This is a genomic window from Rhodococcus sp. B7740, assembly GCF_000954115.1.
Classification (GTDB): Bacteria; Actinomycetota; Actinomycetes; order Mycobacteriales; family Mycobacteriaceae; genus Rhodococcoides.
In genome coordinates, this window is the sequence record NZ_CP010797.1 from 2760907 (window position 1) to 2991592 (window position 230686).

204 protein-coding genes, 1 tRNA gene, 4 pseudogenes and 1 riboswitch (2 of these 210 running past the window's edge) are annotated in these 230686 nt (G+C 65.6%); of the genes and pseudogenes, 100 read left to right on the forward strand and 109 right to left on the reverse strand.

What is annotated here, in order from left to right:
• The 13 genes and pseudogenes from NY08_RS12710 to NY08_RS12770 form a co-directional block, all read right to left on the reverse strand.
• On the reverse strand, nucleotides 1–230 hold the 5' portion of the coding sequence (locus tag NY08_RS12710; protein WP_045196684.1) for a siderophore-interacting protein. The gene continues 664 nt to the left of window position 1, outside the view; 230 of the gene's 894 nt are visible here — the first part of the coding sequence; it begins with the start codon at nucleotides 228–230; the stop codon falls past the left edge of the window.
• An 83-nt stretch (nucleotides 231–313) separates the two neighbouring features.
• Entirely contained in the window at nucleotides 314–1120 is an 807-nt protein-coding gene (locus NY08_RS12715; protein WP_082073789.1) for an ABC transporter ATP-binding protein, read from the reverse strand.
• Complete coding sequence (locus NY08_RS12720) at nucleotides 1117–2181, reverse strand: FecCD family ABC transporter permease (protein ID WP_032396309.1); 1065 nt, start codon at nucleotides 2179–2181, stop codon at nucleotides 1117–1119. The genes NY08_RS12715 and NY08_RS12720 overlap by 4 nt, the downstream gene beginning before the upstream one ends.
• Entirely contained in the window at nucleotides 2181–3245 is a 1065-nt protein-coding gene (locus NY08_RS12725) for an iron chelate uptake ABC transporter family permease subunit (RefSeq protein ID WP_094630650.1), read from the reverse strand. The genes NY08_RS12720 and NY08_RS12725 overlap by 1 nt, the downstream gene beginning before the upstream one ends.
• Nucleotides 3246–3250: 5 nt before the next feature.
• Nucleotides 3251–4522, reverse strand: a complete 1272-nt coding sequence (locus NY08_RS12730) for a lysine N(6)-hydroxylase/L-ornithine N(5)-oxygenase family protein (protein ID WP_045196691.1) — start codon at nucleotides 4520–4522, stop codon at nucleotides 3251–3253.
• Nucleotides 4519–4935: an aspartate 1-decarboxylase gene (gene panD / locus NY08_RS12735; RefSeq protein WP_045196692.1), complete on the reverse strand. Its 417-nt coding sequence runs from the start codon at nucleotides 4933–4935 to the stop codon at nucleotides 4519–4521. Before panD ends, NY08_RS12730 begins: the two co-directional genes overlap by 4 nt.
• Entirely contained in the window at nucleotides 4935–6281 is a 1347-nt protein-coding gene (locus NY08_RS12740; RefSeq protein ID WP_052683788.1) for a salicylate synthase, read from the reverse strand. Before NY08_RS12740 ends, panD begins: the two co-directional genes overlap by 1 nt.
• Before the next feature lie 105 nt (nucleotides 6282–6386).
• The gene (locus NY08_RS12745) at nucleotides 6387–8279 is read right to left on the reverse strand and encodes a siderophore-interacting protein (protein WP_045196694.1); all 1893 of its coding nucleotides are present in this window, start codon (nucleotides 8277–8279) and stop codon (nucleotides 6387–6389) included.
• A gap of 65 nt (nucleotides 8280–8344) precedes the next feature.
• Nucleotides 8345–9418, reverse strand: a complete 1074-nt coding sequence (locus NY08_RS12750; RefSeq protein WP_032395940.1) for an ABC transporter substrate-binding protein — start codon at nucleotides 9416–9418, stop codon at nucleotides 8345–8347.
• An 80-nt stretch (nucleotides 9419–9498) separates the two neighbouring features.
• Nucleotides 9499–17142 carry a non-ribosomal peptide synthetase gene (locus NY08_RS12755; protein WP_045196696.1) on the reverse strand — a complete coding sequence of 2548 codons (7644 nt, stop codon included), beginning with the start codon at nucleotides 17140–17142 and terminating at the stop codon, nucleotides 9499–9501.
• Complete coding sequence (locus NY08_RS12760; protein WP_045196698.1) at nucleotides 17143–20505, reverse strand: non-ribosomal peptide synthetase; 3363 nt, start codon at nucleotides 20503–20505, stop codon at nucleotides 17143–17145.
• Nucleotides 20502–22195 (reverse strand): annotated as a pseudogene (locus NY08_RS12765) ((2,3-dihydroxybenzoyl)adenylate synthase). Before NY08_RS12765 ends, NY08_RS12760 begins: the two are co-directional and overlap by 4 nt.
• A gap of 6 nt (nucleotides 22196–22201) precedes the next feature.
• Entirely contained in the window at nucleotides 22202–25687 is a 3486-nt protein-coding gene (locus NY08_RS12770; protein ID WP_045196700.1) for a non-ribosomal peptide synthetase, read from the reverse strand.
• A gap of 198 nt (nucleotides 25688–25885) precedes the next feature.
• On the opposite strand from NY08_RS12770, the gene NY08_RS12775 reads away from it, so the two are divergent.
• Complete coding sequence (locus NY08_RS12775) at nucleotides 25886–27007, forward strand: ABC transporter substrate-binding protein (RefSeq protein WP_045196702.1); 1122 nt, start codon at nucleotides 25886–25888, stop codon at nucleotides 27005–27007.
• Here the strand turns inward: NY08_RS12775 and NY08_RS12780 are convergent.
• Both NY08_RS12780 and NY08_RS12785 read right to left on the reverse strand, forming a co-directional pair.
• On the reverse strand, nucleotides 26994–27419 hold the full coding sequence (locus NY08_RS12780) for an HIT family protein (protein ID WP_045196704.1): 426 nt from the start codon (nucleotides 27417–27419) through the stop codon (nucleotides 26994–26996). The genes NY08_RS12775 and NY08_RS12780 overlap by 14 nt on opposite strands.
• A gap of 11 nt (nucleotides 27420–27430) precedes the next feature.
• Nucleotides 27431–28477 carry a hypothetical protein gene (locus NY08_RS12785; RefSeq protein ID WP_045196706.1) on the reverse strand — a complete coding sequence of 349 codons (1047 nt, stop codon included), beginning with the start codon at nucleotides 28475–28477 and terminating at the stop codon, nucleotides 27431–27433.
• 96 nt (nucleotides 28478–28573) lie between these two features.
• On the opposite strand from NY08_RS12785, the gene NY08_RS12790 reads away from it, so the two are divergent.
• Entirely contained in the window at nucleotides 28574–29365 is a 792-nt protein-coding gene (locus NY08_RS12790; protein WP_032395946.1) for an HAD-IIA family hydrolase, read from the forward strand.
• On the opposite strand, the gene purB is transcribed toward NY08_RS12790, so the two are convergent.
• Nucleotides 29366–30784: an adenylosuccinate lyase gene (gene purB, locus NY08_RS12795; RefSeq protein ID WP_045200318.1), complete on the reverse strand. Its 1419-nt coding sequence runs from the start codon at nucleotides 30782–30784 to the stop codon at nucleotides 29366–29368.
• A 158-nt stretch (nucleotides 30785–30942) separates the two neighbouring features.
• On the opposite strand from purB, the gene NY08_RS12800 reads away from it, so the two are divergent.
• A complete protein-coding gene (locus NY08_RS12800) occupies nucleotides 30943–31593 on the forward strand; it encodes a DsbA family oxidoreductase (RefSeq protein ID WP_045196708.1) in 651 nt (216 codons plus the stop codon).
• Nucleotides 31590–31730, forward strand: a complete 141-nt coding sequence (locus NY08_RS26080; RefSeq protein WP_155290808.1) for a hypothetical protein — start codon at nucleotides 31590–31592, stop codon at nucleotides 31728–31730. Before NY08_RS12800 ends, NY08_RS26080 begins: the two co-directional genes overlap by 4 nt.
• A gap of 3 nt (nucleotides 31731–31733) precedes the next feature.
• Here NY08_RS26080 and NY08_RS12805 read toward each other — a convergent pair whose 3' ends face one another.
• Nucleotides 31734–32372, reverse strand: a complete 639-nt coding sequence (locus NY08_RS12805; RefSeq protein ID WP_045196709.1) for a TetR/AcrR family transcriptional regulator — start codon at nucleotides 32370–32372, stop codon at nucleotides 31734–31736.
• Between the two features lie 67 nt (nucleotides 32373–32439).
• Here NY08_RS12805 and NY08_RS12810 point away from each other — a divergent pair, with 67 nt between their 5' ends.
• On the forward strand, nucleotides 32440–33453 hold the full coding sequence (locus NY08_RS12810) for a GntG family PLP-dependent aldolase (RefSeq protein WP_235386892.1): 1014 nt from the start codon (nucleotides 32440–32442) through the stop codon (nucleotides 33451–33453).
• A gap of 65 nt (nucleotides 33454–33518) precedes the next feature.
• On the opposite strand, the gene NY08_RS12815 is transcribed toward NY08_RS12810, so the two are convergent.
• From NY08_RS12815 to NY08_RS12830, 4 genes are all read right to left on the reverse strand, one after another.
• On the reverse strand, nucleotides 33519–34667 hold the full coding sequence (locus tag NY08_RS12815) for a pyridoxal phosphate-dependent aminotransferase (RefSeq protein ID WP_045196713.1): 1149 nt from the start codon (nucleotides 34665–34667) through the stop codon (nucleotides 33519–33521).
• 178 nt (nucleotides 34668–34845) lie between these two features.
• On the reverse strand, nucleotides 34846–36096 hold the full coding sequence (gene purD / locus NY08_RS12820; RefSeq protein ID WP_045196715.1) for a phosphoribosylamine--glycine ligase: 1251 nt from the start codon (nucleotides 36094–36096) through the stop codon (nucleotides 34846–34848).
• A 78-nt stretch (nucleotides 36097–36174) separates the two neighbouring features.
• A complete protein-coding gene (locus tag NY08_RS12825; RefSeq protein ID WP_045196717.1) occupies nucleotides 36175–38232 on the reverse strand; it encodes a glycosyltransferase family 39 protein in 2058 nt (685 codons plus the stop codon).
• Nucleotides 38229–39482 carry a bifunctional glycosyltransferase family 2/GtrA family protein gene (locus NY08_RS12830; RefSeq protein ID WP_045196719.1) on the reverse strand — a complete coding sequence of 418 codons (1254 nt, stop codon included), beginning with the start codon at nucleotides 39480–39482 and terminating at the stop codon, nucleotides 38229–38231. Before NY08_RS12830 ends, NY08_RS12825 begins: the two co-directional genes overlap by 4 nt.
• Before the next feature lie 114 nt (nucleotides 39483–39596).
• Here NY08_RS12830 and NY08_RS12835 point away from each other — a divergent pair, with 114 nt between their 5' ends.
• Entirely contained in the window at nucleotides 39597–40022 is a 426-nt protein-coding gene (locus NY08_RS12835; RefSeq protein ID WP_032395954.1) for an HIT family protein, read from the forward strand.
• A 10-nt stretch (nucleotides 40023–40032) separates the two neighbouring features.
• Here NY08_RS12835 and NY08_RS12840 read toward each other — a convergent pair whose 3' ends face one another.
• Nucleotides 40033–40557 (reverse strand): winged helix-turn-helix transcriptional regulator, encoded by a 525-nt coding sequence (locus tag NY08_RS12840; protein ID WP_045196721.1) that lies wholly within the window; start codon nucleotides 40555–40557, stop codon nucleotides 40033–40035.
• A gap of 74 nt (nucleotides 40558–40631) precedes the next feature.
• Here NY08_RS12840 and NY08_RS12845 point away from each other — a divergent pair, with 74 nt between their 5' ends.
• Nucleotides 40632–42116 (forward strand): MFS transporter, encoded by a 1485-nt coding sequence (locus NY08_RS12845; RefSeq protein WP_045196723.1) that lies wholly within the window; start codon nucleotides 40632–40634, stop codon nucleotides 42114–42116.
• Here the strand turns inward: NY08_RS12845 and NY08_RS12850 are convergent.
• Together NY08_RS12850 and NY08_RS12855 are read right to left on the reverse strand one after the other, a co-directional pair.
• On the reverse strand, nucleotides 42099–42755 hold the full coding sequence (locus NY08_RS12850) for a response regulator (protein ID WP_045196725.1): 657 nt from the start codon (nucleotides 42753–42755) through the stop codon (nucleotides 42099–42101). The genes NY08_RS12845 and NY08_RS12850 overlap by 18 nt on opposite strands.
• The gene (locus NY08_RS12855) at nucleotides 42752–44416 is read right to left on the reverse strand and encodes a sensor histidine kinase (RefSeq protein WP_045196726.1); all 1665 of its coding nucleotides are present in this window, start codon (nucleotides 44414–44416) and stop codon (nucleotides 42752–42754) included. Before NY08_RS12855 ends, NY08_RS12850 begins: the two co-directional genes overlap by 4 nt.
• Before the next feature lie 168 nt (nucleotides 44417–44584).
• On the opposite strand from NY08_RS12855, the gene NY08_RS12860 reads away from it, so the two are divergent.
• From NY08_RS12860 to NY08_RS12870, 3 genes are read left to right on the forward strand one after another with little or no spacing between them, the layout of a single operon-like run.
• Complete coding sequence (locus NY08_RS12860) at nucleotides 44585–45967, forward strand: CitMHS family transporter (protein WP_032395959.1); 1383 nt, start codon at nucleotides 44585–44587, stop codon at nucleotides 45965–45967.
• A gap of 33 nt (nucleotides 45968–46000) precedes the next feature.
• Nucleotides 46001–46411 carry a universal stress protein gene (locus tag NY08_RS12865; RefSeq protein ID WP_032395960.1) on the forward strand — a complete coding sequence of 137 codons (411 nt, stop codon included), beginning with the start codon at nucleotides 46001–46003 and terminating at the stop codon, nucleotides 46409–46411.
• 14 nt (nucleotides 46412–46425) lie between these two features.
• Complete coding sequence (locus NY08_RS12870; RefSeq protein ID WP_045196727.1) at nucleotides 46426–47529, forward strand: AbrB family transcriptional regulator; 1104 nt, start codon at nucleotides 46426–46428, stop codon at nucleotides 47527–47529.
• Here NY08_RS12870 and NY08_RS12875 read toward each other — a convergent pair.
• Both NY08_RS12875 and NY08_RS12880 read right to left on the reverse strand, forming a co-directional pair.
• On the reverse strand, nucleotides 47509–48891 hold the full coding sequence (locus NY08_RS12875) for a sensor histidine kinase (RefSeq protein ID WP_052683965.1): 1383 nt from the start codon (nucleotides 48889–48891) through the stop codon (nucleotides 47509–47511). The two genes, NY08_RS12870 and NY08_RS12875, sit on opposite strands and share 21 nt — an antisense overlap.
• A gap of 26 nt (nucleotides 48892–48917) precedes the next feature.
• Nucleotides 48918–49625: a response regulator transcription factor gene (locus NY08_RS12880; RefSeq protein ID WP_032396315.1), complete on the reverse strand. Its 708-nt coding sequence runs from the start codon at nucleotides 49623–49625 to the stop codon at nucleotides 48918–48920.
• Between the two features lie 138 nt (nucleotides 49626–49763).
• Between NY08_RS12880 and NY08_RS12885 the strand changes: the two genes are divergently transcribed.
• The 8 genes from NY08_RS12885 to NY08_RS12920 all read left to right on the forward strand — a co-directional run bounded on the left by NY08_RS12885 (nucleotide 49764) and on the right by NY08_RS12920 (nucleotide 58004).
• Nucleotides 49764–50714: a permease gene (locus NY08_RS12885; RefSeq protein ID WP_235386893.1), complete on the forward strand. Its 951-nt coding sequence runs from the start codon at nucleotides 49764–49766 to the stop codon at nucleotides 50712–50714.
• Nucleotides 50711–51448 (forward strand): TIGR03943 family putative permease subunit, encoded by a 738-nt coding sequence (locus tag NY08_RS12890; RefSeq protein WP_045196732.1) that lies wholly within the window; start codon nucleotides 50711–50713, stop codon nucleotides 51446–51448. Before NY08_RS12885 ends, NY08_RS12890 begins: the two co-directional genes overlap by 4 nt.
• A 36-nt stretch (nucleotides 51449–51484) precedes the next feature.
• Nucleotides 51485–51547: riboswitch (guanidine-III (ykkC-III) riboswitch) on the forward strand.
• A 12-nt stretch (nucleotides 51548–51559) separates the two neighbouring features.
• Nucleotides 51560–51874, forward strand: a complete 315-nt coding sequence (locus tag NY08_RS12895) for a DMT family transporter (protein ID WP_032395964.1) — start codon at nucleotides 51560–51562, stop codon at nucleotides 51872–51874.
• Between the two features lie 32 nt (nucleotides 51875–51906).
• Nucleotides 51907–52710, forward strand: a complete 804-nt coding sequence (locus tag NY08_RS12900; protein WP_037194493.1) for a hypothetical protein — start codon at nucleotides 51907–51909, stop codon at nucleotides 52708–52710.
• Nucleotides 52711–52906: 196 nt separating this feature from the next.
• The gene (gene chvE, locus NY08_RS12905) at nucleotides 52907–54043 is read left to right on the forward strand and encodes a multiple monosaccharide ABC transporter substrate-binding protein (RefSeq protein ID WP_032395966.1); all 1137 of its coding nucleotides are present in this window, start codon (nucleotides 52907–52909) and stop codon (nucleotides 54041–54043) included.
• An 8-nt stretch (nucleotides 54044–54051) separates the two neighbouring features.
• Entirely contained in the window at nucleotides 54052–55590 is a 1539-nt protein-coding gene (mmsA, locus tag NY08_RS12910) for a multiple monosaccharide ABC transporter ATP-binding protein (protein ID WP_045200322.1), read from the forward strand.
• Nucleotides 55587–56918, forward strand: a complete 1332-nt coding sequence (gene mmsB / locus NY08_RS12915; RefSeq protein WP_045196740.1) for a multiple monosaccharide ABC transporter permease — start codon at nucleotides 55587–55589, stop codon at nucleotides 56916–56918. Before mmsA ends, mmsB begins: the two co-directional genes overlap by 4 nt.
• A 75-nt stretch (nucleotides 56919–56993) precedes the next feature.
• Entirely contained in the window at nucleotides 56994–58004 is a 1011-nt protein-coding gene (locus NY08_RS12920) for a LacI family DNA-binding transcriptional regulator (RefSeq protein WP_045196742.1), read from the forward strand.
• 49 nt (nucleotides 58005–58053) lie between these two features.
• On the opposite strand, the gene NY08_RS12925 is transcribed toward NY08_RS12920, so the two are convergent.
• A complete protein-coding gene (locus NY08_RS12925) occupies nucleotides 58054–59625 on the reverse strand; it encodes a PucR family transcriptional regulator (protein ID WP_045196744.1) in 1572 nt (523 codons plus the stop codon).
• A gap of 99 nt (nucleotides 59626–59724) precedes the next feature.
• On the opposite strand from NY08_RS12925, the gene pruA reads away from it, so the two are divergent.
• The 3 genes from pruA to NY08_RS12940 all read left to right on the forward strand — a co-directional run bounded on the left by pruA (nucleotide 59725) and on the right by NY08_RS12940 (nucleotide 62737).
• A complete protein-coding gene (gene pruA, locus NY08_RS12930) occupies nucleotides 59725–61374 on the forward strand; it encodes an L-glutamate gamma-semialdehyde dehydrogenase (RefSeq protein ID WP_045196746.1) in 1650 nt (549 codons plus the stop codon).
• On the forward strand, nucleotides 61371–62315 hold the full coding sequence (locus tag NY08_RS12935; protein ID WP_045196747.1) for a proline dehydrogenase family protein: 945 nt from the start codon (nucleotides 61371–61373) through the stop codon (nucleotides 62313–62315). Before pruA ends, NY08_RS12935 begins: the two co-directional genes overlap by 4 nt.
• A 233-nt stretch (nucleotides 62316–62548) precedes the next feature.
• Nucleotides 62549–62737, forward strand: a complete 189-nt coding sequence (locus NY08_RS12940; protein ID WP_045196749.1) for a hypothetical protein — start codon at nucleotides 62549–62551, stop codon at nucleotides 62735–62737.
• Nucleotides 62738–62903: 166 nt separating this feature from the next.
• Here NY08_RS12940 and NY08_RS12945 read toward each other — a convergent pair whose 3' ends face one another.
• Complete coding sequence (locus NY08_RS12945; RefSeq protein ID WP_230596842.1) at nucleotides 62904–63242, reverse strand: STAS domain-containing protein; 339 nt, start codon at nucleotides 63240–63242, stop codon at nucleotides 62904–62906.
• Between the two features lie 279 nt (nucleotides 63243–63521).
• Nucleotides 63522–64001 carry a MarR family winged helix-turn-helix transcriptional regulator gene (locus NY08_RS12950; protein WP_045196752.1) on the reverse strand — a complete coding sequence of 160 codons (480 nt, stop codon included), beginning with the start codon at nucleotides 63999–64001 and terminating at the stop codon, nucleotides 63522–63524.
• A gap of 148 nt (nucleotides 64002–64149) precedes the next feature.
• On the opposite strand from NY08_RS12950, the gene NY08_RS12955 reads away from it, so the two are divergent.
• Nucleotides 64150–66213, forward strand: a complete 2064-nt coding sequence (locus NY08_RS12955) for an MMPL family transporter (RefSeq protein WP_442970840.1) — start codon at nucleotides 64150–64152, stop codon at nucleotides 66211–66213.
• Nucleotides 66213–66842 (forward strand): lipocalin family protein, encoded by a 630-nt coding sequence (locus tag NY08_RS12960; protein ID WP_045196754.1) that lies wholly within the window; start codon nucleotides 66213–66215, stop codon nucleotides 66840–66842. Before NY08_RS12955 ends, NY08_RS12960 begins: the two co-directional genes overlap by 1 nt.
• Before the next feature lie 70 nt (nucleotides 66843–66912).
• On the opposite strand, the gene NY08_RS12965 is transcribed toward NY08_RS12960, so the two are convergent.
• The gene (locus tag NY08_RS12965; RefSeq protein WP_045200327.1) at nucleotides 66913–67491 is read right to left on the reverse strand and encodes an FKBP-type peptidyl-prolyl cis-trans isomerase; all 579 of its coding nucleotides are present in this window, start codon (nucleotides 67489–67491) and stop codon (nucleotides 66913–66915) included.
• 59 nt (nucleotides 67492–67550) lie between these two features.
• Nucleotides 67551–68405: an SDR family oxidoreductase gene (locus NY08_RS12970; protein ID WP_045196757.1), complete on the reverse strand. Its 855-nt coding sequence runs from the start codon at nucleotides 68403–68405 to the stop codon at nucleotides 67551–67553.
• Nucleotides 68406–68518: 113 nt separating this feature from the next.
• Here NY08_RS12970 and NY08_RS12975 point away from each other — a divergent pair, with 113 nt between their 5' ends.
• A complete protein-coding gene (locus tag NY08_RS12975) occupies nucleotides 68519–68893 on the forward strand; it encodes a winged helix-turn-helix transcriptional regulator (RefSeq protein ID WP_032395975.1) in 375 nt (124 codons plus the stop codon).
• A gap of 10 nt (nucleotides 68894–68903) precedes the next feature.
• Here NY08_RS12975 and NY08_RS12980 read toward each other — a convergent pair whose 3' ends face one another.
• On the reverse strand, nucleotides 68904–69254 hold the full coding sequence (locus NY08_RS12980; RefSeq protein WP_045196759.1) for a VOC family protein: 351 nt from the start codon (nucleotides 69252–69254) through the stop codon (nucleotides 68904–68906).
• 207 nt (nucleotides 69255–69461) lie between these two features.
• On the opposite strand from NY08_RS12980, the gene NY08_RS12985 reads away from it, so the two are divergent.
• A complete protein-coding gene (locus tag NY08_RS12985; protein WP_032395976.1) occupies nucleotides 69462–69941 on the forward strand; it encodes a DUF6764 family protein in 480 nt (159 codons plus the stop codon).
• A gap of 320 nt (nucleotides 69942–70261) precedes the next feature.
• On the opposite strand, the gene NY08_RS12990 is transcribed toward NY08_RS12985, so the two are convergent.
• The 3 genes from NY08_RS12990 to NY08_RS13000 all read right to left on the reverse strand — a co-directional run bounded on the left by NY08_RS12990 (nucleotide 70262) and on the right by NY08_RS13000 (nucleotide 73244).
• Nucleotides 70262–71281, reverse strand: a complete 1020-nt coding sequence (locus NY08_RS12990) for a hemolysin family protein (protein ID WP_032395977.1) — start codon at nucleotides 71279–71281, stop codon at nucleotides 70262–70264.
• Entirely contained in the window at nucleotides 71278–72681 is a 1404-nt protein-coding gene (locus NY08_RS12995) for a hemolysin family protein (RefSeq protein ID WP_045196762.1), read from the reverse strand. The genes NY08_RS12990 and NY08_RS12995 overlap by 4 nt, the downstream gene beginning before the upstream one ends.
• 131 nt (nucleotides 72682–72812) lie before the next feature.
• Nucleotides 72813–73244 carry a universal stress protein gene (locus tag NY08_RS13000; protein WP_235386894.1) on the reverse strand — a complete coding sequence of 144 codons (432 nt, stop codon included), beginning with the start codon at nucleotides 73242–73244 and terminating at the stop codon, nucleotides 72813–72815.
• Nucleotides 73245–73333: 89 nt separating this feature from the next.
• Between NY08_RS13000 and NY08_RS13005 the strand changes: the two genes are divergently transcribed.
• The 3 genes from NY08_RS13005 to NY08_RS13015 are packed head-to-tail and all read left to right on the forward strand — an operon-like array spanning nucleotide 73334 to nucleotide 76372.
• Nucleotides 73334–74323 carry a Bug family tripartite tricarboxylate transporter substrate binding protein gene (locus tag NY08_RS13005; RefSeq protein ID WP_032395980.1) on the forward strand — a complete coding sequence of 330 codons (990 nt, stop codon included), beginning with the start codon at nucleotides 73334–73336 and terminating at the stop codon, nucleotides 74321–74323.
• Nucleotides 74320–74850 carry a tripartite tricarboxylate transporter TctB family protein gene (locus NY08_RS13010; protein WP_045196764.1) on the forward strand — a complete coding sequence of 177 codons (531 nt, stop codon included), beginning with the start codon at nucleotides 74320–74322 and terminating at the stop codon, nucleotides 74848–74850. Before NY08_RS13005 ends, NY08_RS13010 begins: the two co-directional genes overlap by 4 nt.
• Nucleotides 74851–74866: 16 nt before the next feature.
• Nucleotides 74867–76372 carry a tripartite tricarboxylate transporter permease gene (locus NY08_RS13015; protein WP_032395982.1) on the forward strand — a complete coding sequence of 502 codons (1506 nt, stop codon included), beginning with the start codon at nucleotides 74867–74869 and terminating at the stop codon, nucleotides 76370–76372.
• Between the two features lie 102 nt (nucleotides 76373–76474).
• Here the strand turns inward: NY08_RS13015 and NY08_RS13020 are convergent, their stop codons facing one another.
• Together NY08_RS13020 and NY08_RS13025 are read right to left on the reverse strand one after the other, a co-directional pair.
• On the reverse strand, nucleotides 76475–77548 hold the full coding sequence (locus NY08_RS13020; protein ID WP_045196766.1) for an alkene reductase: 1074 nt from the start codon (nucleotides 77546–77548) through the stop codon (nucleotides 76475–76477).
• A gap of 198 nt (nucleotides 77549–77746) precedes the next feature.
• Complete coding sequence (locus NY08_RS13025; RefSeq protein WP_032395984.1) at nucleotides 77747–79927, reverse strand: glutamine synthetase III family protein; 2181 nt, start codon at nucleotides 79925–79927, stop codon at nucleotides 77747–77749.
• A gap of 191 nt (nucleotides 79928–80118) precedes the next feature.
• Between NY08_RS13025 and NY08_RS13030 the strand changes: the two genes are divergently transcribed.
• Nucleotides 80119–80586 carry an SRPBCC domain-containing protein gene (locus NY08_RS13030; RefSeq protein WP_032395985.1) on the forward strand — a complete coding sequence of 156 codons (468 nt, stop codon included), beginning with the start codon at nucleotides 80119–80121 and terminating at the stop codon, nucleotides 80584–80586.
• A gap of 28 nt (nucleotides 80587–80614) precedes the next feature.
• Nucleotides 80615–81055, forward strand: coding sequence for an SRPBCC family protein (locus NY08_RS13035; RefSeq protein WP_045196768.1), 441 nt, complete (start codon nucleotides 80615–80617; stop codon nucleotides 81053–81055).
• 5 nt (nucleotides 81056–81060) lie between these two features.
• Here the strand turns inward: NY08_RS13035 and NY08_RS13040 are convergent, their stop codons facing one another.
• On the reverse strand, nucleotides 81061–81882 hold the full coding sequence (locus NY08_RS13040) for a class I SAM-dependent methyltransferase (protein ID WP_045196770.1): 822 nt from the start codon (nucleotides 81880–81882) through the stop codon (nucleotides 81061–81063).
• Nucleotides 81883–82106: 224 nt separating this feature from the next.
• On the opposite strand from NY08_RS13040, the gene NY08_RS13045 reads away from it, so the two are divergent.
• The gene (locus NY08_RS13045; protein WP_045196772.1) at nucleotides 82107–83459 is read left to right on the forward strand and encodes an MFS transporter; all 1353 of its coding nucleotides are present in this window, start codon (nucleotides 82107–82109) and stop codon (nucleotides 83457–83459) included.
• 75 nt (nucleotides 83460–83534) lie between these two features.
• Here NY08_RS13045 and NY08_RS13050 read toward each other — a convergent pair whose 3' ends face one another.
• From NY08_RS13050 to NY08_RS13065, 4 genes are all read right to left on the reverse strand, one after another.
• Nucleotides 83535–84977 carry a fatty acid desaturase family protein gene (locus tag NY08_RS13050; RefSeq protein WP_032395989.1) on the reverse strand — a complete coding sequence of 481 codons (1443 nt, stop codon included), beginning with the start codon at nucleotides 84975–84977 and terminating at the stop codon, nucleotides 83535–83537.
• Nucleotides 84978–85000: 23 nt separating this feature from the next.
• Nucleotides 85001–86098 (reverse strand): ferredoxin reductase, encoded by a 1098-nt coding sequence (locus NY08_RS13055; protein ID WP_176459128.1) that lies wholly within the window; start codon nucleotides 86096–86098, stop codon nucleotides 85001–85003.
• 99 nt (nucleotides 86099–86197) lie between these two features.
• The gene (locus tag NY08_RS13060) at nucleotides 86198–87694 is read right to left on the reverse strand and encodes an FAD-dependent oxidoreductase (protein ID WP_045196774.1); all 1497 of its coding nucleotides are present in this window, start codon (nucleotides 87692–87694) and stop codon (nucleotides 86198–86200) included.
• A gap of 44 nt (nucleotides 87695–87738) precedes the next feature.
• The gene (locus NY08_RS13065; protein WP_045200329.1) at nucleotides 87739–88644 is read right to left on the reverse strand and encodes an AurF N-oxygenase family protein; all 906 of its coding nucleotides are present in this window, start codon (nucleotides 88642–88644) and stop codon (nucleotides 87739–87741) included.
• Nucleotides 88645–88798: 154 nt separating this feature from the next.
• On the opposite strand from NY08_RS13065, the gene NY08_RS13070 reads away from it, so the two are divergent.
• The 8 genes from NY08_RS13070 (at nucleotide 88799) to NY08_RS13105 (ending at nucleotide 97003) form a co-directional block, all read left to right on the forward strand.
• Entirely contained in the window at nucleotides 88799–90304 is a 1506-nt protein-coding gene (locus NY08_RS13070; RefSeq protein ID WP_052683790.1) for an adenylate/guanylate cyclase domain-containing protein, read from the forward strand.
• A gap of 133 nt (nucleotides 90305–90437) precedes the next feature.
• On the forward strand, nucleotides 90438–91103 hold the full coding sequence (locus NY08_RS13075; protein ID WP_032395993.1) for an HAD-IA family hydrolase: 666 nt from the start codon (nucleotides 90438–90440) through the stop codon (nucleotides 91101–91103).
• A gap of 61 nt (nucleotides 91104–91164) precedes the next feature.
• Entirely contained in the window at nucleotides 91165–92376 is a 1212-nt protein-coding gene (locus NY08_RS13080) for a sedoheptulose 7-phosphate cyclase (protein ID WP_045196776.1), read from the forward strand.
• A gap of 17 nt (nucleotides 92377–92393) precedes the next feature.
• On the forward strand, nucleotides 92394–93173 hold the full coding sequence (locus tag NY08_RS13085) for an O-methyltransferase (protein ID WP_045200333.1): 780 nt from the start codon (nucleotides 92394–92396) through the stop codon (nucleotides 93171–93173).
• Nucleotides 93170–94456 carry an ATP-grasp enzyme gene (locus NY08_RS13090; protein ID WP_045196778.1) on the forward strand — a complete coding sequence of 429 codons (1287 nt, stop codon included), beginning with the start codon at nucleotides 93170–93172 and terminating at the stop codon, nucleotides 94454–94456. Before NY08_RS13085 ends, NY08_RS13090 begins: the two co-directional genes overlap by 4 nt.
• Nucleotides 94456–95478 (forward strand): D-alanine--D-alanine ligase family protein, encoded by a 1023-nt coding sequence (locus tag NY08_RS13095; RefSeq protein ID WP_045196780.1) that lies wholly within the window; start codon nucleotides 94456–94458, stop codon nucleotides 95476–95478. Before NY08_RS13090 ends, NY08_RS13095 begins: the two co-directional genes overlap by 1 nt.
• Nucleotides 95475–96227, forward strand: a complete 753-nt coding sequence (locus tag NY08_RS13100) for a TauD/TfdA dioxygenase family protein (RefSeq protein ID WP_082073790.1) — start codon at nucleotides 95475–95477, stop codon at nucleotides 96225–96227. The genes NY08_RS13095 and NY08_RS13100 overlap by 4 nt, the downstream gene beginning before the upstream one ends.
• Before the next feature lie 50 nt (nucleotides 96228–96277).
• Nucleotides 96278–97003, forward strand: coding sequence for a YoaK family protein (locus tag NY08_RS13105; protein WP_045196782.1), 726 nt, complete (start codon nucleotides 96278–96280; stop codon nucleotides 97001–97003).
• Nucleotides 97004–97018: 15 nt separating this feature from the next.
• Here the strand turns inward: NY08_RS13105 and NY08_RS25170 are convergent, their stop codons facing one another.
• Nucleotides 97019–97633 (reverse strand): TetR/AcrR family transcriptional regulator, encoded by a 615-nt coding sequence (locus tag NY08_RS25170; protein WP_052049656.1) that lies wholly within the window; start codon nucleotides 97631–97633, stop codon nucleotides 97019–97021.
• Nucleotides 97634–97693: 60 nt separating this feature from the next.
• Between NY08_RS25170 and NY08_RS13115 the strand changes: the two genes are divergently transcribed.
• Nucleotides 97694–98647, forward strand: coding sequence for a DAPG hydrolase family protein (locus NY08_RS13115; RefSeq protein ID WP_230596846.1), 954 nt, complete (start codon nucleotides 97694–97696; stop codon nucleotides 98645–98647).
• Here the strand turns inward: NY08_RS13115 and NY08_RS13120 are convergent.
• The 3 genes from NY08_RS13120 to NY08_RS13130 form a co-directional block, all read right to left on the reverse strand.
• Nucleotides 98644–99219, reverse strand: coding sequence for a hypothetical protein (locus NY08_RS13120; RefSeq protein WP_045196784.1), 576 nt, complete (start codon nucleotides 99217–99219; stop codon nucleotides 98644–98646). The two genes, NY08_RS13115 and NY08_RS13120, sit on opposite strands and share 4 nt — an antisense overlap.
• Before the next feature lie 28 nt (nucleotides 99220–99247).
• The gene (locus tag NY08_RS13125) at nucleotides 99248–100183 is read right to left on the reverse strand and encodes a pirin family protein (RefSeq protein ID WP_045196786.1); all 936 of its coding nucleotides are present in this window, start codon (nucleotides 100181–100183) and stop codon (nucleotides 99248–99250) included.
• An 81-nt stretch (nucleotides 100184–100264) separates the two neighbouring features.
• Entirely contained in the window at nucleotides 100265–100606 is a 342-nt protein-coding gene (locus tag NY08_RS13130; RefSeq protein WP_032396329.1) for a GNAT family N-acetyltransferase, read from the reverse strand.
• Between the two features lie 216 nt (nucleotides 100607–100822).
• Here NY08_RS13130 and NY08_RS13135 point away from each other — a divergent pair, with 216 nt between their 5' ends.
• Nucleotides 100823–102064 carry an ATP-grasp domain-containing protein gene (locus NY08_RS13135; protein ID WP_045196788.1) on the forward strand — a complete coding sequence of 414 codons (1242 nt, stop codon included), beginning with the start codon at nucleotides 100823–100825 and terminating at the stop codon, nucleotides 102062–102064.
• A gap of 41 nt (nucleotides 102065–102105) precedes the next feature.
• Nucleotides 102106–104112 (forward strand): hypothetical protein, encoded by a 2007-nt coding sequence (locus tag NY08_RS13140; RefSeq protein ID WP_045200341.1) that lies wholly within the window; start codon nucleotides 102106–102108, stop codon nucleotides 104110–104112.
• Nucleotides 104113–104169: 57 nt separating this feature from the next.
• Here NY08_RS13140 and NY08_RS13145 read toward each other — a convergent pair whose 3' ends face one another.
• From NY08_RS13145 to NY08_RS13200, 12 genes are all read right to left on the reverse strand, one after another.
• Complete coding sequence (locus NY08_RS13145) at nucleotides 104170–104385, reverse strand: DUF2945 domain-containing protein (protein WP_032395999.1); 216 nt, start codon at nucleotides 104383–104385, stop codon at nucleotides 104170–104172.
• Nucleotides 104386–104447: 62 nt separating this feature from the next.
• Nucleotides 104448–105461, reverse strand: coding sequence for an alpha/beta hydrolase (locus tag NY08_RS13150; RefSeq protein WP_235387247.1), 1014 nt, complete (start codon nucleotides 105459–105461; stop codon nucleotides 104448–104450).
• Nucleotides 105462–105554: 93 nt separating this feature from the next.
• Nucleotides 105555–106691, reverse strand: coding sequence for an RNA polymerase sigma factor (locus NY08_RS13155; protein WP_045196790.1), 1137 nt, complete (start codon nucleotides 106689–106691; stop codon nucleotides 105555–105557).
• An 8-nt stretch (nucleotides 106692–106699) separates the two neighbouring features.
• Entirely contained in the window at nucleotides 106700–107107 is a 408-nt protein-coding gene (locus NY08_RS13160) for a YciI family protein (RefSeq protein ID WP_045196792.1), read from the reverse strand.
• Nucleotides 107108–107202: 95 nt separating this feature from the next.
• Nucleotides 107203–108225: a class II fructose-bisphosphate aldolase gene (fbaA, locus tag NY08_RS13165; RefSeq protein WP_032396002.1), complete on the reverse strand. Its 1023-nt coding sequence runs from the start codon at nucleotides 108223–108225 to the stop codon at nucleotides 107203–107205.
• A gap of 8 nt (nucleotides 108226–108233) precedes the next feature.
• Nucleotides 108234–109268, reverse strand: a complete 1035-nt coding sequence (locus NY08_RS13170) for a LacI family DNA-binding transcriptional regulator (protein WP_045196794.1) — start codon at nucleotides 109266–109268, stop codon at nucleotides 108234–108236.
• A 45-nt stretch (nucleotides 109269–109313) separates the two neighbouring features.
• Nucleotides 109314–109964: a nucleoside/nucleotide kinase family protein gene (locus tag NY08_RS13175; RefSeq protein ID WP_045196796.1), complete on the reverse strand. Its 651-nt coding sequence runs from the start codon at nucleotides 109962–109964 to the stop codon at nucleotides 109314–109316.
• The gene (locus NY08_RS13180; RefSeq protein WP_045196798.1) at nucleotides 109954–110877 is read right to left on the reverse strand and encodes a PfkB family carbohydrate kinase; all 924 of its coding nucleotides are present in this window, start codon (nucleotides 110875–110877) and stop codon (nucleotides 109954–109956) included. The genes NY08_RS13175 and NY08_RS13180 overlap by 11 nt, the downstream gene beginning before the upstream one ends.
• Nucleotides 110858–111640: an ATP-binding cassette domain-containing protein gene (locus tag NY08_RS13185; protein ID WP_032396006.1), complete on the reverse strand. Its 783-nt coding sequence runs from the start codon at nucleotides 111638–111640 to the stop codon at nucleotides 110858–110860. The genes NY08_RS13180 and NY08_RS13185 overlap by 20 nt, the downstream gene beginning before the upstream one ends.
• A complete protein-coding gene (locus tag NY08_RS13190) occupies nucleotides 111637–112626 on the reverse strand; it encodes an ABC transporter permease (RefSeq protein WP_032396007.1) in 990 nt (329 codons plus the stop codon). Before NY08_RS13190 ends, NY08_RS13185 begins: the two co-directional genes overlap by 4 nt.
• Nucleotides 112627–112667: 41 nt before the next feature.
• Nucleotides 112668–113666 carry a substrate-binding domain-containing protein gene (locus tag NY08_RS13195; RefSeq protein ID WP_045196800.1) on the reverse strand — a complete coding sequence of 333 codons (999 nt, stop codon included), beginning with the start codon at nucleotides 113664–113666 and terminating at the stop codon, nucleotides 112668–112670.
• Nucleotides 113667–114213: 547 nt separating this feature from the next.
• Nucleotides 114214–115197, reverse strand: coding sequence for a YihY/virulence factor BrkB family protein (locus NY08_RS13200; RefSeq protein WP_045200347.1), 984 nt, complete (start codon nucleotides 115195–115197; stop codon nucleotides 114214–114216).
• Nucleotides 115198–115347: 150 nt separating this feature from the next.
• On the opposite strand from NY08_RS13200, the gene NY08_RS13205 reads away from it, so the two are divergent.
• Together NY08_RS13205 and NY08_RS13210 are read left to right on the forward strand one after the other, a co-directional pair.
• On the forward strand, nucleotides 115348–115518 hold the full coding sequence (locus NY08_RS13205) for a CsbD family protein (RefSeq protein ID WP_027495724.1): 171 nt from the start codon (nucleotides 115348–115350) through the stop codon (nucleotides 115516–115518).
• A gap of 219 nt (nucleotides 115519–115737) precedes the next feature.
• Nucleotides 115738–116457, forward strand: coding sequence for a GAF and ANTAR domain-containing protein (locus NY08_RS13210; protein ID WP_032396011.1), 720 nt, complete (start codon nucleotides 115738–115740; stop codon nucleotides 116455–116457).
• Between the two features lie 120 nt (nucleotides 116458–116577).
• On the opposite strand, the gene NY08_RS13215 is transcribed toward NY08_RS13210, so the two are convergent.
• From NY08_RS13215 to NY08_RS13240, 6 genes are all read right to left on the reverse strand, one after another.
• The gene (locus NY08_RS13215; RefSeq protein ID WP_045200349.1) at nucleotides 116578–117375 is read right to left on the reverse strand and encodes a DNA-formamidopyrimidine glycosylase family protein; all 798 of its coding nucleotides are present in this window, start codon (nucleotides 117373–117375) and stop codon (nucleotides 116578–116580) included.
• A 153-nt stretch (nucleotides 117376–117528) separates the two neighbouring features.
• Nucleotides 117529–118545 (reverse strand): zinc-binding dehydrogenase, encoded by a 1017-nt coding sequence (locus NY08_RS13220; RefSeq protein ID WP_045196805.1) that lies wholly within the window; start codon nucleotides 118543–118545, stop codon nucleotides 117529–117531.
• On the reverse strand, nucleotides 118521–120113 hold the full coding sequence (phnE, locus tag NY08_RS13225) for a phosphonate ABC transporter, permease protein PhnE (protein ID WP_045196806.1): 1593 nt from the start codon (nucleotides 120111–120113) through the stop codon (nucleotides 118521–118523). Before phnE ends, NY08_RS13220 begins: the two co-directional genes overlap by 25 nt.
• Entirely contained in the window at nucleotides 120110–120916 is an 807-nt protein-coding gene (phnC, locus tag NY08_RS13230; protein ID WP_200893107.1) for a phosphonate ABC transporter ATP-binding protein, read from the reverse strand. Before phnC ends, phnE begins: the two co-directional genes overlap by 4 nt.
• The gene (locus tag NY08_RS13235; protein ID WP_045196808.1) at nucleotides 120916–121884 is read right to left on the reverse strand and encodes a phosphate/phosphite/phosphonate ABC transporter substrate-binding protein; all 969 of its coding nucleotides are present in this window, start codon (nucleotides 121882–121884) and stop codon (nucleotides 120916–120918) included. Before NY08_RS13235 ends, phnC begins: the two co-directional genes overlap by 1 nt.
• 62 nt (nucleotides 121885–121946) lie before the next feature.
• The gene (locus NY08_RS13240) at nucleotides 121947–122645 is read right to left on the reverse strand and encodes a phosphonatase-like hydrolase (RefSeq protein WP_045196810.1); all 699 of its coding nucleotides are present in this window, start codon (nucleotides 122643–122645) and stop codon (nucleotides 121947–121949) included.
• Nucleotides 122646–122753: 108 nt separating this feature from the next.
• On the opposite strand from NY08_RS13240, the gene NY08_RS13245 reads away from it, so the two are divergent.
• The 3 genes from NY08_RS13245 to NY08_RS25175 all read left to right on the forward strand — a co-directional run bounded on the left by NY08_RS13245 (nucleotide 122754) and on the right by NY08_RS25175 (nucleotide 125299).
• Nucleotides 122754–123467, forward strand: coding sequence for a GntR family transcriptional regulator (locus NY08_RS13245; protein ID WP_032396017.1), 714 nt, complete (start codon nucleotides 122754–122756; stop codon nucleotides 123465–123467).
• 27 nt (nucleotides 123468–123494) lie between these two features.
• Nucleotides 123495–124616 (forward strand): TIGR03364 family FAD-dependent oxidoreductase, encoded by a 1122-nt coding sequence (locus NY08_RS13250; RefSeq protein WP_032396018.1) that lies wholly within the window; start codon nucleotides 123495–123497, stop codon nucleotides 124614–124616.
• Between the two features lie 80 nt (nucleotides 124617–124696).
• Nucleotides 124697–125299: a TetR/AcrR family transcriptional regulator gene (locus tag NY08_RS25175; protein WP_052049660.1), complete on the forward strand. Its 603-nt coding sequence runs from the start codon at nucleotides 124697–124699 to the stop codon at nucleotides 125297–125299.
• Between the two features lie 21 nt (nucleotides 125300–125320).
• Here the strand turns inward: NY08_RS25175 and NY08_RS13260 are convergent, their stop codons facing one another.
• The 3 genes and pseudogenes from NY08_RS13260 to NY08_RS13270 form a co-directional block, all read right to left on the reverse strand.
• The gene (locus NY08_RS13260) at nucleotides 125321–126544 is read right to left on the reverse strand and encodes a Dyp-type peroxidase (protein WP_045196812.1); all 1224 of its coding nucleotides are present in this window, start codon (nucleotides 126542–126544) and stop codon (nucleotides 125321–125323) included.
• Nucleotides 126537–127091, reverse strand: a complete 555-nt coding sequence (locus tag NY08_RS13265; RefSeq protein ID WP_045196814.1) for a copper chaperone PCu(A)C — start codon at nucleotides 127089–127091, stop codon at nucleotides 126537–126539. Before NY08_RS13265 ends, NY08_RS13260 begins: the two co-directional genes overlap by 8 nt.
• Nucleotides 127088–128560, reverse strand: a pseudogene (locus NY08_RS13270) (PepSY-associated TM helix domain-containing protein). Before NY08_RS13270 ends, NY08_RS13265 begins: the two are co-directional and overlap by 4 nt.
• 21 nt (nucleotides 128561–128581) lie before the next feature.
• Between NY08_RS13270 and NY08_RS26595 the strand changes: the two are divergent.
• The gene (locus tag NY08_RS26595) at nucleotides 128582–128710 is read left to right on the forward strand and encodes a hypothetical protein (RefSeq protein ID WP_256991274.1); all 129 of its coding nucleotides are present in this window, start codon (nucleotides 128582–128584) and stop codon (nucleotides 128708–128710) included.
• Between the two features lie 31 nt (nucleotides 128711–128741).
• Here the strand turns inward: NY08_RS26595 and NY08_RS13275 are convergent, their stop codons facing one another.
• Nucleotides 128742–129272, reverse strand: coding sequence for a hypothetical protein (locus NY08_RS13275; protein ID WP_045196816.1), 531 nt, complete (start codon nucleotides 129270–129272; stop codon nucleotides 128742–128744).
• Nucleotides 129273–129434: 162 nt separating this feature from the next.
• On the opposite strand from NY08_RS13275, the gene NY08_RS13280 reads away from it, so the two are divergent.
• The gene (locus NY08_RS13280; protein WP_045196818.1) at nucleotides 129435–129680 is read left to right on the forward strand and encodes a hypothetical protein; all 246 of its coding nucleotides are present in this window, start codon (nucleotides 129435–129437) and stop codon (nucleotides 129678–129680) included.
• A 71-nt stretch (nucleotides 129681–129751) separates the two neighbouring features.
• Nucleotides 129752–130468 carry a SagB family peptide dehydrogenase gene (locus NY08_RS13285; RefSeq protein WP_045196820.1) on the forward strand — a complete coding sequence of 239 codons (717 nt, stop codon included), beginning with the start codon at nucleotides 129752–129754 and terminating at the stop codon, nucleotides 130466–130468.
• Here NY08_RS13285 and NY08_RS13290 read toward each other — a convergent pair.
• The 6 genes from NY08_RS13290 to NY08_RS13310 all read right to left on the reverse strand — a co-directional run bounded on the left by NY08_RS13290 (nucleotide 130445) and on the right by NY08_RS13310 (nucleotide 136232).
• Nucleotides 130445–131671: an MFS transporter gene (locus NY08_RS13290; RefSeq protein ID WP_052683791.1), complete on the reverse strand. Its 1227-nt coding sequence runs from the start codon at nucleotides 131669–131671 to the stop codon at nucleotides 130445–130447. The genes NY08_RS13285 and NY08_RS13290 overlap by 24 nt on opposite strands.
• Entirely contained in the window at nucleotides 131668–133026 is a 1359-nt protein-coding gene (locus NY08_RS13295) for a YcaO-like family protein (protein ID WP_045196822.1), read from the reverse strand. The genes NY08_RS13290 and NY08_RS13295 overlap by 4 nt, the downstream gene beginning before the upstream one ends.
• On the reverse strand, nucleotides 133023–134354 hold the full coding sequence (locus NY08_RS13300) for a CocE/NonD family hydrolase (RefSeq protein WP_045196823.1): 1332 nt from the start codon (nucleotides 134352–134354) through the stop codon (nucleotides 133023–133025). Before NY08_RS13300 ends, NY08_RS13295 begins: the two co-directional genes overlap by 4 nt.
• Complete coding sequence (locus NY08_RS13305; RefSeq protein WP_045196825.1) at nucleotides 134351–135028, reverse strand: hypothetical protein; 678 nt, start codon at nucleotides 135026–135028, stop codon at nucleotides 134351–134353. The genes NY08_RS13300 and NY08_RS13305 overlap by 4 nt, the downstream gene beginning before the upstream one ends.
• 52 nt (nucleotides 135029–135080) lie before the next feature.
• Entirely contained in the window at nucleotides 135081–135194 is a 114-nt protein-coding gene (gene amiA / locus NY08_RS26600) for a streptamidine family RiPP (RefSeq protein ID WP_254924168.1), read from the reverse strand.
• A gap of 108 nt (nucleotides 135195–135302) precedes the next feature.
• The gene (locus NY08_RS13310) at nucleotides 135303–136232 is read right to left on the reverse strand and encodes an ABC transporter substrate-binding protein (protein ID WP_158462542.1); all 930 of its coding nucleotides are present in this window, start codon (nucleotides 136230–136232) and stop codon (nucleotides 135303–135305) included.
• A gap of 88 nt (nucleotides 136233–136320) precedes the next feature.
• Here NY08_RS13310 and NY08_RS13315 point away from each other — a divergent pair, with 88 nt between their 5' ends.
• The 3 genes from NY08_RS13315 to NY08_RS13325 are packed head-to-tail and all read left to right on the forward strand — an operon-like array spanning nucleotide 136321 to nucleotide 139015.
• Nucleotides 136321–137253 carry a FecCD family ABC transporter permease gene (locus NY08_RS13315; RefSeq protein ID WP_158462544.1) on the forward strand — a complete coding sequence of 311 codons (933 nt, stop codon included), beginning with the start codon at nucleotides 136321–136323 and terminating at the stop codon, nucleotides 137251–137253.
• Nucleotides 137250–138227 carry a FecCD family ABC transporter permease gene (locus tag NY08_RS13320; RefSeq protein WP_045196827.1) on the forward strand — a complete coding sequence of 326 codons (978 nt, stop codon included), beginning with the start codon at nucleotides 137250–137252 and terminating at the stop codon, nucleotides 138225–138227. Before NY08_RS13315 ends, NY08_RS13320 begins: the two co-directional genes overlap by 4 nt.
• Nucleotides 138224–139015: an ABC transporter ATP-binding protein gene (locus tag NY08_RS13325; protein ID WP_045200357.1), complete on the forward strand. Its 792-nt coding sequence runs from the start codon at nucleotides 138224–138226 to the stop codon at nucleotides 139013–139015. The genes NY08_RS13320 and NY08_RS13325 overlap by 4 nt, the downstream gene beginning before the upstream one ends.
• Before the next feature lie 8 nt (nucleotides 139016–139023).
• Here NY08_RS13325 and NY08_RS13330 read toward each other — a convergent pair whose 3' ends face one another.
• Nucleotides 139024–139599 (reverse strand): TetR/AcrR family transcriptional regulator, encoded by a 576-nt coding sequence (locus NY08_RS13330; protein WP_045196829.1) that lies wholly within the window; start codon nucleotides 139597–139599, stop codon nucleotides 139024–139026.
• 79 nt (nucleotides 139600–139678) lie between these two features.
• On the opposite strand from NY08_RS13330, the gene NY08_RS13335 reads away from it, so the two are divergent.
• Complete coding sequence (locus tag NY08_RS13335; protein WP_045196832.1) at nucleotides 139679–140293, forward strand: NAD(P)H-dependent oxidoreductase; 615 nt, start codon at nucleotides 139679–139681, stop codon at nucleotides 140291–140293.
• A gap of 28 nt (nucleotides 140294–140321) precedes the next feature.
• Here NY08_RS13335 and NY08_RS13340 read toward each other — a convergent pair whose 3' ends face one another.
• From NY08_RS13340 to NY08_RS13355, 4 genes are all read right to left on the reverse strand, one after another.
• On the reverse strand, nucleotides 140322–141188 hold the full coding sequence (locus tag NY08_RS13340) for an alpha/beta hydrolase (RefSeq protein ID WP_045196833.1): 867 nt from the start codon (nucleotides 141186–141188) through the stop codon (nucleotides 140322–140324).
• Nucleotides 141189–141306: 118 nt separating this feature from the next.
• A complete protein-coding gene (locus NY08_RS13345) occupies nucleotides 141307–141903 on the reverse strand; it encodes a TetR/AcrR family transcriptional regulator (RefSeq protein ID WP_144407362.1) in 597 nt (198 codons plus the stop codon).
• Nucleotides 141904–141965: 62 nt separating this feature from the next.
• On the reverse strand, nucleotides 141966–142421 hold the full coding sequence (locus NY08_RS13350) for a hypothetical protein (protein WP_052683794.1): 456 nt from the start codon (nucleotides 142419–142421) through the stop codon (nucleotides 141966–141968).
• A gap of 569 nt (nucleotides 142422–142990) precedes the next feature.
• Nucleotides 142991–143410: a nitroreductase/quinone reductase family protein gene (locus tag NY08_RS13355; protein ID WP_045196834.1), complete on the reverse strand. Its 420-nt coding sequence runs from the start codon at nucleotides 143408–143410 to the stop codon at nucleotides 142991–142993.
• Between the two features lie 165 nt (nucleotides 143411–143575).
• On the opposite strand from NY08_RS13355, the gene NY08_RS13360 reads away from it, so the two are divergent.
• From NY08_RS13360 to NY08_RS13375, 4 genes are all read left to right on the forward strand, one after another.
• Nucleotides 143576–144622 (forward strand): ABC transporter substrate-binding protein, encoded by a 1047-nt coding sequence (locus NY08_RS13360; protein WP_045196836.1) that lies wholly within the window; start codon nucleotides 143576–143578, stop codon nucleotides 144620–144622.
• Between the two features lie 92 nt (nucleotides 144623–144714).
• Nucleotides 144715–145680: a FecCD family ABC transporter permease gene (locus tag NY08_RS13365; protein ID WP_032396341.1), complete on the forward strand. Its 966-nt coding sequence runs from the start codon at nucleotides 144715–144717 to the stop codon at nucleotides 145678–145680.
• Complete coding sequence (locus tag NY08_RS13370; RefSeq protein WP_082073796.1) at nucleotides 145677–146498, forward strand: ABC transporter ATP-binding protein; 822 nt, start codon at nucleotides 145677–145679, stop codon at nucleotides 146496–146498. The genes NY08_RS13365 and NY08_RS13370 overlap by 4 nt, the downstream gene beginning before the upstream one ends.
• A gap of 59 nt (nucleotides 146499–146557) precedes the next feature.
• Nucleotides 146558–148063 carry a protein adenylyltransferase SelO gene (locus tag NY08_RS13375; RefSeq protein ID WP_045196838.1) on the forward strand — a complete coding sequence of 502 codons (1506 nt, stop codon included), beginning with the start codon at nucleotides 146558–146560 and terminating at the stop codon, nucleotides 148061–148063.
• A gap of 25 nt (nucleotides 148064–148088) precedes the next feature.
• Here NY08_RS13375 and NY08_RS13380 read toward each other — a convergent pair whose 3' ends face one another.
• The 5 genes from NY08_RS13380 to NY08_RS26085 form a co-directional block, all read right to left on the reverse strand.
• Complete coding sequence (locus tag NY08_RS13380; RefSeq protein WP_200893108.1) at nucleotides 148089–148577, reverse strand: VOC family protein; 489 nt, start codon at nucleotides 148575–148577, stop codon at nucleotides 148089–148091.
• A 15-nt stretch (nucleotides 148578–148592) separates the two neighbouring features.
• Entirely contained in the window at nucleotides 148593–149807 is a 1215-nt protein-coding gene (locus NY08_RS13385; protein ID WP_045196840.1) for an acyl-CoA dehydrogenase family protein, read from the reverse strand.
• Between the two features lie 135 nt (nucleotides 149808–149942).
• On the reverse strand, nucleotides 149943–150863 hold the full coding sequence (locus NY08_RS25180; RefSeq protein WP_052683795.1) for an oxygenase MpaB family protein: 921 nt from the start codon (nucleotides 150861–150863) through the stop codon (nucleotides 149943–149945).
• Nucleotides 150864–151094: 231 nt separating this feature from the next.
• Nucleotides 151095–151769, reverse strand: coding sequence for a class I SAM-dependent methyltransferase (locus NY08_RS25185; RefSeq protein WP_442970841.1), 675 nt, complete (start codon nucleotides 151767–151769; stop codon nucleotides 151095–151097).
• A 15-nt stretch (nucleotides 151770–151784) separates the two neighbouring features.
• A complete protein-coding gene (locus NY08_RS26085; protein WP_158462546.1) occupies nucleotides 151785–151955 on the reverse strand; it encodes a hypothetical protein in 171 nt (56 codons plus the stop codon).
• A gap of 63 nt (nucleotides 151956–152018) precedes the next feature.
• Between NY08_RS26085 and NY08_RS13400 the strand changes: the two genes are divergently transcribed.
• A complete protein-coding gene (locus NY08_RS13400) occupies nucleotides 152019–152831 on the forward strand; it encodes a class I SAM-dependent methyltransferase (RefSeq protein ID WP_158462548.1) in 813 nt (270 codons plus the stop codon).
• Nucleotides 152822–153814, forward strand: coding sequence for a phytanoyl-CoA dioxygenase family protein (locus NY08_RS13405; RefSeq protein WP_052683797.1), 993 nt, complete (start codon nucleotides 152822–152824; stop codon nucleotides 153812–153814). Before NY08_RS13400 ends, NY08_RS13405 begins: the two co-directional genes overlap by 10 nt.
• Nucleotides 153815–153953: 139 nt before the next feature.
• On the opposite strand, the gene NY08_RS13410 is transcribed toward NY08_RS13405, so the two are convergent.
• Entirely contained in the window at nucleotides 153954–154250 is a 297-nt protein-coding gene (locus NY08_RS13410; RefSeq protein ID WP_032376247.1) for a putative quinol monooxygenase, read from the reverse strand.
• Nucleotides 154251–154849: 599 nt separating this feature from the next.
• Between NY08_RS13410 and dnaK (NY08_RS13415) the strand changes: the two are divergent.
• From dnaK (NY08_RS13415) to NY08_RS13450, 9 genes and pseudogenes are all read left to right on the forward strand, one after another.
• Nucleotides 154850–156730: pseudogene (dnaK, locus tag NY08_RS13415) on the forward strand (molecular chaperone DnaK).
• A gap of 8 nt (nucleotides 156731–156738) precedes the next feature.
• Nucleotides 156739–157263, forward strand: coding sequence for a nucleotide exchange factor GrpE (locus NY08_RS13420; RefSeq protein ID WP_032396037.1), 525 nt, complete (start codon nucleotides 156739–156741; stop codon nucleotides 157261–157263).
• A 6-nt stretch (nucleotides 157264–157269) separates the two neighbouring features.
• Entirely contained in the window at nucleotides 157270–158199 is a 930-nt protein-coding gene (locus tag NY08_RS13425) for a DnaJ C-terminal domain-containing protein (protein ID WP_045196846.1), read from the forward strand.
• Nucleotides 158196–158525 carry a chaperone modulator CbpM gene (locus tag NY08_RS13430; RefSeq protein ID WP_032376243.1) on the forward strand — a complete coding sequence of 110 codons (330 nt, stop codon included), beginning with the start codon at nucleotides 158196–158198 and terminating at the stop codon, nucleotides 158523–158525. The genes NY08_RS13425 and NY08_RS13430 overlap by 4 nt, the downstream gene beginning before the upstream one ends.
• Entirely contained in the window at nucleotides 158507–161140 is a 2634-nt protein-coding gene (clpB, locus tag NY08_RS13435; RefSeq protein WP_045196848.1) for an ATP-dependent chaperone ClpB, read from the forward strand. Before NY08_RS13430 ends, clpB begins: the two co-directional genes overlap by 19 nt.
• Before the next feature lie 14 nt (nucleotides 161141–161154).
• A complete protein-coding gene (gene trxA, locus NY08_RS13440; protein WP_045196849.1) occupies nucleotides 161155–161607 on the forward strand; it encodes a thioredoxin in 453 nt (150 codons plus the stop codon).
• The gene (locus tag NY08_RS25545) at nucleotides 161604–161870 is read left to right on the forward strand and encodes a ubiquitin carboxyl-terminal hydrolase 14 (RefSeq protein ID WP_082073797.1); all 267 of its coding nucleotides are present in this window, start codon (nucleotides 161604–161606) and stop codon (nucleotides 161868–161870) included. Before trxA ends, NY08_RS25545 begins: the two co-directional genes overlap by 4 nt.
• Entirely contained in the window at nucleotides 161848–163548 is a 1701-nt protein-coding gene (locus NY08_RS13445; RefSeq protein WP_045196851.1) for an FAD-dependent oxidoreductase, read from the forward strand. Before NY08_RS25545 ends, NY08_RS13445 begins: the two co-directional genes overlap by 23 nt.
• Before the next feature lie 63 nt (nucleotides 163549–163611).
• Nucleotides 163612–164889 carry an esterase/lipase family protein gene (locus NY08_RS13450; RefSeq protein WP_144407363.1) on the forward strand — a complete coding sequence of 426 codons (1278 nt, stop codon included), beginning with the start codon at nucleotides 163612–163614 and terminating at the stop codon, nucleotides 164887–164889.
• Between the two features lie 14 nt (nucleotides 164890–164903).
• On the opposite strand, the gene cynS is transcribed toward NY08_RS13450, so the two are convergent.
• Nucleotides 164904–165353: a cyanase gene (cynS, locus tag NY08_RS13455; protein WP_045196854.1), complete on the reverse strand. Its 450-nt coding sequence runs from the start codon at nucleotides 165351–165353 to the stop codon at nucleotides 164904–164906.
• 169 nt (nucleotides 165354–165522) lie between these two features.
• On the opposite strand from cynS, the gene NY08_RS13460 reads away from it, so the two are divergent.
• Together NY08_RS13460 and NY08_RS13470 are read left to right on the forward strand one after the other, a co-directional pair.
• The gene (locus tag NY08_RS13460; RefSeq protein ID WP_045196856.1) at nucleotides 165523–166437 is read left to right on the forward strand and encodes an aldo/keto reductase; all 915 of its coding nucleotides are present in this window, start codon (nucleotides 165523–165525) and stop codon (nucleotides 166435–166437) included.
• A 273-nt stretch (nucleotides 166438–166710) separates the two neighbouring features.
• The gene (locus NY08_RS13470; protein WP_082073798.1) at nucleotides 166711–167691 is read left to right on the forward strand and encodes a DUF368 domain-containing protein; all 981 of its coding nucleotides are present in this window, start codon (nucleotides 166711–166713) and stop codon (nucleotides 167689–167691) included.
• A gap of 157 nt (nucleotides 167692–167848) precedes the next feature.
• On the opposite strand, the gene NY08_RS13475 is transcribed toward NY08_RS13470, so the two are convergent.
• Nucleotides 167849–167923: transfer RNA gene (locus tag NY08_RS13475), tRNA-Thr, on the reverse strand.
• Nucleotides 167924–168015: 92 nt separating this feature from the next.
• Here NY08_RS13475 and NY08_RS13480 point away from each other — a divergent pair.
• Complete coding sequence (locus NY08_RS13480) at nucleotides 168016–169479, forward strand: threonine/serine ThrE exporter family protein (RefSeq protein WP_032396059.1); 1464 nt, start codon at nucleotides 168016–168018, stop codon at nucleotides 169477–169479.
• Nucleotides 169480–169489: 10 nt separating this feature from the next.
• On the opposite strand, the gene NY08_RS13485 is transcribed toward NY08_RS13480, so the two are convergent.
• Nucleotides 169490–169750, reverse strand: coding sequence for an MbtH family protein (locus tag NY08_RS13485; RefSeq protein ID WP_008710007.1), 261 nt, complete (start codon nucleotides 169748–169750; stop codon nucleotides 169490–169492).
• 90 nt (nucleotides 169751–169840) lie between these two features.
• The gene (locus NY08_RS13490; protein ID WP_045196859.1) at nucleotides 169841–170650 is read right to left on the reverse strand and encodes an alpha/beta fold hydrolase; all 810 of its coding nucleotides are present in this window, start codon (nucleotides 170648–170650) and stop codon (nucleotides 169841–169843) included.
• Between the two features lie 92 nt (nucleotides 170651–170742).
• Here NY08_RS13490 and NY08_RS13495 point away from each other — a divergent pair, with 92 nt between their 5' ends.
• On the forward strand, nucleotides 170743–171270 hold the full coding sequence (locus tag NY08_RS13495) for a hypothetical protein (RefSeq protein ID WP_045196860.1): 528 nt from the start codon (nucleotides 170743–170745) through the stop codon (nucleotides 171268–171270).
• A gap of 30 nt (nucleotides 171271–171300) precedes the next feature.
• The gene (locus tag NY08_RS13500) at nucleotides 171301–171954 is read left to right on the forward strand and encodes a hypothetical protein (protein WP_045196862.1); all 654 of its coding nucleotides are present in this window, start codon (nucleotides 171301–171303) and stop codon (nucleotides 171952–171954) included.
• Between the two features lie 143 nt (nucleotides 171955–172097).
• On the opposite strand, the pseudogene NY08_RS13505 reads toward NY08_RS13500, so the two are convergent.
• From NY08_RS13505 to NY08_RS13520, 4 genes and pseudogenes are all read right to left on the reverse strand, one after another.
• Nucleotides 172098–172585 (reverse strand): annotated as a pseudogene (locus NY08_RS13505) (FBP domain-containing protein).
• 1 nt (nucleotide 172586) lies between these two features.
• Nucleotides 172587–173153, reverse strand: coding sequence for a TetR/AcrR family transcriptional regulator (locus NY08_RS13510; RefSeq protein ID WP_045196864.1), 567 nt, complete (start codon nucleotides 173151–173153; stop codon nucleotides 172587–172589).
• Between the two features lie 69 nt (nucleotides 173154–173222).
• The gene (locus NY08_RS13515; RefSeq protein WP_045196865.1) at nucleotides 173223–174971 is read right to left on the reverse strand and encodes an ABC transporter ATP-binding protein; all 1749 of its coding nucleotides are present in this window, start codon (nucleotides 174969–174971) and stop codon (nucleotides 173223–173225) included.
• Nucleotides 174968–176716, reverse strand: a complete 1749-nt coding sequence (locus tag NY08_RS13520) for an ABC transporter ATP-binding protein (protein WP_200893109.1) — start codon at nucleotides 176714–176716, stop codon at nucleotides 174968–174970. The genes NY08_RS13515 and NY08_RS13520 overlap by 4 nt, the downstream gene beginning before the upstream one ends.
• Nucleotides 176717–176821: 105 nt before the next feature.
• Here NY08_RS13520 and NY08_RS26260 point away from each other — a divergent pair, with 105 nt between their 5' ends.
• The 3 genes from NY08_RS26260 (at nucleotide 176822) to rsgA (ending at nucleotide 179660) form a co-directional block, all read left to right on the forward strand.
• A complete protein-coding gene (locus tag NY08_RS26260) occupies nucleotides 176822–176995 on the forward strand; it encodes a hypothetical protein (protein WP_008710019.1) in 174 nt (57 codons plus the stop codon).
• A 51-nt stretch (nucleotides 176996–177046) separates the two neighbouring features.
• Nucleotides 177047–178495 carry an alpha,alpha-trehalose-phosphate synthase (UDP-forming) gene (locus NY08_RS13525; RefSeq protein WP_032396066.1) on the forward strand — a complete coding sequence of 483 codons (1449 nt, stop codon included), beginning with the start codon at nucleotides 177047–177049 and terminating at the stop codon, nucleotides 178493–178495.
• Between the two features lie 148 nt (nucleotides 178496–178643).
• A complete protein-coding gene (gene rsgA, locus NY08_RS13530) occupies nucleotides 178644–179660 on the forward strand; it encodes a ribosome small subunit-dependent GTPase A (RefSeq protein WP_045196867.1) in 1017 nt (338 codons plus the stop codon).
• A gap of 1 nt (nucleotide 179661) precedes the next feature.
• Here the strand turns inward: rsgA and NY08_RS13535 are convergent, their stop codons facing one another.
• The gene (locus tag NY08_RS13535) at nucleotides 179662–179892 is read right to left on the reverse strand and encodes a hypothetical protein (RefSeq protein WP_045196869.1); all 231 of its coding nucleotides are present in this window, start codon (nucleotides 179890–179892) and stop codon (nucleotides 179662–179664) included.
• Between the two features lie 154 nt (nucleotides 179893–180046).
• Here NY08_RS13535 and NY08_RS13540 point away from each other — a divergent pair, with 154 nt between their 5' ends.
• Together NY08_RS13540 and NY08_RS13545 are read left to right on the forward strand one after the other, a co-directional pair.
• Nucleotides 180047–181462, forward strand: a complete 1416-nt coding sequence (locus NY08_RS13540) for an MFS transporter (protein WP_045200377.1) — start codon at nucleotides 180047–180049, stop codon at nucleotides 181460–181462.
• Complete coding sequence (locus tag NY08_RS13545; RefSeq protein WP_045196871.1) at nucleotides 181459–181860, forward strand: MarR family winged helix-turn-helix transcriptional regulator; 402 nt, start codon at nucleotides 181459–181461, stop codon at nucleotides 181858–181860. The genes NY08_RS13540 and NY08_RS13545 overlap by 4 nt, the downstream gene beginning before the upstream one ends.
• Before the next feature lie 3 nt (nucleotides 181861–181863).
• Here NY08_RS13545 and NY08_RS13550 read toward each other — a convergent pair whose 3' ends face one another.
• The 6 genes from NY08_RS13550 to NY08_RS13575 form a co-directional block, all read right to left on the reverse strand.
• Nucleotides 181864–182625 (reverse strand): FAD-binding oxidoreductase, encoded by a 762-nt coding sequence (locus NY08_RS13550; RefSeq protein ID WP_045200378.1) that lies wholly within the window; start codon nucleotides 182623–182625, stop codon nucleotides 181864–181866.
• Nucleotides 182626–183184: 559 nt separating this feature from the next.
• Complete coding sequence (locus NY08_RS13555; protein WP_045196872.1) at nucleotides 183185–183601, reverse strand: heat shock protein transcriptional repressor HspR; 417 nt, start codon at nucleotides 183599–183601, stop codon at nucleotides 183185–183187.
• Complete coding sequence (dnaJ, locus tag NY08_RS13560; RefSeq protein WP_045196873.1) at nucleotides 183601–184776, reverse strand: molecular chaperone DnaJ; 1176 nt, start codon at nucleotides 184774–184776, stop codon at nucleotides 183601–183603. The genes NY08_RS13555 and dnaJ overlap by 1 nt, the downstream gene beginning before the upstream one ends.
• Nucleotides 184777–184806: 30 nt before the next feature.
• A complete protein-coding gene (gene grpE, locus NY08_RS13565; RefSeq protein WP_045196875.1) occupies nucleotides 184807–185439 on the reverse strand; it encodes a nucleotide exchange factor GrpE in 633 nt (210 codons plus the stop codon).
• Entirely contained in the window at nucleotides 185436–187280 is a 1845-nt protein-coding gene (dnaK, locus tag NY08_RS13570; RefSeq protein ID WP_032376212.1) for a molecular chaperone DnaK, read from the reverse strand. Before dnaK (NY08_RS13570) ends, grpE begins: the two co-directional genes overlap by 4 nt.
• Before the next feature lie 305 nt (nucleotides 187281–187585).
• Nucleotides 187586–188086: a hypothetical protein gene (locus tag NY08_RS13575; RefSeq protein ID WP_045196877.1), complete on the reverse strand. Its 501-nt coding sequence runs from the start codon at nucleotides 188084–188086 to the stop codon at nucleotides 187586–187588.
• Between the two features lie 297 nt (nucleotides 188087–188383).
• On the opposite strand from NY08_RS13575, the gene treS reads away from it, so the two are divergent.
• Nucleotides 188384–190564, forward strand: a complete 2181-nt coding sequence (gene treS, locus NY08_RS13580) for a maltose alpha-D-glucosyltransferase (RefSeq protein ID WP_032396074.1) — start codon at nucleotides 188384–188386, stop codon at nucleotides 190562–190564.
• A 39-nt stretch (nucleotides 190565–190603) separates the two neighbouring features.
• Nucleotides 190604–191164 carry a hypothetical protein gene (locus tag NY08_RS25190; RefSeq protein ID WP_052683799.1) on the forward strand — a complete coding sequence of 187 codons (561 nt, stop codon included), beginning with the start codon at nucleotides 190604–190606 and terminating at the stop codon, nucleotides 191162–191164.
• On the opposite strand, the gene NY08_RS13590 is transcribed toward NY08_RS25190, so the two are convergent.
• The 3 genes from NY08_RS13590 to NY08_RS13600 form a co-directional block, all read right to left on the reverse strand.
• Nucleotides 191153–192613, reverse strand: coding sequence for a dynamin family protein (locus NY08_RS13590; protein WP_032396077.1), 1461 nt, complete (start codon nucleotides 192611–192613; stop codon nucleotides 191153–191155). The genes NY08_RS25190 and NY08_RS13590 overlap by 12 nt on opposite strands.
• Entirely contained in the window at nucleotides 192610–194418 is a 1809-nt protein-coding gene (locus tag NY08_RS13595) for a dynamin family protein (RefSeq protein WP_045196879.1), read from the reverse strand. Before NY08_RS13595 ends, NY08_RS13590 begins: the two co-directional genes overlap by 4 nt.
• 148 nt (nucleotides 194419–194566) lie before the next feature.
• On the reverse strand, nucleotides 194567–197134 hold the full coding sequence (locus NY08_RS13600) for an IniB N-terminal domain-containing protein (RefSeq protein ID WP_045196881.1): 2568 nt from the start codon (nucleotides 197132–197134) through the stop codon (nucleotides 194567–194569).
• Nucleotides 197135–197394: 260 nt separating this feature from the next.
• Here NY08_RS13600 and NY08_RS13605 point away from each other — a divergent pair, with 260 nt between their 5' ends.
• The 6 genes from NY08_RS13605 (at nucleotide 197395) to NY08_RS13630 (ending at nucleotide 207099) form a co-directional block, all read left to right on the forward strand.
• A complete protein-coding gene (locus NY08_RS13605; protein ID WP_045196883.1) occupies nucleotides 197395–199164 on the forward strand; it encodes an Hsp70 family protein in 1770 nt (589 codons plus the stop codon).
• A gap of 7 nt (nucleotides 199165–199171) precedes the next feature.
• Nucleotides 199172–201682, forward strand: coding sequence for a helix-turn-helix transcriptional regulator (locus NY08_RS13610; RefSeq protein WP_052683800.1), 2511 nt, complete (start codon nucleotides 199172–199174; stop codon nucleotides 201680–201682).
• Between the two features lie 43 nt (nucleotides 201683–201725).
• The gene (locus NY08_RS26090) at nucleotides 201726–202886 is read left to right on the forward strand and encodes a hypothetical protein (protein WP_052683801.1); all 1161 of its coding nucleotides are present in this window, start codon (nucleotides 201726–201728) and stop codon (nucleotides 202884–202886) included.
• A complete protein-coding gene (locus tag NY08_RS13620; RefSeq protein ID WP_045196885.1) occupies nucleotides 202883–204526 on the forward strand; it encodes an Hsp70 family protein in 1644 nt (547 codons plus the stop codon). The genes NY08_RS26090 and NY08_RS13620 overlap by 4 nt, the downstream gene beginning before the upstream one ends.
• Before the next feature lie 75 nt (nucleotides 204527–204601).
• On the forward strand, nucleotides 204602–205900 hold the full coding sequence (locus tag NY08_RS13625; protein ID WP_032396082.1) for a S1 family peptidase: 1299 nt from the start codon (nucleotides 204602–204604) through the stop codon (nucleotides 205898–205900).
• An 89-nt stretch (nucleotides 205901–205989) separates the two neighbouring features.
• Nucleotides 205990–207099: a S1 family peptidase gene (locus NY08_RS13630; protein ID WP_052683802.1), complete on the forward strand. Its 1110-nt coding sequence runs from the start codon at nucleotides 205990–205992 to the stop codon at nucleotides 207097–207099.
• A 273-nt stretch (nucleotides 207100–207372) separates the two neighbouring features.
• Here the strand turns inward: NY08_RS13630 and NY08_RS13635 are convergent, their stop codons facing one another.
• Nucleotides 207373–208029 carry a hypothetical protein gene (locus NY08_RS13635; RefSeq protein WP_045196887.1) on the reverse strand — a complete coding sequence of 219 codons (657 nt, stop codon included), beginning with the start codon at nucleotides 208027–208029 and terminating at the stop codon, nucleotides 207373–207375.
• 579 nt (nucleotides 208030–208608) lie between these two features.
• On the opposite strand from NY08_RS13635, the gene NY08_RS13640 reads away from it, so the two are divergent.
• From NY08_RS13640 to NY08_RS13650, 3 genes are all read left to right on the forward strand, one after another.
• Entirely contained in the window at nucleotides 208609–211851 is a 3243-nt protein-coding gene (locus tag NY08_RS13640) for a (Fe-S)-binding protein (protein WP_045196889.1), read from the forward strand.
• A gap of 171 nt (nucleotides 211852–212022) precedes the next feature.
• A complete protein-coding gene (locus tag NY08_RS13645) occupies nucleotides 212023–213024 on the forward strand; it encodes a type IV toxin-antitoxin system AbiEi family antitoxin domain-containing protein (RefSeq protein WP_235386895.1) in 1002 nt (333 codons plus the stop codon).
• Between the two features lie 89 nt (nucleotides 213025–213113).
• Nucleotides 213114–213383 carry a hypothetical protein gene (locus NY08_RS13650; protein WP_032396085.1) on the forward strand — a complete coding sequence of 90 codons (270 nt, stop codon included), beginning with the start codon at nucleotides 213114–213116 and terminating at the stop codon, nucleotides 213381–213383.
• On the opposite strand, the gene NY08_RS13655 is transcribed toward NY08_RS13650, so the two are convergent.
• A complete protein-coding gene (locus NY08_RS13655) occupies nucleotides 213376–215289 on the reverse strand; it encodes a dipeptidyl-peptidase 5 (RefSeq protein WP_045200391.1) in 1914 nt (637 codons plus the stop codon). The genes NY08_RS13650 and NY08_RS13655 overlap by 8 nt on opposite strands.
• A 101-nt stretch (nucleotides 215290–215390) precedes the next feature.
• Between NY08_RS13655 and NY08_RS13660 the strand changes: the two genes are divergently transcribed.
• Nucleotides 215391–215618 carry a DUF3263 domain-containing protein gene (locus NY08_RS13660; RefSeq protein WP_032396086.1) on the forward strand — a complete coding sequence of 76 codons (228 nt, stop codon included), beginning with the start codon at nucleotides 215391–215393 and terminating at the stop codon, nucleotides 215616–215618.
• Nucleotides 215619–215625: 7 nt separating this feature from the next.
• Here the strand turns inward: NY08_RS13660 and NY08_RS13665 are convergent, their stop codons facing one another.
• The gene (locus tag NY08_RS13665) at nucleotides 215626–216330 is read right to left on the reverse strand and encodes an SOS response-associated peptidase (protein ID WP_032396367.1); all 705 of its coding nucleotides are present in this window, start codon (nucleotides 216328–216330) and stop codon (nucleotides 215626–215628) included.
• A 101-nt stretch (nucleotides 216331–216431) separates the two neighbouring features.
• Here NY08_RS13665 and NY08_RS13670 point away from each other — a divergent pair, with 101 nt between their 5' ends.
• Nucleotides 216432–217682 carry a pyridoxal phosphate-dependent aminotransferase gene (locus NY08_RS13670; protein WP_032396087.1) on the forward strand — a complete coding sequence of 417 codons (1251 nt, stop codon included), beginning with the start codon at nucleotides 216432–216434 and terminating at the stop codon, nucleotides 217680–217682.
• A gap of 214 nt (nucleotides 217683–217896) precedes the next feature.
• Nucleotides 217897–219249: a YibE/F family protein gene (locus NY08_RS13675; RefSeq protein WP_045196891.1), complete on the forward strand. Its 1353-nt coding sequence runs from the start codon at nucleotides 217897–217899 to the stop codon at nucleotides 219247–219249.
• Nucleotides 219250–219323: 74 nt separating this feature from the next.
• Here the strand turns inward: NY08_RS13675 and ald are convergent, their stop codons facing one another.
• The gene (ald, locus tag NY08_RS13680; RefSeq protein ID WP_032396089.1) at nucleotides 219324–220406 is read right to left on the reverse strand and encodes an alanine dehydrogenase; all 1083 of its coding nucleotides are present in this window, start codon (nucleotides 220404–220406) and stop codon (nucleotides 219324–219326) included.
• 116 nt (nucleotides 220407–220522) lie between these two features.
• Here ald and NY08_RS13685 point away from each other — a divergent pair, with 116 nt between their 5' ends.
• Complete coding sequence (locus NY08_RS13685; RefSeq protein ID WP_045196894.1) at nucleotides 220523–221047, forward strand: Lrp/AsnC family transcriptional regulator; 525 nt, start codon at nucleotides 220523–220525, stop codon at nucleotides 221045–221047.
• Nucleotides 221048–221053: 6 nt separating this feature from the next.
• Here the strand turns inward: NY08_RS13685 and NY08_RS13690 are convergent, their stop codons facing one another.
• Entirely contained in the window at nucleotides 221054–222982 is a 1929-nt protein-coding gene (locus tag NY08_RS13690) for an Hsp70 family protein (RefSeq protein WP_045196896.1), read from the reverse strand.
• Between the two features lie 174 nt (nucleotides 222983–223156).
• A complete protein-coding gene (locus NY08_RS13695) occupies nucleotides 223157–224548 on the reverse strand; it encodes a rod shape-determining protein (protein ID WP_158462550.1) in 1392 nt (463 codons plus the stop codon).
• A gap of 268 nt (nucleotides 224549–224816) precedes the next feature.
• Here NY08_RS13695 and NY08_RS13700 point away from each other — a divergent pair, with 268 nt between their 5' ends.
• The 6 genes in view from NY08_RS13700 to NY08_RS13725 are tightly spaced (at most 43 nt apart) and all read left to right on the forward strand, a layout consistent with a single transcriptional unit that may run on beyond the window.
• Nucleotides 224817–225074, forward strand: coding sequence for an acyl carrier protein (locus tag NY08_RS13700; RefSeq protein ID WP_032396368.1), 258 nt, complete (start codon nucleotides 224817–224819; stop codon nucleotides 225072–225074).
• Between the two features lie 4 nt (nucleotides 225075–225078).
• Nucleotides 225079–226233 carry an acyl-CoA dehydrogenase family protein gene (locus tag NY08_RS13705; RefSeq protein WP_032396093.1) on the forward strand — a complete coding sequence of 385 codons (1155 nt, stop codon included), beginning with the start codon at nucleotides 225079–225081 and terminating at the stop codon, nucleotides 226231–226233.
• Nucleotides 226233–227180: an amino acid--[acyl-carrier-protein] ligase gene (locus NY08_RS13710; RefSeq protein ID WP_032396094.1), complete on the forward strand. Its 948-nt coding sequence runs from the start codon at nucleotides 226233–226235 to the stop codon at nucleotides 227178–227180. Before NY08_RS13705 ends, NY08_RS13710 begins: the two co-directional genes overlap by 1 nt.
• Before the next feature lie 43 nt (nucleotides 227181–227223).
• A complete protein-coding gene (locus NY08_RS13715; RefSeq protein ID WP_235386896.1) occupies nucleotides 227224–228996 on the forward strand; it encodes a hypothetical protein in 1773 nt (590 codons plus the stop codon).
• On the forward strand, nucleotides 228993–230675 hold the full coding sequence (locus NY08_RS13720) for a lipopolysaccharide biosynthesis protein (protein ID WP_200893110.1): 1683 nt from the start codon (nucleotides 228993–228995) through the stop codon (nucleotides 230673–230675). The genes NY08_RS13715 and NY08_RS13720 overlap by 4 nt, the downstream gene beginning before the upstream one ends.
• Nucleotides 230672–230686 carry the start of a hypothetical protein gene (locus NY08_RS13725; protein WP_045196899.1) on the forward strand. Its footprint extends 1266 nt past the window's final position, so 15 of the gene's 1281 nt are visible here — the first part of the coding sequence; its start codon is at nucleotides 230672–230674; its stop codon lies off the right edge, out of view. The genes NY08_RS13720 and NY08_RS13725 overlap by 4 nt, the downstream gene beginning before the upstream one ends.

Here is a 230686-nt window from a genome sequence, read left to right on the forward strand (position 1 = left end):
GGTGCATCGTCGAGACCGTGGAACCACCACAACCCGTCGACCTCGGTCATCGGCGGCGGGATCACTTCGTCTGCCCTGGGAAAATAGACTCCGACGCATTCGTCGGGCACCCCGAGCGTGCGGTAGCCGGCGACGTGCTCGCCGCCGAACGTCACACGCACCATGTGCACCGTGAGTCGTTCCACCGCAACGACATCGGCGTAGTAGAAGCCACGCGGTTGTTCACTCATCTTCGTCCTCGATACATATCTCGACGTCACTCCTGCGAGAAACCCTCAGGGCCGACTCGGGGCCGTTCTCCCTCAACTTTAAACTAAGCCTTGCCTAGCCTGCGACCGACCCCCTTGGGGATCACCAGCGGAGTGTGCGATTCCGGATCGTCGATGATGCGGCACGGCAGCCCGAAGACCGCCTCGACCAGCTCGGCGGTGACGACGTCGGCGGGCGCGCCCTCGGTGACCACTGCGCCGTCCTTCATCGCGATGATGTGGTCGGCGTACCGGCAGGCGTGGTTGAGGTCGTGCAGCACGGCGACGAGAGTGCGGCCGTTCTCGCGGTTCAGAGTGGCCAACAGGTCGAGCAGTTCGATCTGGTGGGCGATGTCGAGAAAGGTGGTCGGTTCGTCCAACAGCAGCAGCGGTGTCTGCTGCGCCAGAACCATTGCCACCCAGACGCGTTGCTGCTGTCCGCCGGACAGTTCGTCCACCGGACGAGCCGACAGCGATGTCACTGCCGTTGCGTTCATGGCCTCGATCACCGCAGCCTCGTCCACCGCCGACCACTGCCGGATCAACTTCTGATGCGGATAACGGCCCCGCGCAACGAGATCGGCCACCGAGATCCCGTCGGGCGCGATGGAGGTCTGCGGAAGCAGGCCGAGGCGTCGGGCAACTTCTTTCGCGGGATACGACGAGATCGCCTTCCCGTCCAGCAGAACGGTTCCGTGCGTCGGCTTCAGCAGCCGCGAGAGCGCCCGCAGCAGAGTCGACTTACCACAGGCATTCGGTCCCACGACGACGGTGAACTTGCCGTCGGGAATCTCGACGGTCAGGTTCTCGCTGATGACGCTGCTGTCGTATCCGACCGTGATCTCGTCGGTGTGCAATCGAGGCTTCGTCACTGCTTCCTGCCTTCCCGCGCCAACAACCACACGAAGTATGCGCCGCCGACCGATACGGTCACCACACCCACCGGCAGCTGGGTGGGAGCGAACACGCGCTGCGCGACAACGTCGCTCACGACCAGCAGCAGCGCTCCCATGCACGCGGCAGGCATCAGCGCCACCGACGAGGTGCCGGTGAGGCGGCGAGCCAACTGCGGCGCAGCGAGCGCGATGAAGGAGATGGGTCCCGCGGCCGCGGTGACCATCGCGATCAACGCGACACCCAGAAACACCAGCATCAGACGGGTCGGCTCGGCGCGCACGCCGAGCGCCCTCGCCGCGTCGTCCCCCATCTCCAACATCGGCAGCCGACGCGAGAGCACCGCCGAGCACGACGCGATGACGACCGACACTGCCAGTACCGGCCCTACCTGCGACCACCCCAGCCCGTTCAGGGTGCCCGCACCCCACACGGCGGCCGCGATGGCGTCGTCCAGATCGGCCCTGATCACCAGCCAGGTGTTGACGGAGGCCAGCACGGCGCTGACCGCGATCCCGACGATGATCAACCGAAAGCCCTGCACCCCGCGCCGGTACGCGAGCAGGTAGACCACGGCGGCCGTTGCGAGTCCGCCGACGAGCGCGCCTGCTCCGGTCCGGTAGTAGCCACCACCGAGAGTGAGGATGACGACGAGCGCGCCGGTGTAGGAACCGGTACCGAACCCGATGATGTCCGGGCTGCCCAACGGATTTCGCGTCAAGGATTGAAAGACCGCGCCCGATACACCGAGGGCGGCACCGAACAGGAAGGCCAGTGCCACTCGGGGAAACCGCCACTCCATCACCACGATCTCGGTCAGGCGTGGCGCATCGCCGAACACTGCGGCGAGCACCTCGTTCGGCGGAATGTAGAGGTCGCCGGTCCCGACGGCGACTATGGAGACCACCGCCGTCACGGCAAGCAGGGCCGCGCAGACGCCCACCGTTCGGATGCCGATGCGGCCGTCCACTCGATCCCGCACTCGCACGACCCACAACTTTCGGCCGAAATCGATGTTGCCGCCGCGTTGCTCACCGATCACAGTCCGCTCGCCTTCTTCCGGCGAACGAGCACGATCAGCACCGGTGCGCCGACGAACGCGGTGACGATACCGACCTGCAGCTCCCCCGGCCTGATCACGATGCGGCCGACCACGTCCGAGAGCAGCAGCAATCCCGGTGCCGCGAACACCGTGTAGATCAGAATCCAACGCTGGTCCGGTCCGACGATCCAACGCACCATGTGCGGGATCATCAGTCCGACGAATCCGATGGGCCCGGCCGCCGCGGTCGCGGCTCCGGCGAGCAGAGTCACAGCGACGACGCCGACGATTCGCGTCCGAACCACGTTCGCTCCCAGTGACCGGGCCAGATCGTCGCCGAGCGATATCGCATTGAGGGGACGAGCGATCAGGGCCGCCAGAAAGACTCCGAGCGCGATGAACGGGGCAACCTCGGACGCGATGTCCAGGCCTCGACCGGCCAACGACCCCGCGCCCCAGAACCTCATCCTGTCGAAGGCATCCGGATCGAGCAGCAGCATGCCCGAGGTGACGCCGCCCAGTACCGCACCGAGCGCAATTCCGGAGAGCGTCAAGCGAATCGGAGTGGCTCCGGCACGCCCCAGTGACCCCAGCGCGTACACCACGATCGTTGCGAACACCGCCCCGGCGAACGCGAACCAGATGTACGAGCCGATTCCGGTGAAACCGAACACGCCGACGGCGATCGCGACGAAGAACGCCGCCCCGGCGTTGACACCGAGAATTCCCGGGTCGGCCAGCGGATTTCGCGTCATCGCCTGAATCAGCGCACCGGCGACCCCGAGGGCGAGTCCGACGAGCAAACCCAGAACCGTACGCGGAAGCCGCAGTTCGCGAACGATCACGGATTCGGTGGATCCGTCGGCGTGCAGCAGCCCGTGCCACACCCGACCGATCGGGATGTACTCGGTGCCCACCGAAATGCTCACCAAGCACAGCGCTGCCAGAACACCCAGGACGACGAACAACCCTGCGGCCCGACGCGCATCGGTGCGAGCGAGACCACCGACTTCGGCCGGAACATCTCGCTGTTCCGGCTCGTCGCCCACGCTCGCACTCACCCGATTCACACCACCGATCGCACCCTCGCGCTCACTGCGGACTTCACGATCTCACCGCTGCGAACAGCGATGTTCGACAGCAACGACGAGGTCAGACCGTGCGTGTGCTCGGTGCCGCCCTGCAGGTAGATCGAACCCGCACTCGGTTCGCGCGTCACGAGTCGATAATCCCGCGTCACGCGAGGACCGCGGGAGTCGTATTCGACGGCGTCGAACAGCGGACCGAGGATCTCGGGTAGATCGAGGGACGTGAAGCCGGTGGCATAGACGACAGCGTCGCACAGTATGTCCTCGGCCAGACCCGTCGGGCCGTGCTCGACGGCGACCCGGACGCCGGACGGCTCCTCGACGGCGTCGACCACTCGAGATGCTCCGTGCACGAACAGCCTGCGCTGCCCGCTGACCCGCTCGGCGTACTCGCGCGAGTACAGCTCCTCGATCAGGGGCAGGTCGACGGCGGAGTAGTTGGTACCGCGGTGATACTGCAGCAGCTGCTCGCGCAGCGTGTGGGACGACGAATAGAAGTCGTCGACGGCCGTCGGATCGAAGATGCGATTGGCATAGGGGCTGTCGTCGGCGGGGCTGTACCCGTACTTGCGGAGCACGGCGTGCACGGAGGAATCGCCGTACGACGAGTGCAGGTAGTCCACCACCTCGGCCGCGCTCTGCCCGGCACCGACGACGACGAACGTGCGATGCGTCCGCGACGGCAGGCGGTCCAGGTGCCCGAGGAGATCGTGGTTGTGGAACTGCCGCGCCGACGCCGTCACCCCGTCCGGCAGGGTGGCCGTCAAACCGCCGGCGAGCACGATGTTGCGACCCCGCACGGTCCCGGTTCGTCGTCCCTCGGTTCGGACGCCGTAACCGTCACCGGTGTCGACGACGTCCACTGCCCGGGTGCCGTAGTGCACCGTCGCGTCGACCTTTCCGGCGGCCCACGTCAGGTAGTCGTGGAATTCGAGTCTGCTGGGGAAGAACGTCTGCAGGTTGATGAAGTGATTGAGTCGACCGTGCTCCGACAGGTACGCCAGAAAGGTGTACTCGCTGCCTGCATTGCGCTGGGTCGCCAGGTCCTTGAGAAACGAGATCTGCATCGTCGTCCCCGGCAACAACATGCCGGGGTGCCAGGCGAACTCGTCCTTGGACTCGACGAAGCAGGCCGTCAACCGTTCTGTGGGAGCGCAGGTTCGGTTGTGCTCCTCGATCGCGATGGCCAGTCCCAGATTGGAGGGCCCGAATCCGACGCCGACGATGTCGTAGTTCTCGTGCGACGTCATCGAACGCTCGCCCCCGACATCTGATCGACGGCACCCGGAACCGGCTCGGACGGGTCGACTCCGAGAGCGACGATCTCGTTGGCAGAATCGACGTGCACCACCGACGGGGTGTGCGAGGACAGCTCGGAGTTTTCCACCTGTCGGAACGACATGATGATCACCAGATCACCTGGGGACACCAGATGCGCTGCTGCGCCGTTGATTCCGATGACACCGGAACCGGGGTGCCCTTCGATCACATACGTCACCAGGCGCGCTCCGTTGGTGATGTCGACGACGTGAACCTGTTCGCCCTCGATCAGGTCGGCGGCGTGCATCAAAGTGGAGTCGATGGTGATCGAACCGACGTAGTGCAGGTCGGCGTGAGTGACAGTGGCGCGGTGGATCTTTCCACCCAACATGGTGCGATGCATCAGGCGTCTTCCTCCTTCTTACGGACGAGATACGGGGCGACGCTGCCGAGTTTCTCGCAGGTTTCGTCGAATTCACGATCGGGAGTCGACTGGCCGACGATGCCGGCACCGGCACGCAGCCATGCCGATCCGCGCTGTTCGTACACAGCTCGAAGCACCAGCGCCGCTTCGAGTTCCCCCGTGGACGACGCCTTCACGACGGCCCCCGAGTACAGGCCGCGAGGCGGGTCGTCGAGCCGCCCTATCGCCTCGATGGCCTCACGTTTGGGAATGCCCGATGCCGTGACGGCCGGGAACAGGGCCCCGAAAGCGTCCCAGCAGGACAGGTCGTCACGCAGACGTGCCCGCACGGTCGACGCGAGGTGCTGGACGCTTCCGCGCTCTCGCACACTCATGAAGTCCGACACGGCGGTCGACCCGGGTCGTGCGATCGATTCCAGCTCCTCGAACGAGGTACGAACGGACACAGCGTGTTCGGTGATTTCCTTGGGATCCTGCTCGAGATCGGTTTTCGCTGCGGAGTCGGCCTCGGAGCCGAGACCGAAGGCCCGCGTGCCTGCCAACGGTTCGGTGGTGACCACACCACGTGCGTCGACGGACGCAACCAGCTCCGGGCTGAAACCCGAGGCACGTAGGTCACCGAGGTGCAGAAGGAACGAGCGAGCCGGAGTGTTCGCTGCTCGCCCCGCCCGGTAGGTACCCGGCATGTCCAGATCGAACGGAATACGCACCGTGCGAGAGAGAATGACCTTGGCGTACTCACCTCGGTGAATCTCTGCAACAGCTTGCGCCACCCGACCGCGATAGTCGTCGAGGTCGCCGCCGACATCGAGCGGGTGGACCGTCGGTGGCTCGTCGACGGAGGCGGCGGTGAGTACGGCGAACACCGCGGCGCGGTCCTCCTCGGTCCCGGTGACCTCGATATCGTCGCAGTCATGTCCGAATCGGACCTCGACTCGCGGCACGACCATATGGGCGAGCACCTCGTCGGACTCGGACTCGGCGACGGCGTCGTGCAGGTGGGCTGCGAACCCGAATCCGACGTAGCCGTACGCATTCCAGGATTCGCGAGTGAGACCGTCGCAGGCCTCACGCAACGCCGCCGCCGGGTTGCCGGACCACCGACGCACCGTCGGAGCCCCGCTCCCCCACGTTGTCGTGACGACATCCGGTTGCAGGACGATGCGAGCGACCACGCCACCCGCGAACACCCAGCGTCCTCTGTCCTCGTACACGACGTACTCGTCGAACAAGCCGGACTCGGCCAACGTGACCACCGTCTGCAACCCGCGCTGCAGGATGGTCGTATCGGCCGTGCCCGACGCCGTTTCTTCGACAACGGTCATGTGTATGTGCACTCCTGACGGTGAATCGGTCCGAGACCGCGCATCGCGCGCAACCGACATGCCGAGAGCATCGCCGCGCGCCTTCAGTAGGCAACGCTAACCTAACTAGACCTCGCGCACAACGGCTTCGGACGCACGCCGCAGGTCGAGTACGGCGATACCCCAACCGACCAGTCGAGACGCGGTCACCGTCAGTCCCGCCGCGGCTGCCACCGACTCGAACTCGGCTCTGGTTCGCACTCCGCTGCCGTGCATGCACAGCATCAGCAGATCGAACTCGGCCTGGTCCTCGTTGATCGACTGCTCGTCCGACAGCCGTTCCACCACAATCAGTTTGCCGCTCTCGGAGACGCCCGATGCGGCACTCGCCAGCAGCAACGCCAGATCGTCGTCGCGGTAGTGCCCGGTGACCTCGAGCAACAGATACGCGTCGAATCCACCGGCCGGGGTCGTACGCGGTTCGGACACGACGCTCTGAGCGCACTCGGTCACGCGCGCCGGAAGTTCCGGCCTCGTCTGCAGATCACGTCGGACGAGGTCGAGCTCGCTGGGCAATCCGAGAACGGTTGCCGACATCGCGTCGTGGGCCGTCAGGATCGAGCCGAGCACCACACCGGAGGCCGCACCGGTCACCGCCAACGTCGACACGTCGTCGAACGAATAGTCCTGCACGAGGGCCGGACCGAGGAACGCAGCCTCGTCGGCGATGTGGTTGTGATGCAGTTCGGTCAGCCGCGGCGAACCTGCGAGGTCCTCACTCAACGTCCTGCCGGTGAGCAGGCTGGCGCTGGCACCGCCGGTGCGCAGGCTCTCCACGAGCCCGGTGATCGACAGTTCCACTCGCGCCTCGATTCCCTCGAGATCCAGCCAATGCGAGATCCAGTCGTCACCGAGCATGGCCTCACCGATATCGGCGAGGACCACACCGCCGTCCGAGTCCTCGCCGAGCACGTCGACGGCCCGCAGATAGCGGACGAATTTTGCCAAGGCTCGCACGTCGGTGTCGGTGACCGTCGCTAGATCCCCAACGGTGCGTACGCCGCGAGAGACATGCTGCGGAATGCGCAACGTGTTGGCCGCTCTGATTGCGAAGGGCGAGAACAACTCCGCACGTTCGGCGAGCCTGTCGAACGGCTCGGATTCGCGGGCGGTCAGATCGGGAACTTCCGGATCGTCCGTGCGAGTGAGAACCTCTGCGCGACGCCAGTATCCGGTGACCTCGACCATTTCGGGCGGCAGGGCGCGATCCTCCCGCAGGTATCGCCTGATGCCCTTGAGGGCTGTGGATTCGCCTGCAACCCAGGCGAACACGGTTCCGTCCCACCAGGGCGCACTGCGCACGGCCGTTTCGAGCAGATCCCCGGTGCCTGCAACTGCGCCGTCGCGGTGGACCCAGGTGATCTCGGCGTCGGCGGCCGTCGGCAGCGGTAGTTCTCGCTCGGCGTCGGCCACCTCGACGAACACCCGGATTCGCTCGCCCGCCGCGGCCTCGTCGAGATAGCGAGCAACGGCAGGCAACGCTGTCTCGTCGCCGACGAGCAGCACCCAATCCACTTCGGCGGGTGCATGACCCGACCGCACCGGACCGAGCAGCGGGATGGAGTCACCCACCGAGCAGCGACGCCCCCACGTCGATGCAATTCCGGTGTCGTGGGTGACGAAATCGAGCGTCAGTTCCGCACTGTCGGTGTCGACGCTGCGCACGGTGTAGTTGCGAGTAACCGGCCGCGGGTCGCGCGGCCACTCCACCGTGCGCTCGTGCTGGACGGGCAGCGCCATCGTGCCCATGTCGTCGAGGGGAAAGAACAGGCGAACGAAATCGTCGAATCCCTCACTGCGCAGAGCCGGGAACTCGAATCCGTCACGCGTGAACTCACGCAGCTGCGGCCCACCCAACACGATCCTGCGCATTCCAGGACCGAGTTGCCGCGTGTCGATCACGGTGGCCGTACGGATGACTTCGGGAAAGACGACCTGAAGTCGGTGGGACCTTGCCACGGTGAAACACGCTCCTTCTCGGATGAATGCACGTCTGCGGTGCGGCGGGTGGGCCTGCGCTCGGATCAGCCCTGGACGTTCTCGGCGGCGGTGTTCAGCGCCGATGCCACGTCGTCGAGGATGTACGGAATGGTGAGCACCGTCAGGCCGCCGAACGCGAAGTTCTTGTCCGCACTGAGGTTCTCGGTCGATGCAGTGCGCCCCTGCGCCAGCACGGGCTGCGAGGCCACGGCCGGTTCGACGAGGAAGGCACCCAGCGATTCCTTGTCGTAGGCGACGACGAACAACACATCCGACTTCAGCAACGAGGCCTGCTCGAGGCTGAGCTCGAAGTACACGGCATCGGGATCCTCGACCGGGTCGGCCTCCTGGATGGTGGGCTCGTTGACCAGACCGAGCTGTTCGAGGAACTCGACGCGCACGTCGTCGTCCTTGCTGACGGCGAACGTGCCCGGAGCGTTGGGCAACGCGATGGTGACCGTCTTACCCTTCAGCGCCGGATATTTCGCAGCCGCGTCGGCGATGGAACCCTCGACTCCGGACACCAGATCGGCAGCCTCCTTCTCCTTGCCCAGGGCCTTGCCCGCGATGGTCAGCTGGTCCTCCCACGAGGTGGTCCACTGCTCGTCCGGGTACGCGACGACCGGCGCGATGTCGGAGAGCTGGTCGAACTCCTCCTGGGTCAGTCCCGAGTACGGAGCGAAGATGAGGTCGGGGGCGGCGGCGGCGAACTGCTCGACCGGGACCGCGCCGGTTCCGTCACCGGAGAGCAGCGTGGGTGTTTCGCCGCCCAGGTCGGCGAGCGCCTTCGCGTCCCACTGCAGAATGCCGCGGTCGTCCGCTCCGTACTGAGCGCCGTCGAAGGTCGGCATGGCGACGGGCACGACACCGAGGGCGAGAATGGCGTCCTGGTTGGACCAACCCCAGGTCGCGATCCGCTCGGGTGCCTCGGGGATCGTCGCGGATCCGAGTGCGGAATCGATGGTGACCGGGAATGCCGATTCCTGCGCAGCAGTCGTGGATTCGGCTGTGGGTGCCTCGTCGGTACCACTGCTGCACCCGGCGGCGAGGGCGATGGTCAGCCCTCCGGCGAGCGCGATCGACGCGGCGCTCCTCATCCACTTCGTACGAACCTTCATCGTTGCTCGGTACCTCTCGACTCGACCACGCGCTTCGGCGTCCAACACCCGACCGGGTGAGGCGACTGACAAGGTAACACTTATGAGGTAATCCTTGCCTCACTAGGAGCGCCGGCAGCGAGTATTCGGCACGTGGCCGACAACGCGTCGTGCCACAGCCCCGCGAGTTCCTCGACACCGGACAGCACCCCCTCCGGCCAGCTCATCGTCACACCCAGCACGGACGAGTCACGGAGGTCGTGGATGTAACTGTCCACGATCAAGGCGTAGCCGCAGGGGGTGTTCACCCCGGGGGTCGAGTCGAGGCTGCTGCGCAGCCGACTGGCACCGAACGGCCCGTCGGTTGTCGCGTCGAAACGACCGAGGTAGTTGAATTCGATGTCTGCACCGGGTGTTCCGCGCAGAGTCTCGCCGGCGTCGCCGCCCATCCACCGCAACAGTCCATAGGTCGATCCGTCTCCCGGCACCGAGTCCCTGGACGCCTTGGCGGCGGTTGTCAGTTCACGCAGAACGGACTCTGCCGCAGGGAGATTCCCCTCGTGCGCGGTCAAGGTGCGGTGATCCCGAGGCTTCGCGGTCAGACGGAGCGGGAACACCGCAGTGAGCCATCCGACCACGGCCGAGCCGTCCACTCGGTCGGAGGCCACTCCCGAGCGTCCGTGACCTTCGACATCGACGACGAACGACTGCGGGTCCACTGCATCGGGATTCGTCCAGTGTGCGACTGCCGCAGCGAAAGTCGCCAACAGCAGGTGTTCGACGGAGACCCCGAGGTGAGTACGAACCGCCGATATCAGCCCTGCACTCTCGTCCTCCGACAGGGCGAAGAGAGTGGTACGCACGCGGGCACCGGTGTCGATCGACGGGTCGAGTGGCCGCGTCGACGGAATCTGCGCCGCTCCGTCACCGATGCTCGCCCAGTAGCCGAGATCGGCGAGCACCTCGGGCGAGTCTGCGAGACTGCGCATCTCGTACGCCCACTGCCGCATCGACGGACCGACGGGGTTTCGCTCGACGGCGGCCTGCGTCCAGCAACCGACCAGATCGGGCAACAGTATCCGCCAACTCACCCCGTCGACCACGAGGTGATGCAGCGTGATCAGCAGCTCTCCCGACGACGCGGGATCGCGTCCGTGCCGCAGCCACACGACATCGACCATCCTCGCCGCGGCCGGATTCAACCGCGCACGTGCAGAACGTGATTCGGCAGCGACCCGATCCGCCGGCTCGGACTCGGCCGTTCCGTCGCAATCCTCGATGCGAATCCACTCGGTCACATCGGCGGTGCCGTCCGGCAACACCGTGAAGCTGGACTCCGAACCCGGGCTCCGCTGGAATCGAGAATGCAGAATCGGATGCCGAGCAACGAGGCGGACGAGGAGCTCCGTCAGCGAGTCCTCGGTGAGCGACGCCGGAGCATCGAGCAACACCGCCTGCGAGATCTCGTCGATGGGCCCGTCGAGTGCGTCCATCCACCGGACGATCGGTGTCAGCGGAACGTCCCCGTAGGGGCCGACAGCAGGGGTTGCGTTCGACGGTCCGCTCGACTCGAGCTGACCTGCAATGGTTTCCGGCGTACGGAGCGACACGATGTGCCACGGTGACACCCCGACGCCGGCCGATCGGAGCCTCGCGGACAGCTCCATCGCCATGATGCTGTCGCCGCCCAGATCGAAGAAATCGTCGTCGGCACCGACCTGGGACAGATGCAACACCTCGGCCACGGCAGCGCAGATCCGCCGCTCGACATCGGTACGTGGAGCACGCCCGGTCCGTGTCGAGAACACGGGCTCGGGCAACGCGGCGGCATCGACCTTGCCGTTCGGCAACAGCGGAAAAGCATCGAGCACGGTCAAAGACGCCGGCACCATGTACGACGGCAGCAGACCCCGCAACCGGGCACGGGCAAGATTCGTGTCGAGCTCGCGATCCGATGCCGCAACCAGATACCCGGCGAGCGTGGCGTTCCCGGTATCGGCACCTCGGACCACCACTCGCGCGTCGGCGACTGCGTCGAGGTCGCGCAATCGAGCCTCGACCTCCCCCACCTCCACTCGGTGGCCACGAATCTTGACCTGATCGTCCGAGCGGCCGCCGTATCGCAGCGCAGTGTTCTCGGTCCACGCCACGAGATCTCCGGTCCGGTACAGCCGCGTGCCGTCTGCAGCGAAGGGATCGGCAACGAAGCGGTGAGCCGTACGCCCCGGCGCGTGTCGGTAGCCCCGCGCGACTCCGGGACCGGCCAGGTAGAGCTCGCCGAGCACGCCGGGCGGGACCAGCCGCAGGTTGCGGTCCAGCACGTATGCCCGCATGTTGGTCACCGGCCTACCGATCACCGGCTCGCTCACCAGTTCGGTGGAGGTGTACACCGCATCCACCGTCGCCTCGGTCGGGCCGTAGAAGTTGTAGGCCACCAGGGTTTCACTGGTGCGCAGTCGATTCCACAGGTCCGCAGATACCGCTTCTCCGCCGACCCCGACCGTGGACAGGGTGTCGATCGATCCCACTCGCATCATCTGCTCGAGCAACGACGGCACGACCTCGACGAAGTCCGCCGACAGCTTCGTCAGCCGGGCTGCCAGTTCCACCGGATCGAGGACGGTCCCCGGATCGATCAGATGAAGTGTGTGACCGCCGAACAGCCACAGCTGCGGTTGCCAGGACGCGTCGAAGGCCATCGACCACGCGTGCGCAACGTTCAGGGTGGGCTTGCCCGCGCGAGCGATCGCCGGAGTGTGCACGTTCTCGCGGTGCGAGTGGTACAGATTGGCCAGGCCTCGATGCGAGACCAGAACGCCCTTGGGCACACCCGTCGTGCCGGAGGTGTAGATCGTGTACACCGGATGATCGGGATGCAACGATGCCCGACGCTCCGCATCGGTCACGGCGACGGAATCCGTGGACGACGGCTGCAGCGCCGCAACGGAATCCGTGGTCACCGTAACCACCGGCTGTGCTTCGTCGAGGATCTGGTGAGTGCGCTCGACCGGCCAGTTCGGATCCATCGGCAGGTAGGCAGCCCCCGACTTCATCACGCCGAGGATCGCTGCCATCGTCGTCGCCGTGCGCGGGGCCTCGACGGCCACGATGTCCTCGGCGCCGATTCCGGATCCGATGAGCGATCGTGCAATTCGATTGGACACGCGATCCAACTCCGCGAACGTCCACACCGTGGTGTCGTCCTGAACAGCGATCGAATCGGGCTGCTGCACAACACGATCGGTGAACAGGTCGACCATTGTTCCGTCAGGGTAGGCGCGCTCGATGCCGGCGCACTCCGAGGTCAGCCGAGCCGCCGTCGACTCGTCCACGAGGGACACCGATGCGATGGGCGGGTCGCCCGGCTCGGCGAACGTTCGAAGCACTGCCGTCATGGCCGACGCCACCGCATGTGCGCGCTCCGCCGACACGGCGTCGCTGCGGTATTCGAGCACCAGCCGCAGCCTTTCGCCGGGGAACACCGTCAACGTCAGTGGGTAATGAGTCACCGTATGGAACCGGGCGACCGAGACCGAGAAGTCCTCCGAGTCGATACCGTTCGTTTCGGCGGTGGCAAAGTTCTCGAACACCACGAGGGTGTCGAACAGTGTCCCCCGGCCGACTGCCTTCTGGATGTCCGACAGGCCGACGTGATGATGCGCGGCAACGGCGATGGAGAACTCGCGCAGGCCCGCGAGAATCGACGACAGGGTGGCATCGCGACCGACCGCGGCGCGCACCGGGATGGTGTTGATGAACAACCCGACCATGTCCCCGACACGGTCCAGGTCCGTCGGGCGTCCGGATACCGTCGACCCGAACACGACCGATTCGCTGTCGGTGAAGGACGACAGAACCACGGCCCATGCCGCATTGATCAGCTCGCTCGCCGTCACCGATCGCCGACGGGCGGAGTCGGTGAGGCGAGCAGTGTCGTCGGCATCCCAGCCGATCTCGATCTCCCGAACCTCGGACCGGTCGTTCGAGGTCAGCGGTGCGGACGGCGCGATGGTCGTGGGAGCGACGTCCGGGCCGAGCGCCTCGCGCCATACATCGATCGACGAGTCGTTCCGACGCGACAGCCACTGCAGGTAGTCGTCGAACGGAGCCGGAGCCGGTAGATCTCGGCCTCGGTACAGCATGAACAACTCGGTGCCGACGGTCCCCATGGACCACCCGTCGACGAGCAGATGGTGCACGGTCAGCACCACACGGTGCAGCTGTTCTCCGCAGTCCAGCACGAGAATTCGCACGAGCGGATCGTGCTCGATATCGAAAGTACGGCGATCCTCGAGCACCGATGCGCGCGCCGAGTACGAATCAGGATCGTCCACCGCGAGCCTGACGACCTGCACCCGACCCGCATCACGCACGGCGACGGTGGTCCCCGTACTCAGCGTGAGAAAGCGTGAGCGAAGAGCAGGATGACGATCGAACAGCGCGTCCAGCGCGGCATCGAGTCGATCGGTGCGTAGCTCGCCGCGCACCTCGAACTCGGTGGCGATGACGTAGATCTCCTTGACTCCGTCCCCGGCGGCAACGGACTGGAATGCCAGACCCTGCTGCAGCGGAGTCGCCGGACGTGCGAGATCGGCGTCGACACCGAGTCGGCTCAGTTCGGCCAGATCGTCTGCATCGAGCAACGGGGTAGTGCTGTCGGGTTCCGCTGCGCCGACGGCACATTCGGCCTGTCGGGCTCGTCGGACGAGTCCGGAGACGGTACGGCATTCGAAAACGTCCGCCGTGGTGATGGCCAACCCGGCTCCCCGCGCGTGATACACGAGCGTGATGGCGGTGATGCTGTCCCCGCCGAGTGCGAAGAAGTCGTCGTCGACGCCGATGGACTCGGCACCCGCACGAGTGGCGTCGACGAAAAGGCCGACGAGGCAACGCTCGTCGTCGGTGGCAGCTGCACGTGAGCGGCTGGGTACGCTCTTTGGAATTCCTCTCTGTACCAGAGCAATCCGGTCCGTCTTGCCGTTGGGAGTGTTCGGCAGTCGGTCGAGCGGCACCCAGAACACCGGCACCAGGTAGTCGGGTACACGGGCGCGCAGAGCGTCGCGTACTGCCGCGGTATCGACACTCTCGGGGGTCAGGTAAGCAACGAGCACGGTCGCGCCTGCGCTGTCCGTCACCGCCACCACCGCGCACTCGTTCACGGATTCGCAGTCGGCCGTGAGGTTCTCGACCTCACCGAGCTCGACGCGATGTCCCCGGACCTTGACCTGCCTGTCGTCGCGTCCCAGAAATTCCAGCGCTCCGTCTTCGACGATGCGGGCGCGGTCACCGGTGCGATACATTCGCCCACCGTCGACGCGAGGGTCCGCAACGAAGCGAGCCGCGGTGTCCGCAGGCCTGCCGGCGTACCCGCGGGCAAGTTGGGCTCCCGAGACGTAGATGTCGCCGCCGACGCCCGTCCGTACCGGGAGCAAGCGGCCGTCGAGCAACCCCAGGACCGTGTTGTCCACTGCCGTTCCGATGACCGTCGGATCACCTGCGACGCGATGCACCGCGACGTCCCCGGCCACCTCGGACGAGCCGTAGGAGTTGTGTACCGAGGCGTGGGGCGTGGCGTGTCCGATGGCGTCGATCGTGCTGCTGGTCAACGGCTCTCCGCTGAGGATCCAACCGGTCAGCGAACGGCATTCCGGCGTCGAGGTGGTTGCCAATGCCGCAGCGAGTGACCCGACGGCGGTGATCTGCTCGGCACCGGACCGTTCGAGGAGCGCAGCCAACGCGCCCGCGTCGGCGTAGTCGTGGTCCTGCGCCAACACCACTCGTTGACCCGCGAGGATTCCGGTGAGCAGTTCAGTGGCCCCGTCGATGAACGACAGCGAGCTCTTGGCAATCCGACTCGTGGGTCCGCCCCATCGCTCGGTCGCCCAGTGCAGGCGATTGGCGAGCGCGTTCCTCGAGCCGAGCACACCCTTGGGTGTACCTGTCGAACCCGACGTGTAGACGAGATAGGCCCCGCAGCCGCCCGGAATGCTCAGGGTGAAGGGTTCTTCCACCGCCTCCGTAGCCGAACTCGAACGGATTCTCGTCGCGGTCTCGAGTTCGGCCAGCGCGGCAGGTGTGGCGTCGTCGACCAACAGGATGTCGTGGCACGAATCCGACAACAGGTGGTCGATACGCTCGCGCGGGTAGCGAATGTCGATGGGAACGAACACCGCACCCACGTCGATGGTCGCCAGCAGCGCGGCCACCATGTCCGTACCCCTGCCGAGGGCGATAGCGACACGGCTCTCGGTCCCGACGCCGTGGGCGCGCAGGAGCGCCGACACCTCGGACACCCGAGTCCGGAGTCGGCCGTACGTCGTCTCGTCGTCGCCGACCACCAGCGCGATATCCTCGCTCGACCGCGCGAACCTCTCTGCGAGGGCCGCTTCCAGCGTCGGCACCGACCGGTGTGGCCCGATGCTGTATCCCTGGCCGTCCGGGGCCGACAAGAGCTGCGGCACATCGACGTCCGGACGGCTCGTCAGTCGGTCCAGCATCTCGACGAAGGTCTCGGCGCACACCGTGGCCGAACGATGATCGACGGCTGAGTCGTCGTGCAGGACGAATGCCCACAGCGTCGGGTCGGGCCCGACGATCAGAGCCATCGGAAAACTCATGTGCGCGCCCAGTACCGTGACCTCGTCCACGACGGGGTGCTCGACGGCCGCCTCGCTCGCATTCGGGACCGGTGCCGGATAGTTCTGATACACGACGATGGTGTCGAACAATTCACCGCCACCGACGGTTCCGGCGATGTCGGACAGGCCGAGGAATCGGTGCTCGTCCAGGTCGAGATGGTCTGCCTGTAGGCCGTCGACCACCTCTGCGACCGCCGACGTCGAATCGAACCGAAGCCGCACGGGCACGGTGTTGAGCAGCAGACCGACCATCGCCTCGGCCCCGTCCAGATCGAACGGCCTGATGGAGCTCGCCATTCCGAACGACACGTCGACTGCTCCGGTGCGAGCTGCCAGCATCGACGCCCACGCCACCTGCACCACCACGTTCGTGGTCACTCCGCGGCTCCGCGCGTAGTCGGCGACGCGTCGTCCCAGCCGGTCGTCGATGTCGAGATCGATACGGGAGGATGAATTCGCCTGTGACGGTGCGCCGTCTGCGATCAGGGTCGGAGAATCGAAGCCGTCGAGATACTGCGCCCACCGCGCCAGCGCCGCATCACGATCCTGACCGGCCGTCCAGGCCAGGTAGTCGGAAAAGTCCGGAGCAGGGGGCAGAGCAGCCGACTCCACCGATGTGTAGAGGGCGATCAATTCACGAACGAAGATGGCCTCGGACCATCCGTCCATCAAGGCGTGATGGTAGGTGATCAGTACCCGTGGCGACCGAGGATCGGTGGAGTACGCGAATCGGATCAACGGACCTTCGAAGAACGCGAATCCGGCGGACCTGTCGCGGCCCAGATGATCGTTCCACTCTCCGACGACAGGTGTCGGTTCCGGTGTCGATGCGCGCGGAACCACCCACACCAGGTCGCCATTACGGCGCTGGCGCAGCTGCGCTTTGATGTTCGGATGACGCTCGAGCAGGTGTTCGAGGGCGCGGGTGAGACGGCCGCCATCCACCGGAGCAGACAGGTCGAGCACTGTCTGCGACAGGTACGGGTCCTGTGTCGCCGCAGCAAGACTCGACTGCAGGTACATGCCGGTCTGCAGCGCCGTCAGCGGGAGGACAGCGGCGATCTTGGATTGCGGAGCAGCCGCGGTATCGGTCGTCGTCTCGGTCACTCAGATACTGCTTTCGAATTCGTCGAGCTCGTCCTGGGACAGATCCACGGTGACCGCCGCAGCAGAGACCGCAGGCCGGGCGGAGTCGTCGGTGACGAGCTCCGCACCGAACATCCGCACTGTTCGCTTGCGCATCACCTCACGCGGTGCCAGCGGTATCGAGGCCTTGCGCGCCCGCGATGCCACGGCGAGGGAGGTGATGCTGTCACCGCCGAGGGCGAAGAAATCGTCGTCGATACCCACCCGGCCGACCCCGAGAACCGCCTCGACGATCTCGCACAACATCGTCTCCACCGGTGTTCGCGGCGGCACGAACGTACCGCCGCCCGCGGCGTCGACGGCGGGCAGAGCTCGTACGTCGAGCTTGCCGTTGATCGTCATCGGAACGCGTTCCAGCGCGGCGAACAGCGTGGGCACCATGTACTCCGGCAGGACGGCCGCAAGCTCGTCCCGAATGGATCCGAACAACGCGGAATGGTCCTCGCCCGCAGCGGCATCGCGGGGAACCACGTACGCGGCGAGCGCCCGGGTACCCGCGCCGATCTCCACCGCTCGCACCACCGCACCGGCAACCGCGTCGCAGTTCGTCACTGCCCGCTCGACTTCCGCGGTCTCCACGCGATAGCCGCGGATCTTGACCTGGTCGTCGGCACGGCCCAGATAGTCGAACAGGCCATCGGGCCTGATCCGCACCAGATCGCCGGTGCGGTACATCCGCTCGCTCGGCGACCAGGGATCGGCGACGAAACTGGTTGCCGTCTGCGCGTATCGGTGCAGGTAACCGCGGGCCAGACCCACACCCGACAGATGCAGCTCACCGACAGATCCCACGGGGACGGGACGTAGCCACTGATCCAGAACGTACGCGCGGGTTCCGAGGATCGGTGCACCGATCGACGGGGTGTCACTGTCTCGGGTACCCGCACCGAGCGCATTGATCGTGTACTCGGTAGGCCCGTAGAGGTTGTAGCCGACACCGCCGAGCTGCTGCCACAACGAATCGGGTACCGCTTCCCCGCCGAGGAGCACCAGCGGAATCCGATGTCCGTCGTGCTCGTTCAGCAATCCCAGGTCCAGCAGGTGCCCGGCGTACGTGGGCGTCACGTTCACCACGTCGATCAGGTTCTGCTCGCAGTATCGCGCCAATGCTTCACCGTCACGGCGCAATTCCTCGTCGCAGACGTGCACCTCGTGGCCTTCGACGAGCCACAGCAGCTCTTCCCACGACATGTCGAAGGAGAACGAAACGGTGTGCGCGATCCGCAGCGTCCGATCCCCGGCCGCGGCGATGGTCGGAACGAAGATCTCGTCTCGGTGGTTGATCTGCATGTTCGTCAGACCCCGGTACGGGGTGACGACGCCTTTGGGCGTGCCGGTCGAGCCCGAGGTGTAGATGACGTAGGCCGGGTGCTCGAGGCGGCCGGGTGTCCCGGGCGCGAACGGCCCCGAGTCGAACTCCGACGCGTTGACAAGTTCCGCCAATTCGGCTGCCACGGCGGGATCGTCGACGATCATCGCGGTGGCGTCGGTCGTCAGTCCTCGGGCCTTCGTCTCGGTGGTCGTCACCAGGATCGTGGGCCGTGCGTCGGCCAACATCAGGTCGAGGCGATCGCTCGGATAGTCGAGTTCGAGGGGCAGATAGGCCGAGCCGGTGCGCAGTACCGCGAACAGCGCCACCACCATCTCCACCGACCGCGGCAGCGCGAGGGCGACGATGCGTTCCGGACCGGCACCTCGGCGCAGGAGTGCCCGTGCGCACGCACCGACGCGCGCGTCCAAGTCTCCGAACGTCACTCGTTCGGCCCCGAACACCAGCGCGGTCGCGTCGGGAATGGATGCGGCCCGGTCGGCGAGCAACTCGGCGATCGTGGAATCGCCCAGTCGCTCGAGCCTGTCGTCGAAACCGTTGTCCACGATGCTCACCGATTCGGCGGCCGGTGCCGGCCACTGCGATATCGGCAGATCGGGCTGCTCGGCAACGGTTTTCAGAGCGTTCTCGAAGGAGTCGAGCAGATACCGTGCGCGATCGTCGTCCACCGAGTCGGGCAGGTACGTCACCGACAGGTTCAGCTCGCTACCCGGGTCGACGGCAATCGACACCGGGAACTCCGAGCCGTCGACGGTCGAGACGTGTCGTACCCGATGCTCCGACGGAGCACCGGTGTCCACTGCAGGACCGGCCGCGTTGCGCAGCACCAGCAGGGTGTCGAACAGCGCACCGGCACCGATCGCCTTCTGAATTCCGCCGAGACCGAGGGTGTCGTGTGCCATCAGATCCAGGCGCTGATCCTGCACTCGCGCAGCGATGCCCGCGACGGTGTCGGATCCGCCCGCCGTGACCCGGAGGGGAACGGTACTGATGAACGCGCCGATGGCATGCTCCGAGCCCGGCACCTCCATCGGGCGCCCGGCAACGGCGGTACCGAACACCACGTCGGACCGACCGGATATGCGCATGAGCACGCTGGCCCACGCGGCCGCCAACACGGTGAAGAGCGTCGACCCGGATTCGCGCGCAATCGAATCCAGTCGTCCGGAGACCGCCTGCGACAGTCTCCGTTCGACGCGTCGAGGAGCCTCGTCGCCGCCCTGACCCGATTCGGCCACCAGTGTGGGCGTGTCGACATCGCCGAACCAGCGCTGCCACGCCCGCTCGGACTCGACCCGGTCGCGAGAGGCCAACCAGCGCAGATACTCCCGGTAGCCGTGATCGAGGTTCGGGCTCGCGCCGTCGTACTGTTCCAGGACACGCGAGACCAACAACGCCGAGGACCCGCCGTCGAAACACCCGAACCAGTAGGTCGTCAACAGGCGATCGACACCGTCGGGAAAGTGCACGAGCGTGACCCGGAACAGTGGCGGCGCAGCGATGTCGAACGACCGCTGCCGGTCGTCGGCGAGTATCCGGTTCCACTGCTGGTCGATCTCGCTCGCCGAGCAGCTACCGAGGTCCACCACCGTCAACGGTGCCTGCACCGTCGACAGAACCACTTGCACCGGCATGCCGCCGTCGGGAGTGACGAACGCCGTGCGCAGCGCCGCAGTGGAGTCGACCACCGACTGCAGAGCACGACGAACCCTGTCACCGTCCAGAACCCGGTTCACCTCGACCACGGTACGAACGGTGTAGAGCTCGGTGGCGTCCGCATCCACGCCGACCTGATAGACCAGCCCGAGCTGCAGCGCACACAACGGCCATACATCGTCGACGGAGCCGAATCGTGCTTTCAGCGCACCGAATTCGGGCGATTCGAGGTCGGCGAGAGGACCGCGCTCGATCTCGGCGGTCTCGCCACCCCGGGCGCGCCGGAGCCGATCCGCCAGCAACCGGCGCTTGATGTCGTCGAGATCCGTCGCCTTCATCGAGTCGCCTGCCGTTCGGAGGACTGCGTGACGAGCAAGGACTTGTCCACTTTTCCGATTGCCGTCACGGGCAGCGACGGTCGGGTCACCACGCGGTCGGGCAGCTTGAATCCTGCACAGCCTGCGGCCGTGAGGAATGCTCTCACCTCGGCGACGGTCGGAGCGCTGTCGTTTCCAGCGCTGTCGTTCCGAGCACTGTCGTTCGGCACGATCACGGCGCAGATGCTCTCGCCCACATCGGGATCGGGTACTCCGATCACCGCGGCTCGGGCAACTCCGGGATGGGTGAGCAGGAGATCCTCGAGCTCGTCGGCCGCGACGTTCTCCCCGTTGCGGGTGATGACGTCCTTGATCCGGCCGGTGACGACCAGGTGACCGGAAGGCAATCGTCGAACCTGATCTCCGCTGCGGTAGAAACCGTCGGGGGTGATGGCCGTCGTATTGTGCTCTGCCGCAGCGTAGTAGCCGTTGATCGTGTACGGGCCGCGGGTGAGCAGCTCGCCCGTCTGCCCTGCCGGTACGTCGTGACCGTCGGCGTCGACGATCCGGATCTCGTCGTGCTCGGACAGGGGACGTCCTTGGGTGCCGATCACCAGCTCCGGTGCGTCGTCGGTCCGCGTGTAGTTCAAGAGCCCCTCGGCCATTCCGAACACCTGCTGCAACCGGCACCCGAGCGACGGTTCGACGATCTTGGCGATCTCGGGTGTCAGCTTCGCTCCCCCGACCTGCAACAAGCGCAGGCTGGACAGGTCCGCTTCTTCCCAGTCCGTCGCCTCGCACCACAGATGTGTCAACGTCGGAACCAACGCGGTGACCGTGACCCGATGCCGCTCGATCACCGCGAACACCTGATCGGGACTGGGGTACGGGAGAACACCACTGTTGCTCCGACCCCGAGAGCACCGAGCAGACCAGGACAGGCCAGCGGAAAGTTGTGCGCGGCAGGCAGAACCGCGAGATACACGTCCTCGGCCGTCAGCTCACAGACCTGCGCGCTGGCCCGTGCGTTGTACTCGTAGTCGTTGTGGGTACGCGGAATCAACTTCGGCAGACCCGTCGTTCCGCCGGATACCAACAGCACCGCGATATCCGCAGGGGACGCGCGCGGAAAATCCCCTGGCGTACCGACGACCTCGGACAACGGACTGTGCGAGCCGCACGATCCATCGACGAAGACGTCCCGAATGCTCGGTACCGCCGCCACTGTCTCGTCGGCGAGCGCACGGTAGTCGAACTGTCCGTCCCGGTCGGCGATCACGTACGCCACGGCCTTCGATGTGGCTGCCAGATGGATGATTTCGCGTCGGCGATGTGCGGGGAGAGTCAGTACCGGGACCGCGCCGCACTCGAGCAACGCCAGCAGTACGACCGCGAACGACACCGAATTGGGTAGTTGCACCACCACTCGATCCCCCGGCCCGATGCCGCGGTCGGCAAACCCTGCTGCGGTCGCTCGTACTCGCGAATACAGCTCGTCGTACGTCAGCTCCTCGGATTCGTCCACTACCGCGCGTCCGGAGCCGAAGCGGTGCACCCACGAGGTGAACACGTCGGGAAGTGTTGTCTCGCGCCAGAGTCCGGCGTCGAGGTACGTTCGGGCGCGGCCCCGGTCGAACGGTACGAAGTCAGCGTTGTGCTCGATGACTGGGTGCACTGTGGATTCCCGATCGTGGAAGGAGTGGGTGGGCATGTCGATTCAGGGGGTGTGCTGGTGGTCGAGTGCGGCCACCAGTTGGTCCTCCGTCATGGATTCGATCGATACGTAGATCTCTGCGGTCGCCTCCAGCAGTTCGGCGTCACCTTCGGCTGCGATCATCGACTCCGCCAGACCCGACACGGTCGGCGCGGAGAACAGCATCCTCACCGTGACGGAGGTGATGTCGAAGGCCGCGCGAATTCGAGCGACGATGGTGGTCGCGAGCACGGAGTCGCCGCCCAGCGCGAACAGGGTGTCGGTGACTCCCACCTCCTCGGCACCGAGCACGCTCTGCCAGATCAGGGCGAGTGCACCCTCGAGTCGAGTTCGAGGCGCGACACGAGCCCTGACCCGCTCGGTATCACCTGCCGCCCGGCACAGTCGGACGATTTCCGCCGAATCGATCTTCCCGTTGACGGTCAGCGGCAGGGCCTTCAGTGCCACCATCCGGTCCGGCACCATGTGGGCAGGCAAACGGTCGGCAACCCTGGCGGTGATGCCCGCGACGGTCTCGTCGGAATCCGCGTCGGAATCGCCGAGCACCACCGCTGCCATCACCACCGCAGCGCCCGAGCGATCGACAACTGCCGCGGCGGCGGCGACGTCGGGATCGCCGACCAGGACCGACTCGATCTCTCCCAGCTCGATGCGAAACCCGTTGATCTTGATCTGATTGTCGACGCGGCCGATGAATTCCACCATCGAGTCCGTGCCGTAGCGAACCAGATCGCCGGTGCGGTACCAGCGATATCCCTCGACCTCGACGAAGCGTTCGCTCGTGCGCTCGGGGTCGTCCAGGTAACCGTCGGCCAATCCTGTTCCTGCCACCCACAGCTCGCCGGGTACCCAGTCCGGCACCGGATACCCACGCGCATCGACGACCCGCAACGCCATCGAACGCAGCGGCAGTCCGAACGGCACCGTACGCCAGTGCGGATCGACCTCGACGACCTCGCAGATGCTGTTGTGGATGGCCGTTTCGGTTGCGCCGCCGAGTCCGGCGAATCGGCATTCCGGAACGGCTGCCCTCAGTCGGCGGTAGAGATCGACACCGACCTTGTCGCCGCCGAGCATGACGACCTGCAGCGAGTCACCCAGATCCTCACCGGCGGAGAGGATCATGTCCAGCAGCGGCGGTACGCAGCTGATCACCGTGACTCGATGCGCACGAATCAGAGCGGCCCACCGCTGCGGATCCTTGCGCTCGTGCTCCTGGACGAGCACGGCGCTGCCGCCGGCGGCGAACACCGAGAACAGGTCGAACGTGCAGAGGTCGAAATCCAACTCGGACAGGCACAACGGGCGGTAGCGCTCGTCAAGCGCGAATCGGTCGACCAGGTCGCCGATCGTGTTCATCGCCGCACGATGCGACACGACCACACCCTTGGGCTCCCCCGTCGAACCGGAGGTGAAGATCATGTACGCGGGAGCGGTGTCGGGTCCGAGATGTGGGGCGGGCAGAGCGTCACCGAGGACCGCGTCGGACACCGCGAGGCCGTCGCCACCCTTTCCTCCGATCGTCACCGCGAACCCTGCTTTTCGCGCGATCAGTGCAGCGCGACTCGCCGGTTGGTCGACGCCGATCGGGACGTACACCCCGCCCGCGGCGAGCACACCGAGAACGGCGACCACTTGATCGGGCCCCTTCGGCAGCGTCACCCCTACGGTGTCGCCCACTACCACATCTCGATCCTTCAGTGTCGCAGCCACTCTCAGCGCTCGGTCACACAGATCGCCGTACGTCATCGACTCGTTCTCGCCCCACTCGAGCGCCACCGCATCGGGATTCTGCGACGCGCGATCGAAGAAGGCGCGGTGCAGGGACTCGTTCCCGGCTGCCTGCGACGCGTCCGTTCGGGGTACATCGTCCGACGGAGTTCGTGAGACCAGCTGATGCGGCGGAACCAGCCGACCCACCGGTTCCGACCACACGGTGTCACCGTCGACGACGAGTCCGCGAACCAGCGCCTCGAAAGCGTCGAACATCGCCTCGGAAACCCCTGGCAGGAACTCGTTCTCGCGAATGTCCCAGTTGACCAGCACGCCGCCGTCGAGCTCGGTGATCTGGGCGTCCAGTACGACCTGCGGTCCCTGCGACATGATCCACACCGGGTCCCCGAAAATTTCCCGCGCGCGGGCGTCGAACAACTCGCCCAACCCGAGCGCACTGGTGAAGACCACGGGCGCAAGTACCGGTTCTCCCCGACGACGGCCGAGGTCACGGAGAACCTCGACTCCGGAGTAGTCGACGTGCGAGGCATCCTCGTGCAGTCGAGCCCTCAGTTGCCGGGACCGCTCGGCGAACGACAGGTTCTCGCTCAGATCGACGTCCAGCATGACCGAGGACGAGAAGTCGCCGACGAGATCACCGACAGCGGGGTGCGTCGGGGCGCGGTCGAACATCGGAACGTTGAGCAGAAATCGCTGCTCACGTGACCAGGCCCCGACCACCTCGGCGAACGCCGATGCCACCGCTACCGCCGGGGTGACGCCATGTGCGCGAGCCCGCGACTGCAAGAGCGAATAGTTCTGCGAATCGAGGTGAAACGACCGCCTGGTCGCCGACGGAGATCCCGAATGATGTTCCAGCAGAGGCAGAGTGGGTGCACCGGGCAGCGCGTCGAGTCGATCGGTCCAGTATCGCTGTGCCTGCGCCCGCGCCTCGCGGCGATCCTGCGGGCGGTCGGCGAGGTAGCCCGCATAGCTGTAATCGACGGTGGGAAGCACCTGTCCGTCGTATGCCGTGGCCAGATCTGCGACCAGGATTCTGAAGCTGACGGCGTCGCCCGCAATCATGTCCATGTCGAGATGCAGTCGCGTTCGACCGTCCGGGAGCAACGACAGATCGGCCGAGAACACTTCTCCGGCTTCGATGTCGAGCATCTGGTGCGTCAGGCGTTGACGAGTTCGTTCCAGCTCGTCCGTTGCGTCGTCCTCGCTCCGCAGATCGTGCACCGTCAACCCGCGCCACCCTGGCGTGGACTCGATCACCTGCTGTCCGTTGTCGGTGATCCGAGCCCGCAGCATGTCGTGCCTGCGGGCCACGGCTTCGAGTGCAACGCGCAGTCGATCGGGATCGACTGCGCTGCCGTCGAACTCGGTGTAAAGGTGCGGCGAGACGCCACCGAACCGCTGCTCAGCGCTGCGGCCGATCCAGTAAGCATGCTGCAGTACAGCGAGATCGAAGCTGTCCGTGTCGAGCGTGCGCGCGGCCGGTATCGCCTCGGGGGCGGGAGTCCGGGGTGCCGGTTCGTCTGCGGCACCGACCAATTCGCACCACGCCGATATCGTCGGCTGCGCCGCGAGGTCGGCGAACGTCACCGCACTGCCCTGTTTGCGAAACCTACCGACCAACCGCATCAGCACGATCGATTCCAGCCCCAACTCGAACAGGTTCGCATCGACCGGCACAGCGTCGGGCTCGGAGCCGATCAGCTCTGCGACCGACGTTCGCAGTTCGTCGAGCCCTGTTCCCTGCTGATCCATTCGGTGCATCCCCTTCGATCGGCTGCTGTGCGTCGTACCGGTCGCGGCCAGGAGGTTTGCCACCCCAGAGGCATAAGGAAAGGCTACCCTCGCTTAGTCGACCCTCAGCAGGCTAACATCTGTCCGCCCGGAGGAGTGGTCGGACCTGCACCACCCGCCCAGGACATCGGACCGGCAGACCCACAACGGAAGTGACTCATGATTTCCCACCACAACCACAGGACGGGCCACTTCGGATCCCGACAGCACGCACTCGTCGGAGGCGTCGCGGTCCTGGTTCTTCTTGCTGCATCGGCGTGCAGCAGCAACGACACGGACCTGGAAGACCACCGCACCCAGGTCGTCGACCTGAACGCCAACCCGGCCGCGTGCAGCGAGAACGACCGCGTCGAGACAGTCGATCGAGAAGAAGGACCGTTTACCTACACCGACGGCCGCGGTCGGACCATCTCGCTCGAGTCGCAACCGACCAGAATCATCGCCGACGAGGAATCCGCCGCAGCGCTGATGTCGTACGGAATCAAACCCGTCGCCATCTGGTCGACGACGCCGATGAGCACCAGCCCCATCCTCAGCTGCTCCGACCTGTCCGGCATCGAATCGGTCGGCGAGAGCTGGGGGACATTCGATTTCGAGAAGGCTGCGAGCCTCGACCCGGATCTGGTCGTCGGTGAGTTCAACCCTCGATTCGGGCAATTCGGCAAGCTGACCACCACGGCCGATTCGTCCGAGGCCGACACCATCGATCAGCTCGCTCCCACCCTGGGAGTCACCTTGGACACGACATCGACGGCAAAGACCATCGAGAACTACGCGGGGCTCGCGTCCTCACTCGGAGTCGACCTCGACACCCCACAACTGGCAGACATCAAGGCCGAATACGACGCTGCCGTCGCGAATTTCGAGAAGGTTGCTTCCGAACGCCAGGACCTCACGGGCGTCGGAGTCTGGCCACTCGACGTCGCGTACGTACTCGATCCGTCTGCGGACCCAGACTTCGGCGACTACCAACGCTGGGGACTGAAGATGTACACCCCCGACGGTACCGACGACGGGTACTGGAAGAAGGTGTCGTGGGAGAACGTGTCGACCGTCGACGCCGACGTGGCGTTCGTCTACCACGACGTCGCCAACGCTGCCGACGTGAAGCTTGCGGACATTCCCGGCCGCTACCCCGGCTTCGACGCCATCTCGGCCGTCGACAACCAGCAGATGGTGCTGTGGGACTACGGCGCCAACAAGAGCTACAGCCGGTACACCAAGACCATCGACATCTACGCCGACGCACTGTCCAAGGCGCAGAAAGTCACGGCCGAGTGAGAGCCGCGGCGATCTCGGCGGCCTGCCTGTCCAGTTCGGATCGCTGCGGCGACGACGGTCGAGCACGGAGGCCGAAGCCGTCGCCGATCATGCGGGGGATGACGTGCAGGTGCACGTGGAAGATTTCCTGACCGGCCACCGTGCCGTCGGCGAGAAAGAAGTTGACGCCCGCGACACGCGGATTGCTCGCTCGCACAGCGGCGGCCACTTTCTGCCCCACCACGAACAGGTGCGCCCCGATTTCGGGTGGCAACTCCGCCAGTGTCCGGAACTGCTGCCGGGGCACCACCAACACATGTCCGCTGGTGAGCGGGCGAATGTCCATGAACGCAACCGCTGTCTCGTCCTCGTGGACGCGCGACGCCTCGGCCGTCCCGGCAATGATCTCGGCGAAAATCGTGTAAGGGTTCACAGTCACCGACTCTAGGGCTTTCGCTCCCTCTCGATTTCTTCCATCGGGAAAGGCGTTTCCTTGCTGTCGCTGACGAGGCGTCGATGGAAGGCATTCAGCAGGGCTGTCGGACGAACGTGGCGATCGATCAGTGCGGCGAGGTCCGACGTGACGCCATCGGGACGTGCACGTCCGATCCAAGGGTCCGGAAATTCGGCGCGTTCGGTCTCGGTGAACTTCTCGGCGATCACGCACCGAAGCAAATGCCCGGCGCAGTAGACACTGTCGTACGACAGGTGGCGGGCGAGAAACGTGGACTCGCGCATCGACAAGTCGAAGCTCGAGCTCAGGGCGAGTCCGAAATCCGCGAAGTAGAGCTGCTGCCCGTCGGTCAGAATGTTGGCGAAGTGAGCATCGAAGTGGACGAGACCATGCGCACTCATGAAAGCAGTTCCGCGAGCGAGTGCGTCCTCCATCCAGAAATACATCGAATCGTCGTCGGTGTCGGAATTGTTGTGCTGCAGGGCAATCCATTCGGCGAGTGTATGTGGCACATACTCCAGGAACAGCACCAGACTGTGCGTGCACTCGCCGATCGCCTTCAAACGACCCCGCACTGCAGGCGACCGCTCCCAGTAGGTCACCGCGCGTTCCACGCCTCCGAATTCGTCGACGAATCCTTCGGGGATCGAGTCCGGGAGAATCCGCCAGTGATGCATCAACGGAAAGACTGAAAAGGTCCTGCCGAGGACCCACTCGGTCGTCATGGTGTGAGCGGCGAGTTCTCGCCACGCACCGAAACCGGACGACCCCAACCCGTACTGATAGAACGTCGGGAGTCCGAAAACGTTCGCGGTCGAGAACATGTTCTGCGGCAGCATCTCGATGTCGGTCAGGGGGATTCGTTTGACGAAGACCCGGTCACCTTCGAGGTCCATCGCCATCGAGCGACCGCCGATTCCTGCACCGAGCGGAGCGGCCGTTGCTACTGCCCGCGCGAGTTCTCGGTCGCTCATCGATGACAGAAGTGCACTCGCAGCTATGTGGCGGGCGCAGCGCGCGACATGGTGTGCGTCCATCGCCGGCTCCTCACTGCCTACATCAGGCGCTGTCGACCCTACGTGGACGAGATGGCTGAGGCTGCAGGCGTTCGGTAACCCGACTACTGTTTGCCGATGAGCATCGGCGGGGTTCTCTTCGACATCGACGGCGTCCTGGTCACGTCGTGGCAGGCGGTGCCAGGGGCAGCGGACACTCTGAAGTACCTGGACAGCAAGGACATTGCGCGCGCGTTCCTGACCAATACGACGTCGAAGACGCGTGAGCAGATCGCTACGGCACTGCGCGAGGTGGGGCTGGACGTGCACTCGGACGAAATCGTCACGGCCGCGTCACTCACTGCGGACCATCTTCGGGAGAACTATCCCGACGCGCGGGTGGTGCTGATCAACAACGGCGAGATCGCAGGCGACATGCCGGGAATCGAGTTCGTCGACGAGACGTCCGATGATCCCGATGTCGTGGTCGTCGGCGGTGCAGGCCCGGAGTTCACGCACGAGCGGCTCAGCCGCGTCTACGACTGGCTGTGCCGAGGCATACCCGTCGTTGCGATGCATCGATCGCTGATGTGGAGCACCGGTGCCGGGCTGCGCATCGACACGGGCATGTACCTCGGCGGTATGGAGCAGGCGTCGGGGCACACCGCGAAGGCCATCGGAAAACCTGCACCGCTGGGATTCCGGACGGCGTCCGAGCGAATGGGCGTCGACCCGGACGACGTCGTCATGGTCGGGGACGATCTGGACAACGACGTACTCGCCGCCCAGGTCGTCGGGATGACGGGAGTGCTCGTGCGCACCGGAAAGTTCCGTCAGGACATGCTCGATCGACGCATCACGGACGAGTTCGCGATGGAACCCGACCACGTGATCGACTCTGTCGCCGACCTGCCCGACGTCCTCTCCTGACTACAGAATCGGCGACGGCGTGTACGACGCCCCGGCCGGGAATTTCGCGATCAGCCGCTCCACTGCCGAGACGACGGCAGCGACCTGGGCGTCGGCCGCCCCGATGAAGGCCGTCTTGTCGGCCAGCGCCGCATCGAGGGCAGCGCGATCGAGGGGCAGGCGATCGTCGGCGGCCAGACGGTCGAGCAGGTCCGGTTCCAGTCCCTGCTCACGCATGGCCAGCGCCACCGCGACGGCGTGTTCTTTGATCGCCTCGTGTGCGGTTTCGCGTCCGACGCCCGCGCGCACGGCAGCCATCAGCACCTTGGTCGTCGCGAGGAACGGCAGGTAGCGGTCGAGTTCTTTGGCGATGACGGCCGGGTACGCGCCGAATTCGTCGAGCACCGTCAGGAATGTCTCGATGAGTCCGTCGATGGCGAAGAAGGCGTCGGGCAGCGCCACGCGGCGCACGACGGAACAGAAGACGTCGCCCTCGTTCCACTGCGCTCCGGCGAGCTCGGCGGCCATCGAGCCGTAGCCGCGCAGCACCACCTGCAGGCCGTTGACGCGTTCGCACGAGCGGGTGTTCATCTTGTGCGGCATCGCCGACGAGCCGACCTGTCCCGCCTGGAAGCCCTCGGTGACGAGTTCGTGGCCCGCCATCAGGCGAACGGTGTGGGCGAACGAGGACGGTCCGGCACCGATCTGGACCAGCGCGGAGACGACCTCGTGGTCGAGCGAACGGGGGTAGACCTGGCCGACACTGGTGAGCGTGTGCCGGAAACCGAGGTGGTCGGCGACGATGCGTTCGAGCGCAACGAGCTTGGCGGAGTCACCGCCGAAGAGGTCGAGCATGTCCTGCGAGGTGCCCATCGGCCCCTTGATTCCGCGGAGCGGATAACGAGCGATCAGCTCCTGCACCCGGGCCAGAGCCAACAGCAGCTCGTCCGCCGCGGACGCGAAACGCTTGCCCAGCGTCGTGGCCTGAGCTGCGACGTTGTGGCTGCGGCCGGCCATCACCAGGGAGGAGTATTCGGCAGCGCGCTCGGCCAATCGCTTCGCGACGGCGACACCGTGCGCGTGCACGTGTTCGAGTGAACGCAGAATCTGCAGCTGCTCGACGTTCTCGGTGAGGTCGCGGCTGGTGAGACCCTTGTGGATGTGCTCGTGGCCGGCGAGGGCGTTGAACTCCTCGATGCGTGCCTTCACGTCGTGCCGGGTGACGCGCTCACGCTCGGCGATGGACGCGAGATCGACCTGGTCCACGACGGCTTCGTAGTCGGCAATCGCAGCGTTGGGTACGTCGACTCCCAGGGAGGACTGCGCGCGCAGCACAGCGATCCACAGTTGGCGTTCCAGGGCGATCTTGTGCTCCGGAGACCACAGCTCCACCAGTTCGGGACTCGCGTAACGGGTGGCCAGGACATTCGGGATGCTCACGAGCACCCAGCTTACGTGGCGCAGTTGTCGGCCTCGGAAGACGACTGCACACTTTCGGAAAGGACTGCACCACCGACCGCCCGCGTTCGTGCACGCGTCTCGTTCGCCCGTCGACGCCGCGTGGAATAACCGCAGCGCATTCCGCTGTTGGAGGCGTCGTGAGCCGAACAGTGAAGGTCGACATCTGGTCCGACATCGCATGCCCGTGGTGCTTCGTCGGTAAGCGCCGTTTCGAGGCAGGCGCCGCGGAATTCACCGCCGGGGGTGGGACGCTCGAGGTGGAGTTCCACTCGTTCGAGCTGGCACCCGACACACCGGTCGACTTCGACGGCAGCGAGGTCGATTTTCTCGTCTCCCACAAAGGAATGCCGGCCGCCCAGGTCACGCAGATGTTGGGGCAGATGACCGAGCTGGCCGCAGGCGAGGGGCTCGCATACGACTTCGACGCCCTGCAGCACACCAACACAGTCAAAGCGCACGAGCTGCTGCATTTCGCCAAGTCGAAGGGCAAGCAGGTCGAGATGAAGGAGCGCCTGCTGGCGGCCTACTTCGAGGAGGGCCGCCACGTCGGCCGCACCGACGACCTCGCCGACCTGGCCGCGGAGGTCGGCCTCGACCGTGACGAGGTGGTCGAGGCGCTGAAATCCGAGGAATTCCTGCCGGCGGTGCGCGCGGACAAGGAGCAGGCCATCGCCTACGGAATCAGCGGTGTGCCGTTCTTTGTGATCGACGGACGGTTCGGCGTGTCCGGCGCGCAGGACCCGTCGGTGTTCGCCGACGTCCTGCAGAAAGCCGCTGCCGGCTCATGAGCGGTCCTCTGGAGATCGTCGGCGACGACCACGGCCTCGTCTGCACGGACGGCGTGTGCGAGGTGCCACCGATCCACGACGCAGACTCCGGCGAGACCGACCGGGCCGAGTCGGGGCCGAACATCTCGGCTCGGTAGCAGTCAGTCCGCCGGCACCTGTTCCGCCGGTGCGACGATGTCGATGACGGCCAGCAACATGCTTCGGGCCATGTGGCGGGGGTCGGGGTCCACTTCGCTGAGCGCGCCCACCACGGCTCCGTCCACCACCGCCACGAGTCGTCGAAGCTGCTCTTCCTGCACGGTTCGACCCGACCGGCGCAGGACGTCGGTGAGCAGGTCGTCGATCTGGGCGCGTAGGCGCAGCTGAACCTCTCGCAGCTCGGGATGGCGTGCCGAGGCGATGAAGCGTTCGTATCTCGCGATCAGCTGCTCGTGTCCGTCCTGGGGTCCGATCAGCAGGTCGACGATGAGGTCGACCGTCGACTCCATTTCGTTCGAGCACTTGCCCTCGTCCTCGATGCGGCCGCGCATCACATCGATCTCACGGGTGCCCACGACGTCGACTGCCGCGGCCACCAGGTCTCCGAGGGACTCGAAATAGTAGGTGGTCGACGCAAGAGGGAGCCCGGCTCGTGCGGCCACGGAACGGTGCCGCACCGCGTCGAATCCGCCTTCGACGAGAAGGTCCGCGGCGGCCGACGCCAGTGCCTGCCGGCGGCGCACCCCCTTCGGAGTCGCACCCGACACCTTGTGCTGCGACTCGGTCGGACCTGCGGACATTCAAGTCATCGTGCCAGCTCGAGGCCGTTCGTCGGACTGCTTTCGCGCTATGGAATTGTCAGTATTCGTGGCACATCGAACGATCGACCTCCGCTCCGACACCATCACCCGACCCGATTCGGTCATGCGAAAAGCCATGGCCGACGCCGAAGTGGGCGACGACGTCCTCGATCACGATCCGACGATGGCGGCACTGGAAGAAGCCGTCGCAGGTCTGCTCGGATTCGAGGCGGCACTGTGGGTGCCGTCGGGCTCGATGGGCAACATCATCGCGCTGATGCTGCATCTGCAGCGCGGCGATCGGTTCCTGGCACCCGAGCACGCCCATGTGCTGGGGTCCGAGCTCGGTACCGCCGCATGGTTGGCGGGCGGAATGCCCGACGCCCTCCCCCACGACGGTGGGCCCGGCCGTCCCCTCGCGTCGACGGTGCGCGCGAAAGCCGGCGGCGACGGTCCGTACTTCGCGCTGCGGACCACGCTGTTGTCGCTCGAGAACACCCACAATTTCGCAGGCGGTACCGTGTTCGGACCGGACGAGTGGTCGGATCTCGTTGCCGCCGGACGTGATTGCGGGCTGAAGGTGCACCTCGACGGGGCGCGACTGTGGAATGCCGCTGTGGCTCTGGATGTTCCGATCGCCTCGCTCGCTGCCGGTGCGGACACGGTGCAGGTGTGCCTGAGCAAGGGCCTCGGCGCGCCGGTCGGTTCGATGTTGGTCTCGGATTCCGCGAGGATTGACGAGGCTCGGCGTGTACGAAAGATGTTGGGCGGCGGCGTCCGTCAGGGCGGTGTCCTGGCTGCGGCCGGGCTCGTGGCGTTGGATCGGATCGGCGATCTGGCCGTCGATCACGCCAACGCGTCGACCCTCGCGTCCGGTTTGCGCGAGCGTGGTTGGGAGGTGACCGAGCCGGAGACGAACATCGTGCTCGCAACGGTTCCCGACCCGGCATCGACGGTCACCGAGTTGGCCGAGTCGGGTATCGCCGCGGTGACCGTCGCGGGCAAGGTGCGTTTCGTGACCCACCGCGACGTCGATGCCGCCGATATCGCCGAGGCGCTGGAGCGGCTGCGCAGCATGTGAGCGCCGTGCCTTCCTGTCGTTCCGCAGGCTCCACTCCTGCCTCGTAGTCTGCTACGAGGAAACACTCACATGCGACGAAGGCGCTCCAACGCCTCCTCGACGTCGGCCGTGGTGCCTGCGAACGAGAATCGCACGGTGTGGTTCCCGCGTACGGTGTCGAAATCGATGCCCGGTGCCAATGCGACCCCGGTCTCGGACAGCACTCGCGCACACCAACTTCGCGAATCGTCGGTCAGGTGCGCGATGTCGGCGTACACGTAGAAGGCACCATCGGCCGGTGCGAGGTCGGTGATCCCCATGGCCGGCAAACCGTCGAGCAGAATGCGGCGGTTGACGGCGTAGCGCTCGACATGTGAATCCAGCTCGATGCGGGACTCCTCGGTGAACGCCGCGATGGCGGCAACCTGGGAGATCGCCGGTGGGCAGACCGTCATGTTCGACGCCAATCGTTGGACGGCTCTGCGCAATCGCGTCGGCAGCAGCATCCAGCCCAGCCGCCACCCGGTCATCGAGAAGTACTTCGACACCGATCCGATGGCGACGGATTCCTTGGAGGTCTCCCAGGCGCTGGACGTACGTGCGTCCCCGTAGGCGATGCCGTGGTAGATCTCGTCCGAGATCAGCAGAGTTCCGTGCTCGTCGCACCAGCGCGCGATCGCGGCGAGCTCGTCGGGGTCGATGATCGTGCCGGTGGGGTTGGCCGGGCTCGCGATGATGAGCCCTGCGGGCGGCTCGGGCAGTTCCTCGAGCATGGCGACGGTCGGTTGGAACCGCGTCTCGTCGACGCAATCCAGTTCGACGACGCGACAGCCCAACGCCGCCAACGTGTTTCGGTACGCCGGATAACCCGGCCTGGCCATGACGACCGTGTCCCCCGCGTCGAACGCAGCGAGGAACAGCAACGTGAATGCGCCCGACGACCCGGTCGTGATCACCACGTCGTCGGCGTCGACGGAGATGCCGTACCGCGCGCTGTGGTACTCGGCGATCGCGCGACGCAGCGGCAGAATGCCCAGCGTCTCGGTGTACCCGAGCAGCTGCGCGTCCAGGGCCTCGCGGGTGGCGCGCCGTACCGGCTCGGGCGCTCGCGTCGAGGGCTGACCTGCAGCAAGCGAGAGCACGTCGCCGTGAGTGCGTGCCCGCTCGGCCGCCGCGGCGAACACATCCATCACGTGGAACGGCTCGACCATCGATCGCTGGGATTCACTGTGCATTGTTTCGACCCTACTGATCCCGGGACGCTCGGTACCTCACGCCTTCGCAAACGCGCGCGCATGTGCCATGTGCGCGCAAAATCGCGCCGTTTCGGAGGCGATTCCGCTCGCATCCGACAAATGCGCGCGCGTTTGCCCCCGACGACCGGCCTCGACAAACCCGGCCGACGCAGCGCACCTACAGCGAAATGCGACCCTCCACCGCAGCCAGGCCGATGTCGGTACGAAAGTGACTGCCCGGCAATCGGATTCCCGCGATACGGGAGTATGCGTCGTCGCGGGCGGCGGTGAGGTCGAATCCGGTGCCGACCACGCTCAGCACGCGTCCGCCCGCGGAGACGACTGCGCCGTCCTTCACCGAGGTGCCTGCGTGCAGGACGCCTTCCCCGTCGGAGCCGAGGATCTCGTCACCGGTCCGCGGGCGACCGGGGTAGTTCTCGGCGGCGATGACGACGGTGACGGCCGCACCGTCCTTCCAGCGCAACGGCGCAAGTGCGGCAAGCGTGCCGGTCGCTGTCGCGTTCAGCACCTCGCCGAGAGGGGAATCGAGCAGCGCCAGCACCGCCTGGGTCTCGGGATCGCCGAAGCGGCAATTGAATTCGACGACCGCCGGGCCGTCGGCACCCATCGCCAGACCGGCGTACAGCAGACCGGAGAACGGCACGCCACGCTGCACCATCTCGGCAGCAACGGGTTTCACCACATCACGGACGATCTCCTCGACCGCGCCCTCGGGCAACCACGGCAGCGGGGTGTATGCGCCCATGCCGCCGGTGTTGGGTCCGGTGTCGCCGTCGCCGACGCGTTTGTGGTCCTGCGCGGGCAGCAGAGGCACCACGGTCTCGCCGTCGACGAGGCAGAACAGGGACACCTCGGGTCCGTCGAGGAACGATTCGAGCAGCACCGGGTGGCCGTTCTCGAGCAGTTCGGCAGCGTGATCGCGCGCGACGAGGCGGTCGGTGGTGACGACAACCCCCTTGCCTGCAGCCAGGCCGTCGTCCTTGACCACCCAGTTGGGGCCGAAGCGGTCGAGGGCTGCGTCGAGCAGGGCGGGTGAGTCGACGATTTCGCTGTGCGCGGTGCGGACACCTGCTGCTGCCATCACGTCCTTGGCGAAGGCCTTGGATCCCTCGATGCGAGCGGCGTCGGCGGACGGGCCGAATGCGGCGATGCCTGCCTCGCGGAGAGCGTCGGCCACACCGAGGACCAGGGGTACCTCCGGTCCGATGACGACCAGGTCGGCGTCGAGTTTCTTCGCCAGCGCGGTCACCGCCTCACCGGAAGCGACGTCGACCACGTGCTGCTCGGCGAGCTTCGCGGTGCCTGCGTTGCCGGGAGCCACGAACAGCTTCTCGACCGACGGATCGGCCTTCAACGCAAGTAGAAGGGCGTGCTCACGAGCACCGGAACCAATGACTAGTACGCGCACAGTGCATCAGACTATCTGCTCGACGCGAAAGCGCCCCGCACCTGTCATGGTGCGGGGCTCTTTCGTGGTGGTTCGGTGTCACTGCGTGAGGTCGTAGAACGTCACGTTGTCGACCGTGGTCGCGGTGAAGTTCTCGGTGACCCAGGCGGAGATCTCCGCCGAGGTACCCGACTCCATTCCCGGCATCCCTCCGCCGCCGATGAAGTAGTGGATCTGCCCCTCGGCGACGTACTGCTGGAACTCGGCGAGAGTCGGGGACGGGTCGGTGCCGTTGAACCCGCCGACGGGCATGACGGGCTCCTCGGTGGCCAATTGATAGCCGGCCGCCGTGTTGGCTCCGATGGCCGCTGCCACCCAGGTGTAGGAGTCGGCGTCCTGCTCGAGCATCTCGGTGATCGCGGTGGTCGGCTTGCTGCCCTCGAGAAGACCGCCCATTGCGCCGCCCATGCCGCCCATCTCGGCACCACCCGGCATTTGGCCGGGTGCCCCCGCCTGTCCCGGGAATCCCGCCGGTGGCTGCATCCCGGCCGGTAGCTGGACGCCTGCCGGCAACTGCATTCCGCCCGGCATTCCGCCCTGACCTCGGCGGCCCTCGCCCACACCGCCGAACCCGCGCATACCGGTGTTCGGGCCGGCCGAGACGATGGCACCGGTGTGCGGAGTACCGATCGTGTCGACCGCGTAGGCCGTCGGCCCGGCGAGTCCGGCGAACATCACCGCCAGGATCGACGCCGCCGCCAGCCTGCCCCGGGTCAGCGCGGGTACGAGCAGCGTCACGACGGCCACAACTCCGACGACGAGAATCGCCCACTTCAACCACGGCACGAAACTCTCACTGCGGCGCAACAACACCCACGCCATCGCCACGGTCGATGCCACGGCGACGGCCATCGCGATGCGTACCCAGTACGTATCGCGTCGACGCCACAGCACCACGCTGCCGATGCCGATCAGTGCGGCGACGGCAGGTGCGAGAGCAACGGTGTAGTACGCGTGGAAGATTCCGGCCATTAAACTGAACGTCAGCCCCGTCACGAGCAACCACGATCCCCACACGATCAGCGACGCACGCTGCCCGTCGGTTCGAGGTGCCCTGCCGCGCAACACGAGTCCGACCACGAACAGGATCAACGCGGCCGGGAGAAGCCAGGCGATCTGGCCGCCCTGGGAGGCGTCGAACATGCGGAGGATGCCGGTCTCTCCCCAGATACCACCGGGCATGCCTCCCGGCATTCCCCCGGCCATGTCGGCACCCATACCCCCGCCCATACCGCCGCGGCCGGGGGTGACACTTCCGGTTTCGTCACCGCTGAGCCGACCGAATCCGTTGTAGCCGAGCGTGAGTTCGAGGATCGAATTGTTCTGCGAACCGCCGACCCACGGCCGCGACGACGCCGGCCAGAATTCCACGATCAGAATCCACCATCCGGCCGAAACGATCATCGCGCCGAGTGCACCGAACAACTGCATCAGCCGGGTGAGAAACTTCGGCGGTCCGGCGATCAGGTAGGTCAACGCCAGCGGCGGTACGACGAGCATCACCTGGAGCTGCTTGGTGAGGAATCCGAATCCGACGAACATGCCGGTGATCAACAGCCACTTGGTCTTTCCGCTCTCGACGCCGCGCAGCAGTGCCCAGACCGATGCGATCATCAGCAGCACGAGCAGCGCGTCGGGATTGTTGAACCGGAACATCAGTGCGGCAACGGGGGTGACGGCCAGCACCAGGCCTGCGAGCAGACCGGCCGCGCCGCCGAAGCGTCGCTTGACGGTGGCGCGCAGCAGTGCCACCGAGGCGACTCCGAGGAGCGCCTGCGGCACCAGCATCGCCCAGGTGTTGAGGCCGAAGATGCGCACCGACAACGACATCAACCACAGCGACATCGGGGGCTTGTCGACGGTGATCGAGTTGGCGGCGTCGGAGGATCCGAAGAAGAAGGCCTTCCACGACACCGAACCCGCCTGCACCGCAGCGGAATAGAAGGAGTTGGCCCAACCCGAGGCACCGAGTCCCCAGATGTAGGCGACGCCGGTGCCGACCAGCAACGCGACCAGACCGATCCACTCCCATCGCGGGGAGGTGACGGGCGCGGCCGAGGCGTCCGCGGCGGGGCGTTCGATCGTCGTCGTCGTCACAGATTCTTCTCCGAACCGGCAGGCTGGGAATCGGCCGACGCGGAGCTACGGAAGACCCACCGCAGTGCGACGAATCGGCACACCGTGGCAACGAGATTGGCGACGATGAGGACGGCGAGTTCGACGTGCCGGGACACATCGGGCACCCAGGCATGCAGTACCGCGAGCGATCCGCTGGTGACGAGCAGAGCGAAACCGAAGATCGCCAGTCCCTGCAGTTGATGCTTGCCTGCGCCGTCCGATCCGCGGACGCCGAAGGTGAAGGCGCGGTTGGCCGCGGTATTGAGTACCGCGGTGATCAGTAGTCCGAAGAAGTTCGCGGCCTGCGCGCCGATCAACGAGTGCAGCACCAGGTACAGCAACGCGTAGGCGACGGTGCTGGCGATGCCGATGATGCCGAATCGCACCATCTGGCTGATCATTCCGTGCGGCACTCCGGGCACGAGCGGCTCCCGTCCCAGGCTTCGACGCAGTTCGGCGACCGGCAGTACGCCGGTGGCCAGGGCGCGGCCGACGCGCCAGCATCCCTGCAGGTCCTTGACGGCGGTGTCGACGATGTTGACGCTGCTGTTCGGGTCGTCGACCCAGTCGACGGGCACCTCGTGGATACGCAGGCCGACTTTCTCTGCGATGACGAGCAATTCGGTGTCGAAGAACCACCCGGTGTCCTCGACGAGCGGCAACAGCTGTCGGGCGACGTCGGTGCGCATGGCCTTGAAACCGCACTGCGCATCCGAGAAGCGTGCGCGCAGCGACGTGCGCAGAATGAGATTGTAACTGCGCGAGATGAATTCGCGTTTCGCGCCGCGGACCACCCGGGACGATCGGTTGAGTCGTGATCCGATGGCGAGGTCCGAGTGACCGGACATCAACGGCGCGATCAGCGGCATCAGAGCGTTGAGGTCGGTCGACAGATCGACGTCCATGTAGGCCACGACATCGGCGTCCGATGCGAGCCAGACGGCTTTGAGTGCTCGTCCGCGGCCCTTCTCGTCCAGGTGATGAACCCGGACTCCCTCGATCTCGTCGGCCAGCCGGTGTGCCACCGCGAGGGTGCCGTCGGTACTGGCGTTGTCGGCGATCGTGATGCGCGACCGGAACGGGATCCGGTCTTCCAGATGCTCGTGTAGACGACGAATGCACTGTTCGAGATCCGCCTCTTCGTTGTATACCGGGATGACCACCTCGAGAGTGGCCGTGGCGTTCGAGCCGGGCCGCTGGCCTGCTCGTGCGAGGGAATTCGTTGTCATGTGGACCAGAATCGGGCCCCGAGCTGGACCCACCCTGCGATGAACCTGGCAATCACCTGGGAGACGCGACCGGTGGAAGGGCCCCGGTCGAATCGGGTAGGGCATCCTGTTCCCATGGCTTCCATTTTCAGCAAGATCATCGCCGGCGAAATCCCGGGACGTTTCGTCTGGCAGGACGACGACGTGGTGGCGTTTCTGACGATCGCACCGGTCACTCAGGGCCACACACTGGTGGTTCCGCGCGAGGAGATCGACCAGTGGCAGGACGTCGACGGTGCCGCGTTCGCGAAGATCACTGCCGTTGCCCAGATCATCGGCCAGGCGGTCAGGACCGCGTTCGACGCTCCCCGCGCCGGACTGCTGATCGCCGGGCTCGAAGTGCCGCACCTGCATCTGCACGTGTTTCCGGCATACGACATGGGCAACTTCGACATCTCCGGTGCCGACCCGAATCCGTCGGCGGAGTCGCAGGACGAGGCAGCGACCAAGCTGCGCGCGGCGTTGCGTGAACTCGGGCACGCGGCTCACGTCCCGGACTGACGCACCTCGCTCACCGCAGAGGCGTGAGCAGGCGTCGACGCGTCCGCAGGTGCATCGACACCTCGTCGGATCGGGTGTCGGGGTCGTAGCCCGGGCCGATATCGGTGTCGATGTCGTGCGGACCGGGCGCGAGTCCGCATTCGGGGCAGATCCCCAACGGTCCGAGGTCGGTTCCGCAGGTCGCGTGCAGGAATCGGCGACGCTTCCCTGCGGGTTTCGCCGTCTGTTCCTCACCCCAGTAGCTCAGGGCGAACACGGTGGGCCACAGTCGTTCGAGGGCGGCGGTGGGGACGTAATCGTCGCGTCCGCCCTCGACGGCGCGGGCTCGTCGTTCGAGCAGCCCGGCCTCGACCAGTGCGCCGAGTCGTTGCGCGAGGACCGCCTTGGAGATGTCGAGGTGGACCTGGAAATCACCGAAGCGTCGGACCCCGAAGAAGCAATCGCGCACGATGAGCATCGTCCATCGCTCGCCGACGAGTTCGAGGGCACGGGCCAGGGAGCAGTCCTGGCGGGCGTAGTCGATTCCGAGTGCCATGACGCGATAGTACAGTCTGTTGACCGAACCAAGTTGGGCGTTTACAGTTCGATCACCAGACCAAAAGGACGACGATGACCGACGCTGCACCCTCGCCCGTCAGCACCGACAACAGCACCCGCGCGCTCACCATCGCAGCGCTGGGCACCCTGCTGACTCTGATGGCGTTCACCGCACCACTCGCCACGATCAACAGCACCGCCGCGGACCTGATGTCCGACGCAGCAGGACGCACCTGGATTCTCAGCTCGATGAGCATCGGCCTCGCTGCCGCCCTGCTCACCACCGGTACCGTCGCCGACGACTTCGGCCGCCGACGCACCTTCGCACTCGGTGCGGCGGTGCTGGCCGTCGGCGCGATCGTCGGTGCCGTCTCTCCCGACACTCTGATCTTCGTCCTCGCCCGCATCCTGCAGGGTCTCGGCGGCGCGGCCGTCATCGCGTCGAGCCTGGGGATCATCGCGCACACTCACCCGGCCGGTCCGGTGCGCGCGAAGGCGAGCGGGGTGTGGGGCGCGAGCGTGGGTGCAGGCATCGCTCTCGGCCCGCTGCTCGCCGCCGTACTCGATCGCTGGGCGAGTTGGCGTGAGGCCTACGTGGTTCTCGCGGTTGCCACGGTCGCATTGGCCGTCGCCGCGCATGTGCTCGTCGAAGAATCCAGGTCCGACGCCCCGCGTGGCCTCGATCCGGTCGGTGCGCTGCTGTTGGCCACGGGCGTCGCCGCGTTGCTGGCCGCTCTCGTCGAGGGCAGGCAGGGCTGGATCGCCGTCACTCCGATCGTGCTCTTCGTCCTCGCGGCCCTGCTACTGTCCGCGTTCGTGGTCCTCGAATTGCGGGGTGCCACTGCGATGCTCGATCTGACACTCTTCCGGCACCCACCGTTTCTGGCCGCCACGGTCGCCGCGCTGGCCACCGGCGGCGGCATCATCGCCCTGATGTCGTACATGCCGGGATTCCTCGGAACCGTTCTGGGAATCGATGCGCTCGGTGCCGCCCTGCTGCTGTTCGGGTGGTCGGCCACGTCCGTGGTCACCGCCTTGCTCGCCCGCAGGCTGCCCGCATCGATGAGCGGTCGGACGCAACTCGCCGTCGGTCTGGTCGGCGTCGCGATCGGCATGGTGATGCTCACGGGGTTGTCCGAGAACGCATCCTGGCCGCGACTGCTGCCGGGACTGCTCGTGGCAGGAGTCGCCAGCGGGATACTCAACGCCGCCCTCGGACGCGAGGCCGTGGCCAGCGTGCCCACCGGACGCGGCGGCATGGGCAGCGGTGCCAACAACACCGCGCGCTACGTCGGCTCCGCCATCGGAGTCACCGTCGTTGCGGTGGTGGCCGTTCCGGCCGGCGGGAGTGGAGCCCGCGGAATGACCCAATTTGCGGGCAGTGGAGCCCGCGGAATGACCCAATTTGCGGGCAGTGGAGCCCGCGGAATGACCCAATCGATGAGCAGCCACAGCTTGACTGCGCTGACCGAAGGGTGGAACACCGCAGCTCTGGTCACCGCGGCGATTTCCGTGTGCGGAGCCGTGGTCGTGGCGGTCTCACGCTCCCGGCGGTAGCGAGTACTCCTGCTCCGGCCTGCCGGTCGACCCATAGCGCAGCTGCATGCGCAGTCGACCCTTGGACACGAGGGTGGCCAGGTAACGCTGCGCGGTCGCACGTGAAATGCCGATGGCCGCAGCAACTTCACCCGCGGACATCGGATCGGCGGTCGCGCGCACGGCGTCGAGCACCAGATCACGGGTGACGGACTGCGAGGACGGCAGCGGTGCCGCCGCGCGCGGACGCAACGCGTCGAGTCCGCTGTCGATGTCGGCCTGGCTCAGCTCGTCCGAACGGTCGAGAGCGCCGCGGTACGCCCGGTATCCGGTGAGGCGATCGACCAACGCCGAGCGCGGAAACGGTTTGATCAGATACGTCCAGGCACCCGCGGCCAACGCCGATCGAACGGTCTGCTGATCCGCCGCGGCGGAGAGCACCACGGCGTCGCACTCGAGTTCGCGCACCAGGTCGATTCCCGATCCGTCGGGCAGATAGACGTCGACCAGCGCCAGATCGAACGACTGCGTCGACGCCAACTCCCGCGCCTGGGCGATGCTCGTCGCCACCGCGGCCACCTCGTAGTCGGCCAGCGAATTCACCAGTGCCGCATGTAGATCCGCGACTCGGAAATCGTCGTCCACCACCAGTACTCTCATTGCGACACCTCGTCGGTCAGTAGTGCGTCCGGGATCGACGCGATGAACACTGCGCCTCCTCGTTCGTTCTCGTCGGTGATCTGCCCACCGACATCGGCCAGCGTCACGTCGCCGCCGCGGGTACGTGCGATCTGCCGACTCAGCGCCAATCCCACCCCTCGGCCGCCCGGCGAGTCCGCCGTCGACTTGGTCGAGACTCCCTCCACGAACACCTGATCGACTTCCAGATCCACACCGTCGCCGGAATCGACGACCACGATGTGCAGGGTCGAACCGTCCTGCACCAGTTCCACTTCCACCTCGGCGGGCCTGCGGACTCCCAGCCTGGCTGCATCGATCGCATTGTCGACGAGGTTGCCCAGCACAGTCGTCACGTCGACGGGGACGGCCACCTCTCCCCCGACCCAGGTGTTCTCGCCCAACACCATTCGCACCCCGCTCTCACGCGCGTGCGCGGCTTTCGCGGTCAGGAACGACCGCAGATAGGCGTCGGACAGGGCATCGATACCCTCGACGGTTTCCGATCTCGGCCCCACACCGAGTATCTCGTCGATGTACTGCGACGCACGATCCGGGTGGCCCTCGTGCAGCAGTCCGCTGACCAGATGCATTCGGTTCGCGAACTCGTGGCGCTGGGCGCGCAGTACGGCGGACATCGACTGCACCGCGTCGAGTTGACGCGTCAGCGTCTCGACGTCCGTTCGGTCACGCACGGTCAGCACCGTACCCAGATTGCGATTGTCACGCAGCACTTTTCGAGCGGCTGCGACGACCACGACCTCGTTCACCGCCGCGAGTACGGGTTCGGCCGTCGGAGATTCGATGACCTCGAGCAGTCTCGGAGTCAGACCGATGTTCTCGATCCGCATTCCCGGCTTACCGTCGATCGAGAGCAACGAGCGCGCTTCGTCGTTGACGACCGTGACGACGCCGTTCGGATCGATGGCGACCACGCCCTCGCCGATGCCGTGCAGCACGGCCTCCTGTTCACGCACCAATTCGGCGAGCTCCTCCGGCTCGAGCCCCAGCGTCAGTCGTTTCCACCTGCGCGCCAACAGGGTCGAGCCGGCCAGCCCGAGCAACAGCACGGCACCGGTCACCAACCCGCCGTTGACCAGATCCTTCACCAGCTCGGTACGCACGGCCGTGGTCGATATGCCCACGCTCACTTCGCCGACCACCACGTCGGTCGAACCGAGCGCCAGCACAGGCACTTTCGCGCGTACGGAGTCGCCGAGCGTGCCGCGCTCCTGCTCGACCACCTCGTTGCCCGCCAGCGCACCGGATGGATCGGTACTCACTCGCTGACCCAGCACCGTCGGATCGGGGTGCGCCAAGCGAAGACCGCGATCGTCGGTGATGACGACGAACAGGGCGTCGGTGCGGGTGCGGGCACCCTCGGCCGCGCGCTGCAAGGCCCCGCCCGCCAGCACTCCCGCGGGTGCGGCATCGGTGCCTGCGGTGTCGACTGCCGAGAACTGCTCGACGAGCGAGCGCACCTCCGGGTCCGACGCCACCGTCCGGGCGACCGCGAGCGCGCGCTCGCCGTACTCCTCGCTCGCCTGCCTGCCGCTGCTGATCGCGAACACCCCGAACGCCACAGCCAGGGCCACCGCCACCAGCGCTGCCTGCAACAACAGCACCTGGGTCCTCAATCGCACTCGTTCAGGCTATGCGTCGGGCGGGCTCGAGCACAATGCGCAAAAGGCTCTTTACGTTGCTTGCGCGGGTAGTGCGCACAACGGCGACCATGTGATGCCGGTTACGTAACTTCAGTCACACACGCAGTCCAACCGGACCCACCTCACACATTCGAGAAGGAGTGCACGATGTTGGTGATACTCGGCTTCCTCATGGTAGCCGCCTTCATGTTCTTGATCCTGACCAAGAGAGCCACGCCCGTCGTCGCACTCACCCTCGTACCCGTCATCTTCGGTCTGCTGGCCGGCGCGGGGCTCGGCATCGGTGACATGATCACCGACGGCATCAAGTCTCTGGCCCCCACCGCGGCCCTGCTGTTCTTCGCCATCATCTTCTTCGGCATCATGATCGACGTCGGACTGTTCGACCCACTGGTGCGCGGCATTCTGCGCCTGGTGCGCAACGATCCGATGAAACTCGTTGTCGGAACTGCCATTCTGGCCATGGTCGTCTCGCTGGACGGTGACGGCTCCACCACGTTCATCATCGTCACGTCCGCCCTGCTGCCACTGTATCTCAAACTCGGTGTCAGCCCGGTCATTCTGACGGTCGTCGCCGGTCTCGCCAACGGCACGATGAACATCATTCCGTGGGGCGGCCCGACGGTTCGCGCTGCTTCCGCTCTCGGCATCTCCCCGTCCGACGTCTTCGTTCCGATGGTTCCTTCCATGATCGTCGGCCTGATCATCGTGCTGCTCTTCGCCGTTCACCTGGGCATCATGGAGCGCCGACGCATCGGCAAGCTGATCTACGAGCCCGAGTTGGTGGCCTCCGGTGGCGGCGGCAGTATCCGCAAGGGTGGCAAGGCTACCGGCGGTGCAGGCACCGGCGGATCGGACGACGGCGAATCGGGTCAGTTCTTCGACGGTCTCGACCCCAACCGCGACACCCTGCGCCCGAAGCTGCTGTGGTTCAACGCTGCTCTGACGGTCATCCTCCTCGTCATCCTCGTCATGGACATCCTGCCCATCCCGGTGCTGTTCATGATCGCTGCCTCCATTGCCCTGACGGTCAACTTCCCCAAGGTCAAGGAGCAGGGCGACGCGATCGCACGGCACTCGTCGTCCATCGTCTCGGTGGTCGCCATGGTGCTCGCCGCGGCAATTCTGACCGGCGTCTTCCAGGGCACCGGCATGGTCGAGGCCATGGCGGAGTGGCTGCTCAACGTCATCCCGTCCGGCATGGGCCCGTACCTGGCCGTCATCACCGGCATCCTGAGCATCCCGCTGACGTTCTTCATGACCAACGACGCCTTCTACTTCGGCATCCTGCCGGTGCTGACCGAGACCGCAGGCAAGTACGGCATCGACCCGGTCGAGATGGCCCGTGCCTCGATCACCGGTCAGCCCGTCCACCTGCAGAGCCCGCTGGTTCCGGCCATCCTGCTGCTGGTCACCCTCGCCGGAGTGTCGCTGGCCGATCACCACAAGAAGGTGCTGTGGCGAGCGGTGGTCGTCTCCCTCGCGATGCTTGCCGTCGGCATCGTCCTCGGCCAGATCCCGTTCGGCTGATCCCCCACCCCATCTCGCGTAGGAGAAACCGTCATGACTGTTGGCGTACTGCACAACAATTCACCCGAGGGCCGCGCAGCACTGGCGGCAGCCGTTCGAGAAGCACGCATCCGCGAGACGGACCTGGTCGTCCTGCACGCACTCTCCGGATCGGCCGAACCGTCCGCCGAGGCCGCCGAGACGCAGGCCGTGTCCACGTCGGTGGAGACCGCTCTGACCGACATCGACCACGCCGACGCGGTCTCCTGGACCGTGGCAGTGGGTAGGCCCGACCCCGACGCCGTCAACACACTGCTGACCCTGGTGGAGGAGCAGAAGTCGGAGATCCTGGTGGTGGGCTCGCGGCACCGCTCGGCGGTCGGAAAGTTCCTGATGGGACAGACCATTCAGCGTCTGCTCCTCGAGATCCCGGTCCCGGTTCTGCTGGTCAAGTCCGGAGCGTGAGTGCTCCGACACCGATGAGACGAGTACTGGGGTACAGCCTCCGATGGATCGGCCTCGCGGCCGTATCCGTCGGGGGCTGGGCCCTTTTCGCGACTCTGGGTCTGACGGCACCGTCGTTGTTCGCCGCACTTGTCGTCGCCGTGGTCTTCGCGCTGACCGGCCTCGGTCCGGCTGCCGTCCCCCGTCCGGCATCGATGGCGGCGCAGGGCACACTGGCGGTGACGATCGGGTTGATGCTCGACACCGACACACTGGGTGCGTTGGGCGAGAACTGGATTCCCGCAGTTCTCGTCGGTGCGGGGACACTGGTCGTCAGTGCAGGCTGCGGCGCGCTGCTGGCTCTGCATCGCGACGTCGACCCGGTCACCGGAGCGCTGTCCCTGATTGCCGGTGGCGCAACGGGTCTGGTGTCCATCGCCCGAGAACTCGGCGGGGACGAGCGCATCGTCGCGGTGGTCCAGTACCTACGCGTCGCACTCGTGGTGGTCACGATGCCGCTGATCGTCACGTTCGCGTTCCATACCGACACCGGTGGTGGGACAGCATCGTCCGAGCAGTCGACGACGCCCTGGTACATCGGTACGGCCTTTCTGATCGCTGCCGTCATCGCCGGAATCGTTCTCGCTCGGATCATCCGACTGCCCGCGCCCGCCACCCTCGGACCACTGATCGTCGCCGGCACCTGCGAGCTGCTCGGCTGGCCGGTCGACATCTCGGTACCCGCCGTGCTGCTGCCGGTGGCGTTCATCGTCATCGGATGGCAAGCGGGGCTCGCCTTCACCGTCTCCAGCCTGCGGGCGATCGGTCGCATCTTCCCGTGGGCTGCACTGCTGGTCGTATCGATCGGGGTGATCTGCGCACTGTTCGGCTGGGCACTGTCTGCGATCACCGGAGTCAGCATGCTCACCGGCTACCTCGCGACCACGCCCGGTGGATTGGCCGCCGTGCTGGCCGTGTCCGCGACGACGGGATCGGACGTCACCTTCGTCGCGTGCGTTCAGGTGATTCGGTTGGTGTCGATGCTCGTCGCCGCGCCACTCGCCGCAGCCGCGTACACGAAGCTGGCCGACCGCAAGAAGGCCGCAACGGCACGCGAATCATCCGTCGGCGCGGGGTAATTCGACTCGGAAGGTCGCGCCCTGCCCCGGGGCGCTCTGCACTGTCACAGTTCCGCTGTGCGCCGCGACCAGGGCCGCCACGATCGACAGACCGAGCCCGCTGCCCCCGCTCTCGCGTGTGCGCGAGGAGTCGGCTCGATAGAAGCGCTCGAAGACGTGCGCGGCCTCTTCCTTGCCCAGACCGGGTCCGGTGTCCTGTACTTCGAGCAGCACCGACGACTGGGTGGTCCCGACGCACACGGTGATGGACGCGGATTCCGGCGTGTGCCGTACCGCGTTTCCGACGAGGTTCGCGAGCACCTGACGCAGCCGCGCGTCGTCGCCGCGGACTTCGGGTATTCCCGGCCCGGCCAACACTTTCAGGGAGATGTCCCGCGTGGGCGAGACGGCCTTGGCGTCGTGCACCGCATCGGCGGCGACGGTCAGCAGGTCGACGCGCCGCATGTCCAGAGGTCGTTGCGCGTCGAGGCGCGCGAGCATCAACAGGTCTTCGACGAGCAGGCCCATGCGCGCCGACTCGCCCTCGATTCGATTCATCAGCAACGAGATGTCGCTCATCGCACCCTGTCGGTACAGCTCGGCGAACCCGCGAATGGTCGTCAGCGGTGTTCGTAATTCGTGGCTGGCATCGGCGACGAAGCGGCGCATTCGATCCTCGGATGCGCGCGCGGCCTCCTCGGAGGCGGCAGTGGCCGCGAACGCACGCTGAATCTGCGAGAGCATGCCGTTCAGGGCCGCCGACAACCGGCCCACCTCGGTCTTCTCACTCCACTCGGGAACTCGACGGTGGAGGTCTCCGGCGGCGATGGCCGCGGCAGTGGTCTCCACCTCACGCAACGGTCGCAGGCTGCGCCGCACCACGAAGTAGGCGATCACGGCCAGTGCGAGCAACACGGCTGCGCCGATGTAGAACTGGAGTACCACGAGTCTGCTGACGGTCTGCTGATTGGCATTGAGCGACATGCCGACGGTGGTGGAACCCTCGCTGTTCGTCACCGTGATCACCCGCCACTGCTTCGACGGGTCGCCCTCGGAACCGACGGTTTTCGGGGTCGCCGACGGCGTGCCCGACAGATCCGGAACATCTTCAGCCACATCGTTGATCGGGCCCCGGACGGTACCGTCGTTGGCCACCGAGCGAACGAAGAAGTTGGACGGAGGTCGACCGGGGTTGGGCTCGTCCACCGGTGGCAGCGGGCGAGCGTCGGGCTGCGCCCACCCACGGGACGCCTCGATCAGTTGTTGATCGAGGCGACGCATCAACGACGTCTCGAGCGAGGAGGTCACGGCAATCCCCGACGCCAACAGGCCGAGACCGACCAGGAGCAACAGCGCGGCGACCAAGGTGAAGCGCAGCGGCAGACTTCGAATCCGACCTCGAATGCCCGTCACCGTGGCTGGCGCATGACGTAGCCGACGCCCCGCAACGTGTGGATCAATCGGGTGTCGCCCGTATCGACCTTGCGGCGCAGATAGGACACGTAGGACTCCACCACTCCCACTTCTCCGCCGAAGTCGTAGTGCCACACGTGATCGAGAATCCGCGGCTTGCTCAGTACCGTTCCCGCGTTGACCATGAAGTACCGCAGCAGTGTGAATTCGGTGGGCGAGAGCGAGACCGGCTCGCCCGCCTTCCAGACCTCGTGGGTGTCGTCGTCGAGTTCGATGTCCGCGAACGCAACTCGGGAGGGCTGCGCGTCCTCGCTCTTGCCCGAACGGCGCAGGATCACCCGGAGTCGGGCCACCACCTCCTCGAGCGAGAACGGCTTGGTCACGTAGTCGTCCGCACCGAGGGTCAGCCCGGTCACCTTGTCCTCCACGGAGTCTCGTGCGGTCAGGAACAGTGCGGGCGCATCGATTCCGTCCGCCCGCAGCCGACGCAGCAGACCGAAGCCGTCCATGCCGGGCATCATCACGTCGAGAATGAGAGCCTCGGGCCTGAAGTTGCGGGCCTTGTCCAATGCCTCGGGGCCGGACGACGCCGTCGCCACCTCGAATCCCTGGTACCTGAGGCTGACCGACAGCAGTTCGACGATTGTCGGTTCGTCGTCGACGATCAGGACTCGGGCCTCGGGTGTCTCGCTCACGGTGTCCATCATCGCGCGAGATGCTGCCCGTTCGCTGGACTCTCGCTGTGAGGTTGCTGTGAGCACCCGACGAGGAGGCATGATGGCAGCACCATGGTCGACGCGAACCCGGGCACCCGCACCAGGGTTCGGCCTCCCGTGTCATCCATGCACGTATTCGCAACTCTGCTCGTGTTGGGCATCGCGTTCGGTGCCGACGTTGCCCGGTGGGTCGACTCGTCCCCTGCACTGCGGACCGGAGCGACGGTGTTCACCGGGATCTTCGTGCAGGCGACGCCGTTCCTGGTGCTCGGAGTGCTCGTCAGCGGAGGCATCGCCGCGTTCGTCTCGCCCGCGGTGCTGCAGAAGGTGGTGCCGAAGAACGCCACCGCTGCCGTCGGTGTGAGCGGACTGGCGGGAATGGCGTTGCCCGGTTGCGAGTGCGGTGCCGTTCCCGTTTCGCGCCGGCTGATGGATCAGGGTGTTCCGACGTCGGCAGCCCTGGCGTTTCTGCTCTCGGCACCGGCGATCAACCCCGTCGTCCTGGTCTCCACCGCGGTGGCCTTTCCCGGCGAGCCGGCGATGGTTCTCGCGCGGTTCTTCGGCTCGCTCGCCACCGCTCTGGTGATGGGCTGGCTGTGGACAAGGTTCGGCAAGGCCGAGTGGATCACCGCTCGCCTCGCCGATCGCGAACACCGGCACGGCACCTCGAAGTGGGAGACGTTCCGTGAGTCCGCGCGTGCGGACCTGCTGCAGGCCGGAGCCTTTCTCGTGTTCGGAGCAGCGGCCGCCGCGTTGCTGCATCTGGTGGTCCCCGACTGGGTGTTCGCCCATCTCGCCGGCCAGTTGTTGCTGTCGATCCTGGTGATGGCCGTCCTCGCGGTGGTCCTGGCGTTGTGCTCGGAGGCCGACGCGTTCGTCGCGGCGAGCATGTCGATGCTGCCGCTGCTGCCGCGGCTGGTCTTCCTGGTGGTGGGACCAGCTGTCGACGTGAAGCTGATGGCGATGCAGGCGGGCAGCTTCGGACGCGGCTTCGTGGCTCGCTTCGCTCCCCTGACCTTCGTCGTGGCGATCGTGTGCGCCTCGGTGAGCGGCTACGTGTTCCTGGGTGTGCGATGAGACGCGAGGTACAGAATCTGCTGCTGCTGCTCCTCGGCGGAGCCACGATCAAGATCTCGGTGGACGGAAGCTTTGTGCGATACGTCAAACCGTCACTGCATCCGTATCTGCTGACCGCCGGGGTGTTGATCGCCGCCCTGGCGATCGCGTCGATCGTCGCCGACATCCGCCGCGGTGGGCCCGGAGACGACGGACACGACCATGATTCGCGTCCGTACTGGCTGCTCCTGGTTCCGCTCGCGGTCATCCTGTTCGTCGCACCGCCCGCGCTGGGAGTCTCGGCAGTGGGTGATCGATCCGTCACCTCGGCGGCCGATCGTCAGAGGACGGCGTTTCCACCCCTGCCGGACGAGTACGCGCCCGAGGTTCCGCTGCTCGATGTCGTGCAACGCGCGGTCAGGGACACCGAAGGCAGCCTGGACGGACGAGAGATTCGCGTCACCGGATTCGCCGTCGCCACCGCGAACGGAGGCTCGCCGCGCGCCGACGGCACGAGAGAGGGCCTCGACCTCGCCCGCATTCTCATCATCTGTTGCGCGGCCGACGCCAGATCCGTTCGCATCCATCTCGACGCAGGTAGTCCGGCTCTCGACGACATTCCGGACGGCACCTGGCTGGAGATCTCGGGGACGGTCGACGCGGCGACCGCGACCGAGGACACGTCGTTCACACCCACGATGACGGTGTCGACGGTCGCGCGGATCGAGGCACCGGCGAACACGTACGCCTACTGACGCCATGGCCACCGTGCACACGAATTGGTACGATCGTACAAGTCACTTCCGACAATCGGACGAGCGCACCGTACCCGAACAGCGACAAGACGGTGCAAGGAGTGATTTCTCATGGCTTGGCTGATTCTCGTCGTCTCCGGCGTCCTCGAAGCGATCTGGGCAACCGCACTCGGTAAGTCCGAGGGCTTCACCAAACTCGGACCGTCCGTCGTCTTCGGCGTCGCGGTGGTGCTCAGCATGATCGGCCTCGCGATCGCGATGCGATCGTTGCCCACCGGCACCGCCTACGCCGTCTGGGTGGGAATCGGTGCCACCCTCACCGTCACGTACGCGATGATCACCGGTGCCGAATCCGCCTCGCTGCTCAAGGTTGCGCTTCTGGTCGGCATCGTCGGATGCGTCGTCGGACTGAAGGTTCTTCACTGATTTTCCGGGCTACGAGCAGTTACAGTAAAAAGATGAACTGGGTGTCAGCGATCACACTGCCCGCGCGCGCCGGAATTGCCATCGCCGAGCAGGCGATCGGCGTCGCGGAGGTCGCGCTGGCGACCACCAGGATGGCCTTGGCCACCGGTGCGTCGGGCACCGCAGGTGTCGCCTCGCTCGCCAACCCGCGCGGCGGCACGATGCAACTGCTGGCCCAGCTCGGCCAGCTCACCTCCGACGACCGCGCCCTGGGCAACGCCCTCAAGGAAGGCGGGCCACTCGATCGCCTGCTCGCCCAGGGTGGCGTCGTGGACCGCCTCACCTCCGAGGACGGCACCCTCGAGCGGCTGCTGTCCCCTGGCGGCCCGGTCGAGCGAATCCTGGCTCCCGGCGGACCCCTGGACCGGCTGCTCGCCGAGGACGGACCGCTCGAACGACTGCTCGCCGAGGGCGGTCTGCTGGACCGCATCACCGCCACCAACGGACCGCTGGAACGACTGACGGCCAAGGACGGTCCGCTCGAGGTGCTCACGCGTCAGGACGGCCTCATCGAACGCGCCATCGCCGAGGAGGGCATCCTCGAAACGCTCCTCGCCGAGGACGGAGCCATCGAGCGACTGACCGCCAAGGGTGGCCCACTCGATCAGTTGGTCAAGCTCTCGGAGACGTTGACGTCGGTGGCCCCCAACATCGAGCGGATGAGCATCTCGATCGACATCCTGCAGGATTCCGTGGAGATCCTTTCGGCCGCGGTACATCCGCTGGGAGAGCTGGTCGGGCGACTTCCGAGTCGGTGGCTCAAGAGCGGCAAGCAGTCGGTGCACGAACTGCACTGACCCGTCCCACGGGTACGTCCCGGGCCTTCTCGGATCGGCCGATGTTAGCGCTCACACTGGTCACGTGGGTGCAAAAAAGAAATCTTTGACAATGCCGATGTTATCGCTCACACTTTCGTCTTGATGTGATGCGAACCACACGGGACACCCCGGCGGACCCCGCTTCACGGTCTACTCCACTACGCAGGGAGAAACGATGAAGTTTCGACACCTATCCATCGCCGCAGCCGCGGTGGCGCTCACCCTCACGCTCGGCGCGTGTGGATCGAGCACCAAGACCGCGGACCAGGCTCCGGCCGAAGGCGGAAGCACGGCGGGCGCCCTGATCGGCGTCACGATGCCGACGAAGTCCTCGGCTCGATGGATCGCCGACGGCGACAACCTCAAGAGCGCGCTGGAGGGGCAGGGCTACAAGGTCGATCTGCAGTACGCCGAGAACGACATTCCCACCCAGGTGAACCAGATCGAGAACCAGATCACCCAGGGCGCAAAGCTTCTCATCGTGGCCTCCGTGGACGGCACCGCCATCACCACCCAGCTGCAGGAAGCAAAGGACAACGGCATCGGCGTCATCGCCTACGACCGCCTCATCCGTAACTCGCCCAACGTCGACTACTACGCGACGTTCGACAACTACAAGGTCGGCGTCGACCAGGCCACGTCGCTTCTCGTCGGTCTCGGCCTGAAGAACGAGGACGGCACCGACAAGGCCGATGCCCCGGCCGGCCCGTTGAACATCGAGGTCTTCGCCGGTTCGCCCGACGACAACAACGCCACCTTCTTCTTCGACGGTGCCATGGACACCCTGAAGCCGTACCTGGACAAGGGAACTCTGAAGATCGGCAGCGGCGAGTCCGATTTCGAGACGGCTGCGACACTGCGCTGGGATCCGGCCACCGCCCAGAAGCGCATGGAGGATCTGCTCACCAAGACGTATTCCTCCGGCCAGAAGGTGCAGGGCGTGCTCTCGCCGTACGACGGCTTGTCCATCGGCATCCTCTCCGCACTCAAGAGCAACGGATACGGAACAGCAGGGCAGCCGTACCCGATCGTCACCGGACAGGACGCCGAGGTGCCGTCCGTGAAGTCCATCATCGCCGGTGAGCAGTACTCCACGATCTACAAGGACACCCGTCAGCTGGCCGAGGTCACCATCGCGATGGCTCAGGCCATGCTCGACGGTCAGACGCCCGAGACCAACAACACCACCGATTACGACAACGGCGACAAGGTCGTTCCCGCGTACCTGCTGCAGCCGGAGATCGTCTACAAGGACAACTACGAGAAGCTGCTGGTCGAGGGTGGCTACTACACCGAGGATCAGTTGAAGTGAGTTCGGCGATGACGAGCCCGATCCTGGAGATGCGTGGCATCACCAAGACCTTTCCCGGCGTCAAGGCTCTACAGGACGTCACTCTCTCGGTGAATCGCGGCGAAATCCACGCGATCTGCGGCGAGAACGGCGCAGGCAAGTCGACGCTCATGAAGGTGTTGTCGGGTGTGTACCCACACGACACCTTCGACGGCGACATCGTGTTCGACGGTAAGCCGTGCGAGTTCTCCGACATCCGGGGCAGCGAGGCCGAGGGCATCGTCATCATCCATCAGGAACTTGCACTGAGTCCGTACCTCTCGATCGCCGAGAACATCTTTCTCGGCAACGAGCGGTCCAAGCGCGGGTTCATCGACTGGAACCGCACCAATTCCGAGGCCGCAGCCCTACTGAACCGGGTAGGGCTGCGGGAGAACCCCGTCAGCGTCGTCAGCGATCTCGGTGTCGGCAAGCAGCAGCTCGTCGAGATCGCCAAGGCGTTGTCCAAGGACGTGACGCTGCTGATTCTCGACGAACCGACTGCGGCACTGAACGATTCGGATTCCGCTCACCTCCTCGACCTGCTACGCGGTCTGCGGGACGAGGGCATCACGTGCGTGATCATCTCGCACAAGCTCAACGAGATCGCGGCCATCGCGGACCGGACGACGATCATCCGTGACGGCCGGACCATCAAGACCCTGGATATGCGAGACCCGGACGTCACCGAGGATCGCATCATCTCGCTCATGGTCGGCCGCGATCTCGAGCACCGGTTTCCGCCGCACGAATCGACCGTGGGAGAGGAAGTCCTGCGTATCGAGGACTGGACCGTGCACAGTCCGACGCAACACGGCCGGACCGTTGTCGACAAGGCGAATCTCAGTCTGCGCCGCGGGGAGATCGTCGGTCTTGCCGGCTTGATGGGTGCCGGACGCACCGAGTTGGCCATGAGCGTCTTCGGCCGAAGCTACGGCATCGACATCTCGGGGCGACTGTACAAGTACGGCAAGGAAATTCACGTCAAGTCGGTCAACGATGCCATCCATCACGGGATCGCCTACGCCACCGAGGACCGAAAGCGGTACGGCCTCAATCTGATCGACGACATCAAGCGCAACATCTCCACCGCCGCCCTGGACAAGCTGGTGACGGGAGGCTTCGTCGACGACAACCAGGAGTTCAAGGTCGCCGAGGGTTTCCGCAAGAGCATGAACATCAAGGCACCGAACGTGACCGCCGTGGTCGGCAAACTCTCCGGCGGCAATCAGCAGAAGGTCGTGTTGAGCAAATGGATCTTCAGCGATCCCGATGTGCTCATTCTCGACGAACCGACACGAGGAATCGACGTCGGCGCGAAGTTCGAAATCTATTCGATCATCAACGATCTCGCCGACGCCGGGAAGGCGGTCCTGGTGATCTCCTCCGAGCTCCCCGAACTGCTCGGGCTGTGCGACCGGATCTACGCACTGTCGGCAGGCCGTATCACCGGTGAGGTCACTCGCGAGGACGCGACCCAGGAATCGCTCATGCATCTCATGACCCGTGGAACAGGAGTACTTCGATGAATCAGTTGTCGACCGTGCGGGGGTTGCTCACGCGCAACCTTCGCCAGAGCGGAATCTTCATCGCCTTCGCGCTGATCATCGTGCTGTTCACCGTGCTGACGGGCGGTCAGCTTCTGGTGCCGCAGAACATCAGCAACATGGTGGTGCAGAACTCGTACATCCTCATCCTGGCCATCGGCATGGTCGTGATCATCATCGCGGGCCACATCGACCTGTCCGTCGGCTCGGTCGTCGCGGCCACCGGTGCCATCGCCGGTGTCCTCATGGTTCAACAGAACGTGCCGTGGCCACTGGCGGTGCTGATCACGTTGATCGTCGGCGGCCTGATCGGTGCCTGGCAGGGCTATTGGGTCGCGTACTTCGGCATACCGGCGTTCATCGTGACGCTGGCAGGCATGCTCGTCTTCCGCGCAGTCACTCTCATCGTTCTCGGCAACCAGGGCATCGGGCCGTTCCCGGGACCGGTGCGCACACTGTCCAACGGCTTCCTGCCCGGCTTCCTCGGCAACGTGGGACTCGGACCACTGGGCGGGGCCGACATCTTCACGTTGCTCGTCGCCATTGTGACCGTCGTCGGAATCGTGTTCAGCCAGTGGCGGTCCCGCACGGGTCGGCAGAAGTACGGCCAGACCGTGGACGCACTGCCGCTGTTCCTGATCAAGATGGCCTTCGCTGCCGCTCTCGTACTCGCCATCGCGGTGCAGCTGGCGCGGTTCAAGAACCTGCCGTACGTACTGATCCTGCTCGCCGTGCTGGTGATGGGCTACTCCACCCTCGCGGGCAAGACGGTGTTCGGTCGGCACGTGTACGCGATCGGCGGCAACATCCACGCTGCCTCGCTGTCCGGCATCAAGGTCAAGCCGGTCACCTTCTGGATCTTCGTCAACATGGGCGTGCTCTCGGCCCTGGCCGGAATCATCTTCGCCGGTCGACTCAACCAGGCCGGACCCACCGCGGGCAACGGCTTCGAGCTCGACGCCATCGCGGCGGCCTTCATCGGCGGCGCGGCAGTGCAGGGCGGCGTCGGCCGCATCGTCGGCGCACTCACCGGTGGGCTGATCATCGCCGTGATCAACAGTGGAATGTCGCTCATCGGCTCGCCCAGTGAGCGCGTTCAGCTGGTCAAGGGCCTGGTCCTGCTCGCGGCGGTTGCGTTCGACATCTGGACCAAGCGTCGAGCAGCGAGCGGCAAGGGCAACAAGGGCGACAAAGCCGCGCCCCCGAGCAGCTATCTCGGTGTGCCCGTGCCTGCCGAGATGTTCACCGGTGCCGAACAGGGCAAGCCTGCGCCCACCACGACCGGCACGGCGGTGAACACACCCACCTGACGTGCATGTTCGCGGGCGCCGAGGGACCCGGCATGCTGTGATTGTCTTCGACGACGCGAGAGGAGCTGCACGACGATGACGCCGACACGCGGACCAGCCATGACCGATGTCGCCCGGCTCGCAGGTGTGTCCCACCAGACCGTCTCCCGCGTCATCAACGGTCATCCCAACGTGACCGAGGCGACGCGAACGAAAGTGGATCGGGCGATCTCGGAGCTCGGATACCGCCCCAACACCGCCGCTCGTGCTCTGGTGACCGGCCGCAGCAAGACCATCGGAATCGTCGGCACCGGAAACGCTCTGTACGGCCCGGTCTCGACCCTCTACAGCGTCGAGTACGCAGCACGCCACGCCGGCTACTCGGTGGTGGTCGCCGTCCCCACCTCCTTCGACGAGTCGGCGATCATCACCTGCGTGCGCCGGTTGCAGAAGCAGGGCGTCGACGGCGTGGTCGTCATCGCGCCACTGCGCACCGACGGCGGCGACATCGCCGATCTGGCCGGGGAGCTGCCGCTGGTGGCCGTCGAGGGTTCGCCCGCCGGCGATCTGGCCGTGGTCTCGGTCGATCAGATCGCCGGAGCCAAGGCCGCAACCGCGCACCTGCTCTCGCTCGGGCACCGCGCCGTGTGGCACGTTGCCGGGCCGCTGGGTTGGTACGAGGCCACCGATCGCGTCACCGGCTGGCGGATGGCCCACGAGGATGCCGGCGTGGAGCCACCGCCCACTCTCGGCGGCGACTGGACCGCGAGATCGGGGTTCGAGGCCGGCAGCGAACTGGCCGGGAACGCCGACGTCACCGCGGTGTTCGCAGGCAACGACTCCATGGCGCTCGGGGTGCTGCGCGCACTGGACGTCCACGGCAGGCGAGTACCGCAGGACGTCAGTGTGGTCGGCTTCGACGACGTTCCCGACGCGGAATTCTTCTCGCCGCCCCTGACCACCATCCGCCAGGAGTTCACCGACGTCGGCATCCGGAGCGTCGAGATTCTGCTCGACCAGATCGACACCGGAAATCGAAGCACCATGCGTTCGAGCATCGAACCGAGCCTGGTGATCAGGTCGAGCACCGGTGCCGCACGTGCATGAAACTTCGTAGCCTGCTACGAATTTCCGCACACGTGCGGCGAAGCCGCTCTCACATGCGCAGCTGCAGTTCCACCAACAGGCGAGCATCGGAATCGCCGAGATCGAGGTCCAGGATCTGCTCGACGCGGCGAATGCGGTAGCGCAGGGTGTTCGGGTGGATGTGCAGTCGCACGGCGGCCGCCCGAACGTCACCGAAACACGCCAGGTACGACACGAGACTCTCGCGCATTCTGGAGTCGTTGGTCGCGTCGTATCGGTCGAGGGCGGTGATGCGCGGGTCTCGTAGCTGTTCGTGATTGGCGATCAGTTCCAGGATTTCGCCCAGCAGCACGGAGGTTCTCGACTCCTCGAGCGTCGTGACCCGCACCTCGCCGGTGGTGCCGTCGAGCACTCGGTCGACCTCGAATCTGGCCACGGCCACCCCGTCGAGATCGGCGATCGGTGCGGCGACCGCAGCGCGCAACGCCAGCGAGGTGCGCGTCTCGATTCGCCCGACGGCATCGGCGGCCCACGCCGCGATCCCCGTGCCCGACGCCACCCCGGGAAACAGCGCGTAGATTCTCTCGCCGATGGTGGTGACCAACGAGTCACGGCGAAAAGCGCTGGCGTGCAATCGGATAGACGGTGCCAGGGTGCTGATCTCGAATTCCCCGCAGGCAGCGAATCCGACGACTGCCGCCGATCCCGAGGTGGGGATCGACAGTGCCGACGCGAGCGACGGGACGTCGACACCGCCGCCCCGTGCACCGAGCAGGCGCTGAATCTGCAGGGCCTCGTTGGTCGGGGCGTTCGCGATGCGGGTGATCAGTCGAGCCGCGACGGCCGAGGCACCGCGCAGTACCGCGTCGGCGTCGGCGGCGAGCGGGGCGGCACCCTCCTGCACCCAGATCGTCCCGAGAGTCGTTGGGCTGCCGGATATCCGACGGATTCCGACGGCGAGGCGTCGACGAATTCCCAGTTCGGTATCGGCCGGTACGTCGATCACGTCGTCGGTGCGGCGGAGTCGATCGAACACACCTCGCTCGTGCAGTCTGCGCAGGTAGTCGGCCGGCCCTTCGCGTCCGAGGATCGACAGGGTCCGCAGTTCGTCGGCCGCGTCGTCGGATGCCGAGTAGGCCAGCACATGTGAGCGCTCGTCCTCGATGCTCACCATGCCCTTCGTCAGCGACGCCACCGTCTGCGCGAGTTCGTAGAGATCGGTATCGGCTCCGAACAGTCCGTCGTCGGAGCTCTGGGCACGGACCTGGTCGAGAACTCCCCGCATCATCGACAGCAACAGCTCCCACCGTGTCTGCTGGTGCACCGCGACCAGTGCGATACCTGCCTCCCGCGCACCGTGGGACAGCGCAGTCGAGGCGGCGACCTTGGTCAGCACCGCAAGCGGTCGATCCGCCACCGGGCGCAACGCGAGATCGTCGAACCACCGCACCACGTCGGCCTCGGTCACGCCCACCAGCAGCGTCAGATCGGAGGATGCTCCCGGAGGCAGCCGCAGGTCGTCGGCATCGAGCAGCGCGACGGACTCGACCTCCATATCCGTTCCTGCCGGCGCGAGGACGAGTTCGACGACGGCGCTGTGCAGCGAGGTCAGCATCGAACGCAGCGACACAGTGTTGGCCATACGGACAAGTAGATCACCGATTCTTTGGCCGATGGGCTGATTGAACGAGGTGCGGATCGGACTTCAATGAGCAGCACACACCGAAGACGAGGAGCAGCCATGGACGCCGTCACATCCGTCCCCACCCCCATCAACGAGCCGGTCAACACCTACGCCCCCGGAAGCCCGGAACGGGCCCGCTTGCGCAGCCGATTGGACGAGCTCCGGAGTTCCCCCGTCGAGATCCGTCAGGTCATCGGCGGCGTTCACCGAGAGGCCGACGGCCCGGTCGAGAACGTCGTCGAACCGCACAGACACTCGTCGGTCATCGGTAGCTTCACCGGCACCACCCACCGGGACGTGCGCGACGCCATCGATGCTGCGACGGCAGCGGCCCCCGCGTGGCGCGAGCTTCCCTTCGACGAGCGCGCCGCGGTGTTCCTGCGAGCCGCCGATCTGCTGTCCGGTCCGTGGCGCGAAAGAATCGCTGCGGCAACGATGCTCGGTCAGTCCAAGTCGGCCTACCAGGCGGAGATCGACGCACCCTGCGAGCTGATCGACTTCTGGCGGTTCAACGTCGCGTTCGCCCGACAGATTCTCGCCGAGCAGCCGGTCTCGGCACCGGGAGTGTGGAATCGCGTCGAATACCGTCCGCTCGAGGGCTTCGTCTACGCCATCACCCCGTTCAACTTCACCGCCATCGCAGGCAATCTGCCCACCGCACCTGCGCTGATGGGCAACACCGTGCTGTGGAAGCCCTCGCCCACGCAGGCCGTCGCTGCATATCTGACGCTCCAGTTGCTCGAAGCCGCAGGCCTTCCGCCGGGGGTGATCAATCTGGTTCTCGGTGACGGACCGATGGTTTCCGAAGTGGCCCTTGCCGATCCCCGGCTGGCCGGTATCCATTTCACCGGGTCCACCGCGACATTCCAGACGCTGTGGCGCGAGGTGGGCAACAACATCTCGAACTACCACTCGTATCCACGGCTCGTGGGTGAGACCGGCGGCAAGGACTTCGTCGTCGCGCACAGCTCCGCCGATCCGGATGTGCTGACCACCGCCATGATTCGCGGTGCCTTCGACTTTCAGGGTCAGAAGTGCTCGGCAGCGTCGAGGGCCTTCGTACCGAAGTCGCTGTGGGCTTCGATGGGCGACGGGTTCATCGAGCAGGTCTCGGCACTGAAGTACGGCGACGTGACCGACCTGTCCAACTACGGCGGTGCCGTCATCGACCGAAAGGCGTTCGACCGCAACGCAGCTGCTCTCGATCGAGCGAAGTCCGTTCCCGGCCTGACCATTGCCGCCGGTGGTACCTGCGACGACTCGGAGGGGTACTTCGTCTCCCCCACGGTGCTTCTCGGGGACGACCCCACCGACGAGGCCTTCACCACCGAGTACTTCGGGCCGATCCTGGCCGTGCACGTCTACGACGACAGCAGGCCGGACGCCTATGCCGAGACACTGCGCACCGTCGACACCGGATCGAAGTACGCGTTGACCGGAGCGGTCATCGCCACCGATCGCACCGCCGTCGAACAGGCCCATGCGGCACTGCGATTCGCCGCAGGCAACTTCTACGTCAACGACAAACCGACCGGCGCGGTGGTGGGACAGCAACCGTTCGGTGGGGCCCGCGCGTCGGGAACCAACGACAAGGCGGGTTCACCGCAGAACCTGCTGCGGTGGACCTCGGCCCGCACCGTGAAGGAAACGTTCGTACCGCCGACCACTCACGGCTACCCGCATCAGGAAGGCGAGGGCACGCGATGACCACTCTGCTGAGCAATCCGCTGCGTCCGGCCCTGCTCGCGGCCGCACGTTCACCCAAACTGCAGGCGACCGTGACACGTCTACGCGCCACCCGGTCCCTCGTCGACCGCTTCGTTGCGGGCGAATCCGAGCCCGCGGCCGTCAGCGCAGTCGACGCCCTGCTGGCGTCGGGCCGGTTCGTCTCGGTGGACTACCTCGGTGAGGACACCACCGACCGAGGCCAGGCGAAGGCAACCGTGGACGCCTATCTCTCACTTGTACAACGCTTTTCGACGCGAGAAGCCGATGCAACCGCGCTCGAGATATCACTCAAGCTGTCAGCACTCGGCCAGGGAATCGACCGAACTCTGGCGCTCGAGAACGCACGGATGATCTGTACGGCCGCCGCTGCGGCCGGGGTGTGGGTGACGGTCGATGCCGAGGACCACACCACCACCGATTCGACCCTGTCGATCGTCCGGGAACTACGCGTCGACTTCCCCGACCTGGGCACGGTGTTGCAGGCCTACCTGCGGCGCACCGAGGCCGACTGCCGCGACCTGTCCGGGCCGAGATCTCGTATCCGACTGTGCAAAGGTGCGTACAACGAACCGTCGTCGGTGGCGTTCCAGGGTGCACGCGAGGTCAGCGACTCCTACCTCCGATGCCTGCAGATCCTGATGAACGGCCGCGGCTACCCCATGGTGGCCTCGCACGACCCGGAGATGATCGAGGCGGCGGACAGGCTGGCGTCGGCTGCAGGACGATCGTCCGAGGAGTTCGAGTTCCAGATGCTGTACGGAATCCGCGATCCCGAACAGCGTCGACTCGTGGACGCGGGACGCAACGTACGCGTGTACGTCCCGTACGGATCGCAGTGGTACGGCTACTTCATGCGCCGGCTTGCCGAACGCCCCGCGAACCTGATGTTCTTCGCGCGATCGGTGCTCTCGCGCACCTGAGGGTGCACCGAAGAACTCACTCACCGCACCACCCCGTCGCCGCACCACCCGGTCGCCCGCACCACCCGGTCGCCGCAAACGCGCGCGCGTTTGTCATCCGCGCGCAGAATCTCATCGTTTCGGAGGCGATTCCGCGCGCATTCGACGAATGCGCGCGCGTGTGCGGATCCCAGGAGTCGGCCGCGGCGTCCCGACGTGGATTAGGTTCTGCGACATCGGGGCACCCTGGCTGCATGGCAAATTACAGAGTTATCGATCCGCACGGAACCGTCGTCGAGACCAAGGACATCGCCAGTTCCGAGGACGCGCACGCCTGGTTCAAGGACAGCCGCGCCGACAACGAGGAGTTGGGGTGGCGGCTCGAGGTCGAGCACGACGGCGAGTGGGCGTTCTTCAGCGACTCCGAAGGAACCAAAGACTAGTACGCTTGTGCTGCAACAGTTTCGGACGATCCCGAACTTCGGTCACACCGTCGATCGGGGTCGTCCGATCTCTCGATCGGGTGGTGCGATCGGGGGCCGAACGAACAGTGGGCAGCCCCTGAATCGGAGCTGCCCACCTCTTGTCGCGGCGATGATCGCCGGAGTACTACCGGTCGTTCGAGGGACGAGCCGTCGGAATCGTGGACTCGAGGTCGGCGACCTGGATCAGACGTGAGACCGAGCGTCCTGCGACGATCGACCATGATGCGCCGATGCCTACCGTGTACTCACGGACTGCATCGAAGACTGTGAGACCTGCGATGCCGAAGAATTCGACATCGGACAGATCGAGAGTGACATGCCTTTTGCTGGACATGCGGCTGCAGACGAAATCGGAGAACATCGGCGCGCTGCGCATGTCGATGTCGCCGTGGACGGCGACGACGAGTGAACCGTCGGGGCCGTCGTGCGCGGTGAAGATTGCTCCGGTCGCTGCGACGGACACGGACTTCTCCGCGACAGTCACCGGGGTGGTTCGAACTTTGTTGCCTGAAGATTCAACACTCATGGCAGATCCCATCGATCGGTCGAACTGAGGGGGAAACCGATCGATGCAGCGGGAGCAGAATAGAGCCTGACCCGGACGCCGACTTCGCTGCGTTTCCCCGTGACCGGCTGTTAGCTCAACCAGCGCCAACCCTACGGCACTCGCACGCTCGGAGTCCAGCATCGATTCTTCGCAGGCCGTCCACCAGCGGTTCGAACATCGGACCACGAAGATTCGCTACGACCGGCGGCTGTCTCCCAGGTCGGCGTGGTGTTCTCGCATGGCTCCGATGAGCGCTTCGAACACCCGATGCGCGGCGGCGAGATCGGCGTCGGGAAGGTCCGCCAACGCGGCGCTCGTGCGCCTGCCGAGGGGCCCGAAGAACCCGCGTGCAACCTCCATTCCGTGCTCGTCGTATCGCAGAATGACCTTGCGTCGATCGGATGCGTCGGATTCGCGGCGGATGTGCCCGGAGGTGATCATGCGTTCGACGAGGTAGGTCATCGCCGCCGACGACAGCCCCAACATCGTGCCCAGTTCCCCCGCCGTCAGCGGCGCACCCTCGACATCGGCAACCATGACGTGGAGCAACGCGCGAAAGTCGTTGGGCCGCAGGCTGTGCAGAGCACCGAACACTTGGCCGATCTGTTCCGAGACCGACGACAGCGCTCGGAGATCCGCGGAGATCGCGGATTCGAGCTGGTTTCGGTCGGCCATGTCGGTGGTAACTCCTTCGCTGTGGTCATGGTCAGACTACTGCCCACAAGAGATTCAGTTGCTTAATATCTAAGTAAATGAGATTGTTTGTCACGTGGACAGCACTCGAACCGAGAACACCGCAGCCTGGGACCGCGTCGCCGCAGTCGTGACGCACCGTGGATCGTGGGCGATCGCGCTCGCCGTCCTCGTTCTGTCCGTCGCCGTGATGGGTCTGGTCGGCAGCAACGACTCCGCCGGCCAGTCACCGAACTCGTTGCCGACGTCGGCCGAGTCCTACCAGGTGGACGAGCTCCTCTCCCAGTTCCCCGACTCCGACACCGCACCCGTCATTCTGGTTCTGAGCCGCACCGATGGCGGTGACCTCACACCGGCCGACATCGAGGACGCAGCTGCCGCGCAGAGCCGGTTGATCGCCGTGGATCGCTCGGTACCGGACGAGCCCGGCCCGCCCCCGATCGTCGCACCCGACGGCAAAGCTGCGATTGCGCTGGTTCAGGTCGATTCCGAGTTGTCGGGCTTCACCCTCAACGAACTGATCACCGAACTGCGGTCCGCAGCAACCGAGGGCCTGTCGCCCGATCTGACCGCTCAGGTCACCGGCGGACCGGCCTTCGGAGCCGACATCGCGAACTCGTTCTCCGGTGCCAACTTCACCCTTCTCGCCGTCACCGCGCTCGTGGTGGCCGTCCTGCTCATCGTCACCTACCGATCGCCCATCCTGTGGTTGGTGCCGTTGGCCGTCATCGGTTTCGCAGACCGATTCGCCACTACCGTCGGCACCGCGCTGGCCGAGGTCACCGGTCTGTCCTTCGACGGGTCCACGTCGGGAATCACCAGCGTGCTGGTCTTCGGTGCCGGCACCAACTATGCGCTGCTGTTGATCTCTCGGTACCGCGAGGAACTGCGGCGCGAGCCCGATCATCGTCTCGCCCTGCGCCACGCCGTTCGCCAGGCCGGGCCCGCCATCCTCGCCAGCAACGCCACCGTCGTCCTGGCGCTGTTGACCTTGCTCCTGGCAATATTGCCCAGCACCCGCAGCCTGGGTGCCCTGGCCGCCGCAGGCCTCGTCGTGGCAGCGGTGTTCGTACTGTTCGTACTGCCGCCCCTGCTGGCACTGTGTGGCCCGAAGCTGTTCTGGCCCTTCGTCCCCAAGGAGTCCGACCGTGACACCACCACGGAGGGCGTCTGGCACTCGATCGCGGCAGGTGTTGCCCGACGCCCCGTGGCGACGGCCTCGGTGACCATCGTCGCGCTGCTGGCCTGCTGCGCGGCCTTGTTCGGAACGCAGATCGGACTCTCGCAGACCGAGCAGTTCCGTGTCACCGCCGAGTCCGTCGAAGGCTTCGACACTCTCTCGCAACACTTTCCGGCCGGATCCGCCGATCCGATGACGGTCCTGGCTCCCACCGCAGACATCGACGCAGTCATCGGCACCGCCCAGGGCATCGACGGTGTCGTGTCGGTCGATCGCGTCGCGGATTCCGACACCGGACTCACCCGCCTCTCGGTCGTCACCGATGCGGCCCCCGCGTCGGACGAGTCGTTCGCCGTCGTACAGGACCTGCGCGCCGCACTCGCTGGCGTGGACCGCGCACAGGTCGGCGGCAGCGACGCCAAGGCGCTCGACACCTCCGAGGCAGCGGCCCGCGACCGCCTCGTGGTGATTCCCGCGATCCTCGCGGTCGTGCTCGCCGTGCTCCTGGTACTGCTGCGTGCCCTCGTCGCACCCGTGATCCTGGTTGCCACAACGGTATTGAGTGCAGTAGCAGCGATCGGGATCGGCAGCTGGGTGAGTTTGCACGTCTTCGGCTTCCCCGCCCTCGACGACAACACCCCGCTGTTCGCGTTCCTGTTCCTGGTCGCGCTCGGTGTGGACTACACCATCTTCCTGGTCACTCGTACCCGCGAGGAGACGCCTCGGCACGGCACCGGATCGGCCATCGTGCGCGCCGTCTCGGCCACCGGCGGTGTCATCACGAGCGCGGGAATCGTTCTGGCAGCAGTCTTCTGCGTGCTCGGCGTCCTGCCCCTGATCACCCTGACCCAACTCGGCATCATCGTCGGACTCGGCATTCTGCTCGATACCTTCGTGGTGCGCACCGTCGTGATTCCCGCCCTGTTCACCCTCATCGGCCCGAAAATCTGGTGGCCGAACAGAATCGATTCCAGCGAGACCGTAACCACAACCGCAACACAAGGAGCGAATTGATGAACATCCGTACCGCACTCGGACGCACCGCAATTGCCGGAGTATTGGCCGCAGGCGCACTGCTGACCGCGGCCCCGGCTCAGGCGCAGCCGGTCGGTCCACTGGGATCGGTCGGCCTGGAGCCGCTGGCTCCGATCCCGTCACTCGATGTCGAGCGCTACCTGGGCACCTGGAACCAGGTTGCCGCGGTGCCACAGCCGTTCAACCTGATCTGCGCTCGTGACACCCAGGCGAACTACCAGATGATCGACGAAACCAACATTCGCGTCGAGAACACCTGCACCACCTGGACCGGCGGCGAGAACCGCATCGTCGGAAACGCCAGGGTCAACGACACCGTCACCAATGCCCAACTGCACGTGAGCTTCCCGGGGGTGCCCACCCAGGAGAGCCTCGACGGTCCGACCAACTACATCGTCGCCTACATCGCCGACGACTACTCGTGGGCGTTCGTCGGAAGCCCCAACCGCACATCCGGATTCGTGCTCAAGCGCACGCCCGACGTCAGCGTCGAGCAGTTCCGTGAGATCCGCGGCGTCGTCGAATCGCTGGGTTACGACTCGAACTTCATCACCACGACACCCACCCCGGGTGGCGCGACGACCATTCAGCAGCTCTCGACGGTGTAAGTGCGGCGGAGCCGCAGTGGTGCGGTTGTGTGCCGTGGAGGGCGCACAACCGCACCACTGCCGGAGGCACTCAGCTCGCGGACAGGATCGAGATCGCGAAGATCAAGCTGTCGCCCGGCTCGATTCCGGCTGCCGGATTGCCGGTCGCGTATCCATCGGCCGAGGTGACCGCCACGGCGACGGTCGAGCCGACGGTCTGTCCGGCGATGGCCTTCTGGAAGCCGGCGACGACTCCGTCCAGTGGAAATTCGATCGGTGCACCCCGCTCGAAGCTGCTGTCGAACGTCTCTCCGGTACGTCCGTTGACGCCCACGTAGCAGACCGAGACCTCGGCGTCGGACGCAATGACCGGCCCGTCCCCCGCTGTCAACGTTTCGACCTGGGTCTCGGCGACGCTGAACGGGGTGTCGACGGTGACCGCGGGCGCGGCGGTGTCGGTGGATCCGACGACGGCGATGCTGCCCGAGTCCCCGTCGAGGGTCCAGTCGGGGGTGGCCGCGGCGTCGGGTGCCGCTGTGGGACAGGTGCTAGAGGCGGCCGGGGCACCGGCGGCGGACGAAGCCGAGGACGTGGCCGAGGACGAGGCGTCGGAGTCCGAGCTGCACGCACCCGTCAGCAGGACGAGCGAGACGGAGGCGGCCAGGAACATGGTGCGGGTGTAGGAGTGATTCACCGCGCCCACGCTACAAGTACCGCCCCCGATGCCCGTCACACTGCGGCGCGGAGTACTTCTGCGGCCGGAGTGGATGCTCGACCGATCAGGGCCTGCAGGTCGCCGGAGTCGGTGTCGAGCTCGCCGCGCGCGATTCCCGCATCTGCGCTGGCCAACATGGTTGCCACGAAGTCGGGCAGTCCTGCGCCCTGGAGGATCGCGGCGTACTCGGACTCGGAAACGTCCTTGTAGGCGATCGACTTGCCGGAGATCTCGCCGATGACGGCCGCGAGTTCGGCGTAGGTGAGGCGTTCGTCGCCACCGAGCTCGTAGATCTTTCCGCCCTGATCGTCGAGCGTCAGCACGGCGGCGGCCGCGTGCGCGAAGTCGACGCGGGACGCGGCGGCCAGCTTGCCGTTTCCTGCCGCGCCGAGGAGCACGCCGCCCTCGATGGTCTGTGCGAGCGAGCCGAGGTAGTTCTCCCAGTACCAGCCGTTGCGCAGGAACACCGCGGGAACGCTGGACGCGGCGAGGCGTTCCTCGGTGGCCTTGTGCTCGGGCGCGAGGCTCACTCCGGATGTATCGGCGGCCAGCAGGCTCGTGTAGGCGATGAGGCCGACTCCGGCTGTCTCGGCTGCCTCGATCACGTTGGTGTGCTGTGCAATTCGCTGACCTACCTCCGAACCCGAGACGAGCAGCAGCTTGTCGACGCCTGCGAGAGCTGCCGTCATCGCGGCCGAGTCGGAGTAGTCGGCAACCCGAACCACGACGCCTCGTTCGGCCAGTGGCGAGGCCTTGTCTGCGTTTCGGACCACCGCCACGATCTCGGCGGGTGCAACGCCACGCTCGATGAGTGCGTCGACGACGAGGCCGCCGAGGTTGCCCGTTGCTCCGGTTACCGCTGTGGTCATGATCGAGCTCCTGAGGTTGAGGTTTCAAGTACTCTCCCACTATGCACTTACTTTTCGTGCAGTGCAACCCCCATGGTCATCACTATGCCTTTCGCATGCGCTAGCATGGAGGTATGTCCGAGGCCACCGAATCACTCGAAGCGTCCGTCTTCGCGCGGGACTGTGCGTCGAGGCAGACGTTGCAGAACGCCACCAGCAGGTGGGGCGTGCTCGCGCTCGCGGCGCTCACCGAGGGTGATTACCGGTTCAATGCGTTGCGCCGACGCGTCGACGGCGTCAGCGAACGCATGCTCTCGCAAACTCTGCAAACCCTGGAACGGGATGGCCTCGTGATTCGCACCGTGCAGGGGACCATTCCGCCCAAGGTGGAGTACAGCCTCACCCCGCTGGGACGCGAAGTCGGTACCCGATTGAGCGATCTCATCGAACTCATCGAGGGCAACATGCCCACCGTCCTCGAATCACGCGCCGAACACGACACTCGCTGATCGACCGAGCTCACCCGGGTGGCGTCACCAGGCACCACTCGTTGCCCTCGGGGTCGAGGAGCACCTGAAAGGATCCCGCCGCGTCGGAGTGCCGGTCGCCGAACACCGACGCACCCATCGCAATAGCCTGCTCGACAGCAACGTCGATGCTCGGCACGTCGACGTCGAGATGGAGTCGATTTTTGACCGACTTGCCCTCCGGGACCCGCTGAAACGCCAGCCGGGTGAAGCCGGGAACGTCGACGTAATGCCAGCGGTCGTCGCGTACTGCGGGTTTCCCACCGAGCACGCCGGCCCAGAATTGCGCGAGCAACGCCGGATCCGAGCAGTCGAAAACGACCTCATCGATACGTCCGATCATCAAGCAATCTTAGGGACCGACCACACTCCTCAACACTGTTACCTCAGCGTTATTCTAACGAGACGTTTTCGAGATATTGCCGAACCCCCGCTGCGCCCGGGCGGGTCGAGACTCGGTATCAGGGAGTCGGGTCCCCAGTAACACGGCCCAGCGACCGTCACGCTCGGCACACCGGTGCCGACGCACCGATCTCGGGAGGCATTCACCATGTTCCACACCAAGAGGATTGTCGGCGGAGCCGCAGCATTCGGATTCGCCTGCGCGTTCGCGGCACTGGTACCCGGCACCGCATCAGCAGCGCCGGTCGCATGCACCACCGCACCGGGAGGGGCGGATATCGCTGCGATCCTCGGAGGATCGCAGTGCGACAGCTCCGCAGACGTCGCGAGTGCAGCGGCCGGCCTCGGCCTCGAGGGGTGGGGTTCGGCCGAGGCAATGAACAACGCCGCAGCCCTTGCACTCGGACTGAACGGTGGAACCGCAGTCAGCAACGGCAGTTTCGGTGGTGCGCCTGCAGCGATCGCATTCGGCCCCGGTGCCGTGGCACAGAACACGGCAGCCGGCCTCGGGCTCTCCATCGCGGTGGCAGCACCGGGATCCACCGTCACCCTCACCCCGACCGGCGCGGTGTGCGACGGTGCCGGAATCGCGGGCAGCTTCACCACCCTGCAGGGCTGCATCGGCTGACGTGCGCCACGGGGGGCGAGTGCGCGATATGGATGTCACCGACGGCCGCGTGATCTAGAGTCTGAATGACCCACAGTCTCGGTCACCCACAGTCTCGGAACGCGAGTCGGCAACGACCCGCTGAACAAGGAGTTCGACGGCAATGATGTCCTACCTGCTCTACGACATTCTGCTCCCCCAACTCGGCCACGACGTCGCGTCGTACTGGGCACACCTGCTGGTTGTCGCCCCGGTCTGAGACCTACGACCCGATACGACAAAGCATCCCCGCTCGGCCACGCAGGCCGGGCGGGGATGCCTCGTTCGAAGGCGGGATCGAATCAGACGGGTTGGGGCAACAGCCGCGTCAGCACATCGGACAGTGTCACGACGCCGACGCTGCGCGCCGGATCGTCAGCGGCAGCAGAACCGTCGACCACCAGCGCCAGGTGGTGCCTGGTCTCCCGCATCGACTGCAGCGCAACGTACACCGGGGTCGTCGACTCCAGCGTGTACGCCGGACGCGTGATCTCGGCGAGGGTCTGCGGTGCGGTCAACGTGTCGCGGACGTGCACCACGCCCTTGACCACATCCGCGTCGCTGACCAGGATCCGCAGATGCCCCGAGCGACGCGAGGCCTCACGCACGTCGTCGATGGTCGCCGTCGACGGTACCGACGTGGGCTTGCCGAACTCGCGCACCAGGTCACCGACCGTCAGCTCCTGCAGTTCGAGCGCACTCGAGATCTGCGCCTGGTAGCTGGCATCGAGAGCACCGACGTTCACCGAATGCTCCACCAGCTGACGCAGATCGTCCGCGTTCTGGCCCGTGCCCACGGTGTCGGCCGGCTCGACGCCGACCCGCCGCAGGCACCAGTTGGCCATGTTGTTCAGCGCCGTCAGCACCGGACGGGTGAGAAACATGAAGCCGCGCATCGGGATTGCGAGCATCGTCGCGGACTTCTCCGGATGGGCGATGGCCCAGGACTTCGGAGCCATCTCTCCGACCACCAGGTGCAGGAAGGTGACGACGATCAGCGCGAGCACGAAGCCGAGAACGTCGGCGAACCAGTACGGCAGGCCGCCGCTCTCGAACAACGGCGTGAGCCAGTAGTGCACGGCCGGTTTGGTCGTCGCACCGAGACCGAGGGTGCAGACGGTGATACCCAGCTGGGAGCCGGCGAGAAGGACGGTCAGCTCGGACGAGCTGCGCAGAGCTGCCCGCGCAGAGCGTGAATTGGGAGCGGCGTCCTCGAGTCGGTGCCGCTTGGCGGCCAACAGCGCGAACTCGACGGCGACGAAGAAGGCACTGGCAGCGATGAGGCCGATCGTGACGGCCAGGAAGACCCAGATGTTGCTCATCGGTGCACACTTTCCTTCTTCTCGGCCGACTCGTCGTCGTGCTCGGGGTCACGCTCGCCGAGCGTCAGGGTCAGCAGGGACGGGACGTGGCTGTCGATCTCTTCGATTTCGAGGATCACGAAGCGAACGGGACTCTCCTCGTCGTTCGCCAGATCGGCGTTGTCCGGTGGCAGGTCCACTTCGATCCGTTCCCCGACGTCGGGGAGAGATCCGTTGTGCGCGATGGCGAAACCGGCGATGGTCTCGTAATCGCCCTCGGGCAGATCGATGCCGATCGCTCGCTCGACCTCGTCGACGTGTACCTCACCGGCCATGGTCCAGCTGCCGTCGTCGGCACTGACCGGGCTCGGATCGGACAGGTCGTCGTCGTGCTCGTCGGTGATCTCGCCGACCAGTTCCTCGGCCAGGTCCTCGATCGTGATGACGCCGGTCAGACCGCCGTATTCGTCGATCACACAGGCCAATTGGTTCTTCGTCGAGCGCAACTCGCGCATCGCGTCGGGCAGGCTCTGGATCTCCGGGAGGATCAGCGCGTCCCGCGTGAGCTCGGAGATCGGGGTGGACCCCGGCACCGTCGCGGACAGGACGTCCGCGAGATGGACGACGCCGACGATGCCGTCGTCCTCGTCGAGCACCGGATATCGAGAATGCTCCTGGCCCATCAGAGCCGCGACCTCGGCGAGGGTGTCGGTGTCTCGGACCGTGGCCGAGCGCGAACGCGGGATCATCGCGTGTTCGACTGTGCGAGTTGGGAAGTCGAGGATACGGTCGAGCAGTGTCGACAGTTCGTCGGGCAGATCGCCTGTCTCGCGTGAGTCCGAGACGATGTGCTCGAGGTCGCGCAGGCTGGCCGAATGCTCCACGTCGTGCACCGGCTCGATCTTGAGCGCTTTGAGCAGCAGGTTCGACGACTGGTCGAAGATGGTGATCAACCAGCCGAAGAGTTTGAGGTAGATGGTGGTCGAGAGCGACAGCCAGCGGGCCACCGGCTCGGGACGCGCGATGGCGAAGTTCTTCGGAAACAGTTCACCGAAGAGCATCTGCACGAATGTCGCGAACGTGATCGCCAGTACGGCACCGAGTCCGACACCGACGGCCGTCGGAACCCCGACGCCGCCCAGTATCGCGCCGAACGACTGCCCGATCAGCGGTTCGGCCACGTAGCCGACGAGCAGGCCGGTGACCGTGATGCCCAACTGCGCACCGGACAGCATGAAGGAGGTGCGTTTGGTGACCGTCAACGTCCGAGCCGCGACGGCGTCACCGGCCTCGGCGCGAGCCTTGAGCCGGGAGCGGTCGACGGTCATGTACGCGAATTCCTGGGCTACGAAGTAGCCGGTCGCGACGGTGATGAGAAAAACGACGAGCAGGCCGAGCAAGAGAGTGAGCACTACGCTCATTCGCCGGACACCGCCTCGCACGTAGTAGCCGTAGTGCGGGGAGCCGTGTCCGGCCCGGGTTTATCGCTGTCCATGATTCCTCAGGGTCGTGTGGTGAGAGTTTTGTCCGATACTACCGTGCGACGTCGTGGTCACGGTGCCTTGACGACAAGAACGGGCACCGGGCAGTCGAGCAGCACTCGCTGCACGGTGCTGCCCATCAAGAACTTGCCGACCGCGGATCGACGCTTGGAACCGATGACGACCATTCCCGCACCGACGTCCGCGACGAGGTCGACCAGCGCGCCGGCCGGGTCTCCGCCGTCGGGTTCCACTCGAACCGTGGTCGCGATACCGGGCAGAGTCCGTTCGACCTCGGCCTGCGCGGAGTTGCGGTCGTCCGCGGACACCGAATCCCGGTCCACCACGGACAATACGATCAACGGAGCCTGACGAAGTTCGGCCTCGGCGGCACCGCGACGCAACGCTTCCTGCCCCTCCGGTGTGTTGCTCATCGCCACTGCCACTGCGCTCGCTACCGACACGTTCTCTCCCGTTGTTCGTTGCTCGTTGGTCGTATCCACCGAGGATCACCTCGGAGAGTTGTGAACTGGACTAATCAGACAAACTGTATCTAACCTGACGCTGTGACACACCACACGAAAGGTCTCTGATGGCGATATCGCCCACACTGCTACGGACGGTCGGAGCATTGGTGGTGGTGGGAGCGGTGACCGTGGCAGGTATCGATGCCGCTCGCAGCGCCAGCGGCTCGGACGCACGAGCGAAACTGACGCTGATCGCGCCCGCCGCCGCAGGTGGCGGATGGGATCTCGTCGCCCGTGAATCGCAGCAGGCACTGCGCAGCGACGGCATCGTCAACAACGCCCAGGTCGTCAACGTCCCCGGTGCAGGCGGCACCATCGGTCTGAGCCAGCTCGAGAACCTGAGCGGGCAACCCACCACCGTCATGATCACCGGCACCGTCATGCTCGGCGGCATCGCGATCAACAACTCCGAGACCACTCTGGCCGACACCGTCCCGATCGCGAAACTGGCCGAGGACTTCGAAGTGTTCGTCGTGCCGAGGGATTCACCGATCCAGAATCTCGAAGACATGATCGAGGCGTGGCGGGCGAACCCCGGAGGACTTCCGATCGGCGGCGGTTCGCTCGGCGGCATCGACCACATCGTCGCGGGCCAGTTGGCACAGGAAGCCGACATCGACCCGGCCGCAATCAATTACATCGCCTACTCCGGCGGCGGTGAAGTACTCACGTCACTGCTGTCGAACACCGTCGGCGTGGCAGTGAGTGGGTTCAACGACTTCCGCGATCAGATCGAGGCGGGCAATGTGCGCGCACTCGCAGTCGCCGCGCCCGAGCCCCTCGAGGGATTCGACGTGGACACGTTCATCGAACAGGGGTACAACGTCGACCTCGTCAACTGGCGCGGAATCGTTGCCCCACCCGGCATCTCGGACGAGGACCGACAGACGCTGGTCGAGATCGTCTCCGAGATGGTCGAGACCGAACAGTGGGCCACGGCCGTCGAACGCAACCGCTGGAAGGAATCGGTTCTGACCGGAGACGAATTCGGAGAGTTCCTCGACGTCGAACAGACACGTATCACCGGAATTCTCGAGGAGTTGGGACTGGTATGACAACGACGACCACCGACACGGACACATCCCGATCGTTCTGGACGGGCCGCAGTGGACTGATCGTTCCGGCGCTGCTCGTCGCACTCGGAGCCTTCCTGGTCTACGGAACCGTCACGATGCAGGTTCCACCTACCGCCACATCACCTGGCCCGCAGGTCTTTCCGGCCATCGTTGCAGGAGGCTGCTTCGTCGTCGCCCTGCTGGTCACCCTTCAACTGTTGATCAATCCCGACGTCGTCGACCGTGGGGTGGACGGCGACGGCGTGCCGCACACCGGCACCGTCAGCAACTGGCGAACCCTGTCGATCACCGTCGGATCGGTGGCGGTGTTCATCGCACTGCTCGATCCGCTCGGGTGGGTTCTCGCCGGCGCGCTGCTGTTCTGGGGTGTCTCGATCGGATTGGGCGGTCGCCGTTACGTATTCGACGCGGCCGTCGCTCTGCTGGTCTCGAGCACGGTTCAGATCGCATTCTCCGCGGGCCTCGGCCTGACCCTCCCCGGCGGCGTTCTCGCCCAGATCTTCTGACGGAGCTGAACTTACGATGGATTCACTGAGCAATCTGATCGACGGGTTCGGCACCGCGCTGACCCCGATGAACCTGGTCTGGGTGTTCGTCGGCGCGCTGCTCGGCACCGCCGTCGGCGTCCTACCCGGTCTCGGCTCCGCCATGGCGGTGGCCCTGCTGCTGCCCGTCACCTTCACCCTCGACCCCACCGCAGCGCTGATCATGTTCGCCGGCGTGTATTTCGGCGGCCTGTTCGGCGATTCCATCTCCGGCATACTGATGAACACACCCGGCAACAGCACCGCGATCGCCGGGACGTTCGAGGGGCACCGGATGGCCAAGAACGGCCGCGCCCCACAGGCTCTGGCCACCTCCGCCATCGGAGCGTTCATCGGCGGCATCGTCGCCACCACCCTGGTGGTGTTCTTCGCTCCCACCCTCGCGTCGTTGGCGACGAACTTCGGCCCCGCCGAGTACCTGGCCCTCGCGGTGTTCGCGTTCATCGCCACCTCGGCCGTGGTCTCGGACTCGGCCCTCAAAGGCCTGACCGCACTGCTGATCGGCCTCACCCTGGCCGTGATCGGCATCGACGGCCCCTCGGGCGCTTCACGATTCACGTTCGAGGTACCCGCCCTGTTCGACGGCATTCACATCGTCGTCATCACCGTCGCGATGCTCGCGCTCGGTGAGGTCATCCACATCGCGTCCAAGATCGGTCGACCCGAGGATCGCAGCCTGATCAAGTCGCAGGGACGCCCCTGGCTGAGCAAGGCCGAGTTCCGCGATGCGATGCCGGCGTGGTTGCGCGGCACGGCATTCGGTGTGCCGTTCGGTGTGATCCCCGCAGGTGGTGCCGAAGTGCCGAGCTTCCTGGCGTACGGCACCGAGCGCAGACTCGATCGCAAGCGCACGAAGCCGATGTTCGGAAAGGGTGCCATTCGCGGTGTCGCGGGACCCGAGGCAGCCGGCAACTCCACGGCCGGTACGGCCATGGGAGCGCTTCTGGCCCTGGGTCTTCCGACGTCGGCGACGGCGGCCATCATGTTGGCTGCCTTCCAGCAGTACGGCATGCAGCCCGGACCGCTGTTGTTCGAGCGCAGCGGCGACATCGTCTGGGCCCTACTGGCCAGCCTGTTCGTGGCGATGATCGTGCTGTTGATCCTCAACCTGCCGTTCGCACCGTTGTGGGCGCAGTTGCTCAAGATCCCGAAGAACTACCTCTACGCCGGCATCTCGGTGTTCGCGGCCCTCGGCGTGTACGCATCGAGTGCCTCGATCGTGGATCTGATCTTCATGCTCGGGCTCGGCATCGTCGGATTCATGATGCGCCGATACGACATTCCGTTGGCACCGGTGTTGATCGCGGTGATCCTCGGCCCGCTGGCCGAGGAGTCACTCCGACGCGCACTGGCCGTCAGCGAGGGCGACCCGTCGATCCTGGTCGGCAGCGCGATCACCATCGTGCTCTACGCACTGATGATCATCGCCGTGGTGTTCTCGATCGTCAGCAAGATCAGGGCCCGCAAGACCGCCGACTTCTAGTGCGCTCCGCGCAGTGGTGCGGCTCTGTTCTCGGGTCGTTCCGCAGGCTCCACCCCTGCGTGCCCTCCGGGGCACTCGACCGCACCACTGCCGCAGGCACTCTCAGTGCTGCAGGGCCGGGTAATCCGTGTAGCCCTTGGCACCATCGGTGTAGAAGGTGCTCGGATCGGGCTCGTTCAACGGCAGATCCTCGCGCCAGCGGTAGGCGAGGTCGGGGTTCGCGATCGCCGGACGGCCGACGACAACTGCGTCGCCGATTCCGTTGTCGAGGAGTGAAAGCGCCTCGTCGCGGGTGGTGATCTCACCGAAGCCACTGTTGACGAGCACCGGTCCGCCGAACGCCTGTCGCAGACCCTGGACGAGATCGCCCGACGGATCCTTGTGCAGCACACTGAGGTACGCCAGTCCCAGCGGCGCGAGCCGCTCGACCAACGCACGGTAGGTGGCGCGCACGTCGTCTGCGTCCGTCTCGAGCGCATCCTGGATGTTGTGCTCGGGTGAGATGCGAATTCCGACCTTGCCCGCTCCGAGAGCAGCGACCACTGCTTCGACGACCTCGGCCACGAAGCGCGCCCGGTTCTCCGGCGAGCCACCGTAGGCGTCGTCGCGCTGGTTCGAGGCGGGCGAGAGGAACTCGTGCAACAGGTAGCCGTTGGCACCGTGAATCTCGACGCCGTCCATTCCGGCGGCGATGGCATTCTTCGACGCCTGCACGAAATCTGCGATCACGGAGGGCAATTCGTCTTCGCGCAGCGCACGCGGGGTGGGGTACGGCTTCTTACCCTCGTAGGTGTGGGTGTCCCCCTCGATGGCGATGGCACTGGGTCCGACGACCTCGTGGCCACCCGTCGTCGCCTCGTGCGTCACCCGACCTGCGTGCATCACCTGCGCGACGATCAGTCCGCCGTCGGCATGGACCGCGTCGGCGACATTGCGCCAGCCGGCGATCTGCTCGTCCGTCACCAGGCCCGGCTGACCCGGGAAGCCCTGGCCGGCGTGGCTCGGGTAGGTGCCTTCGCTGACGATCAGCCCCAGCGATGCGCGCTGCTTGTAGTGCTCGACCACCAGCGGGCCCGGCACACCGTCCTTGCCGGAACGCACGCGTGTCAACGGGGCCATCACCAACCGGTTGTCGAGCTTCAGCTCACCGAGTGCCAACGGGGAAAACAACTTCATGAATCTCTCTCCTCACGAGTGCGTGCACAGTCTTTGCCACTGTTCACTCCGAACCCGAAAGATCCGTCGAGCTATTCCGACTCGAGATATTGCTCACCCCGAAAACAACAGTGGTGTGGATAAGTGCCCTCCGGGGCATTTATCCACACCGCTGCGCTATCCGGTCGTTCCGCAGGCTCCACTCCTGCCCGCAGCGCACTACAGGATGTACAACATTTCCTGGTACGTCGGCAGCGGCCAGAGATCGTCGGCCACCATTGCCTCGAGAGTGTCCGCGGCAGATCGAACGGCGGCCATTGCCGGCAGCAGTTCGTCCTTCGCGTGTGTCGCCTCGGCGAGTGCCTCGCCGCCGGGATCGGCTTCGAGGGCGGTCTTCAACGTCGTCAACGCTGCGCGCAGCTCCGACAGTGGAGCCGACACTGCTTGCAGCGCAGTCATGTCCACATCGTCGACACCGGCACCCTTGAGCGCGCTGACATTCTGCGCCAACTCGGTCTGATATCGCACCGCTGCGGGCAGGATGGAGGTCTGGCCCATCTCGAGGGTCAGACGAGCCTCGACGAACACCGTCAACGCGTACTGTTCGAGTCCCACCTCGTAGCGCGAGTGCATCTCACGGTGGTTGAAGACCTTGTACTTCTCGAACAGCTCCATGGCCGAATCCGAGATCAGCTCCGGCAACGCGTCGAGCGTCGTACGCAGGTTCGGTAGACCGCGTGCCTCGGCCTCGATCTGCCAGTTGTCGGAGTAGCCGTCGCCGTTGAACACCACGGCGCCGTGTTCGGTGATGATCTCCGTCAACAGGTTCTGCACCGCGGTGTCGAAATCGGTGCCGTCGGCGACGGCCGTCTCGAGGTTGGTCGCCATGTAGTCGAGAGCCTCGGCCATGATCGTGTTGATCGTGACCATGGGGCCGTTGACGGTCTGCATCGAACCGGGTGCACGGAACTCGAACCTGTTGCCGGTGAAGGCGAACGGGCTGGTTCGGTTGCGGTCACCGGGATCGGTCGGCAGCACGGGCAGGGTGTCGGCACCGATCATCATGGTGCCCTTGCCCTTCGACGAGGTGGCCGCGCCCTTGGCGATCTGATCGAACACGTCGGCGAGCTGATCGCCGAGGAAGATCGAGATGATCGCGGGCGGAGCCTCGTTCGCGCCGAGGCGGTGGTCGTTGGTCGCCGACGCCACCGACGCGCGCAGCAGACCGCCGTACTTGTGTACCGCGCGGATGACGGCGGCACAGAAGACCAAGAACTGCGCGTTGTCGTGTGGGTTGTCGCCGGGAACCAGCAGCGATCCGAGGTCGGAGTTTCCGAGCGAGAAGTTGACGTGCTTGCCGGAGCCGTTGACGCCCTCGAAGGGCTTCTCGTGGAACAGGCACTCCATGCCGTGCTTCTTGGCGATGGTCTTGAACGTCGTCATCAGCAGTTGCTGGTGATCGGCCGCGATGTTTCCGCGCTCGAACATCGGGGCGATCTCGAACTGTCCGGGTGCGACCTCGTTGTGCCTGGTCTTGGCCGGGATGCCGAGCTTGAACAGCTCGCGTTCGGTGTCCATCATGAAGCCGAGCACCCGCTCGGGGATGGCACCGAAGTAGTGATCGTCGAACTCCTGGCCCTTGGGCGGCTTCGAGCCGAACAGGGTGCGGCCTGCATTGAGCAGGTCCGGCCGGGCGAGGAAGAAGTGCCGGTCGACGAGGAAGTACTCCTGCTCGGGGCCGCAGAACGAGACGATGTTCTCGACGTTCTCGTGGCCGAAGAGCTTCAGGATGCGCTCGGCATGACCGCCCATCGCCTGCTGGCTGCGCAGCAGCGGCGTTTTGTGGTCGAGGGCTTCACCGGTCATCGAGACGAACACCGTCGGGATACAGAGAGTGTTGCCGTTCGGATTCTCGAGCACGTATGCCGGGCTGGTGACGTCCCAGCCGGTGTATCCGCGCGCCTCGAACGTGTTGCGCAGGCCGCCGTTGGGGAAGCTCGATGCGTCGGGCTCGCCCTGGATCAGGGTCTTGCCCGCGAATTCCGCAAGTGCGCTGCCGTCACCGACCGGATCGAAGAAGCTGTCGTGCTTCTCGGCCGTCAACCCGGTGAGCGGGTAGAAGACGTGCGCGTAGTGCGTCGCGCCTTTCTCGAGTGCCCAGTCCTTCATCGCCGACGCGACAGCGTCGGCCACCATGGGGTCGAGCTTCTTGCCTTTGTCGATCGTTGCCATCACCGATTTGAAGACCGATTTGGGCAGACGCTTCTGCATGACGACCTTGCTGAAGACGTTCTCACCGAAGATCTCGCCCGGCTTCTCGTCTCCGACGAAGCTGACCGCAGGCGGTACATACGCCTCGACGTCTTTGATCGCCTGCAGGCGGACGGTATTTCCACTCATGGCTACCCCTTGACAAGGTGCTGCTCCGCACCTGGATTGTGCGGAGTCCGACCCGGCGACTGTACGAACGATTGGTGGCGGTCGTGTTTCGTCGCTGTGTCCACTGCGAGGCAAAAACGGCGATCGGAGTTTCTTTCCCCGCAGCCGGGGGTAAGTCCGTAGCCAGCACAAACAACTGAAAGGCGTGTTCCATGACCGACGAGTTGACCGTTCGGCGCGTGATCGACGCTCCCCCCGCCTCCGTGTTCACCGCGCTTGTCAACCCCGAGGTCCAGGCCGCGGTCGACGGCTCGGAAATGCTGCGTGGGGCGATCGACCCGATGCCGCTGGGGGCCGTGGGCGACACCTTCGCGATGGACATGTATCAGCCGGAGCTCGGCGAGTACGTCATGGAGAACACCGTGTTCGTGTTCGAGCAGGACCGGCGCATCGGATGGATTCCTCGTCGTCGAGGCATGGAGCCTCGCGGTACGCGGTGGTCCTGGGAGCTCGACGCGGTCTCCGAGGATCGCACTGCCCTGACTCAGGTCTACGACTGGTCACGCGTCACCGACCAGGAGTTCAGGAAGATGGCCGGCTTCCCCCGGGTGACCGAGGATCAGATCGTCGACACCATGCGCCGTCTCGCCGACCATCTCGGCGTCCGCCTCGAAGACTGATCCACACGAAGAAGAAAGAGAGAGCGTCATGGTCGACGTCACCAGAACATTCACCGCCGCAGTGCAGATCGAGAAGGCAGCGGCATTTCTCCGGGACTTCTCCAATGCGGCAGCGTGGGATCCCGGGACTCAGAGTTGCACACAGATTTCCGACGGTCCGGTTGCCGTCGGCACGCAGTGGCACAACGTTTCGAAGTTGTTCGGTATCACCACCGAACTGACCTACACGTTGGTCACCGACGAGCCCGATCACGTCGTGTTCGAAGGTGAGAACAAGACGGCCACGAGCGTCGACGACATCACGTTGACCGCCGAAGGACCGAGCTCGACCCGAGTCGACTACCACGCGAAAATCGAATTCAACGGTGCCGCCAAGGTGGCCGGCCCGTTTCTGAAGGCAGGGTTCGAGGCGAAGGTCGCGCCGGATACGGTGGAGAAGATGACCGAGGCACTCGAGCGACTGGGCTGAGAGCCTTACTTTCGCGCGACGACGGTGAAGTTGTCCGCCGACCTCGTAGGAGCGTCGGGGGCCACGATCGAACCGTCGTCGGCGAAGATCTCGGAGATGGTGAATCCGGCGTCGGTCACCAGTCGTCGCACATCCGTCACCGTGGTGAAGTGCATGAACGGAGCGAAATCGTGCGCAGCGAGCGGAGCGACGGCCCACGTTCCGCGATCGACGACTCGACTGCGCGCAGACCACCAATTGGCAACGCTACGAACGACTCCGGCGGGATCGAGCAGTCGCCTGCCGACGGCGGTCACGATGCGCTCGAGTGAGAACGTGAATTTCTGGGTCGGCCTGCTCAGCTGAAACGGCTTCTCCCCGAACGACGGTCCGTTGCGGTTGAGAGTGGAGAAGACCAGAGTTCCGGACTCGCCGAGGACTCGGTGGAATTCTGCCAGTACCCGACGGCGTTCGTCGTGTGTCACGGTGTCGATTCCGTTGTTGCTGAACACAACCAAGCCGAACTCCCCGTCGGCGAAGTCCGCGAGATCACGTGCGTCGGCCACGTGCGCCGGTAGGTCGGGAAAGTTCCGTCGAAAGCTCGCGATCATGTTCGGTGCGTAGTCGATCGCGACGTAGTTGTCGCTGAGCAGTCGCAGCAGCGCCGTGGTTCGGCCGCTGCCGACGCCCACATCCAGTACCGGTTTTCCGCGAGCAACCCCGGCTGCTGCGACCAGCGCCGCCGCCTCCCCACGGTCGAGAAACCCATCGGTGGGACCCGCGTACTCCACGTATGCAGCGGCTACCCGCGCGCTGTCGAACACGTCTCGATTGTGGTCTATGGACATACGAACACCTCCGCTTCACCGACCGCAGAAACGGGCTCTCCGCCCCCGTGACGAAACGGTACCGGCGAACCCTGAGGTGCGCCTGAGTCGAACCCTCGGCGGACGTGCGCACTTTCCGCCACCCACACCCCCATCCGGGGGTATTCGTGGGGTGACCCGGGTCACTACCGTTCGTCGCACTCGGTATTGCACATTTACCCGATACCCGACAAAACGGAGGAACAATGACCACTGTCTCACCCGACGACCCGGGTGTGTCCGCGTCGACGCCACCTGCGGTGCAGACCAAGACCAGTGTCCGCCGGGTCGCTGTCGCCAGTGGCATCGGCACGACGATCGAGTTCTACGACTTCTTCATCTACGGCACCGCAGCAGCGCTGGTCTTCCCGACGATCTTCTTCCCGGCCCTCGGCTCCACCGCAGGCACGGTGGCCTCGTTCGCGACGTTCGCCGTCGCGTTCATCGCCAGGCCCGTCGGCGCAGTGCTGTTCGGACACTTCGGTGACCGCATCGGCCGCAAGAAGACCCTGATCTCGACACTGCTGCTGATGGGTGTGTCCACGTTCGCGATCGGTCTGCTCCCCGGCGCCGAGACCATCGGCGTGGCCGCGCCGATCATCCTGGTACTGCTCAGGTTCGGACAAGGGTTCGCGGTCGGCGGCGAATGGGCCGGCGCGACCCTGCTCACGGCCGAATACGCACCGCCCGGCAAACGCGGGTTCTACGCGATGTTCCCCCAGCTGGGACCGTCGGCCGCCTTCATCTTCTCCAGCGCGACATTCCTCGCCACCGGTCTCCTGCTCGGCGATACCAACGAGACGTTCCTCAATTACGGTTGGCGAATCCCGTTCCTGCTCAGCGCCGTTCTGGTACTCATCGGCCTGTACATGCGGTTGGCCATCGAGGAGACCCCCGTCTTTCGCGCCAACAAGCTCGTCGAGGAGCAGGCACCGGCGAGCGCGGCTCCGACGAAACTGCCGATCTTCGACGCCTGGCGCATCCAGAAGCGTGAAATCATCACTGCTGCAGGTGCATTGGCATCACTGTTCGCCTTCTTCTACATGGGAACCGCGTACCTGACGAGCTACGGCACCAAGACACTCGGATTCGAGCGCCCGTTCGTGTTGATCACCGGAATCGGAGCCGCGGTGATCTTCGGAATCGCGATCGCGGTCTCTGCCACCTACTCCGATCGGGTGGGACGTCGGCGGGTGATCATGGGAGCGTGCATCATCGCGATACCCTGGTCGATCGCACTGTTCCCCGTTCTCGACACCGGGTCACCGGCAGCGTTCGTGATCGGCATGTGCGTCACGCTGGCCATCTTCGGAGTGGCCTACGGACCGACCGGAGCCCTGCTCCCCGAGCTGTTCCAGACTCGATTCCGTTACACCGGAGCAGGTTTGGGCTACAACCTCGCCGGAGTTCTCGGCGGAGCGATTCCGCCGATGCTCGCTGCACCGCTCACGGCCGCATTCGGCAGCATCTCCATCGGCGTCATGCTGGCCCTGTTGTCGGTACTGAGTCTGGTGTGCACCAAGAGGCTGATCGAGACCAAGGACGTCGACATGACCTGACCCACCACAACGCAGAACCGCGGCCACCCGGAAGTCGGGTGGCCGCGGTTCTTGTCTGCTCTCTACGGACGAAACTCAGTCGTCGCCGCGGGGCGGTGGCGCAACGTCGACGCCACCGGAGTTGTGCTCGGGCCCGGCTGCCGGGTGCCCGGCGGGCACGCGCCCACGCGTCTTCGCGGCCTCGCTGTCCTTGGTGGCACCCTCGGCGAACTTACGACGCCAGCTCTCCTCAGGACGGTAGGGGCCCGGCTTCGGCCGAGTCTTGCCGCCCGGGAACGCCAGCCGTGCGATGGTCCGCTGGACCATGCCCCACTGCTGAAAGAACGGTCCGGTGTTGTACGGCAGCTCGTAGCGCTCGCAGATGTCCTTGATCTTCGGCGCGACGTCCGCGTAGCGAGTGCTGGGCATGTCCGGGTACAGGTGGTGTTCCACCTGGTAGCTGAGGTTGCCGCTCATCAGGTGGAACAGTGGTCCGCCGTCGATGTTGGCGGCACCGACCAGCTGACGGACGTACCAGCCGCCGCGAGTCTCGTTCTCGACCTCTTCCTGGCTGAAGGTGTAGGCCTGGTCGGGAAAGTGGCCGCAGAAGATGATCGCGTTCGACCAGACGTTACGAATGATGTTGGCGGTGAAGTTGGCGGCCAACGTGGACAGGAACGTGCTCTCCACTCCACTGAACCGGCTGTCCAGGAAGGACGCCGTCCTGCGGTTCTTTCCGAACCGAGCCGACCCACGCAGCTTGGACGCCAGACGCGACCTCTTGCTCTCGGGCAACCGGCCACCCGAAGCCAGCTGCGCCAGCGCGAACGCACCGGCGCTGATGATCGGCCAGCCCACGTAGTCCTTGACGAACTGCTTACGCGCCTTGACGCCGATGCCCTTGAGGTCCTCGACGAGATCCTTGATCGGCTTCTCGCCACGACGGATGGCCTCGATGTCGAGATCGTGCAGGGCGACGCCCCACTCGAAGAACGCCATCAGCAGAACGTTGTAGAACGGCTGGGCCAGGTACGCAGGGTGCCACTTCTGACGTGGGTCGATACGCATGATCTCGTACCCGAGATCCTTGTCCTTGCCGCGAATGTTCGTGTACGTGTGGTGCACGTAGTTGTGGGAGTGCTTCCACGAACTGGCGGTGGAGGCGGTGTCCCAGTCCCACACGGACGAATGGATTTCCGGATCGTTCATCCAGTCCCACTGGCCGTGCATGACGTTGTGGCCGATCTCCATGTTCTCGAGGATCTTCGCGATCCCGAGGCATGTCGTTCCGGCGAGCCAGGCCGGCTTGCTGGTGGAGCCGAGAAGCAGCACACGCCCCGCGACCAGCAACTGACGCTGGGCGGCGATCACCGACGTGATGTATTTGCGGTCCTTGTCGCCGAGGCTGGCGTAGACCTCGTCGTGGATGGCGTCGAACTCCTTGGCCAGTTCGGCAATGGTCTCGTCGCTCAGGTGCGCCAACGGGTTCACCGGTTCGTCACTGGTGCCGGTACGCCTGGTGGTTTCGTCGATCGTCATGAATTCCCCTGTTCGATGGTTGATCAGAGTTCGATTTCGATGTCGCCCTCGGCGGTGTTGACACAGATCCGAACCGCTTGCCCCGTAGGTTCGGAGATATCCCCGTTACGTAGGTCACGTAAACGCCCCTTTTTGAGGGTACCTACACAGGTGTGGCAGATGCCGATGCGGCAGCCGTAGGTCAGATCCAACCCGGCTTCTTCACCTGCGGCGAGAATGGTTGTGCCGCCGTCGCATTCGACGTCCTTCTTGCTGTTGAGGAAGCGCACGGTGCCGCCCTCACCTGCATCGTCTCCGCCGCCGATGACCGGTTGGAAGCTCTCGTGATGGAATCTGTCGTAGTCGCCCTGGTCTTTCCAGTACGAGCGCAGATCGTCCAGATGTTCACCCGGGCCGGAGCAGAATGCTTCACGCTCACGCCAATCGGGAACCAGCTCGTCCAGTTCGGAGGCCTTCATCCGCCCCTCGTCGCTGGTGATCCGCAACTTCACCGTGAGCCCGGCGTGCTTGGCCTCGAGCTCGTCGAGCGTGTCCGCGAACATCAACTGCTCGCGGTTGTGCACCGAGTGCACCACGACTGCATCGGTCACCTGATCGTGGTGGTCGAGGGCGCGCAACATGCTGATGATGGGCGTGATCCCGCTGCCCGCGCTGATGAAGACCATTTTTTCCGGAATCGGGCTCGGCAGAGTGAACTCACCCTCGACTTCGCTGAGCCGGACGATATCGCCCGTTCTGATGGTGCCCACCAGGTACGGCGAGACAGTGCCCGAGGGCACCAGCTTGGGGCTGACACTGACCAGGCCGTCCACCGGATCCGGATCGGAGGTGATCGAATACGCCCGCCAGTGGTACCGACCGTCGATGAGCACTCCGAGTCGGACGTACTGCCCGGGCGTGTGGCCCTGCCACTCGAAACCTGGACGGATGTACACCGAGACGGCCTCCGACCCCTCCGGAACCACCCGCTCGACCTTCCCTCGAAGTTCGCGAGTGGTCCACAGCGGGTTGATCATCGACAGGTAGTCGTCGGGCCGGAGCGGATTGAACAACGATCGGACTGCGCGCAGCATCGTCCGTCTCACAAAAGAAACCTGGGGCTTGGCCCCCCGTTCAGCCATACTCAACGGTAACCCTGTGCGCCGCGCTGCACATCCGAATCGCTCAGACTCGAATGAGACTGCTACACAAGGTGAACAGAACCGCGCGATACCGGCCGGTCAGCGCACTCGCGAGACGCGGTCGCCCAGGGCCGCACTCACTTTTCCGTACCAGCCGAGCGGACGCGCAGACCCGCGTGTCGGCACGTCGGCCAGCAGCGCTTCGGCGGTTTCCTCGGCGTCGATCTTGTTGTCGCCGATGCCACCGGTGGCACCTCTCTTGGCCCAACCGACGACGTAACAGCCTGGAACCGGAGTGCCGTCGGCGGCGGTGATACGACCACCCTCGTTGCGAATGGTGCCGGTGATGTCGTCGAACGGAATGCCCGGTGACGGAGTTCCGCGGTATCCGATCGCGAGCAGCACCAGCTCCGACGAGAGAGTGACCGCGTGTTCACCCACCCCCACCTCGATGGACCCCACCGAGCCGCTTCCGTGCAGAGCAGCCGGTGCCCGGCCGAACGCGAACACGATGCGCCGGCCCTGCACCGAGGATCCCAGTTCGACTCGCGTTGCCCCGGCAAGAGCCGATGCGGGAGCGGACAACGGCAGCCGATCGATCGCGTCGACGATTCCGTCCGGACCTGCCACCACGACGTCGACGCCTGCCCGATCGACCAGAGCCTTGCACTCGGAACGAGTGAACGCCGCGAACTCGGGCCCACGACGGGCGAGTACGACGACCTCGTTCACTCGATGGCGACGCAGCTCGGCCAGCGCGTGCGGGGCGATCTCGGTTCCGTCGAGCCCGTCCGGGTCGGCGGTGAGGATACGAGCAGCGTCGAGCGCGACGTTGCCGTTTCCGATGATGGTGACGCGGTCGACGCCGGCGAGATCGATCGCGTCGGCGGGAACGTCGGGGTGGCCGGTGTACCAGCCCACCAGGGTGCGCGCGCTGACGGATCCGTCGAGGTCGATACCGGGAATCTCGAGGGCCCGGTCCTTGTCGGCACCGACGGCGTAGACCACCGAATCGAACTTGCGGGCCAGTTCGACGTGGTCGACGTCCTTACCGACCTCGACGCCCAGCTTCATCGTCACCCGAGGATGAGCGAAGATCCCACGGAAGTGCTCGCTGATGCGTCGGGTACCCAGGTGATCGGGAGCGACGCCGTAGCGGGCGAGACCGCCCGCGACAGGCAGCCGGTCGTAGAAGGTGACGCTGGTGCCGGGCACCCTCAGCAACGCCTGAGCGGTGTAGCAGGCCGCAGGCCCGGTTCCGACGATGGCGATGTCGATCGGCGGGAGGTCGTTGACCGTCGCCACCGGGAATCGGGGCGCGCCCCACTCGGCCACGGCGGGCTTGTCCTTGTAGTAGTCGGCGTTGATGTCGGCATAGATCTGCTGATCCGGCGTCAGTCTCGAGACGCGCGTGATCGCGTCCACCGGACACGCGTCGGCGCAGGCTCCGCAGTCGATGCACGAGCGCGGATCGATGTAGAGCAGTTCCGTCTTACCGAAGTCCGGCTCGTCGGGTGTCGGGTGAATGCAATTGACCGGACACACCGACAGGCAGGATGCGTCGTTGCAACAGTTCTGCGTGATCGCGAACGGCATGGGTTATCGGATGTCCTTCACGGCCTCGAGCGGGAGCGGTGCGATCAGAGCATGTGCAAGCGACGGTAGATCATCTCGGCCGGCTTGGTGATCAAACCGCAGTCGAGAAGAAATGCCATCAGGTGCTCGCTCGAAGTACGCATCATCGTGTGGTGGTGCGCGTTGTTCTTCGCTTCCTTCACCGCGCGGTCGACGTCGAGGCCCGCTGCTGCGTAGACCTCCTTGTTGACCATGTTGGACACGATCAGCCGAGCAGCGATCGCGACGACGAGCGCACTGGTCTTGCGGCGAGCAGGGCTCTTCTGGGCGATCTCCTCACGCATCTGAGCGCGCGCGAAGGTCATGTGCCGTGATTCCTCGACGACGTGGATCTTGCTGGTGGTGCGCACGAGTGGCAGCACGTTTTCGCCGCGCATCCAGTCGCGCTGCATGACGTCGAGCACCTCTTCGGCGACGAGGATGCCGCCGTAGGCGACCTCGGCGGACGCGAGAGCCTTGAAGCCGCGGCCGAGTTCGATGCTCGATCGACGCGGCAGGTATGCCTTGATGCCCATCTTCTGGCAGGCGCGCGCGAACATGATCGAGTGACGGCACTCGTCGGCGATCTCGGTGAGCGCGAATTGGAAGTCGGAGTTCGACGAGTCCTTGCAGTACTGATCGCGCAGAACCATCTGCTGCAGGATCATCTCGAACCAGATGCCGGTGCTCATGATGGAGCAGACCTCGTGGCGAGTGAGCGTGATGCGCTGCTCCTCGCTCATCTCGTCCCACAGCTTCGTCCCGTACAGGGTGCTCCACTCCGGATTGAGTCCGTAGAGGGAGGGATCGAGGTCGGCTTCCCAGTCGACTTCCTCGGACGGGTCGTAGGACAGCTGGGCGGCGGAATCGAGCAGACGAGCAGAAACGTCCTCCGGCTCGAGAACGTCGTTCCGGGACAGTGTGCTGGTCATCGCCGTGGTTCCTTCCATCGTCGAAAAGGCTGTCGGTAACTGTTACGGAGATTACCAGGTACTCAGCGACACAGGTAGTCGTTCGGGCAGAAGTTCCTGGATTCTTTTCGCCGGACCCCTAGAGTTCGAGCGTGCCGAACACGGAGAACCACCGGTGATCGCCGCCCTGCGATCTGCCCTCGAACGCAGACCCATGCGTCTGTACGCGGTGGGAATGGTGTCGGCCAACGCCATCGGGGCCGTCATCGTGTTCGTATTGGCGCGCTTCGTCCTGCCGCTGCCGGTCGGTTCCGAAGAGATCCTGTCGGACCGAAATTACCTGGCGTTCTTCGTGTACCTACCGGTCGCGATCGCCATCGGTATCGGGCTCGGGCTCCGCGTCGCAGCACCCCTGATTCGGTGGCTGCACACCGGAGGAACACCGACGGACGAGACCGCGATCGCCGTCGTCCGACTGCCGTTGCGCCAACTCGGCGTCCACGTTCTGTTGTGGGCGCTCGGCGTCGCGGTGTTCGTCTCGGTCAATGCGTCGGCCGGTGCCGCGCTGTCGATCATCGTGGCGATCGCCGTCAGCTTCGGCGGCTTGGCAACGTGCTCGCTGGGTTACCTGGTGGCCGAACGAACTCTTCGCCCGATCACAGCCGCGGTGATGGACGTCGGTGCGGTCACCGATTCCGCAGCTCTCGGTGTTCGGCTTCGTGTCGTTCTCATCTGGGTCCTGAGCACAGCGATTCCCGTTCTCGGGTTGGGCCTCATCGGACTCGGCAGGTTGATCGACACCGTCATCCCTCCCGACGTCGATCTTTCCCCCGCGATGGTGTCGCTCTCCGCGGTTGCCCTGGTCGTCGGATTCGGCGGCATGTTTCTGGTCGGACGCTCCGTCTCGGACCCGCTGCAGCAGGTCAGCAGCGCCATGCAACGCGTCGAAGCCGGGGCGACCGATACCCGTGTCGACGTCTACGACGCCTCCGAGATCGGCCGTTTGCAGAACGGGTTCAACAAGATGGTGGTCGGACTGGACGAGCGCGAACGTCTCCGATCGCTGTTCGGTCGCCACGTGGGCCAGGACGTCGCCCAACGAGCGCTCGCGAGCGCACCCCGCCTCGGCGGCGAGAATCGGACTGTGGCGGTGCTGTTCGTCGATCTCGTGGGTTCGACGGCTCGCGCCGAACGAGAATCGGCCGAAGCCGTGGTGGACTGGCTCAATCGATTTTTCGCGGTCGTCGTGGAGCACGGCGAGCGAGGCGGCGGATTCGTCAACAAGTTCGAGGGTGATGCCGCATTGCTGATCTTCGGTGCTCCGGTCGATCACCCGGATCCCGCGACCGCCGCACTACGCACCGCGCGCACCCTGGCGGCCGAACTGTCCATCGACGGCGACTACGAGTTGGGCATCGGAGTCACGTACGGATCGGTCATCGCCGGCAACATCGGCGCCGAGTCGCGTTTCGAGTACACCGTCATCGGCGACACGGTGAACCAGGCGGCCCGGCTCACCGATCTCGCCAAGGATGACCCCGACACCGACGTGCTCACGTCGTCGACGGTGCTCGATCACGCATCCGACGACGAACGCACGCACTGGACGACGGGCGAGACGGTGACACTGCGCGGCCGCTCGACACCGACCATTCTGGCTGCGCCCGTGCGGCCCCGCTGACGATCGCTCGGCCGAAAAAAATTCGAAGGTTTCCCGTTCGACTCCGATGGGGCATACCCCCCGAACCAACTCACCCCATCGCGCTTACGCGAGACGTTGACTGGTACAACGTCTCTCGCTCCGAAAGGCAACCATGCCCGCAATTCTGTTCGGCTCGATCAGCACACTCGTCGACACGTCCGAACTGCAGCGTCGCTCGTTCAACGAGGCGTTCGCAGCGCACGATCTGAACTGGAACTGGTCCCGGGACGACTACCGGGCCATGCTCGGCTCGAACGGTGGTGCCGACCGCATCAGCGAATACGCGTCCGAGACCGGTACCGAGGTGGACGCCGCGGCAGTACACGCCACCAAATCGGAGATCTTCCAACGACTGATCGGCGAGTCCGACGTCAAGACACGTCCGGGAGTCGCCGACACGATCGACTCCGCCAAAGCGAACGGCCTCAAAGTCGGCTTCGTGACGACGACCTCGCGAGAGAACATCGACGCGCTCCTCGCGGCTCTGTCTCCCGAACTCACCGCCGACTCGTTCGACGTCATCGTCGACGCCACCTCGGTCGAGCCGGGAAAGCCCGACCCCGCCTCGTACCAGTACGCGCTGAAGACGCTGGGCGAGAACGCGTCCGACAGTGTGGCCATCGAAGACAACGCCGGCGGTGTCCAGGCGGCAGCGGCTGCGGGCATCACCTGTGTGGCATTCCCCAACGAGAACACTGCGGGCACCGAATTCGACTCGGCCACCGAGACCGTAGATGCACTCGATCCCGAGCGCGTCCGAGCTCTGCTCTCCGCCTGAGCCCGACCTGCGGAGCGCGCGTTTTGTCTGACCTTCTCATCCAATCCTCCAGGAGTAACCAGTGAGCAATCTTCAGGCCCAGGTCGTTGCCGGGGACAGGTCGTTTCGCGTCGAGGGATACGAGCGCATCGAGTACGACCTGATCTACGTCGACGGGGTGTTCGCGATCGAGAACACCGAATTGGCCGACAGCTACCGGCCGTACGGTCGCGCGCTGATGGTCGTCGACGAAGCGGTGCACGACATCTACGGCGACCGGATCAGCGCATACTTCGATCACCACGAGATCGCGCTGACGGTGGTTCCGGTGCACATCGCGGAGACCGCCAAGTCGCTGGAGACCTTCGAGCGCATCGTGGGTGAGTTCGATGCATTCGGTCTGGTCCGCACCGAGCCGGTACTGGTGGTGGGCGGCGGACTGACAACGGACGTAGCAGGATTCGCGTGCGCCAGCTACCGCCGCAACACCCCGTACATCCGCATTCCCACCACCCTGATCGGCTTGATCGATGCAAGCGTGTCCATCAAGGTGGCCGTCAACTACGGAAAGCACAAGAACCGCCTCGGTGCCTACCACGCGTCACAGAAGGTGCTGCTGGACTTCTCGTTCCTCGGCACGCTGCCCGAGGACCAGGTGCGCAACGGCATGGCCGAGCTGATCAAGATCTCCGTGGTCGGCAACTTGGAAATCTTCGAGATGCTCGAACAGTACGGGCCCGAACTGCTGCGAACCCGATTCGGCCATCTCGACGGAACAGCGGAATTACGTTCGGTCGCAGACAAACTGACCTACTCGGCGATCGCGACGATGCTCGAACTCGAGGCCCCCAATCTGCACGAGATCGATCTCGATCGCGTCATCGCCTTCGGTCACACCTGGAGTCCGACGCTCGAGCTGACCCCGCCTGCACCGTTCTTCCACGGTCACGCGATCAACATCGACATGGCGCTCTCGACGACCGTCGCCGAGCAACGCGGACATCTGTCCACGGCCGACCGCGATCGCGTACTCGGTGTGATGTCCAGCATCGGCCTGGCCCTGGACAGCCCGTACCTGACACCCGAATTGCTTTCCGAGGCAACGGCATCGATCCTCAAGACACGCGACGGGATCCTGCGTGCCGCGGTGCCCGATCCGATCGGCACGTGCCGCTTCCTCAACGACCTCGACGCAGCGGAGCTGGCCGATGTCCTGACGCTGCACAAGAAGATCTGCCTGGACTTCCCCCGGGCAGGCGAGGGCCTCGACATGTTCACCGCGCCGACGCCGTGACGAAGGCCCCGCGACCGGTGACCCCGACGACCATTCTGGCGCGTGAGCTGAGCGAGATAGCAGATCTGCTCGACGCCGGTGCCGGGGTGACCGACGAGCTGACCACCCGTGTTCATCGAGCCCGCGATCTCGCAGCGGGACTCGACCCGTATCTCGACACCTGTACCACCTCCCAATCCGCAGCGCTGGCGACACTGGCGTCGCGGACCCGCACCGAGGACTGGAGATCACGCGACGTGGTCTCCGGCTCGGGGCCCCTGGAGATGGAGATGCTCTCCGGCCACGTGGAGGGACGCTTCCTCGCGTTTCTCGTGCACATGACCGGGGCGAAGCGGGTACTCGAGATCGGTATGTTCACCGGCTATTCGGCACTGGCGATGGCCGAGGCTCTGCCTGCAGGCGGTGAGGTGGTGGCGTGCGAGGTGGATCCGTACGTGGCCGAGTTCGCGCAGTCCTGCTTCGCGGAATCACCTGCGGGCTCGTCCATCACGGTGGAGGTCGGTCCGGCACTGGAGACCCTTCGACGGCTCGACGGTCGGTTCGACCTGGTGTTCATCGACGCCGACAAAACCGGGTACCGCGCCTACGTGGAGTACCTGCTCGGTAGCGAACTGCTCGCCGAGAACGCCGTGATCGCGGTCGACAACACCCTGCTGCAGGGCCAGCCGTACAGCGAGCAGCCCACCGAGAACGGCAGGGCCGTCGCCGAATTCAACGACTACGTAGCGAAAGACCCTCGCGTGGAGCAGGTTCTGCTTCCTCTGCGCGACGGCGTCACGCTCATCCGTCGAACATGATTCGTACGGTTGCCGCGCTGCTCGGTCTCGCGGCCACCCTGCCCGCCGACCTCGCGGCGACGGCGGTGGCCGCGATCGGTGGCACTGCGCCGCCCACCCGCCGATCCGAGTCACCCAGAACGGTGCTGATCAGCGGCGGCAAGATGACCAAGGCACTGCAGCTCGCTCGCTCCTTTCACCTCGCCGGGCACCGGGTGATCCTGGTGGAATCGGCCAAGTACCGCTTCACCGGCCACCGGTTCTCCCGGGCCGTCGACCGATTTCACTGTGTACCCGATCCGGGTGCCCCGGGATACGCGCAGGCTCTGCTGGACATCGTTCGACGCGAGAACGTCGATGTCTTCGTCCCCGTGGCCAGCCCTGCGGCGAGCATTCACGACGCAGACGCCAGGGCCGTGCTCGACCCGCACTGCGAAGTGATCCACGGCGACGCGGACACCGTGCGAATGGTCGACGACAAGTCCCGATTCTCCGAGCACGCAACATCGTTGGGACTTCGCGTGCCCGACTTCCGGCGGATCACCGATCCCGCCCAGATCGACGACTTCGAGTTTCCGCCGGGTCGCGAATACATTCTGAAACGGATCTCGTACAACCCGGTCGGGCGAATGGACCTGACGCGGTTGTCGGCACGCACACCGGAGCGGAACTCGTCGTTCGCCAGGAGCCTGCACATCACGGACGACGATCCGTGGATTCTGCAGGAGTTCATCGCCGGTCAGGAGTACTGCACGCACGGCACGGTACGCCAGGGTCGGCTGCAGGTGTACGGCTGTTGCGTGTCCTCGGCGTTCCAGGTCAACTACGAGATGGTGGACAAGCCGGACATCCTGCGCTGGGTGGAAACATTCGTCTCTTCTCTGGACGTGACCGGCCAGCTGTCGTTCGACTTCATAGAATCCGCCGCCGACGGCCACATCTACGCGATCGAATGCAACCCCCGCACCCACTCGGCCATCACGATGTTCTACGACCATCCCGACCTGGCGGCCGCGTATCTCGACGACGGCCACCCGGTGATCGTGCCGCGTCCGACGGCTCGGCCGACCTACTGGGTCTACCACGAGATATGGCGCTTGATCTCCGAGGGCAACCGAAAAGCTCGCCTTCGCAGCATCTTCCGCGGCAAGGACGCCATCCTGACCGGATGGGATCCTCTGCCGTACTTTCTCGTGCACCACCTCCAGATCCCGTCCCTGTTGCTGCGCAATCTGCTGGCGCGACGTGGCTGGTCGCGCATCGACTTCAACATCGGCAAGCTCGTGGAGAACGGAGGCGACTGATGACCCTGTCGGTACTGGTGTTGGTCGGATCGTCGGTGGACGAGTTCCATTGCGATCTGTCGCGGGTGTACGCGGGCGGATTCCTCGACGCGCTCGGCGGGAATCCCGACTACCGCTGCGAGGTGGCGTTCGTCTCCCCCGGTGGGCTCTGGAGCTTCCCCGGCGGTATCGATGCCGCCAGTGTGGCTGCGGCGCAGCAGATGTCGTTGGCACAGGCAGTGGAAATCATGTCGTCGTGGCATTTCGACGTCATGGTGCCGCAGATGTTCTGCCTGCCCGGGATGACGACGTACCGCAGTCTGTTCGATCTGTTGGGCGTGCCGTACGTGGGCAACGGTCCTGATGTGATGGCGATGACGGCGGACAAGGCCCGTGCCCGAGCCGTCGTCGCTGCGGCCGGGGTCGCCGTACCCACCGGGGTGGTGGTCCGCTGCGGCGACGACATCGACGTCGATCTGCCCGTGGTCGTCAAGCCGGTCGACTCGGACAACTCGATGGGCGTCGCGCTCGTTCGCGAATCCGACCGTCTGGCAACCGCAGTGAGCGAGGCTCTGGCGTACTCGTCTGCGGCACTGGTGGAGTCGTACGTTCCACTCGGCCGGGAGGTACGTTGCGGCATCATCGCCCGAGGCGACGAGCTGATCTGTCTTCCGCTCGAGGAGTACGCCGTCGAGTCGATCCGCACCAGCGCCGACAAGTTGAATCGCACCTCGGACGGAGATCTGTACCTGGTCGCGAAGGAGCAGACCAAGGCGTGGATGGTCGACGTCTCCGATCCGATCACCGAGAAGGTCTGGGCCGCAGCACGATCGTGCTATCGCTCTCTCGGCTGCCGACACTACGGTCTCTTCGACTTCCGAATCGACCCCGACGGGGAGCCGTGGTTCCTCGAGGCCGGCCTGTACTGCTCGTACTCGCCGTCGAGCGTGCTCGCGGTGATGGCCTCGGCGGCGGGCATCGCCGTCGACGAACTGTTCGCACGATCGCTCGACGAACTGTCGGTGAAGGAGCTGTCCTCGTGACGTTGGGAATCGAGATCGCCGAGCTGGACCTGAGCTCTACCGACACCGAAGAACTGCGAGCGCTGTTGGCCGAACACGGCGTGCTGATTCTGCGCGAGCAGCCCTTGGACGACGCGGGTTTCCTGGCGTTTCTCCGACGGTTCGGCGACATGATGTTCACCGAGGGCGAGACGCCGGTGCCGGGCTTCCCCGATCTGAACGTCATCAGCAACGTCGGCCGAACCACCCCGCCGAAGTCGACGTTCCACGTCGACACCACGTATGTGCCGAATCCGCCTGCCTACACCGCGTTACGCGCGGTCGAGGTACCGGAAGCCGGAGGCAGCACGCTGTTCAGCGATCAGTACGAGGCCTACGACACACTGCCCGCCGACCTGAAAGCGAACCTGGCCGGGCGAACCGTGACGCATCGAGTGACCGGGGTGGCGTCGGACACCGATTCCAGTGCCGAACATCCCCTGTTCGCAGTGCATCCCGTGTCCGGGCGCACTGCACTGGCGTTGTCGGCACCGGCGCGGTGCGTCGCGATCAGTGGAATGTCCTCCGAGGAGGCGCACGAGACCGTGCAAGTGCTGTTCGAGCACTCGACTCGCGAAACCAACCTGTTGCGGCATGCGTGGGCACCCGACGATGTGGTGATGTGGGACAACCGATGTGTGATGCATCGAGCCGATCACAGCGGAGTCGTGGGAAACAGGGTGATGCATCGCGGAATGGTGGCGAATGGTGAATCGGCGTCGGTTATGTGATTGACAACTCAAAGATTTGCCGGTTCGCCCGTAGCCAGGAGAATCGAGTCATGACTTCTCCGGTGGCAATCAGCCGCGACACAGCAGTCGGTCCCGAAGCTCGTCTGTCCTGGATATTGTCCGGACTGGCCGGGATGGTGGGCGCAGTGGCGTTCTTGCATTCCGCCGGCTACTTCGTGACCTTCATGACCGGCAACACCGAACGTGCTGTCGTCGGGCACTTCGGGCACCCCGAGGGCAAGGAGGTCACCCCGGGCGCCTCACCGATAGCGGCTCTCGCGCTCATGGGCTCTTTTCTGGCCGGGGTGGTGATCTCGTCGATCTGCCGCCGTCGGTACTGGTCGAACCATCCCCACGGAGCAACGGTGCTGACCACGATCGCGCTCGCCGGAGCGGGAGCCATAGACATCGCCATCTCGGGATGGTCGTCGGCGAACGTGAACTTCTACCCGATTCTGTTGGTGGCCTTCGCACTCGGCGCACTCAACACCGCGTTCACGAAGAAGGAAGAGACCTACATTCCGCTGAGCTACGTCACCGGAACGCTGGTGAAGCTGGGCCAGGGTATCGAACGGCACCTGTTCGGCGGGGGAACGCGCTACGACTGGCTGTGCTACACAGCCCTTCTCGGATCGTTCGCGTTGGGCGGAGCGATCGGAGCCTTCATCGGCGTCGTCATCACCGGACCCCAGGTGCTGCTTCTGACCGCACTGCTCAGCTTCGGCGCAACGATCTTCACCTTCACCCACACCGAGCGTCGCACGCTGCTGGGATGAAGCAACGTCCCCCGGTCAGCCCTCGACCAACGGCGAGGCCACGATGATCTTGCGCAACATCTGCTCGATGAAGGTGGGGGAAAGTCGCGATCCGATCAGCACTTGCCGCTGAACGAGACCTTCGATCATCACCACGAGAGTTTCGGCATCGGAGGGCGGATCCTCGGAGTCCAGCGAGGCGACGATCCACTGGGTGTAGGTGACGAATGCTGCACGTTGACTGTCGAACAACTCGCGGATTTCGTCGTCGTGCTGCGCCTCGCCGAGCATGATGTGGCGCGCGATCACCCGTTTGACCGCGTCTGCCGATGTCATGGCGTCGATGAAGTCGATGATGTGGGATATCACGACGTCGACGGTGAGCGGTTTGACGTCCACCAGAGTGCCGAACGTCGCTCCGGCAACCTCGAAGTCGCGGACGAACAGTTGACCGAGAGCCAGGTGAAGCAGCCGACTCCGGGTGGGCGCGTGGTAGTTCACCGATCCGGGGCCGAGTCCCGCTGCGGCGTCCACCGCCCGGTGGGTCAATCCGCGCAGCCCCTGCGTGGCGAGCACCTCGATGGCGGCAGTGGCGATCTCGTCGCGCCGACGCACTCTCGACTCGTCGTCCTTGGAGTGTGCCGACCTCATACCGCGCAGTGTAGTGCCAGGCCGTTGACATCCGTCGATTCCGAGACCTAGTCTCAACCGATGTTGAGCATCGGGGGGAACACGGGCCGGGGGCCCACCAGACGCCAGATCATGATCGGAGCGGCTGCCGCGGCCACCATCGCCGTCGTCGGCCCGGTCGCCAAGGCGGCAGCTGCCCCGGCGACCGGCTCGGGCGGCCAGTGCACCGAGCGCTACCAGGGCTACCGCGAGGCCGATCGAAACCTGCCGTATGCCCGATACATGGCACCGAGGACGACGCCCGCACCGGCGGTCGTCGCGGACGCCTACGCGGGACCTGCCCTCGCGCCCGAGTCGATCCCCGGATTCGATGCGATCACAACCGATCTCGCGTCCACCGGCTACTCCACGATCGAGACCGGATACGGTCGCCGCGCCGACGGGGTGACGTTCGTAGCGGTCCGTACGGTGATGCCGCGCGTGACGGCAGCGATGTGGGACTGGTGGTTCGGCTGGCATTCCACCGAGGCCGCGCGATACAAGCTGTGGCATCCCGATGCCCACCTCTACGCAGACTTCGCCGAGGATCGAACGTCACTCGACATTCCCGACAAGGCCAAGTACATCGGCAACACGACGTTCGTGGACGAATACGTCGGTCCGAAGCTGCAGCAGTTGGGCATTGCCTTTCGCGATCCGATCGCGCACGGATTCGACGTTCCCGCAGATCAGACGATCGTCTTCGGCCGAGTGGGCAGTTCCATCGCACCGGTGGATCTGGGCTGGCTGGCCCACCAGGTGCGCCCTGTCGACGGTGGTGCCGAGATGCGTAGCCGCTTCTTCCTGAACCTACGAGGGCTCCACGTACCGGACGTCAAGCAGGCCGCGTGCGCCGTCGGCCGTGGGGCGTCGGTGGACCCGACGGACCTCGTTCTGGGCCTCGATCTCGCCCGAGACCTCCTGCTGCACTGCGGACAGGAGATGAACCATCTCGCGGGCTTCCTACCGGAGTTGTACGCCGAGTTCGGGAGCTAGTGCCCCAGGAACACCTTCGCCAGCACGATCGACGCAGCAACCGCAGCGGTGGCCAGGCCACCCAGAAAGGCACGGAAGGTCAAGCGATTGCCGCGAATTCGCTGGGTGACCATCTGAATCGTGGCGATGCGCACCACGATCACTGCGCCGGCCAGCAGTTCCGACCATTGGCCCGGGAGCACCGACAACCAACCGAGGGCCAGCATCAACGCAGGGACGGTGCCGGAACTCAGGATGGGAACGGCATCGCGAAATTCCTCGACGGCCTTGAACTTGCGTTGCTCGTCGGTGGCATCACCGTGGGCTTCGGGGATCTGACTGCCCGCGACGAAGTCCGCGAACACATGCGCGAGAAACGTCGTCACCGCAGTGGCCAGAACCAGAACAGCCGCCGTTCCGTGCTCGATCGAGCTGGGCGTCGATGCCGCGACCGCCGCGAGGACCAGGATGTTTCCGTAGACGTAGGCGGAAAGCCTCCTGGCCGCCCGCGTGGGCTCGAGCGGGCCGTCCGCGCGGGTGACCAATCGGCTGTACAGCCGTGTTCCACCGATACCGGGTTCTGCGTCGCTCATGCCGGAGATCGTTGCACGGTAGGCGCGATTATTCGACGGGGACTCCGAGCCGACCGGCCTGGTAGTCCTCGAACGCCTGCAGCACTTCGGACTTGGTGTTCATCACGAACGGGCCTGCCATCGCGACGGGTTCCCGAATCGGCCGGCCACCCAGAACGAACACCTCGAGCGACTCCCCCTCCGCGGATGCGGACATCTCGATGGTGTCGCCGCGGCCGAACAGTGCCGTCTGCCCCATCCTGATCGGACGCTTCTCCGCGCCCACCGTGCCCTCTCCCGCGAGAACATAGACGAGTGCGTTGAATTCTCGATTCCACGGCAGCGTCAGCGCCGCTCCCGGCGCGATCGTGCTGTGCGAGAGCGCAATCGGGGTGTACGTCGAACCCGGCCCCTGCAGACCGGCGATCTCGCCGGCGATGACACGCACCAGCGCACCGCCGTCCGGACTCGACGCCAGCGCTACCTTGCTCCCGGTGATGTCCTGGTAACGCGGATGCGCCATCTTGTTCGCGCGCGGCAGATTGACCCAGAGCTGCACACCGTGGAACAGCCCGCCCGACATCACCAGATGCTCGGGCGGAGCCTCGATGTGCAGAATGCCACCGCCCGCCGTCATCCACTGGGTGTCGCCACCGCTGATGATTCCGCCGCCGCCGTGGGAGTCCTTGTGCTCCATGATCCCGTCGATCATGTAGGTCACCGTCTCGAACCCGCGGTGCGGATGCCACGGCGTCCCCTTCGGCTCACCGGGCGCGTAATTCACCTCGCCCATCTGATCCATGTGAATGAACGGGTCGAGGGACGACATGTCCAGTCCGGCGAATGCTCTGCGAACGGGAAAGCCCTCCCCCTCGTATCCCGTCGGTGCCGTCGTGACCGACCGGACCGGCCGGGGGACGGCGGTGGCGTCGGGCATGGGGATGCGGGGCAACGCGAGGATGTTGTCGACCGTCACTGCGGGCATGGGCTCCCTTTCGGCAATGTAGTTGACTCTGCAACTACTCTAGGCGCTTAAACCCGGCGGTGTCCGACGGTATTCCCGCGGTCAGCCCTGCCGGTCGGCCAGCCACTGCCGGATCTCGTCGGTGACCGGTTCGACGATGTCGTCGTACTCCCGATGCTTACCCACGAAGGCGGCCACCAGTTCGCAGATCGGAACGATTCGCCTGGCGTCGGAACGGGTGGCGTCGAGCGCCTGCTGCACGAGAATCGTTGCCAGACCACGTCCGCCGTAGGCTGCGTCGACCTCGGTGTGGAAGAAGATGCGCCTGCCCTGCTCGTCGTCGGCGAACTCGGTGAAGCCGACCTGCGAACCCTCCACCGAGACGGTGAAACGGTCCGCCTGCTGGGAGATCTCGACCTCGGCACCGGTTTTGTCGACCGTCATTCCGCACTCCTCGTTCCCGGTAGGCGCGCACCGCACCTCGTCGGTCACGATCGTGCACGATCGGCGGAGATCTGTCGATCGTGAACCGCACCGAGCACCTGCGTACGGCGGGTTCGTGATCCACCGTCACCGACAGGGGTGCCGAGCGACCGTTTGCGCCTCTGTACGGTGGAGCGAAGGACCTCGACCGATGAATCATCAAGGGGAAGGAACTTCATGGCTCAGCCAGACAGGCTGGAGAAAGACCCGAACAAAGGTTTCGTGGCCCTGCTGGGCTGGAGTTTGGCCGCAGTGGAAGCACTGGACAAGTTCGATCGGCGCTACGTGGTCGTCGCCCCGGAGTGGGCCGAGGCGTACTGCACCGAGCACGACATTCCGTACCTCCCGTGGAACTTCGAGCGACTCAACGATCGCTCGCTGGAAATCGCCGAGACCCTGCAGGCCAAGGGCGTCGACGTCGCGATTCCGTTGTACGAGGAGACAGTGGAGTGGGCCGGTGCCATCAACTCGGTGTTGCTCGGCAACCCACGCCTGTTCGGTCAGGCAATGCTGTTGCGCGACAAGTCCTTGATGAAGCGCCGTGCTCAGCTCGGCGGCATTCGAGTGGGCATCTTCGAGGAAGCCCACGACCGTGAGGACGTCATTCGATTCCTCAAGCGTGTCAACCAGACGCTGCTCAAGCTCGACGGCGATCCCAACGACCCGATTCATGTCAAGGCCTTCGACAAGGCCGGTTGCCTCGGCCACCGCGTCATTCGCACCCCTGACGAGGTCGACTCCATTCCCGACGAGGAATTTCCGGCGCTGATGGAATCGCACCTCGACGGCTGGGAATTCGCGGTCGAAGCATGGATTCACAACGGCAAGATCAAGTTCCTCAACATCTCCGAGTACGTCAGGCTCGGTTACTCGGTGTTCGTCCCGGCCACACCGGAACTGGAGAAGTACCGCGAGCAGATCACGGTGCAGATCGAGAAGCTGATCAAGACCTTCGACATCGAATTCGGTTTCATTCACCCCGAGTACTTCGTCACCAGCGACGGCGAGATGTACTTCGGTGAAGTTGCTTACCGGCCACCGGGTTTCAAAGTCTTCGAGCTGCTCGAGCGCGCCTACGGCTTCAACGCGTACCAGGGCCTGGCATTGGCGTTCGACCCGAAGACCACCGAGGAGGAGATCGACGCCTTCTTCCCGAGAGAGGTGGTCGACGCCACCGGTCACGCCGGATGCTTCGGCGTCTACCCGCGGCGACGCGTCGTCAGCGATCTCGTCATCCCCGATGTCACCGCAGACGACGACTACTACGAGACCAACGACCTGTCCGCTCCGGTCGAGGAAACCGTCACCAAGAGAACAGCATTCGGTACTCACTGGGGCCTGCTGTACTTCTTCGGCGAGGACCCGTACCGAATGCGTGATCTGCTGAGGCAACAGGAAGAACTGGACTTCTACGTGTGAAGCAGCAACTCGGGGACGACACCAACCCGCCGTCGCAGACGATGCACGAGCCGGCACCGACGAACGCAACCACGGCCGTGGACCGGGCCCTGGCATCGCGACTGGCCCAACTCGACCACGCGATGCATGCTTTGGCCGACGCACCGGAGTTCAGCAAGAACACCAAGGTGCGACGGGTTCTCGACGGCCTGCATCGAGTGTTGTTGCAGCCCGGCGGTTGCAGCGCAATTCGCGAACGCGCCGCGATGCTCGAGCAGGCCGGACTGTTCGCAGGTACCGACTGGGCCCAGCCGGACATTCTCGTCCCGGCGTTCGTGGGGCCGAGCCTGCGCAGCGGCAACGACGACACCGTGGTGCTCGAGGCGACCAGCGAACTGCGCATGATCGCGATCGTCGCGGGTGAGTACGAGCATCCGGCCGTGACCGCCGAGGAGGCTCGGCGATTTCTCTCGCAGGTTCTCGCACTCAACCTCGACGTGCTCTTCACACCGCCGTCGGAGTCGGAGCGAGTTCGATTGGGCCGCACCGCGCATCTGATTCGCGATCTGTTCGGCTACGTCGCGCAGCAGATCGGGTACGACAGCGTGCTCGACGAGTTGGTCGAGGAGATCTGGCGGATTCTGCGCCAGCGTCCGATTCAGGTGGACACCATCAAGGCGATGGTCACGCGCATCGCCATCTATCGCGACGACCCGACCGTGGACCTCGGCAACTCCGGGCAGGGCCTCGATCGATTGATCACGGCGCTGTTCGGCACCACCGATGCCTGCCGCGAGGACCCGGGCGTCGAGGTGTACCGGTCTCGGCTCGAGGCGATGGACGTCGAGGCATTGCAGTTCGAGGCCCGTGGATTCGCGCGGGCCATGCACGACACCGGTCTGGTCTCGCCGTACCACGCGACGCTGACGCAGTATCTCGTCGACCATTACTCGTATGTTCTGCCCGAGGCGCTCGGTCTGTCCGATACCGGCCGGACCTGCCTGACGCGGTATCCCGAACTGGTTCATCGCCTCATCGAGGAGACGGTGTATCCCGAGACCGCGCAGTGCCTCTACGGATTGGCGCTGCTGCTCGATCGGGGAATTCTGCATCAGCCGCCGATCGTGCCGTCCCTGTGGCGCCAGATCTCGCTGAAACTCGCTCCCGCGGTGCGGGAGCGACTGATCACCTCGTTCGGGCCCGTCCCCGCGCCGGAGTCACGCTTGCTCGGGGGTTTGCTCTCGATGCTCGGGCAGCCCCTGGGCGTCGGCCAGGGCGACAACCCGACGTGTCAGTCGGCGCGGGCGTTGTCGATGTGGGCCTACAACGATCCCGACTACCTGCTGCAGATGGTGGTGTGGGCGGCGCGTGACGAGGAGATCGTCATGCACTTCGAGGGGCAGTCGATCTCGTCGACCGAGAGCGTCAGCGGCGTCGCCACGTCCGATCCGGTGGACCTCGATCCCGCGTCGCTGTTGTTGGTTCCGCACCTCGACCGCATCTACGCCGAGATGGTCCGCCGTTGCGCCGATCGTCCCGGTGATCCGCACCGCTGGGTCAACCCCGAGTTCCACGGCTGGTGGTCGGCACGCGAATTCCACATCGACGTCGACGTCGCGACCGGCAATCTCGTGGACCTGGACGTCTTCCTGCGGCAGTTCTACGCCGCGTACCACCCGGAATACAACGGGCACCAACCGTTGATCCATCCACAACCGGCCGGTGTGGCCGTAACCGACAGTGCCGCACGGTATGTGGGGTGGCACGCCATCACGATTCTGCGCGTGTCCGCAGACCCCGACGGTGTCATGCGGGTGTACTTCTTCAACCCGAACAACGACAGCGGGCAGGACTGGGGCGACGGCGTCGTGGTGGGTACGGCGGGCAACGGCGAACGCGCAGGCGAAGGTTCGCTGCCGTTCGACCAGTTCGCCTCACGGCTCTACATCTTCCACACCGATCCACTCGAGCACGGCGAGCCGGAGAGAATCCCGGCCGAGGACATCGAGCGGATCCGAGGCTACATCGAACGGAGTTGGGGCGCAGAACGTTCGGTGCCTCAGGCCTGAGATCCTCCGATGCACCCGAGGCCGTGCACTCGGGTGCATCGGAAGAGCCGTGTGTCGTCAGTCCTTCTTGTCGAGCGCGTCCGGCTTGTGCACCGCGTCCTTACCCGACTTGTCGCTCTCGACCCGGTACTGCGGGTCGTCCTTCGATGCCTTCACGGTCCGGCCTGCGGCTTCGGTATCGGAGGTGATCTTCTCCACCACTTCGCCCTCGGTCTTCGTTCCGTGGGTCTGCCATTCGACCTTGTCGCCCTTGTGCAATTCGTCCTTCGACATGTTCGAGTCGTCCCTTCGTCGGTGATGTCCACCGACGCGTACCCGCGCCGGTGTCGGCGCAATCACCTGGTTCCCAGAGCAGGTGCCAGCGTGGTGAACCACGCCTCGCGTAGCTGATCCTCGAACAGCGGCCAGGTGTGCGCGCCCTCCTCGCGCATGGACACCGTCGCCGGCACGTCCGCTCGGCGCAGAGCGTCGACGAAGATCGACGTGCAGTGGTTGACCATCGCTTCGACCGCCATCCCTCCGAAGGGCGGGATCGCGCCTTCGGGGATGCGATCGACGGGCCCCGGGAGTCCGCGGGACGAACTGACGTACACCGCGGTTCCGCGCAGCCGCTCGACGTTGAGCGATGGGTCGTGATCGCGCCATCCCTGGCTTCCCGGTAGCCCCCACATATTGAAGGGATTGTTGAGTCCGCCGGCGATCATCGCCGATATACCCGCCGTGGCAAGCGGAGTGGACGGTGCCGGACATCCACTGAAGGACGCGGCCGCGTCGAACACGTCCGGGACCTGGATCGCGAGGTCGAGTGCCGGACCACCACTCATCGACAGCCCTGCCACGCCGCGCCTGCCGGTCGATCCGTAGGCTGCGTCGACGGCGGCAGGCAGTTCGCGGGTGAGGTAGGTCTGCCACTTGTTGCTGCCGAGCACCGGATCCGTTGTCTGCCAGTCGGTGTAGAAGCTGAACCGGCCACCGATCGGTGCCACCACGGTGACCTTCTTGTCCAGGAAGAACTTCTCGACGCCGGAATTGTTGAGCCAGCCCACGCCGTCCTCGTTGCCGAGCGCGCCGTTGAGCAGCACGAGAGTGGGTGCTGGTCCGTCGTCGGGGGAATGCAGCACCTCGTTGGATACGACGCGATTCATGGACGGGGAGAACACGTTCAGTACCGCTCGGGTCGCCGACACCTGATGGATGCCGACGGCGCCCGCAGCCGCGTCGGCCGACCCCGTGTTCCCCGGCAGCGCCTGCACCGACGCTCCGGTCATCAGCATCGACGCTACCGCCGCGGCCGCCACGACCGCAGCGGATCGAGTCCGCTTCTTCCTCTTCTGCCCCACACGCAACATCAGCACCACACGAGGGTCGCACGAATTTCGCTTCCTACCGCTAACGATCGGATTACGAAACCGATCGGTCCGTTCGCTTGCTCCCAGGAGGGCTCACTCGGCCCGGATCCGCGCGGCCTGCAGCGTCAGGTGGTGCCGCTCGGACATCGACGACGCCCTCTCGGCTGCCTGCACGTACAACTCGGCGGCACGCTGCAGATCGCCGGACTTCTCGTGCAGGTACGCGGCCGCCGCTGTGTGCCGCGGGACGGCCGAATCGACCTCGCCCAGTGCCGCAAGCCCCGCCGCCGGACCGTCGGCCTCGCCGATCGCTACCGCTCGATTGAGCCGCACGACGGAACTGCCTGTGAGAGCGAGTAACTCGTCGTACCACTCGACGATCTGCACCCAGTCGGTCTCCTCCACACGCGACGCGTCGGCGTGCAGGGCGGCGATGGCCGCCTGCGCCTGGAACTCTCCCAACCGATCTCGGGCGAGCGCAGTCTGCAGAATCTGCACTCCCTCCGCGATCAGCGTTGTATCCCAACGAGATCGATCCTGCTCGGCGAGAGGAATGAGGTGACCGTCGGGCCCTGTCCTGGCCGAACGGCGTGCGTGGTGAAGCAGCATCAGCGCCAACAGTCCGGCCGTTTCCTCGTCGTCGGACAACCTGGCCAGCTGCCGGGTCAACCGAATCGCCTCGGCCGCCGGATCGATGTCCCCGCTGTACCCCTCGTTGAAGACGAGATACAGCACCCGTCGTACCGTCCCCACATCACCGGGGGCGTCGAAACGCACGTCGCGCACCGTGCGCTTGGCTCGGCTGATGCGTTGCGCCATGGTCTTCTCCGGCACCAGGTATGCCTGCGCGATCTGCCGAGTCGTCAATCCCCCGACGGCACGCAGAGTCAGTGCCACCGCTGCCGCCGGACCGAGCGAGGGATGCGCGCACAGGAAGAACAACTGCAGCGTGTCGTCGACGCCGCCGACACTGCCGGGATCCGGTTGGGCGGCGACTCGATCCTCACGTGCTCGTCGCGCGTTCTCGGAGCGTTGCGCGTCGAGAAATTTCCGCCAGGCAACGGTGACCAACCAGCCCTTCGGGTCGGTCGGTGCTTCGGAGACCCACGTCGAGATGGCCTCGAGCATCGCTTCCTGCACGGCATCCTCGGCCGCCGCGAAATCTGCTCCGCGGTGGACGAGGACGCCGATCACCGCGGGCGTCAGTTCCCGCAGAATCCGTGGATCCACGACGGTCGTCAGTCGGCGATGGTGGGAGGTGCCTCCATGAACGGACGCAGTTCGAGCCACTCGTCGATCGGCTTCCCACCGGCACCGGGCGCTGCCGACAGCTGCCCTGCCAGCTCGAGCGCGCGTTCGTAGGAGTCGACGTCGATCACCATCCAGCCTGCGATGAGGTCCTTCGTCTCCGCGAACGGGCCATCGGTGACCGGAGGCTTCCCTTCCCCATCCGAGCGCACCCACGTTCCCTCGGGGGCCAGAGCCTGCGCGTCGACGAATTCGCCGGTCTTCTCGAGTTCGGCGGCGAAGTCCTGCATGAACTCGATGTGGTCGCGCACTTCGGCGGGTGTCCACCGGTCCATCGGGATCCAGTCGGCAGGCTCGGGGGCTCCGCGGTAGTGCTTGAGCATGAGGTACTTGGCCATGGTGTCTCCTGTCGTCCGATGCGGCCATTCTTGCCGCATTCGACCCTGGGACGGAACCGGTCCGCAGATTTCGACACGTTCGACGAAAAAGATTCTCAGCGCATCGTGCGACCTGCCGAGCCCAGCATCTGCGTCGCCTCGACCACCCGAGCCGCCATCGCCGTCTCGGCCGGCTTGCCCCACGATCGCGGGTCGTAGGCCTTCTTGTTGCCGTACTCGCCGTCGACCTTGAGGACTTGGTCGTACTTGCTGATCATGTGCCCGGCGATGGACCGGGTGAACGCGTATTGGGTGTCGGTGTCGATGTTCATCTTGATCACCCCGCTCGCGACCGCGGAGGCGATATCTTCTGCGCTGGATCCCGATCCACCGTGGAACACCAGATCGAACGGGTTGTCCTTACCGGTCTCGGCTCCGACGACGGCCTGGATCTCGGCGAGGATTTCCGGTCGTAGGTGCACCGAGTCGGGGTTGTAGACACCGTGCACGTTGCCGAAGGTCAGGGCGGTCATGTAGCGACCGCGCTCCCCGGCACCGAGCGCGGCGATCGTGGCCCGAGCATCGTCGACGGTCGAGTACAGCTGTTCGTTGATCTCGTGCGAGACGCCGTCCTCCTCGCCGCCGATGACGCCGACCTCGATTTCGAGGATCGTGTTCGCCTGCATCGACAGATCGAGCAATTCCCGAGCGACACGCAGGTTTTCGTCGAGCGGCACCGCCGAGCCGTCCCACATGTGCGATTGGTAGAGCGGGTCGAGTCCGCGTCCGCGTCGGTCGATGGCGTCGGCCAGCAGGGGCCGCACCCAGTCGTCCAGATTCTCGGCTGGGCAGTGATCGGTGTGCAGCGCCACCGAGATCGAATAGTGCTGCGCCACTTCGTGGGCGTACTGTGCGAGCGCCTTGGAGCCGGCGAAGCGGTTCTGCACCGCATTGCCGGACAGATAGAGCGCCGTGCCCACCGATACCTGAATGATCCCGTCGCTCTCGGCCTCGGCGAAGCCCTGAAGGGCTGCGTTGAGTGTCTGTGAACCGGTGACGTTGATCGACGGGTAGGCGAACCCGCCCTCCTTGGCGCGATCCAGCATGGCGGCGTACTGGTCCGGACTGGCAATCGGCATGAACTGTCCTATCTTTCGGGTGCGGCCGGCACGTCGGCTCGAGGTGCACTGCAGCCGCAGGAATTTCGGTGGGTGAAGGTGGTCGGTACTCGGATCGATCGGGGCGCGTCCTCGTGTCCCTCGATGCGCCGGAGAACCAGGTCGGCTGCGGTTCGGCCGATGGTCTGCACGTCCTGAGCTGCCGCCGTGAGCCGAGGCTCGAACAGGTCCGACCACTCGAAGTCGTCATAGCAGACGAAGGCCAGGTCCGCCGGAATCGACAAACCCAGGCCTCGAACAGCTTTCAGCGATCCGATCGTCATCGAGTTGTTCATCGACACCATGGCCGACGGCCGGTCCGGACCGGACATCAGCTCACGCACCCGAGACTCGGCCACCTCGACGTTCGACCGGCCGTCGAGAATCAGTCGAGGATCGAGTTCGATTCCTCGATCGGCCAGCGCGCGGGCGTAGCCGTCGAATCGCTCGGTCGTGGAGGAGATCCCTTCGATGCCGCGCACGATCGCGATGCGTCGGTGCCCGGCGTCGAGGAGGTGGGTGGTGAGCTCGTGCGCCGACGCGTCGTTCTCCGGACCCACCTGATCGCAGGAGACGTCGAGCATCCGGTCGATCAACACCAGAGGCGTTCCACTGCGGACGATCTCGGGAATCGTCGAGAATTCGGAGCCCGCCGCGGGTGCGAGAATCATGCCGTCGACCTGACGGTCGAGCAACGAGTCCGTCACCCTCCGCTCGGACCTGGGCTCGTCGTGCGAATCACCGAGGATCAAGACGTAACCGGCCTCGGACAATCGCTGCTCGACGGCATGGACCAGGCTTCCGAAATACGGGTTGGTCAACGCGGCGATCGACAGTCCCACGGTGTGAGTCCGACCTGCCGCGAGCGATCGAGCGACGACGTTGCGGCGGTATCCGATCTCGGCAATCGCCGCGTCGACGCGTTCCCGGGTGGCGGCATTGACGTTGCGAGTTCCGTTGAGCACGTGCGAGACAGTCGATACCGATACACCTGCCAATCGGGCGACGTCGTCCATCGTGGGCATGTCAGTCGGCCCAGCGCTGTCGTGTCTCGTGGTTCTGCGCAATCGTCATGTCAGCCGCAGGATTCGATCGGCGCGACGTGCGGTGGACCCGATCAGTTCCGCGTTGCGTTCGTCCGATCCCAGTGCCCAGAACTCCGCGTCCTCGTGCGACTTTCCGTAGGCCTCGTGCCTGGCCACCAGCCGCTCGTGCCGAACTCTCGTGTGTGGAGCCAGAAACCAGACTTCGTCGATCATCGCCCGCGCCGCCGGCCACGCATCGGATTCCATCAGCAGGTAGTTGCCTTCGGTGATGACCAGCGGAACAGTCGACGGGACCGGGATGGAGGAACCGATCGACTCCTCGATCTCTCGGCGAAATCTCGGCGCGTACACGAGCGGACCACCGGGCTGCTGATCGTGAACGGCCGCGATCAACCGCGCGTATCCACCGTCGTCGAACGTGTCGTGGGCACCCTTGCGATCGAGCCGACCCAGCTCGATCAACACCTCGTTGGCGAGATGGAATCCGTCCATCGGAACCAGTACCGCGAGTTCGGGCCCCAGCGCGTCGACGAGTTGCTGTGCCACAGTGGATTTTCCGGCACCCGGTGCACCGGTCAGACCGAGTATGCGCCGCTCACCCGGTACGGCCAGCTTTCGCGCCAGCTCCACGAGTTCGTCGAGGGCGGCTTCCTGTACGTCCTGGTCAATGCTCACCGTTGTCGCTTTCGAGTCCGTTGATGGAAAGTTCGCGTAGCCATGCTCTGGGGCCGATCACCGAGCAGCGCAGCGCGGCAACGTGAGCCGATCTGTCGATGCGCTCGGCCAGAGAGCCCGGCTGCGTGCAGTAGTAGGCATACGCGCCGTGGAACGCATCCCCGGCACCCAGAGTATCGACCACCGCGACCGGCTCCACATCGACCGATCCGGTCGATCCCTCGGACCACCACTCGACGGGCTCGCCGCCGTGGGTGGTGACGACGGTCCGCACACCGGATGCAACGAGTTCCGCGGCGTTCGCAGCCGTGTCCGAGGTGCCGGGGGCGCGAAAGTCCGCCGAGCACACCATGTCCGTGGCGTGCTCGATCAGCTCGGTCATCACCGGTTTCCAGCGACCGGCGTCCACGACCAACGTGGTAACCCGCGCCGCCGCATGTTCCGCGGCGGCGCAGGCGATCAGGGGGTGGTGCCCGTCGACCAGAACGACGTCGGCACCGGCGACGACGGCCTCCAGCCCCTCCGGCGGCGAGGCGTCGGAGTTCACGGCGTCGGCCGAGACGACCGATCGGTCGCCGGTCGATTCGATCACCGTCACCGCCGAGACGGGCACCGATCTGCTCGAGCCCGCGGCCGCGTCGATCACGCGGACGCCGAACGCAGCCAGGTCCGCCTTCACCAGCGCGGCCACCGGGTCGTCTCCGAGTGCGGTGACGAGCACGGCCGTCCCGCCGAGCGCGGCAAAGGTGACGGCCGCGTTGGCGGCAGGACCTCCCGCCGCGACGAACTGAGCGCTCGAGGTGATCTTCTGGTTGGGTGCGGGCGCTGCCGACACTCGATGGATGACGTCGAGTGTCGCCAGCCCGACGAAAACACCGACCGGGCTTGACGATTCAGAGCCCGGCGCGTTCATCGTCGGTCGGCTCCTCCGCGCCGGTCATGAGCGCGACGACCTCGGACATACTGCGGTTCTTCGGATCGACCACGCCCGCCCGCTTGCCGAGGCGGTGGATGTGGATCCGGTCGGCGACCTCGAACACGTGCGGCATGTCGTGGCTGATGAGCACCACAGGTATGCCGCGGTCGCGAATGGTGCGAATCAGATCGATCACCATGCCCGACTCTCGCACACCCAGTGCGGCAGTCGGCTCGTCCATGATGATCACCCCGCGGCCGAACGCTGCTGCCCGCGCTACGGCCACACCCTGACGTTGGCCACCGGAGAGCGTCTCGACCGCCTGGTTGACCGACTTGATACCGATCTTGAGGTCCTGCAGGTGCTTCGACGACTCCTCTCGCATCCTCGGCATGTCCAGACGTCGAAACAGACTGCCGCTGATGCCTTTACGCTTGATCTCGCGCCCCAGGTAGACGTTGGAGGCGATGTCGAGCGCCGGAATGACGGCCAGGTCCTGATAGACCGTCTCGATGCCTGCCGCTCGTGCGTCGCGCGTGTTCTTGAACGACACCGGCGATCCGTTCATCAGAATCTCACCCGAATCCGGAATGACAGCCCCGGCAAGAGCTTTGATGAGACTGGACTTCCCGGCACCGTTGTCGCCGATCACCGCCAACACTTCACCGGCCCGCAACTCGAAATCTGCACCGTTGATGGCCGTCACGCTGCCGTAGGTCTTGACCAGACCACGCGCTTCCAGAGCGAGAGGGGCGTTCACTGTGACCTCCGACGTGCGAATTGATCGACGGCAACCGCCACGATGACGAGAATGCCGGTCGCGATGTTCTGGTACAGGCTGTCGACGCCTGCCTGGGTGAGACCGTTGCGCAACACACCGACGATCAGGGTTCCGACGAGAGTTCCGATGACGGTACCGCGGCCACCGAACAGGCTGGTTCCACCGATGACCACCGCGGTGATCGTTTCCAGATTGGCGTTCTGATACGCGTTCGGGTCGGCATTGGGGATTCGTCCGAGAGCCGCCCACGCCGCGATCGCCGCGATGACGCCGGTGACGATGTAGACCGAGAACAGCACGCGACCGGACTTGATGCCGGAACGGTCCGAGGCCTGCGGACTCCCGCCGACCGCGTAAATATGCCTGCCCCACGATGTTTGGGACAACGCGTACCACATCACGGCGTACACCAGCAGCATCACCACCACGCCGTAGGTGGTGGAGAAGCTACCGACCTTGAACGAGGTGCCGAGAAATGTCAGCGGCCCGCTCGGGACCTGATAAGTCTCGGATCCGGCCAACAGTCTGGTGGCCGCTTGGATCGCGGTGAACGTGCCGAGCGTGACGATGAACGGCGGCAGTCTCAGTACCGTCACCAATCCGCCGTTGATCGCGCCGAACGCCACGCACACGGCAAGCGTCGAACCCAACGCTACGACCGGTCCGTTCGCCCCGGCCGACTGTGCCATCACGATGGTGCCCATCACCGCGACCGCGCCGATCGACAGATCGATCCCGGACGTGAGAATGATCAGTGTCTGGCCGACGGCGAGAATGCCGACCACCACCGACTGCTGCAGAATCAGAGAGACGTTCTGCGGGTTGAGGAACGAGCTCGAAATAGAGCTGAACACGATGATGGCAATGACGAGCGCAGCCAACGGCCCGAGCAGCGGTTCACGCAGGACGGTTCCCACGTTGAACCGGCTCGGTGCCTTGGGAGGCGCAGCGGTTTCGGTACTCACTGATCAGTCCTCGTACTCGACGGCGGTCCGGGAATTCGCGATCAGCCCCAGCAATTCGCTTCGCCCCACGCGGTGTCCTGGGAATCGATTCCGGCAACGGGCTTGTCGGTGACGAGCTGCGAACCGGTGTCGTTGAAACCGCTGGGCTTGGTGCCGTCCTGCGCGAACTTCACCACTGCATCGACGCCCTGCTCGGCCATCTTCGCGGGGAACTGCAGCACCGTCGCGCCGATGATGCCGGACTTCACATTCGCGATGCCGGTGCAGCTACCGTCGATCGACCCGATGGTGATCTGGTCGGCGCGACCGGCGGACTCAATCGCCTGGTACGCACCCGCAGCTGCAGGCTCGTTGATCGTGTAGAGAGCGTTGACGCCTGGAGCGCGCTGCAGCAGGTTCTCCATGGCGGTCTGCGCCTTGGTCTGATCACCGTTGGTGTTCTCCTGGCCCACGATCTCCGGCGAACTGTCGGTCAGACCCATGCCTTCGAGGAACCCGTCGTGACGGAAGGTGTCGACCGTGCCGCCCGCGGTGCCGTCGAGCATGATGACCTGGGGTGCGGTGGTGCCGAGCGTGCCCTTGACCCAGGCACCCTGGCTCACTCCGGCCGCCTTGTTGTCGGTGGCGAAGGTGGCGTCGACCGCGTCCTCGGGGTCGGTTGCGGTGTCGAGGGCGATGACGACGACGCCGGCGTCACGGGCCTTCTTGATCGCGTCGAGGACTCCGGTGGACGAGTTCGGGGTGATCAGAATTCCCTTCACACCCTGGCCGACCAGGTTCTCGATCGCCGCGACCTGTCCTTCGTTGTCACCGTCGAATGCGCCGGCCAGAGCCACCAACTCGGCTCCGCTGGAATCGGCCTTGGCCTGTGCTGCCTCGCGGAGCTTCACGAAGTACGGATTCGAGTCCGTCTTGGTGATGAGCCCGACCTTGACGCTGTCCGAATCCGAACTGCTGCAGGCGGTCAGACCCAGCACGAGCGAACCGGCCATGAGCACGGTCCCGATCGTCAGCGCGGACTTCCGACGGTGATTGAACATGTGGACTCCCTTGTCCCCTGGCCACGCGGTCGCGTCGCTCGATTGCAGGAGCCTAGGACGCATACAAGCGCTTGCGCATGCGCTTTCGCGAAACGAACTCGAAGTTTGTTTCAGCCGACCGGTCAGCCGGTTCGTGACAGGGGTCACTCCATCGCCACCGGTCGTCGACGTCCGCCATCGTCGCCCTGCCCTCCGCTGCCGATTCCCCGGTCCCTCGCTGCCGGTCCCCCGCTGCCGGTCCCCCGTTCCCCGCAATCGCGCGCGCACTTGCCATCCGCGCGCGAATCAGCGCCCGATCACCCGGCAATTCCGCGCGCATCCGACGAATGCGCGCGCGTTTGCGACTCCGCGCCCTCGCACGACCGCACGCCCGCGAACTTCGACCCCGCACACGTCTGCCACCCCGCACCAGTGGCCGGTCACCCGCCCCAGATCCCCGCAAACGCGCGCGCGTTCGCCATCCGCGCGCGAAATAGTGCCCGCCCCACTGGCAAATCCACCCGCACCTGACGAATGCGCGCGCGTTTGCGCTACCCGATCACTCGGCTCACTTGGTCGGCGCGTCCTCCCCCGTCACCGAATCCGGCTCGTCGTAGGTGACCGTGATGTCCTGGAATCCTTTGTTGCGCTGCGCTTCTGCCTGTCCGGTGTAGGAGTTCTTGTCACCCTCGGTGAGTTCGACGTTGTCGGTGAACGGCGTCAACAGCGCCCGTGGGTGCAGGTGGTCGACCCGCACGGCATTGATTTCGATACACAGCACGATGAGCACCGACGAGACGTAGAGAAAGCCGAGCAGGCCGAGGACGATCGCAAAGATTCCGTTGCTGGCGCTGGCGTTGCCGACGACATAGCGAATGTAGATCCCGCCGAACGATTGCAGTGCCTGCCAGATCACCGCGGCGATCCCAGCGCCGGGCAGCACCTCACGCACGGTCAGGGCTCGGGCGGTGCCGATACGGAATGCGGCGGTGAAGACCACGACGTTGACGACCACGGCCCCGACAAGCGCCAACGCACCGCCGGCAAAACCGAACAAACCCGAGGACGCGACTCCGTTGAGAACGGTCAGTCCGATGATCGCCGTGCCGACGGTGCTCAGCAGCAACAGCCCTCGCAGGCGTCCCTTGATCGGATCCGGTTGTTCGTTTCGCGGGACGGACCACGCGGTGTTCATCGCGTACTGCGCGGCAAGTGACACTCCGAGTCCGCCGTACAACGACCCCACCACGCCGATGACGATGGCGGTCGTTCCGCCGCTGAGGCGGTCCGGCTGACCGAGTTGGTCACCGATGACCGGGATCTGGCTCATCGCGGAATCGATGATTCGACTCTGCAATTCGGGGTCGCCGGCCAGCACGATTCCCAACACGGTGGTGAAGAGCAGCAGCAACGGGAACAACGAGAGAAACGAGTAGTACGCGATGAGAGCCGCGAGATATCCACCTCGATCGTCGAGGAACTTGTACAGAACTGCGAGCGGGAAACCCGCTGACGGGTGCCTGCGCTGAAAGCTGTCCACCTTGCCGACCATCATCGCTCGAATGTATCCGCCGTGCCGCTCGTCGAAACGTCGACCGAGCGCGGCGAACGATGTGACCCAGATCTCATAGGTTCGGCGTGCGCTTTCCGGTTCGAGCATCGACCAACTACTGACACCGCACGAAACGAGAAAGGGACTCACATGAGCTTCATCGACAAGGCCAAGAACGCAGCAGAAGACGCCATCGGCAAGGCCAAGGAAGTTGTGGGCGACGCCACCAACAACAAGGACCTCGAGGCCGAGGGCAAGAAGGACCAGGGTTCGGCAGGCGTGAAGAAGGTCGGCGAGAACATCAAGGACACCTTCAAGTAAGTCGCACCCGCGAGGGCCGTCGATCTGATCGGCGGCCCTCGCTGCGTTTTCGGGTGCCTCCGCCGATGCTCGACGGTTCTACGTACAACCGTCCCGAAGACAGCGTATAAAATGCACGGAGCCGACACCGTCGGCCGAATCGAGCGTCCAGCAGAAGGCGCATGATCTCGGATCTCTGCGACGAAGTCGGCAGGGGTCCCATGCGAGAGGACTGTGTGCATGCCGCACTCTTCTATCGAAGGCAACACAGCCGCATCGGCGGACGCCTCGAGCTTGGCCGAATTCGCCCGATCCTTGCGTGAGACTCGGCGCTCGATGCCGCAGACACTCGATGCGATTCTGCGTACTGCCATCACGATGATCCCGGGTGCAGTCACCGGATGCATCACCACGGTGAAAAAGGGCGAGCGGACGGTGGTCGCGTCCACCGATCCGGTCGCCGAGAAGCTGTGTCGCCTGCAGTACGAGCTCGGCGAAGGACCCATTTCCACCGAGGTTCATCACTTCGACGTCGTTGTCGCCGCCGATCTGACCGACGAGGATCGGTGGCCTCGATTCGCTGCCACCGCCGTCGAAGAGGGTTTCAAATCACTTGCTGCGTTCCAGCTCTACAGCAACGCCGACGACCTCGGTGCGCTCGTGCTCTACAGCGACCGACCCGGCGCATTCCACGCCGACGCGGTGACCATCGGTGAAGCGCTTTCTGCCCACGCTGCCATCGCGATGCTCAGCGCCCGTGACCACGAGCAGTTCCGAACCGGTCTGGCCAGTCGAGACATCATCGGTCAGGCCAAGGGCATGATCATGGAACGCTACGACCTCGACGCGGTGCAGGCCTTCGAGCTGTTGGCCAAGCTGTCACAGCAACAGAACCTCCCTCTGCACCTCGTGGCCCGTGATCTGGTGGAGACCGATCATCCGACGGACTCGACCTTCTGACGAGACGACGGGGTTTCGATTCGCCGCTCGCGAGGAATGGCTGTCAGTGGTATCGGCAGGCGACACGCGATACCCGCGGGCGGTTATCTCGTTGAGACAACAGCGATCGACCGCCCGTCGCTATTGCTCAGGTTGACAGCTCGGACACCACCACGTTCGACGCCTGTCCGGGTCACCGTTCACTTCTGCGACCACCCGAATCGATGTTCCGCACCGCAGACACGGCTTCCCGGCTCGACCGGCGACCCAATGCGTGCGGCCCCGGCGAGTGTCCCCGGTGGTCACCTGCATCGCACCCGGGACCGTCGCCGAGTGACGCATCGCTCGTTCGAGCAACGCGACCAACCGCTGTCCGTCGACGGCGGTCGACGGAGTCCACGGCCACAGCCCGCGCAGAAAGCAGAGCTCGTTCGCCCACAGATTCCCCGGCCCGGCGATCACCTTCTGGTCCAGCAGCGTCGCGATGATCGGCCGCGTTCCCTGAGCGGCAATGTTGGCAACCGCTCGGTCTGCGTCGAACTTCGAGTGCAGTGGGTCCGGTCCCAGATGTGCGATCAGCGCGTTCATGTCCGGTGTGTATCCGTAATCGACGACCGGTAGCAGAATTCCGTAGGCGGTGGGCCCGTCGACCGCGGCGAGCCGCACCCGCACGTCGGGTCGGACACGCTGCGGAATCGAGCGACCGGCCCGCACCACCGTCCACGATCCGCTCATCCGCAGGTGCGTGTGCAGCGTCGTGTCGTCGTCGAAATCGGTCAGTAGATGCTTGCCGTGGGTCCGGTGTGCGACGACGGTTCGCCCGGCCAGATTCTCGACTGCATGCGCGGGCACCTGCAGCCTTCCGGCCCGCAACGATGTGCCGTCCAATGCCCGACGCAACCTCGCGGCCAATACGAACACGGTGTCACCTTCGGGCATGACCTCCGGGTATCCCGCTCGAACGAAACGCAATCCGAACACCGGGCCCGCATCGGCCGGATGTGATCGTCGCTCGCTATGTCGAGGGCGACGCTGTCGGCGACACGCCCCGGCCTGCGTGGGCACGACAGAGCTGGTGGACAGACCCAGAACCTACGGCGCGACCGAGGATCGGAGAATTCCCGACGGCGTCGGCCGCAACACCGACGCGAGTTCGGCCAACGGCACCGGTGCCTCGACGAGGGATTCCCACGGATACTTCGCGTCGGTGTTGCGTAGGAAGGCAACGGCCTGATGGAGGTGCCGCGGCTCGTAGTTGTGGATGCCGGTGATGGTCAGCCAGTTCCGGACCACTGCTTCCGGGTCGACGGTGATCGGCGGACCCGGCGCGACGGATCCGGCGAGCACGAGCCGTCCACCGACGTCGAGTCGCCCCAACGCCGACTGCACGGCCGCCGACGATCCGGAGAAGTCGATCGTCACATCTGTTCGTGCACCGTCGTCCTCACCGGCCCCGAATGCACGAGATTGTCTCTGTCGCTCCGGGTCTCGATCGACGACCGTCACCGATGCCCCTCGCTCGCATGCCGCTGCGGCGGCGGTGACCCCCAGCATTCCGGCCCCGACGATCAGTACCCGTCGGCCGTCCAAAGCACCCGCTGCGTCGAGAGCCGCCGTCACGGTGGCCGTCGCACACGCTGCCGGTGCAGCGACGGCGTCGGGCATGGTGTCGGGCACCCGGGCCACTGCGGTACCGCGAGGAAGCACGATGTGTCGGGCGTAGGAGCCGCTGAGAACCCATGGACTCTCGGCAGATTCGTGACCCACCTTGCGCACGGACGAGCACTTGGCCGTGAACCCGCGGACGCATCGACTGCATCGGCCGCAGGGCACGGTCACCGACCACACGATCCGATCCCCGACCGCCGCTGGGGATGTGGCATCACCGACGGCGACGACGTGACCGACGGCCTCGTGCCCGAGTACCGACGGGCACGCTCCGTGCCGTCGACCGGACACCGTGTGCAGATCGCTCCCGCACACCGTGGCGAGATCGACGCGCACCAGCAGATCACCCGACTCGAGGGCGGGAATCTCGATGTCCCACATCTCGATCCCGCTCCCCGTCCAGACGGCGGCCGGTGTCAGACCAGCAGTGATCTGATCCATCCGGAGATCCTTTCCACGATGTACACGACGACGAAGATGACGAGAACGATCGCACCGGCGACGGCGAAGTTCAGGGTACGAATCGACTCGAAGAGCAGGAAGCCGATACCACCCGCACCGACGATCCCGAGAATGGTCGAGGTACGAATGTTCACGTCGAGCAGATACAAGCTCGAACCGACCATTGATGGAATGGCCTGAGGAACAACGGCACTCAATGTCCTGTTCCACCAACCGCCACCCACCGACGCCACCGCTTCGAGGGGACCGGGATCGATCTCCTCGATCGCGTCCGCCACGAGTTTGCCGAGAAATCCGACGGATCCGATGGCCAGTGCGCAGGTTCCCGCCACCGGACCCAATCCGAGCGCTGCGACGAACACGACGGCGAGGATGAGTTCGGGCACAGCCCGAACCAACAGAATCCAGGATCGCGCAACCCAGTACACCGCGGGATGCGGAGTTGCGTTGCGCGCAGCCAGAACTCCGACGGGAATCGACAGCACGATGCCGATTGCGGTGGCCACGACTCCGATGGCGACGGTCTGTACGGCGGCGTCGAACAGGTCCGATCCCAAAGCGGAGAAATCCGGTGGGACCATTCGACCGAACACCTCGATCGACGGCCCGATCCAGGTCAGCAGCGAGCGCGGATCCAATTCGAGAACCACGAACGACGCCACGATCGCGAACAAGAGCACAGCCGACGCCCCGAGGCGCATCAGTCGATCGCGCTGCGGGCCGGCCGCGGACGGGACCAGCAGCATGCGGCGCAGAGCCATCGCTGCCAATTCCATTGCGGCGATGATCACCAGGATCACCAACACGATTCCGAGAGCACGCGGGTAGATCAGTCCGCGGAGAGCGTCCTGCAGGGCGAAACCGATGCCGCCTGCCCCGACGAAGCCGAGCACGACCGACATGCGCAGGTTGATGTCGATTCGATAGACGAAAGCGCCGATCCACGCCGGAACGACCTGTGGAACAACGGCATTGATCATCTCCCGGTAGTAGCCGGCTCCAGCGGCACGGAGCGCCTCTCGCGGTCCGACATCGGTCTCTTCGATGGCGTCGGCGAACAGTTTGCCGAGCATGCCGATGGAATGTAGTGCCAGAGCCAGGATGCCGGGCAGCACACCGATTCCCAACGCCCGGACGAACAGCACCGCGAACAGCAGATCCGGCATCGCCCGGCAGAAGGTGATGACGGCGCGCGCGATGCCGTACAGGGCCGGGTGGGGCGAGGTGTTCCGTGCCGCGAGAAACGCCAGCGGTACCGAGACGACCGCTGCGAGCACGGTGCCCAGCACTGCCATGAGCAAGGTGTCGAGCGCGAGGGAGACGATCCTTCCGGTGTCGTCGACACGCGGCGGCAGCATCCGCTCGAGCAGGTTGCCCACATCCTCGAGACCGTCGATCAAGGTCGTCGGCGCGAAGTCGATGTAGCCCGCCGAGACCACGGTGAGAACGAGCGCGACGACACCCAGTGCCGGGAACAGCCATCGACGCCGCTGCGGATCCTTCTGCCCTGCAGTGTTCGTGGGCTTCGGTTCGACGGCGACGGTCATGTCGGTGCCACCGTGGTCATGCTCCCGGGGTCGGGCGCGATCCGTTGATAGATCGGCATGATGTCGTCACGCTGGAGACCGGCGGCGGGGCGATCGAGCACCACCCGACCGTCTCGGAGACCCACGAGGCGATGGGCCCAGCCGAGGGCGAGATCGACCTGATGCAACGTGCACACCACGGTCAGTTTCTCCTCGCTGCACACTCGCTGCAACAGATCCATCACCACGCCCGCGTTCTCGGGGTCGAGCGAGGCGACGGGTTCGTCCGCGAGGACGATCCGCGGACGCTGCATCAGGGTGCGTGCGATCGCCACCCGTTGCTGCTGTCCACCCGACAGCGTGTCGGCGCGCCGTTCGGCGAAGTCCGCCAACCCGACTCGGTCGAGGCACGCGCGGGCTTCCTCTCGCATCGCTTTCGGGTAGGTGAGTGCGCCGTAGCGCGCAATCGACAGTCGGCCGATGCCTCCCACGAGTACGTTCTCGAGGCAACTCAGCCGGCCCACGAGATTGAAGTGCTGAAAGACGAAGCCGACATCTCGGCGTAGCTCGCGCACACGGCGGCGGTTCGCCAGATCGACCCGGATGTCGAGTGCAGTGACGCTCCCCGACGTCACGGGCTGCAAGCCGTTGATGCACCGCAACAGCGTCGACTTCCCGGAGCCGGAAAGCCCGAGCAGAACCAACATCTCACTGTGATGCACATCGAGATTCACGTTCTCGAGCGCTGTGGTGGATCCGAATGTCTTGGTGACGTTGCGAACACTGACCACCACGTCGCCCCGGTCCATCGGTGCGGACATCATCAGCCCTGGCACTTCTCGGAGCCGGTGACCTCGCATACGTGGCGCACGCCGTCGTAATCGCTGTCCTGGGCGGGAACGACGCCCCAGGCGTCCTCGTCGGTGATGCGGCATTCCTCGGCACAGATGCCGTCGGCCACGAAGGCATCCGAGTTCATGCCCTCGCTGAAGACGTCCTGGAGCTTGGCAATGGCGTCGGCACCGAGATCGTTGTTGGCTGCGAAGAGCGATCCGGCGATCATCTCGGACTTCCACACGGTCTTGAGCTCACCGGGTGCAAGTTCACCGTTGTCGATCATCGTGCGGTCGACCATGGTGTCGAACGCGAATCCGGCGTCGCAGTCTCCCGCCTTTACGGCCAGCGCCGATGCATCGTGTCCGCCGGCGTAGATCGGGGTCATCGCGGCGGAGATGTCGGCCTCGGAACCGGAGGAAATGACGTTGTCCTCGATGAGTCCCGCTGTCGGGTAGAGGAATCCGGAGGTGGAGCTCGGGTCGACGAAGCAGACCTTCTTGCCTGCGTAGTCGGCGAGACCGTTCACCGAGGCATTGTCCGAACGAGCGATTCCGTACGACTGGTAGCCGGGAGGAGTTCCCTCGTCCTGGACGACGGCACCCAGCGGTGTCATCTCCGCACCGTTGATGCCTGCGACGACGTACGCGAAGGGGCCGAAGAACGCGATGTCGACGTTTCCTGCGATCAGGCCCTCGACCACGCCGGCGTAGTCCGAGGCCTGGATGAACTCGACGCTCGCTCCGGTCTCGTTCTCCAGCCGCTCGATGACGGGGTCGTAGCTGGCTTTCAGGTCTGTGGAGTTCTCGGCGGGAATGGCTGCGAGTGTGATGGTTTCGGGGAATCCCTGCTCGGTGGTGGCTCCTTCGGATGAGCTCGAACAACCGGCTGCGACGAGAGCCGCGGCAGAGAGCACGGCCGCGGCGGTTCCGGCACGACGGCGTGAGGTGATGATCATGGCGTGATGTCCGTTCGGGGTGTGGTGGATTTTCAGGGCAGAGCTGTTCAGGGCAGAGCTGTTCAGGGCAGGACGATGGGGGGAAGGTCGGCGACGCTGTCGAGCACGTGGGTGGCACCTGCTTCGAGCAGCTGGGTCTCGGAATGAGCTCCGGTGAGGACGCCGACCAACAGCGATGCGCCGGCTCGGCGACCGGACAGGATGTCGCTCGACGTGTCACCGACGACGGCGACCGCGGAAATGTCGGTCACCTCGGCGAGCAGGGCGGCCGAGAGCACGAGATCGGGGTGCGGACGGCCACGACCGGCACTCCCGGGTGCGAGGAATGCGTCGGGCAGATCCCGCCAGCCGAGCGCGTCGATGATGCGATTCTGGGTGGGTGCCGAGAATCCGGTTGTCAGGACGACGGTGATTCCGGATTCGCGAAGCTTCGTGATCGCCTGGGCCGCACCGGGTACGGGTGAGACCCCGTCGTCGATGCGGGCGTCGTAGGCCGATTCGAAAGCGCGGTTGGCGGCCTGAGCGCGGTCCTCTGTTCCGAACAGTGCGCGGAACACCTCGATCTTGGACCGACCCATCGTGTCGAGCACGTAGCGGCGGGCGTCGTCGCGTTCCGGACCGGCGTCGGCAAGTCCGACGGCGGTGGCTGCGGCATCGAACGATTCGAGTACCAGACCGTCGTCGGTGACAGTCGTTCCGGCCATGTCGAGGACGACGAGCTCGACGGGGGTGCTGGTGTTCGGGCTGGTGGAGTTCGGCATGAGGAAGAGACTGCCGTTTGGTATAGACCATTACGTGGAACGTGAGTGAACGAACCGTGAACGTCGCACGACAATTAGGTCTAGACCAATTGATGCTATGGTTGGTCCATGGCCGTGGACACCGAACCTCGCGTACTCAAGCATCAGATCGTCCGCAGAAGCCTCGACGCGATGCTCGACGGCATGTCTGCGGGCGACGCGTTTCCGTCCGAGCGCGATCTCGCCGATCGATACGACGTGTCCCGCGAGACACTGCGTCAAGCCATCCGAGAACTGTTGGTAGCCGGTCGAATCGAACGTCGCGGCCGGGCGACGGTGGTGGCCGAACCCAAAGTGGTGCTGCCGTTGGCGATCGGCTCCTACACCGAGGCCGCGCGCGAGAAGGGCATGAGCGCCACTCGAATTCTGGTCGGCTGGGAAGTGTTCCGAGCAGACGACGTGCTGGCGGAACTCCTCGCGATCGAGATCGGTTCGGAGGTAGTGCAACTCGAACGCGTCTTCACCACCGGCGACGTGCGAGTCGGACTGGAAACGACTCGTATTCCCGCCTATCGAATCCCGGGGCTACAGGACAGTTTCGATCACCGAACGTCCCTCTATGCCGAATTGGCAGCCCGGGGAGTCACGTTCGGGCGCGTTGTCGACACCATCGAAACCGTCCTCCCCGATGCCAGGGAAGCCGCACTGCTCACCGTCGACACTCGGACACCGATGTTTCTGCTCGGCCGTGTCTCCTACGACACGGACGGTGTTCCCATCGAACACCGACGGTCCCTCTATCGCGGAGACCGGATGACCTTCACCGCCGTCATGGACGCCTGACATGACCTCAGCAGAAAGACTTTCCGTATGACATCGACGTACGACGTCGTGGTCGTCGGGGCCGGGATCGTCGGTCTCGCACACGCGTATCACGCCCATCGGCGCGGACTCACCGTGGCAGTGGTCGATCATGCCGATCGTGTCGCAGGTGCCTCCGTCCAGAACTTCGGACACGCCTGCATCACAGCGCAATCCGGGACCGCACTCGAATACGCGCGAGCAGGCCGCAGTCACTGGCTCGACCTCGCCCGAAAAGCCGACTTCTGGGCAGCGGAATCGGGAACTCACTGCGTCGCCCGGCACGAGGACGAGCTCGCGGTGCTCGAGCAGTTCGCCGAACTACGGGGCGAGGATCAGGTACAGCTGCTGGACCGCAGCGAGGTACTGAACCGACTCCCCCTTGCCGACACCGATGTGGTCGGCGGCATGTACCTGCCTCTGGACGTCCAGGTGGACCCGCGCTCCGCCGCTCCGGCCGTCGCACGCTGGCTCGCCGATTCCGGGGTGGACTTCCACTGGCGCACCGCTGCAACGTCGTTCGCGCCGGGAATCGTTCGCACCTCCCGCGGCGACCTGCATGCCGGTGCCACGTTCGTCACCGTCAACCACGACATCGATCGCCTGTTTCCCGAGAGCGCCGAACGCGGCGGACTGGTGCGGTGCCGACTGCACATGATGCGAGCCACCATGCCGCTGCGTGCACCGCTTCCCTCGCCGCTGTTCACCGGCTGGTCGCTGCTGAGGTACTCGGGCTTCGAGAACCTGCCCGCCGTTGCAGACGTCGCTGCCCGCCTGCAGGCCGAGTATCCCGACTACGTCGAACTCGACCTGCACCAGATGTACACCCCACAACCGGACGGGTCGATCCTGTTGGGCGACACCCACGTTCGCGAGATCACCACCTCGCCGTTCCAGAGCGAAGACGGTTTCGAGGTGTTGCTCGGCGAAGCGAGAACGCTGTTCGGAGTCGACCGCATCGACGTCGTCGAGCGATGGCAGGGAACGTACTGCTCCGCACCGGGTTCGGAATTCCTGCTGGAAGAGCCCATCGACCGTGTGCACATCGTCACCGTCACCACCGGGATCGGCATGACCACCAGCATGGGTCTGGCGTTGTCCAACGTGGACAACGCGCCGACGCTCGTCTAGCGCCGACACCCCCGTCCTCGCGTCGCCGCACTGTTCGGCTCGCGACACTACTGGGCACACCCCCGTGTCAAGATGTAGTCATGCCGCCGGTCGTTCGCCCCTACCGAGGTGTCGCCGCAGACAAACGTCGCCGCGAGCGCCGCGAGAAACTGCTCGACGCCTGCCTCGACGTGGTTGCGGAGTCCGGTGTCGCCGCCGTCACGGTCGACGGCATCTGTGCGCGCGCCGGCCTGTCCAAGAGGTACTTCTACGAAAGTTTCGGAGACCGCGACGCCATTCTGGTGAGCGCTCTCGACGACGTGATCGACACCGTGGGAACTGCTCTCGAAGAGATTGTGCAGGAACAGGGGTCGACCTCGGACCGCGTCGCCCAGACTGCAGCCGTTCTGGTGCGCGCGCTCACCGCCGATCCACGGTCGTCCCTGCTGTACACCTCGGCGTCGGCCAATCCCGCACTCGAGGCCCGACGCCGACAGATGGTCGACACGTTCACGCCACTGCTGATGCGAGCAGTGCTCGACGCCGACCCCGCGAACCCACGGGCCGAGGCAGCGACCGTCCTGATGGTGGCAGGGACGACCGAGCTACTCGACCGGTGGCTTCGCGGCGATCTGGACTTCACCGAAGTGGAGTTCGTCGACACACTGACCGCGCTCGGCGTCGCCCTGGCGACCTCTTTCTGAGCGCACCCGTGGGTCGGGCCGTCACCCGAGCAGGCTCCGGCCCAGATAGCCGTCGTCGACCACTCCCGGCAGCACGGCGAACACCGCGGACCCGATGGGTGTCGTCCATTCGTTGAGCGCATCGAATTCGGCGAGGCGCCGCTGAATCGGGAGGAACTGGGTGAGCACATCGCGCTGATAGCTTGCGAACAGCAGCCCGGAGTTCGACACCGAGCCGGGAGCAGGTGGGTCGTCGTAGTTGTACGCCCGCCGGAAGATTCGCTCGCCGTCGTGAGTGTGCCGCGCCCGAGCGATGTGCGAGGACGGTGGGATGACCGGAATGCCGAATCGATCGGTCACCTCGAAATCGGCCTCGTCGAACTCGTCGGTTCCGGTCAACGGCGCACCGGTGTCGAGAGTTCGCCCCACCGACAACTCGCGGCCGGGTCGGTCCAATTCGTCCCAGGTATCCATCTCGATTCGAATGCGCCGCAACACCATCGACGTTCCGTGCTGCATCCAGGGCTGCTCGCTGCCGTCGTCCCAGACCAGACCGTCGAAGTCCGTACTTCCGGCCGCCGGATTGACCGTGCCGTCGACCTGGCCCATCAGATTGCGCATCGTGGTGCCCGATTCCTCGGTACCCCGCGAACGGCGGAACCCGCGCTGCATCCAGGCGATCGTCACCAACGATCGAACGTTCTTGGTGAGTACCCGCACTGCGTGCGCAACGGTCACAGGATCGTCCGAGCACACCTGCAGCAACAGATCTCCACCGGTGAATCCCGGTTCCAGACGGTCGATTCCGAAGGCAGGAAGCGGCGCCAGCCACGTTGGGCGCCGATCCGGCAGACCGATCGCATCGAACACACCGGGGCCGAGTCCGACCGTCACCGTCAGACGCGCCGGCCGAAGTGCCAATTCCGCCTCGGTATCGGCCAGCGCGGGTGCACCGGCAGTGAGCCGTCCGATGTCCTCGGTCCAGACCTTCAGAATCCCGATCAGCTCGTCGCGTCCGACACGATCCTGCAGATTCAGACCGACGAACGTCGAGTGTGCCTGCGGCGGAACGGTATCGATCCCGGCTTGATGAATGCCGCGCCACGGCACCGTGTCGGCTCCGGTGGTCGTCTCGGCCGCATGGTTGCCGAAGACTCCGTAACCGGTCGCTGCTCCCACGCCCGCGACGCCGAGCGCGGCGACGCCTCCACCGAGGAGGCGTCGCCGGCTCAGCGAGCGTGGGGACCGGTTCTCGTTCTCAGCCACCGTGCGTCGGCGCAGGGGTCGCCGACCCGTCCGTGTTCATGCCCATGGTGCCGGGCTCGTAGTTCTCCTGGGCCCCGGAGAAGTCCCTGACCTGGGCGGTGAACGTCGCAGTCGACGCATCCTCGAACTCGAGGGTGAACTCTGCGTCGGCTCCTGGCGTCAGCGGAGATGTGACGTCCATGAGCATCAGGTGATCGCCGCCCGCGGCGAGCACGTGCGTGCCGCCCGCCGGAATGACGAAGCCGCCCTCCTTGGGCCGCATCACCATCGCTCCGTCGTCCCCGGTTGCCATCTCGTGCAATTCCATTCGGCTCGATGCCGGTGACGATGCACCGACCACGTGCACGTCGGCGTCGCCGGTGTTCTGCAATTCGGCGAACGCCGCGGTCATACCGGAGTCGGCGGCTTTGACCCATTGCTCGCGAACGACGACGGAATCGGACTCCTTCGCCGCGGCGGCCGGCTGGGTGCTCGAGCATCCAGTGAGCATCAGGCCGGTGACCGACAGCGCGGTCACCAGCGTCGAGGTGCGACGGGTGATATTCATGCGAGTTCGCTTTCATGTTGGGAAGCACCGTAATTGGCGGCTCTGGTCCGAGCTCGACGAATCGAGCCGAGCACGACGTCGACAGCGAGGAAGGCCACCAGGCTCAGCCCGAGGAGTGGGACGAACCAGCCGACGGCGACGGCGACGACCGCCAAGACGGCGACGGAGATCGGCGAGATACGGCGAAGACCGCCGCGCAGAGGTGGCCGGCCCGCAGTGAGACCGGTTGCCTTGGTGGGCCGGCGCTTCCACCACATCATGTAGCCGCGCACGATGACCGATGCCAGCGCAACTGCAAGCGCGAGCAGGGCCAGCTGATTGGCCACACCGAACAGCGTTCCCATGTGCAGTTGAATACCCCAGGCAGCCAGCTTGGCCGCGAGCGGCCAGTCGGAGAAGTACAGGGTGTCGACAACCGTGCCGGTGCTGCCGTCGATCGAGATGGAGTTGTTCGACATCAGCCAGGGCTGACGGGTTTCGGCGACGACGAACGCTGCGTCGTCCGACGCTGGGATCGACGCCTCCACGGCCCCGTCGATACCGTTGGCCTTCGCGATGTCGAGGACCGAATCGATGCGTCCGACATTGCTGTTCGTCGTCGACGCGTCGGCCGCCATGTCCATCGAATGCCCGCCGTGACCGGAATGATCGGGCGTCGCGGCGTCGGAAGAGCCGATGGTCTCGGTGATGGCGGGTGTGGTCCAGCTCAATGCCGAACGCAGCTCGGTGACGTTCTCCCCCGCGTAGGTGGACCACGTGAGTCCGGTGGCGGAGAGAAATACCAGACCGACGGCGATCCAAATGCCCGCCACACCATGCCAGTTCAAAGACCTGTTGCGGCCTTTGGACTTTCGATCGAAGGTCAGCAGCCTGGTTTTGTCGCGGTTGCGCCGGTAGCGCTCGACCCACAGGTAGAGCCCGCCGAGCGCGATCACCCACAGCTACGATGCGGCGAGTTCGCTGTAGAGCCGACCGGGCTCACCCAGGTGCAGGTGGCGGTGGAGTTCGGAAATCCAGGTGCGTAGAGGTAACGCGCCGGAGGAACCGTACACCGTCGCCTCGCCCACGGACGTCGCGGTCGAGGGATCGACGAAGACGGCCAGTCGCTTCGATTCACCGAGGGAAGGGTCGGTGAACATCACGCGGGTGGTGTCGCCGGGGTCGGTGGCCGGTCGCACTGCGGCGACGGTGAGGTCGGGTTGTTCTGCCTGCGCAGCTCGGATCTGATCCGCCACCGGTACGGCCGGGCCGGTGGGGTCGACGTGCAGGTAGTCCCGATACACGAGTTGTTCGATGGTCGGTGCGACGGCGTACAGCCCGCCGCTGATGGTGGCGATCAGGATGAACGGTGCGACGAGGATGCCCGCATAGAAGTGCAGCCGCAGGATCAGCGGACGCCAGCTACGGGGGCTGGTCGGACGGGTGGGCGGGGAAGGATCGGCGACGCGTTCCATTTCCGGTGTGGACACGAGGACTTCTTTCGTGAAGGCATGACTGGGCGCGCGGATGTGCGCGAGGTGGCATCGCACGACGGATCGAGCCGTGCGCAGACGGCGCGAATCGACGACAGTGCGAAGTACAGGATCGAATGCGGCAACAACGCACTACCCGACGCCTGACGAGCAGGGCGGGTGTGACGGTGGGTTGTGCTCAGGCAGTTCGAGCCGGTGGCCCGCGGTTTCCGCAGCCAGAAAGGTCGAGAAGTCGCGGTGATCCCGGAATCCGGTACACCGGCAGTGGCGGGGCGATGCGCTTGTCGTCGACGACGAGGGCGGCCAGTAGTGGGAGAGCCCTGCCCAGCGAGGTCACCGCGCGTCGGATGCCGAGTTCTGCACCCCTGATGGCCAGGGCACCGACCAGGACGGCGACCACGTGGGCCGCGAACATCTGCTCGGTGATCATGGGACCGTGATGGTGACTGTCGACGACGGTGAGCAGTAGATGGCCGATCGACTGGGCCGCAGCGAGAACGACCAGCAGTCGAGTGCGCGGTGCAGCCCCCGTCGGTGCCACCGCGGTTGCGTATCCGACGGCCGAGCACACCAGCGCCAGCAGCACGATCGACGCATCGGACGGGGCCATCCCGCCGCCGACGGTGTGCGCCCAGGCGGTGACCAGCGCCGTGAGTCCGCCCACGGAGGCACCGCGCAGAGGCGCGAATCCTTCCGTCGGCTCGGACATGGACGGGAGCTTACTACCGACTACACCGAGTAGTAGTCCGGGCACGGCAGCGACGCTCCCGTTACACCAAAGCCGGTCCAGCGGTCTTTTTACAGTTGGTTATCCTGATCATCGGTACTCGAACGATCAACGGTCGAGCCGCGAGATCGAGAGTGGTCGCACATGGCAGAGAATTCGGACGCGGCTCAGGCGAGGGTGTTCGCCGACATGCTGACCGCCGAGATCGCGGCCGCGTCGAGTCGCATCGAGGACTCCGAGCAACTCGCCCGCAAAGCCCTGCGCGTCGGCGATTCCCGCAGCCACGTGTGGCACAGCGACGAGGCGCAGACTCAGAAGCAGTCGCTCTACGAGCTGCACCGCCAGCTCGATGCGTTGCGCAACCGATTCCCCGCCGTGCACCGCCCGTAGGAACGGCCGCCGATCGAAACATTCGACGCCTTATCGACACTGATTACCGTATTGGATTAGGGTCGAGCTCCATGGCCGAAGAGTCGTTCGATTCCGCGGTTGCGCGCGTCCATGATGTGCACCGACGCCTCGTCGATCGCGGCACCGGATCGGGCCTTCCGACCGTCCCCGCAGCCGACGGGACATGTGTTCTGCCGTCGCCGCCGCCACTCCCACCGATGCCGCTCCGCACAGCACTGCGCGACCGCCGGTCGCACTACCGATTCGCGGACATGGACGCGCTGCGGCTCTCGACTCTTCTCCGGTCGGCAGCGGGGCCCGGTCGAACTACCGAGCGGCCGGACGGCAGGCCACACACCTTCCGGATGAATCCGACGGCAGGCGGTCTCGATTCGATCGACCTGCATCTCGTGGTCCTCCGCGGTACAGGTGAGATCGGTCCGGGGACCTACCTTTTCGATCCACATCGACACGTTCTGAGCAGAACCGGCACCGGACCGTGCGTCGACGCACTCGAATCATGCCTCGTGCAGCCACAATTCGCGCGGCGGGCACCCTTCGTCGTGATTCTCGTCGGACGCCTCGACCGAACCCTGATCAAATACAGCGAACGCCACTATCGCACCCTTCACATCGACGCCGGCATCGCCGCGCAGAACCTGTATTTGGTCGCGACTGCACTCGAATCGGCGTGCTGTGCAATCTCGGGCTTCTACGACGAAGAGCTCTCGCACTTGCTCCGCCTGGACCGACTGTCCGTTCCGTTACTGGCTTTCGCGCTCGGCTGACTCGGCGAGGACGGCGAGCAACGGTAGCCGCGGCACCCCGAGCCGCAGGGCTACCGCCCCCGCAAGAGCGAGCGCGCCCGCTCCGAGCACGACGGCCGCGGTCACGCCGAACATATCGGCAACGGCGCCGCCTGCCGCAGCTCCGAAGGGAGTTCCACCCATCGCGATCATCCGCGCCGTGGTGTTCACCCGGGACTGCAGGTGGTCGGGCGTGACGGACTGACGAACCACGATGCCGTTGACGACGATCATGGTGTTGGCGGCCTGATAGACGATCAGGAGCAGTAGAGACACAGCGAGTGCGCCCGTGACGGACCACGCCAGCATCGACAGGAAGGCCACCACCAAGCCGAGGCACGTGATCACGCCGGTCCCGAGCACCCGTTGAATTCGTGCACTGACCAGACTGATGAGGAATGCTCCGAGAGCCGTTGCTGCATAAAGTGATCCGATTCTCGCATCCTCGGCGGCGAGACCGAGCTGCCGAACGCCGACGACCACCATCAGTCCCACCACCACACCGTTGGCGATGCTCACCCCGACGCCGACCGCAGTCAGCGCCCGCACCACGCGGTGCCGCCGAATGAATGCCACACCCTCGACGATCGACCTGCCGAGATCGGAACCGCCCCGAGCCGACGCGGCGCTCACGGGTATCGCGATCGTCGAGGTGACCACCGTCGCGACGAGAAAGCACAGTGCGTCGATCGCGATGGCACCCGGCGGCCCCAGCGTCGTCGCGGCGATACCACCGAGCAACGGGCCCGCGATCCCGATCACCGTCCCGACGCTGACCAGTGTGCCTGTCGCGTCCGCGATTCGACGGCGTCCCACCAAGGCCGGTACGACGCCGAAGGACGCTGCATCGAAGAAGACGAACAGCGTCGACACGGCGAACGCAACGATCATCAGGTGTGCAACGGTCACCGACGCGATCATGTGGGCCGCCGGAATACTGGCCAGAGCCAGAGCACTGCCGAGTTGAGCGGCGAGCAGGACTGCGCGCCGGTCGTACCTGTCGGCGAGCGCACCTGCGATCAGTCCGAACATCAGGTAGGGCAACGACTCCACTGCGAAGGCGACACCGGAGAGGAGCGGCGAGCCGCTCAGCTGATAGACCAGCATCGGCACGGCCACCGTCGACATCGCGTTGCCGATCCAGGCGACCGCACGCGCAAGGACGAAGCGACGAAAGGCGGTCACAGGCTCGGAGGCGGAGCGAGCAGCAGCGTGTTCGGATCGGTCGGGTCGCAATCGGGCGCGTGCTGCCGAGCGATGTCGCGCCATCGGGGTAGCCCGAAGTAGGGAAATGCGGCCGGGGCGTTGGGAATCAAGCCAGAGGCACAGACCCGGGCCACCCTCAGTGGCGTCGACGCCACGTCCGAGGTGGTGATGTCGCAGACGACCACCTCGTGGCCCGCTACCGCGAGCGCGCTCCGCATACCGTCGGCGGTGCCGCGGGGAAGCTCGTCTATCGATACCGTCTCCGCCGGATTAGTGAAGCGGGGAAGGTACGCGGCCTGAGTACGGGGATCGAGCCACACCTGGGCTTGTGCGCCCAGGTCGCGGACGTGTTCACTGCGCGCTCCGGCGGCATCGAGGTAGCTGCGATCGACGCGGTGGTCCAGGTAGAGACCCGGCGACAGCACCCCGGCGCGCATCGACCCGAACACCCAGCCGTCTGCCTCGACCAGCCCTCGGGTGAAGACCCAACTGTGGATCGCTTCGAGAACGGCCTTGCGTGCCGTCTCGACCGGGTCCAGCTTCGCCGAGAAACCGCCTGCGACGATTCCGAGTTCGAGATCATGAACAACGGCCGCTACCACCGGAACTCCGAAGTACGATGGCAGCTCGAGGAGATGACACCGCAGTCGTGAATCGCCGAGGTCTGCCGCGAGCCCGGGCACCGATGCCGGATCTATGCCCCGCGCAGGCAGGTTCAAGTGCCACCACAGCGACAGCGAATCTCGCTCCACGAGCTCGAGCAGTCCACGTGTGGCCGCGTCGTCGAGCCCCTGTCCGGTGGCGATGCCGGCGTAGTTCAGATGATGAATCCACGGGTCCTTCCTGCGAGATCCGCCGCGCCAGTTGAGGTACACGTACGAGGCCGGAACTGCGACACACGCCCCGTCGTCCGATGTCCCGTCGACCCAGGCGACTCGTGAGTTCTGGGTGAAACGCTCGAACGGAAAGCCTGCAGAGTTCAGCTGCCAGGGCGCGAAGAACTCGAATGTCTCGTTCCCCCAATGGCGGACACCCTCGGCGCGCAGTTCTGCGGGAGTTGCGTAGCGCAGCGTGTTCGGTACGTAGTTTCCGCAGTACCGCTCCACTGCCTCGCCGATCGCCGCAATACGGGCCCCTGCGGGATCCGCGAAGGTGGTACCGAGCGACACCAAGTCGCACGGCCACTGTCCGAGCGCACGGGTATCGGCGATCTCCGCCGTCAGTCCGACGTACCGTTCCGGCATCCCGTCGAGCCTCTCGACCGGATGCAGCGCACGGATCAATCCGGTGAAGGGGTCGACCAGATCGTCTGCGCGGAAGGAGACATCGCTCATACAGGCATCTCCAACTCGATGCCGCGCACGGTACGTTGCATCGGCACCGCTCGGGTTCCGTACAGATGATCGTCGTCGGTGTGCAGATCGCGGGCATATCGCGGGAAGGCGTGTGCCGAGATCATCAGTGTCAGTTCCTCTCCCTCGTGAATGTGTGTGGACAGCGGCGCGAGATGCACGACGGAGTCGAGGGACATGCCGTGAGTCAGTTGCTCCACCTCGCCGCCGCGCCGGTGGGCGACGAGCATCGCGCCCCAGTGCCGGTCGCAGTCGCCGCTGTCGACGCGCACCACGGGAGTTCCGACAATGGCTCCGGCTCGCCACGGCACCGGACGGGCAAGGCAATCCGAGCGTGTCGCCAGTCCACGAAAATCGGTGCCGGGTGTACAGGAAGGGAAGGGCTGCAGAGGATCTGCGACGAAGCTGCCACCGGGCAGCTCGATCGTCGCTCGGGCAGTGGGCCACGTCTCCAGCCGCAACGGACCACCGGGGTGTCCGTACAGCTGCGCGCCGGTCCACGGCCGACCGTCGAGCGCCGCACCCAGCCATGCGCTCATGCGCTCGGCGCGACCCGACCCCCGCATCGAGTGATCCCACGGTCCGAGGGCGAGTGCCGACGGGCCGCCCCACGACGACCAGAGGTCGACGGTGTCCTGGCCGAACCAGTCCGCAGTCCCACCCTGCGCCAGCAGCGGACAATGTTGTGCTGCAGCGTGGTTCCTGCGTTCCGCATCCGACCTGCCGGCCTCCAGGACCGAGCGCCACGAGGGTATCGGGGGGCTCGACGAGCCTCCGATGTCGGACACCGGCAGCGTCTCCAGCAGATCGGCCGATGCCGAACTCTTGCCAGAGTGGGCGGCGTCGCCGTGCTCGGACCACCAACCGAGGCGCGACTGCAGGTAGAAGGCCCGGTCTCGATTTCGCGCCGTCTCCCCCATCCCCAGAGCGGGCACGACGACCGATACGCCGGCTATTCCCTCGACTTCAGCTGCAGCGACAGCAGTTTCGGTGGCACAGTGCGCTCCGTAGGACGTGCCGTAGAGGAACAGAAAGGGGGCCTGCGACCACCACGCTTGCGCGGTGATCCACTCGACGCAGGCCAAGCCGTCGGCCCCTTCACCGTGATATGGGTGAAACGACCCGGTGGAGCCGTATCGGCCGCGCACGTCCTGGACGACCGTGGTGAATCCGCGCACGGCCCAGCCCGCAGCCTCGGCGAGGTGAGCTTCGCTGTTGTACGGAGTGCGAATCGACAGCACGGCACGCGGACTCCGCGCCTTCACGACGAAGGTACGAAGTCCCCCGATCTTGTACTCGCGCTCCGTCATCGAGGCGGTTCCGGTACAGGCAGAATCGGGTGCCGAGTCACCCGCAGCGTACGGAGGTCGATCGCCGTCACGCAATGGTCGGCCGTGGGATCGATGACCTCCGCCAGAACCTGAGCCGCCACGAATTCGGCCGCCGCGTCGGACACCGGATGGATCGACGAGATCAGACGCCGCCCGCCGGCGCGAGGGGCGTAGCCGTCCTCGATTCGTTGCCTGTTCCGACGGGATGCGGCGCGCCGCATCGTCACATCGGTCAGCCGGACCCCCTCGGGCACAACGACGTAACGATTGCCGTCACGGAAACAGCAGATCGACCCACCGGACCCCAGAGTCTCGACGCCGTTGTCACTCACGGAGATCGATCGAGTCGCCGCACGCCCTGTGGACAAGCCGACGCGCCCCAGCATTCCCACCAGCGCAGCAGCGACAGAGCCGCAGCCGAGCACCGCAACCTCCTCGGTCGACGAATCGGGAACGACATGGCCTGCGGTGAGTAGCGCGGACAGCGCCGTCTTCGGTTTCGCGGACACCGGTGCCACGGAGCCGGCCAAAGCTTGTGCCAGTTGGTCGAATTCGTCGCGGTCGAGCGCGAGAGCGAAGTGTTCGTCGTCGGCGGTGCGGAGCACGAATCCCGAATCGGATTCGTACAGTTCGGTTCTGGGTGCAAGTTTCATGGCGACGGCCCGGCCGGGGCCTGCACATCGTGGTGTGCAGACCCCACCGAGATCAGTCCTCGGCTTCCTCGAAGGGATTCTCGACCAGGGCGTTGCTGTGGCCCGCGGAGTGCGTCGCCAGGGATACCGGCGACTGGATCGAACGGAACAGCTCGTTGTCGTTCATGGTTCTCCTTCTTCGATGGGCAAATCGGTTGCAGTGCAACCGATCCATGGACTCGACATCGTCGAGGTGTCCGACCCTACGTCAAGTGATAATGATTTTCAATAACGGCTACGAACTTTCTAGCTCATCGGTCACAGTGGCGAGCACCATGCGCAACGAGATCGTTCCGCGCCCTGTCGCCCATACCCCGGCGTCCACCTCGATTACCCGATCGTTGCGGGCCGCCGCCACACCCGACCACAACGGATTGCTCGCCAGCCGGTCCGAGAGAGGCTCGCTGTCGGAGCCCGACGAAAATGCCTGCGCGAACACCACATCCGGATCCACCGACGCGATCTGCTCCACCGATACCGTCGCGAAGGCATCGGCTCCCGCCTGCCACGGATAGTCACTGACCTCCGCGAGAAGCGAGCCAACGGGGGTGTCGACGGAATCGACTCCGAGACTGCCCGGTTCGCCGTACATCGACAGCGTCGTGAGGCCACTCCACTTCCCTGCGGACGCGTCGACCTCGGCGGTGAACGCCTCGGCAGCGGCGTCCGCCTCCTGCTGCCGGTCCGTCACACGGCCTATGGTGCGGAGGAATTCGACCGAATCCCGCCAGGATGTCGGGTTCACCAGGTACATCGGTGCCACTTCCTCGACGGCACCGCGCAACCCGTCCTGTACTCCCCCGAGTCCGATGACGAGGTCCGGTTCCGAGAGCGCGATGTCCTCGACGTTCTCTTCACCGAATCCGCCCGTGATCTTGCGCATGTCGGCATCCGGGCCGGCGTAGCGGGGATCGGCTGCAAGTTCCTCACGGTAGGCGACTGGGGTCATGCCCACCTCCTTCAACGCGTCGACGCACATGAGCGTCAGACACGCGATTCGCTCGACGGGTGCATCGAGTTCGATCACCGTTCCGCTGTCGTCGGTGACCGTGACCGCAGATGCCGCGTCGACGTCGCCCGCATCGGCAGTACTGCAGGCTGCGAGCGCGAACACCGAGAGTGCGAGTGCGGCGCACGATCGAGAAGAGCCGGACAACTTGCGCATGGGAACTCCTTTGCAGAATGATGTGTCCGAAATGATAACCATTACCGATAGAGGGGTTCACGCCGCGGGTACCTGCGCCTGCGTCGCCGTGATCGTGCTGGCCCTGTGCCTGGGTGAGCCGACTCTCGATCCGGCGCGCGCGCTGCACGCCGTGCTCGACCCGTCGAATCCCCTCCATCGGCACGTTGCGCTCGTTCGACTGCCGCGTGTGCTGCTGGGCCTGGTGAGCGGTGCGGCCCTCGGCCTGGCAGGAGCATTGATGCAGGATGTACTGCGCAACAGGATTGCCGGTCCGGAGATTCTCGGCGTGTCCTCCGGTGCAGCTGTCGCGATGACGGCCGTTGCCGTGTTTGCCATTCCGTTGCCGCTCACAGCTCTTCCCTATCTGGCATTGTGCGGCGCAGCTGTCGTCGGCATCGCGGTGATCACCACCGTCGGACCGACCAGCGACCCGCACCGAGTGGTATTGCTCGGCGCTGCGGTCAGCGCTCTCGCGTCGGGACTGGTCATCGCGCTGGTCAGCCTGGGCACCGAAGGGAACCTGCCACTGCTCTTTCGGTATCTGCTCGGCAGTCTCGGTGAGCGAGGGTGGACCCATCTCGGTGTCGCGGCACCGTGGCTCGCCGTCTTCATCCCGCTCGCTCTGCTCATGCGGCATCGGGTCGCTGCCCTTGCACTCGGGGACGATGTGGCTGCGGGACTTGGCATCTCCGTGGTACCGACCCGGCTGATCGCACTGGTGTGTGCCGCTGCGCTCACCGCCGCAGTGGCATCGGTGTGCGGTCCGGTTGCCTACGTCGCGTTGCTGTCTCCACATCTGGCTCGGTGGGCTCTGCACACGAGCAGTTCACGGCGGGTATTTCTGCTCACGCCCGTCATCGGCGCATTCCTGCTCGCTGCCGCCGATCTGACGTCGCGAATCATGCTGTATCCGATCGAGATTCCCGTGGGCATCACGACGACTCTTCTCGGGGTTCCGGTACTGCTGATCGCTCTGCACAGACAGGCCGCCACGCGATGAAGGCTCGTCACCTCGTGGTGATCGCGATGACGTGCGTCGCCGGCCTGGTGATACTTCACCTCGTCTCGGGGCGCAGCGAACTCGGAGCGGCCGAGGTGATCAGAGTACTGACCGGCACGTCGGAGGTACGGGCACACGAGATCATCGTCCGGAACTACCGCCTTCCACGGGTGCTCGTCGGATTGGTCGCCGGCGCACTCCTGGCACTGGCCGGCGTGTTGCTGCAAGCGGTCATGCGCAACCCCCTGGCCGAACCGTCGACGACGGGCGTGGGATCCGGTGCGGCACTGGGCGTTGTGTTGTCGATTCTGGTGCTACCTGCCTCCGGTGCCGCGCCCCTGGCATCACTACTCGGTGCCGCAGGCGCCGGACTGGCTCTGTACCTCCTGGGCCGACGCTCCCTGGCGGTCGCGGGAATCCTGATCGGCGCTGTCCTGTCCGCGGTGACGTCACTGCTGCTCGTCGTCGATGCCCAACCGATGGGGGTGGTCCTTCGCTGGCTGATCGGCTCTCTCAATGCCAGGACTATCGACGATTGGAATCGACTGTGGCCCTGGGCAATCGTTTTGATACCGGCCGGGCTTCTATGTGCGTCACTCGCCAATGCGCTCGTGCTGGGCGACGCGACGTCCACCGGCCTCGGGATTCGCCCCCACAGGACTCGAATGTTGCTGCTCGCCATCGCGGTACTGGCAACGGCAACGGCCGTCACGGCCGCGGGTGCCGTCGCGTTCGTCGGTTTGATCGCACCTCACGCCGCGCGGGCCGCGCTCGGCGGCGACCACAGAGTATTGATTCCGGTCAGCGTGATCGGCGGTGCCGTGTTGCTGTCCTCCGCAGACCTACTCGCCTTCAGTGCGTCGATCGACATCCCAGGCAGCGGACCGGATGTATCAGGGCTTCCGGTCGGGGCCGTGACGGCACTCGTCGGCGCTCCGTATCTCATCTGGCTGATCAGAAAGGACGCCCGATGACGGGCTACGTCACCACACCGATTCTCGAGGCTGTCGACCTCGGGCTCGGGTATCGCAATCGGACGGTCTCGGAGCACCTCGACATCGCTATCGAGAAGGGAACGGTCACCGCGTTGGTCGGCCCCAACGGATCGGGCAAGTCGACGTTGCTGATGGCCTTGGCCAGGGTCTTGGCTCCTCGGCACGGACAGATACGGCTGGACGGCACCCCTCTTCAAGATCGGTCGTCGATCGAGACAGCCCGACGACTCGCGATCCTGCCCCAGACCGCAATCGCACCGCAGGGGCTGCGTGTCCGAGAGCTCGTCGAACAGGGTCGATACCCGAGGCTCGGTGCCCTGTCGATGCTCAGACGGCACGACGACGAGGCCATGCACACAGCGATGTCCTCGACCGGAATCCTCCACCTCGCCGACCGAAGTGTCGATTCGCTCTCCGGCGGGGAGCGCCAACGTACATGGATAGCAATGGCTTTGGCGCAGGAAACCGAAGTACTGCTACTGGACGAACCCACCACGTACCTCGACGTGCGTCACCAGATCGATGTGATGGAGCTGGTCGTCGATCTGGTCGCGAATCGCGGGAAGACCGTCGTGATGGTGCTACACGATCTCAATCAAGCAGCGCGGTACTGCGATCGAATCGTGGCCATGCGCGATGGTGTCATCGTCGCCGACGGTCATCCCCGCGACATCGTGACACCGACGCTGCTCGAAGACGTATTCGAGATCCGCGCCCGAGTGATGGCCGATCCGGTTGCCGGTAGGCCGATGTTCATCGCCGAGTGAGCTGCGGGTCAGAGCTTTCCCACGACGGCGATGATCAACTCGGTCAATTCTTCGGTCGCCTCCTCGGGTGCGATTGCGCCCGAAACCGCCGCCTGTGACAGCGCTTCCGCTGCACCGAAGATCGCGGTGATCGACGATGCCGAGATCCCGCCGGATCCGCTGTACGGCTCGAGAATCGACCGGCATCGATCGGAGTACGCCCGTTCGGCCGACCGCTTGACCTGTTCGAGCTCGGGCGAGCCTTCCAGTGCCGCCAACACACCCGTCAACTCACGTCCCTGCGCCAACGCGCAGCCCACGTACGAGTTGGCGATGGCCTGTGCGCGTCCGTTCAACGAGGTGGGCGTGGAGCGGAGGGATTCCTCGAGCATCACCGTTTGTCGGTCGTCGAATTCTGTGAACAGTGCGGCCAACAGTTCTGCACGCGAGGCGAAGTGGCTGTACACCACGGGTTTTGCGACGCCTGCATGTTCGGCGAGCCGGCCGAGCGTCAGAGCGTCGGCCCCCTCCGCTCGCACGAGAGCCCAGGAGACCGCCACCAACTGGTCGTATCGGTCGGAGCGAGACAGTCGCGTCCGCGCCATCGGGCACCTCCTTGCGCTATATACGAATAGTAACCTACTGTTGGTACATAGCCGCTTCGCCGAACCGAAGGAACCAGCCATGACCGCACTCGTCGTAGTCTCCCATTCCGACCCCGACTCACTGACCCACCACGTCGCTCGATCCGTGACCGACGCGATCCGCACTGCAGGTGACACCGTCGAGACGGCCGATCTCGCCGCGGAGAATTTCGACCCACGGTTCGCCGGTGGGGACCTGAATCTGTTTCGGGGCAACGGCATCGCGCCTGCGGACGTGATTGCCGAACAGATACGGATAGACCGCGCGGATCACCTGGTTCTGGTCTTCCCGATGTACTGGTGGTCCATGCCTGCACTGCTCAAAGGGTGGATCGATCGCGTCTTCGTCAGCGGGTGGGCCTACGACCTCACTGCCGACTACGGCATCGTCAAGAAGCTGGATCGACTCACCGTCCACCTGGTCTCCCTTGCCGGCGACGACGCCGACAGCTTCGATCGCCACGGCGTGTACGACGCGTTCCGGACGCAGATCGAACGCGGTATCGTCGAATACTGTGGTGCGACAGTCGGATCGACGACTTTCCTGCACGAAACCGATACCAAGACTCCCGACGCTCTCGCTGCGGAGGTCGCCGATCTCGCTTCTGCCATTGCCGCCCGAGTGGTCGGCCGACAGCAAGCCCTCGTGCACTGAAAGACCCCATCACGTCAGGCGGCGCAAGTCATTCTCCGAGCTTGTCGACCAACCACTCCACCGTCGACTTACGAACTGCGTCAGCGTGATCGGTGAACAGCTCGAAGTGCGATTCGGGGTACGACACGTACTCGACCGTGTCGAGGTCAGCGAACGCTGTGCGCACTCGCGAGGGCGGAGTGATGGTGTCGGATTCGGCGAGTATCGCGAGAACCGGAACGGTGAGTCGGGCTGCCGCCTTGCGCGTCGACCACCGCAACATGGCCGGTAGCGAAGCGACGGTCACCTCGTTGCGGTAGTTCTCCGCTCCGCGCGCCATCTCCTGTGACCATTCGTAGGCTCCGTCCGAGTTCATCGTCGCCACCTCACCCGGCCGTCCCGCCGCCGGGATGGTCAATCCCGGCCTGCGGAACAGACGTCGTAGCGCATCCCGAACGATGACCGGTGCGAGCTCGAGATTGCCGGTGGGAGTGAGGCGGATGAACGGGATGATCGCGGCAACCGCCTTCACTCGCGGATCGTCCGCGGCCACAGCAATGGCATGTCCTCCCGACATGCTGGTACCCCACACGCCGATTCGCTCGGAATCGATCCGTGGGTCACACGCCAACACGTCGAGCGCGGCATGGAAGGACCGCAGTTGCTGAGGTAGGTCGATGTGCTGGCGTACGTCGCCTCCGCTTGCGCCGAACCCCGGGTAGTCGAACGCGAGCGACGCCATTCCGCCTGCAGCCAGGTCTGCGCTGTAGTTCGGTATCAGCATTTCCTTCACTCCGGCGAACCCAGGAGCCGTGAACACCGCCGGGCACGGCATGGCGTTCTCTCCTTCGGGCAAAGTCAACACTGCGGCTACTTCGATACCGTCCACCGTGAAAGTCGTCTGTTCCTCGATCATCGCCCACCCCTCGGCCGTACGCCCCCGTCCGAATCGACGGAAAACTACGATCGTAGTTTCTGCATACCGTACGGGAACGACATCCAACGCGGTTCGAAATCCGAGCGCGACGTTGTCGTCAGAGACCGAGCAACCTGCGAGCTCCCTGCGCGACATCAGCACGCGTCGGTGCCCGGACCCCAGCGGTGACGTGTGCCAACAGCACACCGTCCGCCCAGGCCACAAGCTGAATCGCCGGATCGATGGAGGCCTCCTCGGAACCGACACCGGCTGCGGCACAGAGCAATTCCGCCAATGCGGTGAAGCGACTGCGCGCGGCGGTCAACAACGGTGCCAATTCGTCCGATCGTGAGGACTCGAGAATCAGCGTGTAGCGCGCGACGAGCAGAGTGCGATTGGCCGGCAGCAGCCACGCGTCGACCACATCCGCGAATACTTCGGCAGCGGTGTCCACACTCCACGGCCCTGGCTCACGATCGCCCAGAGCGTCGTACACGACCACCATTTCCTGCTCCACGAGCGCATCGAGAGCGGCCCGCAGCAGATCGACGCGACGACGAAAGACATTCGAGGTGGAGCCGGGAGGGATACCGAGCGCCTTGTCGAGACGACGGTGAGTCAGTCCGTGCACACCGTCGGTAGCCAGCAGCTCGATCGCCCCACCGGCCAGAAGCCGAGCACGATCGGAGCCGTGGAAACCGCTCACCCGAGTCACGGGCTTCAGTGTATGGAGAACTGCCTCGAAATCGGGCACCGCCACCGTCACGAGGGACACCCTCAGCTCTGGCCGATTCGCTTCCGTCGAGTGGCTCGAGGTCGTTCGGCGGGATCGATGCGCCCGATGCCGTGCCAATCCCAATAGATTCGATGTCTCGAGATGAGGGGTCCGTCGAGCTCCACGATCTCGACGAGATCGAGTTTGTCGCCGTTCGCCGTCTGACGCGGGTGTTGCCAGACCAGACGGTGCCCGTCGAACGTGTAGATGCCCACGCGGTCCGGCGACGGCGATTCGTTCTCGTCGGATCGCCGGCGCGTGGTCTCCTGAAGAAAGCTGTCGAGTGCGATTCGTCCTTCGACTATTCCGGATCGCAGATCGAACAGCACCGGAACCAAGGGGCTTTCGAGAACCGCACCTGCGGCGTACAACTCGGACAGAGCGGGCGCGTCTCGATCCCCGATGCGCTTGTGCCACTCACGAAAGACATAGGAGGCTTGCTCCACGGTTGCGGCCACGTCGAATCCTTCTGTGTTGCAGTATTGTCCGCGACGATTTTTCGCGGGTCGACCGAGGGGAAGCACGCCGTCTGGTGCCGGTGCCGGTCACGTTCGGCAGATGATCATGTTTCGCGAGCTGTCGACGAACGGCGCAGACGCCTGCGACACGAACCGACGAAGAGCCGCCACTGTGGCGACACACGTGGTTCCCACGACAATGTGCATATCTCGTCCCCGTCGTCGAGCAGTGCAGTTCGACAAGCATTGTGCACCAACAGAAGCCATTCGGCACCTTCCGGTCCGATGGTCCCGAACCGATATCCGAAACCCGCGAAACCCGCGAAACCACGGTTATCGCGACAATTCCGGTGCCCCCGGGCATGTGCGGCAGCGGATCTGCTGCGCGTCGACACGGCGTCCACCGAGACCGGCACCCGGAATCAAGCGCAACCACACCGACTGTTCACCTGTAGGTCGACAAAGATTCCGCGGCCGTGAGCCTGTGCCGCGAGCGGAGTGGGTCGAACCGAGCACTTCCCGAGCGCGGCGATCGACATCAGCACCGCGCCCGCACCGGCGTGATCGAGTCAGGCCGGCGTCAACCGAAAGATCGGGAACCGACGACCCTCCGCCGTCTCGACGTATTTCGCGAAGCCCTCGGACGCGTCCAAGAACTTCTGCCAGTTCGCGTCCCACTCGTCGTCGGGGAGTTCCGACACGGTCACCGCGATGGTTCGGACGGCACCGTCGCCGGGAACCTCGACGTCGATGGCGGGGTGTGCACGCAGGTTGTGCACCCACGCAGGATGTTTCGGTGAGCCGGCTGCCGAGCCCACGATCAGCCAGCTGTCGTCCTCCGGAATCGCCATGAGTGGGTTCAACCGGATCTCACCGCTCTTGGCTCCGATGGAGTGCAGCACGACGAGCGCATCACCGAAACCCGCCGTCGACACGTGTCCGCCGTTGCTCCGGAACTCGTCGATGATCATCTGGTTGAAGTCGGCCATAGGACGAGTATGCCGCGCATCGTGTCCTTTCGGGACCCGATCGAATGCCACGATTTCCATCGGCGCAAGACAAAGGTTAGCCTGTGCTCATACGCACATCGGTGTGTGCCGCCGTCGGGCAATCCCCGGCGGCTCGTTGCTGTCTGAACCCGAAGGACATTCCACGTGCTCAACGTTCGTCGCCGCGCAGGCACCCTCGCTGCCGCCGCCGCCCTGATCGGATCGCTCGTCGCCTGCGGAGCATCCGAGGAGGTCTCCGACGCCACCGCGGAGACCACCGACGGAGGGACGTCGTATCCGCTGACGATCGAGAACTGCGGCGAGTCGGTCACCTTCGACTCCGCCCCGCAGCGAGTGGTGTCACTCGACCAGAACTCCACCGAAATCCTTCTCTCGCTCGGTGTGCAGGATCGGATGGTGGGTACCGCATCCTGGACCGATCCGGTCCGCGACAACCTCGCAGACGCCAACGCCGCGGTTCCTCGACTGGCCGACAATGCGCCCACCTACGAGGTCGTCGTCGATACCGAACCCGACCTCGTCACCGCATCGTTCGGACGCCACTTCGAGCAGGGCGGCGTCGCGCAGCGTTCGCGCTTCACCGAAACCGGTGCCGCCACGTATCTTTCCCCCACCGACTGCGACGCCGGTCGTAGCGTCAACGGGGGCAACACCCGGACGACGCCGCTCACCATGGAGTCGTTGTACCAGGAGATCACCGAACTCGCGGCGATTTTCGACGTCAACGAGCGCGGTGCCGAATTCGTCGAAGAACTGAAGACCCGCATGGCCGACGCCACCGCGCGAACCGCAAATGCCGATGTGTCCGTGGCCTTCTGGTTCGCAGACACCAAGAGCCCCTACGTCGCAGGCACACGCGGTTCGGCCAACCTACTGGCCGATTCCGTCGGCACGACAAACGTGTTCACGGAGATCGACGACGACTGGTCCGCAGTCGGGTGGGAAACCGTGGTCGACAAAGACCCGACGGTGCTCGTCCTCGGGGATCTGGCGCGCAACCGTTTTCCCGGTGACCTGCTCGCCGACAAGATCGCATTCCTCGAGTCCGACCCCGTCACCAGCACGATGGCCGCCGTCCGCGACAAGCGCTACATCTCGCTGCACGGCGCGGAGATGAACCCGTCGATCCGGGCCGTCGACGGCGTCGAGAAGGTGTCGGCCGGACTGCGCGACCTGGGACTGTCGTCCTGACCGCGACCATCACCCCGCGGCGGACCGCCCAGCGATCGCACACCGACCTCTGGCGTTGGGGGTTGGCTCTGCTGGGCGGTGTCGTGCTGTGTGTGGTGTCTGTTCTCGTCGCCATCACGCTCGGGCCCGCGAACATCTCGCTGGTCAACGTTCGCGATGTGGTGCTCAACCATCTCGGCGTCACCGACGTGCCGGTGAAAGTGTCGAAGAACGCGATCGTCTGGGAGGAGCGGCTCCCCCGAGCACTCGTCGCTGCGGCCAGTGGCGTCGGGCTCGGGATCTGCGGCGTCATCATGCAGTCGCTTCTGCGCAATCCGTTGGCGGATCCGTTCGTGCTCGGGGTGTCCTCGGGTGCGTCGACGGGGGCCGTGGTGGTCGGCGTTCTCGGTGTCGGCGGTGCCGCACTCGGTCTGTCGGGCGGCGCGTTCATCGGTGCGCTCGTTGCGTTCGGGCTGGTGCTCTTCCTTGCCCGCATGTCCGGTAGCGGAAACGACCGCGTCATCCTCGCCGGTGTCGCGACCACTCAGTTGTTCTCGGCGCTCACATCTTTCGTGATCTTCGCGTTCGCGGACTCCGACGAGACCCGCGGCGTGATGTTCTGGCTCCTCGGATCGTTCGAGGGAGTGCGATGGAACGACGTCGTGCTCTGTGTGACCGTTGCCGGTATCGGCGCAGTGGTCTGTTGCTACTACGCGTATGTGCTCGACGCATTCGCGTTCGGAAACTCGGTGGCGTCCTCGCTCGGCTTCGACGTCAAGAAGGTGCGCCTGGCACTGCTCGTCGGAACCGCCCTCATCACTGCGACACTCGTCAGCGTGGCCGGTGCCATCGGTTTCGTCGGCCTCATTCTTCCGCACGCGGCGCGACTGTTGGTGGGGCCCAACCACAGCCGCCTCGTGCCCACCACTGCCGTCATCGGCGCGATCTTCATGGTGTGGGTCGACGCCGTCTCCCGAGTCGCCTTCGCCCCGACCCCACTGCCGGTCGGCGTCGGAACAGCACTGGTCGGCGTCCCTGCCTTCATCGCAATCATGGCTCGCAAGAGAGGAATTCGATGACACTGCACGCGTCGAACGTCTCCTGGAAGCGCGGCGGCGCACTCGTGGTCGACGGAGTGACGCTGCACCCCGCGCCCGGCCGAACGGTTGGCCTGTTGGGGCCCAACGGTTCCGGTAAGTCCTCGCTGCTCCACCTGCTGGCCGGGGCCGCGTCGCCCACCTCAGGCGTCGTCGAGTTGGACGGTGCCGAGCTCGGGTCGCTCAAACGCAAGCACATCGCTAGAGCCGTCGCGGTCGTCGGACAGCACGCGCACACGGACGTCGACGTGACGGTCGGCGATGTCGTGCGTCTGGGACGGATCCCCCATCGCGGGGCGTTCGGCGGTAGCGACCTCGACGACGACGCAGTGGACGACGCACTCGCGCAGACCGGACTCACCGACAAAGCGGATCGGTTGTGGCGCACGCTCTCCGGTGGTGAGCAGCAGCGGGCGCACATTGCACGCGCACTCGCCCAGCAGCCTCGCGAGATGTTGCTGGACGAGCCGACCAACCACCTCGACATCCATCACCAGCTCGAATTGCTGGCCCTCGTCGCCCGTCTGCCGATCACCAGCATCGTCGCGCTGCACGACCTGAATCTGGCCGCGATGTTCTGCGACGAGGTGCTCGTGCTCCAGGACGGCAAGGTCGTCGCAGGTGGCGCACCTGCGGACGTGCTGACCGAAGAACTCATCGCCGAGGTGTATCGAGTGCGGGCGCGGGTGTCGGTGGACGACGAGAACGGACGGGTTCACATCCGTTTCGATGCGGCGGCCGGGTACGAGACCGTCGAGGGTGAGCAGAACACCCGCGTGACGGCAGTCTCTCGCGGCTGATCGGAGTCGGACTGCAGCCCCGGGAGGTTGGGTGCCACGATTCGTGGTACCCCTGAACCATGAGCGAATCTTTCGGACCGGGCGTTTCGACCACGAGCCTGCCCCCATTCGGGTTCGAGTCGACCTTGGCCGACCAGGTCCCCGGCGTCACCTTGCCGTGGCAGGGCACCCACGCACCGGATCCTCGCGTACTGATCCTCAACGACGGCCTGGCCCGGTCACTCGCGCTCGACCCTGCGTCGCTGCGCACTCCGGACGGGGCAGGCGTGCTGTCCGGATCCGTTTCTCCGACCGAGACCGCCACCGTGGCGATGGCGTACGCGGGTCATCAGTTCGGCAACTACCAGCCCTTGCTGGGGGACGGCCGAGCGCTCCTGCTCGGTGAGCTTCGCGACGACCAGGGCCGTCGGGTCGATCTGCATCTCAAGGGTTCCGGTGCCACGCCGTTCTCGCGCGGTGGTGACGGGCGTGCGGTGGTGGCAGCCATGCTGCGCGAGTACCTGATCAGCGAGGCGATGCATGCGCTGCACATCCCCACCACCCGCTCACTCGCCGTCGTCACGACCGGAGAACAGGTGGTGCGAGAGGGAGGTCCGCAGCCCGGCGCGGTACTGGCCAGGGTGGCGTCGAGCCATCTGCGGGTGGGCACCTTCGAGTTCGCTGCCCGAAGAGAGGGACTCACGCAGACCCTCGCGGACTATGCGATCGCCCGCCACTACCCCGAATTCGTCGAGCGAGCACCCGAGGATCGCTACCTCGCATTCTTCGAGGCCGTCGTCGATGCTCAGGCGTCCCTTGTCGCACAATGGATGTCGGTCGGATTCGTGCACGGCGTCATGAACACCGACAACACGACGATTTCCGGCGAGACCATCGACTACGGGCCGTGTGCCTTTCTGGACGCCTACGATCCCGCCACGGTGTTCAGCTCCATCGACCAGGGTGGCCGCTACGCCTACGGCAACCAACCCGCCGTTCTCGGGTGGAATCTGGCGAGATTCGGCGAAACACTACTGCCACTGGTGAATTCGACTCCCGATCTCGCGATCACCGCCCTGACCGCGGTCCTGGACACCTACGGGGATCGCTACCGACAGCACTACGGCGCCGCGATGGCCGCCAAACTCGGCCTGGACGAGGGTGCAGTCGATGGCGCTCTCGTCGACGATCTGCATCGGTTGCTCACGGATCACCGCGCCGACTGGACCCTGACTTTCCGCGCCCTCGCCGAGAACCTACGCGGAAACTCGGTGCCGTTCGACTCCCTCGTCCCACCCGACGCCTCCAGGAGTTGGCTCGAGAGTTGGAGGACTGCGGTTTCGGCTCGGGGACAGGACTTTTCATCCGTCGCCGACGGTATGGACCGCGTCAACCCGGCATATATTCCCCGCAACCACCTGGTCGACGCTGCGCTCCAGGCTGCGACGGCCGGCGATCTGGGGCCCTTCGAGCGTCTTCTCGAGGTCGTCACATCGCCGTTCGACCGACACGATGACCGATCGGATTACTCCCTGCCTGCTCCTGAGAACTTCAGTGCCGGTTTTCGGACCTACTGCGGAACCTGACTTCCTGCGCGCACCTGCCTGATCGTCACCGCGGCGGCTCCATGAATTCGATGGTCTCTCCATTCGGGCCCACTGCGTACATGACTCGGGTGCCCACCTTGGTGCCGCCGGCAATCGGTTGTGGAGTTCCCTGCGCCGTCCACCCGAACTCCGCTATGCGCGTCAGGGCCGCATCGATGTCGTCGACCTCGAAAGCAAGGTGGGCGAAACCCGGATCGTAGGGTCGAGACGACCCAGACTCTCCGCGAATATCGCGGTACTCCAGCAGCTCGATCGTCTGACCCGCAACGGTGACCACCGCCATCCGAACTGCCGCTCCGTGTGCTCCGGCGACCTCTCCCAGAAATTCCCCGCCCATCTCCCCCGTCCGTTCGAGGGTTGCTCCGAGACCGTCGATCCAGAATCGAAGGGCAGCATCGAGCGACCCGACAGAGAATCCGACATGGTCGGAGCGAAGAATTCTGAAGGACGTGGCGTCAGTCAGGGAAACCGGTATCCCTCCGAGCATTTCCATCGAGCCGAACGGCGCTTACGAGTTACGCTTCTGTTCGGCCCGGATCAATCCGCCGCCGACGATCAACCGCTGGATCTCGCTGGTGCCCTCGTACAGACGCAGCAATCGCACGTCCCGGTAGATGCGTTCGACCGGGACCTCTCGCATGTATCCGGCACCACCGTGGATCTGGACGGCGAGATCGGCGACCTTGCCCACCATCTCGGTGCAGAAGAGTTTCACCGCGGACGGCGCGATACGCCGATCGGTCTCCTGCACCCACGCCCGCGCAGCCTCACGGACCATGGCCCGGCCCGCCATCACACCGACCTGCTGATCGGCGATCATGGCCTGCACCAGTTGGAAGTTCCCGATCGGCTCGCCGCCCTGCGTGGACGCCGCGGCATAGGACACCGACTCGTCCAGCGCGCGCTGCGCCTGCCCGACGGCCAGCGCTGCAATGTGTACCCGCCCCCGCGCCAGCGAGGTCATCGCCGCCTTGTAGCCGATATCGATCATGGGTCGTTCCGCAGGCTCCACTCCTGCATCGCTGTTGCCGCCAACCAAGGCGTCGGCCTCGACGCGTACGTCGGTGAAGTTCACGTCGGCCGTGCCGGATCCCTGCTGCCCCATCTTCGCGTCCTTGACACCGACCTCGATTCCCGCAGCGTCGGCGGGAACCAGGAATACCGCAATACCGTTGCCGCTCGGCGGTTTCGGATCCATTTTCGCGAAGACGACGAACATGTTCGCGATCGGCGCATTGGTGATGTACCGCTTGCTGCCGTTGATGACCCACCCGGAGCCGTCGACCGTCGCAGTGGTCTTCAGGCCCGCCGGATTGGATCCGGCCCCGTCCTCGGTCAGCGCGAAGGACGCAACGACGTCACCGGACGCCATACCCGGCAACCATGTCGCCTTCTGTTCCTCGGTGCCGAACCCCACCAGCACCTGCCCAGCAATTCCGTTGTTGGTGCCGAACATCGATCGCAACGCCAACGAGGTGTACCCGAGCTCCATGGCGAACTCGACATCCTGAATCAGATTCAGGCCCAGCCCACCCCACTCCTGCGGAAGCGCATAGCCGAACAATCCCATCTCGGCAGCCTGCGTGCGCAGGTCCTCCGGGATGGCATCGGTGTTCATGATCTCGAGTTCGCGCGGGACGACACGCGACCGCACGAACTGCGAGACCTGCTTCAACACGTCGGCGAAGACGTCGTCGGGTACATCGGGATTCAGCGTGTCCATCGGACCACTATCTGTCAGAACAACGTGATTCGTCCACTGCCGTGCGAGTGCTCGAACGACTGGAGGACCCGACGGTCGGGACTGTTCCGGCCTCGTCGCGTGCGTACATCGGAGTCCTCGTGACTCTGTTGTCCATCAAGGGCTTCCCAGTGCCGGCCCCTCGGTGCGTCCGACGGCCTTGCGGTGGCCGAGTGTGGGAATGTCCAGCGGCTTGGGATGCCGCGTTCCGAAGTGGTCGGACCAGGATCGGTGGGGCCGATGCGGGCGAACGCCCTGAAATGCCAGGTACGCACCGATCGCCGGCGGCACGACATGCCGATGGCCTCGCGACGGCTCGGGCAATCGATGTATCGCACGAAGGTCTTCGGTGAACACCGACAGCAGAATGCCGTCGGCGAAGCGCTTCGTCCGACCGGGGAACCATCGCTCCTGCCAATCGAGGAACAATTGATCGACGATCTTGCGGGCACCGTCGGTGTGCTCGTACCGAGACTCGTAGTCGAAGGTCCAGCGCAAGAAGCGCTCTCGCGTCTGCGGAACATCGAGGCCCATGTACTCCCCGACCTGACGCCAGAAGTGAAAACGCGCTTCACGCTCGTTGTCGGTGAAGACGCTCAACCCGAGATGTTCGAGGATGCGGTCCGGCTCGAAGGCCAGCGAACCCAATGTGTACAGCTTGTCGTCGTCGGTGATACCGAACCGCGAGTGGATCTGCTCCATGCGGTCGATGATCGATCGGCCGTATTCGCTGGAATGCCCGTGATGGAGCATCTCGCCGAAGAAGAGCAGCGTGTCGTCGTTGCGTCTGCGCACGTCGTGCATCATGTCGCCGGTACCGGTCCGGTACAGAATTCGCGCGATCGACGGAACCGCCACCTGTCGAGCGAATGCCACGGTGTACGCGGCATGGGCGAAAATGGCGTCGCCATAACGGACTTCGACGCTCAGATGCGTGGCTTCCTCGTTGCCCACAACCGGGTCGAGTTCCTCGATCCGGCGACCGACCGCCCGCCCCGTCACCCACTTCCGAGACATCAGTGCCGCGTTCGTTGCCATGACTTACCTCCACGTTCCGTCATCGGCACCAAACAGGAACGGCACCGTTCTCAGTTCACCATGCAACTAGGAACGTCTTCGTGTCAATATGGCACCGGAGATTTGCTCCTCCGGTGGCAATTCCCCCCCGCTCGCGCGCTGTGGGTCAGGACGAGGGGCGACTTTCCTACCCCGCGGAGCTCATTCGCGGCGAAGGGCCGCACATTGTCGGCGCAGATGCTGCGTGACCGGTCAACGACGGGTTGCGGCGAACACGTCGACCGGGTGCGGCACCCGAAGTCTGCCGTCGGTGCCCGGCACCGAGACCGCGTCGAGATAGGCCCGCACGGTGCCGTACAACTCGGGAGTCAGCCGGGCCTGCACTGCGAAGTCGAGTACCTCGTCGCCGGCAGAGGCGAGGTCTACCAACGCGTCCAGAGTGGCCACGTCGTCCACTGCGATCCCGCCGTCGACGAAGGCTTTCTCGACGTCTGCACTGAACCACTGCCGGTGGCCCTCCAGCGGCGGGGCGAGAACGCCCACCAGAGCGTTGAGCGCAGCCGACGGTGCAACGGCCACCCACAGCTCACCGCCGGGCCGCAGCAGGTCGAGAGCGCTTCGCAGCGTCGCCCCCACGTCGGCGACGTAGTACATCGAGTGCACGAACAATACGACGTCGAAAGTCTCGTCGACCGGGGCGTCGCCGACGGACGCGACGTGCGCATCGACGCTGAGCTCGGCGGTCGTCAGCGCGGCCATCCTGGCGGTGAACAGCTCCACACTCCCGGGCCAGGGGTCGATGCCCACGTACCGCACCGGTTGCCCGGACAGCCGCTGCACCAGACCGGCGGCGAGCCGGACGTCAAGCGACCCGTCACCGCAGCCCACCGACAGCACCGAGATCGGTCCATCCCCCATCGCTGCCAGCCGGGCGGCGAGGTGCTAGGCGATCAGACCGCGCTGGTCGGACAGTCGCTCGAAAGCGGCGTGGTCTCGGGCGTAGGAGTCGGGCGCGAGACCGGGCAGAGGCCCGGAGTCACGCCGCAGGGCGCGTAACGCGTCGAGGAACCCGGCTGCAGCGTCGCTCGACGGATACGGAGCTATGTTGGACACCACATCGAGTGAACCACGACGCACCCGGGAATGCGTTGCGGTTGGCTTCCCGAGAGGAGTGCCATGAGCAACGGAGACACGGCCGAGCGCAGTCTCGAGCACTGGAGCGAGGCCGGCCGCACGGGCATGGAGGCCTTCTACGCCCTGGCCACGGAGGACTACCACCAACTGGCACTGGCCGCCGACTGGCCCGCCCTGCTCGCCGAGCACAGCCACGACGGCTGGTCGCTGCTCGACGTGGCCTGCGGCAGCGGCAAGTTCCCCACCGCTCTACGCCGCTACACCGATCTGTCGACGGTGCCCGAGCTGGCCTACGACCTGCTCGACCCGTCTGCCTTCTCGGTGGCCGAGGCTCGCGGAGCCCTCGGCACACCGTTCGTGCCTCGAGACGACCTGGTGATGACCCTGCAGGACCTGCCCGCGGATCGGACCGGGTACGACATCGTGTGGGCCACCCACGCGCTGTACGCCCTTCCGCCCACAGAATTGGACGCCGCAGCCGAACGATTCGTGGCTGCACTGGCCCCCGGCGGCCTCGGTTTGGTCGCGCAGGCCACGGCGAGCTCCCACTACCTGGCGTTCTACGACGCCTTCCGGGCAGGCGTGCGTGACGCGACCCCGTACACGACGGCCGAGCAGGTGCGCGACGCGCTGATCCGAGCCGGCGCGGATGTGCGCGACCAGCGCGTCACGTACACCACCGGGACATCCGATCGTGTTGTCGCCGAGGGCTTTCTGCAGCGCTGCGCCTTCGACGACTCCGTGTCGCTGGAGGAGATGGAGGCTGCACCGGTGCTGGGCGACTACCTCGCCTCCTGTCGCGACGAGTCGGGTTCTTACACCTTCTCGCACGAGGCGGCCCTGCTGTGGCTCTGAACGAACCTGCGGCTCCGACGAACGAACGGCTCCCCCAGCAGAATCGCGATGGCGGTATCGACCAGGACTGGGCAGGCGACGATCAGGACTGGTGGGACTGGTACGTCACGCTTGCTGCCAACGACCAGGTGCCCGCCGAGTTGGTCGACGGGCCGGGCCTGCCGGACGTCGACGCAGCGTCCGACGAGCAGGTCGCGCGTGAGCTTGACGAGCCGTACGACCTCGACCCGGCCGCGGTCGAGTCCTTCGCCCGGGAGGCCTTCGTTCGGCTGCCCGCCGTGTTCTCCCCTGCCGTGGTACGACGCCTCGCCGAGCGCCTCGAGGAGCTACTGCGCGCCGAGCACGGCGAGAACGTCGCCGGTCGGTTCACCGCACTCGAGCAGATGTGGCTCCACGACGACCTGATGCGTGCCGTGGCACTCTCGCCCCGGATCGGCGGCCTGGCCGCGGCCTTGCTGGACGAACCGGCCGTGCGGCTCTACCACGACAACGCGCTGTCCAAGGAGCCCGGCTGTGGACGCACGCCCTGGCATCACGACGCGGAGCATTTCCCACTGCAGACCGTCCAGGCGGTCACCGCGTGGATGCCGATGTCGGCCATCCCCGGCCGAATGGGTCCGCTGTCGTTCGCGCGCGGAGCAAACGTGCTCGACGAGGTCGAAGACCTGGAGTTCGACAAGGTCGGCACGTCGTACGACGAGGCCGTCGCCCAGCGCTTCGTCGAGCGCAGCGTCGCGGTGGCATCGGAGCCATTCGAAGTGGGCGACGTGTCGTTCCACTCCGCGCTGTGCTTCCACACCGCCGGGCCGAACCGGACGACACAGCCGCGCCGAGCACTGGCCACCACTTATTTCGCCGACGGGGCTCGGGTCGTGGAATCGCCGACGCTGATCAGTGGCACGTGGCGCGAGTTCCTCCCCGGTGTCGAGCCCGGCGGCCTCGCGGCCTCCGAACTGAACCCGGTGGTCGGCCAAAGAGACTGAACCGGACTGCTCGCCCGAGACCCCATGCGATGGGATCGGTCGACGCTGCCATAGCGGCGCAACAGACCCTGGCACTACCGGCACCGATGCGACCGCTCCCTTCCGAATGAGGTCGGCCGCATCGCAGACGTAGGAACCGTCAAAGTTTCTCGGCGAGTACATCGAGGTAGCTTATTTCGGGCGGTGAGGCGAAGAGTTCGTCCGCCCGTTCGCCGAGAGCCTGGCCGACCGGTCCGTTCAGATGCGTTTCACGGGCGGCGTCGTCCGGGAAAGCATCGACGATGCCGAACGTCGATGGGCCGAACCGTACCGCCAACCAGGGTCGGGTGCCGGGCTCCTGTTCGACGAGCGGTTGGGCCGACCGGAGAAACTCCTCGACTGCATCTTCCTTGCCGGGCTTGGCTTCGAGTCGGACCAGCAGTGCCTTGGTGACCATGACGATTCTCCTGTTCGAGGTGGTGGACACGGCCAAGCATCACACCTCGGACCGGCAAAGGGAAGGGCCTGCAGTCCGCGCGCGAACGAATTTGGTTTTGCCCCTAGTAATCTCGCAGCCGAGAGAGGAGACTCGACCGGTAGAGGGAATAGACACGCCAGGTGCAGCGCCGGCCGAATTTCGGTCACGTCGCGAAACATGTTGATGTGCCAACGTTTTGGGTTACCGGTCAGTTCAGCGTACTGCTGCGAACTGCCCACACCGCGTATCGGCTCGAACATCACGATCTGTTTGCACGGATACAGAAATATGGAACGACCGACACTGGCCGACGACGACAGTCGCGACCAGGGATTCAGGCGGTCGACCTCCGTTGTACGGTGAATAATGCTGTCTACCAGACGCATTCGTTCTCATCCAATCATTTCTCGCTGCGGGTGCGTCGGCCACCTTCTCGACCTGCATTTCCCAACAGGCGTGCCGATCTCGACTCGTACCAGCCAGTACAACCACCTCACTACGAAGTCTTCGCCGATGTCGGGGTAACGGACGCCGCTGTCCACATGCTCACCGGCCGGACCGATCGAAAGGAACGAGTCATGGCGACTGCTGTGGGTATAGACCTGGGCACCACCAACTCCGTCATCGCCAGCTGGCAAGGCGGCGAGCCGGTGGTGATCTCCAATATCGAGGGAGCGCGGACGACGCCGTCGGTGGTGGCCTTCACCGAGAGCGGAGAACGGCTGGTGGGTCAGCTTGCCCGACGGCAGGCGATCTTGAATCCGAAGGGCACGATCTACTCGGCGAAACGCTTCATCGGACGCCACTACGACGAGATCTCCGATGAGGCAAGAGCGGTCAGCTTCGACATCGTGGCCGGTGACAACGGCGAGGCCCGAATCGATGTGCGGGGCAAGAAGTATGCGCCGGAGGAGATCAGTGCCCTCGTACTGCGCAAGCTCGTCGACGACGCGAGCAAGTTTCTCGGCGAGAAGGTCAAGGAAGCGGTCATCACAGTTCCGGCGTACTTCAACGACGCGCAGCGCAACGCCACCAAGGACGCCGGCCGCATCGCGGGCCTCGAAGTCCTGCGGATCATCAACGAGCCGACCGCTGCGGCGCTGGCGTACGGCATGGACAAGCAGGTCCACGAAACCGTACTGGTCTTCGACCTCGGCGGCGGCACCTTCGATGTGAGCTTGCTCGACGTCGGCGAGGGTGTCGTCGAGGTTCGGTCGACGGCCGGCGACTCTCACCTGGGCGGGGACGACTTCGATCGACGCCTGGTGGACTACCTCGCCGACGACTTCCAGCAGGTGGAGAACATCGATCTGCGCAAGGACGCACAGGCGTTGCAGCGCCTTTTCGAGGCCGCAGAGAAGGCCAAGGTCGAGTTGTCCTCGGTGACCCAGGCCCAGGTCAACCTGCCGTTCGTCACCGCCGATTCGGACGGTCCCAAGCACCTCACGACCACCGTCATGCGATCGAAGTTCGAGGATCTGACGGCGGATCTCGTGGAGCGCTGCCTCGACCCGGTGAAACAGGCAATGAGTGATGCCAAGGTCACCGCCAACGACATAGACGAAGTGATTCTGGTCGGTGGTTCGACGCGCATCCCGGCGGTGCAAGCCCTGGTTCGCCGGCTCACCGGCGGCAAGGACCCCCATATGGGCGTCAATCCGGACGAAGTCGTGGCTCTCGGCGCGGCGGTTCAAGCCGGCGTGCTCAAGGGCGAGGTCTCCGACGTGCTGCTGCTCGACGTCACCCCGCTGTCTCTCGGCGTCGAGACACAGGGCGGGGTGATGACCAAGATCATCGAGCGCAACACGACCATCCCGGCCCGCCGCAGCTAAGTGTTCTCCACCGCGGAGGACGAGCAGTCCGCCGTGGATGTCGTTGTGCTGCAGGGCGAACGCGAGCGGGCCGCCGACAACCGTTCGCTCGGACGTTTCCGTCTGGAAGACATCCGGCCCGCACCGCGCGGCGACGCCCAGGTCGAGGTCACGTTCGATATCGACGCCAACGGCATCCTCAATGTCACGGCCAGGGACAAGGACACCGGCAAGGAACAGAGCATCACGATCAGTGAGCAGAGCAATCTGGACCCGAGCGAGGTCGAACGCATGCTGGCCGAGGCCGAACGGAATCGGGGCGATGACGAGGCGCTGCGCAAAGCTGTCGACGCGCGCAACGAACTCGATTCCGTTGCGTATCAGGTGGAACGGCGACTCGCCGAACTCGGTGACAGCGCGCCACCGCACGACAGGGCACGGGCCGAGATGCTGATCGCCGATGCCAGAAAGGCCGTGAAGGACGGCGCTTCGCCTGCAGATGTACAACCACTCGCCTCCGAGCTCCAACAGCTCCTCTACGGGCTCGTGCCGGTACAGGACGGCGGTGACGGACGTCAGGTCGGTGGCGCGGACGCGGCCTCGACCGATGACGACGACGTGATCGACGCCGAATTCGATCGAAGCTGAGGCACGAGATGGAAAGGGCTGCAGATCATTCGACACCCGAACCAGCGGCCGACGTCACGGAAGGAGATCGAACCGAGACGGTACCGGATCACGCCGCCACGAGTGCCGAGGAGGCTCGACTCGACGACCGCTGGCGCAGAGCCCTTGCCGATCTGGACAACCTGCGCAAGCGGTATGCCAAGGACCTGGAGCGAGAACGGGCCGCGGAGGTGACGAAGGTGTCCGCGGCGTGGCTGCCGGTACTGGACAATCTGGAACTTGCGTTGGCACATGCGGACAGCGATTCGCAGACCGTTGTCGACGGCGTCAAGGCGATCCGCGATCAGGCGGTGCAGGTGCTGTCACGGTTCGGTTTCGAGCGTCACGACGAGGTCGGAGTTCCGTTCTCCCCGCAACTGCACGAAGTGGTCAGCGTGGTGGTCCGGCCCGACCTTCCGTCCGGGACCGTGATCGACGTCGTCCGTCCGGGTTACGGAGAGGACGGACGGCAACTGCGGCCGGCGTCGGTGGTCGTCAGCCGCCCCGAGGGGTGAGCACCGATGGCGCGTGACCACTACGAATCGCTCGGAGTCCCGCGGGGCGCGAGCACCGACGAGATCCAGCAGGCCTACCGCACGCTGGCTCGCAAGTATCACCCCGACGTGAACAAGGACCCCACAGCGGAAGACACGTTCAAGGAGATGAACGAGGCATACCAGGTGTTGTCCGACCCGGACACCCGGAAACGCTACGACCGGTTCGGTGCCGACTTTCGCCGTGTCCCCGAGGATTACGACGAACGGACCCGCACCAACTCGGGTGGATACCGCGCTGGCGGGAACAGCGGCGGAGGATACGACCGCGGGAGCAGACGCGTGCACTTCGGTCCCGGTGGCGACGGTGGCGTCGATCTCGACGACCTCTTCGGGCAGATGTTCGGCGGCGGTGGCGGGTACGGGCCGATTCCCGGTGCCGATCAGGAAGCGGAACTGGCCTTGACGGTCGAGGAGGCGTACCGGGGCGGCACACGCACGCTCGGACTGGACGGCCGGCAGTACGACGTCGACATTCCGGCCGGGGTCGTGGACGGCCAGCGAATTCGGTTGGCCGGGCAAGGCGGACGGAGCAATGGCGGCGCGCCGCCGGGGGATCTGTACCTCGTGGTGCGGATCGAGCCACATTCCCGGTTCCGAGTACAGGGCCGAGACATTCACGTCGACCTCCCGGTATCGCCATGGGAGGCGGTCCTCGGGGCGACCGTCGCCGTTCCCACCCCGGGTGGCGAGGCGAAAGTGAAAGTGGCTCCGGGCTCGTCGACTGGAAGGAAGCTGCGACTGCGCGGCGAAGGAATGCCCAATCCACGTGGCACCAACGGCAACCTGTACGCCGAGATCAAGGTGATGGTGCCGTCGAAACCGACAGCACGCGAACGCGCACTGTTCGAGCAGTTGGCCGCAGAATCTAACTTCGATCCGAGGACAAAGACATGAGCGACCCGAACCCGGTGGTCCGGTACGTACTGGTTCGACGCACCGAATTGTCGACCGACGCCTTCGCCGAACGTACGGGGCTGCATCCGGAACTTGCACGGAAGCTCGTGGTCCTCGGTCTGCTCGACGCCGATCGCGTCGTAGGTGGCGAAATGTTCTTCGCGCCAACCGAAGTGGCCCATGCAGCCCGCATTCGACGACTGCGGACCGGTCTCGGCCTGAACTACTCGGCAATCGGGCTCGTGCTCGACCTGCTGGAACGAATCGAGACACTCGAAGCATCTTCCCGCAGAAGGAGGACAACCACATGGACATCAGCAACCTGACCGAGAAGTCGCGCGAAGCACTGCAGGAGGCCCAGAGCCTTGCGACCAGAATGGGTCACACCGAGGTCGACGGAGAGCACCTACTGCTCGCCTTGGTCGGTCAGCAGGATGGCTTGGTGCCCCGATTGCTCGAGCAGGCCGGTGCCGAGGTCGATGCCCTGCAATCCGATCTGGAACGTGAACTCTCGCGAAGGCCCAAGGTCAGCGGCCCCGGTGCCGGGACCGGTCAGGTGACGATCACCCGACGCTTGTCCGTGCTCCTCGACGCCGCCGATCGAGAGGCGAAGCGGCTCAAGGATTCCTACGTGTCGGTGGAGCATCTCCTGATGGGCCTCGCCGAAGAGGGTTCGGCCACTGCGGCAGGGCGAGTACTCGCCCGTCACGGAATCACCAGGGACTCCTTCCTCACAGCGCTGACGAAGGTGCGAGGCAATCAACGCGTCACCTCGGCCAGCCCGGAAGGTGCGTACGACGCGCTGGAGAAGTACGGACGCGACCTGGTCGCCGAGGGGCGGGCGGGCAAACTCGATCCGGTGATCGGACGAGACGCCGAAATCCGCAGGGTCACGCAGATCCTGAGCCGCAAGACCAAGAACAATCCGGTTCTGATCGGCGACCCCGGCGTCGGGAAGACCGCGATCGTCGAGGGCCTTGCGCAGCGGATCGTCCGCGGCGACGTTCCGGAAGGCCTGCGCGACAGAACGATCTTCTCACTCGACATGGGTTCCCTGGTGGCCGGCGCGAAGTACCGCGGGGAATTCGAGGAGCGTCTGCAGGCGGTGCTGGCCGAGGTGAAGGCAGCCGACGGGCGGATTCTGTTGTTCGTCGACGAGTTGCATACCGTGGTCGGTGCCGGATCAGTGGGCGGTGAGGGGTCTCTCGACGCCGGCAACATGCTCAAGCCGATGCTCGCCCGAGGCGAACTGCACATGATCGGTGCCACCACGCTCGACGAGTATCGCAAGCACATCGAATCCGATGCGGCACTGGAGCGACGGTTCCAGACCGTCCTCGTCGACGAGCCGAGCGCCGAGGATGCCATCTCGATCCTGCGCGGACTCCGCGAACGCCTCGAGGTGTTTCACGGCGTGAAGATTCAGGACGGCGCTCTCGTCGCTGCCGTCACCCTCTCGCACCGCTACATCACCGACCGCTTTCTCCCGGACAAGGCCATCGATCTGGTCGACGAGGCGTGCGCTCGGTTGCGCACCGAAATCGATTCGATGCCGGCCGAACTCGACGAACTCACCCGGAAGGTGACCCGGCTCGAGATCGAAGATGCCGCGCTGTCCAAAGAGACCGACGGCGCGAGCAAGGCACGTCTCGACGAGCTGCGCAAGGAGCTGGCCGACCTGCGGGCCGAGGCCGATGCCCGGCACGCTCAGTGGGAGGCGGAGCGACAGGCGATCCGCCGGGTGCAAGAGCTACGGAGCGAGCTCGAGCGCTTGCGCCACGAGGCCGAGGAGGCGGAGCGCGCCTACGACCTCAATCGGGCCGCCGAGTTGCGCTACGGCGAGATCGTCGAGCTCGAACGCAGGCTCGAGTCGGCAGAGGAGCAGCTGGTCACCAGACAAGGCCGGAGCCCGTTGTTGCGCGAAGTGGTCACCGAGGACGAGATCGCCGAAATCGTGGCTGCGTGGACTTCGATCCCGGTCGCTCGGCTGCAGGAAGGCGAGCGACAGAAGTTGTTGCAGCTCGACGAGATTCTGCACGAGAGGGTCGTGGGTCAGGACGAGGCGGTGCAGCTGGTAGCGGACGCGGTGATCCGGGCGAGGTCCGGCATCCGTGATCCACGCCGGCCGATCGGGTCGTTCATCTTTCTGGGCCCGACGGGCGTGGGAAAGACCGAGCTCGCAAAAACATTGGCCGGTGCTCTCTTCGACAGCGAAGACAACATGGTGCGCCTGGACATGAGCGAGTACCAGGAGCGGCACACGGTGAGCCGGCTCATCGGGGCACCTCCCGGATACGTGGGGTACGACGAGGGCGGACAGCTCACCGAGGCGGTGCGCCGAAAGCCGTACTCGGTAGTGCTTTTCGACGAGATCGAGAAGGCGCACGCAGATGTGTTCAATACCCTGCTACAGGTGCTCGACGACGGCCGGATCACCGATTCACAAGGCAGGCAGGTCGATTTCAGGAACACGGTGATCATCATGACCTCCAACATCGGTTCCCAGCACCTCCTCGAAGGAGTCACACCCGACGGCGAGATCGAGCCGAACGCCCGCGAGCGGGTTCTCGCGGAACTGCGTGGGCATTTCCGTCCCGAGTTCCTCAACCGGGTCGACGACATCGTGCTGTTCACCCCACTCACCCTGCCCCAGATCGAGCACATCGTCGGGTTGCAGCTCGCCGATCTTCGAAACCGGTTGTCGGAGCGCAGGATCGATCTGGACATCACCCCGGATGCGCGCAGGCTCGTCGCCGAACGCGGATTCGACCCGGTCTACGGTGCACGGCCATTGCGTCGGTACATCGCCCACGAGGTCGAGACCAAGATCGGTCGCGCGCTACTGCGAGGGGACATCGAACCAGGCGGCACCATCACCGTCACGGTGGTCGACGGAGAACTCGTCGTCGCGTATGCGGAACCCGCCGTCGCGGCGGCCTGAGAGGAGATGTCGCCATGGAATCGGACAAGGTGAAGTGCGCGCACTGCGGCAAGGTCAACAGGGTGCCTGCCGCAGCGGACGGGACACCCCGGTGCGGGAACTGCCACGAGCCGCTGCCGTGGATCGCCGCAGCACGGGACGAGGACTTCGCGGAGATCGCCGAACACCCCTCGGTGCCCGTACTCGTCGATCTCTGGGCGACCTGGTGCGGACCGTGCCGCATGGTCAGCCCGGCGCTCGAACAGCTCGCCGGAGAACGCGCGGGCCGGATCAAGCTGGTCAAGGTCGACGTGGATGCCGCACCCCTGACGTCCGAACGATTCACCGTCAGGGCCGTGCCGACCCTGCTGGTGATGGATCGGGGTGAGGTCCTCGCTCGGCAGGCCGGTGCAGCCCCGGTACCCCAGCTACGCGCGTGGCTCGATCGAGCGCTTTCGGAGAATGCAGGCAAGGAGGCGACATCATGACGTTCGTGCCAGTGGACCCGCACGTCGATGCAATCCGGTCCGTGGTGCCCAGAACCCCGCGGGGCTGCGAAGAATGCCTCCGTCTCGGCACCCCGTGGGTGCACCTGAGGCTGTGCCTGACGTGCGGGCACGTCGGGTGTTGCGACTCCTCGCCGGGCAGACACGCGAGCGCGCACGCACATGTCGTCGGCCATCCGATCGTTCGGTCGATGGAGCCCGGAGAAACTTGGAGGTGGTGTTATGTCGACCGAAATCTCGTCTGAGGACGCCGGTCCAGCCGTCGTCGACGAGACCACGGACGAGCACGGCGCGTTCCCGCGGCTGACGGACGATCAGGTCGCAGTGCTCGAGGTCGGTGGCACACGTCGATCGGTTCGTACCGGAGAAGTGCTGATACGCGAGGGTGCGCCCAGCAACGACTTCTTCGTCGTTCTGTCCGGCAAGGTCGCCGTTCTCGACGAGGGTGACCGGGACGGTGAACGTCGGATACTTCGCGTGCACGGACCCGGCCGCTTCTTGGGTGAGCTCGGACTGCTCGAAGGTCAGGTGGCGTTCTACACCGCCGAAGCGATCGAAGACGGCGAGCTGCTCGTCACTCCCGCCGAGCGGGTGCGCGAACTGGTTGCCCACGATCCAGTGCTGAGCGATCTGATCCTGCGGGCCTACCTGCTGCGTCGGCACCTGCTGATCGGGCTCGGCTCGGGGTTCCGGATCATCGGGTCCTGCTATTCACCGGACACGTTGCGGCTTCGAGAATTCGCAATGCGAAATCGATTGCCTCACAAATGGATCGATCTGGAGCGGGACGAGCGGGCGGAGCAGCTGTTGCGCAGCCTGGACACCGCCCCCGAGGACGTTCCCGTCGTCATCTGGCACGGCGAGAAGGTACTGCGCAATCCGACGAACACAGAGCTCGCACGCATCGTCGGACTCTCCGTGCCGAACGCGGCCCAGGACGTGTTCGATCTCGTCGTCGTGGGTGCAGGACCGGCCGGACTGGCCGCATCCGTATACGGAGCGTCGGACGGGTTGAACACGGTGACACTGGAGACGATCGCCGCAGGGGGACAGGCCAGCACCTCCTCCCGAATCGAGAACTATCTGGGATTCCCGGCCGGAATCTCCGGATCCGAATTGGCCGAGCGGGCTGTGATCCAGGCCGACAAGTTCGGTGCCCGCATCCTGGTCTCGGCAGAGGTGACCGAATTGACGTCCGAAGCCGGCTACCACGTGCTCCGGCTCTCTGACGGCGGCACGGTTCGCGGCCGGTCCATCGTGCTCGCCACCGGCGCGCGCTACCGCAAGTTGACCGTTCCCGGTATCGCGGAACTGGAAGGCACGAGTGTGTACTACGCCGCCACTCATCAGGAAGCCCGCATGTGCGGGACCGACCCGGTGGCCATCGTCGGCGGCGGTAACTCCGCAGGCCAGGCGACAGTGTTTCTCGCCGAACATGTTTCGAACGTCCACTTGCTCATCCGCAATGACGATCTCGGAAAGAGCATGTCCCGTTACCTGGTCGACCAGATCGAGCACCACCCGCACGTGACCGTGCATCGCCACACCGAGGTTCGCGCGGTCCGCGGCAAGAAATACCTCGACGAAGTCGTGGTCGAGAACAACCGCACGGGCGAACAGGACACGATCAGAGCGCACGCCCTGTTCGTGTTCATCGGAGCGACGCCTTACACGGGGTGGCTTGCCGACGCCATCGCACTCGACGAACACGGGTTCGTCGTCACCGGTACGGACGCAGCTCTCGCTCGTGGAGACGGCACCCTGCAGATCGGAGCAGCGCAGTGCGGGACGCTCGAAACGAGCCGACCCGGCCTGTTCGCCGCGGGCGACGTCCGCAGCGGCTCGGTGAAGCGAGTCGCATCCGCAGTCGGTGAAGGAGCGATGTCGGTACGCCAGGTCCACGAGTATTTCGAGCGACGGTGACGTGGGAAAACCGCAGCCATCCCAGCCCTGACGGATCCAGTGGACACACGTACACTGAAAAGAGTGGGGAAGAGAACTCAGCGCACACAGGAGTTGGGTGAACTCGCAGAAATCACGCTTCGCGAGCTGGCGTCGGCCGCGGGTGGTGTCCGCGCAGTTCACTCGGCCATTGCACGACGCACATTTGCCGCCGTGAAACTCGGCGTCGGGCCGGCTGCCTTGCCGACACAGCTGATGCACGACGCGATCGCCGCCGGAACCTACGCGACCATCACAGCCGCCTGCACCGGCGCAGCCACAGCAGTCGGTGCACTGACCGGCAGTTCCGACGTGACCGGCGACGAGGTCACCGAGGACGATGCGCGGCCGTCACCGTCGCACACCACCCGCGGCGCTCAGACCATCGCCGTCCTGCACGGTCTCATCGGCGACGACATGGAGCGCAGTTCCCGGGTCCTCGCCTACCCGATGTCGATACGTGTCGACGGACGCCCGGTAGTTCCCAAGTACCGCGCTCTGACCACGGCGTTTCCCGACGCGGCAGCGCACCTCGTGGTGTTCCTGCACGGGCTCGTGGAGACCGAATCGGCATGGCGGCTCGGTGGGCGACCCACGTACGGGGAGCGCCTGGACTCAGAAGCCGGAACGACCTCGATCTTTCTGCGCTACAACACCGGTCGTCGAATTGCCACCAACGGTGCCGACCTGTCGGACCTGCTGGAACAGCTCGTGCCGGCCTGGCCCGTCAGGGTTCACCGCATCACCCTGGTCGGTCATTCCATGGGCGGGCTGGTCTCGCGCAGCGCCGCACACCACGCTGCGGAGAGCGGCCGCCGATGGGTGGAGCTGTTGACGGACGTATTCACCCTGGGGACACCACATCTGGGTGCGCCGCTCGCGCGCGGCGTTCACGTCGCCACGGCAGCGCTGGCAACAGCGCCCGAGACCCGCCCGCTCGCGAACCTGTTGGCGCGTCGAAGCGCAGGAGTCCGCGACCTGATTCACGGATCGATCACCGAGGACGAGGGCCATGCCAGCTACGCCGACGGATTCGACGTCGGAGCGGCCGCGGACATCTCGGTTCCGGAGGGGGTGCGGCATCATCACGCGTCCGCCGTCATCACAGGAAACCCGCGACACCCGATCGGAATCCTCGTGGGCGACGGCCTGGTCCGCACCGACAGCGCCGGAGGACGGAACAAGCTGCGTGACATAGGACTTCGTCCGGACGACGGTCTGGCGATCAACAGCGCACACCACTTCACCCTCCTCAACGACGAGAGAGTGTACGGCTGGATGCGACGCGCACTGGTCGGCCCATCTTCCGAATCGGCCCCCTGACTGTCGATTTCGGCCTACTCGGTCCATCGATAGTCGAGGAATTTCCCGTCGAACGTCACCACGACCCGATCTCCGTCATCGTGCGGTCGTCGTTCGATGTTCATCGTGAAGTTGATGGCGCTCATGATGCCGTCGCCGAATTCCTCGGCGATCAGTTCTTTGAGCGCAGGGCCGTACACCTGCAGCGCCTCGTGGAATCGGTAAACCGTGGGGTCCGAGGAGATGTCCAGTGACCCGCGATAGGGAGCCAGGGTCAGCTCGAACAACGAACCGTCGGGCATGCCCAGTTTTTCGGCAAGGAGGTCGGCCTGGGCGAGGCTGAGGGGATGCTGTCCGTAGAGTGCCGACACCGTCCATGCCACCGGCATGTCGATGGCCTCGGCCACAGCGGCCCAACTCAATCCGGCTCGAGCTCGTGCAAGCCGAATCTCGCCGATCAATGGCTTACCTGAAAAATCGGTCAACAGCTCTCTCCTTCGTGGCCGTACTGCAGGCGCACACCGAGTGCGCCCCGAGTTCACAGTCTCAGCTCGATGATCCTGCCTCGCAACATCTGGTATCGATCACGCGAGCGCGGTCCGATCGCAGATATGGTGGTTGTTTCCGCCACGGCACAACGAAAGTACTGACGACATGACCCAACTCGGCCTCGGCCTTGCCGCCCTCGGACGCCCCGAGTACCTGACGGTCGGGCACTCCGATGCCGTCGACGGGCGATTCGATCCGGCAGCCCTCGAGCAGCTGTGCCACGCAGTACTCGACGCCGCATGGGACAGCGGAATCAGACACATCGACGTCGCGCGCTCCTACGGCTTTGCCGAGCGCTTCCTCGGCAGCTGGTTGTCGCGACACCCTTCTCGGCGAGACGAGCTGGTGATCGGCTCCAAATGGGGATACGCGTACGTCGCCGATTTCCAGCGGGGTGCCGAGGTGCACGAAGTGAAAGAGCACTCGGTTGCCCGCTTGGCCGAGCAGTGGCCGCAGACTCTGCGCGACCTCGGCGGTGCACCGGACCACTACCTGATCCACAGCGTCACCCCGGACAGTCCAGCCCTGAGCGACACTGCCCTGCTCGACGACCTACATGCCATAGCCGAGAGTGGTACCCGAATCGGCATCAGCACCAGCGGGCCACATCAAGCCGACGTGGTGCATGCAGCGCTGGAGATCGGGGTGTTCAGCTCGGTGCAGTCGACGTGGAACCCCCTCGAGCCGTCCGCCGGCCCGGCCCTGGCGCGCGCACACGAAGCCGGCTGGTTCGTCGTCGTCAAAGAGGCCATGGCCAACGGCCGACTGGTGGCCGAAGATTCTGCACTCGCCCGCGTCGCGGACTCCGCCGGAATCGGCCGCGACGCACTGGCGCTGGCACGTGCACTCGCCCAACCCTGGGCCGATGTCGTGCTCTCCGGCGCGGCCACAGCGGCACAACTCGAACAGAATGTCGCTGCTCTGTCGATCGACCGCGAACTGATCGCGACGATCAATCCGAACCTTGCCGAGTCGCCGGAAATTTACTGGGACAACCGCTCTCGACTGGACTGGACGTGATCGGTTCTGGCACGAGCTGATCGTCCGCTGAATACTCGGATTCACGCCGATGTTCGCGGAGGCCGTCTCTGCGACCGACCACCTCGGATCGGCTCCTCCGTTTCGGATACCCGACTTCGATCGGCGTCGGGTTCACAAGAACGGGGAGCTGATTCGTGACGGCGGTATGGGGAGGGCGGATCGAACCGTCGAACGCTCGCAAGCGGGTGCGATCACACCCGAGCTTGTCGAGCCGGTGTCGAGCGGCATTGCGGCGTTTGGGACGATTCGGGCATGACGACGAACCGGCAGACACCCTCCGAGCATGGTGACAAGGAGCAGGATCGACCCGGACTCGATGAGGCTGTCAGGGGGCGGCCGCCGGCGACGGAATTGGCGGCCAACGTCGTTCGCGGCGGTCTGATCGGTCTGGCGGAAACGGTTCCCGGGGTCTCCGGCGGCACGGTCGCCCTGGTCACCGGCATCTACACCAGGGCAATCGCGTCGGCGAAGCATCTGACGGACATCCCCAAGGCCGTGCTCACACGATCCGACGTGCGCGCCGAGATCCGTCAGGTCGATTGGTGGCTGCTCGTCACGGTCGGCGTCGGCATGCTGTTGATGGTGTTCTCGGTGGCGGGGATCATGGCGGATTTCGTCACGAATCAGCCCGTCTACTCCAAGGCACTGTTCATGGGCATGATCGCGATGTCGGTGGCGATCCCGTTCATGGAGATCACTCGTGGCGCTTTCCCCACCATCCGGTCCCGACTGTCCGCCGTGGCTCTGTTCGCCGTTCTCGCTGTCGCGGTCGTCGTTCTCACGTCGCTACCCGGCGTCGAGGCGTCGAATCCGTCGTTGATTCTGGTGTTCTTCGCCGCGACGATCGCAATATGTGCGCTCGTGCTGCCAGGTGTATCTGGCTCGTTCTTTCTGCTGGTCATCGGCCTGTATGCGCCGACGCTCACGGCCGTCGACGAGCGGAACCTGACGTACCTGGCCGTGTTCGCCCTGGGTGCTCTGGTGGGGTTGGTCAGCTTCGTTCGAGTGCTCGAACGGTTGCTGGCGAACTACCACGACCTGGCGATGGTCGCCGCTGCCGGCCTGCTATTGGGGTCCTTGCGTGCACTGTGGCCGTGGCAGGGCGAGAACAGAGAACTGCTGGCCGTCAGCAACGAATGGCCAGCCGCCGTGGGCCTCTTCGCCGTCGGAGTTGCGGTCGTGGCTGTGGTCGCCATCGTTCAGCATCGACTGGCCGCCACGCGTACGCCCTGACCGAAACGGTCGGCGTAGCCGGCAATCCACTCCCCTCGTCGGAATCCGCACCTCCTGCAGGCACCGTGAATTCCCACGAGGGCCGCATATGCGCGCGAGCCGTCCGCACCGGCCACCACAGACAAAAACTCCGACCCCAGCAGCGGGATCGGAGCAGTGGAGCCTCCTAACGGGATTGAACCGTTGACCGCTCGCTTACAAGGCGAGTGCTCTACCGCTGAGCTAAGGAGGCAGTGAAGCGAGGCAATCATATCCGTTCATCGGACGCTCAGTGTCAACAGGTACCTTGTCGGTGGATCACCCCAGCAACGTGTAAAGACGGTCATGACTTTCCTGCAAGACCTGACGGCTTCGCTGAGCCGTCTCACCGGTGAGCGTCGGGCCACCATCGATACACCGACCGCAGCACCGTCGCCCCTTCGTCCGATCGATCTGACCGACGATGCGTCGGTTGCGGAGGTCCTCGATCTCGCGGTTCGCGTCGGCGAAGTTCTGTTGGCCTCGGGCACGGCAGCGATGGATACCGCGACTCAGGTGCAGTTCATCGCCGCGACGTACGGCCTCGCACGGTGCGATGTGGACGTCACGTACAACTCGATCACCCTCAGTGCGCACCGCGGCCCGACGCGTCCCCCGGCGTCGACGATGCGCATCGTGCATTACCGATCGATGGACTTCACGCGGCTGGCCGAGGTCGACCGTCTCATTCGCGCCGTGCGCGTGAAGATGGTGCCGCCTAGTGCGGCGCTCGAGCGGCTCGACGAGATCACCAAGGCTCCGCACCCGTACAACCGATGGATTGCGACTCTGGCGTGGTCTGGGATGGCCGCGGCCATCAGTGTGCTGCTCGGCGGTGGCGCGCTGGTTGCTGTGGTCAGCTTCCTGACGACGATGGTGATCGACCGCATCGGACGCGTACTCAACCGCGCGGGCCTGCCGTTCTTCTTCCAGCAGGTCGTCGGAGGCTTCGTGGCTGCGACACCGGCGATCACCCTCTACAACTTCCAGGACCAACTGAACATCGACATCTCGCCGTCGCAGATCATCGCGGCCGGTGTGATCGTGCTGCTCTCGGGTCTCTCGCTCGTCGGCTCGGTGCAGGACGCGATCACCGGCGCCCCGATCACCGCGGTGTCCAGATTCTTCGAGGTACTGATGATGACCGGCGGCATCATCGCCGGCGTCGCGACATCTCTGCGGTTGGCTGCGCTGATCGGCAGCGATCTGCCGCAGATCAGCAATCTGGCCCCACCGGACATCCTGCAGGTCCCCACCAAGGTGATCGCCGGCGCGGCAGCGTCACTGTTCTATGCATTGGCCTGCTACGCCGAACGTCGTGCGCTGACAGCTGCATTCATGGGCGGCTTCGCGGGCTCGCTGGTGTATCTGCTCTCGCAGACTCTCAATGTGGGGCCGATCATCGCCTCGGCCATCGCCGCTACCGTCGTCGGATTCGCAGGTGGTCTGTTGGCACGTCGTGCGCTGATTCCGCCGCTGATCGTCGCCGTCGCGGGCATCACTCCGCTGCTCCCCGGCCTGGCGTTGTATCGCGGTCTGTACGCCATCCTCAACGACCAGCTACTGCTCGGCATCAGCTCGTTGTTCGCGGCGTTCGGCGTCGGCTGCGGTTTGGCCGCGGGTGTGACACTGGGTGAGTGGGGTGCCCGAACCCTGCGTCGACCACGCATTCTCGCGCGCACCGAGGAACTACTGCGCCCGACGCTTCGCCGCACAGAAGAACCGCGCCGACCGACAGTTCGTCGGCGGCGCGGTACGAGTCCTTCGTAGAAGGCGGAGCTCAGGCCTCGGTGCTGGGGGTTCCCTCAGCGGATGCGCGTGCAGCAGCGTCGGCCTCCATGGCCTCACGCAGGCTGCGCGGACGCATGTCGGTCCAGTTCTTCTCGACGTACTCCAGGCACGCGGCGCGGGTGTCTTCACCGAAGACGACACGCCATCCCTGCGGGACCTCGGAGAACGTCGGCCACAGCGAATGCTGGTCTTCGTCGTTGACCAGCACGAAGAAGCGTCCGTCTTCGTCATCGAACGGGTTGGTACTCATCTCGCCTCACTCGTCGCGAACGTTTGGTTGGTAAGTCTGCACCGTGAGGTGCCACACGACCCTAGCAACGCAGGTCGGGCCGTGGTGCCGTCAGGCCTTCAAGAAGCCGAGCAGTTCGGCGTTGACGGCCTCGGGGCGCTCGAGATATCCGTAGTGCCCGGCGTCCGCGATCTCCACGTACCGGGCACCGGGGATGGCGTCGGCCAACTCCTTACCCAAGTAGGGCGGGATCATCCGATCGTCGGCGAATCCGACCGACAGACACGGCACCGCCACCCCGCGATAGGCGGCAGTTCGATCGAAATCGTCCTCCATGCCCAGCTGAGCGCGCACTCCGGCAGACGGTGAGGAGGCCGAGAACTCGAACAGGTCCAGCCAGTCACGCGCCCCGCGAGAATCGCGCAACGTCGCAGGCGACAGGTTCATCACCGCGGTCACCGCGGCCGAGTAGGTGCCGGGAAGCTCCACGCGCTTGTCGTAGAGGGCTCGTTCACCCTGTGCAAGCGTTTTCTGGAACTCGTCGACCCGCGCGTGGCCGGCGAGGAACACCGCTTTGCGAACCAGGTCGGGCCTGCTCAGCGCAAGCTCCTGCGCGACGCGTGAGCCCATCGACGTTCCGACGACGTAGGCCTTCTCGTCACCGTTGCGGACGAGCTCGATCAGACCGGCGGTGTCGGCGACCATGTCCTCCATGGTGATGCCGTGTGTGCTCTCCGACGAGGGAGCGATGCCGCGATTGTCGAACGTGCACACCCGGTAGCCCGCTGCTGTGAGCGCCGGCACCTGATGCAGCTCCCACACACGACCGGGGCTGCCGGTGCCCATGACGAGAACGACCAGGTCTCCACTGCCCTTGACCTGGTAATTGATGTCGATGCCGTTGATCTTGGCGATTGGCATACGTCTCCTTACTGCTGATTCGTCCGTCGGGGATCGTATCGTCCGATACCGACGTGGGGTTACTCGAACAGCCAGTGGGTACCTGGTGTTACATGACTGACGAGAACGTAGCGGGCGAAGCACGCAAGGGACTGCTCGACGGAATCAAGGGCAAGGCCAAAGAGGTCGCGGGTGCGGTGACCGGCAACGACTCGTTGACAGCCGAGGGCCAGTTGCAGGCCGCGCAGGCCCGCGAGCGCAAGGAGGCCAATGCCACGGAGCGGGTCGCCGAGGCGCAGGCCACCGAGGCCGCCGAGGAGCTGGCCGATGTGCGCACCGCAGCGGAGAGCCGTCGGGAAGCCGCAGAAGAGAACGCCGCGGTCACCGAAGCCAACGCCGATCGGGTTCGCCAGACTCAGCTCGCCGCCGCCGAACAGGAGAAGCGTGAGGCAGTGGCGCAGGAGCGCGCTGCAGCCGAGGTCGACGCGACCGCCGAACAGATCGAAGCCGACGAGGACCGTCGCATCGAACAGGCTGCGGCCGACTCCGACGAGATGGTGGCCGCACAGAAGCACCAGGAAGCACTTCGTCAGGCCGAAGCCGATCGCAAGAAGGCCGAAGAGCTCCGCAACCAGGCCTGAACCACTACCTCATACCAGGAGTTTCGCTTCATGAGCGTTTTAGCCATACCACTGACCATCCTTCGCATCCAGTACAGGATCGCCCGAATTCCGTTGCAGCTCATCGAGACCAACGTCGTCGAGAAGATGAATGCAGAAGCACCCGCGCGTCTGGTGTACGAGCACACGCTCGGATCGCTGGACCGCGCCGTCGGAAACCTGTTGGGAGACAAGAGCCTCGCCGACCGCGGCGAGACCCTCGTCGACAGCACCGAGAACCGCGCCGAGGCAGCACGTCTCGACGCCGAGGCTCGGGCCAAGAAGGCCGCGGCCGACGACGAACTGAAGGTCGCTCGCGAGACGGCCGAGAAGGATCGCCGCGCAGCCGACGCCGCCGCTCAGGAAGCCGCACGTGACGCCCGTCAGGAGGCCGAGCAACGCAAGCGCGAGGCCGCTCAGGACGCCGAGCGCATGGCCGCTGCGGACAAGAAGAAGGCCGACGAGCAGGCCGCTGCCACCGCCGAGGCCGCCGAGGATCGCAAGAAGGCTCAGCAGGCCCAGGTCGACAAGCAGGAAAAGCTGGCCGCTGCGCCGTCCGAGGCCGAACTGGCCGAGGCCGCCGAGCGTTCCGACGAAGCCGCCGCAAAGAAAGACGAGGCGGAGCGCATCGAGAAGCTGTTCATCGCGGAGAAGAACAAGGACTGACTTCGGTCTTGTCGGCGAATGACGTCGACCGGTTCTGTCTCCGACAGGACCTCACACCCTTTTTGCCGACTGCGCGCCCCTACTCACATCAGAGTAGGGGCGCGCAGTCGTCGATCGGGGCGCGCGGTCCCACCATCAGTTGATCAATCGAGGACGCGAGCGAGAAACGCTGCAATGTTGTCTTCGACTGCCGCGGTTCGTGTCGGGACGTCGAAGTCCTCTTTGAACTGACGGCCCAGCGCCGGGGTCTTCTTCTTGCGTGCGTAGAGCGAGCAGGCGAGGTCCGAGCAGATGTAGGTGCCCACCGTGTTGCCGCGCCTGCCGGATTCGCCTGCCTTCGCGGCAGCCATCAACGACACTCCACCGTTGGCGTGCGTGGTGAGGCAGATGCTGCACATCTGCGCCGTGCGCGGCCCACCGACTTTGTAGCGCAAAGCGATTCCACGCAGGCGATCCCCGAAGGAACGACGATGTAGCTCCTCCCGGCGAGCTTGGGGTCGACCCAACCGAAGAAGTCGAGATCGTCCCACGGCACAGCGTCGAACATGTCGGGAAGGGAGAGCCGACCGGCGTCGCCCTTGGACGAGTTGACGAACGACGACCTGATGTCGCGTTCGGAGATCGGTTCCATGTCACTGCCTCCAGTGCTGTAAGAGTGTGTCGATTCCGTCGAGGATGCGGACCCAGGACTGCTGCGAGTCGGGGGCACTGTGAGCGAACGAGCCGGCCGCATCGAGGCTCGCGTAGCCGTGAAAGACACTGCCGAGCAATCGAACTGCGTGTACCTGATCCTCTTCGCCGAGTTCGTACCCGCGGAGAATCGCCTTCATCATCGCCGAGTGACGCACGCCCGCACTCGCGAGAGCGGTCTCGTGATCGAGTGGAAACTGCGTCGCTGCATAGCGACCTGGATGTTCGCGCGAATAGTCGAGATACGCGTCGGCGACGGCAACCAGAGCGTCCTTGCCCGCTCGGCCTGCCAGTGCCTCGGACACCCGATCGGCCAGTTCCTCCAACGCCAGCAGCGCGATCCCGACGTTCAACTCGTGCGAGTTCTTCAGATGCGAGTACAGGCTCGCAACCTTCACGTCGAAGCGTCTGGCTATCTCGCTGGCAGTCACGCGATCGAAGCCGACCTCATCGGCCAGATCCGCTCCTGCTGCCACGATGCGCTGCGCGGTCAATCCTGCGCGTGCCATGTCGGCCTCCTCGTCGATTCGAGGACACCGTAACCAAAACTAATACCTTTAGGCAAATCCCTATATCGATCAGCGGCCCTGCCACGCCTCCCACAACTGTGCGTATCGTCCACCGGCCGCGACCAGCTCCTCGTGCGGACCCTGCTCCAGAATCCGGCCGTGCTCCAACACCACCACGCGGTCGGCCGCAGCGGCCTGCGTCAGGCGATGCGCGACGATCAACGTACTGCGTCCCTTCGTGGCCGCCTCGGCGGCGGCCTCGAGATCGCGAGCACCGGAACTGCCGGCTTCCGCGGTGGCCTCGTCCAGCACCGCGACGGCGGGATCGGCGAGAACCAAACGTGCCAAGGCCAATTGCTGCGATTGTGCCGCGGTCAACTGGTGCCCGCCCTCACCGACGGCGGTGTCGAGTCCGTTCTCGAGCGCCTCGACCCACCCCCACGCTCCGACGGTGCGCAGCGCGGCTTCGACGTCGTCGCGACCGGCAGCCGGAGCGGCGAGCCGCACGTCGTCGATCAATCGGCCGGCGAACACGTGGACCTCCTGACTGACGATCGCCACATGTCGTCGTAACCCGTCGCTGCCCAGCGCATCCAGTGGTGCTCCGCCGACACGAACCGTCCCCGCAGTCGACGCCATGGAACCGGCCGCGATCGCCGCGATCGTGGATTTGCCTGCACCGGTGGATCCGACGAGTGCGACGGTCTCGCCGTCACCGACCCTCAGGTTCACCCCGTGCAGCACCTCGTGCCCGGACTCGTACTCGTGCCGCAGATCGGTGACGTCCAAGGTGGCGTCGGCGGGCACGGAACCGTCGCCGACGGGTCGCTCGTCGGGGATGTCGATGACGCCGACCAGACGCGCCAAGGACGCACCGGCGGACTGGATGTCGTCGAACGTGAACAGCAGAGTGCCGATCGGATTGAACAGGCGATGGAACAGCAGCGCTGCGGCCGTCGTCTCGCCGACGGTGACGTAATCGCCTCGTACGAGCAGGAATCCGGCCAGCAGGATCACCGACAGTCCGACGCACTCGGCGCGGTTGCTCCGAGATCCGAAGCGGGTGAACAGGCGGAACACGTCGACGCCGATGTCTCGGGCCTTCGCCGACGCTCGGTCGATCTCGCTCAGGTGCGCCGACTCGAGTCCGTACGCACGAACGGTTTTCGCGCCCTGCATGCTGCTGACGAACGACTGTGCTCGCTCCCCCATCGCGACGCGTTCGGCCGCGTACTTCGGTGCCGAGCGCGGCAGATACCACCGCAGCGCGAGGACGTACATCGGCAGCGCGACGAGCCCCGCCAGGCCGAGCCGCCAATCGATGCCGAGCATCGTGATCATGCTCAGACACACGAGCAGGATCGCACCGACGAGCTGCGGGATCACCTCACCGATCGACTTGGCCATCACAGCGACGTCGTCGCCCACTCGGGAGAGCAAGTCGCCCTTGCCCACTCGCTCCAAGGTGGCGACGGGCAGATGCAGCGCGCGGCGCACGACGGCCTCGCGCAGCGACGCCAGAATGCCCTCACCGAGAGTGCTGATGAGATAACCGCTGAAACCGGTGACGATGCCGCCGATCACCGCGGCCACCGAGATCACGACGACGACACCGATGATCGTCGACGTGTCGGCACCGTCGCGGACACGGTCGACCAGAACACCCAGCACGTAGACCGGTACCAGCGACATGGCCGCGGCAACCGCGCCGAGCAGCAGCGTCACCGCGGTGCGAACTTTCCGCAGACGCAGCTGTTCCAGCAGCCACCGACCGGAGCGAGCACCGGTGGCGATGGGAAGAAGTTCGGGGGTGGTCATCGCAGCACCGCGTCCTTGTACTGCGCGTCCGAGGACGCGAGATGGTGGTGCGTGCCCTCGGCGACGACGCGACCGTCGTCGACGACGAGAACGCGATGGGTCACCGACAGCAACGCGGGGCTCGTGGTGATGAGGATCGTTGTCTGCGAGCCTCGTTCGGTATGTCGAAGTTCGGCGATGCCGCGGGCGATGGCGTGCTCGGTGACGGCGTCGACGGCCGTGGTGGGGTCGTGCAGCACCAGGACCGGGGCGTCGACCGACAGTGCGCGCGCCAACGCCACTCGCTGGCGTTGGCCGCCCGACAGGCTGGCTCCGCGGTCGGTGACGGCGTGATCGAGACCGGCCTCGTGCAATTCGACGACATCGGTGGCCGCGGAGGCGTGCAGCACGACGTCGAGTTCGGCGTCGGGCCGCTCCCGGCCTGCGGTGACGTTGCTGCGGACGGTTCCCGCGAACAGGTCGGTGATGTGGGGTTCGACGAGCACGGTCTCTCGGGCGCGTCGAAGATCGATCTCTCCCGCCGTGATGCCGCCGATACGAACCGATCCGGTGTAGTCGGCGTCGGAGATCTGACCGGACAGCAGCGTAGCGAGCGCTTCCCCGTCCTGCGGCCGGTACGTGACCACGCCGACCATCTCGCCCGGTTCGGTGCGGAACGTGAGACCGTCGAGCGATCGGAACCGAACGTCGTCGACGGCAAGATCTGTCTCTACCGGAACCGTTGACTCGGACTGCGGTAGAACGTGTTCCGCACCGAGTACGAGGGCGAGCCGATCGGCGGATCCGCGCACCATCGCCACCACGCCGGGGATCTTCGACAATCCGGTGAGAGGTTCGATGACGAACTGAGCGAGGCCGATGACGGTGATCAACTCACCGACCGAGATCCGGCCCTGCAGCGCGAACCACCCGGCGGTACCGGCGATCCCGACGGCCAGCAACGCGTTGACCGTTGCCGACAGGCCCTGATAGACGTTGTTCGCGCGAGCGAGCTTCAGAGTCGCAGCCAACGCTGTTCGACTCGATGTCACGAATCGCTGCGTCGCAGCATCCTCGGCACCGATTCCGCGAAGCGGCCGGACACCGCTGACCAGATCGGTTGCCATACCCGACACCCCGGCCACCTCGGCCTGCTGCGCAGTGGCAGCACGGGTGAGCAACGGAGCGAGTCGTTGCAGCGCGATGAGGATGACCGGCGTCCCGATGACCACGGCGAGACCGAGCGGAACGTCGATCACGATCAGCGCGACGGCGGACGCGACGACCGCCACGGCGGACGCGAAGACCCGTGCGATCAGATCGAGAATCCAGGACTCCTTCTCGGCGTCGGACGTCGAGACCGTCAGCAACTCGCCCGCCGACAACTCGGTACGCACACCCCGCGGATCGAGGACGCGACCGGCGACCTCCACGCGCACCAGGTGCGCCTCCCGCTCGATGGCGACCACGATGATGCGGGCACCGATCCGCCACGCGTACGACAGGGTGACGAACAAGGCCGCCAGACCGACCAACGAGAGCACCATCGCGGTCACATCACCGGTGTCGATGGCCCGCGAGACGATCAGTCCGATCGCCACCGGGACCATCGTTTCGCACAGTTGATGCACCCCGAACAGCAGCGACGAGACGATCAGGCGGGTGCGATGCCGTCGAACGGTGCGACGCAAAATTGCGGAGCCGGTGGCCGGAGAGGGCACCTCCACCACTGTCCGAGCACGGCGGAGCGGCACAGAAACGGTCATTTGCTGCAGCCTAGGGCATCGGGAACTGGCGATGGGGTGCCACATTTACATAGAGTCGGGACCAACGAACACCATGTAAGCCCAGCAGAGAGTACGGAGAACACCATGCCTGCCAAGACCTCCACCGACAACGACATCGCCGACGAAGACATCGTCCCACTCGAATACGAGACGGCCAGCCAGGCTCAGCGCGTCGTCGCGGCCTACGCGACCGATGCCGACGAGTGCCGCATGTTGCTGTCGATGTTGGGTATAGATCCCGTAGCGAAGACCGACTGACGCTCTTCGCAGGACTGTTTACCCAAGGATCTACAAGCGGATTGGACAGTTGTGGCTGACGCCTCGCAGGGTTCGGATTTTGTCGTCGTAGCCAACCGGTTGCCGGTCGATCTGGAAAAGCTCCCGGACGGGAGCACACGATGGAAGCGAAGCCCTGGCGGGTTGGTCACCGCTCTCGAACCGATTCTGCGTGCCAACAAGGGCGCGTGGGTGGGGTGGGTCGGCGTCTCGGACGTCGACGTCGAGCCGTTCGTCGAGGACGACCTGCAGCTGCGGCCGGTGCCGATCAGCGAGAAGGAGTACACCCAGTACTACGAGGGCTTCTCCAACGCGACACTGTGGCCGCTCTACCACGACGTCATCGTCAAGCCGGAGTACGACCGCGACTGGTGGAACGCCTACGTCGAGGTGAACCGTCGCTTCGCCGAGAAGACATCCGAGGCGGCGGCACAGGGCGCGACGGTCTGGATTCAGGACTACCAGCTCCAGCTCGTCCCGAAGATGCTGCGGATGCTGCGCCCCGACCTGACCATCGGGTTCTTTCTGCACATCCCGTTCCCGCCGATCGAGCTGTTCATGCAGATGCCGTGGCGCACCGAGATCGTCGAAGGACTGCTCGGTGCCGACCTCATCGGGTTCCACCTGTCCGGCGGTGCTCAGAACTTCCTCTACCTTGCCCGACGCCTCGCCGGGGGAACCACGTCCCGCGGAACCGTCGGAGTGCGGTCGAAGTTGGGCGTCGTGCAGGTCGGCTTCCGGACCGTGCGAGTCGGCGCGTTTCCGATCTCCATCGATTCCGGTGACCTCGACACCAAGTCTCGCTCCAAGGCCGTCCGTGATCGGGCCAAGCAACTGCGCAAGGACCTGGGCAACCCCAAGCGCATCATGCTCGGCGTCGATCGCCTCGACTACACCAAGGGAATCGACGTTCGGCTCAACGCGTTCCGCGAACTGCTCGAAGAGGGCCGCGTCGATCCGGCCGAGAACGTCATCGTGCAGTTGGCGACGCCCAGCCGTGAGCGCGTCGAGAGCTACGTCGCCATGCGCGGTGAGATCGAGCAGCAGGTGGGCCGCATCAACGGCGAGTACGGCCAGGTGGGCCACCCCGTGGTCCACTACCTGCACCGTCCCATCCCCCGCGACGACCTGCTGGCCTACTTCGTCGCCGCCGACGTCATGCTGGTCACTCCACTGCGCGACGGCATGAACCTGGTCGCCAAGGAGTACGTGGCCTGCCGCAGCGATCTCGGTGGCGCACTGGTGCTCAGTGAATTCACCGGTGCCGCAGCCGAATTGCGACAGGCATACCTGTGCAACCCGCACGACCTCGACAGCGTGAAGGACGCGATCATCGGAGCCCTCGAGCAGGACCCGGAGTCGGGCAAGCGTCACATGCGCGCCATGCGCAGGCAGGTTCTCGCCCACGACGTCGATCGCTGGGCCCGCTCCTTCCTGACCGCGCTCGCAGCGCCGGCGGAGGGCACCAACCTCACCCGATAAATTCGCTTTCCTTCGAACCGTCGACGGCTGTAACTTTGCCGTCGACGGCTTCTTTTTGTGTATTCCAACAGTGAGGAGGTGGGCATCGTGGCCACCTGGACGAGCGCACACCCGAGCCCACGTCACTCCTCTCCGAAGGAACCCTCGCATGTCCTCTCTACTTCACTACGGCCTCGATCGGCACTGGCTCGATGAGTTCGAAAAGCATTCTCAGGACGCAGTTCTCGCCCGCGTAGTTCGCGTCGACCGCGGCGGATTCGACGCCGCCACCGAGAACGGAATCGCTCGATGTACGGGCGGTGCCGTCTGCACCGGGGATTGGGTGGCACTCGACGCAGAATCGTTCCGGCTGATCGCCATCCTGCCCCGCCGCACGGCCGTCGAACGCGCCTCCGCCGGAACCACATCCGACACACAGGTTCTCGCAGCCAACGTCGATACCGTCGTCGTCACGGTCGCGTCGGACACCGCCCTCGACCTCGGTCGCGTCGAGCGCTACATCACCCTTGCCTGGGGCAGCGGCGCTGTTCCCGTCCTCGCGATAACCAAGACCGACAGCGGAAGCGTCGCCGAAGAAGTGTTGTCGTCCGCCGCGCCGGGCGTCACCGTGTGCAGCACCAGTGCAGTATCGGACGGCGGAATCGATTCGCTGGCAGCACATCTGCGCGGCACGGTCGCCCTGATCGGGCCGTCGGGATCGGGCAAGTCGACACTCGGCAACGCTCTGTTGGGCGGTGCGGTTCTCGCCACCGGGGCGACCCGCGAGGGCGACGGCAAAGGCAGGCACACGACGGTGCATCGGGAATTGGTGCCCATCCCGGAGAGAGAACTGGTGCTGCTCGACACGCCTGGACTACGTTCGGTGGGCGTCCAAGGATCGGAAGACGCTGTGGCGAGCGCCTTCTCCGACATCGACGAACTCGCCGCGTCGTGTCGATTCGCTGACTGCGCGCACGAACGCGAACCCGGGTGCGCGGTACTCGCCGCCGTCGACGCGGGCGAGCTCACCGAGAGAAGGTTAAGCAACTACCGAAAACTGTTGCGAGAGAACGCCTGGGCCACCTCCAGGCACGATGCACGCGCACGCAGCGAGAAGCTGCGTGAGTACAAGCAGATCTCGAAGTCGCTGCGCCAGAAGTACGCAGTCGACGGTAGAGGGCGGTAGGTCAGCTCTCGTCGAACAGTGAGGGGCTGTCGGTCTCCGTCTCGGCCTGCCGAGTCGAACCTTCACTGTTCGACGCCTTGCGCACCACCTCGACCGTGGTGGTGCGTACCGACAACCGATGACCGTCGTGATGCTCGAGCAACGCCAGACCCTGACGGATCTCGAGCACCTTCCACGGGCCGGCATGCCCGGACGCCTGAACCAGGTCGCCTGGTGCGATCTCGGAAGCCACTGTTGTTCTCCATTCAGCGAGCAATCGGGTTCGAGCAAGTCTGTGACACACACCCTATCGGGCCTGCCTGGCCCGCATCTCACTTGCTCGTCGAACAATTTAGGAGTACTCATGTAATAGTTGTAGATATACAAGCATTATCGTGGAGGTGAACGTGGCCGAGTTGACTCGACGACACCGGTATCTCGTGCTCGGCATCTGCTGCCTGAGCCTGTTCCTCGTCAGCACCGACAACACGATCGTCAACGTCGCGCTGCCGTCGATGCGCGCGGATCTGAACGCATCGGTCTCGGGTCTGCAGTGGATCATCGACGCATACACGCTGGTCGTGGCATCGCTGTTGATGCTCGGCGGCTCGATGGCCGACAAGTACGGCCGCAAGCGCTTCTTCCTGATCGGCACCGGAACGTTCGTCCTCGGCTCCTTGCTGTGCAGCATCGCACCGTCGCTCGGCTGGCTCGTCGCCTTCCGCATGCTCCAGGCAATCGGTGGCTCGATGATGAACCCCGTCGCGATGTCGATCATCACCAACACCTTCACCGATCCGAAAGAACGCGCAGGAGCGATCGGCATGTGGGGTGCCGTCGTCGGCATCTCGATGTCGGCCGGTCCCGCCCTCGGCGGAGTCCTCGTCACCGGTGCCGGTTGGCAGTCGATCTTCTGGATCAACGTTCCGATCGGAATTTTCGCGCTGGCGATGACACTGAAGTTCGTCCCGGAATCCAAAGCCGAACACTCACGCAAATTCGACCCTGCAGGCCAGTTCCTCATCTTCGCGTTCCTCGCGTCCCTCGTGTTCACCATCATCGAAGGTCCCGCGAAGGGTTGGGGATCCCCGCTGATCGTGTTCACCGGTGCCGTCGCCGTCGGCTCTCTCGTCGGACTGCTGGTGGTCGAGTCACGGATCGAGGAACCGCTCATCCAACTGAAGTTCTTCAGGAGCGCACCCTTCAGCGGAGCGACGGTGATCGCCGTGTGCGCGTTCGCATCCCTCGGCGGATTCCTGTTCCTCAACACCCTCTACCTGCAGGACGTGCGCGGATACTCACCACTGCACGCCGGTCTCTACACCCTGCCCATGGCGTTGATGACCTTGATCTTCGCGCCGATCTCCGGTCGCATCGTCGGCACCCTCGGAGCGCGCATTCCGCTGCTCGTCGCCGGAGTCGGCTTCGTGGCCTCGGCACTGATGCTCACCCGACTGACTCCGACGACGTCGTTCGCTTGGCTGGCCGTCGCGTACGTGATCTTCGGAATATCCTTCGGCATGGTCAACGCCCCGATCACCAACACCGCGGTGTCCGGAATGCCACGCAGCCAGGCCGGAGTGGCATCGGCCATCGCATCGACGAGCAGGCAGGTGGGTCAATCGCTCGGCGTGGCCGTCGTCGGATCCATCGTCACGGCGAGCATCGTCGGCGAGATCTCCGACGGCTTCACCGCCGCCGCGGTCCCTGCCTGGTTCGTCATCGCAGGCGCAGGCGTGATCGTCACCGCGCTCGCAGTGGTCACCACCGGCCGATGGGCACGCGCAACCGCCGATCGAATCGACCAACCGGTGCTCGTATGACCGGCGATGCAGCACACGTCTGGCGCGAGATGCGCGCACTGATGCTCGAGAAGCACGACACCCGACGAGCCGTCGCCGACGCCACCGGGATGAGTTTCCTGCGAGCCAAGCTGCTGACCAAGTTGCTCACCGGCGATCGGACGATCACCGAGCTGGCCGAGATCCTCGCCTCCGACGCGCCGTACATCTCGCTCAACGTCCGCGAACTCGAGAAACGCGAGCTGGTTCTGCGTACCGAAGATCCCGAGGATCGCCGACGCCGCATCATCGGGCTCACCGACACCGGACGTCTCCTCGCCGAGAAGGCCCGAGCGATCGCCGACGCCCCGCCGCCGGAATTCACGACAGTCTCTGCCGAAGACCTGGCGCATCTGCGTCGGATTCTGCAGCTGCCCTGATGTTCAGAGGACAGTGCTCGAGCGGCGGATGGTGTCGAGTGGGGTGCCGATCTCGACGAGCGCGCGCACGGTCGCTGCTTCCATACCCGGTGAGCCGCAAACCAGGATCTGGCGATCCGGGAACGGCCCTTGCGTCGCGACGACGTCGGCCACACTGCCCTCCCAGCAATGCTCCGGCTCGAAAAATGAGGCGCTGGAACCGATCTCGGCATGAATGCGGTCGTTCCATCGATCCGACGCCCACGGCTCGTGCAACTGATCGACCACGGGTACCACCGTCAACCACCGGAACTCCGCCGCCATCAGCCACAGCATGTCGCCCGCATACAGATCACGAGGCGACTTACCGCCGACGAAGAGCGTCACGTTCGGCGGCTGCTCGCGACGTGTGAGGTCGAGCAGAATAGCCCGCAACGGAGCGAGACCGGTCCCACCCGCAATCATGACCACATCGCGCCCCGAATCGTCGACATGGAGACCACCCTGCGGATCGCTGATCTGCCACACATGACCGGGCCGCGTCTCGTTGACGATCGATCCGCTCACCCAACCGGCAGGCACGGCTCGAACATGGAATTCCAGCTTGCCGTCTCGAGAAGGCGGCAACGCAGGTGAGTACCGCCGCGTCAGAGCAGTGTTCTGAGGAACCGTGACCGACACCGACTGGCCCGCCCGAAACGGCACCGCGTCGCCCTCGAGTCTGATCACGGCGAGATCGTTCCGAAGACGGTGATACTGAACGACCGTCGAACTCCACGCCTGCATGCCGACCAGAATAGGGGTCGGCGCCGGGTGTCTAGCAAACGCGCGCGCGTTGGGCGGGCGCGTCGGGATCGAGGTCGGGGTGGGCGCGCGGCGGGGTCGAGGTCGGGGTGGGCGCGCGGCGGGGTCGAGGTCGGGGTCGGCGCGCGTCGGGGTCGAGGTCGGGGTCGCGCGTCGGGGTCGGGCGCGCGTTGGGGTCGCAAACGCGCGCGCATTCGCTGAACGCGCGCGAAATGTCGACCGAATCACCGACGAAACTGCGCGCACCCGACAAAGGCGCGCGCGTTTGCGAGGAGGTGCGCCCGAGACACCCATAACGCAGCCCCGTGAACCGAGCCCGACCCGCACAGCCCAGCCCCGCCCAGGTTCGCTCGCTCAGCACCACTCGCCACCGCAAACGCGCGCGCATTCGCTGAACGCGCGCGAAATGGCGACCAAATCACCGGCAAAAATGCGCGCACCCGACAAAAGCGCGCGCGTTTGCGAACAGACGGGGCCGAAACTGCGCGCACCTGACAAAGGCGCGCGCGTTTGCGAACAGACAGGGCCGAAACCGTCGAACCTAACGCTGGTGGCGTGGCTTCCAGACCACGAGGGCGTTGCGCTGGATCGGCACCAGGTCGCGGCGATAACTGGCGTGCACGTTGGCCAAATCCTGAGCCAACTCGGAAACCCGAGCCTGTAATGCCTCGACCTGATTGGTCAGCTCGATGATGCGCTTGATACCGGCGAGGTTGACGCCTTCGTCCTGCGAGAGTCGCTGTACTTCACGAAGCAGCGCGACATCACGCGGCGAGTAGCGGCGCCCACCGCCGGTGGTGCGGTGGGGGGTGACCAAACCGAGTCGATCGTAGGTGCGCAGCGTCTGCGCGTGCATGCCGGCCAGCTGTGCCGCCACCGAGATCACGAAGACCTGGGCGTCGGGATCAGCTTGACCGCCGCCGGCTTTCGCGGATCCACCCTCGGGAGGGACCGACATCACACACCTGCCCACCCGGCCCGCGGGTCGAATCCGCTGGCCTTCTCGGCTTCCAGATAAGTCTTCAGAGCGTCGGTGGCAGCATCGTCCAGTTTTTGCGGGACGGCAACTTTGACGGTCACCATCAGATCGCCGGTACCGGACTTCTTCGGCACACCGCGACCGCGCACGCGCAGCACTCGGCCGTCGACGGTGCCGGGTGGAACCTTCACTCCCACGCGACCGTCGAGAGTGGGCACCGACAACGTGGTACCCAGCACCAGTTCGCCGTAGCTCACCGGAACGGTCACCGTCAGGTCGTCGCCCGTGCGACCGAACACCTTGTCGGGCTTGACCCGTACGGTCACGAACAGGTCGCCCGACGGCGCGCCGCGCAGGCCTGCTTCGCCCTGACCGGCGAGTCGCACCTTCTGGCCGTCACTGATGCCGGCCGGGACGCGCACGGTGATGGTCCGGGTGCGGTTCTGCACTCCGGTTCCGCGGCAGTCGGCGCACGGGTCGTCGATGATGGATCCGCTTCCGCGGCAGTCGTCGCACGGCTCACTGAAGCCGAACGCGCCTTGGTTTCTGTTGACGACGCCTTGGCCGTTGCATCGGGGGCACACCCGCGGGCTGGTTCCGGGCTTCGCGCCGCTGCCGTGGCAGGTGGTGCACGAGGACGGGCTGGTCAGCTTCAAGGGGACCGTGACGCCCTGTGCCGCTTCACGGAACTGCAGTGAGGTCTCGGTCTCGACGTCGCTGCCACGTCGGGGCCGGTTGCTCTGCGTGCGCTGCTGCGCGCCGCCGCGATTGAACAGGCCGCCGAACAGGTCGCCGATTCCGCCGTCGCCGCCGCCCTGACCGAAGATGTCGCCGACGTCGAAGGTCTGGCCTCCACCGCCGAATCCGCCTGCACCGGGCGAGAATCCACCGCCACCGCGGCTACCGAATCCGCCCGAGGCGAACAGTCGTCGTGCTTCGTCGTATTCCTTGCGCTTGGCCGGGTCGGCGAGGACGGCATGCGCCTCGCTGACCGCCTTGAACTTGTTCTCGGCCGAGGCGTTGCCGGGATTGGCGTCGGGATGATTGTCCCTGGCCAACTTTCGGTACGCCTTCTTGATCTCTTCTGCAGTCGCGCTGGAGGAAACGCCCAGCTCCTTGTAGAAGTCCTTCTCGATCCACTCCCGCTGGCTCACCGGGCGTTTCCTCCTCTCGCTGTTTTCTGTCTACTGCTCTTCGGACGCAGGTGCATCCGATTCTTGCGCTGCACTGTCCACGACGCCGACCATCGCGGTCCGCAGGACGCGCTCGCCGAGCTTGTAGCCCGGACGCATCAGCGTCCCGACGACCGGACTGCTGCCGTCGCCCTCGTGGGAGACCGCCTCGTGGATGGCCGGGTCGAAGGCGTCGCCTTCGGCTCCGAAGGTGGTCAGGCCGATGTTCGAGAACACCCCTGCCAACTTGTCTGCCACTGCCTTGAGCGGTCCGGTTTCGAGATCGCCGTGCTGGCGAGCTCGCTCGAGGTCGTCGAGAACCGGAAGGAGCTGCGAGACGACGGACGCCTTGGCGTTCTCCGCTCCGGTCTGCTTCTCGCGGTCGGTGCGACGCCGGTAGTTGGCGTATTCGGCCGAGACGCGCTGCAGATCTGCGGTGAGTTCTGCGACCTGAGTGTCACGCGGGTCTTCCACGACGTCACCGTCGACGGTCCCTTCGTCCACCGAGTCGGGCTGGGGCGCAGCCCCGGTGCCCACCAGGGGCTCCGGAACTGCGTCACCTTCCCGTACTTCACCGGTCTCGGGATCGATCTTTCGCTTGTCCACGAAAGTGACCGGTTCTTGCTCGGTGTTCTCCGACGTCACTTCTTGTCCGTGTCGTCGGCGGGCTCGTCGACAACCTCTGCGTCGACGACACCGTCGTCAGCGGCCTGCGCGCCACCCTCTGCGCCGCCCTGCTCCTTGGCCTGAGCCTCGTAGATGGCGGTGCCGAGAGCCTGCGACTCGGTCGAGAGCTTCTCCACGGCGGTCTTGACTGCCGAGATGTCGCTGCCCGCGAGAGCTGTCTTGGCGTCGGCGATGGCGGTTTCGACGCGTCCCTTGAGCTCGGCGTCGACCTTGTCCTCGTTGTCCTTGACGAACTTCTCCGTCTGGTGGACGAGGGACTCGGCCTGGTTGCGGACCTCGGCCTCTTCGCGACGAGCCTTGTCCTCGTCTGCGTGAGCTTCCGCGTCGGCGACCATGCGGTCGATCTCTTCCTTGGACAGGCCGGAGCCGTCCTGGATCTTGATCGTGTTCTCCTTGCCGGTGCCCTTGTCCTTGGCCGTGACGTGCACGATGCCGTTGGCGTCGATGTCGAAGGTGACCTCGATCTGCGGGACGCCGCGAGGAGCCGGGGGCAGCTCGGTCAGCTCGAAGGAGCCGAGGAGCTTGTTGTGCGAGGCGATCTCGCGCTCACCCTGGAAGACCTGGATCTGCACCGAGGGCTGATTGTCGTCAGCGGTGGTGAAGGTCTCGGAACGCTTCGTCGGGATGGTGGTGTTGCGCTCGATGAGCTTGGTCATGACGCCACCCTTGGTTTCGATACCGAGGGACAGCGGCGTGACGTCGAGGAGCAGAACGTCCTTGACCTCACCCTTGAGCACACCGGCCTGCAGTGCAGCACCGACGGCCACGACCTCGTCCGGGTTGACGCCCTTGTTGGGCTCGCGTCCACCGGAGAGTTCCTTGACCAGCTCGGAGACGGCGGGCATACGCGTCGAACCACCGACGAGCACGACGTGGTCGATGTCCTTGACGGCGATGCCGGAGTCCTTGACCACTGCCTGGAACGGCGCACGGGTGCGGTCGAGCAGGTCGGAGGTGATCTTCTGGAACTCCGAGCGGCTGAGCTGCTCGTCGAGGAAGAGCGGGTTCTTGTCGCCGTCGACCGTGATGTACGGGAGGTTGATCGAGGTGCTCTGCCCGGAGGACAGTTCGATCTTCGCCTTCTCGGCGGCCTCACGCAGACGCTGCAGAGCCATCTTGTCCTTGGTCAGATCGATGCCGTTCTGAGCCTTGAACTTGTCGACGAGCCAGGTCACGATGCGCTCGTCCCAGTCGTCGCCACCGAGGTGGTTGTCTCCGGACGTCGCACGGACCTCGACGACGCCGTCGCCGATTTCCAGGAGCGAGACGTCGAACGTGCCGCCACCGAGGTCGAACACGAGGATGGTCTGCTCGCTGTCGCCCTTGTCCAGGCCGTATGCGAGAGCTGCCGCGGTGGGCTCGTTGACGATGCGCAGGACGTTGAGACCGGCGATCTGGCCGGCTTCCTTCGTGGCCTGACGCTGTGCGTCCTCGAAGTAGGCGGGAACGGTGATGACCGCGTCGGTGATTTCCTCACCCAGGTAGGCCTCGGCGTCGCGCTTGAGCTTCTGCAGCGTGCGCGCGGAGATCTCCTGAGGGGTGTACTTCTTGCCGTCGATCTCCACGGTCCAGTCCGTGCCGACGTGGCGCTTCACGGAACGAATCGTGCGATCGACGTTGGTGACCGCCTGGTTCTTCGCGGGCTGGCCGACCAGCACTTCACCGTTCTTGGCGAAAGCGACGATCGACGGGGTGGTGCGTGATCCCTCGGAGTTGGCGACGACAACCGGTTCGCCGCCCTCGAGGACGGACACGACCGAGTTGGTGGTCCCGAGGTCGATACCGACCGCACGAGCCATAATGTTTCCTCCTGTTGTTGCGTGGATTCAGTCCCTGGGTGAGCGAACTCCGCTCAAGTTTGCACAACGCGTTCTGTCGCGTCAACTTCCAACTTGAGCCTCATCCACTCAAGGCTGCTGACCTGCACAACGGAGGGTGTGACGAATTTGTTCCCCGAGGGAGCGGCTGCGCCGCATGTGCATGGAAATTCGGTGCCTGCCACGAACTTCTACTCACATGGGGCGAAGCCCCTCCACAGCAGTACGCCGCGACGATCAGCAAGGATCGTCGCGGCGCAGCGGGGAGAAAGCTGTTGCGGAAGGAGTTACTCGGCAGGCTCCTCGGCCGGTGCGGGAATGCAACTGTGGCTGAGCAGGCCACCGGTGATGTTGTCGAGGAAGTTCGCATCGAGTGCACTGGCGAATGCCGCGGCACCGGCGGGACGAGCGATCCATTCACGATCGACCGAGGGCACGGTGTACGTGGCCGCTTCGCCTGCCTCGATGGTCGCCTCGGTGTTCTGACCCTGCACGCCCGGCAGTGCGCCGTAGTTGACGTTGACGTTCGAGGCGTCGTCCGCGCCGACGTTGTCGACCTTGACCTGCAGTGCGACGACACCGCCCTCGGGTGCGTCCTCGACCGTGGTGTCGCAGACGGCGGCCATGGTCACCACCAGGTCCGGGCTTTCGAGCACCACCGAGCCGAGCGGGCCGACGGGTTCGGGTGCCGGTTCGGCCGATGCTGCCGGTGCGAGGGCGACCGCACCGATGGCGGCGGCCAGAGCGGCCGTCGAGGCCAGGATCGATGTGCGGGCAAGACGTCGCATGAACAACTCCTGTAGCTGAGGGGGATGTGACTCATGAGTCTGATGTGACAGATGGGTCAGTTGGTACCTGACTCACTATGGCCTATCCGAATCAGACATTCCACACCAGGCGGTCTCGATTCGATGACGTTCGCATATCGAAGGAAAGGGCCCCTGACGAATCACATCCGTGTAGTTCGGCGTAGGTTTCACCGGTCGGCGAGCCAGGTTTCACCGCTCACCGATCAGGGGAACCACAACCCTGCGGATCGGCCGCGCCCTACGTAGGGTTGAGGAAAAGCGAGGCTACGGAGGCACATGGATCCCGAAGTGCAGCACGAACCGAGCGAGATCACCTACGACGAGAAGTTCTATCCGGCTCGGCCGAAACCACTTCGACCCTCGGTACGTCGCGCCAACCGAAGCAACAGCCCCACTCCCGACAGCGAACCGGTGGCGTCGAACCCCGAGTACGTGGACTGGCTCACCGAACAGTCGATGCTGCGCGATGCCAAGTTGATCGCCGAGCAACTCTCGGGCAAGGGCAGCATGTGGCAGAACCCGTATGCCGACCCCGATCCGCGCGCCGCTGTCGAGCGCGCACCGGTGTGGTTCACCGCGTACCCCATCTCGGTGATCAACGCCCCACAGACGAGTTTCCTGAGCACTCTCGGCGACGAGAAGCTGTGGCAGGCGTTCTCCGAAATCGGCGTCACCGCAGTGCATACCGGCCCGGTGAAGGTGGCAGGCGGTATCCACGGTTGGCGTCCGACCCCCTCGGTCGACGGACACTTCGACCGGATCGGCATGCAGATCGACCCCGCATTCGGATCGGAAGAAGAGTTCCGACGCCTGTGCGTGGTGGCCTCGGCGTACGACGGCATCGTGATCGACGACATCGTTCCCGGCCATACCGGCAAGGGCGCGGACTTCAGACTCGCCGAGATGGCCGTGGCCGACTACCCCGGCATCTACCACATGGTCGAGATCGAACCGCAGGACTGGCATCTGCTGCCGCGAGTGCGGGCCGGTGCCGATTCTCAGAACATCGACGCCGAGGCCGAGGCCAATCTCGCCCGCGCCGGATACATCATCGGTCAGCTGCAGCGTGTCATCTTCTACGAGCTCGGCGTGAAGGAAACCAACTGGAGCGCAACACCTCCCGTCGTCGGTATCGACGGCGTCGAACGTCGCTGGGTGTACCTGCACTACTTCAAGGCCGGTCAGCCGTCGATCAACTGGCTCGATCCCTCCTTCGCCGGAATGCGACTCGTGATCGGCGACGCATGCCATTCCATCGCCGATCTGGGTGCAGGCGCATTGCGGTTGGACGCCAACGGTTTTCTCGGTGTGGAGCGTCGAGCCGAGGGACCGGGCTGGTCCGAGGGCCATCCACTGTCCGAGGCAGCGAACCACCTGATCGCCAGCGTGGTGCGCAAGATGGGCGGGTTCACCTTCCAGGAGCTGAACCTGACCATCGACGACATCAAGGCCATGGGTGCCAACGGAGCCGATCTGTCGTACGACTTCATCAACCGCCCGGCGTATCAGCATGCCCTCGTCATGGGGAACACCGAATTCCTCAGGCTCACCATGACTTTGGCCCGCGATCACGGCGTCGACACGGCGTCTCTGGTGCACGCGTTGCAGAACCACGACGAGATGACGTTCGAGCTCATTCACTTCGCCACCCTGCACGCCGAGGACGAGTTCACCTACGGCGGCGAGGCGGTCAAGGGCAGCGATCTGGGCGATCGCATCCGCGGGGAACTGACCGATCGACTCACCGGACGTTGGGCACCGTACAACCGGACGTTCACCACCAACGGAATCGCCTGCACCACAGCGAGCGTGATCACCGCATCGCTGGGCATCCGCGATCTGGACCGCATGGACGAGCGAGACATCGACACCGTCAAGCGGGCCCACCTGCTGTTGGCGATGTACAACGCGTTGCAGCCGGGCGTGTTCGCCCTGTCGGGCTGGGATCTGCTCGGCATTCTGCCCATCGACGCCGAGGAGGTCGACGACCTCATCCGCGAAGGTGACACTCGGTGGCTCAACCGTGGTGCACACGATCTGATGGGGTACTTCCCCGAAGCCGTGCGCTCGGAGTCGGGGATTCCCCGCGGGCGCAGCCTGTACGGCTCGCTCCCCGAGCAGCTGGCCGACCCACAGTCGTTCGCCCGCCAGTTGGCGCGAATCATCGAGTTGCGCAAGCGGTTCGGAATCGCAACCGCTCAGCAGATCGATATTCCGACGGTCTCGCACAAGGGCCTGCTGGTCATGGTGCACGAGCTCAGCCAGGGAACCATCCAGGCGACGGTACTCAACTTCTCGTCCGAGGAGATCAGTGCCACCATCCAGTCCAAGCACCTGGTGCCCGGTACCTGCGCCGTCGATGTCTTCGACGACAACGAGATCGCCACCGTTGACGAGCTGAACAGCTTCCCGATGACCCTGCGTCCGTACGAGGGTGTGCCGGTGGTGCTGCGCTGAGACAGCGGCCCGTCACCGCCGACGGATAGACTCCTGCGCGTGGCCGATGAACAGAACGACCCGACATCGCGGAGGCTCCGCCCTCCCCGTCCGCAACCACCGCGGCCCGATGTCGCCGTCGAACCGCTGCGGCCACGGCAGGAGCCCACTTCCTCGGTACTGCCGAAGGTCGCGAATGCGCTGTGGGCACTGACAGCGGTACTGATTCTCGCATTGGCCGCCGCGGTCGCCCTGAACTGGGAGCCTGTGCTCTCCGGCGTCGAAAATGCAGTAGCGCAACAAGATTCGACAGCAAGTGCGGCCGACGTCCGCAACACTGCCTCGGCCACGCTGCTGTCCAGCGGGGCCGCTGCGGCTGTGCTCGTGCTGCTCGGTTTCGTCGCACTGAATCTACTGCGCAATGCAGCGACGTCGTCGAAGGTCCTGATGGGCGCGGTCGGAATCCTGACCGTCGGTGCATCGATCACGTTCTCGACGTTCGTCTCCGACGCTCCCGCGTTGCTCGGTGGCGTCCTGCATTGGGGGCCGTTCGTCGTCGCGGGTACTGCTGCCGCCGCGACGATCGTCGCCCTCATCCCTCGAGCATCCTCACGCCAGTGAGGCAAGTATCCCTTCGGCGCTGCGGGCCGCCGTGGCGCACGAGGTCGAGGTGAACCGGTCCAGCAGTGGATGCTCGGACAATGCGCGCCACTTGTGCACGGCCGCCAGCGCGGTGTCGCGCTGCTGAGCTCGTCCGGCATCGGGAGGCAGATCGAGACGCTCGGTGGCAGCGATACCGAAGCCACCGATGATGCGCTGCAGCTCGAGCAGTCCGCCGTCGGGCAGTTTCGGCGTGGTGGAACGCAATCGACCGAGCAGACGCAGTTCGGCGAATCCGTGCACGTCGGCGAGCATTCGGCCGGCCTCGGTGCGAAGCGCGTGAGACTCCGGCCTGAACTCCAGGATCCGTTGCAGCGCAACCAGAGCCGAATGCAACTTCAGCTGGTCGGCACGTTGACCGAACTGCACGTCGATCACCGACCGAAGTTCGGTGAGCCCACTGCGCTCGACCAGATCGGCAGCCAGCGTCGGCGAATCGCGCACCCCGAGCCGAATCAACGTCACAGCCATCCGAATACCGAACAGCCCGAACCGGTCGACGATGCTGGCCCGCAGCGCTGCATCGACCGGGAGCGTGCTCTCCGCGCGCACGAAACGGTCGGCCGAGAGCATCGCCAACTGCAGATCCTCGGTGGGCACCGTCGCCAGCATCTCGAAGGCCGCGAACTCGTTCTGCCGCAGGGTTTCCGCGCCGAGCGCGAGCAGTCCTGCAACCGGAACCACCGCCTGGCACAGGCCGGTGGCCTCGAGTTCGGACGCGAATCGCGCAGCGACCTCCTTGGCCGACATCATCGCGTCCATCCGCCCCGAACCCACCTCGTCGGCTCGCGAGACGACGCCGATCACACCGAGCGGTCCCGAATCGCCGCCCACGTGCGCGCCGATCTGACCGAGAAACGACACGTCGGTCGCATTGAGAGTGCGCAGCAGATACACGACGGCGTCCGCACCCGACGACGAGTTCTCGGGCGTGAGCATTGCCAACGTGCGTGCCGACACATCTCGCGACAGAGACGAGGTACCGGGGGTGTCGATGATCGTCGTCTGTGCCAAAGCGCTTGCAGGCCATTCGACGTCGAGTCGGTCGACCTGTGCGGCCGTCAACGACCCGAGGTCGAAGGTCAATCGCCCGTCGCGCCGTTGCACCGGCACGTTCGCGGCTCGGTCGCCGTCGTACCAGGCCGTGACGGCGGGAGTGACGCCGTTGCGGTACCACGTGACGACCTTCGTGCACTCGGTGGCGTCGGTCGGGGCGATATCCTGCCCGACGAGAGAATTCAGCAGCGTCGACTTACCTGCCTTGAGTGATCCCGCGAGGGCCACCCGCAGCGGCTCGTCCAGGCGGTAGAGGCATTCGTCGAGCATCCAGGACGCTTCGGCATCACCGGAGTACGTCGATCGTGCCGCAGAGATGAGGTCGCGGGCCCGGGCGAGAGCCGCCACGCTCATACGGCAGCGTCCTCGACCAGAGATACTGCCCGAGAATTCAGTTCGGACACCACCCGCATGTCCTTCTCCAGCGCGGCGATGCGAGCGGCACGGTCGGTGTTGTCGGCAGCGGCGGCCTCCTGCGCCGAGCGCAACGACTCGTTGAGCGAGCGCAGCGTCTGCTCGGCGATCGAGGTGAAGTGATCACGCAGGACTCGCTGAATCTGCCGCAGCCGGTCCTTGGACTCCTTGCCCACCTGGAAGCTGACGTCGTCGGTGAATCGCCTGATCGCGATCTTGGCCTCGGACCGCCGCGCTTTGACGCGGTTCTCCTTGTCCTCCTTGTACGCCTTGGTGCCCAGCAGTACACCCGCACCGATCGAAATAGGGTTGAGCAGACTCAATCCGACGAACGTGGTGATCAGGCCGAACATCAGCACACCGCCGTAAGACCCGCGCATTCCGACCAGGACCTTCTGGGTGATTCCGATACGACCGGATTCCAGATCGGCCAGGGACGAGACGGGATCGAGGACGTTGTCGAGATCACCGAGATCCAGATCGGGCAACGCTGCCGCTCCGGACGAGGCGAAGTGTTCGGCCACCAACTCCGAAAGCCACAGTGCCCGTTCGTGAGCCCAGACGAAGTTGTCACCCACCGACGCGGCGATCTGCTCCTCGAGCCACTCGCCGAGCTGCGGCCAATCCTTGCCCGGATCCCCCTCGTCGACGGTCTCTTCCGCTTCCCGGGTGACGCGCCGCAACCGGTCGCGCAGATCGTGATCGATGTCGGAGGCGAGATCGGCGATACCGTCACCGAGGGTCTGCTGCCATTGCGACGACCGCTTGTGCAGCTCCTCGGCGGCGGCCTTGGCGCGCTGCAGCCCGGCGACGGCCGCGGCGGCCCGCTCCGGATCCTTCAGTGCCGCAAGCTCACTACCGAACGAGAGCGTCAGATGTTCGGTGACGGAACGGACATCGAGCGAGACCGAGGAGCGCGCCAGCACATCCGCCCGGGCCACCACGTCGTCCCGCAGAAACGCGTAGAGCTGCTGGAAACCGGACTCGGCGTTGAGTTCCTCGTCGTTCAAACGCAGTGCGTGCGAACGCAACAGAGACGAGACCGGCAACATCTGCACGTCGATGCCTGCGCGATCCAGGTGTCCACGATTGGCCTCGACGATCTGCCGCCAGTGCGGATACAGGTCGATCTTGGTGATCAGCACCGCCACTGCCGGGCACAGTCCCTGCACCTGCCGGAGAAAGGACAGTTCCGGCTCGGTGAATTCGCGCGAGGCATCGGACACGACGAGCACCGCGTCGGCCGACGGAATGAGACCCAATGTGCCTGCAGCGTGCGGATTCGTGTGCCCACCGACTCCGGGAGTGTCGACCAGTACCAACCCGTCGGCGAGCAACGGGCTCGCCACCCCGATGTCCAGGCGCAACACCTCACGGCCCTGGGCCAGCGGACTCGACGGGGTGACCGTCGTGATCTGCTCGGGCGGAACATCGACTCGAATCGGTTCGTTGCCCGGATCGGCGAGTACGAGCTGCGCGGACAGGCTCTCGGCATTGGACACCACGGTCGGGATGGCGGTGGTCTCGTCGTCGCCGACCGAGCACACCGTCAGATTGAGCAGCGAATTCACGAACTGACTCTTGCCCTGCTTGAGCGGTCCGACCACGATGATGCGTCGACGTGGATCCAGCACTCGCGAGCGCGCCGCCTCGACTCGATCCACCAGGTCGGATCTTCCCGCCGATGTCGCCACCGCCGCGGTTCGGCTCAGCAGCTCTGCCAGCTCCGTAGATTGCCCGTCCATACGCTCGTGCTCACAACCGTTCTCGTCGACTTCCGCGGTACCCGGGCTCCACTGACGCCCAGGAACGAACTCTAGCTACGACTCGGCCCCGAGTGCCGGGGAACACTCGGGGCCGAGTCATGTCATTGCCTACCCGCAGGCGAGGGGATCAGGGCTGCGTGGGGTCGAAGTCGTGATCGACGGTCACATGTCCCAGGGAGTCCGCTGCCGAGTCCACCGAACCATGCAGGCTCGAGTCGCTGAACAGGCTCGAATCGGTCTCGCCCTGACCGAAGACGTCCGAGTCGACGCTCGACCAGCCGGAGCCGTTCGCCGTAGCCGAGGAATCGAACGAGCTGGAGTGATCGAACGATCCCGATGCCGCGGAGGAAAGGCTGCCGCCTGCGTCCGCCAGTCCCTCGACACCCGACTGCAGGCCACCGGTGAGGCCGCCCGCGGCCTGGCCACCGAGGTCGGCAGCGGAATCAAACCCGCCGCCCGCGGAAGCCGCAGCGTCCGCACCAGCATCCAAACCCGCACCCACGGTGGACGCGAAGTCGCCTCCGATCGAGGCACCGGTGTCCAGTCCTGCGCCGACGTTGGACGCGATCTCGCCGCCCACCGAGGTTCCGGCGTCCACTACTCCGCCCGCGGCACCTTCGAGGCCACCGGCAACCGAGCCTGCAGCTCCCGCGGCACCTTCGAGGCCCGCACCTGCGGACGCCGCTGCGTCGATTCCGCCGCTCACCGCACCGGTGACGGCTCCTTCGAGTCCGGCACCGGCCGAGGCCGCAGCATCCACGCCGCCTGCCACTCCGCCCGCGATACCGCCGCCGAGGCTGCCGAGTCCGGCCAGGCCGCCGGTCAGACCCGCACCTGCATCACCCACTCCGGCCAGACCACCGGCCAGACCACCGGCCACACCTGCACCCACGTTCCCGACGCCTGCCAAGCCACCGGCCAGATCGGCACCGACGTTCCCGACGCCTGCCAGACCACCGGCCAGATCGCCACCCACGTTCCCGACGCCGGCCAGACCACCGGCCAGATCGCCACCGACGTTTCCGACGCCGGCCAGACCACCGGCCAGATCGCCACCGACGTTCCCGACGCCGGCCAGACCACCGGTCAGATCGGCACCGACGTTTCCGAGGCCTGCGAGTCCTCCCATGAGGCCCGCGCCCAGTCCGCCGAGTCCGGCCAGGCCGCCCGACAGGTCTGCACCGAGTCCGCCGACTCCGGCGAGTGCTCCTTCGACGGTTCCCGAGAGGTCTGCTCCGGCGGCAACTGCTGAGTCGATCGCTCCGACGAGTCCTGCGCTGACGTCGGCTCCGGCTCCGAGTGCGGCTCCGAGGTCGAGTGCTGCGCTGGTGTCGAGTACCGATTCGAGGGCGGTGCCGAGCTGGGCTCCGGCTGCTCCGCCGACGCCGAATGCCGTTCCGAGGATTCCTTCGAGGCCGCCGGCAACTCCGCCTTCGAGGCCGCCGACAAGTCCGCCGCCGATGTTTGCGCCTGCTCCGATCGTGCCGTCGAGTGCAGCGTCGAGTGCGGCGGTGAGGCTGCCGACTGCGCTGGTGTCGAGATCGAGTGCGGTTCCCAGTGCGCCGCCGACCACTGCGCCGAGGTTGCCGCCCGCGGCCAGCAGGGCGTCGACATCGAGGTCTGCGAGGGCACCTGCGTCGAGGACTGCCCCGAGCGCGGATCCGATGGATCCTGCGATGGCACCGTCTGCGGCGAAGAGACCGCCCAGGCTCGCGCCGACTCCGCCTGCGAGGTCGCCGACCAGTGCGCCGCCTGCGCCGAGCGCTCCGTCCAATGCGGCACCGATGTCGGTGGTCAGATCTGCTCCGATGGTTCCCAGCCCGCCGAGCGCGCCGCCGATTCCCGCGGTCAGAGCGGCACCGAGGTCGCCGGCGATGTCCAGTCCGGCTCCGGCACCGAGTGCGGCGTCGAAGACTCCTCCGAGGGCAGCGCCGAGCTCTGCACCGATGGTTCCGCCGACTCCGAAGACCGCACCGAGTGCGCCGGCCAGGCCGCCCTGGATGTCGGCCAGTGCGCCGAGATCGACGGCACCGGTCGCGCCGATGGCGGCGTCGAGTGCTGCCTGCAGCTGTGCGGCGATGTCTCCGCCAATCTCGCCGCCGATGCCTGCGCCTGCTCCGATCAGTCCGGTCAGTGCCGCGCCGAGTCCGACGGTTCCGCCGAGCAGACCGTCGAGGTCCAGATCCACGCCGCCGCCGAGCCCGCCGCCGATACCTGCGCCTGCACCGATCAGAGCGTCGAGTGCGCCGCCGAAGGCAGTGCCGAGCTCGAGACCGATCTGGCCTCCGACGGCCAACGCTGCAGCGAGTGCTGCCTGCAGGGAAGCAGCGATCTCACCGGTGACGTCGATTCCGCCGGTCAGGCTGCCGCCCGCTGCGAGTCCGCCGCCCGCGACTGCGCCTGCTGCCAATCCGAGTCCGGCCGACAGTCCGCCACCGAGGCTCGCGCCTCCGGCGAGTGCGCCGTCGAGTCCCGCCGACCCGCCTGCACCCAGGATGGCCGAGAGCTGGCTGCCCGCACCGGCGAACAGTCCCGACTCCGCGACCAGAGGTGCGACCGCGACGATGTCGGCGTGAGTGACGTCGCCGAGTCCCGCGGCGGCCAGCGTCGTCTCGGGATTGGCGCAGTAGGCGGCTGCGGCCTGGTCGTCGCGCAGCAGGCTGAGGATGAAATCGAGTACGGCGTTGGTAGCCATCGTGGGTCTCCTTGACGAGGGGTGCTTCGTGGTTGATCACAAAGCTATGCACCGCAGAGCCCCCGCCCAACGGGGCCGATCCCCCTACTCCCCGGGGGTTGCCAGGGGACTTCGATTAGGGGATCTCGGCGCTTTAGGGGATTTCACTCGTTTCACGCTCTAACCTGCTGTGAGACGTAACGAATAGGTAGCTTCTGCCGACAGTGCGAGTAACGGCAGTACTACCGACGGCAGGGCGAGACGAAGGCGGCGACACGACGATGAACGCAGGGCTCGGCATACGTATCGGTTCGGTGACGGCGGCGGCCGCACTGGACACCGATCCCGTCACCTCGGTGGTCAAGCGTTCGGCACTCGACCTCCGCCCGGGCGAAGCCCCGCGTCTGGCAGAGCCGTGGGACCGGTCCACTCGGAATCTGATCAGCGGCTTCGCCGACCGGGTCGGCGATCCGGTGGAACTGATCGACGACGACGGCCGCAGCCATCACGCCGAGGACTTGTACGCGACCGCTGCTCGCGCGCTCGTCGCCGAGGCCTCCGCCGGAACCGAGTCCGCTCCTACCGTCGTCGTCACTCACCCCACTCGCTGGACCGCGTACACCGCGGAGGTTCTCGGTGACGCGCTGGACCGCGCGGGGCTCTCCGACGTCACGCTGGTCTCGGAGTCCGTCGCAACGATGCGCTGGCTCGAAGTCACCCGAGGAACGCAGTCCGATGGCCTGGCCGTGGTCTACGACCTCGGTGCGACCGCACTCGACGTCACTCTGATGCGCACCGGCTCCGAGGCAGGCACCGTCGGCACCGGGGTTCACTCGCAGGAGTACGGCGGAGCGCAGTTCGATCACGCGATCATGCAGTACGTGCTCGACACCGTCTCGGGCAGCCAGTCCTTCGAATTCGATCCCTTCGATCCCGATACCGTCGGCGCGCTGGTGGAACTGCGGGCACGCTGCGGTGAAGCGAAGGAACAACTCTCCTACGACACCTCGACTTCCCTGACGGTCGACCTGCCGGGCCTGCACACCGAGGTTCGCCTGGTGCGCTCCGAGCTCGAAGAACTGGTGCGCGCATCTCTGCTCGGGTCGATCGGGGTGGTACGCGACGCCGTCACGGCCGCCGGCCTCGACGTCACCGACATCGACCAGGTGGTCCTCGTCGGTGGCAGCTCGGCCATACCACTGGTCGCCGAGCTGATGTCGTCCGAACTGCGTGCACCCGTGGTCGCCGGACCGCGTCCCGAACTGACCGTCGCAATCGGTGCCGCGATTCTCGGCAGCGACATCGCCGACGCCACCGCGTCCGACGACGCCGCAGCCTTGGCCGCGGCACCCACCACGGCAGTGGCGTCCGCTGCGGCGGCCGCGCCGATGCCCCGCCCCACGCCCCGGCCGGCACCGACGCCAACCGCCGTCGAATCCGACGCAGGGATGTCCGGTCGCAAGAAGGCCGGCGTCGTGGCCGGATCCGTTCTCGTCCTCGCCCTTCTGGCCGGCGGAGGCCTGTCGGTGGGAACGGCGTTGACCTCCGACAACACCACTCCGGCCGAATCGAACGCGGAAACGTCGATCTCGAGCACCGAGACGCCGGGAACCACCGCAGCGGTGGCGGATGCCGCTACGACGACGGCGGCCACCGGCGAGAACGGTGTCGCCGCAACCGGATCCGAGAGCGCACCGACCACGGTGGTCAACGCCGACGGCACGGTGACGCAGATCGACCCCGCCACCGGCGCTCCGGTCGCGGGAGCGCCTGCTGCAGCCCCCGCCGACAACGGCGCGGCCACGGTTCCGACTGTCCCGTCCGTCGCTGCTCCGACCGTTCCCAACTACCAACCGCCTGCCGTGCAGGTTCCGCAGGCACCGAGCGTGCAGGTTCCCAGTTATCAGGGCCCCACCCTCGGCGATGTCGGACAGGGCGTCGGTAACGGGCTCGGCGGAGTGGTCGGCGGCGTCGGTGACGGGCTCGGCGGTGTCGTCGGCGGCGTCGGTGACGGACTCGGCGGAGCCCTCGGCGGCTTGACCGGCCGATAGGTCGATCGTGACCAGTACGCGTTCCGGACTCGTCGGCGTCGAGCGTGCCGATCGCTTCGTCCGTGATGCTCTCGTCGCCAACGGATTTCATGTCGTCGTCGGAGTGAACGGCTCCGGCCGATCCGCGGTTCTCGAGTCCGTTGCGGCGTCGACGGACGTGTACGCGGGCACCATCGCCGACGCTCCGTCCGGCTCGACGATTCTCGTCGATGATGCGCACCTGCTGTCCGAGCAGCGTCTCGACGAGATCGCAGCGGCTGCAACCCGATCCGATATCACTCTGATCGTCGCCACCGCGCCGCGCAGTTTCGATTCACGCATCGAGAAGCTGATCGCGTCCGCCGGCTCCAACCGACTGACACTGGTTCCGCTGGACAAGGTGGCCATCGCGGCCAGGGCAGCAGCAACCGTCCGGCCGATCTCGGCGTCGCTCGCCGCTGCCGTCGCGAAGGCGACCGGCGGAGTTCTCGCCGCTGTCGACGCGGCCCTCGGTGCGCTCGGCGGGGACCGTTCCGATCCGGCTCCGCTTCGCGTGGTCGCCGAATCGATTGCCGAACAACACCGTCGGATGCTGATCGAGACCACCGACGACACACGGGCACTGCTGCTCGCAGCTCGGTTCGGCGTCACGCCCGACCCGGCATCGGCCGCGCAGGTCGTTCCGCGTGCGACCGATGTCGAGTCGATCGTCGATCTGGCCTGCAGCTCCGGCATGCTCGACACCACGGGCACGTTGATTCCGTCCGCCGAGGCCCCGCTGATCGAGATGATCGGAGACGGGCGCTGCCGCGTCCTGCTCTCGTCGATCACCGAGGTCGCCACCCGATCCCGCCTGCTCGACGCCACCGCGGCCCGTGCGTTGGCGGAGCGCGGCGTCGTTCATGCCGGGCTCGCCGATTACCTTGTTCAGCAGGCGGATTCGACTCCCGTCGATGCCGCCGGTGCCCTGTACGGCGCGGCCGTCGAGGCAGGGTTCGATTCGATGATGCTGGCTGCGAGACGGTCCGAGGTCGCGGCGGCCACCGGGGATCTGGACGAGGCGGCGAGATTCGCCGATGCGATTCTCGACGGCGCCGCGGGGTGCGATGCGGCGGATCTGCGGACCGCAGTGCGAGTGTCGGCGTCGATTGCGGCGCAACGCGGAATGTCCTCGCGCAGTGCGCAGTTGTTCGCGTGGCTCGGCGAGGATCGACTCGGACCCGACGCCGTGTGGGCTGCCCTGTCCGCCGCGGCAGCCGGTGATCGCAGCGCCGCCGACCGTTCCATGGCTGCCGTGTCCGCTCTCGCGCCGACGTCGAGTACCGCGTCGGGCAGCCTGCTCGTCGCCGGAGTGATCGGGTCGATCGATTCGCGAAACGCAGCGGCGTCGAGTGCGAGTGCGAATGCACTGATGCGGGCAATGACGTTGACGGGCACTACTTCCGATCGCTCGTGCACACCGGATACTGCCGCTGCCGTGTCGGCCTTGCACGCGGTGCACTGCGGCGATCTGCCCCGGGTGGATTCCATCGTGACGCGGGCACTCGGCGAACATCGTCCTGGTTCCGAGGCGCACACCAGGCTGAGCCTCGTCGGGGCCTGGGCGTCGATGCTGCGGGGAGAGACCGCCGATGCCGGTGCCGCGATCGAGGCGCTGCGGATTCCGGTGTCGCACGTGCGCAATCAGTTGTTTCTGCACGCGATTCGGGTGGGTCTGGCTCGTAGGTCCGGTGACTCGGGGTCACTGATCACGGCATGGACCCAGGCGCAGAGCGTGATCGCCGAGTACTCCACAGACCTGTTCGCGCTGCTGCCCCTGGGCGAGTTGCTACTGGCCGCAACGCGACTCGGCCAGGTGGACCGCGTCGAACATCTGGTGTCGCAGGCAACCGATCTGCTCGCAGCGCTCGGCGATCCGCCCGTCTGGGCGTCGGCGCTGCACTGGTACCAGGTGCAGGCGGCCATCGTGGCCCAGACTCCCGACGCGTTGGTGCCGCACGCCAAGGCCCTGGCCGCTGCCGCTCCGACTCACCCGTACAGCGCCGCTCTCGCCGCTGCCGGTCGCGCATGGCTCGGGGTGTTGCAGGGCAGACCCGACGCAACCGAGGTGGAGACCTCCGCGCGCACCCTCACCGCCTTCGGGCTGCCATGGGACGGAGCCCGACTGGCGAGCGAGGCCGCCCTGACCGTCACCGATACTGCGACGGCGACGTCGCTGCTGCACATCGCCAGGTCGTTGCGCCAACCCAGCTCGACCGGGCGCGACAACCCGCGGTCGACGCCGCAGCCGACGGGCTCGCTGAGCGAACGCGAGGCCGAGGTCGCCGAACTGCTCGTCCTCGGAGTCACCTATCGCGAGGTCGGCAGCCGGCTCTACATCTCCCCGAAGACCGTCGAGCATCATGTGGCCCGCATCCGGCGCAGGCTCGGTGCCCAGTCGCGATCGGAGCTGATCTCGATGCTGCGCGCCATGGGCTACGGGGCCTCGACCAGCGTGGGCGTCGACCCTGTAACTGTGCGGGGACCGGGAGCGACATAACGACCGAGCACCACTCCCCGAGTCGAGAACAGGTAGCAGCACCATGACCGAGCAGCCCGGCAGTGCGAGTGTCGGCGCACCGGATGTCGGCCTCTACCTGGACGACGAGCGCGCCGTCGCCGCCGTGTCCCATCCGATCGCGCCCGGACCCTCGCTGCACCTGGCGTCACTGCACGCGACCGTGCTCAACACTCATCCCGACGGCACCGTCTCGCTCGGAGATGCGACCGACGACGAGTCCGAGGCCTACACACATTTTCTCGACACCCTCGCCGACGGCGTGGGTGTCAGCGGCAGCAAGGGCACTGTTCTGCCCGCCGAGCAGCTGACGTCGATGGCCCTGCTGTGCCTGCTCACCGAGGTCGCGTCGTCGATCGATCTGCAGCCGCGCGATCTGGCGGCGGCCGCGACCTACCCTGCCCGCTGGACGGCCGAGCAGGTGTTCGCTCTGCGTTCGGCGATGAACGCACACGGCCTCGCCCACGTCTCGCTGGTGCCCGAGGCCGAGGCGCTCGCCGCATGGAACGCGTCGGTCCTGCAGACCCTGCAAAAGAAGGACTCCGCCGTCGCCGCCGCCCGCGGTGCTGCGATTCTGGCTGCTCAATTCCCCGTCGATGCCGTCACCGAGCGGTTCGCGGTGGTCTCCCCGAACGGATCCGACCGTCGCCCACTCTTCGCTGCGGCGGCGTTCGCTGCTGCATTGACCGTCGGTGCCGCACTCGTCGCGCTGCAACTCGGTACGTCCACCGATACCGCGGTCCCCACCATCGACAATGCCCAGGTGGTGCCGCCGACGTCCTCGATCGGCTCCGGATCGGGTGGCCCGATCGACTTCCCCACCGTCGTTCTCGAGCCTGCCGCCGAGATCGCTCCCGTCGTTCCGCTGCCCGCGACCACCACGTTCGCGGAGGAGACGACTCCGACCGAAATCTCCGACCTCCCGCGGAGCGAGCCGACCGAGACCGAGATCTCGACACGCCCTGCGAACGAGGCACCCGAGGACACCACCCCCGAAAAGCCTCCGATCTTCGTCGAACCGGTCGAGCCGGAACTGCCGGTCGAGGAGCCGACCGATCCGCCCACCGAGACTCCCGAATCCGGCCAGGACACCGAGCAGACTGCATCCGAGCAGGTTCCGGCGGCCCGCGGCGGCACAACTTCCGACCGAGAGCCGAACGACCGATCGACAGGGGACACTCGATGAGCGGTACCGGTCACCTCGGAATCACCGTGGGCAACACCAGGTCCGTCGCGGCCTACCGCGCTTCGGTAGAGGACGAACCGACGATCGTCGTCCTGCCGACGACCCTGCGCTTCGACGAGGACGGCCGCGCCCACCTCGGTGAACCGGCCGACACGGCCCCGTTCACCCGGTTCGTCGATCTGGTCGGTCAGCAGGAGGATCTCGAGCCCGACGCCGACGCCTACCGCGCCGAGGACCTGATGGCCAACGCCGCCAATTGCCTCGTGACGATGGTGTCGGCGAAGGACGGCGTGGTCGGCGACATGCCCGTCACGACCATGACGTACCCGATGCGGTGGACCCGGGCCGCCGTCGCCCTGCTGCGCGACGCCCTCGATCACACCGGCCTCGCCGAGGTTGCCCTGGTGCCCGACGCCAAAGCCTCGAGCGCGTTCGCGCAGCCGAGCTCTTCGGCTGCGGTCACGGTGGTCGACATCGGAGCCACCGGCACCGACATCTCCACCTATCCCGGAGGTGGGACCGTCCGTGTCTCCGGCGTCGGCGGAGACGCCTTCACCGACGCACTCTTCGATCACGTGGTGACCGATCGCGAGCACATCGACCTGTCCGACGCGGCAGTGCTGGCTGCCCTTGCCGGCGTCGTCGCCTCGTGCGAGGCGGCCAAGCAGACCCTGAGCACCGCCGAGACCGCCACGATCTCCGTCGAACTTCCCGGTGTCTCGCAGTCCACGACGGTGACACGAGCCGAGTTCGCGGACCTCGTCGCGCCGTTGCTCCACCGGCTCGACGTACCGGGGACCGGCACCGTGATACTCACCGGTGCCAGCGCCGCACTCCCGTCGGTCGCGACGCACCTCGGTGAACGCTCGTCGGGCCGAGTCCTCGTCGAGCCGCTCGCTGCGACCCGCGGCGCACTGGTACTCGCCGAGGTCGAGGACGTCGACGGCAACTCCCTGGTGACCGGTGCCGCGCCGATCGTCACCCGTAACGACGGCACGGAGTCCCTCGACACCGACGCCATCCCGGTCGTCGCGCCGGAACCGTCGCTCGCCTTCTCCGAGGCCATTCCCGCGGTCGCTCCGGTGTTCGACCATTCGGAATTTCGATCCGAGCCGATCGTTCCGGTCGACGAGAAAGCCGCGACAACCGGTTACGTTCCCGCCACCCCGGTTGTCGACGCATCGGCAGGGGCGAAGAAGGAACGCAGCGAGCGCTCCCGAACGATCGCCACCATCGTGGCGGGCGCAGCGGCAGGCGTGGTCATCGTGCTCGCGATCGCGGCAGTGAGCGGAGTGTTCGGATCCGGCCCCGCCGCGACGCCTCCGACCGTCACCGATGCCGGCTCGCCGATCGTCACCTCGACTCGCACGCCGTCGACCACCACCGCAAGCCCCGTCGAGCCCGTCGTCGTTCCGGAGGTGATCGACGAGCCGACGTACGAGCCGTACGTCCCGCCCGCGCCCCAGCCTGCCCCGCCGCCTGTGCCGGTGCCCGCGTCGACGACGGTGGTCCCCACCACGACACCGGTGGTCACCACGACTCCGGTGACGACAACCCCGGTCACCACCACCACGACCACGACCACGACCACCACCGAACCGACGACAAGCGCCGCTACCGACCCGGTCACCAACCCCTGACCTGGACGAACACTGATTCTGCGCCCGATGCCCTAGGGTGGGTCGCTGATGCCAAGCACCCGATGAAGGGATTTCATGCGTAACACCGGGGCGCTGCGTGCCGCAGTGCTGTGTTCGACGGCTTTCGTTCTTCTTGCTTCGTTCTCCGGGACGGCAGCAGCGGACCCCGTCGTCCAGTCACCCGCCGATCAGCTTCCCCGCGAGCTCGTCGAGGCCGTGCAGCGAGATCTGAAGATCTCCCCGCAGGAGTACCTCGATCGTGCCGCCCGCGCGCAGGAACTGTCCGCATACGCATCGGACTTCCGGGCCAGCCGTCCCGCCGACTTCGCCGGTGCCTGGATCGGGCCCGACGGCAATGCCGTCGTCGCCGTCACCTCGCCTGCTGCGGCACAGGCCGTCGCCAAGGACGGATACGCCACCGCGCAGTCGCCCGTGTCGGCAGACGGACTCGAGAAGTCGCTGGCCGATCTCAACAGTTGGATCGCAGGCCTCCCCCGCGAGATCTCGGAGCAGATCAACGGCACCGCCATCGACTTCATCGACAATCAGATCGTCATCGACCTGGTGAACAGCCCGATCGGCAGCGCACTGAATCTGCCGACGCTGCTGGCGAACATCAAGGTCATTCTCTCTCCCGGCGGAAACAAGCCGGTCGACCCGACTCCGATGGGCGGCGACACCTACGTCACCACCTCCGGACCCATCGCCGACGCTCCGGCCACCGACATCAGCATCTGCTCGTTCGGCTTCAACGCCGTCGACCCCTCCGGTGCCGCCGTCAATCTCAGCGCAGGCCACTGCAATCCCGACAAGGCCACCGGATCCGGCGGCGCACCGGTCTATCTTCCCGACCCGGCCGATATCGCACGCAGCACGCAGATCGGGTCGTTCGATCGGTCGAGTCTGGGCGCGGAGGACGGCCTCGACTGGTCGGTCATCGCGTTGAACGACACCGGCATCGCGTCCGGACTCGACCGCCCCACCGTCCGTGGCGCGAACGGCAGCACCGTCACCGTCACCGGAACGGCATCACCGGTCATCGGCGCGCCGGTCTGCAAGTCCGGGCAGTCGTCCTCGTTCACCTGTGGAGTGGTTGCGGCCGATCGCGTCGAGACGCAGCTCTACATGGAGGACGGCACGTCCCGCACCGTACGCGGATTCGCCAGCACCGCATGCACTCTCGCAGGCGACAGCGGTGGAGCCATCGTGACCGGGACACTCGCCCTCGGCATCACCAGCGGATCCAACAGCGGCGGCGCACCGGACTGCAACGAGGCGAACCTCGCGCTGGCACAGTACGGCGGCACCGCCAGCCTGGGCATTCCCATCGATCAGGTCACGCGCGCAACCGGAGCCACGCTGCGAACCGACTGAGTCGGGTACTTCGGGAGCCGTTCACCGCCTATAGTCGTACTCCAGGGTGAACGGCATCACATCACGAGATGCCCGGGGGAGAGGTTTCTATGCGTCGCCGAGCTTTCCGGCTGTCGTTCGTCGCGGTTCCGATTCTGGCGACGATGGCGGTGTTCGCACCGACCGCGAGCGCAGAACCACCATTGCCTCCCGCCCTCGCCGACGCCGTGGCCCGTGACCTCGGCCTGACTCCGCAACAATTCCTCGATCGGGCCGACGCGGCACGTCGACTCGCCGACTTCACCGATACGGTCGGATCCGACGGGGTCGCGAGCGCGTGGCTGGACGCCGACGGACGCCCCGTCGTCGCGGTGGCGGACGGACCTACCCGCGCCGACGTGGCAGATGCCGCGTCCGCCAACGGCTTCGAGATCGATGCCTCGCCCATCGTGATCCCGCAGGCGATGTTCGATGCCGTCCAGCCGCTGTGGGACCTGCTCCCCTTCGATCCGTCACCGACGGCAGGCCCGATCCGTGCGAGTTCGTATCTCGGCGGCGACAGCTTTCTCGCGGGCACACCGGCCGGTCTCGGACAACGTTGCTCGCTCGGGTTCAATGCCGTCGACCCGACGCGCGGATCGGTGAACATCACTGCGGGCCACTGCAATCCGAGCACAACCGATACCGGCTCCGCAGCACTGACGGGCGCGTACCCGATGTACGGCAGTCTCGTGGGCTCGAAATTCGGAACGTTCTACCGAACGAGCCAGTCGCGCAACGACTACGCCTTGATCGACATCGACGACGCCAACGTCGCCGAATTCGAGAGCAACGCAGTGCGAGTCCCCGGAGCGGACCCGCTGCATGTCACCGGCACGGTCGACCCGATCGTGGGCGCGCCGGTCTGCAAGTCCGGATCCAGAACCGGATTCAGTTGCGGCACAATTCTTTCCACCGGTCTGCAGGTGGCACTGGGAGACAACGTCCTGGACCGCAGTTTCTCCACCTCGATCTGCGCGCTACGCGGCGACAGCGGCGGCCCCGTCGTCAGCGGCACCCTCGCCGTCGGCATCGCCAATGCGTCGAACGTGGGAGACCAGCCCTCCTGCGAGATCGCGACCGTCGTCAGCATGCTGCAGGGTCAGCGACCCGAGCTGTTCGCCACCCCCATCAACGACGTACTCGCAGAGAACCCCGGTCTGACCATCCGCACCTCGTAGGCGTCCACTCGGACAAACACACCCGCGCTCCGTATGATCCGACGAGTCCATCGCTGCGAGGCGCATTGTCGCGCTCGAACAGTGCACCCGTTCGACTGCTGAGGCGGAACCTTCCATGACCGAACTGCTGTCCGTCGGATTCACACTCTTCGGCTACGCCTACACCATCGCCGTCGAGGCCATCTCGCTCGCCACCATCCACGGAGCCTGAACGATTCGAAAACAAGAAGCCCGCACTCCTCGTGAGGAGTGCGGGCTTCCGCGAAGAGATGCTTACTTGGCCCAGACCGTGGTGCCCGGTGCCGCGTTCAACGTGTTGATCAAGTCGATACCGGCAACGACGAGAGTGGGACCGCCGGCGACGATCGTGCCGACGACGCCACCGATGCCTGCACCGGTCACGACGGCCGGGATGACTGCGGGGCCGCCGATAATGCCGATGAGCCCCAAGCCAGCTCCGATTATGGTGCCGGTGAGCCCACCGACCGCGGTCGCAATACCGAGCTGCGACGAGAAGTTCTGCTGTGCCCTGAGGTTCTCTTCGGGCGAGGCGACGGTCGTCGCGCCGATGCTGCGCGAGTTGGCCGATGCCTTCGTGAAGTCGAGGTTCGGAACCAGACGCAGGGTCTTGCCGTTGTCGTCGACGTTCTGCTCGTACGGGAAGTTGAGTCCGCCGAGGTTGAACGAGAGCGGAAGCGTCACGAGGGTGTTGTCGGCGGCGTCGAGGACGTCGACCGTCTTGCCGTCGTCGGCGACCTTGAAGACGCCTGCATCGATGGTGGTGACGATCGTGCGATCTTCGAGGTCGACGGTGTAGTTGGTGTCACCGGGGGCTGTTTCCTCGGCGGGCTGCGCGTACGCGGTTCCGCTGGCCAGGCCCATCGCGACTGCGACGAGGGCCGATGTGACGGCCAGTTTGCGAAGTTTCATGTGGAGTTCAGTTCCGTTTCTGTGCAGTGGGTGCTTGGCAGTTCCGCTAGGCAACCGTCAAACGCAAAGTCACCCCGATGACGCGTCTGAGACTTGTGGTGCGCTCGAAATTGTAGCGTACAAATCGGACCGATCGTTGTCCTTCTGAAACCGCCCCGACCTCCACCACTTGTTCACTGTCACAGTCGGATTCGCCGCCTGTGCAGCATCGGCATACGTGAACTCCATCGAAGTCGCTGCAATCTGTCGTAGCCCCCGAAACTGGAGCGCAACCAGTACTCGGCGTCGGTTTCCGCTGGATACCGATACGGCGACTCCCCGCCAAGTAAGGGCTGCCTTTGCGAGAACACCTCGACGGCATACGCATACGGTGATCTGCGAGACAACCTACTGACGAGTTCAGCCCACCCGTCGGACGGCCTCATTTCAGCACCCACCAGCATCGCTTCACCCGGCGATGCTAAGTTACCCATCAGTACAGCTGAATCACTACTGGCGAGTAACATAGACCGGAATCCAGCTCGACGGGCTGAACCCGCGGTAGCCCTCCAGCTGCCACCTTTAGCGAAAGGCCGCGACATGAACGCCCTGACGATCACGTTGGGCACAGTCGGTGCTCTGCTCAGCCTCGTGTGTTGGTACGTCTTCATTCGCGGGGGCCTGCGGATGTTCAACATCGTGCGACTGGGCCAGCCGGCACCCGACCGCTGGCGACCGATAGTCCCTCGCTTCAAGCAGATGGTCGTCGAGTTCCTGGCTCACACCAAGATGGTCAAGTTCCGCACCGTCGGCTGGGCGCACTGGCTGGTCATGATCGGCTTCATGCTCGGTGCCATCGTCTGGTTCGAGGCCTACGGCCAGACGTTCAACCCCGAGTTCCACTGGCCCATCGTCGGTGACACCGCGGCCTACCACCTCATCGACGAGCTGCTCGGACTCGGCACCGTCATCGGCATCACCACGCTGATCATCATTCGCCAGCTCAACCACCCGCGTAAGCCCGAGCGTCAGTCGCGCTTCGCCGGCTCCGGGTTCAAGGCCGCATACTTCGTCGAGGCCGTCGTGCTCATCGAGGGCCTGGGCATGGTGTTCGTCAAGGCGGGCAAGATCGCCACCTACGGACACTCGAACCCGTACACCGACTTCTTCACGATGCGCCTGGCCGAGCTCCTGCCGGCCAACTCGAACATGGTCTCGGTGTTCGCCTTCATCAAGCTGATGTCCGGCATGATCTGGCTCTACATCGTCGGCTCTCGCATCAACTGGGGTATCGCGTGGCACCGCTTCACCGCGTTCCCCAACATCTACTTCAAGCGCATGGACGACGGCACCGTCGCACTCGGCCCGGCCAAGCCGATGATGTCCGGCGGCAAGGTCCTCGAGATGGAAGAGGCCGACCCCGACGTCGACGCGTTCGGCGCAGGCAAGATCGAGGACTTCAGCTGGAAGGGCTGGCTCGACTTCACCACGTGCACCGAATGCGGCCGCTGCCAGTCGCAGTGCCCCGCCTGGAACACCGGCAAGCCCCTCTCCCCCAAGCTGCTGATCATGTCGCTGCGCGACCACAGCCACGCCAAGGCCCCCTACCTGCTGGCCGGCGGCAAGAAGGACATGGCGGGCGACGAGGTCGGCCTCGTCGACGCCGAGGGCAACGTCGACCAGAAGGCGCTCGACGCCATCCCGCAGAACGCTCGTGACGAAGCCGATCGCAAGCTCGTCGCCGACGCCATCGAGGGCGGCATCATCGATCCCGAGGTGCTGTGGAGCTGCACCACCTGCGGTGCGTGCGTCGAGCAGTGCCCGGTGGACATCGAGCACGTCGACCACATCATCGACATGCGCCGCTACCAGGTGCTGATCGAATCGGAGTTCCCGTCCGAGCTCGCAGGTCTGTTCAAGAACCTCGAGAACAAGGGCAACCCGTGGGGCCAGAACTCCAAGGACCGGCTCAACTGGATCAACGAGATGGACTTCGACATCCCGGTCTTCGGCCAGGACGCCGATTCGTTCCAGGACTACGAGTACCTCTTCTGGGTCGGCTGCGCCGGTGCCTACGAGGACCGCGCGAAGAAGACCACCAAGGCCGTCGCCGAGCTGCTCGCCACCGCAGGCGTGAAGTTCCTGGTGCTCGGTGCCGACGAGACCTGCACCGGTGACTCCGCTCGCCGCGCAGGCAACGAATTCCTGTTCCAGCAGCTCGCAATGCAGAACATCGAGACGCTGAACAACGTCTTCGAGGGTGTCGAGCAGAACAAGCGCAAGATCGTCGTCACCTGCGCCCACTGCTTCAACGCACTCGGCAACGAGTACCCGCAGGTCGGCGGCGACTACGAGGTGGTCCACCACACCCAGCTGCTCAACCGACTCGTGCGGCAGAAGAAGCTGATCCCGGTGGCCTCGGTCAGCCAGGACATCACCTACCACGACCCGTGCTACCTGGGCCGTCACAACAAGGTGTACGACGCCCCGCGTGAGCTCATGGCCGCGTCGGGCTCCAACCTCAAGGAGATGCCGCGTCACGGTGAGCGGTCCATGTGCTGTGGTGCCGGTGGCGCACGCATGTGGATGGAAGAGAACATCGGCAAGCGCATCAACATCGACCGGGTCGACGAGGCACTGGCGACCAACCCCAAGAAGATCGCCACGGGTTGCCCGTTCTGCCGCGTCATGCTCACCGACGGTGTCACCGCACGTCAGGAAGGCGGCGCACACGAGGGCGTCGAGGTCGTCGACGTCGCACAGTTGATGCTCGAGTCGATCACCCGCGTCGAGTCCTCGGTGCTGGCCGAGAACATCAAGGTCATCCCCCGCGAGCGCACTCCTCAGGAGGAGCTGGCAACGGAGAATGCCGCCGAGGTCGAAGAGGCCGAGCGGATCGCACCAGTCGAGGAACCCGCCGAGGCGAAGTCCGCTCCGGCAGCTCCGGCTCCCAAGGCCGGCGGACTGAAGATGAAGGGTCTGGCCAAGGCTCCGGGAGCCAAGGCACCCGGTTCCGCGGCACCGGCCGACAGTGCCGACGCAGAACCCGCCGCCAAGCCCAAGGGTCTCGGCATGGCCGGCGGCAAGGCACCCGGCGGCAAGGGCCTGCAAATGAAGGGCAAAGCACCCGGCGCGAAGGCGGCTGCACCTGCACCTGCCGAGACTCCCGCGGCGGCCGAAGCACCTGCTACCGCAGAGACCTCTGAGTCGACTCCGTCGGTCAAGCCCCAGGGTCTGGCCGTGAAGTCCGGATTCAAGAAGCCGGGTGCCAAGGCACCGGGTAAGCCTGCTGCCGAAGCCCCTACTGCCGAGGCCACGGCGTCGGAGGCACCCGCCACCGAGGCTGCAACCGAATCCAAGCCGACCGTTCAGCCCAAGGGCCTGGCCGTGAAGTCCGGATTCAAGAAGCCAGGCGCCAAGGCACCGGGTAAGCCTGCTGCCGAAGCTCCTGCTGCCGAGGCTCCCGAGTCCGAGGCTCCTGCTGCAGCGGCTCCTACGGCTTCGGCCCCTGCCCCGGAAGCACCCGCCACCGAGGCCGCAACCGAATCCAAGCCGACCGTCCAGCCCAAGGGCCTGGCCGTGAAGTCCGGATTCAAGAAGCCGGGCGCACGCACGCCCGGTGCGGCCGCAGCGACACCCGCCGAGCCGAAGACTGCAGAGCCCGAGAAGGCCGAGCCGACCGAGGAAGCCGCTGCACCCGAGGCCCCGAAGTCCGAGGCACCGGCACCGAAGGCCGAGGCGTCGGACGCAGCAGGTGAATCCGACGATCGCACTCCGCCCAAGCCGAAGGCCGGTGGACTCGGATTCGCTCCGGGGGCAAAGGTTCCGGGTCGCCGGAAGTAACCTCACACCCTTTTCACCGACTGCGCGCCCCTGCTCACCTCAGAGCAGGGGTGCGCAGTCGTCAGTAGGGGTGTGAGGTCCACTCCTACGAGTTATCCACAGGCACACCGGTTATCCACAATCTGCCGAGTGGGGGTTGTCGAAAGCGATTGCGCCCGAGAGCATTCGTTCATGACCCGCATCGTCTCGCGATCCGACGCACTCTCCCGCGGCATTTCCGACGCAGAGTTGCAGCGCTACTGCCGAACGCGAGCGTGGCGTCGACTCCGCCCAGGACGGTTCGTCAGCAGAGACGAATTCGACGCACTTCCCAGGGAAGACAAGCATCGGGTCATCGCCGAGGCGGTGTTCGACGCGACCATTGCTCCCGATGCCGTGGTCAGCCATGTGAGCGCAGCGATATTCCATGGTCTCGACGTGTGGAATGCCGACCTGAGCCGGGTGCACATCACCCGCAATCGTGCCCGGGGCGGCGGCCGTAGCAGTGCCGTTCGAGCAGTGCACACCTCGCCGTACACCGACGAAGAGATCGTCGACCTCGGCGGTGTGCGTGTCACCGGTCCGGCGCGCACGGTTGCCGATTGTGCTCGCACGCTTCCGTTCGAGACGGCCGTCTGCATCGGGGACTTCGCTGCGAGGACCCGCGGGCTCACCTCCGAAGATGTTGTCGCAGCGCTGGATTCATGTCCGAACCATCCAGGCAACCGGATGGCGCGTCGAGTCGCGGAATTCATGGACGGCCGGTCCGAGAGTGTCGGGGAGTCACGTGCCCGAGTAGTGCTGCATCAGCTGGGCTACACACCGCAGCTGCAGGTGCAGATCACGGACTCCCGCGGTTTCGTCGGGCGCGTGGATTTCGATCTACCCGACCTCGAGACCGTTGTCGAATTCGACGGCAAGGTGAAGTACGGACGCTACGTGCCCGAAGGGAAGTCTGCGGCCGATGTGTTGTGGGACGAGAAGCGTCGCGAGGATCGCATTCGCGCAACCGGCCGCCAGGTGGTGCGCATCGCCTGGTCGGATCTCGATCACCCCGAGCTCGTCGATCGGATGATCCGCGACGCTGCCGACAGAACCGCACGAGGCAACGTAGGCAACCGAGCGACCCCTCTATCGACCGCGCGCCCCTCGTCGCGTCGAAACACGGGCGCGCACCCTGCACAAGCGGTGTGAGGTTGCCGAGCACCCCCCTCGAAAGTGCCCGAATCGGACACCGTGAGTATGGTCGGACCCGAAGGCGTACCGACAAGTAGGGAGCAGGCATGACCGACGACGCGGACAAGCTCTTTCGCCGCTACGACGAGTGGTGGACGGCGTTGACCCCCGACGACCGAGCGCACGTCGAGCAGTGTTGCGAGTCCGGCCGCACCGACGAGCGCCTCTGTGCCCTCATCCTCGAGAACGACGGCCCGTCGAAGGCAGCGTTCGAGGTGGGCAGCAGGTTGTCCGAGGGCAACAGCAAGTACTGCGCCATCCCCAGCGCGCTCCTCGAATTTCTGGAAGCGAAGCGCGCGCACCCACCACTCAGCTAGCGGGGCGCCACAACTGCAGCTCCGGGATTCCGGGCGGCGTGAAGCCCATCACCTGGCCGTAGAAGGACAGTTCTGATTCCCGCGCGTTCACCTGCGTTTCCAGTTTGCGGAATCCGTGCGACTCGCCCGCATAGGCCAGGTAGGCGTGCGGTATTCCCTTGTTCACCATGGCATCTCGGAACCGCTCGGCCTGCGACGGCGGCACGACCGGATCGTCGAGCCCCTGCAACAACAGCACCGGGCAGGACAGTCCGTCGACGTTGTTGACCGGCGCGCGGGTGCGGTACAGGTCGATTGCCTCGGGCAGAGGTCCGATGAGCCCGTCGATGTAGCGGGACTCGAAGTCGTGGGTCTCGGCGACGAACAGCTCCAGCTCGGCGACGCCGAAGTACGATGCACCGCAGGCGAACACGTCGGAAGATGTCAGCGCGGCCAACACCGTCCAACCCCCTGCGGACCCGCCTTCGATGGCCAACCGGCGTGGGTCGGCGAGCCCGCTGTCGGCCAGACCCTGCACCGCGGCGATGGTGTCTTCGACGTCGACCACTCCCCACTGCCCGCGCAGCCGGTTGCGGTATTCGCGGCCGTATCCACTCGACCCGCCGTAGTTCACATCGACGACGCCGATGCCGCGGCTGGTGAAGTACGCGAACAACGGGTTCAGAGCGGGGGCGACATGCGCAGTCGGGCCGCCGTGAACGAACGCGACGTACGGCGGCAGTTCACCGTCCAAGCCCTCGTACGACGGGTTGCGCGGCGCGTAGGTGATGGCGTGCACCTCACGGTTGGGCCCCTGGAATGTCACCTGACGTCCCTCGGGCAGGTATGCGCTGTCGGGTACGGATTCGAAACCCGAACGTACCGAGGTCAATTCGCCGGATTCCAGGTCGAGGGCGAACAACCCCGCTGCCACCCTGGCTCCACCGCACTTGAGGAGCACCGTCGACCCGGCGCGCCCACCGAGCCCCACCGAGGTCACACCGTCGAGCGTGATGTCCTCCAGTGCCCCGGACGCAGGATCGAACACCGCCAACGTGTCGGTGCCGACGGTGCGCACGGTGAGCAGCTTCCCGTCGTCCAGCACCGAATACCAGCTCGACCCCAACCGCCACAGCGGAGCCCCGAAGTCGGCGTCGAGCGTCACCAGCGGAGTCACCGAACCGTCGAGAGTGACCGAATACAGGTTCCACCAACCACTTCGATCGCTGATGACGTACAGCGATTCGTCGTCGATCCATTCCGGCTGCATCACCGATTCCTCGGTCGAACCGAGCAGCACCGTCCAGGACGACGGATCGGCCAGCGAGGCCACGCGCAATTCGGTTCCGTCCCAGGGCATCTGCGGATGGTTCCAGGCGATCCAGGCAATGCGGGTGCCGTCGGGCGAGAGTCTCGGGAACGCAAGGAAGTCCGAGCCCGCCACCAGCGAACGCACCCCACCGCCGCCGAGATCGATGGCCACGATGTCTCGTGACACCGCGCCTGCGTCGTGCATCTCACGAACTGCGATCACGTCGGTGCCGACCACCGTGAGATCGCCGTACCGGATGGCCGACGCCACAGCAGGTTTCGGAGTCAGCGGTACCGGTGCCCCGCCTGGGGTGAGTCGGTAGACGCGTTGATCGGAGAACTCGGCGAACACCAGGTCTCCGTCTGCCGTCGCGGTCCAGGCTCCCCCGCCGTATTCGTGGACGCGGGTGCGGGCGTTGAACGGTGCGGGCAGAATGGGCTGCACTTCGCCGTCGACATAGCGGCAGATGGCCGTCCTGCCCTGCTCGGCGGGCCGCAGTTCCGACCACCAGATCTCGCTGCCTACGAAGCAACCACCCTCGACGGGGTGGCCCGCCGAGGACAGATCTGCTGCGGTGATGGGCGAGGGCCAGGATCCGAAGGCGAGTGCGGTCACCCCGACCACCCTAGTGAACTGACGCGCACGTAACGCAGTGTTCACCGGCTCTTCAACCGTGACCCGGATGATGGGAGGCAAGTAATACGAGGGGGAACACCATGCGCCGGACCACTACCCATTCGGTGGACCACGAGATTCTGACATTCGGCCGAACCTGGCGTGGGTACGGCGGTGGCAGCGACGAGGACATCTACGTGGCATTCGGCGTCGACGCGCGTACCTACTTCCAGCGACTGCGTCGCATACTGGATTCGCCGGTCGCCGAGGAGCTGACGCCGGACGAACGGGCCGCGATCGCCGACATCTGCCGGTTGCGACTCGCCTGAGCCACCCCTACACCGGCGTCAAGAGCTCCGGGCTGTTGTTCTTCACGCTGTTCACCGCGGTACTCACCTCGTAGGGCTCGAGCCGTGGTTCCGGGATCGCGGCCAACAGGTCTCGCACGTCACCGAGGTCCGTCACCGCAGGGTCGAGCCAACTCGCGCGCAGATCCGGCGGGAGCACGACGGGCGAGCGATCGTGGATGTGGCCGAGCGCGTCGGCGGCAGGCGAGGTGAGCACGGTGACCGACCAGACCCAACGTGCTTCGTCGTCCTCGGCCTTGGTGGGGTCTCGCCACAGCTCGTACAACCCGGCCATCGCGAGCACGCCGTCCTGGTGCAAGAAGTACGGCACCTTCGCTCCGTCGCGCTTCTCCCACTCGTAGTACCCGTCGGCAGGGACGATGCATCGCCGACGGCTTGCCGCCTTCTTGAACGACGGCTTCTCGGTGATGGTCTCGGATCTGGCGTTGATCAGTCGGGAACCGATTTTCGCGTCCTTCGCCCACGACGGAATCAGGCCCCACCGCACCGACCGCAGTTGCCGCACGGCGTCGGCCTCGGGTTCGTCCTTCGGCGACCGTTCGAGCACCGTCCGCACCGTCTGCGTGGGGGCCACGTTGTACGACGGTGGCACCTCCGCACCGACGGTCTCGGCGATGTCGAACACCGCCTGCAGGTCGCTGTCACTCCGGGTACTGGCATACCGTCCGCACATGGAACGAGATTGTTCCACCCGGCACCGACAACGCGCTCGAACAACCCCGCGCGAAACAACCTCGTGGAAACCGATACCGCCCACCTGGCACGATGTGACGGGTGACCACTCCGCAGATCCACTCCCAGCCGCGTTATCGCACGTTGCAGCAATCGACGAAGCTGCAGAACGTGCTGTACGAGATCCGCGGACCGGTACACGCCCATGCCGCCCGGCTCGAGGCCGAGGGGCATCGCATCCTCAAGCTCAACATCGGCAATCCGGCACCGTTCGGATTCGAGGCCCCCGACGTGATCGTTCGGGACATGATCGCGGCGCTGCCGGTGGCCCAGGGGTACTCGGAGTCCAAGGGCATCCTGTCGGCGCGACGGGCCATCGTGACGCGCTACGAGCTCGAACCGGGTTTCCCCGAGCTCGACGTCGACGACATCTATCTGGGCAACGGAGTCTCCGAGCTCATCACGATGACGATGCAGGCGTTGCTCGACGATGGTGACGAGGTCTTGATCCCGGCCCCGGACTACCCGCTGTGGACGGCGATGACGACGCTGTCCGGTGGCAAGGCCGTGCACTACATGTGCGACGAGGAGAACGGGTGGAATCCCGATCTGGCGGACATCGAGTCCAAGATCACCCCGAAGACCGTCGCACTGCTGGTAATCAACCCGAACAATCCGACCGGCGCGGTGTATTCGAAAGAGGTGCTGCAAGGCATCGTCGATCTGGCGCGCAAGCACCAGCTGCTGTTGCTCGCCGACGAGATCTACGACCGGATCCTCTACGACGACGCAGAGCACACCTCGCTGGCGAGCCTGGCTCCCGACCTGCTGTGCCTGACGTACAACGGCCTGTCCAAGGCGTATCGGGTGGCCGGTTACCGCGCCGGATGGCTGGCGATCACCGGACCGAAGGCCCACGCCGCAGGTTTCATCGAGGGCATCGACCTTCTCGCGTCGACGCGGCTGTGCCCCAATGTGCCTGCGCAACATGCCATTCAGGTCGCACTCGGCGGATATCAGAGTATCGAGGATCTGATCCTGCCCGGCGGCCGACTGCTCGAGCAGCGCGACGTCGCGTGGGAGAAGCTCAACGCGATCCACGGCGTCTCGTGCGTCAAACCGCGGGGTGCACTCTATGCGTTCCCGCGACTCGATCCCGAAGTCCACGAGATCTACGACGACGAGAAGCTCGTCCAGGATCTGCTGCTGCAGGAGAAGATCCTGGTGGTTCAGGGCACCGGATTCAATTGGCCCGGCCACGATCACGTGCGCATCGTCACGCTGCCGTGGGCACGAGATCTGGCTGTGGCAATCGAGAGGTTCGGCAATTTCCTCGCGTCGTACAAGCAGTGAGACACGAAGTTACCGAAAAGTAGTTGAAAGTGATGCACAAAACATCGGGGCGATCCCGCCTGAACGACGAATGATCTGTACATTGGCGGACGGCACTTCGGTGCCCGCGAGCCCTGGTCGTACCCCTCCCCCCCGGGTCGGTCAGGTGGTGGCGGGGGACGCCCCCCCTGCTCCCCGCCACCGAGCTCCTCGCATCGGCCACTAGCCTGACACCGTGGAATCACACGGCAGTCCTTCCGACGGCAGTAAACCGAGCCTCGGATCTCATGTGGGTCACGGTCACGGCCACAGCGACTCACCGGTGCCGTTGGGACCGGTGGCGGCCAAGGTCGTCGTCGGACTGCTGGTCGCCATAGCCATCGCCGTGATCGGCGGGGCCATCGCTCTGTGGCCCAGCCAGCAGAGCATCGACATCCCGCTGCCGTTCCAGACCGCAGGCGGTGGCGCGGTGTCCACCGAGGCAGGCACCATCACCTCGCAGAGCATCGGGCCGTGCGGAAGTCCCGACGCAGGCCGGGCGTTCACCGGCGACCCGACGCCTGCGGTCAACGACTCGTACGAATGTCAGCGCAGCATCGTCGACATCACCACCGGTGCCGACGCAGGCAAGCGCACGGTACTCGAGATCGCGCCCGGGCCCGGCCAACCGACCCTGAGCGCCGGTGAGGACATCCGGCTGGTCGTGCAGACCGACCCCGCCGGTGGAGTCCGCTACTCCTTCAACGACTACTCCCGCGGACTGCCGCTGGCGCTGATCGTCGGCGTGTTCGCCGTGGTCATCTGCGTCGTCGCGCGCTGGCGGGGATTCCGTGCACTGGTCGGGCTGCTCATCGCGTTCGCCGTGCTGGTGGTGTTCATGCTGCCCGCCCTGCTCGACGGTGCACCCGCCATTCCGGTCGCCCTCGTCGCCGGGGCGGTGATCCTCTACGCCGTGCTGTATCTGGCGCACGGGGTGAATCTGCGCACCAGCTCGGCGCTGCTGGGCACTCTGACCTCCATGGCAGTGGCGGCGGTGCTGTCCTACGTCGCCATCCGTATGACCCACCTGACCGGGTTGTCCGAGGAACAGAACACCGCCGTACAGACGTACATCGGCAACGTCAGCGTCACCGGCCTGCTGTTGGCCGGCTTCATCATCGGCTCGCTCGGAGTGCTCAACGACGTGACGATCACGCAGGCCTCGGCCGCCTTCGAGCTCGCCTCGGTGGACGAGACGGCGTCGCGGCGCGAGATCTTCACCGCCACGATGCGGGTGGGGCGTGACCATATCGCCAGCACGGTCTACACGCTCGTGCTCGCCTATGCCGGTGGTGCGCTGCCGCTGCTGCTGCTCTTCAGCGTCGCCGACCGGTCCATCCAGGACGTACTCACCGGCGATTCGGTGGCCATCGAGATCGTTCGGTCCGCGGTGGGCGGTGTTGCGCTGGCGTTGTCGGTTCCGCTGACCACAGCGATCGCTGTGCTGTTGGCGCGTCCCATCACCGTCGTAGGAACCTCGAACCGAGCAGAGCGCCGGGCCGCGGTACCAACCCGCAAGACCCGGCGCTCCGGCCGCCACAGTGCGTAGAGCGGCTTCGCCCCATGTGAGCAGAAGTTCGTAGTGGGCTACGAATTTCCGTGCACGTGCGGCGCAGCCGCTCCTCAGGCGAAAGCGGCCGCGACGGTCTCCGAGAGCAGGGCGCCGTTGTGCGTGCTCAGTCCCGCCTTCAGCCCCGGGTCCGCCTCGCATGCAGCTTCCCAACCCTTGTCGGCGAGTGCGACGACGTACGGCAGGGTGGCGTTGGTGAGCGCGTAGGTGGAGGTGCGCGGCACGGCACCGGGCATGTTGGCGACGCAGTAGAACACCGACTCGTGCACCTTGTACGTGGGATCGGCGTGGGTGGTTGCGTGCGAATCCTCGAAGCAGCCGCCCTGATCGATGGCGATGTCGACCAGAACCGAACCCGGCTTCATACGCTGAACCAGGCTGTTGGACACGAGCTTCGGCGCTTTCGCGCCGGGCACCAGTACGGCACCGATGACGAGATCTGCTGCCAGAACGGCCTGTTCGAGTTCGTAGGCGTTCGACACCAGCGTCTTGACGGCCCCGCGGTACTGATCGTCGATGGCGCGCAGCGCCTTCACATCGAGATCGAGCACGGTGACATCGGCGTGCATGCCGAAAGCGATTGCAGTGGCGTTCTTTCCGGAAACGCCGGCTCCGATGACGACGACGTTGGCGGGCCGCACTCCGGGAACTCCGCCCATGAGAACTCCACGTCCGCCTTCGCTCGACATCAGGTGGTAGGCACCGGCCTGGGGCGCGAGGCGTCCGGCAACCTCACTCATCGGTGCGAGCAACGGCAGGGAACCGTCTGCCGCAGTGACGGTTTCGTAGGCGATGGCTGTGGTACCCGACTCCAGGAGCGCGTCGGTGCATTCCTTGGATGCGGCGAGATGCAGGTAGGTGAACAGCACCTGCCCCTTGCGCAAGCGTGAATACTCCTCGGCGATGGGCTCTTTGACCTTGAGCAGCAGGTCGGCCGTCTCCCAGACCTCGTCGACATCGGTGAGGATCTGCGCACCGGCGGCCTTGTAGTCGGTGTCGGTGAACGACGATCCGGCCCCTGCCTCGGTTTCGACGATCACTTCGTGTCCTCGCGAGACCAGTTCGTGCACGCCCGCCGGGGTGATGGCCACCCGGTATTCGTGGTTCTTGATCTCGCGTGGAATTCCGATCTTCATGGCGGCCTCCTCGGTGGTGGGTGACGTGAAGCCGAGGCTCCATCCGTGTAGGCCAACTATGAATTATCTACGAAATCGACGCAACGGAAGTGAACATAATTCTGTACAGTCGAGAAATGGCACGCAATAGTTCATTCGAGGGGGTCGAAGAGGGTGCGCAGCCGAACGATGTTCGGCCGGTCCCCCTGGACCGAATCGACCACATCCTGCTCGACGAGCTCCGCCGCGACGCCCGCACACCCAACAACGCACTCGCCGCGGCGGCCGGTGTCGCTCCGTCCACCGCACTGGCCCGGGTTCGCGCCCTCGTCGAACGCGGTGTCATCCGCGGCTTTCACGCCGACATCGACCCCGAGGCTCTCGGCCAGGGTATCCAGGCCATGATCTCGGTGCGGCTGCAAGCAGATGCTCGACGCCGCATCAGCGAATTCGGATCGAAGATCGCCTCGCGGAAGGAGACGCTGAACATCTACTTCATTGCCGGTGCGGACGACTTCCTGGTGCATGTGGCGACCGTCGACACCGCCACTCTGCGCGACTTCGTCGTCGAGAATCTCAGTGCCGACCCGGCCGTGGCCGCCACCGAGACCATCCTGATCTTCGAGCACATCCGACCGCGAAACAAGCACGCGGACAAGTGAGTTCGATCAGGGAGCGGGAGGAGCGACCGGCGGGAACACCGGCAACGTGAAGTCCGGGAAACCCGGGATCAGCGGCGGCGGCTGCTGCGTCGTCGTCGGAGGAACGGACTCGACGGGCGGCGGCGGTGCGGGCTCGGACGTGGTCGTCGTCGGCTCCGGCGTCCACGGCTCCTGGTAGACCTCGGTCTCCGGCGGCACCGTGGTCGGTGCGACGGTGGTCTCCGGTGCGGGCGGCGGCAACACCGGAGCCGGCGCCACGGACGTGGGCACCGTCGTGGTGACCGCCGGCACCTCGGCCTGGGTGCGACTGACCGAGGTGTCGACCACCTGCGGTGTGTTCTGTTGAGTGAGCATGAACGCGGAGACGCCCACCACCGACGCAAGACCCAGCGCGAGCACACCTCCGGTGCGAAGCCTGCGCCGAGCCCGGGTGCGATCGTCCTCGCCATCGTCGTCGTCGTAATCGGCGTCGAGCCAGTAGACGTTCTTCAGCTGGAACGGAACCGGCTTGCCGTCGTCGGTTGCCTCGGACTGGGCAACAGAGCCCTCGGCAGACGAATCCCCCGTGTTCGTACTCAACGCAACGACCTCCCCGTCGACCCGCGCCCCCTGCACGTGGTCGTCGAGAACATCTTCCACTACCGGTGTCGTGTCCGAAACCGTTTCGACTGCACCGGACTCCGACGAGTCGGTGAATCTCGAGGACGCGAAACCCTCCACCGTTTCGATCGGCTCGGCCGGGACGTCGGACACCGCAACATCGGACACCGGGACATCGGACACCGTGTCCTGAGACTTCGAGCCCTCGCCGATCGGTGCCGCCGCGATCCAGGGACGGGCGGGGACGGGACGCGCTGCAGTGGGCCCTGGCGCCGGTGCGGCCGGCGCGGCGTGCTGGGAATCGGTGCGAGCCGGAACCGGCCGGACCGGAGCGGGCAGCGGAGGTGGCACCGGAGCAGGTTCCGCGCGTACCTGCGACGTGGGTGCGATCGGTGCGGCGGACTCCACCGGCCGACGAGCGTCCGGCGATCGTCGGGTTCCGGTTCGAGTGCGCGAATGCGGCCGTGCCGTCAGTGCGGCCCCACGTGCCGCGACGGTCTCGGGCTCGGTCGGCACGATCGACGGCAGTTCGAGCAGCGGTCCGACGCGTTGCTGCACGATCGGCATGCGTGCGCCGCCGCCGATCAGCACGACGGCGTCGATGGGAACGTTGGCCCCGATCATCACCTCGCGAGCGAACTCGATGGCCTCGTCGAGCAGGTCGGTGATGAGCAGCTCGAAGTTCTCACGGGAGAGCAGGATCATCCCGCTCGCATCGGGCAGGCACACCGCGTCCTGGGTGGACAGGCGTTCCTTGGCGATTCGGCAGCGCTTCTCGAACAGCGCCATGTCCGGGTCGGTCGACTGCTTGCCGAGGCGTTGGAGCTGATTGTTGCGGACGTAAGCGTCGATCAGATCTCCGCTGTACTCACCGGATCGCTGCGAGGCGACGACGGTGCGCTGAACCAGGTCCACGACGCTGACGGTCAGTCCGGAACTTCCGAGGTCGAATAGGGCCACGGAACTGCAGTTGCGGGCTTCACCGGTCGCCGCCAAGTACTCGACGATAGCTTCCACCTCGTGGACCAGGTGATAGTTGTGCAGGTGCGCACCGCTGAGGGCAGCATGCAGGGCGTCGGCCTGACGGGGGTCACGGTAGGCCACGCCGGTGGCGAGTTCGGGCTCGGTTTCGGCTGCCGCACCGATCGATTCGGCGGCCAGATGCGGAAGGTCCCCGCCGACGCTGTCGATAAGTTCGTTGCGGAAGAACAGCGGCCGGTCGATGTCGCTGACCAGGCCGGAAGGATCGGCGACCGGTGCCCCGAACTGCTCGGCTCGGGGCTGCGCCGTGCGCACGGCTCGGGTCCCCATGGACACCCCAAGCAGCACAGTCACGCGTCAGGCCTCACTTCGATCGACAATGTTTCTCGGACGCGGTACACCCCGTCCAGAGCGCCAGGCTACCGCTTCGGACGAATCGGCGGGGCGCGCGCCCCAGTGGGCTGCGCACCCGCGCGTGACGGAACCGGTCGCGTTCCCCGAGCGGCCCGCGCGAACGAGACCCCCGGTCTATTCCGGCAGCTCCGGATCGACGACCGGTTGGTACATCTCGCCGTCGTAGCTGAAGGCACGCTCGTACAGGTCCGCGTCGGACAGTCGAGCGGGCCCGAGGACAGGCAACTCGACGGGGCCCGGCGCGGCCTCGTCGGCGGGACCCGCGGCGGCGGAAAGGGCCGCGGCGAACGTGGAATCGAAGGGAATCTGCTGGTCGATCAGCGGGGTGGGTGGCGGCGTGTTTCCTCGGGTGAACACCAGTCCCACCACCGCGACGATCAGCACGCTCACAGCGGCGAGTACGGACGCGTCACGAATCGACCAGGTGCGGCGGCCGCGGCGTACCGGCTCGGCAACGACGCCGGGCTCGGGTACAGCCGGTTCCGACACCTCGGGCTGGAGGGGTACGGGTACGAGAAGGTCGGTCTCGAAGGTGGTCGACGGGATCGTCAGGTCCTCGGTCGCGAGTTGGTCGACGGTCAGGCCGTCGACCATCCACTCCTCGACGGGGTCGAGGACGAAGGTGTCCGGTGCATCGAGGGTGTCGGGAGCGGCGAGCGCCTCGGGTGCATCGAGCAGTTCCGACGCGTCGTCCGGAACAGTGATTGTTCCCACATCGGCGTCGAGCGAGGCTCGGGCGGGTCGTTCGTCGAGTGCTGCGCCCTTGGCGACGGCCATCGCAGGGGCGTCGGGCACGTGGACCGGGACGTTCCACTTGTCTTCGATGATGGTGCGCACTGCGGGAATGGCTGCACCGCCGCCGATCAGCAGTACCGCGTCGGGTGCCTGCTTGGAGGCCCAGTCCAAGGCGTCGGAGACGAGCGGAGTGATCTCTCGCTCGAACTCCTTTCGGCTGAGCAACATCGGGCCGCGGTTGGGAGCCCTGACGCCCACCGACGAGCTCACCAGTTCCTTCAGTTCCCGGAAGAAGGCCTGGTACTCCTGGTCGCCCTCGGGTCCGACGGGAGCCGGCAGAATTCCCTTCGCCATCACGATGCCTCGGACCACTTCGTCGAAGCGGTCGCCGCTGATGTCGACGGTGCGTGCGGTCCACTCGACGTACTCTCCTGCGACGTCGAGTGCGGTGGCCGAGAGTCCCTTCTTGCCCAGGTCGACGACCAGGACATAGTCCTTGTCGGCCAGTTCCGGAACGGTGCGGGCGTAGGCGAGAAGGGCGCGGGACTCCTCGACCATGCGGGCTTTCGGCACGGTGCCGTCACCGAGGGTCTCCAGCAGCGCCGTCACGGCTGCGGTGTCCCACCCGGCGAGCACGATGTCCTCGAACGGTCCGAGGTCGACGAGCTTGCCCGGCAGCAGGTCGTGTGCGCCCTCTGCGTCGATGGAGTCCTCGACGCGGCGGCCGTCGGCGATGTACGCGATGCGCACGGCACCGGTACCCACTGACACCCCGCAGACGCCACCCATAGACCAGACAGTCCTTCGCAGATTGTGTTTCGACGCCGGATCCGGCGTCCGTACGAGCCCCCGCTCCACTCGAAGTGTACGGCGGTCCTCGAACCCGATGCGGGCATCCCGGTAACGCTACTAAACAATCTACGATATTGTTTGGAGGGGTCTGGGGAGACTTTGGGTCGAAAAGGCGCACAGCCAGCCGACCCTGAGTCGACGACGAGGCCGTCCGGTCTCGTGGTTAACGCGATCGGTGGAGGTTTCGATGCAGACGCTCAATGCTCACGACGTGGTTCGAGTGCGAACCGTTCTGGAGAAATTCGGAAAACTGCCGGTCCCCGTGGAGGGCATCGACGAGGCTGCCGATCTCTACGACAGCGGCCTCACCTCGCATGCCAGCGTCAACGTGATGATCGCGCTCGAGGACGAATTCGACGTCGAATTCCCCGACACGATGCTGCAGAAGTCGACGTTCGGCAGCATCAACGCGATCGCCGCGGCCATCGCCCAGCTGACGGACTGAGGCCATGACCACCGTCTACGAGAGCTCGATCGACCAGTCGATCACCGACGTGCTGGCCGTACTGCGGACCTATGCCGACGAGGTCGACCGCGATGCCCGTTTCCCCACCGAATCGGTGGATGCGCTGCGCGACGCCGGCTTGCTCGGGGTCGGAATTCCGCGGGAGTTCGGCGGAGGCGGGGCAACACTGACCGACATAGCGCGGATCTCGCGTGCTCTCGGTGCCGAGTGCGCATCGACGGCGATGATCTTCGTGATGCACCAGTCGCAGGTGCTCAGCATCGTCCGCCACGGCAAGTCCGACGCGATGGCAGACCTGCAGCGTCGCATCGTGACCGATCGCATACTGGTGGCGTCTGCCACCACCGAGATCAACATCGGCGGCGACGTTCGCTCGAGCAGCTGTGCGGTGGAGTACGACGGCGAGCAGATCACGCTCAGCAAGAACGCACCGGTCATCTCCTACGGCGAGTACGCACAGATCGTGTTGGCGACGGCGCGGCGCAGCGTGGACAGCCCGCCGAGCGATCAGGTGCTCGTGGTGTGCGAGAAGCCCGACGTGACGCTGGTCAAGACCGGCACCTGGGACACCCTCGGCTTCCGTGGCACCTGCAGTCCCGGCTTCATGCTGGAGGCACGCACAACGACGTCGAACATCCTCGGCGACAACTACGGCGACATCTCCGCTCAGACCATGCTCCCGGTGGCGCACGTGCTGTGGGGATCCGCGTGGCTCGGTATCGCCGATGCCGCGGTCACCAAGGCCCGCAAGTCGGTCCAGAAGGCCGCACGCAAAACTCCGGGAACGCCGCCGCCGAGCGCGCTGCGTCTCGCGGAGCTGATGGTGGTGCACGAGCAGTTGGTGGACACGGTGTTCGGTGCCGCAGCCAAGTTCGAGGCGATCGCCGACAGCCCCGCGGAGCTCGGAGCCATCGGTTTCGCGCTCAAGATCAACAACGTGAAGGTCACCGCGTCCTCGCTCGTCATCGACATCGTCGGCAAGGCTCTGCAGATCTGTGGCATCTCCGGCTACCGGCAGGGCGGCGAGATGAGCATCGGCCGTCATCTTCGTGATGCACACGGGTCCGCGATCATGGTCAGCAACGAACGCATTCTGGGTCACAACGCTCAGCTCTCCCTCGTCTACAAGGGCAAGTGATGACTACCACGCATTCCGCACCGGAGACAGAGATCAGCGAACTCGACTCCGCCCGAGCAGCTTTCCGCGCCGAGCTCATCGACGCCGGTTTGTTGGTACCCAGTTCGATTCCCGGATTGTACGGGCGCAGTGGCGAATTCGAGGACATCATCGAGTTCGTCGACGCCAGAGTCACCGCGGCCGGGGTCGCCGAACACGGCCGTCAGGCCACCAGGTTTCGATTCGCTCCGGTCTTTCCGCGAGAAGCGTTCGAGCGCACCGACTACATCGCGTCGTTCCCCAACCTCACCGGTGCGATCAACACGTTCGAGGGCGACAACAAGGCCCACGCGGAATTGTTGGCCGAGCGGTCCGACGGCAAGGACTGGGATCACTTCCTCCAGTCCGCGGGCACCATGCTGGTCTCGGCTGCGTGCCACCCGTCGTACTCGATGCTCACCGGCACGCTGCCCGAAGAGGGCACGCTGATGGACATCTACGGCTACTGCTTCCGGCACGAGCCCGCCGTGGATCCGGCTCGGATGCAGGCATTTCGGATGCACGAGTTCGTCCGAGTCGGCACCCCCGACGAAGCAGTGGCACACCGCGAACGCTGGGTACCGCGCGGGCTCCAGGTGCTGGCGGATCTGGGACTGGAAGCCGAGGCGGTCATCGCCAACGATCCTTTCTTCGGTCGCGCCGGACGCATGCTCGCGGCGAACCAGCGCAACGAGAACCTCAAGACCGAACTGGTCGTCAAGCTCTACGGAGATCTCGACGAGGGCACCGCGGTCGTCTCGTGCAACTGCCACCGTGATCACTTCGGGCACACCTTCGGCATCGAGACCGTCGACGGTGAACCTGCCCACAGCGCGTGCGTCGGTTTCGGCATGGAACGCATCGCACTGGCGATGCTCCGCACCCACGGACTCGATCGATCGGGCTGGCCTGCCGCACTGCGCAACTGATCGTTCCCGCTTCACCCGTGTACGTACACGAAGGACCAAATCTGTGAACAGCTCCCGCACCGCTCCTCGGCGCATCGGCTCAGTTCCCGCCGAGTCCTCTCCACGTACGGCGGGCGGCAAGTACCCGACGTGGTTCGGCCCGTCCGATTCGCCGCTGTTCGGTGCCGTCCACGTGCCGTCCGGCGGTCGGGCACGCGGCGGCGTCGTCCTGTGCCCGCCGCTCGGCAAGGAGCAGGTCGATTCGTATCGCGGTATGACCCTGCTTGCGCAGAAGCTCTGTGAGCAGGGACTTCTGGTGCTGCGGTTCGACTACCGCGGCACCGGCGATTCGTGGGGCGATCAGGATCAGCCCGGCGCGGTCGAGCACTGGCGGCGGAGCATCGTCGAGGCCGTCGACTACGTTCGAGGTTGCGGGGTGAGCGAGGTCGGCCTCGTCGGTCTGCGCGTCGGTGCCTTGTTGGCGTGTTCGGTCGCCGCGGAGTGCGGGCCACTGACCGCCTTGACGCTGTGGGATCCCGTCGTCAAAGGGCGGTCGTATCTGCACGAACAGCGCGCGCTGTATTCGGTGAGCGTCACCACCGACTCCGAGACCGATCCCAGGGTGTCGATCATCGGCGCTGTGCTGCATCCCGATTCGGCCGCGGACTTCTCCGCACTGGACGCCGCGAAGACGAGTACCGACGCGCCGGTGCTCGTCGCCACCCGCGCCGAGCGAGGCGATACGAAGCCGGTACGCAAGCTGGTCGAGACTCTCGCGGCTCAGGAACACACGTTGACCGCTCACGACGACTTTCTCGAGCCGAGCGATTTCGAGGTCATCATCCCGACGGCCGACATCGCCTACCTCGCGACGTGGACGGCATCGAGATTTCCGGTCGAGCGCGCACGAGGGATCGAGCTGCAGCATCGCTCGACGTCCGTGGTCGACGGAATCCACGAGAACATCGAATACCTGGGCGCACAGCAGCTTTTCGCGATTCGGTCCACCTCGGATCGATGCCGCGCAGGCGGACCGACCGTGGTGCTGTACCCCACTGCCAACGAGCACCGCGTCGGTCCGGTCCGCATGTGGGTGGAGCTGGCGCGGCTGCTGCCCCGCTTCGGAGTCTCCACGGTGCGTTTCGATCGACGCGGCACCGGCGAGAGCGGAATCGTGTCCGATGGGGAGTTGACCCGGCTCTACAGCGACGAAGGCAACGAGGACGCGCTCACCGCTGTCCGGCAGTCGGGGACCACTCCGGACAACGTCATGGTTGCCGGAATGTGCTCGGGCTCATGGTATTCCAGCTTCGCCGCCAGGGAACTGGGGGTTCGGGCCGCAGTACTGCTCAACACCCTGGACTGGACCACTCGTCGTCTCGAATTCGTCAAGCGTTCCTCGATGCACATCGAGGAAACGGGGCTGAAGGCGCGCGCACTCGACCGTCTCCACCACTGGGGTGTGCGGACCAAGAATGCACTGCAGCCGCGGATTCCGTACGCGCTGTGGATCTGGCTCGGACGGCGCGGATTGATCCAGGTTCCCGAGATCTCGTTGCGCATTCTCAGCGACCGTCAGGTGCAGACGCGGGTTCTGCTCTCCCCCAGCGACACCACCTGGTTCGAGACCAATCGGGGCCCGGAGGGAATGCGCCGACTCCAGCGTCGATCGTCGGTACCCACTGTCACCTCCTTCGACTCCGGTGACCACTCGCTCTACGGTCGCGATCTGCGCGAGAACGTACGAGCCGAACTGGTGACGGCCGCCTCTGCTGCCTTCGATGTCGAGATCGCCGCCCCGTCGCCGCCCGTGCCGGTGGGGAAGGTTCGATTGTGAAGCACCGCGCTCCCAGGATCCTGCCGCCCAAGCACGAACAGCTCGAACAACTTCGGTGGTATCCGGTCGAACCGGCTCGGTTCGACCTGGGTCTGATGAACAGCCCGACGATGCCGGTGCCGACCGTACCTCGGCACGATGCCGTGCACTCGGTCGACGTTTCCCCGATCGCCGACGTCGTCGAACGACCGCAACCCGAGAGCGGACCGGGCTCGAAGGCCTCCGATCGCAATCTCGCGCTCAATTCGATGGCCCTGATGCTCTCGACGGCCATCACCGGCGCTCTCGGCCTGCTGTTCTGGGCCGCAGCCGGTCGGCTGTATCCCGTTGCCGAAGTGGGCAGCGCGTCGGCCGTCATCACCTCGGCGGTGATGCTCTCGACGCTGTCCAATCTGAGCCTCGGTTCGATGTACGAGCGATTCCTGCCGATCTCGGGTCGGTTGGCCAAGTCGTTCATCGTGCGTGGCTACCTCACCGTCACGGCATTCGCGTTCGTGCTCGGCGGCGGCTTCCTGCTGGTCGCGCCGGTGGACGAGATGTTCACCAGCACTGCCGAGATCGTGTCGTTCCCGTTCTTCGTCGCGGTGCTCGCGGTGTTCGCGCTGCAGGATCAGACCTCATCCGGCCTGGGCGTCGCACGTTGGGCGGCCGCCAAGAACGTCTTCCACGCCGTCGCCAAGTTCGTGCTGCTGTTGGCCCTCTTCGCGACCGAGCGCAGTACCTCGATCATTTCCGCCTGGGCGGTCCCCGCCGTCGTGGCGTCGATCTTCGTCCTGCGCGCGATCATGAAGAACGTCCGGACCGAACAGCGGTACGCCGGCAAGCCGGACCTTCCGCCAAGGCGCGAGATGTGGGCCTACTTCGGCTCGGCATACGGCATCACCGCTCTCGGCTCGCTCGCTCCGCTGCTCGTGCCGATGATCGTCGTTGCCACCCTCGGCGCCGAGGAGAACGCGTACTTCTCCCTCACCTGGTCGATCGTCAGCGCCCTCTACATCCTGATCAGCGTTCTGATCGGACCGTACGTGGCCGAGGTGGCGGCACACCCCGCGCAGTTCCACCGCCTGACCAAGCGGTTCATGACGCTCGTGTGCATCGTCGCACTGGGCGGGTCGATCTTTCTCGCGTTCATCGCGCCGTTCGGTCTCGGATTGATCGGCCAGGGCTACCGCGATCAGGGCACCATCATCGTGCAGCTGGCCGCGCTGACCATCCCACTGTCGGTCGTCGGTTCGCTGTACGACGGTCTGGCCCGCGTCCGTCGACGCATGCGACTGGCCGTGATCGTGCAGGTGGTGGCCACCTCGATCATCATCGGCGGCTCGGTGGCACTGTCGTCGTCGATGGGCATCGCTGCCGTCGGCTGGGCGTACCTCGCCGCCGAGGCGTTCGGTGCCGTCGTCCTGATCGTGCCGCTCGTTCGCTGGATTCGTGAACTGTCCGCAGGCAGCAACGGCGATTCCGGCGAGAACCCGGGTCCGTCGGACTCCCCCGGACCTCGCGGGCCGATCGACGATCACGACGCCGGATCGCCTCGATCGCGTCACCGACAACCCCGAGACGGTGGACCTCGGCACCGTGAACCGCATCCACGTGAGCGCCAGGACGGTCCACCGCCGCTCGACGATCCGTCACCGCGCCGTATTCCGGTCCATGCTCAACACAGGACGGCACCATGACTCAGACCTAT

Coding starts and splice junctions, on each gene's coding strand:
- NY08_RS13205 (WP_027495724.1), top strand. CDS start 115,348: ATGAGCTTCATCGACAAGGCCAAGAACGCAGCAGAAGACGCCATCGGC.
- NY08_RS13430 (WP_032376243.1), top strand. CDS start 158,196: ATGAGCGACCCGAACCCGGTGGTCCGGTACGTACTGGTTCGACGCACC.
- NY08_RS12865 (WP_032395960.1), top strand. CDS start 46,001: ATGACTGTTGGCGTACTGCACAACAATTCACCCGAGGGCCGCGCAGCA.
- NY08_RS13010 (WP_045196764.1), top strand. CDS start 74,320: ATGACAACGACGACCACCGACACGGACACATCCCGATCGTTCTGGACG.
- NY08_RS13170 (WP_045196794.1), bottom strand. CDS start 109,268: ATGCCCACGATGGACGACGTCGCCCGATTGGCAGGTGTATCGGTATCG.
- NY08_RS12995 (WP_045196762.1), bottom strand. CDS start 72,681: ATGAGCGTAGTGCTCACTCTCTTGCTCGGCCTGCTCGTCGTTTTTCTC.
- NY08_RS12985 (WP_032395976.1), top strand. CDS start 69,462: ATGTTCCACACCAAGAGGATTGTCGGCGGAGCCGCAGCATTCGGATTC.
- NY08_RS13265 (WP_045196814.1), bottom strand. CDS start 127,091: ATGAATATCACCCGTCGCACCTCGACGCTGGTGACCGCGCTGTCGGTC.
- NY08_RS13015 (WP_032395982.1), top strand. CDS start 74,867: ATGGATTCACTGAGCAATCTGATCGACGGGTTCGGCACCGCGCTGACC.
- NY08_RS13005 (WP_032395980.1), top strand. CDS start 73,334: ATGGCGATATCGCCCACACTGCTACGGACGGTCGGAGCATTGGTGGTG.
- NY08_RS12750 (WP_032395940.1), bottom strand. CDS start 9,418: ATGAAGGTTCGTACGAAGTGGATGAGGAGCGCCGCGTCGATCGCGCTC.
- NY08_RS13500 (WP_045196862.1), top strand. CDS start 171,301: ATGAGCGTTTTAGCCATACCACTGACCATCCTTCGCATCCAGTACAGG.
- NY08_RS12960 (WP_045196754.1), top strand. CDS start 66,213: ATGAACATCCGTACCGCACTCGGACGCACCGCAATTGCCGGAGTATTG.
- NY08_RS13030 (WP_032395985.1), top strand. CDS start 80,119: ATGACCGACGAGTTGACCGTTCGGCGCGTGATCGACGCTCCCCCCGCC.
- NY08_RS13510 (WP_045196864.1), bottom strand. CDS start 173,153: ATGGCACGCGCAGGATTGACCGCGCAGCGCATCGTGGCAGCAGGAGCG.
- NY08_RS13275 (WP_045196816.1), bottom strand. CDS start 129,272: ATGTCCGAGCCGACGGAAGGATTCGCGCCTCTGCGCGGTGCCTCCGTG.
- NY08_RS13410 (WP_032376247.1), bottom strand. CDS start 154,250: ATGGTCACCAAGGCACTGCTGGTCCGACTCGAAGCCAAGCCCGGCAAG.
- NY08_RS13665 (WP_032396367.1), bottom strand. CDS start 216,330: ATGTGCGGACGGTATGCCAGTACCCGGAGTGACAGCGACCTGCAGGCG.
- NY08_RS13385 (WP_045196840.1), bottom strand. CDS start 149,807: ATGGACACGCTGAATCCCGATGTACCCGACGACGTCTTCGCCGACGTG.
- NY08_RS13325 (WP_045200357.1), top strand. CDS start 138,224: ATGACGGGCTACGTCACCACACCGATTCTCGAGGCTGTCGACCTCGGG.
- NY08_RS13180 (WP_045196798.1), bottom strand. CDS start 110,877: ATGAACGCGCCGGGCTCTGAATCGTCAAGCCCGGTCGGTGTTTTCGTC.
- NY08_RS13520 (WP_200893109.1), bottom strand. CDS start 176,716: ATGACCGTTTCTGTGCCGCTCCGCCGTGCTCGGACAGTGGTGGAGGTG.
- NY08_RS13380 (WP_200893108.1), bottom strand. CDS start 148,577: ATGGAAATGCTCGGAGGGATACCGGTTTCCCTGACTGACGCCACGTCC.
- mmsA (WP_045200322.1), top strand. CDS start 54,052: ATGACGAGCCCGATCCTGGAGATGCGTGGCATCACCAAGACCTTTCCC.
- NY08_RS12890 (WP_045196732.1), top strand. CDS start 50,711: ATGAGACGCGAGGTACAGAATCTGCTGCTGCTGCTCCTCGGCGGAGCC.
- NY08_RS12785 (WP_045196706.1), bottom strand. CDS start 28,477: ATGGACGCACACCATGTCGCGCGCTGCGCCCGCCACATAGCTGCGAGT.
- NY08_RS13630 (WP_052683802.1), top strand. CDS start 205,990: ATGCGTCGCCGAGCTTTCCGGCTGTCGTTCGTCGCGGTTCCGATTCTG.
- NY08_RS12885 (WP_235386893.1), top strand. CDS start 49,764: ATGCACGTATTCGCAACTCTGCTCGTGTTGGGCATCGCGTTCGGTGCC.
- NY08_RS13095 (WP_045196780.1), top strand. CDS start 94,456: ATGACCCTGTCGGTACTGGTGTTGGTCGGATCGTCGGTGGACGAGTTC.
- NY08_RS13115 (WP_230596846.1), top strand. CDS start 97,694: ATGTTGAGCATCGGGGGGAACACGGGCCGGGGGCCCACCAGACGCCAG.
- NY08_RS13105 (WP_045196782.1), top strand. CDS start 96,278: ATGACTTCTCCGGTGGCAATCAGCCGCGACACAGCAGTCGGTCCCGAA.
- NY08_RS12935 (WP_045196747.1), top strand. CDS start 61,371: ATGACCACTCTGCTGAGCAATCCGCTGCGTCCGGCCCTGCTCGCGGCC.
- NY08_RS12900 (WP_037194493.1), top strand. CDS start 51,907: ATGAACTGGGTGTCAGCGATCACACTGCCCGCGCGCGCCGGAATTGCC.
- NY08_RS12730 (WP_045196691.1), bottom strand. CDS start 4,522: ATGACGTCGCACGAGAACTACGACATCGTCGGCGTCGGATTCGGGCCC.
- mmsB (WP_045196740.1), top strand. CDS start 55,587: ATGAATCAGTTGTCGACCGTGCGGGGGTTGCTCACGCGCAACCTTCGC.
- NY08_RS13545 (WP_045196871.1), top strand. CDS start 181,459: ATGACCGGCGATGCAGCACACGTCTGGCGCGAGATGCGCGCACTGATG.
- NY08_RS13310 (WP_158462542.1), bottom strand. CDS start 136,232: ATGCGCAAGTTGTCCGGCTCTTCTCGATCGTGCGCCGCACTCGCACTC.
- NY08_RS25170 (WP_052049656.1), bottom strand. CDS start 97,633: ATGAGGTCGGCACACTCCAAGGACGACGAGTCGAGAGTGCGTCGGCGC.
- chvE (WP_032395966.1), top strand. CDS start 52,907: ATGAAGTTTCGACACCTATCCATCGCCGCAGCCGCGGTGGCGCTCACC.
- NY08_RS25180 (WP_052683795.1), bottom strand. CDS start 150,863: ATGGCAACGAACGCGGCACTGATGTCTCGGAAGTGGGTGACGGGGCGG.
- NY08_RS13050 (WP_032395989.1), bottom strand. CDS start 84,977: ATGACGATCGACGAAACCACCAGGCGTACCGGCACCAGTGACGAACCG.
- NY08_RS13515 (WP_045196865.1), bottom strand. CDS start 174,971: ATGACCACCCCCGAACTTCTTCCCATCGCCACCGGTGCTCGCTCCGGT.
- NY08_RS13605 (WP_045196883.1), top strand. CDS start 197,395: ATGAACGCAGGGCTCGGCATACGTATCGGTTCGGTGACGGCGGCGGCC.
- NY08_RS13620 (WP_045196885.1), top strand. CDS start 202,883: ATGAGCGGTACCGGTCACCTCGGAATCACCGTGGGCAACACCAGGTCC.
- NY08_RS25545 (WP_082073797.1), top strand. CDS start 161,604: ATGACGTTCGTGCCAGTGGACCCGCACGTCGATGCAATCCGGTCCGTG.
- NY08_RS13320 (WP_045196827.1), top strand. CDS start 137,250: ATGAAGGCTCGTCACCTCGTGGTGATCGCGATGACGTGCGTCGCCGGC.
- NY08_RS13150 (WP_235387247.1), bottom strand. CDS start 105,461: ATGTTGCGTGTGGGGCAGAAGAGGAAGAAGCGGACTCGATCCGCTGCG.
- NY08_RS25175 (WP_052049660.1), top strand. CDS start 124,697: ATGCCGCCGGTCGTTCGCCCCTACCGAGGTGTCGCCGCAGACAAACGT.
- clpB (WP_045196848.1), top strand. CDS start 158,507: ATGGACATCAGCAACCTGACCGAGAAGTCGCGCGAAGCACTGCAGGAG.
- NY08_RS13280 (WP_045196818.1), top strand. CDS start 129,435: ATGGCAGAGAATTCGGACGCGGCTCAGGCGAGGGTGTTCGCCGACATG.
- NY08_RS12790 (WP_032395946.1), top strand. CDS start 28,574: ATGAGCATCGGCGGGGTTCTCTTCGACATCGACGGCGTCCTGGTCACG.
- NY08_RS12975 (WP_032395975.1), top strand. CDS start 68,519: ATGTCCGAGGCCACCGAATCACTCGAAGCGTCCGTCTTCGCGCGGGAC.
- NY08_RS13400 (WP_158462548.1), top strand. CDS start 152,019: ATGAGCAACGGAGACACGGCCGAGCGCAGTCTCGAGCACTGGAGCGAG.
- NY08_RS13490 (WP_045196859.1), bottom strand. CDS start 170,650: ATGCCAATCGCCAAGATCAACGGCATCGACATCAATTACCAGGTCAAG.
- amiA (WP_254924168.1), bottom strand. CDS start 135,194: ATGAACGACAACGAGCTGTTCCGTTCGATCCAGTCGCCGGTATCCCTG.
- NY08_RS13210 (WP_032396011.1), top strand. CDS start 115,738: ATGCCGCACTCTTCTATCGAAGGCAACACAGCCGCATCGGCGGACGCC.
- treS (WP_032396074.1), top strand. CDS start 188,384: ATGGATCCCGAAGTGCAGCACGAACCGAGCGAGATCACCTACGACGAG.
- NY08_RS13340 (WP_045196833.1), bottom strand. CDS start 141,188: ATGATCGAGGAACAGACGACTTTCACGGTGGACGGTATCGAAGTAGCC.
- NY08_RS12850 (WP_045196725.1), bottom strand. CDS start 42,755: ATGAGAGTACTGGTGGTGGACGACGATTTCCGAGTCGCGGATCTACAT.
- pruA (WP_045196746.1), top strand. CDS start 59,725: ATGGACGCCGTCACATCCGTCCCCACCCCCATCAACGAGCCGGTCAAC.
- NY08_RS12920 (WP_045196742.1), top strand. CDS start 56,994: ATGACGCCGACACGCGGACCAGCCATGACCGATGTCGCCCGGCTCGCA.
- NY08_RS12895 (WP_032395964.1), top strand. CDS start 51,560: ATGGCTTGGCTGATTCTCGTCGTCTCCGGCGTCCTCGAAGCGATCTGG.
- NY08_RS13065 (WP_045200329.1), bottom strand. CDS start 88,644: ATGACCAGCACACTGTCCCGGAACGACGTTCTCGAGCCGGAGGACGTT.
- NY08_RS13055 (WP_176459128.1), bottom strand. CDS start 86,098: ATGGCTGAACGGGGGGCCAAGCCCCAGGTTTCTTTTGTGAGACGGACG.
- NY08_RS13020 (WP_045196766.1), bottom strand. CDS start 77,548: ATGAAGTTGTTTTCCCCGTTGGCACTCGGTGAGCTGAAGCTCGACAAC.
- NY08_RS12815 (WP_045196713.1), bottom strand. CDS start 34,667: ATGCACAGTGAATCCCAGCGATCGATGGTCGAGCCGTTCCACGTGATG.
- NY08_RS12835 (WP_032395954.1), top strand. CDS start 39,597: ATGGCTTCCATTTTCAGCAAGATCATCGCCGGCGAAATCCCGGGACGT.
- NY08_RS13375 (WP_045196838.1), top strand. CDS start 146,558: ATGAGCGAATCTTTCGGACCGGGCGTTTCGACCACGAGCCTGCCCCCA.
- NY08_RS13650 (WP_032396085.1), top strand. CDS start 213,114: ATGACCGACGACGCGGACAAGCTCTTTCGCCGCTACGACGAGTGGTGG.
- phnC (WP_200893107.1), bottom strand. CDS start 120,916: ATGATGTCCGCACCGATGGACCGGGGCGACGTGGTGGTCAGTGTTCGC.
- trxA (WP_045196849.1), top strand. CDS start 161,155: ATGGAATCGGACAAGGTGAAGTGCGCGCACTGCGGCAAGGTCAACAGG.
- NY08_RS12840 (WP_045196721.1), bottom strand. CDS start 40,557: ATGGCACTCGGAATCGACTACGCCCGCCAGGACTGCTCCCTGGCCCGT.
- NY08_RS12760 (WP_045196698.1), bottom strand. CDS start 20,505: ATGAAGGCGACGGATCTCGACGACATCAAGCGCCGGTTGCTGGCGGAT.
- NY08_RS13245 (WP_032396017.1), top strand. CDS start 122,754: ATGGCCGTGGACACCGAACCTCGCGTACTCAAGCATCAGATCGTCCGC.
- phnE (WP_045196806.1), bottom strand. CDS start 120,113: ATGACCGTCGCCGTCGAACCGAAGCCCACGAACACTGCAGGGCAGAAG.
- NY08_RS13480 (WP_032396059.1), top strand. CDS start 168,016: ATGACTTTCCTGCAAGACCTGACGGCTTCGCTGAGCCGTCTCACCGGT.
- NY08_RS13495 (WP_045196860.1), top strand. CDS start 170,743: ATGACTGACGAGAACGTAGCGGGCGAAGCACGCAAGGGACTGCTCGAC.
- NY08_RS12980 (WP_045196759.1), bottom strand. CDS start 69,254: ATGATCGGACGTATCGATGAGGTCGTTTTCGACTGCTCGGATCCGGCG.
- NY08_RS13235 (WP_045196808.1), bottom strand. CDS start 121,884: ATGATCATCACCTCACGCCGTCGTGCCGGAACCGCCGCGGCCGTGCTC.
- NY08_RS13625 (WP_032396082.1), top strand. CDS start 204,602: ATGCGTAACACCGGGGCGCTGCGTGCCGCAGTGCTGTGTTCGACGGCT.
- NY08_RS13060 (WP_045196774.1), bottom strand. CDS start 87,694: ATGCCGTTCGCGATCACGCAGAACTGTTGCAACGACGCATCCTGCCTG.
- ald (WP_032396089.1), bottom strand. CDS start 220,406: ATGAAGATCGGAATTCCACGCGAGATCAAGAACCACGAATACCGGGTG.
- NY08_RS13335 (WP_045196832.1), top strand. CDS start 139,679: ATGACCGCACTCGTCGTAGTCTCCCATTCCGACCCCGACTCACTGACC.
- NY08_RS12775 (WP_045196702.1), top strand. CDS start 25,886: ATGATTTCCCACCACAACCACAGGACGGGCCACTTCGGATCCCGACAG.
- NY08_RS12970 (WP_045196757.1), bottom strand. CDS start 68,405: ATGACCACAGCGGTAACCGGAGCAACGGGCAACCTCGGCGGCCTCGTC.
- NY08_RS12965 (WP_045200327.1), bottom strand. CDS start 67,491: ATGTTCCTGGCCGCCTCCGTCTCGCTCGTCCTGCTGACGGGTGCGTGC.
- NY08_RS13090 (WP_045196778.1), top strand. CDS start 93,170: ATGATTCGTACGGTTGCCGCGCTGCTCGGTCTCGCGGCCACCCTGCCC.
- NY08_RS12805 (WP_045196709.1), bottom strand. CDS start 32,372: ATGTCCGCAGGTCCGACCGAGTCGCAGCACAAGGTGTCGGGTGCGACT.
- NY08_RS13220 (WP_045196805.1), bottom strand. CDS start 118,545: ATGGATCAGATCACTGCTGGTCTGACACCGGCCGCCGTCTGGACGGGG.
- NY08_RS26595 (WP_256991274.1), top strand. CDS start 128,582: ATGACTGGGCGCGCGGATGTGCGCGAGGTGGCATCGCACGACGGATCG.
- NY08_RS13250 (WP_032396018.1), top strand. CDS start 123,495: ATGACATCGACGTACGACGTCGTGGTCGTCGGGGCCGGGATCGTCGGT.
- NY08_RS13595 (WP_045196879.1), bottom strand. CDS start 194,418: ATGGACGGGCAATCTACGGAGCTGGCAGAGCTGCTGAGCCGAACCGCG.
- NY08_RS13555 (WP_045196872.1), bottom strand. CDS start 183,601: ATGTCGGTCCCTCCCGAGGGTGGATCCGCGAAAGCCGGCGGCGGTCAA.
- NY08_RS12880 (WP_032396315.1), bottom strand. CDS start 49,625: ATGGACACCGTGAGCGAGACACCCGAGGCCCGAGTCCTGATCGTCGAC.
- NY08_RS13700 (WP_032396368.1), top strand. CDS start 224,817: ATGCAGACGCTCAATGCTCACGACGTGGTTCGAGTGCGAACCGTTCTG.
- NY08_RS12940 (WP_045196749.1), top strand. CDS start 62,549: ATGGCAAATTACAGAGTTATCGATCCGCACGGAACCGTCGTCGAGACC.
- NY08_RS13425 (WP_045196846.1), top strand. CDS start 157,270: ATGGCGCGTGACCACTACGAATCGCTCGGAGTCCCGCGGGGCGCGAGC.
- NY08_RS13300 (WP_045196823.1), bottom strand. CDS start 134,354: ATGACGGAGCGCGAGTACAAGATCGGGGGACTTCGTACCTTCGTCGTG.
- NY08_RS13330 (WP_045196829.1), bottom strand. CDS start 139,599: ATGGCGCGGACGCGACTGTCTCGCTCCGACCGATACGACCAGTTGGTG.
- NY08_RS13240 (WP_045196810.1), bottom strand. CDS start 122,645: ATGCCGAACTCCACCAGCCCGAACACCAGCACCCCCGTCGAGCTCGTC.
- NY08_RS13035 (WP_045196768.1), top strand. CDS start 80,615: ATGGTCGACGTCACCAGAACATTCACCGCCGCAGTGCAGATCGAGAAG.
- NY08_RS26260 (WP_008710019.1), top strand. CDS start 176,822: ATGCCTGCCAAGACCTCCACCGACAACGACATCGCCGACGAAGACATC.
- NY08_RS12770 (WP_045196700.1), bottom strand. CDS start 25,687: ATGGATCAGCAGGGAACAGGGCTCGACGAACTGCGAACGTCGGTCGCA.
- fbaA (WP_032396002.1), bottom strand. CDS start 108,225: ATGCCGATTGCCAGTCCGGACCAGTACGCCGCCATGCTGGATCGCGCC.
- NY08_RS13370 (WP_082073796.1), top strand. CDS start 145,677: ATGACACTGCACGCGTCGAACGTCTCCTGGAAGCGCGGCGGCGCACTC.
- NY08_RS12870 (WP_045196727.1), top strand. CDS start 46,426: ATGAGACGAGTACTGGGGTACAGCCTCCGATGGATCGGCCTCGCGGCC.
- NY08_RS12845 (WP_045196723.1), top strand. CDS start 40,632: ATGACCGACGCTGCACCCTCGCCCGTCAGCACCGACAACAGCACCCGC.
- NY08_RS26080 (WP_155290808.1), top strand. CDS start 31,590: ATGAGCGGTCCTCTGGAGATCGTCGGCGACGACCACGGCCTCGTCTGC.
- NY08_RS13590 (WP_032396077.1), bottom strand. CDS start 192,613: ATGAGCGTGGCGGCTCTCGCCCGGGCCCGCGACCTCATCTCTGCGGCA.
- panD (WP_045196692.1), bottom strand. CDS start 4,935: ATGCATCGCACCATGTTGGGTGGAAAGATCCACCGCGCCACTGTCACT.
- NY08_RS13125 (WP_045196786.1), bottom strand. CDS start 100,183: ATGCCCGCAGTGACGGTCGACAACATCCTCGCGTTGCCCCGCATCCCC.
- NY08_RS12925 (WP_045196744.1), bottom strand. CDS start 59,625: ATGGCCAACACTGTGTCGCTGCGTTCGATGCTGACCTCGCTGCACAGC.
- NY08_RS13040 (WP_045196770.1), bottom strand. CDS start 81,882: ATGTCCATAGACCACAATCGAGACGTGTTCGACAGCGCGCGGGTAGCC.
- NY08_RS13160 (WP_045196792.1), bottom strand. CDS start 107,107: ATGGCCAAGTACCTCATGCTCAAGCACTACCGCGGAGCCCCCGAGCCT.
- NY08_RS12950 (WP_045196752.1), bottom strand. CDS start 64,001: ATGGCCGACCGAAACCAGCTCGAATCCGCGATCTCCGCGGATCTCCGA.
- NY08_RS13355 (WP_045196834.1), bottom strand. CDS start 143,410: ATGGCCGACTTCAACCAGATGATCATCGACGAGTTCCGGAGCAACGGC.
- NY08_RS13045 (WP_045196772.1), top strand. CDS start 82,107: ATGACCACTGTCTCACCCGACGACCCGGGTGTGTCCGCGTCGACGCCA.
- NY08_RS12740 (WP_052683788.1), bottom strand. CDS start 6,281: ATGACCGTTGTCGAAGAAACGGCGTCGGGCACGGCCGATACGACCATC.
- NY08_RS12860 (WP_032395959.1), top strand. CDS start 44,585: ATGTTGGTGATACTCGGCTTCCTCATGGTAGCCGCCTTCATGTTCTTG.
- NY08_RS13195 (WP_045196800.1), bottom strand. CDS start 113,666: ATGTTCAATCACCGTCGGAAGTCCGCGCTGACGATCGGGACCGTGCTC.
- NY08_RS13145 (WP_032395999.1), bottom strand. CDS start 104,385: ATGTCGAAGGACGAATTGCACAAGGGCGACAAGGTCGAATGGCAGACC.
- NY08_RS13485 (WP_008710007.1), bottom strand. CDS start 169,750: ATGAGTACCAACCCGTTCGATGACGAAGACGGACGCTTCTTCGTGCTG.
- NY08_RS13550 (WP_045200378.1), bottom strand. CDS start 182,625: ATGCAGGCGTGGAGTTCGACGGTCGTTCAGTATCACCGTCTTCGGAAC.
- NY08_RS13645 (WP_235386895.1), top strand. CDS start 212,023: ATGACCCGCATCGTCTCGCGATCCGACGCACTCTCCCGCGGCATTTCC.
- NY08_RS13120 (WP_045196784.1), bottom strand. CDS start 99,219: ATGAGCGACGCAGAACCCGGTATCGGTGGAACACGGCTGTACAGCCGA.
- NY08_RS13135 (WP_045196788.1), top strand. CDS start 100,823: ATGGCTCAGCCAGACAGGCTGGAGAAAGACCCGAACAAAGGTTTCGTG.
- NY08_RS13660 (WP_032396086.1), top strand. CDS start 215,391: ATGCGCCGGACCACTACCCATTCGGTGGACCACGAGATTCTGACATTC.
- NY08_RS13710 (WP_032396094.1), top strand. CDS start 226,233: ATGACTACCACGCATTCCGCACCGGAGACAGAGATCAGCGAACTCGAC.
- NY08_RS13075 (WP_032395993.1), top strand. CDS start 90,438: ATGCCCGCAATTCTGTTCGGCTCGATCAGCACACTCGTCGACACGTCC.
- NY08_RS13445 (WP_045196851.1), top strand. CDS start 161,848: ATGTCGACCGAAATCTCGTCTGAGGACGCCGGTCCAGCCGTCGTCGAC.
- NY08_RS26090 (WP_052683801.1), top strand. CDS start 201,726: ATGACCGAGCAGCCCGGCAGTGCGAGTGTCGGCGCACCGGATGTCGGC.
- NY08_RS13025 (WP_032395984.1), bottom strand. CDS start 79,927: ATGAGTGGAAATACCGTCCGCCTGCAGGCGATCAAAGACGTCGAGGCG.
- NY08_RS13600 (WP_045196881.1), bottom strand. CDS start 197,134: ATGGCTACCAACGCCGTACTCGATTTCATCCTCAGCCTGCTGCGCGAC.
- NY08_RS13130 (WP_032396329.1), bottom strand. CDS start 100,606: ATGACGGTCGACAAAACCGGTGCCGAGGTCGAGATCTCCCAGCAGGCG.
- NY08_RS13575 (WP_045196877.1), bottom strand. CDS start 188,086: ATGCGACGTCTTGCCCGCACATCGATCCTGGCCTCGACGGCCGCTCTG.
- NY08_RS13640 (WP_045196889.1), top strand. CDS start 208,609: ATGAACGCCCTGACGATCACGTTGGGCACAGTCGGTGCTCTGCTCAGC.
- NY08_RS13215 (WP_045200349.1), bottom strand. CDS start 117,375: ATGCCCGAAGGTGACACCGTGTTCGTATTGGCCGCGAGGTTGCGTCGG.
- NY08_RS13295 (WP_045196822.1), bottom strand. CDS start 133,026: ATGAGCGATGTCTCCTTCCGCGCAGACGATCTGGTCGACCCCTTCACC.
- NY08_RS13140 (WP_045200341.1), top strand. CDS start 102,106: ATGCACGAGCCGGCACCGACGAACGCAACCACGGCCGTGGACCGGGCC.
- NY08_RS13470 (WP_082073798.1), top strand. CDS start 166,711: ATGACGACGAACCGGCAGACACCCTCCGAGCATGGTGACAAGGAGCAG.
- NY08_RS12830 (WP_045196719.1), bottom strand. CDS start 39,482: ATGACAACGAATTCCCTCGCACGAGCAGGCCAGCGGCCCGGCTCGAAC.
- NY08_RS13200 (WP_045200347.1), bottom strand. CDS start 115,197: ATGGTCGGCAAGGTGGACAGCTTTCAGCGCAGGCACCCGTCAGCGGGT.
- NY08_RS13705 (WP_032396093.1), top strand. CDS start 225,079: ATGACCACCGTCTACGAGAGCTCGATCGACCAGTCGATCACCGACGTG.
- rsgA (WP_045196867.1), top strand. CDS start 178,644: ATGTCCTCTCTACTTCACTACGGCCTCGATCGGCACTGGCTCGATGAG.
- NY08_RS13305 (WP_045196825.1), bottom strand. CDS start 135,028: ATGAAACTTGCACCCAGAACCGAACTGTACGAATCCGATTCGGGATTC.
- NY08_RS13685 (WP_045196894.1), top strand. CDS start 220,523: ATGGCACGCAATAGTTCATTCGAGGGGGTCGAAGAGGGTGCGCAGCCG.
- NY08_RS13460 (WP_045196856.1), top strand. CDS start 165,523: ATGACCCAACTCGGCCTCGGCCTTGCCGCCCTCGGACGCCCCGAGTAC.
- NY08_RS13635 (WP_045196887.1), bottom strand. CDS start 208,029: ATGAAACTTCGCAAACTGGCCGTCACATCGGCCCTCGTCGCAGTCGCG.
- NY08_RS12990 (WP_032395977.1), bottom strand. CDS start 71,281: ATGAGCAACATCTGGGTCTTCCTGGCCGTCACGATCGGCCTCATCGCT.
- NY08_RS13285 (WP_045196820.1), top strand. CDS start 129,752: ATGGCCGAAGAGTCGTTCGATTCCGCGGTTGCGCGCGTCCATGATGTG.
- dnaK (WP_032376212.1), bottom strand. CDS start 187,280: ATGGCTCGTGCGGTCGGTATCGACCTCGGGACCACCAACTCGGTCGTG.
- NY08_RS13420 (WP_032396037.1), top strand. CDS start 156,739: ATGGAAAGGGCTGCAGATCATTCGACACCCGAACCAGCGGCCGACGTC.